A 174211-nucleotide genomic window follows, 5' to 3' on the forward strand; every position below is an offset into this window, starting at 1 on the left:
TCGCTAGGAGTGTAGCTCAATTGGTAGAGCACCGGTCTCCAAAACCGGGGGTTGGGAGTTCGAGCCTCTCCACTCCTGCCAGCGAGATCAAGCACTTAAGCCAAAAATCGACGAGACAGGTTAGGCCGGGGCCCGCAACGCGCGAGCCCCGAATGCATTTCAGCAACCCCTTATTGCTTCACATAAGGACAGTTGCCGTCCTTCATCGGCCGGAACACCTGGTCGCCGGGCACCTCGGCCAGCACCTTGTAATAGTCCCACGGGCCCTTCGACTCCTCGGGCTTCTTCACCTCGAACAGGAACATCGAGTGCACCATGCGGCCGTCCGCGCGGACGACGCCGTTGTCGGTGAAGGCGTCGCGCACCGGGGTCTCGCGCATCTTGGCGAGCACCGGCTTGGTGTCGCGACTGCCTGCTGCCTTGACCGCGTTGAGATAGTGCAGGGTCGCGCTGTAGGTCGCCGCCTGGTTCATGGTCGGCATCCGCTTCATGCGCTCGAAGAACTTCTTGCCGAAGGCGCGGGTGCGGTCGTTGAGATCCCAGTAATAGGCCTCGGTGATGATCAGCCCCTGCGCCAGTTTCAAGCCGAGGCTGTGGATGTCGGAGATGAACATCACGATGCCGGCGAGGTTCTGGCCGCCGGCGACGATGCCGAACTCGGCGGCCTGCTTGATGGTGTTGATGGTGTCGCCACCGCCATTGGCCATGCCGATGATCTTGGCCTTGGAGGCCTGCGCCTGAAGCAGGAAGGACGAGAAATCCTGGTTGTTGAGGGGATGGCGGGCGCTGCCGACCACCGTGCCGCCGGCCGCGCGCACGACGTCGCCGGTGTCGCGCTCGATCGAATGGCCGAACAGATAGTCGGCGGTGATGAAGAACCAGGTGTTGCCGCCGTTCTTGACGATGGCGCTGCCGACCGTGTGCGCGTTGCCGTAGGTGTCGTAGGTCCAGTGCACGGTGTAGGGCGAGCAGGACTTGCCGGTGATGTCGGAGCTCGCGGCATCCGTCACGATCATCAGCTTCTCGAACTGCTTCGACATCTCCATGCCGGCGAGCGCGGTCGCCGAGGTCGGCATGTCGATGACCATGTCGACGGCCTCGTTCTCGTACCATTTGCGCACGATCGCGGCGGCGATGTCGGCCTTGTTCTGCGGATCGGCGCTGATCACCTCGATCGGCTTGCCGAACATGCTGCCGCCGAACTCCTCGACCGCGAGCTTGGTGGCCTCGAGATTGCCCTGGCCGCCGATGTCCGAATAGACCGACGAGAAGTCGCTGAGCACGCCGATCTTGAGCGGGGCTTGGGCCTGGGCACAGGCAGGGACGGCGGTGAGGGCGAGAGCGGCAAGACCGAGAGCAGCAAGGCTGACGGCGGCAAGGCGCGTCCGTCCCTTGCGCGGGGCAAAGGTCATGGGTTTCCTCCGGATTGTTCTTGTGCGGACGAGAATGAGCGGGTGGCGCAGGCCCGGCAAGAGCAGGAGCTGCTCCACCACGGGCATTTCGTCGCGGCAACTGCTCAACCTGCCGTGGTGCGGAAATGGCCTGCCGTTGCACGAAAAACCGCGTTGTGGCGGACCAGGCGGGGGCCTGACGCGGGAATGGCCGCCGACGCCCGGCATGCCCATATCTTGACCTTTGGCCGGCCCGACAGTAGATATCTCGACAACCTGCAGCCGGCCCGCGATAAAAGCGGATATCCGGCGCGGCTTTTCACTCCCCGAACAAGCGAGCCCGTGGATTCGGCTCATCTCTCCGACAAGAGGGTGGGCCAAGGACGGCTGTTCGGTTTTCCCAGTCAACTCTTCAATCGTCCGATGACGGACGCGGACCCCTGACGATGGCTACCAGCCCGTTCAAATTCCTGCAGGAAGTGCGCTCGGAGACCGCCAAGGTCTCGTGGCCGAGCCGTCGCGAGGTCACCATCACCACGATCATGGTGTTCGTGATGGTGGCGCTGGCCTCGGTGTTCTTCTTCGCCGCCGATCAGATCATCCGTTATCTCATCACCCTCGTGCTGGGCATTCACTGATGGCAACCGCAACGCAAAGCTCCGACAAGCGCTGGTACATCGTCCACGCCTATTCGAACTTCGAGAAGAAGGTCGCGGAGTCGATCCGCGAGCAGGCCAAGCAGCGCAATCTCGAGGACCTGTTCGAGCAGGTGCTGGTGCCGATCGAGAAGGTCACCGAGGTGCGCCGCGGCCGCAAGATCGACGCCGAGCGCAAGTTCTTCCCCGGCTACGTGCTGGTGAAGATGAAGCTGACCGACGAGGCGTTCCACCTGATCAAGAATACGCCCAAGGTGACCGGCTTCCTCGGCGCCGAGAACAAGCCGATGCCGATCTCCGAAGGCGAGGCGATGCGCATCCTGAACCAGATGCAGGAAGGCGTGGAGCGGCCGAAATCCTCGGTGTCGTTCGAGATCGGCGAGAACGTCCGCGTCGCCGACGGCCCGTTCGCCTCGTTCTCTGGCGTGGTCGAGGAAATCGACGAGGCGCGCTCGCGGGTCAAGGTCGCGGTGTCGATCTTCGGCCGCGCCACCCCGGTCGAACTGGAATTCAACCAGGTCGAGAAGATCGTCGGTTAAGGGCCGGGCTGCCGGGTCTCTAGGCGTCCCGGGCTTTCCTTTTCGTCCGATCTCGTGTATCGGGCGCCCTTCGCTCCCCAACCGGGGGGCGATTTCGTTCGTGGGAGGCGTGACCGGCTTTGCCAGCCGGATGAAGCGCGCCGGACCACGGTCCCAAACCTCGCCTGAGGGTTTTGTCGCCCGAAGGCGTTGCGTTCGCATCAGGCAGAATCGCGAACGCATTGGAGAGTCATAATGGCAAAGAAAGTAACCGGTTACCTGAAGCTTCAGGTCCCGGCCGGTGCGGCCAACCCGTCGCCGCCGATCGGCCCCGCGCTGGGTCAGCGCGGTCTCAACATCATGGAGTTCTGCAAGGCGTTCAACGCGCAGACCCAGAAGGAAGAGAAGAACACCCCGATCCCGGTGGTCATCACCATTTATGCGGACCGGTCCTTCACCTTCGAGATGAAGACCCCGCCGATGTCCTACTTCCTCAAGCAGGCTGCCAAGATCCAGTCCGGCTCGAAGGCGCCGGGCCGCGACAAGGCCGGCAAGGTGACCAAGGCGCAGGTGCGCGAGATCGCCGAGAAGAAGATGAAGGACCTGAATTGCGACTCGATCGAGTCGGCCATGAAGATGGTCGAGGGCTCTGCCCGCTCGATGGGTCTGGAAGTTGCGGGGTAAGGCGCCATGGCACTCGGAAAGCGTTTGAAGAAGGCCCGCGAGGGCATCGATCGCACCAAGCTCTACCCGCTTGCTGACGCGATCAAGATGATCAAGGAGCGGGCCGTCTCGAAGTTCGACGAGACCATCGAGGTCTCGATCAACCTCGGCGTCGATCCGCGCCATGCCGACCAGATGGTCCGCGGCGTCGTCATGCTGCCGAACGGCACCGGCCGTACGCTCCGCGTCGGCGTGTTCGCCCGCGGCGCCAAGGCCGACGAAGCCAAGGCCGCCGGTGCCGACGTCGTCGGCGCGGAGGACCTGGTCGAGAAGGTGCAGAACGGCAACATCGACTTCGACCGCTGTATCGCCACCCCCGACATGATGCCGCTGGTCGGCCGTCTCGGTAAGGTGCTCGGTCCGCGCGGCATGATGCCGAACCCGAAGATCGGCACCGTGACCATGGACGTCGCCGGTGCCGTCAAGGGCGCCAAGGGCGGTTCGGTCGAGTTCCGCGTCGAGAAGGCCGGCATCATCCAGGCCGGCGTCGGCAAGGCCTCGTTCGCCGAGGACAAGCTGGTCGAGAACATCAAGGCGCTGGCGGATGCGGTCGTGAAGGCCAAGCCGGCGGGCGCCAAGGGCACCTACGTCCAGCGCGTCGCCGTCTCCTCGACGATGGGCCCGGGCGTCAAGGTCGAGCCGGGCACCGTGCTCGCCTGAGCGGCCAAGCATAGGTTAGATTGGGGAGGGCGGGATCGTTCATCGATCCCGCCCTTCGCATTTTGGAGTACCGGCCGACATGCCCGACAAGGTCCTGATCTATTCCCGCCTGCCGAAATCCTTGACCCAGCGCTTTGCCGGTCGGTTCGATCTGCTCGACAGCGGCGGCAAGCCGGCGCACGAGGTGTTTCCGGCGGACGAGGTCGCGCAGATCCGGGCGCTGATCACGGCCGGCGGCACGCCGCTGGGGGCTGCCGACATGGACAGGCTCCCGGCGCTCGGGGCCATCGTCTGCTATGGCACCGGTTACGACGGCGTCGACCTGAAGGCGGCCGCGGCCCGTAACATCGCCGTCGGCCACAGCCCGGGCGCCAATGCCGCGGCGGTCGCAGACGTCGCTGTGATGTTGATGCTGGCGACCACGCGGCGGCTGACGGTGGCAGACGCCTATGTCCGCGACGGGGGCTGGGCGTCCGCAAAACCATCGCCGCTGATGAAGCCGCCGCCCAGTCTCGCCGGCTGCAAGGTCGGCGTCTACGGCATGGGCGAGATCGGCCGCAAGATCGCGAGCCGCGTAGCCGCCTTCGAGACTGAGGTCGGCTATTTCAACCGCACCCGCTATGACGATCTGCCGTATCAATATTTCCCGAGCCTCGATGCGCTCGCCGAATGGTGCACCGTGCTGATGATCGCCGTCCGCGCCAGCGCCGAGACCACCCACGTCGTCAACGCCGACCTCCTCAAGAAGCTCGGCACCGACGGCCACATCGTCAACATCTCGCGCGGCTCGGTCATCGACGAGCGGGCGCTGGTGGCGGCGCTCAAGGAGGGTACCGTTGCCGGTGCCGGCCTCGACGTGTTCGAGACGGAGCCGCATGCGCCGGATGAGCTGACCTCCCTGCCCAACGTGGTGTTGACGCCGCATATCGGCGGCAACACCAGGGAGTCGCACGTCGCGATGCAGGCCTGCGTGGTGGCGAATCTCACAGCGTTCTTCGGCGGCGAGATGATGCCTTATCAAGTCAAGTAGCTCGTAGCCCGGGCGAGCGGAACGACCCGGGACGGACCATCCCCCATGTCGCTTTCGCCTTTGCGGGCTGTGGCTGACGCTGATGCGGGCTACGTCCAAAACGTTCCGCCCCGCGCAGAAATATTTTGACGCACTGCACATCTCTGTGAATTGCGAACCATTCTCGAATGCTTCTAACTCTTGCTGTTAGGACGACAGATAGTGCGAGGGGCCATGGCGGCGTTCACTTTGAAGATCAATGGGCGGGAGCATCAGGTTGATGTCGACCCCGGCACTCCCTTGCTCTGGGCCATTCGTGACAATGTTGGGCTGACCGGCACCAAATATGGCTGCGGCGTTGCGCAATGCGGGGCCTGCACAGTCTATATCGACGGCCAGACCGTGCGCTCGTGCTCGTTGCCGGTGTCGGCAGTCGGGAAGAGCGAGGTGACGACGATCGAGGGACTCTCCAGCAAAGAGGCGGTTGCCGTCCAGAAGGCATGGGCCGCGCATGATGTGCCACAATGTGGCTACTGCCAGTCAGGCCAGGTGATGAGCGCCGCCGCGCTGCTCAGCCTGACCCCGAAGCCCAGCGACCAGGACATCGATCTCGCAATGAACGGCAACATCTGCCGCTGCGCCAGCTATGTCCGCATCCGCGCCGCAATTCATTCGGCCGCCAAGACTCTGGAGGGCTGATCATGAACCTTCATGTGAAATCTGGAGCCGCTGCGACCTTGTCGCGCCGCTCGCTGTTGAAAGCCGGCGCTGGGTTCGTGCTCGCCACCTATGTCGCGCGCAACGGCGTCGCCTACGCGCAGGACGCTGCTGCGGCAAAATCCGTCAACATCGCGCCGAACACGTTTCTGGTGATCGGCCAGGACGACACCGTCACCGTTCTCTGCAAGCACATCGAGTTCGGACAGGGCCCGTTCACCGGCATGGCCACCCTGGTGGCCGAGGAGCTCGATGCCGATTGGTCGCAGATGCGCGCCGATCATGCGCCCTCGAATCCGGTGCTCTACAAGAATCTCTTGTTCGGGGTGCAGGGCACTGGCGGCTCGAGCGCGATCGCCAATTCCTACGAGCAGATGCGCAAGGTCGGCGCCGCCGCGCGCGCGATGCTGGTGGCTGCGGCTGCCGACGAATGGAAGGTGCCGGCCGAGGAGATCACGGTCGATAAAGGCATCGTTAGACATCCCTCCGGCAAGCAGAGCGGTTTCGGCGCGCTGGCCGCGAAGGCGATGCAACAGCCGGTGCCGGCGAACCCGCAGCTCAAGGATCCCTCCGCCTTCAAGCTGATCGGCAAGGAAGGCGCCGTGACCCGGCTCGACAGCGTGGCGAAGTCGAACGGCTCGGCCGAGTACACGCTCGACATCAAGGATCCGGGGACCTTGACCGTGCTGGTGGCGCGCTCGCCGCGGTTCGGCGGCAAGGTGGCCTCCTTCGACGCATCAGCAGCGAAGGCCGTGCCTGGCGTCGTCGACGTCAAGGAGGTGCCGAATGGCGTCGCCGTCTATGCCGAGGGCTTTTGGCCGGCCAAGATGGCACGTGACCTGCTCAAGATCACCTGGGACGACAGCAAGGCGGAGACGCGCGGCACGGCGCAGCTGCTGGAGGAGTTTCGCGCGCGTGCGAAGAAGCAGGGCGCGCTGGTCAAGCAGGAGGGCGACGTCGACGCCGAGATCGCCAAGGGCGGCAAGCTGATCGAGACCGAGTTCGTCTTCCCCTATCTGGCGCATGCGCCGATGGAGCCGATCAACGCATTCCTGCACTGGAAGGGCGACACGGCGTCGGCGCGCTACGGCAGCCAGTTTCCGACGCCTGATCACGCCGTGATCGCGCAGGTGCTGGGGCTCGACATCGCCAAGGTCGATCTCAAGACGATTCTCGCCGGCGGCAGCTTCGGCCGGCGCGCGCAGCAGTCGACCCATGTCGCCATGGAGCTGGCGCAGGTCGCCAAGGCGATCGGGCCGGGACGTCCGGTCAAGCTGGTGTGGACCCGCGAGGACGACATGCGCGGCGGCTACTACCGGCCGTTCAGCCTGCATCGCATGCGCGGCGTCGTTCGCGACGGCAAGATCGTGGCGTGGTCGGATACGATCGTCGGCCAGTCGATCATGAAGGGCTCGCCGTTCGAGGCGATGACCATGAAGAACGGTCTCGATGCGACGGCCTATGAGGGCTCGAACGAGATCCCGTACCAGGTGCCGAACTTCCGCTGCGACCTGCACCAGGTCGATGTCGGGGTGCCCGTGCTGTGGTGGCGCTCCGTCGGCCACACCCATACCGGCTACGCTGTCGAGGCGTTCGTCGATCAGCTGCTCGAAGCCGCCGGCCAGGATCCGGTGGAGGGGCGACTGGCGATGATGGCCGACAAGCCGCGTCACGCCGGTGTGCTCAAGGCGGTCGCCGAGCTCGCGGACTGGAAGGGCGCCAAGCTCGAGGCGGGCCGCGCCCGCGGCGTTGCCGTGGTCGAGAGCTTCAACACCTACGTCGCCCAGGTCGTCGAGCTGTCGATGGGCGCCGACGGACCGGTCGTGCACAAGGTCTGGTGCGCTGTCGACTGCGGCGTCGCGGTCAATCCCGACATCATCCGCGCCCAGATGGAGGGCGGCATCGGCTTTGCGCTGGGCCACATCCTCTATGCGCAGCAGCCGCTCGACGAGGGACGTCCGGTGTCGGGCAATTTCGATACCTACCGCTCGCTGCGCATCCACGAGATGCCCGAGATCGAGGTCGCGATCGTGCCGTCGACAGAGAAGCCATCGGGGGTAGGCGAGCCCGGCGTCCCGCCGCTCGGACCGGCCGTCGCCAACGCCATGGCGAAGCTCGGCCTGCCGCGCCCCACGCAATTGCCGATCCGGCCGGGAGACACTGCATGAGACTGGTTAGAACGGGGGCGATGGCGTTGCTCGCCGGCTGCCTGGCTGCGGTTGCCGTCGCGGCCTATCCGGGGCTTCAGCGCGCCTATGCCGCGCCCGAGGCGACCCGCGTGGCCAATGGCCTGAAGCCGGCAGCGGACTTCGCGAAGATCAAGAACAGGGAGGAGCGCGCGGTGGCGCTGTTCGAGGAGGCCGGCAAGGTGCTGCAGTCGCCGCGCTGCATGAACTGCCATCCGGCCGGCGATCGTCCGACCCAGACCGACAAGATGATTCCGCACCAGCCGCTGGTGGTCCGCGGCGAGGCCGGCATGGGCGCGCCCGGCGGGCTCGCCTGCACGACCTGTCACCACGAAGCCAATTTCGACCCGGCGCGCGTGCCCGGCAATCCGAAGTGGCAGCTGGCGCCGATCGAGATGGCCTGGCAGGGCCGATCGCTCGGCCAGATCTGCACCCAGATCAAGGACCCGAAGCTCAACGGCGGCAAGACCATGGCCCAGCTGATTCATCATATGGCTGAGGACGAACTGGTCGGCTGGGGCTGGAATCCGGGAGCAGGGCGGACGCCGGCGCCGGGCAGCCAGAAGCAGTTCGGCGAGCTGATCAAGGCCTGGGCCGATGCCGGTGGGGCCTGCCCGAAGGGGTAGGCGGCACGGCCCCGTCGGGTGCCACGGCACCCGACAGATCGCGCGAACGTTGCCATGCTCGTGACGTGACGAACTCCCTCCTCGTCATTGCGAGCGTGAGTGATGTTCGATGGCACGCCTTACGCCTATCTGCAGATCTGCGGCACACTGTGGATCGGAAATGAGTATGGGCCCGGTCAAGTGCCGATCTGGACGATGCGATATGGTGGGCCATCAGAGCCTTGATGCTTGACGGTGGACGCGAGTCATCAGGCATGGACGCGACGATCTGACCTCTACGCCTGCCGAACCACAAGCTCGCTGGTCATGGGAATTCCCCTCAGTGCGCCGAGCACCATGTTGTGGGAAATGGCGCGCTCATGGATCTTCTCGAGTTCGGCACGCGGCGCGGAGGAACTCAAGGTGGCGCGGAGGTGGAGGGATAGGTAGCAATGCCGGGCCTCGACGGGCGCCTCGAGCCCTTCGAGGCCATCGAATTCACCACGCGGGTCGAACACGCCTTCCGCGACGAACTCGGCCGAACGGAGATCGATGCCGGCATGCGCCGCCAGCATCGGATAGCCCGAGCCGGCACAGACGGCTGCAGCGGCGAAGATCTGTTCCCAGGGATAGACGACAGACGGGGCATTGTCCTTCAGGCACGCCGGCCGCTCCAGAAGCGGTGTTGTGTAGGGATCGCTTGACTGCGGATCGAAGCGGTAGCGGGCACGGTAGGTCCCGCGCACCGCATCGCCATGCTTCTTCATCACGGACACGATATCCTTCACCGTGCTGACAGCTTCTCCGAAAACTATGGGCATCCTTGCCTCCTTCCAATCCTGGGTTTCTAAGTCGCGCCATGGGATGCCGACGGCAGCGTTTTCCGTCCGGCATCCCGATTTTGGTACATTGCCGATAGTGTTCGCCTTATTTGGCAGGCGGAGTCGCTTGCGCGTCGCCGCCAAGCTCCTTCTTGAAGGTCTCAAAATCGACCTGCATGCCGTTGAAGATCGTGCTCCAGTGCCGGGCCACCGCGGCGATCGCGACGGCTTCCTCGATTTCGTCCTTCGTCGCACCTGCCCGCTTGGCGTTCTCGGTGTCTTCCCAGATGCAGTACCGACAGGGGATTTGAGCGGAGACGGCGAGTGAGATCAGAGCCTTCACCTTCGGCGGCAGGGCGGTTTCGTTCGAAAACTGCAGCGCCTTCACCTCGGCCCAGGCGCCCGGCAGCGCGGCTTTCGAAACCTGGTGGAGAAAGCCTGGCACCGTGCCGAGCGTCTGCTTGATGTCCTTGTAGGTGGCATCGACCTCTGCCTGGCCGGCCAGGCAGAGGCTGGATGCGAACACGGCCGCGCAGATGACGGCCGAAGCCAAAGCGCCCGTGAAGACCCGGTGTGACCGCCGCAACGGCCTACACTTATCCGGTGTGAGACGTCGGCCGTCATGAGCGCCGTCATTGCGACGAAGCAATCCAGACTTCCTTCTCGACCCTGGATTGCTTCGCTCGCAATGACGGGGGGAGAGACCGAGCGTGGGAACCCGCATGCTGCTCTCGCCTTCGCCTGTCAGGCGCTGGCGGATGCTCGTGGGGGCCTCGCGAACTGTCCAACTGGTGCGATTTTTGCTCTTGGGGGTCTTGGCAAGTCGCCGTGGACCCGTTAAAGAACCGGCTTCCGGGCGGGCTGGCATTTGCTGGCGCGCTCGTGCGCGCATTCCGAAAGCCTAGAGGATCAGTATTCCTTTTGAGGATATCCGTTTGGATGACCCGGAAGGAAGAAGGATCTTTCTGCTCTCGAATGCCGCAGGGGAGGTCGGTCCGCCGATCACCCCGATCCTGTCCGAGACTGCAGGCGCCGGCGCGGAATTCAATTTCCTCAATGGCTTAATCGTCCAGCCTGCATAGACGGGTGAAGACCGGATTTCGGCATGTCCACTGCCTCTGTCGTGGTGGCATGCAGGTTTGGTTCGAACCTCGACACTCCGTGGGCCGATAAAGCCTTGCGGAAGGGCAGGCTATTCATCGCCGTTTTGCCTTGCGTGTCCTCGGGTTCTTCCGTCCGGAGGTCAGGTTTGGTGGGGCGGCGGGTGCAACCCGGCGGTCCCGCTTTCGGGCGAAGGCCGCCAACCGGAGAGAGCTTGCTGTGGAACGAGCGGCAAAGAAAGAGGCGGTCGAGGAACTGCACGAGGTCTTCAAGACCACGGGCGTCGCGGTCGTCGCTCACTATTCCGGCCTCACCGTAGCCCAGATGCAGAAGCTGCGCATGCAGATGAAGCAGGCGGGCGCGTCGGTGAAGGTCTCGAAGAACCGTCTCGCCAAAATTGCTCTTGAAGGCACGGACGTCGTCGGCATCGGTCCCCTGTTGAAGGGGCCGACCGTGATCGCAACTTCGAACGATCCTGTCGCGGCGCCCAAGGTTGCCATGGAATTCGCCAAGGCGAACGAAAAGTTCGTCATCCTCGGCGGCTCCATGGGTAAAACCGTCCTGAATGTCGACAGCGTCAAGGCTCTCGCCTCGCTGCCGTCGCTGGACGAACTGCGCGGCAAGCTCGTCGGCCTGATCCAGGCTCCGGCGACCAAGCTCGCCCAGCTCGCCAACGCACCCGCGGCCAAGGTCGCGCGCGTCATTCAGGCTCATGCCTCAAAGGGCGAAGCGGCCTGACGCCCTTCGCAAACACTCAAAACCTGGTTTCGAACCGAACCATCTTAAGGAAGTAGATCAATGGCTGACTTGCAGAAAATCGTCGACGACCTGTCCTCGCTCACCGTTCTCGAGGCCGCCGAGCTCGCCAAGCTCCTGGAAGAGAAGTGGGGCGTGTCCGCCGCTGCCGCCGTCGCGGTTGCTGGCCCGGCCGCTGCCGCTGCCGCTCCGGCGGAAGAGAAGACCGAGTTCACGGTTGTCCTGGCCTCGGCCGGCGACAAGAAGATCGAGGTCATCAAGGAAGTCCGCGCCATCACCGGCCTGGGCCTGAAGGAAGCCAAGGACCTGGTCGAGGGTGCCCCGAAGCCGGTCAAGGAAGGCGTCAACAAGGAAGAGGCCGAGAAGATCAAGGCTCAGCTCGAGAAGGCTGGCGCCAAGATCGACCTCAAGTAATCGCAAGATTGCAGGCGGAGCCTTCCGGCGGCCTAAGGCAGGTCCGAAGGTTTCGAGAGATTATGGTGACCGGGCGGTAACATCGCCCGGTCATCATCGGAACAAAAGAGTTTTGCAGAGGTGTCGGGTCGGGCCGGGATACTGCAAAAGGCGTGCAACAGGATCGCCCGTTGCGGGCCGAACACGGAAAAGTGTGGAGATTTAGGGGCTTCCCCCTCGAATCTCGGCTATCGTCGGCCCATATTGGGTCGGCAGCACGAAAAGCCGGTTATCGGTGGAGTGGCGTCTCCGCCTTTAGACCGTTGGGAGATAGGCAATTTCGGGCTTTTGCAGTCCGTGACGAGATGGTTGTGACGAGCGGGTGCGCCCTCGCGCCTCGCGCGTCGTTTTGCGTTTTGCTGGTCTGAAGAACAGAGCTGGGACGTTTCCGTTCCGGCTTTGGGCCTCAGATCCTCGAAATGGATCGAAATTCAACCCGAAGGGGCGGTGGCAGCCGCTGTTTCGGAAGGTTCGCCCCTCCGGGCGACGAAATGAGAGGCCACGATGGCGCAGCAGACATTCACCGGTCGCAAACGCGTTCGCAAGTTCTTTGGACACATCAAGGAAGTCGCGGAGATGCCGAACCTCATCGAGGTTCAGAAGGCGTCCTACGACCAGTTCCTGATGGTGGACGAGCCCACGGGTGGGCGAGCGGATGAGGGCCTGCAGGCGGTGTTCCGCTCGGTGTTCCCGATCTCCGACTTTTCGGGCACCTCGATGCTGGAATTCGTCCGCTACGAGTTCGAGCCGCCGAAATACGACGTCGACGAGTGCCGCCAGCGCGGCATGACCTTCGCTGCGCCGCTCAAGGTGACCTTGCGCCTCATCGTGTTCGATATCGACGAGGAAACCGGCGCGAAGTCGGTGAAGGACATCAAGGAGCAGGACGTGTACATGGGCGACATTCCGCTCATGACCATGAACGGTACCTTCATCGTGAACGGCACCGAGCGCGTCATCGTCTCGCAGATGCACCGTTCGCCGGGCGTGTTCTTCGACCACGACAAGGGCAAGACCCATTCGTCGGGCAAGCTGCTGTTCGCTGCCCGCGTCATTCCGTATCGCGGCTCCTGGCTCGACATCGAGTTCGACGCCAAGGACATCGTGTTCGCGCGCATCGACCGTCGCCGCAAGCTGCCGGTGACGTCGCTGATGTTCGCGCTCGGCCTCGACGGCGAGCAGATCCTGTCGACCTTCTACAAGAAGCTGATCTACAAGCGCATCAAGGAAGGCTGGCGCGTTCCGTTCGACGCCAACCGGTTCCGCGGCTATTCGACCGTGAACGACCTGATCGACGCCGACACCGGCAAGGTCGTGCTCGAGGCCGGCAAGAAGCTCACCGTGCGCGCCGCCCGCCAGCTCCAGGAGAAGGGGCTGAAGGCGCTGCGCATGTCGGACGAGGAGCTGCTCGGCAACTACATCGCCGAGGATCTCGTCAATCCGAAGACGGGTGAGATCTACGCCGAGGCCGGCGAGGAGATCACCGACAAGCTGTTCAAGGTGCTGAACGAGCAGGGCTACAAGGACCTGCCGCTGCTCGACATCGACCACGTCAATGTCGGCCCCTACATCCGCAACACGCTGTCGGCCGACAAGAACATGACGCGTGAGGATGCGCTGTTCGACATCTACCGCGTGATGCGTCCGGGCGAGCCGCCGACGCTCGATTCGGCGCAGGCGATGTTCCAGTCGCTGTTCTTCGATGCCGAGCGCTACGACCTCTCCGCGGTCGGTCGCGTCAAGATGAACATGCGCCTCGAGCTCGATGCGCCCGACACCCAGCGCACGCTGCGTAAGGAAGACATCCTGTCGGTCATCAAGACCCTGGTAGACCTGCGTGACGGCAAGGGCGAGATCGACGACATCGACCATCTCGGCAACCGCCGCGTCCGCTCGGTCGGCGAGCTGATGGAGAATCAGTACCGCATCGGCCTGTTGCGCATGGAGCGCGCCATCAAGGAGCGTATGTCGAGCGTCGACATCGACACCGTGATGCCGCAGGACCTGATCAACGCCAAGCCTGCCGCCGCTGCCGTGCGCGAGTTCTTCGGCTCGTCGCAGCTGTCGCAGTTCATGGACCAGACCAACCCGCTGTCGGAGATCACCCACAAGCGCCGCCTGTCGGCGCTTGGACCGGGCGGTCTGACCCGCGAGCGCGCCGGCTTCGAGGTGCGCGACGTGCATCCGACGCATTACGGCCGCATCTGCCCGATCGAGACACCTGAAGGTCCGAACATCGGCCTGATCAACTCGCTGGCGACCTTCGCCCGTGTCAACAAGTATGGCTTCGTCGAGACGCCGTACCGCAAGGTCAAGGACGGCCGGGTCACCGACGAGGTGGTGTATCTGTCGGCCATGGAGGAGGGGCGCTACCGCGTCGCGCAGGCCAACGTGCCGCTCGATGCCAAGGGCCGCTTCACCGAGGACCTCGTGGTCTGCCGTCACGCCGGCGAAGTCGTGCCGATGACGCCCGACAAGGTCGACTACATGGACGTGTCGCCGAAGCAGCTGGTTTCGGTGGCCGCGGCGCTGATCCCGTTCCTCGAGAACGACGACGCCAACCGCGCGCTGATGGGCTCGAACATGCAGCGCCAGGCGGTGCCGCTGGTTCGCGCCGAGGCGCCGTTCGTCGGTACCGGAATGGAAGGCGTCGTGGCCCGTGACTCGGGCGCCGCGATCGCGGCGCGCCGCTCCGGCGTGATCGACCAGATCGACGCCACCCGCGTCGTCATCCGCGCCACGGAGGATCTCGATCCGACCAAGTCGGGCGTCGATATCTACCGGCTGATGAAGTATCAGCGCTCGAACCAGTCGACCTGCATCAACCAGCGTCCGCTGGTGAAGGTCGGCGACATCGTCAAGAAGGGCGACATCATCGCTGACGGTCCGTCGACCGATCTCGGTGAGCTCGCGCTCGGCCGCAACGTGCTGGTCGCGTTCATGCCGTGGAACGGCTACAACTTCGAGGACTCCATCCTGCTCTCCGAGCGGATCGTGAAGGAGGACGTCTTCACCTCGATCCACATCGAGGAATTCGAGGTGATGGCCCGCGACACCAAGCTGGGTCCGGAGGAAATCACGCGCGACATTCCGAACGTGTCGGAAGAGGCGCTGAAGAACCTCGACGAAGCCGGCATCGTCTATATCGGCGCGGAAGTGCGCGCCGGCGACATCCTGGTCGGCAAGATCACGCCGAAGGGCGAGAGCCCGATGACGCCGGAAGAGAAGCTGCTGCGTGCCATCTTCGGCGAGAAGGCCTCTGACGTGCGCGACACCTCGCTGCGGGTGCCGCCGGGCGTGCAGGGCACGATCGTCGAAGTGCGCGTGTTCAACCGGCACGGCGTCGACAAGGACGAGCGTGCGCTGGCGATCGAGCGGGAAGAGATCGAGCGTCTGGCCAAGGACCGCGACGACGAGCAGGCGATCCTGGACCGCAACGTCTACAGCCGTCTCGCCGACATGCTGGATGGCCGTCAGGGCATCTCCGGTCCGAAGGGCTTCAAGAAGGACACCAAGATCACGCGCGCGGTGCTCGACGAGTATCCGAAGTCGCAGTGGTGGCTGTTCGCCTCGCCGAACGACAAGCTGATGGCCGAGATCGAGGCCATGCGGAAGCAGTACGACGAGTCGAAGAAGGGGCTGGAACAGCGCTTCCTCGACAAGGTCGAGAAGCTGCAGCGTGGCGACGAGCTGCCGCCAGGCGTGATGAAGATGGTCAAGGTCTTCGTTGCGGTGAAGCGCAAGATCCAGCCGGGCGACAAGATGGCCGGCCGTCACGGCAACAAGGGCGTCGTCTCCAAGATCGTGCCGATCGAGGACATGCCGTTCCTCGAGGACGGCACGCATGCGGACATCGTGCTGAACCCGCTGGGCGTGCCCTCGCGCATGAACGTCGGACAGATCCTCGAGACGCATCTCGGCTGGGCCTGCGCCGGCCTCGGCAAGCGCATCGCCCAGACGGTCGATGCCTACCTGTCGAAGCAGGACGTGAAGCCGCTGAAGGAGACCTTGAAGCGGATCTACGGCGATGACGAGACCATCAAGTCGCTCAACGACAACGAGTTGATCGAGCTTGGTCACAATCTGAGCCGTGGCGTGCCGATCGCCACACCGGTGTTCGACGGCGCCAAGGAGGCCGACATCGAGGAGATGTTGAAGCTCGCCGGCCTCGACGCATCCGGTCAGTCGACGGTCTATGATGGCCGCACCGGCGATGCGTTCGATCGCAAGGTGACGGTCGGCTACATCTATATGCTGAAGCTGCACCATCTGGTCGACGACAAGATCCATGCGCGTTCGATCGGCCCGTACTCGCTGGTCACCCAGCAGCCGCTGGGCGGCAAGGCCCAGTTCGGCGGCCAGCGTTTCGGCGAAATGGAGGTGTGGGCGCTCGAAGCCTACGGCGCGGCCTACACGCTGCAGGAGATGCTGACGGTGAAGTCGGACGACGTCGCCGGCCGCACCAAGGTCTACGAGGCGATCGTGCGCGGCGACGACACGTTCGAGGCCGGTATTCCGGAATCGTTCAACGTGTTGGTCAAGGAAATGCGCTCGCTCGGCCTCAACGTCGACCTGCACAACTCCAAGCTCGGACCGGCGCCGACGTCGGAAGCCGCCGAGTAGTTCAAGAGGTCAGGCCCGGCCGTCTCGGACGGCCGGGTGCCGGCGCCTTCCCCCGCGGGTCAGGACAAGGCGCCCGTTGAGAGATTTTCGAATTTGCGGCCGACCCCCGATCGGCCCGCGAGGAGAATACGATGAACCAAGAAATTATGAATCTCTTCAATCCGACGACGCCGGCTCAGGTCTTCGACCAGATCCGGATCTCGATTGCGTCTCCGGAGAAGATTCTGTCCTGGTCCTACGGCGAGATCAAGAAGCCGGAAACGATCAACTACCGCACCTTCAAGCCCGAGCGCGACGGCCTGTTCTGCGCCCGCATCTTCGGGCCGATCAAGGACTACGAGTGCCTGTGCGGCAAGTACAAGCGGATGAAGTACAAGGGCATCATCTGCGAGAAGTGCTCGGTCGAGGTGACCCTGTCGCGCGTCCGGCGCGAGCGCATGGGCCATATCGAGCTCGCCGCTCCCGTCGCGCACATCTGGTTCCTGAAGTCGCTGCCCTCGCGCATCGGCCTCCTGCTCGACATGACGCTGAAGGATCTCGAGCGGATCCTGTACTTCGAATACTACGTCGTTCTCGAGCCGGGTCTGACCGCGCTCAAGGACCGTCAGCTCTTGTCCGAGGACGAGTATCTCAAGGCGCAGGACGAATACGGCCAGGACAGCTTCACCGCCATGATCGGCGCGGAGGCCATCCGTGAGCTGCTGCGCGGCCTCGAGCTGGAGAAGCTCGAGCAGACGCTGCGTGCGGAGATGCAGGAGACCGACTCCGACATCAAGCACAAGAAGCTCGCGAAGCGTCTGAAGATCGTCGAGGCCTTCCGCCACTCCGGCAACAAGCCGGAATGGATGATCATGACCGTGGTGCCGGTGATCCCGCCGGACCTGCGGCCGCTGGTCCCGCTCGACGGTGGCCGCTTCGCGACCTCCGACCTCAACGACCTCTACCGCCGCGTCATCAATCGCAACAACCGTTTGAAGCGGCTGATGGAGCTGCGCGCGCCGGACATCATCATCCGCAACGAGAAGCGCATGCTTCAGGAAGCGGTGGATGCGCTGTTCGACAACGGCCGCCGTGGCCGCGTCATCACCGGCGCCAACAAGCGTCCGTTGAAGTCGCTCGCCGACATGCTCAAAGGCAAGCAGGGCCGCTTCCGTCAGAACCTGCTCGGCAAGCGCGTCGACTATTCCGGTCGCTCGGTCATCGTGGTCGGTCCGGAGCTGCGCCTGCACCAGTGCGGCCTGCCGAAGAAGATGGCGCTCGAGCTGTTCAAGCCGTTCATCTATTCGCGGCTCGATGCCAAGGGCCTGTCGACGACGGTCAAGCAGGCCAAGAAGCTGGTCGAGAAGGAGCGCCCCGAGGTCTGGGACATCCTGGACGAGGTCATCCGCGAGCATCCGGTGCTGTTGAACCGCGCGCCGACGCTGCATCGCCTCGGCATCCAGGCGTTCGAGCCGGTGCTGATCGAAGGCAAGGCGATCCAGCTGCATCCGCTGGTGTGCTCCGCGTTCAACGCCGACTTCGACGGCGACCAGATGGCCGTCCACGTTCCGCTGTCGCTCGAAGCGCAGCTGGAAGCGCGCGTCCTGATGATGTCGACCAACAACATCCTGCATCCGGCCAACGGTCAGCCGATCATCGTGCCGTCGCAGGACATCGTGCTCGGTCTCTACTACGTCTCGATCATGCGCGAAGGCATGCCCGGCCAGGGCATGGCGTTCGGCAACATGGCCGAGCTCGAGCATGCGCTGCACGCCAAGGCCATCCATCTCCACAGCAAGATCAAGTATCGCTGGGAGGGCATGGACGAGACCGGCAAGGTCGCCAAGCGCTGGATCGAAACCACCGCGGGCCGCGTCATGCTCGGCAATCTCTTGCCGAAGCATCCGCGCGTCACGTTCGAGGTCATCAACAAGCTGATGACCAAGCGCGAAATCTCGGGCGTGATCGATCAGGTCTATCGTCACTGCGGCCAGAAGGAGACGGTGATCTTCTGCGACCGCATCATGGCGCTCGGCTTCTACAACGCCTTCAAGGCGGGCATCTCGTTCGGCAAGGACGACATGGTCGTGCCGGCGGGCAAGTGGAAGATCGTCGACACCACCCGTACGCTGGCGAAGGATTTCGAGCAGCAGTACAATGACGGTCTGATCACCCATGGCGAGAAGTACAACAAGGTCGTCGACGCCTGGTCGAAGGCCAGCGAAGAGATCGCCAAGGAGATGATGAAGGAAATCTCCGTCACCAAGAAGACGGCGACGGGGGCGGATGCCGACATCAACTCGATCTACATGATGTCGCATTCCGGTGCCCGCGGTTCGCCGGCCCAGATGCGTCAGCTCGCCGGCATGCGCGGCCTCATGGCCAAGCCGTCGGGTGAGATCATCGAGACGCCGATCATCTCGAACTTCAAGGAAGGTCTGTCGGTTCTCGAGTACTTCAACTCGACCCACGGCGCCCGCAAGGGCCTCGCGGACACCGCGTTGAAGACCGCGAACTCGGGCTACCTGACCCGTCGTCTGGTCGACGTCGCGCAGGATTGTATCATCACGCAGGACGATTGCGGCACCCATCTCGGCATCAAGATGCGCGCCATCGTCGATGCCGGCACGGTCGTGGCTTCGCTCGGCTCGCGCATCCTGGGCCGCGTGCCCTGCGATGACGTGCGTGATCCCGCGACCAACGCCGTGCTGGTCAAGGCCGGCACGCTGATGGAGGAGAGCCACATCGACGCCATCCAGCAGGCTGGCGTGCAGGAGGTGAAGATCCGCTCTGCGCTGACGTGCGAGCTCGTCAACGGCATCTGCAAGATGTGCTACGGCCGCGATCTGGCGCGCGGCACGCCGGTCAACCATGGCGAGGCTGTCGGCGTCATCGCCGCGCAGTCGATCGGTGAGCCCGGCACCCAGCTGACGATGCGCACCTTCCACATCGGCGGCGCAGCGCAGCTGAACGAGCAGTCCTTCGTGGAATCGAACTTCGAAGGCAAGGTGGTCATCAGGAACAAGTCGATCGCTCGCAACAGCGAGGGTCACCTGATCGCGATGGTCCGCAACATGGTCGTGACGATCGTCGACCCCGACGGCACCGAGCGTGCGACGCACCGTATCCAGTACGGCTCGCGCATGCACGTCGACGACGGCGACATGATCAAGCGCGGCCAGCGCATCGCCGAGTGGGATCCCTATACCCGCCCGATCCTCACGGAAGCGGAGGGCACGATCGGGTTCGAGGATCTGACCGAAGGTCTGTCGATCTCGGAAACGCTCGACGAATCCACCGGTATTGCCAAGCGCGTGGTCATCGACTGGCGTGGAACGCGCGGTGGCGCGGATCTGCGTCCGGCGATCGTGATCAAGGGCAAGGACGGCAAGGTGCTCAAGCTCGCCCGCGGCGGCGATGCCCGCTACATGCTGTCGGTCGACGCGATTCTTTCTGTCGACGTCGGTGCGACGGTGAAGCCAGGCGACATCCTGGCGCGTATCTCGACCGAAAGCGCCAAGACGCGCGACATCACCGGCGGTCTGCCGCGGGTGGCGGAGCTGTTCGAAGCGCGCAAGCCGAAGGATGCCGCGATCATCGCTGAGATCGCCGGCACCATCCGGTTCGGTCGCGACTACAAGAACAAGCGTCGCATCTCGATCGAGCCGGTCGACAAGACCGAGGAGCCGCGCGAGTACCTGATCCCGAAGGGCAAGCACATCCATCTGCAGGATGGCGACATCGTCGAGAAGGGCGACTTCATCGTCGAAGGCAACCCCGCGCCGCACGACATCCTGGCGATCAAGGGCATCGAGGAGCTCGCGGCCTATCTGGTCAACGAGATCCAGGAGGTCTACCGGCTGCAGGGCGTGCTCATCAACGACAAGCACATCGAGGTGATTGTCCGTCAGATGCTGCAGAAGGTGGAGATCGCCGACCAGGGCGACACCGACATGATCTCGGGCGAACAGGTCGACAAGATCGAGTTCGACCTGCTCAACGCGAAAGCCGTGGAGGAGGCGAAGAAGCCGGCCACAGGCACTCCGGTTCTGCTCGGCATCACCAAGGCGAGCCTGCAGACCCGGTCGTTCTTCTCGGCGGCCTCGTTCCAGGAGACCACCCGCGTCCTCACCGAGGCGGCGGTCAACGGCAAGATCGATCCGCTCGAGGGTCTCAAGGAGAACGTCATCGTCGGCCGTCTGATCCCGGCTGGCACCGGCGCCTCGATGGCCCGCATCCGCGAAGTCGCCTTGAAGCGCGACAAGCTGATTCTCGACGAGCGCGAGAAGCAGGCGGCGATCGTGCCGGCGCAGCCCGAGCCTCAGCCGCTCGCTCTGCCGCCGGCAGAGTAAACGGACGATTGCGGCAGACCCTGACGGTGTTGGGGTCTGCCGTGCGTTCATCACGCGTAGAAAAGGCCGGCGGTTGCCGGCCTTTTTTTGACATTTTCTTCTCCTGTTGCCGCGCTGCTGCCCCGTTGTTCATCTTCCCTTCAGGGACAGAGGTGCTCTTGGAAGCATCAGATCCGCTGAGCTGATTTCCGTCGACTCCCGTGGCGATGCGCCGATTTGCTCCGGCGCAAATCTTTTGCGGGCCGGGTACGCTATGGCCGATCGAGCCCCGAGGGTGGCAGGACCCCTGATATGGACGACCGGCAACGTCGCTGACAGCCGGAGATGGCGGAACTTAGATGCTTGACCTTGCGATTGTTGGTGGCGGTCCGGGTGGACTGATGAGCGCCTGGTACCTGAGGCGCAAACTCGGCGATCTCTGCAAGGTGACGATCTTCGAGGCATCCGACCGGCTCGGCGGCAAGATCGTGACGCGCAAGTTCGATACCGCACCGGCGATGTATGAGGCTGGTGTCGCAGAAATCTACGACTACTCGATGACCGGCCCTGATCCGCTGCGCGAGCTGATCCAGCATTTCGGTCTGCAGACGATTCCGATGGATGCGCTGCAGGTCCAGCTCGACGGCGAGCTGCTCGACGACGTGCCCGGGCTGCGCCGCAAGTACGGCCCGAAGACGGCCGCTGCCGTCGAGGCGTTCCGCAAGCGTTGTACGGAGGTAATGTCGCCGGTCGAATATTACGAAGGCGTCGGCGCCCACGATAACGAGCACCCCTGGGCCTACAAGACCTGCGAAGAGCTGCTCGACGAGGAGGTCGAGGATCCCACGGCCAAGCGCTTCTTCAAGGTGATGTCGCGCTCCGACCTCGCGACCGAGGCCCACAACACCAACGGCCTCAATGCGCTCAAGAACTTCGTGATGGATATCGACGACTATATCGGCCTGTACTCGATCCAGAACGGCAATGAGCAGCTGATCGAGTGCCTTCGCTCGGAGGTTGATGCTGACATCAAACTCAATCATCGCGTGCTCCGCATCGGCAAGACCGAGCAGGGCCGCTACCGGCTCAACATGATGAACGGCAAGGGGCCGGAGACGCGCGAGTTCGATCTCGTGTTGGTGTGTCTGCCGCATTCCTGGCTGTCGACGGTCGGCTGGGACGGCGAGAAGCTGCGCCAGTCCATGGTCAAGCACATCGCCTATTTCGATCGTCCCGCGCATTATCTGCGCGTCTCGATCCTGTTCGACGAGCCGTTCTGGGGCGAGAAGATTCCGGGCTCCTGGTTTATGTCGGAGGCGTTCGGCGGCTGCTGCATCTACAACGAGGGCTCGCGCCACGACGTCGGCAAGCACGGCGTGCTGAACTGGCTGATCGCGGGCTCGGATGCGCTCGCCTTCGCCAATCTGTCGGACCAGGAGCTGATCGATGCCGCGCTGAAGTCGCTCCCAGCGGCGCTCGGCGACGCGCGCGCGCACTTCATGGAAGGCAAGATCCATCGCTGGCTGTCGTCGGTCAACGCGCTGCCCGGCGGTCTGCCGGTGCGCGACGTCATGACCAATCACCGGCCTGAGCCGAAGGAGCACCCCGGTATCGTCGTGGTCGGAGACTACCTGTTCGACTCGACCTTGAACGGGCTGCTCGATTCCTCGGATGCGGCCACCGACATCATCCTGACCGAGATGATGCGGCTGCGCCGCGCCCGCTCGCAGGCCGAGATGCCGCTGTCGGACAAGATCGACCGCGACTATTTCGACAATTATCGCGGGCAGGGGCCGTACAGCGAAGCGTGGTCGCAGTTCACCGATCCGGACTATCTGACCAGCCTGATCAAGATCGTCTGGAACCGGGCCGGCAAGGGCAAGGGCTACAAGCTCCTGGTCGCCGGCTCCGCGAGCGGCGAGCTGGTGGGAGCGCTCCGCGAGCGCGGCATCGATGCCTGGGGCATCGAGAACAACCGCTACATCCATGGCAAGACGCCGAAGGCGCTGAAGAAGTACAACAAGCTCGGCTCGATCACCGACATGCCGTTCAAGACCGGTGAGTTCGATTTCGTGTTCGAGACCAGCCTCTGCCACCTCGGTGACAAGCAGGTTGCGCGCGCGGTCCGCGAGCTCAACCGCGTCGTCAAGACCGGCCTCGTGTTCGGCTCGATCACCTCGGACATGGCCCCGGCGCTGGTCGACCGCTACGACCTGCTGCGTGGGGTCAAGAAGCTCGGCACCTGGTGGGAGTGGTCGGAGCTGTTCTTCGGCAACGGGTTTGATCTGGCCATGCACCGCCGCGATTGCACCGACGAGGTGTGGGCTGCGACGCTCGCGGCCAACAAGGGGCCCGGTCAGTGGTACGCCGACGCCGACAGCCTGCGCTATTCGTTCTTCGACAAGGTCGAGGACGAAGATTGAGGACGCTGGCCGCGGCGCTGTGCAGATGTTAAAGGCCTGACGCGCAAGGCTGGCGCTCTCGTCGGCCGCGCTGCTTCGGTTGGTTGCATGGCGCCCAAGAAACCAGAGTCAGAGTCGAGACCGGCTTCCAAATCAGGCTCGAAACGAGGTTCGAAATCCAATTCGACCTCGGCGCCGCCCGGTCAGGCCGCGGACGATCGGATTGCCGGCGAGCGAATTGCGGCTGCCGCGGGCGCCGCAGCCGAGATCGCGAAGCGGCTTTCTGGAACCGCCGCGCCCCAAGCGCCGCAGGCACCCCAAGCGCCGGAAACACCGCTCGCCGCCAACGCGCCGCTGGCAGCCGAAGCGCAGCACACATCTGAAGCGCCGCAGCTCTCCGAGCCGTCGCAGGCCGCCAAAGTGCCGGAGGCGGCCAAACCGCCGCAGGCATCCAAGCCGCCGCAGGCCACCAAGCCACCACAGGCAAGCAAGCCTGCGCCGCCGCCCTCCGACGATGAGGACGGCGAGGACGAGGGCGACGATCTCGACGACGATGACGACGACGAGGATCTCGTCGTCTATACGGCCCGCGAGGCCGCCGGCGCGCTTGCGACGATCTACGGCTTCGTCAGGCCGCTGCTGGCCAAATACAAGAAGATGCTGGCCTTCGTGGCGATCGGCGTGCTGATCGAGACGCTGTTCAACGTCATCATGCCGCTCAGCCTCAAGTTCCTGATCGACGATGCGCTCGGCGAGGAGGATTTCGAGGCGCTCTATCGCATCCTCGGCGTGCTGGCCGTTGCGGGCATCTTCACCTCGATCGTTGCCGTGCTCTACGAGCGCTGGGATGCGCGTCTGGCGGCCTGCGTCATCTCGGATGTCCGCACCCGTCTGTTCGACCACGTGCAGAACCTGCCGGCCGCCTATTTCCAGCGCACCAAGCGCGGCGAGATCTTGTCGCGCTTCTCGGTCGACATGTCGGCGTTCGAGAACGTCGTGAAGAGTTTCGCCAACAGCGCTGTGCTGCCGTTCCTCGAGCTGATTGCGGGCATCATTCTGATGCTGTTCCTCAACTGGCAGCTCGCTGCGATCGCGCTGCTGGTGTTTCCGATCACCCTGATCGGCCCGCGCATCCTGACGCCGAAGGCGGTTCAGGCCAATTACGAGCAGAAGCTGAACGAGGCGTCGCTGCTCGGCGTGATCCAGGAGAACATCGCGGCGCAAGCCGTCATCAAGGCCTTCAGCCTGCACCGCAAGGTATTCGGCTGGTTCAGCTTCCGCAACGACGCGGCGCGGCGCAAGATGGCCGATGCGATGTTCCTGTCGACCATGGTCGAGCGCACCGTCACGATCTCCGTGCTGCTGCTGCATCTCGTCGTGCTCGCCCTCGGCGCCTATCTCGCCACCAAGGGCCAGATCACGATCGGCACCTTCGTCACCTTCGAGAGCGCGTTCTGGGAGGTGTCCTACAACATCGCCCATGTCATGCACTTCGTGCCGGTGTCGATTTCCTCGGCGGCCGCAATCCGGCACATGCAGGAGCTGCTGGACGAGCCGACCCGCGGCGCCGACCGGCCGGGCGCGCCGGATCTGCCCCGCATCAGCCACGACATCACCTTCGAGCGCGTGACCTTCCAGTACGAGGGCAGCCAGACGCCGGTGCTCGACAATCTCAGCCTCAAGCTCGACGTCGGCAAGCGGATCGCGATCGTCGGTCCGTCGGGCTCGGGCAAGAGCACGCTGCTCAACCTGATCCTGCGACTCTACGTGCCCAACGAAGGCCGCGTCACCATCGACGGCGTCGACATCCGCAGGGTCACGCGCGATTCGCTGCGCGGCAGCATGGCCGTGGTGTTCCAGGAGAACATGCTGTTCAACATGTCGCTGCGGGAGAACATCCGGCTCGGCAAGGAGGGCGCCACCGACGCCGAGGTGGAGGAGGCGGCCAAGAAGGCCGAGATCCACCGCTACATCATGAGCCTGCCGCAGAAATACGACACGCTCGTCGGCGAGCGCGGCGACACGCTGTCCGGCGGCCAGCGCCAGCGCATCGCAATCGCCCGCGCCATCATCCGCAATCCCTCCGTGCTGCTGCTCGACGAGGCGACCTCGGCGCTCGACCAGACCACGGAAGCCGCAATCAACCGCACCCTGCTCAAGGTCGCCAAGGGCCGCACCATGATCTGGTCGACCCACCGCCTGACCTCGGTGGTCGAGATGGACGAGATCATCGTCATCTCTAGCGGCCGGGCGATCGAGCGCGGCAGCCACGCCGAGCTCTTGGCCAAGAACGGTGTCTATCGCAAGCTGTGGGACGACCAGGGCCACCAGCCGAGTCGGGCCGATCAGGCCGACGACGACAGCGATGAAGACGACGATGAGGATGATGACGACGACGACGAGGAATAAGCGTTGAGCGGCGCAATGGTCTTCGTCAGCCGCTGCCGCGTGCCGCGGCCGAGCGAGACTGCAAAGCGTGCCCAGCGCTGCGCCTGCCAATAGGGTCTGGTCCCGATCGAGACGGATCTGAAATTCCAGGCCTTCTCGAGCGACCACGCATCGCAGGCCATCTTGACCGGGTCCGCATAGAAGGCCGCGATCTTGGCCTCGCCCATGCCGTCAGTCGCCAGCCAGCGCGGAATGTGGACGTTGCAGAGGCGCTCGACATCGGTGAACACCTTGTCGGAGCCGGTGCCGGTGACGGGGCAGGTGGTGCAGAAGGCGTCGCCGACGAGCACCACGCCGGGCATGCGATATCCGCTGTTGGTGATCAGATCGGCCGGCCGGACCTTCACCTCGCCGCTCACGGCGTACTCGCCAGTGATCCGCCGCAGGCCGGGCAGGGCGGTCGTCAGCGTTTCGACCGGGGCGCGCCGGATCGCCCGCAGCCAGGGATCATCCACCTCGCGATAGGCGAACAGGTTCGCCCGCATGCGCTCGCCGATCGGGAACAGGGTGATGTAGGGCACCCGCGCACTGGCCCGCTCCTGGAAGTAGGTCATGGCCGGGAACGGGAAGGCGGCGCGGCCGACCGGCGTCAGGTCGAAGCCGATCGAGACGGAATGGGCGGGGCTGGCGATCTTGCGGGTGATTCCCAGCATGTGCCGCAGCCCAACGTTCAGCCCGTTGGCGAGCACGACGAGGCGGGCCGAGATCGTCTGCCCGTTGGACAGCACGACCGACTGGCGATCCTCGCCTAGTGTGATCGCCACGGCCTTGGCGACGATTCGCGTCACAGGGCCACGGATCTCGTCACGCACGGCCGTCACCAGCGTATCGTACGGGATGCCATATTGCTGGACTGGCGCCCGTTCGAGCATGTAGCCGAATCGGGCGATCCAGTTCTCCGGGGCCAGGGTGGCTTGGGTTAACACCTTGTCGGCGATTCCGGTGCGACGGAACCGGTCGATCTGCCCGGCACCGGAGATCTTCTCGATTCGAAAGTCGGCCGGGTAGATCGCATGGGGATCGACCAGAATCGCCGGGATGCCCGCACGCCCGAGCATGGCGGCCGTGATCGCGCCGGCCAAGCCGCCGCCAATGATCGCAATATCGGTATATTCTGTCACCGGGCGCCTCGTCTTGGCGCCATCCTTGTCGGCCAAAGCCGAAAAAAGCCTTATCTTCAATGTCTCTGGATATGTCCGGGGTTGGAGAGGTGACTGCGCAGGCGCGGGCAGGGCTCTGCGGTCTACAGATACCTTAGACGCGGGGGCACCGTCGGAGCGGAAACTGCAGCGGCCAGAAGCGCTTCTTTGAGCGTCTTGCGGCGTCGTTTTGCTTGACTTGGATATTTACCGCTTATAAAAGGCCGGCACTCAACGACAGGCGGTGAGCTTCGCCAGCGTCGGTACGGATCACCCAGACCACCCAGAACAGGGTGGGACGGGCACCACCCTCGACGAATGCCGCTCAAACGCTGTCGATCATAGCTAGGCAATGCCAAAACGATATTAGATCTCTCGAGCTCGTTCTCCTGAGACCAATTTCGGATGCATGACCTCGGTAGGCCGCCCGCCAGCGCAAGCTGACTGGTGGTGATCGCGGTCCTCTGTGGCGTCAAGCGCTTTCCGTTCAGCGATGAACGGTTGGCGCGATTTCGTTTTGCGTGGGTTTTGATCGCGCGAACGGCCCGGTGAGGCGGGGAACCTCGAACAGAATTTGCGGAAGCCGGTCGCGGTCTCCGTGCGAACGTTGAGAAGGGTGAAGGCCAAGATGCCGACGATCAACCAGCTGATCGCAAATCCGCGCGAAGTGCAGAAGTCGCGCAAGAAGGTGCCGGCGCTGCAGCAGTCGCCGCAGAAGCGTGGCGTTTGCACGCGCGTCTACACCACGACCCCGAAGAAGCCGAACTCGGCGCTTCGTAAGGTCGCCAAGGTGCGCCTGACCAACGGCTTCGAGGTGATCGGCTACATCCCGGGTGAAGGCCATAACCTGCAGGAGCACTCGGTGGTCATGATCCGCGGCGGCCGCGTCAAGGACTTGCCGGGCGTGCGCTACCACATCCTCCGCGGCGTGCTGGATACCCAGGGCGTCAAGAACCGTAAGCAGCGCCGTTCGAAGTATGGCGCGAAGCGTCCGAAGTAAGACGTTCGAGAGAAGCGGGAACAAGATCACATGTCGCGTCGCCATTCAGCCGAAAAGCGTGAAGTGCTTCCGGATCCGAAGTTCGGGAACATCATTGTCACCAAGTTCATGAACTCGGTGATGTACGCCGGCAAGAAGTCGGTCGCCGAAGGTATCGTCTACGGCGCGTTCGGCATCATCGAGGCCAAGACCAAGCAGAGCCCGCTGACGGTGTTCGAGCAGGCCCTCGAAAACGTCATGCCGACCATCGAGGTCCGCTCCCGCCGCGTCGGCGGCGCGACCTACCAGGTGCCGGTCGAAGTTCGTTCGACCCGCCGGCAGGCGCTGGGCATCCGCTGGCTGATCTCGGCCGCGCGCGACCGCAACGAGAAGACGATGACCGAGCGGCTTTCGGCGGAGCTGCTCGATGCCTCCAATAACCGGGGCAACGCCGTGAAGAAGCGTGAAGACGTGCACCGGATGGCTGAAGCCAACCGCGCCTTCTCGCACTATCGCTGGTAACGGCGAAACCGACGGAAATCAGGGAACACACCCATGCCCCGCCAACACGCCATCGAAGACTATCGCAACTTCGGCATCATGGCGCATATCGACGCCGGTAAGACGACCACGACCGAGCGCATCCTCTATTACACCGGCAAGAGCCACAAGATCGGCGAAGTGCACGAAGGTGCCGCGACGATGGACTGGATGGAGCAGGAGCAGGAGCGTGGCATCACGATCACCTCCGCTGCGACCACCGCGTTCTGGAACGGCAAGCGCCTGAACATCATCGACACCCCCGGTCACGTCGACTTCACCATCGAGGTCGAGCGCAGCTTGCGCGTGCTCGACGGCGCCGTCTGCGTGCTCGACTCCAACCAGGGCGTCGAGCCGCAGACCGAGACCGTCTGGCGTCAGGGCGACAAGTACAAGGTGCCGCGCATCGTCTTCGCGAACAAGATGGACAAGACCGGCGCCGACTTCTTCAAGTGCCTGTCCGACATCGTCGATCGCCTGGGTGCGAAGCCGGTGGCTATTCAGCTGCCGATCGGCGCGGAGAACAACTTCAAGGGCTGCATCGATCTCGTGACGATGAAGGCGATCGTCTGGAACGACGAGGCGCTCGGCGCGAAGTTCGACTACGCCGAGATTCCGGCTGATCTCGCCGATCAGGCCAAGGAATATCGCGAGAAGCTGGTGGAAGCCGCCGTCGAGCTCGACGACGACGCCCTGGCTGCGTTCCTGGACGGCAACGAGCCGGACGAGGCGACCCTGAAGCGCCTGATCCGCAAGGCGGTGCTGACCGGCGCCTTCTATCCGGTGCTGTGCGGCTCGGCCTTCAAGAACAAGGGCGTGCAGCCCTTGCTCGACGCCGTCGTCGACTATCTGCCGTCGCCGCTCGACGTGCCCGCGATCAAGGGCACCGACGACAAGGGCAACGAGGTCGTGCGCAAGGCGGACGACAAGGAGCCGCTGGCGCTGCTGGCGTTCAAGATCATGGACGACCCGTTCGTCGGCACCATCACTTTCTGCCGCATCTATTCGGGCGTCCTGACCTCGGGCACCGGCGTCGTGAACTCGACCCGCGAGAAGAAGGAACGCATCGGCCGCATGCTGCTGATGCATGCGAACAACCGCGAGGACATCAAGGAAGCCTATGCCGGCGACATCGTCGCTCTTGCAGGCCTCAAGGAAGCCCGCACCGGTGACACGCTGTGCGATCCGTCCAACCAGGTGATCCTGGAAAAGATGGAGTTCCCGGAGCCGGTCATCGAGATCGCGATCGAGCCGAAGTCGAAGGCCGACCAGGAGAAGCTGGGCGTCGCGCTGGCGAAGCTGGCAGCGGAGGATCCGTCCTTCCGCGTGTCGACCGATCACGAGTCGGGCCAGACCATTCTGAAGGGGATGGGCGAGCTCCATCTCGACATCAAGGTCGACATCCTCAAGCGCACCTACAAGGTCGATGCGAACATCGGCGCGCCGCAGGTGGCGTTCCGTGAGCGTATCACCAAGCCGGCCAACGTGGACTACACCCACAAGAAGCAGACCGGCGGTACCGGTCAGTTCGCGGCCGTGAGCCTCGTGGTCGAGCCGAACGAGCCGGGCGGCGGCTATGTGTTCGAGTCCAAGATCGTCGGCGGTGCGGTTCCGAAGGAATACATCCCGGGCGTCGAGAAGGGCATCGAGAGCGTGCTCGGCGCGGGCGTCGTCGCCGGCTTCCCGGTGGTCGACGTCAAGGTGGCACTGGTCGACGGCAAGTATCACGATGTCGACTCGTCGGCGCTGGCCTTCGAAATCGCCTCTCGTGCGGCTTTCCGCGAGGCGCTGCAGAAGGGCAAGTCGGTTCTGCTCGAGCCGATCATGAAGGTCGAGGTGGTGACCCCGGAAGACTACACCGGCTCGGTCATCGGCGACCTGAACTCGCGTCGTGGCCAGATTCAGGGCCAGGACATGCGCGGCAACGCCAACGTCATCAACGCGATGGTGCCGCTCATGAACATGTTCGGTTACGTGAACAACCTGCGCTCCATGAGCCAGGGCCGCGCGACCTTCACGATGCAGTTCTCGCACTACGCTGAAGCGCCGGCCAACGTGTCGGCCGAAGTCCAGAAGAAGTTTGCCTGATTGTCGCGAGCTCAAGTGAGCGACTGAACGGAGAGTCAAATGGCCAAAGCTAAGTTTGAACGTAACAAGCCCCACTGCAACATCGGCACCATCGGTCACGTCGACCACGGCAAGACCTCGCTGACGGCTGCAATCACCAAGATCCTGGCCGAGACGGGCGGTGCGACGTTCACTGCCTACGACCAGATCGACAAGGCCCCGGAAGAGAAGGCGCGCGGCATCACCATCTCGACCGCGCACGTCGAGTACGAGACCAAGAACCGTCACTACGCGCACGTCGATTGCCCCGGCCACGCCGACTACGTGAAGAACATGATCACCGGCGCCGCGCAGATGGACGGCGCGATCCTGGTCGTGTCGGCCGCTGACGGCCCGATGCCGCAGACCCGTGAGCACATCCTGCTCGCTCGCCAGGTGGGCGTGCCGGCGCTGGTCGTGTTCCTCAACAAGTGCGACATGGTCGACGATCCGGAGCTGCTGGAGCTCGTCGAGCTCGAGGTCCGCGAGCTGCTGTCGAAGTACGAATTCCCGGGCGACAAGATCCCGATCATCAAGGGCTCGGCGCTCGCCGCTCTCGAAGATTCGGACAAGAAGCTCGGCCACGACGCCATCCTCGAGCTGATGCGCAATGTCGACGAATACATTCCGCAGCCGGAGCGTCCGATCGACCAGCCCTTCCTGATGCCGGTCGAAGACGTGTTCTCGATCTCGGGCCGCGGCACCGTGGTGACCGGCCGTGTCGAGCGCGGCATCATCAAGGTCGGTGAGGAAATCGAGATCGTCGGCATCCGACCGACCCAGAAGACCACCGTCACCGGCGTCGAAATGTTCCGCAAGCTGCTCGATCAGGGCCAGGCCGGCGACAACATCGGCGCGCTGCTCCGCGGCACCAAGCGCGAGGACGTCGAGCGCGGCCAGGTGCTGTGCAAGCCGGGCTCGGTCAAGCCGCACACCAAGTTCAAGGCTGAGGCCTACATCCTCACCAAGGAAGAGGGCGGCCGTCACACGCCGTTCTTCACCAACTATCGTCCGCAGTTCTACTTCCGCACGACCGACGTGACCGGCGTCGTTCATCTGCCGGAAGGCACCGAGATGGTGATGCCGGGCGACAACATCGCGATGGAAGTGCACCTGATCGTGCCGATCGCGATGGAGGAGAAGCTGCGCTTCGCCATCCGCGAGGGCGGCCGCACCGTCGGCGCCGGCGTCGTCGCCTCGATCATCGAGTAACAACAGCGAATAGGGAATGGCGGGTGGCGAATGGAGAAATCCATTCGCTGTTCGCTACTCGCCACTCACTACTCACAGAAAGATACGGCAATGAACGGCCAAAATATCCGCATCCGTCTCAAGGCGTTTGACCATCGTATCCTCGATACGTCGACGCGCGAGATCGTCAACACGGCGAAACGGACCGGCGCGCAGGTTCGCGGACCCATTCCGCTGCCGACCCGCATCGAGAAGTTCACCGTGAACCGTTCGCCGCACGTCGACAAGAAGAGCCGCGAGCAGTTCGAGATGCGCACCCACAAGCGCCTGCTCGACATCGTCGATCCGACCCCGCAGACCGTCGATGCTTTGATGAAGCTCGATCTGGCCGCCGGTGTCGACGTCGAGATCAAGCTCTAAGTTTTTGGATTCACGTTCGCACCTCACGCGGACATAGAGAAGAACAGGAAGCACGCCGATGCGCTCCGGAGTGATCGCACAAAAGGTCGGGATGACGCGGGTCTTCACGGAGACCGGCGAACATATCCCCGTGACCGTGCTGAAGCTCGGCAATTGCCAGGTGGTCGGTCACCGCACCACCGAGAAGAACGGCTACGTCGCTCTGCAGCTCGGCAGCGGCAGCCGCAAGACGGTCTACATGCCGAAGGCCGAGCGCGGTCAGTTCGCGGTCGCCAAGGTCGAGCCGAAGCGCAAGCTCGCCGAATTCCGTGTCAGCGAGGACTCGCTGATTCCGGTCGGCGCCGAGATCCAGGCCGATCACTTCGTCGTCGGCCAGTTCGTCGACGTCACCGGCACCTCGGTCGGTAAGGGCTTCGCCGGCGGTATGAAGCGCTGGAACTTCGGCGGTCTGCGCGCCACGCACGGTGTGTCGATCTCGCACCGTTCGATCGGTTCGACCGGTGGCCGTCAGGACCCCGGCAAGACCTGGAAGAACAAGAAGATGCCCGGTCACATGGGTGTCGATCGCATCACCACGCTGAACCTGCGTGTGGTGCAGACGGATGTCGAGCGTGGCCTGATCCTGGTGGAAGGCGCGGTGCCCGGCTCCAAGGGTGGCTGGATCTCGGTGCGCGACGCCGTGAAGAAGCCGCTGCCGAAGGAAGCGCCGAAGCCCGGCAAGTTCAAGGTCGCGGGTGAGCAGGCTGCCGAAGCGCCGGCCGTGCAGGAGGGCGCATAAATGGAACTGAAAGTCACCACCCTCGAGGGCAAGGAAGCCGGCTCCGTCCAGCTCTCCGACGCCATCTTCGGTCTGGAGCCGCGCGTCGACATCATTCAGCGCTGCGTTCAGTGGCAGCTGAACAAGCGCCAGGCCGGCACCCACAAGGCCAAGGGCCGCGCCGAGATCTGGCGCACCGGCAAGAAGATGTACAAGCAGAAGGGCACCGGCGGTGCTCGTCACGGATCGGCCCGCGTGCCGCAGTTCCGTGGCGGCGGCCGCGCCTTCGGTCCGGTCGTGCGCTCGCATGCGACCGACCTGCCGAAGAAGGTCCGTGCGCTGGCGCTGAAGCATGCGCTGTCGGCCAAGGCCAAGGACGGTGATCTTGTCGTGCTGGAGAACGCCACCCTCGAGGCGGCGAAGACCAAGGCGCTGATCGGTCACTTCTCCGGTCTCGGCCTGACCAACGCGCTGATCATCGACGGTGCTGAGCTGCACAACGGCTTTGCCGCTGCAGCCCGTAACATCCCGAACCTGGACGTGCTGCCGATCCAGGGCATCAACGTCTACGACATCCTGCGCCGTCAGAAGCTCGTGCTGACCAAGGCGGCGATCGATGCGCTGGAGGCGCGCTTCAAATGAAGACCATTGATCCGCGCCACTACGACATCATCATCGCGCCGGTCGTGACCGAGAAGGCGACGTTCGCCTCCGAGCACAACAAGGTTCTGTTCAAGGTGGCCGCCAAGGCGACCAAGCCTCAGATCAAAGAGGCGATCGAGAAGCTGTTCGACGTCAAGGTCAGGAGCGTCAACACGCTCGTCCGCAAGGGCAAGACCAAGGTGTTCCGCGGCAATTTCGGTTCGCAATCGGACAGCAAGCGCGCGATCGTGACCCTCGAAGAGGGCCACCGTATCGACGTGACCACCGGACTGTAAGGCTGAGCTGCCATGGCACTGAAGACATTCAATCCCACGACGCCGGGCCAGCGCCAGCTGGTGATGGTCGATCGTTCGGCCCTGTACAAGGGCAAGCCGGTCAAGGCGCTGACCGAAGGCAAGCAGTCGAGCGGCGGTCGCAACAACACCGGCCGCATCACGGTTCGCTTCCTCGGTGGCGGCCACAAGCAGTCGTATCGTACGGTCGACTTCAAGCGCGACAAGGTCGACGTTCCGGCCACCGTCGAGCGGCTGGAGTATGATCCGAACCGCACCGCCTTCATCGCCCTGGTCAAGTATCAGGACGGCGAGCTCGCCTACATCCTGGCGCCGCAGCGCCTGGCGGTCGGCGACACCATCGTCGCCGGCAACTATGTCGACGTGAAGCCGGGCAACGTCATGCCGCTCGGCAACATGCCGGTCGGCACGATCGTGCACAACATCGAGGTCAAGATCGGGAAGGGCGGCCAGCTCGCGCGTTCGGCCGGCACGTATGCTCAGATCGTCGGCCGCGACCAGGACTACGTGATCGTCCGCCTGAACTCGGGCGAGCAGCGCCTGGTGCACGGCCGTTGCCGCGGCACCATCGGTGCGGTGTCGAACCCGGACCACATGAACACCTCGATCGGCAAGGCCGGCCGCAAGCGTTGGATGGGTCGTCGCCCGCACAACCGCGGTGTCGCGATGAACCCGATCGACCATCCGCACGGCGGCGGCGAAGGCCGTACCTCGGGCGGTCGTCACCCGGTCACTCCGTGGGGCAAGCCTACCAAGGGCAAGAAGACCCGCACCAACAAGTCGACCGACAAATTCATTCTCTTGAGCCGCCACAAGCGGAAGAAGTAAGGAACGACGGACATGGTTCGTTCAGTCTGGAAAGGCCCGTTCGTCGAGGCGTCGCTGCTCAAGAAGGCAGATGCGGCGCGCGCGTCCGGCCGTCACGACGTCATCAAGATCTGGAGCCGCCGCTCGACCATCCTGCCGCAGTTTGTCGGCCTGACGTTCGGCGTCTACAACGGCCAGAAGCACGTGCCGGTGGCGATCAACGAAGAGATGGTCGGCCACAAGTTCGGCGAGTTCTCGCCGACCCGCACCTTCCACGGCCATTCGGGCGATAAGAAAGCCAAGAAGGCTTGAGGATTAAGCGATGAGCAAACCAAAGCGCGAACGGAGCCTCCCCGAAAACGAGGCCAAGGCTGTGGCCCGGATGCTTCGGGTGAGCCCGCAGAAGCTGAACCTGGTGGCGCAGATGATCCGCGGCCGCAAGGCGTCGGCAGCCCTCGCCGACCTGCAGTTCTCGCGCAAGCGGATTGCGGTCGACGTCAAGAAGTGCCTGGAATCGGCGATCGCCAATGCCGAGAACAATCACGAGCTCGAGGTCGACGATCTCGTCGTTTCGCAGGCTTTCGTCGGCAAGGGAATCGTGATGAAGCGTTTCTCGCCGCGCGGCCGTGGCCGTTCGGGCCGAGTTTTCAAACCGTTTTCGCAGCTGACGATCATTGTCCGTCAGGTCGAGGCGAGCGCTTAAAGCAGGCGCTGGGAGAATACGATGGGTCAAAAGATCAATCCGATCGGTCTGCGTCTCGGCATCAACCGGACCTGGGATTCGCGCTGGTTCGCTGGCAAGGCCGAGTACGGCAAGCTGCTGCATGAAGACGTCAAGATCCGCGAGATCCTGCACAAGGAGCTCAAGCAGGCGGCCGTCGCCCGCATCGTGATCGAGCGTCCGCACAAGAAGTGCCGCGTCACGATCCACTCGGCACGTCCGGGCGTCGTGATCGGCAAGAAGGGCGCCGACATCGACAAGCTGCGCAAGCGTGTCGCCGACATCACCTCGTCGGACGTCGTCATCAACATCGTCGAGATCCGCAAGCCCGAGCTCGATGCGACCCTGGTCGCCGAGTCGATCGCGCAGCAGCTCGAGCGCCGCGTGGCGTTCCGCCGCGCCATGAAGCGCGCCGTGCAGTCGGCGATGCGTCTCGGCGCCGAGGGCATCCGCATCAACTGCTCGGGTCGTCTGGGCGGTGCGGAAATCGCCCGCATGGAATGGTACCGCGAGGGCCGGGTGCCGCTGCACACGCTGCGCGCCGACATCGACTACGGTGTGGCCACCGCGTTCACCACTTTCGGCACCTGCGGCGTGAAGGTCTGGATCTTCAAGGGCGAGATCCTCGAGCACGATCCGATGGCACAGGACAAGCGGATGAACGAAGGCGGCGGCGAGAGCTCGCAGCCGCGGTCGCGCCGCGACGCGGCCTGATCGATCAGCCGCGACAAGACAGGTTTGAGGGCTCAAAGCCATGATGCAACCAAAGAAGACCAAGTTCCGAAAGGCGCATAAGGGCCGTATCCACGGCGTTGCGTCCTCGGGCGCGACGCTGGCCTTCGGCCAGTTCGGGCTGAAGGCGATGGAGCCGGACCGCGTCACCGCGCGCCAGATCGAGGCCGCCCGTCGTGCCTTGACCCGTCACATGAAGCGCGCCGGCCGCGTCTGGATCCGGGTGTTCCCGGATCTTCCGGTGTCGAAGAAGCCGGCCGAGGTCCGCATGGGCTCCGGCAAGGGCTCGCCGGAATTGTGGGTGGCCCGCGTCAAGCCGGGCCGGGTGATGTTCGAGATCGACGGCGTGAGCACCCAGATCGCGCGCGAGGCGCTGCTGCTGGCGGCCGCCAAGCTGCCGATCAAGACGCGCTTCGTCGAACGCATTGCGGAGTAATGGTCATGGCCGAGATGAAGATTGCCGACATTCGCGCGATGAGCCCCGATCAGATGGACGATGCGATCGTCAACCTGAAGAAGGAGCGTTTCAACCTGCGCTTCCAGCGTGCCACCGGCCAGCTCGAGAACACCGCTCGGCTGCGCGAGGCGCGTCGCGACATCGCCCGTATCAAGACCATCGCCGCGCAGCAGCGCGCCAAGACGAAGTAAGAGGCTCGACATGCCGAAACGGACCCTCCAGGGCGTTGTCGTCAGCGACAAGCAGGCCAAGACGGTGGTCGTGCGCGTCGACCGGCGCTTCACCCACCCGATCTACAAGAAGACCATCCGCCGCTCGAAGAACTACCACGCCCACGACGAGAACAACGAGTTCAAGCCGGGCGACATGGTGTGGATCGAGGAGAGCAAGCCGATCTCGAAGCTGAAGCGCTGGACCGTGGTCCGGGGCGAGCACAAGAAAACCGCCTGAGGCGCGAAGCGGCCCTCGTCGAAGAGGGCCCATTTCGCTTTCGGGATCAAACAAGGCGCAGCTTTCCTGCGCAGCAGATGAAGAGGACGAGGTGCATCAATGATTCAGATGCAGACCAACCTCGACGTGGCCGATAATTCCGGCGCACGCCGTGTCATGTGTATCAAGGTGCTGGGCGGCTCGAAGCGCCGCTATGCCACCGTCGGCGACATCATCGTGGTGTCGATCAAGGAAGCCATTCCGCGTGGCAAGGTGAAGAAGGGCGACGTCATGAAGGCCGTCGTGGTGCGCGTCCGCAAGGACATCCGCCGCGCCGACGGCTCGGTGATCCGCTTCGACCGCAACGCGGCCGTTCTGATCAACAACCAGTCGGAGCCGGTCGGCACCCGCATCTTCGGGCCGGTGCCGCGCGAGCTGCGCGCCAAGAACCACATGAAGATCATTTCGCTCGCGCCGGAGGTGCTGTGATGGCTGCCAAGATCCGCAAGGGCGACAAGGTGATCGTCCTGACCGGCCGCGACAAGGGTCGCACCGGCGAGGTGTTCGAGGTGCGTCCCGACGAGGGCACCGCGCTGGTGCGCGGTATCAACCTGGTGAAGCGTCACCAGAAGCAGACCCAGAACCAGGAAGGCGGCATCATCTCCAAGGAGGCGCCGATCAACCTGTCGAACGTCGCGTATGTCGGTAAGGACGGCAAGCCGACGCGCGTTGGATTCAAGATTCAGGCGGACGGCAAGAAGGTCCGCGTTGCCAAGAGCTCGGGAGTTGAGATCGATGGCTGAGACTGCTTACACCCCGCGCCTCCGCACGGAATATGATCGCCAGATCAAGAGCCAGCTGACCGAGAAGTTCGGCTACGCCAACGTCATGCAGGTGCCGCGGCTCGACAAGGTCGTGCTCAACATGGGCATCGGCGAGGCGGTCAACGACCGCAAGAAGGCGGAGACGGCGGCGGCCGACCTGTCGCTGATCGCCGGCCAGAAGGCGGTCGTGACCTATTCGCGCGTCGCCATTGCGACCTTCAAGCTGCGTGAGAACCAGCCGATCGGCTGCAAGGTCACGCTGCGCAAGACCAAGATGTACGAGTTCATCGACCGCCTGATCAACGTCGCGCTGCCGCGCGTCCGCGACTTCCGCGGCCTGAACCCGAAGAGCTTCGACGGCCGCGGCAACTACTCGCTCGGCATCAAGGAGCACATCATTTTCCCCGAGATCGACTTCGACAAGGCCGGGGAGAGCTGGGGCATGGACATCACGGTGTGCACCACCGCGACGACCGATGATGAGGCCCGTGCCCTTCTGACCGCATTCAATTTCCCGTTCCGGCAGTGAGACGCTGAACAGCTTCTCAAACGCGGATACCCAGGAGCCAAGCATGGCAAAGAAGAGTTCAATCGAGAAGAACAACCGGCGCAAGCGGATGACGAAGAACGCCGCCCCGAAGCGCGCCCGGTTGAAGGCGATCATCGCCGACAAGTCCAAGCCGATGGAGGAGCGCTTTGCCGCGACCCTGAAGCTGGCCGAGATGCCGCGCAATTCGTCGGCGACCCGCATCCGCAACCGGTGCGAGCTGACCGGCCGTCCGCGGTCGAACTATCGCAAGAACAAGCTGAGCCGCATCGCGCTGCGCGAGCTCGGGTCCAAGGGCCTGGTCCCGGGCCTCGTGAAGTCGAGCTGGTAAGGAGGGTCGCACCATGTCAACGCACGATCCCATCAGCGATCTGATCACCCGCATCCGCAACGCGCAGATGCGCTCGAAGTCGAAGGTCTCGACTCCCGGCTCCAAGATGCGCGCCAGCGTGCTCGAGGTGCTGAAGTCCGAAGGCTACATCCGTGGCTATGCCACGCTGGAGCATCCGTCGGGCCGCAGCGAGATCGAGATCGAGCTGAAATATTTCGACGGCGAGCCCGTGATCCGCGAGATCGAGCGCGTCTCCAAGCCCGGCCGCCGCGTCTACACCTCGGTGAAGAACCTGCCGCGCGTGAACAACGGGCTCGGAATTTCTGTTTTGTCGACACCGAAGGGAATCATGGCCGACCATAGCGCGCGTGACGCGAATGTCGGCGGTGAAGTTCTCTTCACGGTGTTCTAAGAAGGATTGAGCCATGTCACGTATTGGCAAGAAGCCTGTGGCGGTGCCGTCCGGTGTGACGGCCTCCGTCGATGGACAGACCGTCAAGATGAAGGGGCCGAAGGGCCAGCTTCAGTTCATCGTCCATGACGACGTGGACGTGAAGTTCGAGAACGGCCAGGTCAAGGTTGCCCCGCGCGCCGAGACCAAGCGCGCCCGTTCGCTGTACGGCACCGCTCGCGCCCAGATCGCGAATCTGGTCGAAGGCGTCACCAAGGGCTTCGAGAAGAAGCTCGAGATCACCGGCGTCGGCTACCGCGCCGCGATGCAGGGCAAGAACCTGCAGCTCGCGCTCGGCTACAGCCACGACGTCGTCTACCAGATCCCGGAAGGCATCACGATCGCGGTGCCGAAGCCCACCGAGATCACGGTCACGGGCATCGACCCGCAGCGCGTCGGCCAGGTGGCCGCCGAAATCCGCGCCTACCGGCCGCCGGAGCCCTACAAGGGCAAGGGCGTGAAGTACGCGGGTGAATTCATCTTCCGCAAGGAAGGCAAGAAGAAGTAACGGAGCCGGACATGTCGAGAGCCAAGGTTACGAATGCCCGGCGCAAGCAGCGTGTGAGGCTGTCGCTGCGCCGCTCCGCCGGCGGCCGTCCGCGTCTGTCGGTGTTCCGCTCGTCGAAGCACATCTACGCTCAGGTCATCGACGACCTGAAGGGCGAGACGCTCGCCTCTGCGTCGTCGATGGAGAAGGAGATGCGCTCGGCCGGCAACACCGGTGCCGACATCGACGCGGCGAAGGCGGTAGGCAAGCTGCTCGCCGAGCGCGCGGTGAAGGCGGGGATCAAGGAAGTCGTGTTCGATCGCGGCGGCTATCTCTATCACGGGCGCGTCAAGGCGCTGGCCGACGCGGCGCGCGAGAGCGGGCTGAGCTTCTAACATCAATGGATATGGGCGTCAGAGCCCCTCAGAAGATTGGATAGCACCATGGCAGGTGAACGGGAACGAGGCGGTCGCGATCGCAAGGAGCGCGAGGAGCGCGACAGCGAGTTCGTCGACAAGCTCGTCCACATCAACCGAGTCGCGAAGGTCGTGAAGGGCGGTAAGCGCTTCGGCTTTGCGGCGCTCGTCGTGATCGGCGATCAGAAGGGCCGGGTCGGGTTCGGCCACGGCAAGGCACGTGAGGTTCCGGAGGCGATCCGCAAGGCGACCGACTCCGCCAAGCGCAACCTGACCCGCGTCGCGCTGCGCGAGGGCCGCACCCTGCACCACGACATCTTCGGTCGTCACGGTGCGGGCCGCGTCTATCTGCGTGCGGCTCCGGCCGGTACCGGCATCATCGCCGGCGGCCCGATGCGCGCCGTGTTCGAGACGCTGGGCATCCAGGACGTGGTGGCGAAGTCGATCGGCTCGTCCAACCCGTACAACATGGTGCGCGCGACCTTCAACGCGCTGAAGCACCAGGATAGCCCGCGCTCGGTTGCCGCGCGCCGCAACATCAAGGTGTCGACTCTGCAGGCCCGCCGCGTCGGTGGCGATGCCGAGGCAGCAGCCGACTAACGAACGCGCGTCGTCCTGCGGATGGCGCAACTCGGAGTGAAGACCATGGCTAGCGCCAAGACGATCAAGATCGAGCAGATCGGCAGCCCGATCCGCCGGCATCACTCGCAGCGCGAGACGCTGATCGGGTTGAAGCTCAACAAGATCGGCCGCGTGACCGAGCTGCCGGATACTCCGGCGGTCCGCGGCATGATCACCAAGGTTCATCATCTCGTCCGCATCGTCGACGAGAAGTAAGGAGAAGGGCGATGAAGCTCAGCGATATCGCCGACAACGCCGGCGCGCGCAAGAAGCGCATGCGCGTCGGCCGCGGCATCGGCTCCGGCAAGGGCAAGACCTCGGGCCGTGGCGGCAAGGGCCAGACCGCGCGCTCCGGCGTGCGCATCAAGGGCTTCGAAGGCGGTCAGATGCCGATGCATCGCCGTCTGCCGAAGCGCGGCTTCAACAACATCTTCGCGCTCGATTTCGTCGAGATCAATCTCGACCGGATCCAGCAGGCGATCGACGCCAAGAAGCTCGACGCCGGCAGCGTGATCAACGCCGAGGCGCTGGTGAAGTCGGGCGCGCTGCGGCGGCCGAAGGACGGCGTGCGTCTGCTCGGCCGTGGCGAGCTCACTGCGAAGATCAACATCGAGGTGCATGGCGCCTCGAAGTCGGCGATCGCGGCGGTCGAGAAGGCCGGCGGCACCGTCAAGCTCCTGGCGCCAGCCAAGGACGAAGGCGAGGCTGCGTAACATCTGCGTCATTGCCCTGCCTCCGGCGCATGCCGGATAGGGCAGGGCAATGGACAGAACGCGCCCGCGCACCAGATAATATCCGGCGTCTGCCCGGCCCTGCGAGCCCTCGCGGGGCCCAATGCGGTGAAGAAGGGCGGCGGGAGAAAGCTAGACATGGCCTCAGCAGCGGAACAACTGGCGGCAAACCTCAATTTCGGCGCGCTCGCGAAGGCCGATGAGCTGAAGAAGCGCATCTGGTTCACCCTCGGTGCGCTGCTGGTCTACCGCCTCGGCACCTACATTCCGCTGCCAGGCATCGATCCGAACATCTGGGACTCGGTGTTCCGGACCCAGGCCGGCGGCATTCTCGGCATGTTCAACATGTTCGCCGGCGGCGGCATTCACCGCATGGCGATCTTTGCGCTGAACATCATGCCGTACATCTCGGCATCGATCATCATTCAGTTGCTCACCACCGTCTCGCCCCAGCTCGAAGCCCTCAAGAAAGAGGGTGAGGCTGGCCGCAAGATGCTGAATCAGTACACCCGCTATCTGACGGTGATTCTCGCCGCGGTGCAGTCCTACGGCATCGCCGTCGGCCTCGAAGGCGCGGGCAACGTCGTCGCCGATCCCGGCCTGTTCTTCCGCCTCTCCACCGCGATCACGCTGACCGGCGGCACCATGTTCCTGATGTGGCTGGGCGAGCAGATCACCTCGCGCGGCATCGGCAACGGCATCTCGCTGATCATCCTGTCCGGCATCGTGGCCGAGCTGCCCTCGGCGCTCGCCAACATGCTCGAGCTCGGACGTCAGGGCGCGCTGTCGACCGGCCTGATCCTGATCGTCATCGTGATGGCGGTCGCCGTGATCGCCTTCATCGTGTTCGTGGAGCGCGCCCAGCGCCGTCTCCTGATCCAGTATCCGAAGCGCCAGGTCGGCAACAAGATGTTCGAGGGCCAGTCCTCGCATCTGCCGCTCAAGCTGAACACCTCGGGCGTGATCCCGCCGATCTTCGCCTCGTCGCTGTTGCTGCTGCCGACCACGGTCGCCAATTTCAACGCCGGCAAGGGACCCGAGTGGTTCCAGTGGATCACGACGCAGCTCGGTCATGGCCGGCCGCTGTTCCTGGTGCTGTATCTGGCGCTGATCCTGTTCTTTGCCTTCTTCTACACCGCGATCGTGTTCAATCCGACCGAGACCGCGGACAACCTCAAGAAGCATGGCGGCTTCATCCCCGGCATCAGGCCGGGCGAGCGCACCGCGGAATATATCGATTACGTGCTGTCGCGGATCACCGTGCTCGGCGCCATCTATCTGGCGATCGTGTGTCTGATCCCGGAAATTCTGATTTCCTACGCTTCCGTCCCGTTCTACTTTGGTGGCACTTCGCTTCTGATCGTGGTCAGCGTTACGATGGATACCGTGGCGCAGGTTCAGGGGTATCTGCTCGCCCATCAATATGAGGGGCTGATCAGGAAGTCGAAGTTGCGGGGGCGCCGCCGCGGATAGCGGCGGATCGCGGCCCGGGAACCACAAAGCCAAGAACAAGGTGTGCGGGAGGGTCGCTCACCGTGTGCCGGGGGGCGAAATTCGATGAGACTTATTCTTCTGGGACCGCCCGGCTCGGGCAAGGGAACGCAGGCGCAGCGCCTCGTGCAGCAGTATGGCATCGTCCAGCTGTCGACCGGTGACATGCTGCGCGCCGCGGTGGCGGCGCAGACGCCGATCGGGCTGAAGGCCAAGGACATCATGGCGGCGGGCGGTCTGGTCCCGGACGAGGTCGTGGTCGGCATCATCGCGGACCGGATCGAGCAGCCCGACGCGGCCAATGGTTTCATCCTCGATGGCTTCCCGCGCACGGTGCCGCAGGCCGAGGCGCTGGATGCGCTGTTGAAGCAGAAGCAGATGAAGCTCGACGCTGTGATCGAACTCCGTGTCAATGAAGGTGTGCTGCTTGAGCGCGTCGAGCGCCGGGCCGCCGAGACCCGCGCGCGCGGCGAAGCTGTTCGGGCCGATGACACGCCGGAGGTCCTCACCAAGCGCCTGGCCAGCTACCGCGACCAGACCGCACCCCTGATCCACTATTATTCCGACCATCGGATGCTGGCGACCGTCGACGGCATGATGCCGATCGAGCAGGTGACCGAGGAGATCGGTCGGATCCTGGCCGCCGTTGGCAAGACCGGCGGTAACCGGGCGGCCAAGAAGGCGAGCCCGGCCAAGCGCAGCGCCAAGGCACCGGGCAAGACGGGGCCGGCAAAATCGGCCAAGAAGGCTGCCAAAAAGGCTCCTAAGGCAGCCGCACCGGCGAAAAAGGCAGTCAAGAAGTCCGCCAGGACCGCAAGAAAGGCAGTCAAGACGACGCCGAAGAAGGCCTCCAAGGCTTCGAAGAAGGCTGCCAGGCCCGCCGCCAAGGCCACCAGGGGAACCCGCAAAACCTCTGCAAAGGCTGCAAAAAAGCGTGCGGCGAGGTGATCGAATCTTGTAGGGGCGGTTGACGACCGCCGTGTGAATCCATTAATAAGCCCGCATCAAAGTCGGATGGTTTTCCCAGAGATGCCGGGCCCCACGAATCGAGGGGTGGGCGTCTTGTTCGCGTTTGCGGACACCTGCCCGAGATAGCGAGAATGAAGGCCGGTCCGTCCTGGGATCGGTGACAGGAGAGAAGTCCGTGGCCCGTATTGCCGGTGTCAACATCCCGACCAACAAGCGCGTCCTGATCGCGCTCCAGTACATCCATGGCATCGGCCCGAAGATCGCGGGTGAGATCGTGGAGAAGGTGAAGATCGCGGAAGATCGCCGCGTCAACCAGCTGAGCGACCAGGAAGTCCTGCAGATCCGCGAGATCATCGACCGTGACTACGTCGTCGAGGGTGACCTCCGTCGCGAGACCGGCATCAACATCAAGCGGCTGATGGACCTTGGCTGCTATCGCGGTCTGCGTCATCGCCGCGGCCTGCCGGTGCGTGGTCAGCGCACCCACACCAATGCGCGCACGCGCAAGGGGCCGGCCAAGGCGATCGCCGGCAAGAAGAAGTAATTTCGCGAGTTGCGAATAGCGGGTGGCGAGTAGGGGAAATCCCTATTCGCTACTCGCTATTCACCATTCGCGTTTCTGGTGTAGCCGCTGGCATTACGGCGGCGTTGAGATCTCAAGAAAGGTACTTATATGGCCAAGGAAGCCACACGTGTCCGCCGTCGCGAGCGCAAGAACATCGCCTCCGGCGTCGCTCATGTGAATTCGTCGTTCAACAACACCACCATCACCATCACCGACGCGCAGGGCAACACCATTGCCTGGTCGTCCGCCGGTACGATGGGTTTCAAGGGATCGCGCAAGTCGACCCCGTATGCCGCGCAGGTCGCGGCGGAGGACGTGTCCAAGAAGGCCCAGGAACATGGCATGCGCACCCTCGAGGTCGAGGTTGCCGGCCCTGGCTCTGGCCGCGAATCGGCGCTGCGCGCGCTGCAGGCTGCGGGCTTCACCGTCACCTCGATCCGCGACGTGACGACGATCCCGCACAATGGTTGCCGTCCGCGCAAGCGTCGGCGCGTCTAATCTGAAAGAGGCGGACAGCATGTCCGCCTCGTCGTGCTTTTGAGACATTTCGACTGCCGCGATCTGAAGCGCGGTTCTCCAACGCCAGTCAGTCAGATCCCATGACTGGCCCATGGGTGAAACAGTGACGATCCAGAAGAATTGGCAAGAATTGATTCGGCCGAACAAGCTCCAGGTCACGCCGGGCTCCGACGCGACCCGTTTCGCCACCGTGGTTGCCGAGCCGCTGGAGCGCGGTTTCGGCCAGACGCTCGGCAATGCGCTCCGTCGCATCCTGCTGTCGTCGCTGCAGGGCGCCGCTGTGCAGTCGGTGCACATCGACGGCGTGCTGCACGAGTTCTCCTCGATCGCCGGTGTCCGCGAGGACGTGACCGACATCGTGCTGAACATCAAGGACATCTCGATCAAGATGCAGGGCGAAGGCCCGAAGCGGATGGTCGTGAAGAAGCAGGGCCCGGGCGCGGTCACCGCCGGTGACATCCAGACCGTCGGCGACATCGTCGTTCTGAACCCCGACCTGCAGCTCTGCACCCTGGACGAGGGTGCCGAGATCCGCATGGAGTTCACGGTCGCGACCGGCAAGGGCTATGTCGCCGCCGATCGCAACCGCCCCGAGGACGCGCCGATCGGCCTGATCCCGGTCGACAGCCTGTTCTCTCCGGTCCGCAAAGTCTCCTACAAGGTCGAGAACACCCGCGAGGGCCAGATCCTCGACTACGACAAGCTGACCATGACGATCGAGACCAACGGCGCGATCACGCCGGAGGACGCGGTGGCCTATGCCGCCCGCATCCTGCAGGACCAGCTCAACGTCTTCGTCAACTTCGAAGAGCCGCGCAAGGAAGTCGCCCAGGAGATCATCCCGGACCTCGCCTTCAACCCGGCCTTCCTCAAGAAGGTGGACGAGCTCGAGCTGTCGGTGCGTTCGGCGAACTGCCTGAAGAACGACAACATCGTCTACATCGGCGACCTCGTGCAGAAGTCGGAAGCAGAGATGCTGCGCACCCCGAACTTCGGCCGCAAGTCGCTGAACGAGATCAAGGAAGTGCTGGCCCAGATGGGTCTGCATCTCGGCATGGAAGTGCCGGGCTGGCCGCCGGAGAACATCGACGAGCTGGCCAAGCGCTTCGAAGATCATTACTGAGCGAATAGGGAGTGGCGAATAGCGAGTAGGAAGTGGCGAATAGGAAGAACTATTCGCTACTCGCCATTCGCTACTCGCACTTCTGGGCGAACGCAGGCAGCCCACCTGAGCAACATGTCCGACGAACCGTCGCGGCAGATTGAAATGAAGGACTAAGACAATGCGTCACGGCAAGGTTCATCGGAAGCTCAACCGCACCGCCGAGCATCGCAAGGCGATGTTCGCCAACATGTGCGCCGCGCTGATCAAGCACGAGCAGATCGTCACCACGCTGCCGAAGGCCAAGGAGCTCAGGCCGATCGTCGAGAAGCTCGTCACGCTCGGCAAGAAGGGCGGCTTGGCGTTGCGCCGCCAGGCGATCGCGGAGATGCGCGATGTCGACCAGGTCAAGAAGCTGTTCGACGTCCTGGCGCCGCGCTACAAGGACCGCAACGGCGGCTACACCCGCATCATCAAGGCCGGCTTCCGCTACGGCGACAATGCCGCGATGGCCGTGATCGAGTTCGTCGACCGCGACGTCGATGCCAAGGGTCAGGATTCCGGCCCGGTGCAGGAGACCTCGGAAGCCGCGTAAGCGTCGTTCCGATCCGAGTTTCAAAACGGCGCCTTCGGGCGCCGTTTTTATTTTGAGGATCCGTAGCCCGGCTGAGCAAAGCGACATCCGGGGTTCGTCTGCACAGCTCGTGTGGCCCCGGATATCGCTGCGCTCATCCGGGCTACGATCGATCAGAAGGAATCAGCGCTGCATGTAGCGCATTGCGTTGGCGCGACGACGCCCCACATCCTTTCCTCCAGCACAACGGAGAGCTGCTCATGCACATCGACCTCTCGGGAAAGACCGCCCTCGTCACCGGTTCGACCGCCGGCATCGGCTTTGCCATCGCCAAGGGGCTTGCCGCGTCCGGCGCGGAGGTCGTCATCAATGGTCGCAGCCGAGCCCGTGTCGATGAGGCGGTCGCCAAGCTCAAGCAGCTGGTCCCAGCAGCCAAGCTGCGCGGCGTCGCCGGCGATGTCGCTCAGATCCAAGGCTGCAACGCCATCGTCACGGCGCTTCCCGAGGTCGACATCCTCGTCAACAATGCCGGCATCTTCGAGCCCAAGGACTTCTTCGACATTCCCGACGAGGACTGGAGCCGCTTCTTCGAGATCAACGTGATGTCCGGCGTGCGCTTGGCGCGCGCCTACATGCAGGGCATGCTGAAGCGCAACTGGGGGCGCATCATCTTCATCTCCTCGGAGTCGGCGGTGAACATCCCGACCGAGATGATCCATTACGGCATGACCAAAACCGCGCAGCTCGCGGTCTCCCGCGGCCTCGCCAAACTGACCCGCGGCACCGGCGTGACCGTCAATGCGGTGCTGCCGGGACCGACGATGTCGGAAGGCGTCGAGACCTTCGTCAAGGATCTCGCCCGCCAGAACGGGCAGTCGGAGGAGGAGGCGGCCTCGTCTTTCGTCAAGCAGCACCGGCCGGCCTCGCTGCTGCAGCGCTTCGCCGGCGTCGATGAGATCGCCAACATGGTCGTCTACGCCGCCTCGCCGCAGGCCTCCGCCACCAACGGCGCCGCGCTGCGCGCCGAAGGCGGTATCCTCGACACCATCGCCTGAGGCCGCCATGGCGGCTTACGTCATCTCCGAGGTCGAGGTGCGCGGCGATGGAGCGCTATCGCACCCGCGCGGCGGGCTCGATCGCGCAATACGGCGGGCGCTATCTGGTCCGGGGCGGGGCCGCCGAGACGGTCGAAGGCGGCCCGCCCGCCAAGACCCTCATCATCGTGGAGTTTCCGTCGATGGCGCGGCTGCGCGAATGGTATGCGTCGGCCGAATACGCCAAAGCCCTGGGCGAGCGCTGGAAGGCGCTGGACCGCCGGTTGATTTTCGTCGCGGGTGCTGCACCTGCGTAAAAACTGACTTGGTTGCGCCCATGCTGACCATCACCCCCCCCCCGCCGCAAGCGTTGGCTCAAGCTGACCTCGGCGCGGTGGCAGCGGCGGGTGCTGTTCGTGGCCGGCGGCCTGGTGGTGGGCGCCGCGGCGGTGGCGCTGGCGGAGCTCGCCGACCTGGCCCAGCTCGCCTTCAATTGGCTGCTGTCGAAATCGCGCTACGCGTCCCTGGTGGTGACGCCCGCCGGCTTCGCGCTGTCGGTCTATCTGACCCAGAGCTACTTCCCCAATGCGCAAGGCAGAGGCATTCCGCAGGCGATCGCCGCACGGCACCTGACGGATACAAGCGCGCAGCCCGCTGGTGTCGATCCGCATCGCCATCGGCAAGGTGCTTTTGACCTTGCTCGGACTGCTCTGTGGCGGCTCGGTCGGCCGCGAGGGTCCGACGGTGCAGGTCGGCGCCTCCATCATGTTCGCGCTGGGCCGGCTGTCGCCGCGCCGCCAGCCCGGCCTGATCCTGGCTGGCGCGCCGCCGCTGGGGTCGCGGCCGCCTTCAACATGCCGCTCGCCGGCATCGTGTTCGGCATCGAGGAGATGAGCCGCGCCTTCGAGACGCGGACCTCGAGTCTCGTCATCGCCACCGTGATCGCCGCGGGCCTGACCTCGCTGGCCTTGATGGGCAACTACGCCTATTTCGGCACGACGCCGCTCGCGCTCGGCAAGGGTATCGACCTCGCGTCTGATCTGCGAGGAGGGGCTCTACCACGCCCTCGCCAAGGGCTTCGTCGCCAGAGCTGAGACAAAGGCTGAGGCAGCGCAAGGACCGAAGCGGTTTGCCGCGCCGTCCTGACCTCGCGCTCATCCACAGTGTTCGGCGCGCGCCGATAACCGGCGTCGGTTCAATCGCTTGATGGCAGATCCTGGGATCTGCCATCAGTTCGAAATGACCGTCGGCGGCCCCGTTGCCGGCGCCGCCGCGCAAGGTTCGTCGCTCTACTTCCTGAACGGATCTGGCCGCATCAGGAGCCGGCCGGAGATCGAGTTCGGCACCTCGTAGGGTGAGCCGATCGACAGCACGTGGCTCAGCGCGATCAGCCGGTTCGGCAGCTTGGCCGGCGGCGGCGTCTGGAACGAATAGGACGTCGGGTTGTGGCACAGGAAGCAGTTCAGCACGTTCTTGATCGGCGTGTTGTCGGCGTTCTGCACGAAGGTCTCGGCGGTGGCGTTGGCGAGATTGACCGAGCCGACCGCGCTGGTCTGGTTGCTGTTCAGATTATACGAGTTGGGGAGCATCCAGACCGTGCCGTCGAGGGCGTAGTTCGCGAACGTCGATTGCGGGCTTTTCAGGCCGGAGAGAAAGCCCTGGGCTTGCGCCGTGATCGCGAAGATGTTGCCGACGCCATTGGGCTGGTTCTCGCCGCCGGTCTGGTTCTCGAGCACGACGTTGCTCACCGGTGTGAGCTTCTGGGTCGCCGGATCGAGCCGCAGTTGCGGCCGGTTGGCGCCGGGCAGAGCCGGGATGTTGACCTGTGAGAACGGCGTGCGGCCCTTGTAGAGCGTGTAGCTCTTCGGATCCGAGCGGCTCGCCGATGGCGCAAAGGTGTTGTCCGGCGTCTGCGGCGAGTTGTTCTTCAGCTCGAACGTGCCCCACAGGAATTCGGGGTGGTTCTCGGTGTAGCCGACCACGTGCAGGCCGATCAGCGCCACGGTCACGGTGACGAATTTGCCGGGCACCGGGCGGATCGTGATCAGGCCGGGGGTGATGTTGTTCTCCAGCACCGGCACCTGCGCCTGGGTCGTATAGGCGCCCGCAGGCGGTGCCTGCCCGGGGTCGAGCCGCAGCCACGTCGCCTTGAACACCGCATCGCCAACGGCGAAGGAGGAATCCGCCGGCTGGCTCTGGTAGCCGCCGGTCGCGATCAGGTTCTTGCGCGCCGTGCTGAAATAGCTCTGGTTCATGTGAACCGAGGCGTAGACGGGATAGCCGTTCTGCGCGACCAACATGTTGCCGTCGGCTTCGACGATAGCGCCGGCGCCTTCGGTGAAGCCGGCCGTGCCGTGGAAGACCTGGGCACGGGCCGCCAGCGTCAGCGGGCGCGGCCGTGGTGCGCCGGCATTCTCGGCGTTGCCGAGCAACTCGTCGGGCGTCGCCAAGGTCATGAACCGCGGGACGGCGGCGCCGGAGCCCGAATCCTTCACCAGCGCCGTCGCCCAGACGAACGCCTCCCACGACCATTGATGGAAATTGCAGTCCGGCGTCGGGATGGTCTTGGTGTCGGAGGTGGGGAAGGCGGCGTCCGGCTTGAGATAATTGCCCAGTCCCTCCGACCAGCCGAAGGCCGGGCAGTTCTTCGCCGGCGGTGGAGGGGCGGCGCTGGCCGGGCTGAAGGCGCCGGCAAGGCCGCTTGCGGTGATGGTCGTCGCGAAAGTGAGCATGAGCCACTGAATCGTCTTCATGGCCGGTCTCCATTGATGTGCGCGCTGGGATGGGCCGATGGTCTCGCCGCCATGCGTCGCAAATGATTGCTGAAAATGATTCATTCAAAAGTAGTGCGCGGCGAACATGCACCCAAAGGTGAGATTTGCAAGACCGGTAGCTCACGCAACCCGCGTTTTTTTTCGGAGGCGCCTCGCGACGTGAAATGCGGTTCTGCCGGACCGTCGATGCGACGGCGTTCGCCTTCATCGGCCGAACGGGCTGCAGTGTGAGCGCGGGCACGGTCGACACCGCTGATCGTGCGCATCCTTGCGGCCGTTCGCTGGAGAAGTGCGGACAATGAGGTCTTCACGCCAGTGGACGACAACCACAGGAGAGTGAAATGAAGTCCATCATGGTTGCTGCGTTGCTGCTCGTGCTGACATCGGGCGCAAGCCTTGCGGGCACGCCGCTGATTGATGCGCGTCAGCACAACCAGTCACATCGCATCTACAACGGCATCGCGGGCGGACGGCTCACCTATCCGGAGGCGCAGCAGCTCGTCCGCGGTCAGATCCACGTCCAGAAGCTGGAAAACAAGGCCAAAGTGGACGGCGTGGTGACGCCGTTCGAGCGTGCCCGCATCAACGTCGCGCAATCCGTGCAGGGCGCGCGCATATTCTGGAAGAAGCACAATTAGCCGCGCACGGCGGTTCGCTGGTGGCAAGGCGCCGCCGTGGCGGCGCTTTGCCACCATGCGATGCGACGGCGGCGCCGCTCACACCAGCGCGACCGTGACGCCGGCAGCGACGCTGAACGCGACCACGACGAGCGGCGGCGCGCGCCATGCGACCAGCAGGACGAAGCCGATCAGGGCGATGCCAAAATCCGCGGCGTTGTGGATGGTGGTTGTCCAGACCGGGTCGTACAGGGCCGCTCCCAGCACACCGACGACCGCGGCGTTGACACCCCGCATCATCGCCTGGGCGCCGGCGCGTTTGCGGAACGAGTCCCAGAATGGCAGCGCGGCGAGCAGGACAAGCATGCCCGGCAGGAAGATGCCCAGGAGACCGAGCGCGGCTCCGACGATCCCATGCGGCTCCGGAGCGACGACGGTGCCGAGATAGGCGGCGAAGGTGAAGAGCGGGCCCGGTACGGCCTGCGCGGCGCCATAGCCAGCGAGAAAGGCGTCGTCGCTCAGCCAGCCAGGTCCGACGAAGGCCTCGCGCAGCAGCGGCAGCACGACGTGCCCACCGCCGAACACGAGTGCGCCCGAGCGATAGAAGGCATCGAACAAGGCGACGCCGGTCGATCCCGTCACGCCGCGCAGCAGCGGAAGTCCCGCCAACAGGATGGCAAACATGGCGAGCGCAACCAGCCCCACGGTCCGCGACACCGGGATCGCGACGTGTCCGGACGGCGCCGCCTCGCCGCGGCAGAGCCACAGACCGGCGAGTCCGCCGAGAACGATCGCTCCGATCTGGGCGAGCGAGGCGGTGCTGAATAGGATGACGAGGGTTGCGGCGACCGCGATCGAGGCGCGCGTCCGGTCGGGGCAGAGCGTGCGCGCCATGCCCCAGACCGCCTGCGCGACGATGGCGACCGCGGTCAGCTTCAGTCCATGCAGCAGGCCGTCGCCGACCGGACCGCTCAATTGGCCGGCACCATAGGCGAACAGCACGAGAATCGCGGCCGATGGCAGGGTGAAGCCGGTCCAGGCGGCGAGCGCGCCGAGATAGCCGGCCCGCATCAGCCCGATGGAGAATCCGACCTGGCTGCTGGCGGGGCCGGGTAGGAACTGGCAGAGGCCCACCAGATCGGCATAGGCATGCTCGTCGATCCACTTCCGCCTGACGACGAAGTCGTCGCGGAAGTAGCCGATGTGGGCGATCGGACCGCCGAAGCAGGTCAGGCCGAGCGTGAGGAAGATCCGCAGAACCTCGAGCGCAGATCCGGAGCGCCCGCCGTGATCGGCGGGCGGGTTGGTCGCGGACTTCAGGCTGCTCACGGACGTTCGTTCCAGTCGCGAGGAGGTTCCTATCGGCTTTCGTTAAGGGGAAACGGGACCGTCGGCCAGTCTCAATCGCTCATGGCCGCTGATCGGACCGCGCGTCGGCTGCTGGCCATCTCATGCTTTCGATCGGTGGAATGGTGGGCACGGCGCCCCCGCGATCTCGCGCGAGGAGACCGCCTGTGCGCCTTTGCCCATTGTTGCCTGCTAGTTAGCTCCATCCCTCCAGCACGATCTTGCCGCGGGAGGTGTTGCTCTCGATCAACGCGTGCGCGCGCTTGAGGTTGGCCGCGTTGATGGTGCCGTAATTGTCGCCAAGGGTGGTGCGGATCACGCCCTTGTCGATCAGGTCGGACACGTCGTTGAGCAGATGGTGCTGCGCGATCATGTCGGGTGTCGTGAAAGATGAGCGCGTGAACATCGACTCCCAGTGGATCGAGATCGCCTTGCCCTTGAAGGCGGCGAGCGAGAACTCGGCGGGATCGTCGATCAGGCCGAACTTGCCCTGCGGCGTCATGAAGTCGGCGATTGCCTTGTAGTGCTGGTCGCTGTGGGTGAGGCTCGCGATGAGCGCGACCGGCGGCAGCTTCAGCGCGTCGATCTGCTCTTTCATCGGCTTGCCATGATCGATCACGGCATGGGCGCCGAGCTTCAGGCACCAGTCGCGCGACTCCGGTCGCGTCGCCGTGGCGAGCACGGTCAGCCCGGTGAGCCGGCGCGCGAGCTGGATCAGGATCGAGCCGACGCCGCCGGCGGCGCCCGTGATCAGCAAAGTGCGGTCGTCGAGGCTCTTGCCGGGGATTGCGCCGAGCCGGTCGAACAAGAGCTCCCAGGCCGTGATCGAGGTCAGGGGCAGGGCGGCGGCTTCGGCGAACGACAGGCTCTTCGGCTTGCGGCCGACGATGCGCTCGTCGACCAGATGGAATTCGGCATTGGTGCCCTGGCGCAGGATCGAGCCGGCGTAGAACACCTCGTCACCGGGCTTGAACAGGCTCACGTCCGGGCCGATAGCCTCGACCACGCCAGCGGCGTCATAGCCCAGGATCTTGGTTTCGCCGGCGGGCGGTGCGGCGCGCTTGCGCACCTTGGTGTCGACCGGATTGACCGAGACCGCTTTCACGGCGACGCGGATGTCGCGTCCCTTCGGCTCGGGTTTGGCGGTCTCGAAATCGAACAGCGCGCGGTCCTCGGTGATGGGCAGCGACTGCTGGTATCCGACGGCCTTCATGAACAGCCTCCTGGTTGGCTTGACAATAGGATCTGTTTGTCCTGCTGGCATCACTTCAGCAAGTACTGTAAAAATGGGGAACTAGTCCCCATTTGGATACTATTGGGCCAAAACGCGATGAAACGGAAGAATTTCACCCGCCGTCCCGGCTGCGCGGTCGAAGCCACGCTCGACCTGATCGACGGCAAGTGGAAGGGCGTGATCCTCTACCACCTGCAGGGTGGCAGCCAGCGCTTCGGCGAGCTGCGCCGGCTGATGCCCGGCATCACTCAGCGCATGTTGACCAAGCAGCTGCGGGCGCTCGAGGACGACGGGCTGGTCGTCCGCAAGGTCTATGCCGAGGTGCCGCCGCGCGTCGAATACAGCCTGTCCGAGGTCGGCGAGAGCCTGCGGCCGGTGATCGAGGTCCTCAGAAGCTGGGGCGAGCGGCACCAGGAACGGCTGTCCTGCGCGCCCGTTGCGGAGACCATCAAAGCGCCGCATCAGACCGCCTGAGCTTGGCCGCACCCGCCGTTCCGCCTATATCGAAGTCCTCATTGTCCGGGATTCTTTGCATGACGTTGATTCGCACTTCCGTGGTCCTGCTGCTGTCCCTGCTGGCCGCCTCTCCGCTCGCGGCCCAGGACCGGCGCGTGCCGCAGTCCCAGGCCGAGCTCCGGCTGTCCTATGCGCCGATCGTGCAGCGGGTGCAGCCGGCAGTCGTCAACGTTTACGCCGCCAAGGTGGTGCAGAACCGCAATCCCTTCCTCGACGATCCCATCTTCCGCCGCTTCTTCGGCCTGCAGGGCGGACCGCAGGAGCAGATGCAGCGCTCGCTCGGCTCGGGCGTGATGATCGATCAGTCGGGTCTCGTCGTCACCAACGTGCACGTGATCGAGGGCGCCGATGAGGTGAAGGTGTCGCTGTCCGACAAGCGCGAGTTCGAGGCCGAGATCGTGCTGAAGGACAGCCGCACCGACCTTGCTGTGCTCAAGCTGAAGGGAACGCGCGAGTCGTTCGTCACGCTCGACCTCGCCAATTCCGACGATCTGCTGGTCGGCGATATCGTGCTGGCGATCGGCAATCCCTTCGGCGTCGGCCAGACCGTCACCCACGGCATCGTCTCGGCGCTCGCGCGCACGCAGGTCGGCATCACCGACTACCAGTTCTTCATCCAGACCGACGCGGCCATCAACCCCGGCAATTCTGGCGGTGCGCTGGTCGATATCAACGGCCGCCTGGTCGGCATCAACACCGCGATCTATTCCAAGTCCGGCGGCTCGCAGGGCATCGGCTTCGCGATTCCCGCCAACATGGTGCGTGTCGTCGTGGCGTCCGCCAAGAGCGGCGGTAAGGCGGTCAAGCGTCCGTGGCTCGGCGCGCGGCTGCAGGCGGTGACGCCTGAGATCGCCGAGAGCCTGGGCTTGCGCTCGCCGACCGGCGCGCTGGTCGCCTCCGTGGTCGCGAACAGCCCGGCGGCGAAGGCGGGCATCAAGTCGTCCGACCTGATCGTGTCGATCGACGGCCAGACCGTCGACGATCCCAACGCCTTCGACTACCGCTTCGCCACACGGCCGCTCGGCGGCTCCGCGCAGATCGAGGTGCAGCGCGGCGGCAAGCCGATGAAGGTCGCGGTCGCGCTGGAGACGGCGCCGGACACGGGGCGCAACGAGATGGTCATCAACGGCCGCTCGCCGTTCCAGGGTGCCAAGGTCGCCAACATCTCGCCCGCGGTGGCCGACGAGCTGCATCTCGATGCCGACACCGAGGGCGTCGTCATTCTCGAGCCGGGCGACGGCACCACGGCGGCCAATGTCGGCTTCCAGAAGGGCGACGTGATTATGGCGGTCAACAACCAGAAGATCGCCAAGACCGCTGATCTCGACAAGGCCGCGCGCGAGACCGCCCGCGTCTGGCGCATCACCGTGCTGCGCGGCGGCCAGCAGATCAACGTCACGCTCGGCGGATGAGTCCGAAGCGCCCCCAGCAGGGAGGCCCGAGCCTCTTCGCCGCGGCGGGGATGGAGCACGATGCGCCGCGGCCGCTGCCGGAGCGGCTGCGCCCCCACAAGCTCTCCGACGTCGTCGGACAGGATCACATCCTCGGCCCCGACGGCGCGCTGACGCGCATGCTGGAGACGCGGACGCTGGGCTCGCTGATCTTCTGGGGCCCGCCCGGCACCGGCAAGACCACGGTGGCGCGGCTGTTGGCCGATGCCACCGAGCTGCATTTCGAGCAGATCTCCGCGGTGTTCTCCGGCGTCGCCGACCTGAAGAAGGTGTTCGACGCCGCGCGCGCCCGCCGCGAGACCGGGCAGGGCACGCTTCTCTTCGTCGACGAGGTGCACAGGTTCAATCGCGCCCAGCAGGATTCCTTCCTGCCGGTGATGGAGGACGGCACCGTCGTGCTGGTCGGCGCCACCACCGAGAACCCGTCCTTCGAGCTCAACGCCGCTCTGTTGTCGCGTTCGCGCGTACTGGTGTTCCACTCGCTCGACGCCGCTGCGATCGAGCAGCTCTACAGCAACGCCGAAGCGGTCGAGGGCCGCAAGCTGCCGCTCGACGACGAGGCGCGCGCTGTGCTGATCCGCATGGCCGACGGCGACGGCCGCGCCGCGCTGACGCTCGCCGAGGAAGTCTGGCGCTCGGCGCGCAAGGACGAGGTCTTCAACGCGGTGCAACTGCAGGAGATCCTGCAGCGCCGCGCGCCGATCTACGACAAGTCGGCCGACGGCCACTACAACCTGATCTCGGCGCTGCATAAGGCGGTGCGCGGCTCCGATCCCGACGCGGCGCTGTACTATTTCGCACGCATGCTCGACGCCGGCGAGGACCCGCTGTTCCTGGCGCGCCGCATCGTGCGCATGGCGGTGGAGGACATCGGTCTGGCCGATCCGCAGGCGCTGGTCATCGCCAACGCCGCCAAGGACGCCTATGATTTCCTGGGCTCGCCGGAAGGCGAGCTCGCGATCGCGCAGGCCGTGATCTATGTCGCGACCGCGCCGAAATCCAACGCCGCCTACAAGGCCTTCGGCGCCGCCAAGCGGGTGGCGAAGGAGGGCGGCTCGCTGCTGCCGCCGAAGCACATCCTCAACGCGCCGACCAAGCTGATGCAGGGCGAAGGCTACGGCGCCGGCTACCAGTACGACCACGACGCCCCCGATGCGTTCTCCGGGCAGGACTACTTCCCCGAAGCCCTCGGCCGCCAGCAGTTCTACGACCCGCCCGAGCGCGGCTTCGAGCGCGAGATCAGGAAACGGCTGGATTATTGGGCGAAGCTGAGGAAGGAGCGGGGCGGTTGAATAGCGCCTCGTTCCAGAGGCGTTGATCGTTGCTCCGCCGGACTACGTTGATTTTACCGTCCAGCAAGAAAATCAGACTGGTACCGCGGCCCTTCTTCTAGCTTCCGCCATCTTGCGCAGTGCAGCAAGCCTGCCGTTGGGTGCAGCGGTCGCGATGCGGCCTTGTTAAGCAGGCGGGATCGATCTTGGACTTCGCTTGACACCTTCATCGACTCTGGCGACTACTTTTGAAATCCCGAGACCGATTTTTGCGTCGCGCGTCCAGCTCATCTTTCTCGTTGGCCCAACAAGTGCGTTGTCGGTAAGTGTTGTGAAGGCGGGGCTGCAGTTCGACAGCAGCCCTAGTTGTTGTGAGACCCTGTCCGGTCGCAACTCATTTTGGGAGCTGGACAAAGCGATTCTTTAAGGGCAGCTTCCTCTCATTAGGAAAGCTTTTTTTACAATTCATACCCGCAGGAGCGAGCCATGATATTCAAGCTGGGAGCGGTCGCATCCACTGTAAGCCTTGTGATTTTCGGCGCTGGAAGTGCAGCGGCTGCGTCCTTGTCGGAGTGCAACGCAGCACTGATCGTCTCTACCTACAACAAAATAGATGCTTCCAAGTCCGATTGGCGAATGGCGACGTTCGTAGACAAGGAGGCTTATAACAAGATCAAGGAATCGGCCGGTGCATCTGCTGTCATATACGGAGTGCCGGTGGGCGCAAATTACGACCAGTTCCGCGAGAGTATCGACCGCTACAAGACAAGCACGACGGAGAGTTTTTCGCAGGAGCAATTCCACAACATCTCTTGGACAGGCCTCGGGGCCGAGGCGGCGGATGCTTACAAGGAATGTATCAGGCAGAAGAGTCGAGGCTTGTACATTGTTCCCGATAAGGCAACCGATTCCGACCTGTCGTTCCGTGTAGTTTACGGCGTGGTTGGCGGCAGTCCCAATCCGCTTCCTGTGAAATGGATGGGTGCCGCGGCGAAGGACGCCTCCCTGCCGGGAACGGTGAGTGCCGGTGAAAAAATTATCGTCATCGACAGACCGGCCAAGTCCTCCATGCTGGCGCTCAACGACGATGCAAACGCCGGTTTTTCCGATTCGCTGATTCTGACGCCTTTGCCGCCTCCGATTCCTCCGGAGCAAAAATTCGCCAACCGGTGTGTTATTGCGCAGACCGATGACCCCGGACCCGTGACTAGAGGCAATTCGTTCTCATGGACTTGCGACAGGTTGAGGGCTGGCACCTACGCAGTTTCGTTGAGCGTTGTGCCCAGTGCGGCACGACCGGTCCGCTTAAACTGGCATTCGCAGATCAAATTCATTGGAGACAAGGAGACCGAGGTCTTCGATCTTGCCAAGTCTTCTGGCGGCACCATCGATACTGTGAATGCCGGCATCGGAACAAGCTTCCAGAGCAACGGTAACAACATCACCGTTAAACAGTCGGGGGCGCTTCCTGTAATCAGCGTCTTCATAGATAATACCTGGTGGCACATGGACTTTGCCAACCAGTCCAACGACCCAATCAACATTCCAAAGAATGTCAGCATATCGGTGATCGGAAAATAGACGCAAGCGCTGCAGCGGAAATGCAGTCTCTCCAATTGCACGCGCAGCGCTAGGGCCGGAGGACGCGCCCGACGACCCGGCGCGTCCTAGGTTGAGAGAGCTGCCGTCGTTGCGGTGACAGCAGAACGTTAGTTTACTTCCCGCTCTGCACGAACTCCACGATCTCCCGCGTCAGCCGGTCGTCCTCGGTGTTGATGGAGTAGACCTCCGACATGTGACTATGCTGCGGCAGCATCACCGCGTGCGCACAGCCCGCAGGCCGTTTGCAGGCGGCCTGCTTCAAGAGGTCGAACTGCTCGACGAAGCGCGGCGGGTCGAGCTCGGCGGAGGCGATCATCAGCGGCAGGCTCGAGGCCTGCAGGCCTGATAGTGACGAGCGCTCCTTGAAGCGCGAGGGATCGGTGCCGAAATAGGCCATCTCCTGGTCGCCGAGCGGCGTCGCGGTGAGGTCGTAGACGCCCGAGGCCATGATCGCGCCCGCAAGGCCGCCACCGGCGACCTTGTGGAATTCGGGATGCGCCACATAGGTCGCGACGTGCACCGCGCCGGCCGAATGGCCCATCAGATAGATGCGCGCGGGATCGCCGCCGTTCTCGGCGGCGTGGGCGGCCACCCATTGCACCGCGCTGGCGACGTCCTCGACTCCGGCGGGCCAGGGGAATTTCGGCGCCAGGCGGTAGGTGATGTTGATGCCGACGAAGCCGTGCTTGGTGGCCCATAGCATGATGTTGTCGTAGAATGGGCCGTCCGGCGTGGTGCGCTTGTTGCCGCCGATGAAGGCGCCGCCATGCACGAAGATCAGGATCGGGCGGGGCGCGGCGGCGCTCTCCGGCGTGAAGACATCGAGCAGATTGCGCTCGGCCGTGCCGTATCTCACATCGCGCTGAACCTTGACGCCGATGTAGGGTTCCCTGGCCTGCAGCGGCGCGTAGATCGCGGCGGTCTTCGGCGGGTCGATGGCCCGGCCGATCTCGATCAGCTTCCAGGCAATGTCGTCGGGCATCGGGCTTTGTTGAGCTTGCGCGGCACCCAGCGTCAGCGCGGTCGCTACGATGGTCAGGGCCACTCTCGTCAGCGTCATTCAATTCGCTCCGATCACGTCCGATTTCGCGGGGCAAGGCCTCGCCGGGCCGATTTATCCCGATTTCGCCGTGACTGGCAGTGGCTTTTGAGATACGCAACCTGCCATGAGCCGCCGCATCAAGCGAACCCAGAGCAAATCCGACCGTCCCGCCGACCGCCGCAAGGGCGAGCGGCCGAAGGCCGAGGCTGCGCGCAGCGCAGGCGCGCCAGCCAAGCGCGAGCCATCCAAGCGTCCGGATGGCGAGCGGCCGCGGCGCGACCGTTTTGCCGGCGAGCGCGAGGCAGCACCGCGTAGCGAGTTTGGTCGGGGCAAGGGCGATCGCGTCCGCGCCCCGCGCGCCGAGCGCGAGGATCGTCGCGACGCGTTCGAGTCGCGCGAGCGGCCGCCGGCCAAGCGCGCCAGTGCCGGCAAGCCCGTGCGCTTTGGCGCCGAGCGGGCCGAGCGCAAGCCGGTCGCCGCACCGCCGCCGAAGAAGCCCGAGCCCGAGACGCCGGTGCTGCCGACCAAGGTGCAGACCGTCGTCGTCACCGCCGACGAGAACGGCATGCGCGTCGACCGCTTCCTCGAAGCGCGCTTCCCCGGCCTGTCGTTCTCCCACATCCAGCGCATCGTCCGCAAAGGCGAGCTGCGGGTGAACGGCAAGCGCGCTGATAGCAAGGATCGTCTGGAGGAAGGCCAGAGCGTGCGCATCCCTCCGCTCAAGCTCGATGCGCCGAAGGAGCGCGCTGGCCTCACCGAGGGCGAGCGCAAGACGCTCGAAAGCCTGAAGGCGATGACCTTGTACGAGGACGACGACGTGCTCGTCCTCAACAAGCCCGCGGGGCTTGCGGTGCAGGGCGGCTCCGGCATGACCCGCCACATCGACCAGATGCTGGAGGTGATGCGCGACGCCAAGGGCCAGAAGCCGCGGCTCGTGCACCGCATCGACCGCGAGACCTCGGGCTGTCTGCTGGTCGCCAAGACCCGCTTTGCGGCGACCCATCTGACCGGCGCGTTCCGCCATCGCTCGGCCCGCAAGGTCTATTGGGCGCTGGTGGCCGGCGTGCCCAAGCCGAAGCAGGGCCGCATCTCCACGTATCTTGCCAAGGAGGAGAGCGAGGAGGACACCATCATGCGCGTCGCCGCGCATGGCGACGAGGGCGCCAGCCACGCGGTGACCTACTACGCCGTGGTCGAGGCCTCGGCCAACAAGCTCGCCTGGGTGTCCTTGAAGCCGGTCACGGGGCGCACCCATCAGTTGCGCGCGCACATGGCCCATATCGGCCACCCCATCGTCGGCGATCCCAAATATTTCAACATCGAGAACTGGGCGCTGCCCGGCGGCCTGCAGAACCGGCTGCATCTGCTGGCGCGCCGCATCGTCATCCCGCATCCGCGCGGCGGCGTGATCGACGCCACCGCGCCGCTGCCGCCGCACATGCTGCAGTCGTGGAATCTGCTCGGGCTTGAGCACGACCGCTTCGACCCGATCGAGAACGCGCCGGAGGAGTGAGCGGCATCTCGTAGCGGGCTTCGTAGCCCGCATGAGCGAAGCGACATGCGGGTTCACCCGTACAGCTCGTGAGACCCCGGATATCGCTGCGCTCATCCGGGCTACGCAAACGTCAGTTCCGGAATTGCTCCAGGAATAGCCGCAGCGAATCGTGCGGCGTCTCGACGTCCAGAATAACCCAGCCGTCCGGTCCCTTGACGACAATGAAGTTGAGGGTGATGCGGCGACCCTGGTTGTCGAAGGCGGCTGTGACATAGGTCTTGTCGAACTGCCGGCGCAGGATCGAGATCGCGACCGGGCCGAGCTTCCAGCGCGGGCTCTGCACCAGGAAGTCGTAGGGCTCGCGCCGCGGCGTCGTCCAGGCCCTGGCAAGGCTCGGATCGAAGAACTGCCGTGCGACCTCGGCCGTCCGCGGCAGCCCGGCGGAGAGTTCCGGCACGCCTTGGCCGTAATGGGCGTAGACGTTGCGGACCAGCGATTCCGGGGTGCGGAAGCCGGCCGCGGCCGGGGCGGCGCTGCCGATCAGGACGAGGGCGGACAGCAGGGCGCGCATCGGCAGCTCGCATTTCGGACGGACAGGGCTTATCTAGCGCGAAAACGACGGATCCCGTGTGATCATCCCGTGAGAGGGCTGGAATTCTGATGCGTGAACTGTTTGACGACGTCGTCGGCCGGTCGCCGCTCGATCCGCAGGAATCGGCGCGCCAGGCGATGCGGACGCCGCTGCGCAAGCGCTTCTACAAGGAGGCCGGGACCGCCGCCGCCGAGGGCGGCTTCAACGTGACCCTCGACGGTCGGCCGATCCGCACGCCGTCGGGGCGCGTCGTCATCGTTCCCGCCGGGGAGCTGGCGGAGGCAGTGGCCGCCGAGTGGCAGGCCCAGGGCGACAGCATCGATCCCGCCACGATGCCGCTGACGCGGTTCGCCAACAGCGTCGTGCAGTCAGTGGTCGATCGCACCGATGACGTGCGCGAGGACATCGCCAAATATCTCCAGTCCGACCTGTTGTTCTACCGCGCCGGACATCCCGAGGGGCTGGTCGCGCGCGAGGCCGAGCATTGGGACCCGGTGCTGGACTGGGCCCGCGACAGCCTAGGCGCGCATTTCATCCTGTCCGAGGGCATCGTGCACGTGACCCAGCCGGAGGCCGCGGTGCAGGCGGCGCGGGGCGCGCTGCCGACCGGCCCGTGGACGGTCGCGGCGACGCATGTCGTCACCACGCTGACCGGCTCGGCGCTGCTGGCGTTGGCGCTGGTGCATGGGGTGCGCGACCCCGGCCAGGTCTGGGCGGCGGCCCATGTCGACGAGGACTGGAACGTCGCGCAATGGGGGGCCGACGAGGAGGCGATGAGCCGCCGGGCCGCCAAGCAGATCGACTACGAGGCCGCCGTCCGCATCCTCCGGGCGGTCGACGCCGCGCTCTGAGGCCGGTTAACGCCGGGTTTAGGGGCACCCGCTAGGCTCTGCGCGTAACCCGAGTACGCGCATGGTCCAGAGTGTCACCCCGTCGCCTTCCGTGAGCGCCGTCCGCGGCGTCGGCAGCTCGCCGGCCGGAACCGCGCCGCAGGCCGCGACCACGCTACAGGCCGGTGCGCTGCTCAGCGCCAGGGTGCAGCAGGTGCTCGCCGAGAACCTGGTCCAGGTCGCGATCGGAAACCTGTCGATGGAGCTCGCGAGCGAGCTGCCGCTGCAGGCCGGCCAGACGGTGCAGGTCGCCGTGTCGCAGACCGCGCAAGGGCTGCAGCTCGCCATCGTCGGGCAGGGCGGCAGCGCTGCCACTGGAACCAGTGGCACCCCGACGCCGGCGGCCACCGTCGTCGACGTCACCGGCCGGCTGGCGCCAACCTTGCCCCCGACGCCGGATCCGCTGACCGGGCTGGAGCGGCTCGCATTGTCGATCGCCAGCGAGGAGGCGGCGACCCGCCAGGGCAGCCAGGGCCAATTGTTCGCCGATCTCCAGGCCGTCGCCGACGCGCCCAATCTTCCGCCGGCGTTGCGCGCGGCCGTGGCCCAGGTGCTGGCGCAGCAGACCCAGCTATCGCCGGCGCTGACCGCGGAGGATGTGCAGAGCGCAGTGCGGCGTTCCGGCCTGTTTCTGGAATCCTCGCTTGCCAATGGCACCGCCGGCGCCGGCACGCCCGACCTGAAGGCGGCGCTGATCGTGCTGCGCCAGACGCTGGCGACGGTGCTGCAGACTGTCGATCCCAGCATGGCGGCCTCGACGTCGGCGTCGCCGGGAGGCTCCTATGCCTCGGTGCTGTCCGAGGCCGGCCGCGCCGCCGCCGCGCAACAACAGAGCGCTGCACCCTCGCTGGTGCCCGACGTCGAGATCGAGCTGCCGCCCCAGCCCTGGGCAACGGCAATGGGGCGGCCCGACACCGTGTCTGCCGGCTTCACCGGCTCGGCGCTGATCGAGACCCTGACGGGCGCCAAGGCGCAGTCGCTCGCGCCCGGCACGGTGCTGGCCGTGCTGCAGGAAGCGCAGCAGCAGATTCCGCGCGCCGCCGGCCTCGTTCCCGGACGCAACGCCAATGGCCGCGCCGAAATGGTCGTGCGCACCAACACGCCGCCGCCGCCGTTCCGCGGGGCTGCGCCGATGCCGCAGGCCGTGGCAACGGCGGCGCTCGGCCCGGATACGCCGCTGCCGGCGATCGCGCATCGCCTGCTCGACGAGACCGATCAGGCGCTGTCGCGCCAGACCCTGCTGCAGGTCGCCTCGCTGCCGGATCGCCCGGACGCCTCGACCGCGCGCACCGATCCGGCGCTGCCGCGGTGGAATTTCGAGATTCCCTTCGCCACCCCGCAAGGGACCGCGATGGCACAGTTCGAGATCTCGCGTGACGGCGGCACGCAGTCGCCGGACGCAGCCAAGCGCATCTGGCGGGCGCGCTTCTCGCTCGACGTCGAGCCGGCCGGCCCGGTGCACGCCATGATCAGCTTCAGCGCCGAGCGCACCTCCGTGCGGATGTGGGCCGAGCGTCCGGTCACCGCCGCGCGGTTGCGCGCCGGTCTCTCCGAACTCAGCCAGGCCCTCAGCCGCGCGGAGCTGTCGCCGGGCGATCTCGTGGTGCAGGACGGCGCGCCGCCGGCCGTGATGCCGCCCAAGGCCGGCCATTTCCTGGATCGCGCGCTATGAGCATCGAGGTGAAGGCCGCCAACAAGACCCAGCTCGCCGTCGCCTTGCACTATGACAAGGGCCAGGGCGCGCCGCGCGTCGTCGCCAAGGGCAAGGGCACGATAGGCGCCAAGATCATCGAGGTCGCCAAGGCGCACGACATCCCGATCGAGGAGAACGAGGTGCTCGCCGGCGCGCTCTCCAATGTCGAGCTCGGCGACGAGATCCCGGAGGAGCTCTACAAGGCCGTCGCCGAGGTGCTGGTGTTCGTGCTCAATCTGTCGCGTCCGATGCGCTAGCGCCGCATTTGTGATCTCCGTCATGCGTCGGTCGTCACCGCCGTGTGGTAGGGAGGGCGAACGACGACGGAGACTTGCGATGTCCATGATGAGCCGCCGCCATGCGCTTGCCCTGATGGCCGGCGCCAGCCTGTTGCCCGCGCGCTCGCTCGCGCATGTCGCCCCGCCGCGCAACGAGGTCCGTGGCGATCTCGTCAAGCGCTTCACCGACGAGGGCACCAAGGGCACGTTCCTGGCCTACAAGGTCGAGGACTATCTCATCATCGCCAGCGACACCGATCGCTCCGGCGAGGCGAAGCTGCCGGCCTCGACCTTCAAGATCGCCAATTCGCTGATCGCGCTGGAAACCGGCGTCGTCGAGGATCCCGACAAGGACGTGTTCAAATGGGATGGCGTGACGAGATCGATCGAGGCCTGGAATAAGGATCACACCTTGCGCAGCGCGATCGCGGTCTCCGCCGTCCCGGTCTATCAGGAGATCGCGCGCCGGATCGGTCCTGAGCGCATGCAGAAATATCTCGAGGAGCTCGACTACGGCAATCACGACATCGGCGGCGGCATCGACCAGTTCTGGCTGACAGGCGCGCTTCGCATCGATCCCGTCGAGCAGGTCGATTTCATCGATCGCCTCAGGCGCGGCGCGCTGCCGGTGTCGAAGCGCAGCCAGGATCTGACCCGCGACATCATCCCGACCACCAAGGTCGGCGAGGCCGTGATCCATTTCAAGTCGGGGCTGCTGGGGAAGGAGCAGGGCGCGCTCGGCTGGATGGTTGGCTGGGTCGACAAGGGTGACCAGCCCACCGTGTTCGCGCTCAACATGGATTGCCCCGAGGAGCGCCATGTTGCGGACCGCATGACGCTGGCGCAAGCCTGCCTGAAGGACATCGGCGCGCTGTAGGTGATTGACAGTAGGGTGGGCAAAGGCGCGAGGCACATTCTTAGTCGTAGATGACGCCGTCGCGCGCCGTGCCCACCGTCTTGCTCGGCGCGGTGGGCACGGTGCTCGGAGCGACGCAAGCGTCGCTCCTGCGCGCCTTTGCCCACCCTACATTCTCGTCACCGCCGCGACAGCTCCAAATTGACGCCGGTGATCTCCGTGCCCGCCGGCCGGATCGACACCGTCTGCCGGCGTCCCTGCGTCGTCAGCGACAGCCCGGCCGAAAACGTCTGCCCGCGCGCCTGGGCCTCGATGCGGTTGCCGACCGCGCGGCCCTCGATCGTGCCGGACGCATTGTGGCTCGCCTCGCTCCATTGCCCCGAGATCTCGCCGCCGCGATAGGCGACGTCGCTGGAGAGATCGATGTTGTAGCTGTCGCTGGCGCAACGGATATTGAGACGGAGCTGCTCGCCGGCGCCGCCGACGTCGTAGGCCGCGCGGCAGCGCAGCCGCTCCTGGTTGCCGTCGGACATGCTGAGTACGCCGCCGCCGCTCCAGGAGCCTTCCAGCCCCCGGAACGGAGAGGCCGGCGCGGCATGGGCAACGCCGGCCAGAGCAAGGGCAGTCAGCAACGTAGGGATCGCAAGGCGAGAGGCGCGCATCATCGGGCTCCGTTTCATCGTCGAAAAGTGAGCGACAACGCAGGAACACCCGATGCGTTCGATCTGTCACCTCAAGAATTGATCCAAATCGTTCTATTTTTGCTCACGACAGTTTGAACAGCGTCCGCAGGAAGTCCGTTACCGCCTGGCGCGCGGCCTCCGCGGTGGCGGGATTGCCGCCGACATGCGGATCGAGCTCGACGCAGGCGTCCTGATAGGTGAAGGGTTGCTGCGTCTCGGCATTGATCAGCATCCCGCCGTCGCTCTCCTTGATGCGGCAGTTGCGCACGGTCTGCGCCTTCGGCGCGACGGCGAGCATGTTGGCGCCGAGCAGGCCGAGGTCGAAGCCGTGTGGCGAGTCCGGATATTCGGTCAGCGCAACGTCGCGGCCCGCTGCCTTCAGCCGCTCGACATAGGCCTTGCAGGTCCGCACCGGATTGTAGTCGTCCGGTCCGCCGTGAAAGATCCGGATCGGCCGCGCCACCACATCGGTCTCACCGACATAGGTCGTCGAGCAGTCCGGATAGAACGGGATGTAGGCGGCAAATTGCAGCCCGGAATTGTTCCAGCGCTTGTGGAAACGCTCCAGGCTCGCATACAGCGCCGCCTGACCGCCGCGCGAAAATCCCATCAGCACGATGCGCTCGGGATCGACGCGCGGATGCTTCGCCAGCACGTCGAGCGAGCGATAGATGTCCATGATCAAATTGAGCCGGCCGAGCTGCGCCTGGTTGGTGCTGGTGGCGGTGATGCCGCGTCCGGTGAAGCCGTCGATCGCGAAGGTCGAGATCCCCATCGCATTGAAGGTGCGGCTCCACGCCGCGATGTTGCCGCCGACGCCGCCCGATCCATGCATCAGCACCACGACCGGCAGCCGGCCGCTGCCTTGCGCGACGCGCAGCTCGCCCACGACCGTGACCGGCTTGCCATTGTCGTCGCCGGACAGGAACTGCCGGTCGGACAGCGTGAGCGAGGGGATCGGATACATCTCGATCCGGGCAGGCGTGTCCTTGGAGATGCCTTGGGCATGGGCGCGGCTGCAGAGGCTGAGACCGGCCGCGGTCAGCAGGATCGTGACGACGGTCGCTGCCGTCAGCCGCAGCGATCGTCGAGCGGCTCGAGGCAATGCGTCGGTAAGTCTGAAACGAGCGGGCGCATCAAGCGCCGACGGCGCGGCACTATTATGTCGCTCCATGACCGTCCTCCTGGCTCGCCGCTTGTTGCGGCTTGGCAACCAAGTAGAACGAGGGATCACGGAGCTGTCAAACGGCGTCACGACCTGCGAAGAGCGAGACTGGTGGACAACGCAGCGTGTGGTGCGCTGCGGGATTTGATCGCTACAGAAAGCTAGCCTGTCGTCGTCTTAACCTCGATGAGCCGTTCTCGACCGTCGGGTTCGAAGCTCCTGATGTCATAGCCCGCGCCGTCGCCATCGACGTCGGAAACCCATCGAATTTGGCGCGCGAGATCGGTCCGGCCTGCGGCCAGCAGAGTTGAGCGCTCATGGGCCAGAACGCGTTCTTCACCGGCGCGGCCGAGCGCGCGATTGCGCGCGTCCCGTGCCCCCACATCATATTTTCTGGCAATCACCACCATCTGTTCGAGCTCTTCAGGGGGAGGCGCGTTGCTGTGTGTTGGAGGCGGTCCGATCCACAGTGGCGGAGGCTCCCCATAGCCTGATCCTAATGAGATCGCTGCTGCCCGCGTCGTTCGTGCGAGCCATTCCGGGTTGCGGTCCAGCCAGCGAGCTACGGCAACTTCGAGTGAGGACTGAAAATTGAAGGCGGGCCTGTAGCCAGCGATCCATTCTTCGCCGAGCCCCTTGAGTACGGCACTGATATTTCGATTCTTGTACTCGATCGAACCGTGTGTTCGGCCGGTCGATGCCTGCACGGCACGGTTACGTTCGGCTTTGTTGTACGGTCTCCCCGCGACATCATCCGCGAGCATCGCGAAATAATCGGCGACAATGGCGTCGTTCTGCTCATCGGTCCAGGCGCCAGCCATAGATGCCCTTCGGCAGGATGTGAGGAGCCGCCTGCCTCACACGCAACCATAGCTTAAGGTGCCCGAGCTGGCCAGCAGGCTCAGCTTTGCTGGCGAATTCGATTATGGCGTGAGAGGCCGTCGTCATAGTTGTCCAGAAAGCGATGGACAGAGAGGGGGCCTCTGCCCGACGGGCAATCCTCGCATATCATCCATGCCCGAACTGCCCGTCGTGCCAGTTTGTCGCGGACTGATCACTTGCACCGTCGGGCAAATCAGCTCCACATTTCCGCGCATCCCGGCCCGCCAAGAGGGACGTTTCGCGATCGTCACGAACGTCGGGCTGGGGATGCGGTGGGCGTGTCGGTCTGCAGCCTGGTCTCACGATCGGGCCGACGAACGGAGCGATGCGACGGCGAAATCGTGTGGTCCTGGCCTCCCGGTGCTGAGGCCAAGTCGGTGGGGATGATCCGCTGGCGACGGGGGCAATCAAGCCGGTCCCCGGGGAGATCACGTATAAGGTGCGCCGTGGAAAGGCGCGGTTCTTGAGAGGGTGAAAGTCCCTTCCGGCAAACGTCGTTCCAGCCGGTAGCAATCGGAGCAGTCGGCGAGGTAACGACCCGGCTGAAGCCTCCGGTGGAGAGGGTCACGAGGTGACTTGGCGAGTGGGCGGGCTGTAACACGAGTGAACGTTGAGCAGGCCTCGAAAAGCTCGATGTGGAGGCTGACCTGGCCTTATTACAGGGAAAGCTGACATCGCTGGGGAAGAGAGCGACACGCGCACCCAGCGGCTCCACCGGGGTAGTGACGACGGCACGTCCACAGCGAGAACCGAAGCAACACGGGAGACCCCATTGCGCGGTCGAGCGAGAGACCAACCGGAGACCTGTGAAGGTCGGACCGGGCGCGGCGGGGAGTCGGATGGGCTCGTAGTACCGGGGAAGCCGGGTAATGCCGGTGGAGGAAAGGAGCCCTCGTTCAAGCCGATGTAGGAAGTGGCGCGGGAGGGGAGATTGGGTCACCTCGAAACTCCACCAAGTGTCCGGAAGCTGCAGACTGCGTTACATGCGAAAGCGAAGGCAGAACCCGGGTTCAGGTTCTATCTTCTGTACGACAAGGTGTCTCGGGCGGATGTTCTGAGCTTCGCCTATGCCAGATGCAAAGCCAATGGCGGCGCGGCTGGTGTGGACGGTCAGACGTTCGAGGCCATCGAGGCGTATGGAGGCCAAGGTGCGTCGTCCGCGGATCACAAGAACCCGGATGTCGACAATGGCTGGAATCCGTGGCTCGGAGAACTGGCGGAAGAGCTCAGGAACAAGACGTATCGGCCGCAAGCGGTCAGACGGGTCTACATTCCGAAGCCGAACAGCAAGAAAATGCGACCTCTGGGGATCGCGACGATACGCGACCGGGTGGTTCAGACGGCGGCGATGCTGGTGCTCGAGCCCATCTTCGAAGCCGATCTGGAGCCCGAGCAATATGCGTACCGCGCCGGCAAGACTGCGCTGGACGCGGTGGAGACCGTGAACCGCCTGCTCAATCTGGGGTACACGGCCGTCGTCGACGCGGACCTGCGTGGCTACTTCGACGAGATACCGCACGGACCGCTGATGAAATCAGTGGCGCGCCGGATCTCCGACCGGCACATGCTGCATCTGATCAAGATGTGGATCGAGGCGCCGGTCGAGGAGACGGACGATCGCGGGCGCAAGCGTCGGACCACGTGGAATCGGGACGAGCACCGCGGCATCCCGCAGGGCTCTCCGATCTCCCCGCTGCTGGCGAACCTGTACATGCGACGGCTGGTGTTGTGGTGGAGACAATCGGGCGCGCGGCGGCGGCTGAAGGCCGTCATGGTCAACTATGCCGACGACTTGGTGATCTGCTGCAAGGGTACGGCCGACATCGCCATGCAGACGATGCGAGAGGTCATCAAGAAACTGCAACTGGCGGTCAACGAGGACAAGACACGAATCTGCCACCTGCCGGAAGAGCGGTTCGACTTCCTGGGCTACACGTTCGGACGGTGCTACTCCCACAAGACCGGGAAGGCCCACCTCAACTCGAAGCCATCGAAGAAGAGCATCAAGCGAATCTGCGATGCGATCAGGAACGAGACGGGCCGGCACAGGACGTTGTTATCAACCGAGAAGGTGGTGAAGCGGCTCAATGCCAAGCTCACCGGATGGGCGAACTACTTCCGTCTCGGGCCGGTCTCACCGGCCTACAGGGCGGTCGATGCCCATGCCATCCATCGGCTGCGCCAGTGGTTATGCGAAAAGCATCGGGTTCAAGGCCAGGGGTACAATCGCTTCCCCGACCGGTACCTCTACGAGACGTTGGGGCTGGTACGGCTGCCGAAGTCGACGCGTAACCTGCCGTGGGCGAAGGCATGAGAGCTTGCCCGGGAGCCGGATGCGCGAAACGCGCACGTCCGGTTCGATGAGCGGGGAAGGGAAACGGGGCGTTGCCGAATGGCCCAAGCCACCGCGCCCTTCCTCGACTCTACCCGTTCAAACCATCGCGCAGGGAGGGCCGGGAAGTCCCAGCCGAACCTGTGGTTCCTGCCCCGTGCATTTTCTCTGCACGGGGGCCATGGGGGCGGCAGGCTCCCGGCCTTCCTTGCGCCTCTTCTTCCACGGAAGGGGACGAACTCAAGCAAAGCCCGGGCGCACTCCGCCGCGGGGATCGCGACGTCATGCCTCGAAGCGGCGACTTCAAGCGAAATCTCTCCGGGTGCGATCACGCCAAGCACGGTGCGCCCCAGTCATGACCTCGACCCTACGCGGCAGGACGACCGGCTGCTGTCAGCGAGCAGATCGCCACACGACGCGGCGGCGGCCTTGCCGCGCGCGCGTCGCCTCAGGCGTCGGCCAGCCCCGGCTTGCCGGCCAGGGTGACGAAGGATTTCGCGGTCGACACGGTGCCGTCAGCGACGCTGATGCGGTCGACGACGCGGTAGTCGGCCTGCCAGCGGGCCGGCGTCACGACATGCCTGATATAGCCGCGCTGGTTGCTGAAGAACTTCAGATGCGGATTGTTGGCGAACAATGTCGGCTCGTTGTCGTAGCGCGCAAAGCCGTCGCCGTCCGACGAGATCGAGGTCGCCAGGAATTCGACGCCGACGCAGGGCGAGGCCGGATCGCGCCAATCCTGCTTCAGCTCGAGCGCGACGCCCTTGTGCAGGTCGCCGGTCAGCACGACGGTGTTGGTGATGCCGGCCTCGCGCAGCATCTGCATGACGCGGTCGCGCGCGGCGCTGGCGCCGTCCCATTTGTCGAGGCTGCGCAGCGGCACGTCCGACGACGGCAGCCACGGAAACGAGCGCCAGTCGAGCGGGGCGAACATCACCTGCTGTGCCAGCACCTGCCAGGTTGCGCGGCTGCCGCGCAGACCCTCGGCGAACCACCGCTCCTGCTGCGCGCCCATCATGGTGCGGCTCGGCTCGTCGGCCTCGGGGCAGGCCTTGATGCCGTCGCCGCAGGGCTGCTTCGAGCGGTATTGCCTGGTGTCGAGCACGGCGATGTCGGCGAGCCTGCCAAAGGCGAGGCGGCGAAAAGCGAGGATGTCGGGTCCGCGCGGCAACTGCGCGCGGCGCACCGGCATGTGCTCGTACCAGGCCTGGAAGGCGGCGGCACGCCGGAACAGGAACGCCTCCGGCGGCGTGTCGCGCTTGTCGCGATCGCCGGCCCAATTGTCCATCACCTCGTGATCGTCGAAGCTCGGCAGGAACGGGCAGGCGGCGTGCGCGGCCTGCAGGTCGGGATCGGTCTTGTAGAGCGCATAGCGCTGCCGGTACTCCGGCAGCGTGTAGCAGGTGGCGAATTGCTTCGGCATGGTGCGCGGCAGCGCCACGCCCTTGGACTCGGCGGCGTACGCATTCTCGTAGATGTAGTCGCCATAGTGGAAGACGAAGTCGAGATGGTCCTGCGCGATCGCACGCCACGCCGTGTAGAAGCCGCGGTCCCATTCCTGGCAGCCGGCGGAAGCGAACCGCATCTGCGCGACGTCGGCGCCGGCGGCGGGAAAGGTCCTCGCACGCCCGATCGGGCTCTCCGCCTCCGGCAGGCGGAAGCGATAGAAATAGTCGCGGGCCGGAGCGAGGCCCTCGATCTCGACATGGACGGAGTGCGCCAGCTCGATGCGGGCGATCGCAATGCCGGATTGCACGATGGTCGTCATCGCCGGATCGGTCGCGACCTCCCAGCTCACCTCGCGCGGAAGCGCGATCATGCCGCCACGCGGCTGCAGCGGCTCGGGCGCGAGCCGGGTCCAGATCACGAAGCCGTCGGGGCTGGGATCGCCGGAGGCGACGCCGAGCGTGAACGGGTTGGATTTCAGCGGCGGAGCCTGGGCGAGCGCCGTGCGCGCCAGCGGCGTGCCGAGCGTCACCAGCCCGGTCTGCAGTGCGCCGCGCAGCAGGCTGCGCCGGTCCAGGCCGGCCATGTGTCGGAATCGGATCATGCCGGCATCCTACCCGTTGCGGCAGGTCCCTGCATCCGGCGTTCAGCCTCGCGGCGCGGCAGGCCCGATCCGGCCAAGATGGGTGAAGCCGAAGCCGTCGGTGTATTTCAGGCCGTAGCCGACCAGCCGGTCGACGCCGATATGGGCGAGCCAGATGGTGGCGAGCTGGGTCGCCAGCGGCACGCCGAGCGCCAGTCCGACCGCGAGCAGGGCGGCCGGCAGCAGCGTGGCATGCGCGGCGTTGTACACGGCCGCTCCGATCCGGGGGCCGCCGAGATAGCCGGCAAAGCTGAGGTCGGGCCCCAGGAAGAGGGCCGCAAACAGCCACCACGAGTCCCCTCGATGGGCGTAGAAGGCGATTGCCGCGGCCGCCAGCACCAGCCCTTCGAGCCGCAACAGCAGGCGGACGCCGCCCCGCACGGCGCCCCGGGCTGCGTCATCGGCCGGATCGGCAAGGCTTGGTCGAGCGGCCATATCCATGATTCTGCTTCCAATTCCGAACTGTGGGAGGAGGGGCGACCCGTCCGAAAGCCGCTTTTCGCCTCCGAAATAGCCGTGTTAGAAGGCCGCCAACACTCACGAGATCGGGAACGGGCGGGACGCGCATGAAGGACATCCTGGACACCTTGGAGACGCGGCGCGCCGGCGCGCGGCTCGGCGGCGGCGAGAAACGCATCGAGGCGCAGCATGCCCGCGGCAAGCTGACGGCCCGCGAGCGGATCGAGCTGCTGCTCGACAAGGGCAGCTTCGAGGAGTTCGACATGTTCGTCGAGCACCGCTCGACCGAGTTCGGGATGGAGAAGACCAAGGTCCCGGGCGACGGCGTCGTCACCGGCTGGGGCACTGTCAACGGCCGCAAGACCTTCGTGTTCGCCAAGGACTTCACCGTGTTCGGCGGCTCGCTGTCCGAGACCCACGCGCTGAAGATCACCAAGCTGCAGGACATGGCGATGAAGGCGCGTGCGCCCATCATCGGCCTCTATGACGCCGGCGGCGCCCGCATCCAGGAGGGCGTCGCGGCGCTCGCGGGCTATTCCTATGTGTTCCGCCGCAACGTGCTGGCCTCCGGCGTGATCCCGCAGATCTCCGTCATCATGGGCCCGTGCGCCGGCGGCGACGTCTATTCGCCGGCCATGACCGACTTCATCTTCATGGTGAAGAACACGAGCTACATGTTCGTGACCGGCCCCGATGTCGTGAAGACCGTCACCAACGAGGTCGTGACCGCGGAAGAGCTCGGCGGCGCCTCGGTGCACGCGACGCGCTCCTCGATCGCCGACGGCGCGTTCGATAACGACGTCGAGACCCTGTTGCAGATGCGCCGGCTGATCGACTTCCTGCCGTCGAACAACACCGACGGCGTGCCGGAATGGCCGAGCTTCGACGACATCGAGCGCGTCGACATGTCGCTCGACACGCTGATCCCCGACAATCCGAACAAGCCCTACGACATGAAGGAGCTGATCCTGAAGGTCGTCGACGAGGGCGACTTCTTCGAGATCGCGGAAGGCTTCGCCAAGAACATCGTCACCGGTTTCGGCCGCATCGCCGGCCGCACCGTCGGCTTCGTCGCCAACCAGCCGATGGTGCTGGCGGGCGTGCTCGACAGCGATGCCTCGCGCAAGGCGGCGCGCTTCGTCCGCTTCTGCGACGCCTTCAACATCCCGATCGTCACCTTCGTCGACGTGCCGGGCTTCCTGCCGGGCACCGCGCAGGAATATGGCGGCCTGATCAAGCACGGCGCCAAGCTGTTGTTCGCGTATTCGCAGTGCACGGTGCCGCTGGTCACGATCATCACCCGCAAGGCCTATGGCGGCGCCTTCGACGTCATGGCCTCCAAGGAGATCGGCGCCGACATGAACTACGCCTGGCCGACGGCGCAGATCGCGGTCATGGGCGCCAAGGGCGCGGTCGAGATCATCTTCCGCGCCGACATGGCGGATCCGGAGAAGATCGCCGCGCGCACCAAGGAATACGAGGACCGCTTCCTGTCGCCGTTCATCGCCGCCGAGCGCGGCTACATCGACGACGTCATCATGCCGCACTCCACCCGCCGCCGCATCGCGCGTGCACTCGCCATGCTCCGCGACAAGAAGATGGAAATGCCGGCGAAGAAGCACGACAATCTGCCGCTCTGAGGGGGAGTGAAGAAGTGGGAGGGCGGCGCCCCGGCGCGTCGCCTTCGTATTTGACGAAGTCCGGCGACCGCAGCGCGCTGCCGCCGGAGCGGCGCGGCAATCTGCGCCGTTTCCGCCCACTGGCGTTAAGCTTACGGCTTAACTAACCTTTAACGATGGGTTTGCGGGAACTGGGCCGCTGGCCTAGCATTTATCGATCGCTGGTGGGTCAGAAGAGTAGGGTCGCGTATCATGGCTGTCGGAACATCGGCATATCGGAATTCCAGAGTTCTGGTCGTCTGCGCGGCAGCCGCCGCGCTGATGTTCTCCTCCGAGGCCGCGTCGGCCCAGTCCGGCGCCGCGGTGGCTGCGCCCGTCGCCGCCGGTCAGGCGGGGCCGAGCCAGGTCGTCCCGCCGGCGCTTGGCGCGCGGCCCTTCGTCCGTCACCACCGCGGCTATCGTTCCTATCTGCCGGCCGCCGGCGCTTTCGCCTATGGCGGCCCTGGCGAGCCCGTGCCGCAGCAGATCCCCGAGCACACATCGGCCGACGTGCGCTACACTTATACGTATGACGTCCCGTGGGACTGGGTTCACCGCTATCCGCCGAATGTCGTGCCGTCCGATCGCCCCTATGTGTCGAGCTGTCCGATGCAGACCGTGACGGTACCGGGCCGCCGCGGCGGCGATCACTCCGTCACGATCACGCGCTGCTACTGACGTTTTGAGCCAGCTCAATGCGATCCGTGTGAACAGGCGCTAGTTTCATCAAATACCGACCGGCTTCGCTCGCGCGAGGTCGCGAGGTGACGAGGCCCGGACTCCTAGGCACTCCGGGCCTCGTTGATTTTGATAGTCTCCCGTCATCGCGCGGCGATGATCGAGACGACGGCAAGGTCGCGTTTTTGATCGTGCTCCGTGACGACACCAACACGGACCGGAGGAAACTCGATGCCGTCAGCCATCTTCGTCGTATGTGACGCGGACGCGTGAGAGCTTCGTGCTGGCGCAGGCGGTCGAGGAGTGATCGGCCGGCGGCGCGTACCAAGATCGGCGAAGGTGGCAGAGCCATGGTGGTGCCGCGGGCATGCGCCAGTTCAGCTCACGTTCAGGTGATCGGCCGAATACTCACTTCATGCTCTGGCTCGTGGATCATGGAGGCGTGCGATGGAACGACGGAATTTCCTCAAGCTGGCATTCGGGCTCGGCTGCGCGGCGGCGGCCGGCGCCGTGCTCCGCACCACCGATGCGGTCGCTGCGCCGCTCTCGCCGTTGCCGCTGAACGAAGCGGCGCCTTCAGCAAGGGATCAGCACGTCGAGCGCGCGGTCGGTTCGCAGGATGAGGCCGATCGGCTCGCGCCGGAGCAGGTTCGCTGGGGGCATCACGGTCATCATCACGGACACCATGGTCACGGCCATCATTGGGGCTGGCGCCGGCGGCATTGGGGTTGGCGGCGCCGTCATTGGGGCTGGCATCACCATCATCGGCACTGGCGCCGCCGTTGGCACCGTCGTCACCACTGGTGATGTCGGCACAGCTGCCTCATGACAAGCGCTGCTTCCGTCGCGAGTGGGGCCTCCGGCGCATTCTGCTCGCCGTCATTGAACAGAGGCAGCAGGCTGACCGGGTACGGGGTAGGGGAAGCCTTCGAGATTGATGCCGTAGGGCTCGCGCGGCGTCGTCCTCTGCGATGCGGTGCTCGCTTTCGCGGCGATTGTCGCGCCCGGCGAAACGGGACATGGAGATTCCAGGAAAGACGGGGATGAGATGGTCGTTCCGTGCCCCGCGTTGGTTTGGGCCGCAAGGCAGGAAGGCGCTGCGATAAAGAGCGCGTGATCGTCAGTCTTCGGCCGGACCGAACAGCGCCGCGAAATGCTTTTCGCCGGCGCGGCTGAAATTCACCACGCGGCTGCCTGGGGTGGCATCGCGCGCCGCCCATTTCAGCTCGGTGAAGCGCTTCATCAACGCTGCGCCAAGCGTGCCCGCGAGATGATGCCGCCGCGCGCTCCAATCGAGACAGGCCTTGCAGACGGGCCGGCGGGGATGCGCCAGCATTTCCGGCGAGATCCGCAGATGCTGCGCCAGGAAATGTTCGCCGTCCTCGGTCAGGACGATCTCCTGCTTGCGCCGGCGCACCAGCTTCTGCCGCGTCATGCTGTCGAGCATCTGCACGCCGAGATCGCCGGCGAGGTGGTCATAGCAGATGCGCGCGCGCCGCAGCTCCGGCTCCTTTGGTCCAGTGCGCACCCGCATGTGGCCGGCGCGCGCGGCGAGGCCGGCGAGCTTCTCCAGCACGTCGGCGACGTCGGGATCGGCGAGCCGGTAGTAGCGGTGACGGCCCTGCTTCTCCGGCTCGATCAGGCCGCCGCCTTCGAGCTTGGCAAGATGCGAGCTCGCCGTCTGCGGCGTCACGCCGGCCTCCTGGGCGAGCTCGGTCGCGGTCAGCGCGCGGCCCGACAGCAGCGCAGTCAGCATGTTGGCGCGGGCGGGATCGCCGACCAGCGCCGCCACCATCGCAATGTCCGGACCTGATTTCATACTTCGATGCTAGCCGAAGCATTCTCGTCGGGCAAGCGGATAGTGTCGATGATACAGAACTCACCGGAGGTTGTCATGACCATCACCGTCTTCATCCGCTATCGCATCGATCCGTTCAAGCGCGACGTGTTCGAAGCCTACGCCAAGCGCTGGCTGTCGATCATTCCTCGCTGTGGCGGCGACCTGATCGGCTATTTCATGCCTCACGAAGGCACCAACGACATCGCCTACGGCCTGATTTCATTCGACAGTCTCGCGGCTTACGAGCGCTATCGCGCGACCTTGCGCGGCGATGCCGAGGGCCGGGCGAACTTCGCGCTGGCCGAGGAGCACAAGCTCATTCTGGGCGAAGAGCGAACATTCTTGCGCAATGTCGTGGCGGCGCAATGATCGCGGCTCTATGCTGCCACACAACGCGACGATGCATGGGAGGATGACATGACGGTGACCAACACGGCGGACAAGCGCGCAGCCTTTCGCAAGTTGCACGAGGCCGGCTGCTTCGTGCTGCCGAACCCGTTCGACGTCGGCACGGCGAAGATGCTGCAGCATCTCGGCTTCAACGCGATCGCCTCCACCAGCGCCGGCTTCGCGTGGTCGATTGGCAAGGCGGACACCAAGGTCGAACTGGATGAGGTGCTCGCCCATTTGAAATCGCTCAGCGCCGCCATCGACATTCCCGTGAATGCCGATTTCGAGGGCGGCTTCGCCGATGCGCCGGAGGGTGTGGCGGCCAACGTCACGCGCGCGGTCGCGACCGGCGTCGCCGGTCTGTCGATCGAGGATTCCACGGGCGACAAGGATGATCCGCTCTATGAGCGCGCGCTCGCCATAGCGCGTATCCGCGCGGCCCGGCAGGCCATCGATGCGACTGGCGCCGACGTGCTGTTGACCGGCCGCTGCGAGGCGTTTCTCTGGGGCAAGCCCGACCTCAAGCTCGTGACCGACCGCCTCACAGCCTATGCCGAAGCGGGCGCGGATTGTCTCTACGCGCCCGGGATCAAGACGATCGAGGAGATCACTGCGGTCGTGAAAGCCGTGGCGCCCAAGCCGGTCAACCTTCTGATCGGCGCTTCCGGCCTGTCGTTGGGGCAAGCCACCGAGCTCGGCGTGCGCCGCATCAGCGTCGGCGGTTCGCTGGCCCGGATGGCCTGGGCCGGCTTCATCCGGGCGGCCAAGGAGATGGCTGAGCAGGGCACCTTCACCGAACTGGCCAACGGCTATCCCGGCGGCGAGCTGAACAGGATCTTCGGTTGAGATCAGGCTGCGCGCCCGGCCTCCCGCAGATCCCGATCTCATCCGCCTGTAGAAAAGCCGCGGACTCTGCCGCGGCTTTTCAGTCTGAGTTCGCGGAAATCGCTTAGTAGCGATCCGTCCCGATGCCGACGCTCACGCCCGGAGCGCGGAAGCCGATGCCGCCGCGGTCTTCATAGCCGCGCCGCTCGATGTAGCGCTCGCGCGGAGCGTACGCGTAGGAATCGCGATCTTCGCCTTGAATGATGACGCGGCGCTCACTGCGCTCGCGCCAACAGCGGCCGTCCTCGTTACAGACCATCCGGATGTTCTGGATGTCGCGTTGCGGGACCGCCGAGGCTGCGGGAGAGATCGGTGCCGCCGAAGCGGCGGTCACGGCCAGCGTGCTTGCCGCGGCTGCGATAGCTATGGAGAGAGCTTTCATTACGTATCTCCTGGGTGAGAGTGTCAATGAGCCAATCGGTTCGCGCTGCTATGGTTCCACGGCGGCCCTCGCACATTTCGCGTAATTTGTTGGAGGACTCGCCAAAAAAGCGGCGGCGGATGATTGCTCACCCGCCGCCCAGGAGTGAGACCGCTAATTGCCGTCCGCGAGACTACTTGACGGCGTTGGGCTTGTCGCTCGGGGCCGCCGGCGGCGGTGTGGTGCGATCTCCCGCGGCGCCGGTCGTCACGCCGGTCGAGGTGTTATCTTTGGTGGTCGATGCCGATTGCGAAGCCGGTGTGGTGCTCGCCTGGTCGTTGCGCATCGACATGTTGTTCAGGCCGTAGAACACCGCGCCGAGCAGGATCGCGATGCCCAGGGCATAGGCCGCGATGCGGCCCGTCGAGCTGGGGGCGTTCGTCGGCTCGAGATCGGGCTGCAGCCGGTTGTCCACTGGCGGCGTGCGCTCATAATCTGTTCCCGTCATTCCAGCCCCAGTGATGTCGGGACGTGTGGACATGTCGGGACGGTTCATGCCGTCGGGATAACGTTCGTTGGGAAGCCGTTCGTTGGCCATCTCATCCTCCTGGTGATTGTCACCTGACAACCAGGGCGGCTCCGGGCCGTTCCGCGAAACCTGCGCGAATCCCAATTTGTATCGTTGCACGGCGCGCTAAGGTTCCTCGCGAGCATTGCGATTCTCGTTCTATTGGAACTTCTGGAGCTCACCTCATGTGGAACCTGCCGCCCGGTGACAGCGTGTTGCATCTGTTGACCTGGGTGGCGCTGGCGGCGCAGGCGATGACGGCCGCGCTGGCGGCGGGACGCCGCAGCATGGACTGGATGGGCGTCTGCTTGTTGGGGGCGATCACCGCGCTCGGCGGCGGCACCTTGCGCGACGTGCTGCTCGGCCACTATCCGCTTGCCTGGGTCGAGCGGCCGTCCTTGCTGCTGCTGACCGTGCTGGCGCCGTTCGTGACGATCGCGATGGCGCGCCTGGTTCACAGGCTGACCATGGCCTTCCTCGTTCTCGATGCGGTCGGCCTCGTCGTGTTCACGATGACGGGCTGCGACATCGCCTGGCAGATGAACGTGCCGATCGGCATCGTCATCGTCGCTGGGATGATCACGGGCTGCGCCGGCGGCGTGCTGCGCGACATCCTGTGCAATGACGTGCCATTGCTGTTTCGCGCCGAACTCTACGCCAGCGTGTCCCTCGTCACGGGCCTGGTCTATGCGACCGGCTTGTCGCTCGGCATCGCCAGCGGATGGTGGACGGCGCTGACCTTCGCGCTCGGACTGTCGTTCCGGCTGCTCGCGATCCGCTACAAATGGAACATGCCGCGCTTCGTATTTGCGGGCGACGATCGGGGATGAACGGCGGCGGTCTTGTCGCATCGCACAATTCGTTTGGTGCCGGAATCGCGCCGGCCACAACGCTTCAGTAACGGTCCGCCGAGCCGCCAAAGCCATGGCACGCATCATCCCATTTCGCGGAGGCGGGGGTTTTCGACACAAACCGCAAAAGCCGCGACCGGCTCCCGCCACGAAATTGCGATTTCGGTTGGCTGCCCTGCGCAAACGAGATTTGTGATGCGCATTCTTCAAAAGCAGACATAAATGATTGGCAGAACGCGCGCTTCCGCCGGCCGGCGGCAGCCGCGCACCCCGGTAAAGCACGGCAAGAGGGCGGAATGGGACTCAACGAGAGCGAGATCAATCTCGACCAGAAATACACCGCAAGCTCCGGCCACATCTTCCTGACCGGCATCCAGGCGCTGGTGCGGCTGCCGATGGCCCAGATCCGGCGCGACCGCGCCGCCGGCCTCAATACCGCCGGCTTCATCTCCGGCTATCGCGGCTCGCCGCTCGGCGGCTACGACCAGCAGCTGTTCTCCGCCCGCAAGCATCTCGAGCAGTACAACATCAAGTTCCAGCCCGGCGTGAACGAGGACCTCGCGGCGACCGCGATCTGGGGTTCGCAGCAGCTCGCACTGTCGCCCGGCGGCAGGTATGACGGCGTCGTCGGCATCTGGTACGGCAAGGGCCCCGGCGTCGACCGCTGCGGCGACGTGTTTCGCCACGGCAATGCGGCCGGCTCCGCCAAGAACGGCGGCGTGCTCTGTCTCGCCGGCGACGACCACGGCGCCAAATCCTCGACCGTGCCGCATCAGTCCGACCATGCCTTCATCTCGGCGCTGATGCCCTATCTCTACCCGTCCTCGATCCACGAGATGATCGAGATGGGCCTGCTCGGCATTGCGATGTCGCGCTATTCCGGCTGCTGGGTCGGCATGAAGGTGATCACCGAGACGGTGGAGACCACCGCCGAGATCAACCTCAACGACGAGATGACGCCGTTCGTCATTCCCCCCGATTTCGAGATGCCGCCGGGTGGTCTCAATCTGCGCTGGCCCGACGACCGCTTCGACCAGGACCGTCGGCTGCAGGACTACAAGGGCTTTGCCGCGATCGCCTTTGCCCGCGCCAACAAGGTCAACCGCATCACGATGGACTCACCGAATGCCCGCTACGGCATCATGGCGTCCGGCAAGAGCTATGAGGACATCCGTCAGGCGCTGCGCGAGCTCGGCATCACCGAGGAGGTCGCGGCCAAGATCGGCTTGCGGCTCTACAAGATCGGCATGCCCTGGCCGCTGGAGCCGGAAGGCGTGCGGCAGTTCGCGGTCGGCCTCGAGGAGATCTTCATCATCGAGGAGCGCCGCGAGATCGTCGAGAACCAGGTCAAGCAGGAGCTGTTCAACTGGCGCGACGACGTCCGCCCGCGCATCGTCGGCAAGATGGACGAGCACGACAAGCGCTTCCTGCCGTTCGCCACCGAGCTTTCCGTCGCCTCGCTCGCGAGCTCATTGACGGAGCGTCTTCTCCGCCTCGACCTCAATCCCGAGATCAAGGCGATGCTGCGCGCCAAGGCCGACTGGTTCAACGGCCGCGACGCCTCGCAGATGCAGCTGATCTCGCCGGTGGCGCGCACGCCGTATTTCTGCTCGGGCTGCCCGCACAACACCTCGACCAAGGTGCCCGAGGGCAGCCGCGCGCTCGCCGGCATTGGCTGCCACTTCATGTCGCTGTGGATGAACCGCAACACCGAGACCTTCACCCATATGGGCGGCGAGGGCGTGCCTTGGGTCGGCATCGCACCGTTCACCGACGAGAAGCACATCTTCGCCAATCTCGGCGACGGCACCTATTTCCACTCTGGCAGCCTCGCGATCCGCCAGTCGATCGCCTCCAAGGCCAACATTACCTACAAGATCCTCTACAACGACGCGGTTGCGATGACCGGCGGCCAGCGCCATGACGGCGATTTGTCGCCGCAGCAGATCACCTTCCAGCTCCATGCCGAGGGCATCCGCGAGATCTATCTGGTCTCGGAAAATCCCGACGCCTATCCGGCCGACAGCATCGCGCCCGGCGTCAAGCTGGCGCATCGCGACGAGCTCGAGAACGTCATGAAGACGCTCCGCGAGACCAAGGGCGCCTCGGCGATCGTGTTCGTGCAGACCTGCGCCGCCGAGAAGCGCCGCCGCCGCAAGCGCGGCACGATGGAGGATCCGCAGCGCCGCGTCTTCATCAATCCGGCCGTCTGCGAGGGCTGCGGCGACTGCTCGGTGCAGTCGAACTGCATCTCGGTCGAGCCGCTGGAGACTGAGCTCGGGCGCAAGCGCGTCATCAACCAGTCCTCCTGCAACAAGGACTATTCCTGCGTGAAGGGCTTCTGCCCGTCCTTCGTCACGATCGACGGCGGCAAGCCGCGCAGCCGCGCCCCAGCCGAACTCGGCGACATCGGCGTGATGCCGGAGCCCCTGACCAAGCCGTCGCTGGAGCGGCCCTACAACGTCGCGGTCGGCGGCGTCGGCGGCACCGGCGTGCTGACGATCGGCGCGCTGCTCGGCATGGCCGCCCATATCGAGGGCAAGGCCTCGATGATCCTCGACATGTCCGGCCTCGCGCAGAAGGGCGGCGCGGTGCTCAGCCATGTGCGCCTGTCGGAGAACACCGCCGATGTGACCTGCTCGCGTATCGTCACCGGCACCGCCGATCTCGTCATCGCCGCCGACGAGGTGGTGGCGGGCGCCAAGGAGACGATCACGCTGTGCGACAGCGCGCGCACCCATGGCGTCATCAACAGCCATCTGATTCCGACCGCCGATTTCGTGCTCAACCGCGACTTCAACTTCCAGAACCGCAAGGTGACGGGCCTGCTGGAAACGGCGCTGCACAAGGACTCGAGCTTCCTCGATTTCACCAAGCCGGCCGAGGCGCTGCTTGGCGACAGCATCGCCACCAACATGATGATGATGGGGTATGCCTATCAGAAGGGCCTGCTGCCGCTGTCGGCGGAGGCGATCGAGAAGGCGATCGCGATCAACGGCGTCGCGGTCAAGATGAACACCGAGGCGTTCCGGCTCGGCCGCCTCGCGGTGGTCAATCCCGAGCGGCTCGCCGACATGATGACCGGCAAGGACGAGGCGGTGCCGCCGAAGTCGCTGGAGGCGATGACGCTCGACGAGATCATCGCCCATCGCATGGCCTTGCTCACCGGCTATCAGAATGCGCGGCTCGCCAAGCGCTACCGCAAGCTGGTCGATCAGGTGCGCGAGGCCGCCGACAAGGGCGGCTACGGCGAGGCGCTGCCGCGCGCGGTCGCGATCAACTACGCCAAGCTGCTGGCCTACAAGGACGAGTACGAGGTGGCGCGGCTGTTCTCGGACGGCACCTTCCAGAGGCAGCTCCACGACGCCTTCGAGGGCGACTACAAGATCTCCTTCAACCTCGCGCCGCCGATCCTCAATTCCGGCCTCGATCCCCAGGGGCGGCCGAAGAAGCGCAGCTTCGGCCCGGGCATGATGAAGCTGTTCCGGCTGCTGGCGAAGCTCAAGGGCCTGCGCGGCACGCCGCTCGACATCTTCGGCTATGCGGCCGAGCGCCGGATGGAGCGCGACCTGATCGCGGGCTATGAGAAGGACGTCGCGACGGTGCTGAACTTGTTGTCGCCGGCCAATGCCGAGATCGCCGTCGAGCTGCTGTCGCTGCCCGACAAGATCCGCGGCTACGGCCCCGTCAAGGAGAAGGCGGTGAATGACGCGAAAGTGCGTTATGCGCAACTCGCCGCCGACCTCGCCAGCCCGCCGCCGGCGCCACGGCAGATGGCGGCGGAGTAGGCACTCCAGGCGACGTGCCGTAGGGTGGGCAAAGGCGCGCGAGCGCCGTGCCCACCATCATGCGATCTGTATACCTCTCGTCATTCCGGGGCGCTCGTGCGCGCCTGCGCGAGCCGGGAATCCATAACCACAGACGGGATCATTGCGCGAGATTTTCGCTTTCGTCGTCGCAGCGGCCCGTCGTGGCTCTGGAACCCGCGCTCAGCTCTCACGTCAAATGGCTCCGCTATTTTGTCGAGCGGTCTGCCCCGGAATGACGCCTGGGAGTGTGTCGTGCGCTCACACCACCGTCATTGCGAGCGTAGCGAAGCAATCTAGCGTCCTTGCCCAACTCTGGATGACTCCCGTTCACCCACTCGTGCGGATGTCGCATAAATCTGCCGTATTCACTACATGTTGCTATATGCATGGAGGCGTCGATAGGGGTGATCCATGCGAGTTCTGGTTTTCTTGTTCGCGGCTATCGCGGCGATATCGACCTCGAGCCACGCCGAGGTCATGTCCTGGCGTGGCGTGGGGCCGGTCGACCTGGGCATGACCGTTGCCGAGGCCGAGCGTGCGTTGAACGCAAAGCTTGGTCCGATGGAGCCGCCGTACACGAAGGAGTGCTATGTCGCCAGTCGCGCCGACGGCAAGGACGAAGCGCTGTCCTACGTGATCGTCGATGGCAGGATTGCCGTGATCTACCTCTTTCTCGACGATGGGCGTCGACCAGATCCGAAGATCGTCGACGCGAACGGAGTTGGAGTGGGGTCGACGGAGGCCGACATCGCGGGTGCCTATGGAGCGACGGAGCGGACATTCGCGCCATACGAGAGCGAGGAGACCGAGGAAGACAAGGCCGAGCGGCTGAAGCAGGGTGTCACGGAGCCGCCACCCGCACCCAATCATTGGGTGATCGCCAAGAGCCCGGATGCCAAGAGAGCGATCATTTTCGAGACCCGGGATGATAAGGTGATCTACTGGAGGACGGGAATCTTGCCGGCGGTCATGTCCTGGGAGGATTGCATATAGTGCCCACGTGAACGAAGCGACACGGGCGGCCAGGGGCGTCAGTTCGCCATCCGCTCGCGGCTCATGCGCAGCGTCACGACCAGGCCTTCGTCGGACCAGTCGAAGGCGATGGTGCCGCCGAGCTGGGCGTTCACGCTGCGATGGATCAGCTTGCTGCCGAAGCCTTCGCTGGTGTCGGCCGACTTCGGCGGCCCGCCGCGCTCGGTCCACGTGATCGCGACCTCGTCGTCATGCGCGCTGCATGACACGTCCAGCGTGCCGCTCGAAACCGACAGCGAGCCGTATTTCGCCGAGTTGGTCGCGAGCTCGTGGATCACCAGCGCCAATGTCGTGCTCGAGCGTTCTCCGACATTCATCTTGGGCACCGACACACGGATGCGGACGCTGGCGCCTTTCTCGTCATAGGGGGCAAGCAGCACCGAGACGAGATCGCCGAGCAGGGCTGCTTGGTTCGTCCCGCCCGGCCGCGGACGTATCAGATCCTGGGCACGGCCCAGCGCGATCAACCGGCTGGCGAGCTCGTGGGCCATGTCCTCCTTCGTCGCCGCCGTCCGTGACGTCATCTGCGTCAGCGCGGTCGCGATCGTCAGCAGGTTCTTGACCCGGTGGCCCATCTCGCCCGCCAGCAGCTCGTTGGCTTCCTCGGCCTGCTTGCGCTGGGTCACGTCGAGGAAGATGCCGAACATCAGCCGCTCGGCGATGTCGGCATCGTCGCCTTGGCCGCGGGCGGAAATCCAGCGGATCTCGCCATCCGCGAGAATGCGAAAATCGATCTCATACGCGCCGACGATCGCCCGCGTCGCCGAAAACGCCGACCTCACCCGCTCGAGGTCGGCCGGGTGAATGTTCCGGGACAGCACCTCGAACGTGATCCTGCTCTTGCTCTTGGGCACCTCCCACAGCTCATAGGCGCGCTCGTCCATCGTGATCGCATCGGTGTCGACGTTCCACGACCACAAGGCCACGCCGGCAGCTTTGGTAGCGGCCCGCAGATGCTTTTCGTGCCAGATCGGCATGCACGCGTCCTCGGCCGGCATGAGTTCGCTTCCCCCTTTCGTCGCTGCTCCGCAAGCTACGGATCCCGCAATCCGGCAGCCGCAGCCATATTCGCCCTCCGACTACGCCGCCGCTGCGACTTCGTCGATCGAGGACATGACGGCCTCGGTCGCCGTCTGATGCACCATGTGGCCGGCACCGCGCACGCGGTGAAAGGTGCTCTGGCTGACGTCGTGATGAAGCCGTCTGGACTGCGCGTCGACGTCGATCAGGCGATCCTGATCGCCGGCAACGATCACGACCGGCATCTTCAGCTCACCGTACGCTCTCCTGAAGCGGAAAGCATCGGGAATCATCAGCGCGGCTTCCGCAGCGGAGGCGCGAATCTGCGACGGGCGAACCGCCATTTCCTTCGGGAAGCCGGCAAACTTCGCCGGAACCGACCGCGGGCCGAACAGCTTGGCCATCAGCAGCGGCCACATCATCCGGCTGATCAAAGGCGAGATCGTGTAGCGCAGAATATCGCCCACCAACGGAATGGCCGGAGCCGATCCGGCCACCACGTCGGACCGGAAGGTCGGATAGTAATAGCCGGAGGCGAGCACCATGCCCTTGACCATGGCCGGATGTTCGAGGGCGAGCGCCACCGCCACGGATGCGCCCCAGGAGTGACCCAGCACGAAGGCCTCCGATACGCCCAGGCGGTCGAGTGCGCTCTTGATTAGCCGGGCCTGCGCCGTCGGCGTCCAGACGACGTTGCGCGGCCGGTCGCTATGGCCGAAGCCAGGCCGGTCGAATGCAATGACACGGTAGTTCTGCGCCGCCAGATCGATCAGGCCGCTGGAGGCGAAGTCCTGGATCATGCTGCCGTTGCCGTGCAGCAGCACCAGCGGCACGCCGGTGCCGCGCTCGACATAGTGCAGCCGGACGCCGTCGACGTCCATGAACTGGCCGGCGGGGGGATTGGCCCGTTCGGCCGACTTGGCGAGGCGGCGATTGATCAGTGCTGTGACGGCCAGGACGGCCGTGGCCGCCGCTGCCGCCAGAAGAAATGGATGAGTCTTCGCCAGCGACCGGCCGCGACGCGTCAGGGGCTCGAGGGACGGTGTCGGGTTGGTCAGGAGGCTGGGCGTTGGGGCTGCGAGCTTGCGCGCTGTGGTCCGGGCTGCGGTCATCATCTGCCCTCATGGAAAGGCGTGCACGACAACCGGAGGATCCGAGAAATGATGCAGCGGAGGGGCAACGGCCGGTCACGCGGTTCGTTCCGTTACACGGTCCTGGCAGCCATGATCGGGTGTAGGTCGACCTCCGAGCGGTCCGGCCCGATCTCGAACGGAGCAATCGGTCCTGCTGGCTCGAGGCAGGAGTCGCCACAGATGTGCCTTGCGCAAACTGCCCGTCGGGCAGAATCTTCTTTACGAAATTCAGAAATTGTGCTTTGATGAGCGCATCCCGCCTCACTTCGGAGGGGCGTTGCGCGCGATCGTCACGACACGCGAGGCGGGGAGCGGTGGCCGCGACGTGCCGCAGCGTGTCCTCACGGATGCGCGGACGAACGGCATGGCGCGGACGTGAAGTCGCAGCGTGCTGACACCCCGATGCTGGTGTCCCGCGCAATGCGCAAGCATTGTGCGCATGGTGGCCAACAAGCCCGGTGCACCAAGCAGACTGCGTATAAGCGTGAAGACCATCGCGCAGGGAAGGCCGGGCGTTTTCCGGCTGCACCTGTGGTACCTGCCGCCTGCATTTTTTTCGCAGGCGGGCCGCAGGCGTCAGCCGACGCCTGGCCTTCCCTGCGCCCTCCGACTTGATGAGGGTGAGCGAGACCAGCATCACCCGGGCAGTGTCTGCCGCGGGAATGCGATGTCGTGCGTAGTTCGATATGGGCACGATCGCGCGTCATCACCGGTGTCGTCCCGGGCTTGACCCGGGACCCATATCCACAGGGAGAAGTTGTCGCGCACGCTGGTCGACCATCGCGCTTAACAACATTGGCCGGTGGGTATGGGTCCCGGGTCAAGCCCGGGACGACAGCGGAGTGAAGGGCAAGACCACGGCTCATCTCCACCTCGCGGAATATTTTCCACGCTTGCCAACCCTCATGCAACGGTCCAGAAAATCTCCAACCATTCGGGACGAAACGACGAGCAGCGGAGACGGAATTGACCATCAAGGGCAAGGCCTACATTGCCGGGATCTATGAGCATCCCACCCGGCATGCACCGGACAAATCCACGGCGCAGCTGCATGCCGAGGTCGCCAAGGGCGCGCTCGAGGATGCCGGGCTCAGCGCGCGGGATGTCGACGGCTATTTCTGCGGCGGCGATGCGCCGGGCGGTGCCTGGCCGATGATCGACTATCTCGGGCTGAAGGTGCGCCACATCGATTCCACCGAGACCGGCGGCTGTTCCTATCTGATCCACGTCGGCCACGCTGCGGAAGCGATCGCGGCCGGCAAATGCTCGATCGCGCTGATCACCTTGGCCGGCAAGCCGCGCACCGGCCCGATGCCGCCGCGTGCCGCCGGCGCCGAGGCCGATTTCGAGATGGCCTATGGCGCCACCACGCACAACGCCTATGGCATGTGCGCCATGCGCCACATGCACGACTACGGCACCACGAGTGAGCAGCTCGCCTGGATCAAGGTCGCGGCCTCGCATCACGCGCAGTACAATCCGCACGCGATGCTGAAGGAGGTCGTCACCGTCGAGGACGTCATCAACTCGCCGATGATCTCCGATCCCTTGCATCGCATGGATTGCTGCGTGGTCACCGACGGGGGCGGCGCGCTGATCGTGACCACGCCGGAGATTGCCAGGAGCCTGAAGAAGCCGCTGGTGCGCCTGATCGGCCATGGCGAGGCGATGAAGGGGCCGCGTGGCGGCAAGGACCTCGATCTCACTTATTCCGCCGGCGTGTGGTCCGGCCCGCGCGCCTTCGAGGAAGCGGGCGTAACGCCAAAGGACATCAAGTACGCCTCGATCTATGACAGCTTCACCATCACCGTGCTGATGCAGCTCGAGGATCTCGGCTTCTGCAAGAAGGGCGAGGGCGGCAAGTTCGTCGCCGACGGCAATCTCATCTCCGGCGTCGGCAAGCTGCCGTTCAACACCGATGGCGGCGGCCTCTGCAGCAACCATCCCGTCAACCGCGGCGGCATGACCAAGGTGATCGAGGCCGTGCGCCAGCTGCGCGGCGAAGCCCATCCCAAGGTGCAGGTGCCAAACTGCGATCTCGCCATCGCCCATGGCACCGGCGGCCTGCTCGGCGTGCGCCACGCCGCCTCGACCTGCATTCTGGAGCGCGTGTGATGTCTGAAGCGAAAAAGCTGCCGGCCCCCGTCACCAATCCCGAGACCAAGGCGTTCTGGGATGCCGCCGCCGAGGGCAGGTTCATGATCAAGCGCTGCACCGCCTGCGGCGAGGCGCATTACTTCCCGCGCTCGATCTGCCCGTTCTGCTTCTCGGACCAGACGGTGTGGGAGCAAAGCGCAGGCGAGGGCGAGATCTACACATTCTCGATCATGCGAAAGTCGCCGACCGGCCCTTACGCGATCGGCTACGTCACGTTGAAGGAAGGCCCATCGCTGCAGACCAATTTCGTCGACTGCGATTTCGACAGCCTGAAGATCGGCCAGAAGGTGAGGGTGGTGTTCAAGCCGACCGACGGCGCCCCGCTGCCGTTCTTCACGCCGGTTTAGGAGAGGGAGCACAGATGCATCCACGCGTCATTGCGAGGAGCGAAGCGACGAAGCAATCCAGAGTCCTTGCGCAGCCCTGGATTGCTTCGCTCCGCTCGCAATGACGGATGCGGAACAAGCGGTGTGCTCCACGACGAGTGCGTAGGGTGGGCAAAGGCGCGGAGAGCCGTGCCCACCGTGGGAGCTGCGGGAATGGCGGTGGGCACGCTTCGCTTTGCCCACCCTACAAGGAACGCGTTTCGGGGAGGACACCAACAACATGCCGATCAACTACGATGAGCTGATGGCGATGAAGGCGATCGGGCAGCCATATGCCTACGGCGATCGCGAGGTGATGCTGTACGCCTATGGCATCGGCATGGGCGCCGATCCGATGGACGAGAGGGAGCTCGCCTTCGTCAACGAGGCCACCGCCGAGCCGCGGCCGCTGAAGGTGGTGCCGACCTTTGCCTCCGTCGCCGCCTGGGGTTCGGGCCCCGGCGACATGAAGCTCAACCGGGTGCTGGTGGTCGATGGGGAGCGCGACATCACCTTTCACCAGCCGCTGGCGACGGCCGCGAAGATCACGGCGGACTCCTCCGTGCTCGCGGTGTCGGACAAGGGTAAGGACAAGGGCGCCGTCATTCGCCATCAGACGATCCTGCGCGACGAGAGCGGCGCGCCGTTGGCGACCCTGGTGGCCTCGCGCTTCGCCCGCGGCGATGGCGGCTTCGGCGGTCCCTCGGGTGGCATCCCCGAGCCGCATCCGGTGCCGTCGCGCGCGCCCGATCGCAGCGTCGACATTTCCACGCGGCCGGACCAGGCGCTGATCTACCGCCTGTGCGGCGACCGCAATCCGCTGCATTCGGACCCCGAATTCGCGCGCCGCGCCGGCTTCCCGCGGCCGATCCTGCACGGCATGTGCACCTACGGTCTCACCTGCCGCGCGGTGCTGCAGACCTATGCTGACTACGATGCCTCGGCGTTCCGGCAGCACGCCGCCCGGTTCTCCTCGCCGGTGTTTCCCGGCGAGACCGTCACGGTCGATCTGTGGAAGGACGGCGACGTCGTGTCGTTCGAGGCGCGGGTCAAGGCACGCAACGTCACCGTGATCAAGAACGGCAAGACGGTGCTGGGTTGATACTTGCCATGTGAGACACGTCTGTTCGTTGTCGTCATGCCCGGGCTTGACCCGGGCATCCATCCGCTTCCGAAGATGGATGGCCGGGTCAAGCCCGGTCATGACGAACGAAAGCAAAGAAGACAGCGGAGGAGGCACATATGGGACTGCTCGACGGCAAGGTGGCGCTGATCACCGGCGCAGGTGGCGGTCTCGGCGAGGCCTACGCAAGACTGTTCGCGCGCGAGGGCGCGGCGGTCGTCGTCAACGATCGCGGCGGCCCGCGTGACGGCTCCGGCTCCGACCTGTCGATGGCCGAGCAGGTGGTCGCGGCGATCGAGGCCGAGGGCGGGCGCGCGGTCGCCAACGGCGCCGACATCTCGACCATGGCCGGTGGGCAATCGGTGTTCGACGACGCCATCCGCCATTTCGGCCGCGCCGACATCCTCGTCAACAATGCCGGCATCCTGCGCGACCAGACCTTCGCCAAGTCGAGCGAGGCCGACTGGGACAAGGTGATCCAGGTGCACCTCAAGGGCACGTTCTGCTGCACCTTGCCGGTGTTCCGCTGGATGCGCGACAACGGCGGCGGCGTCATCGTCAACACCTCCTCGACCTCGGGCCTGATCGGCAATTTCGGCCAGTCCAACTACGGCGCCGCCAAGGGCGGTATCTGGGGCCTGTCCAACGTGCTGGCGATCGAGGGCCGCAAGTACAACATCCGGGTGTGGACGCTCGCGCCGGGCGCGCTGACACGCATGACCGCGGACCTGCCGCGCTACAAGGAGAACCCGGACGCGGCGTTGACACCCGAGGGCATTGCGCCGGCCGTGCTCTACATGGTCAGCAGTCTGTCCGGCGACCAGACCGGCAAGGTGCTCGGCGTGTCCGCCGCACGCGGCGTCCGTGAGATGCTGATGATGGAGATGGAGGGCTGGAGGCCACCGTCCTCGGCTTGGAACGCCCAGGACATCGCCGCGCACGCACAGGAGATATTCTTTTCGGAGGCCGATATAGCCAAGTCCGCACGGCGGTTTTGATGTATTCAGGTCGTCATTTCGGACATGCCGCCTCGGCGCATCCCGAAATGACGCCAGAGAGATTGGAGACCAGACGATGAAGCTCACCGCTGCCGCCAAAGGCACCTTCGCGATTGCGCCGACGCCGTTCCATGATAACGGCCGCATCGACGAGGCCTCGATCGACCGGCTGGTCGATTTCTATGCCGAGGCCGGCTGCGACGGCATCACCGTGCTGGGCATCATGGGCGAGGCGCCGAAACTGGACGCCGCTGAATCCGCCGAGGTCGCGATCCGCTTCGTCAAGCGCGCGAAAAACATGCAGATCATCGTCGGCGTCTCGTCGCCGGGCTTTGCCACCATGCGCGCGCTGGCCCGCGCCACCATGGATGCTGGCGCCGCTGGCGTGATGATCGCGCCGCCGCCGTCGCTCCGCACCGACGATCAGATCACGGGCTATTTCAAGCAGGCCCAGGAGGCGATCGGCGAGGACATTCCGTGGGTGCTGCAGGACTACCCGCTGACGCTGAGCGTCCAGTTCACGCCGGCCGTCATCCGCAAGATCGTCATGGACAGCGCGTCCTGCGTGATGCTCAAGCACGAGGACTGGCCGGGCCTGGAGAAGATCTCCGCGCTGCGTGGCTTCCAGAAGGACGGCTCGCTCAAGCCGCTGTCGATCCTGTGCGGCAATGGCGGCCTGTTCCTGGACTTCGAGATGGAGCGCGGCGCCGACGGCGCCATGACCGGCTACGCCTTCCCGGAGATGCTGGTCGATGTCGTCAAGCTGTCGCAGGCCGGAAAACGCGACGCCGCGCACGACCTGTTCGACGCGCATCTGCCGCTGGTGCGCTACGAGCAGCAGCCGGGGGCGGGGCTTGCCGTGCGCAAATACGTGCTGCAGAAGCGCGGCGCCATTGCCTCCAGCGCCCAGCGCAAGCCGGCGTCCGGCATCAGCGCCGCGGCCAAGGCCGAGGTCGACTATCTCTTGTCGCGCGTGGCGCGCTATGATGCCCGCGCCAACCTGCAACCTCGTGCCACCGCCGCGGAGTGACTATGGCTGACGCCGCCGCCGTCCGTCCCGCCTCGACCGTGCTGCTGCTGCGCGACAGCGCGGCCGCACGCGAGATCGAGGTGTTCATGATGGTGCGTCACCATCAGATCGAGTTCAACTCGGGCGCCCTGGTGTTTCCTGGCGGCAGCGTCGACAGAGGCGATCAGGAGATCGCCGGCAGGCCGGAGCTCTATGCCGGCGATGAGGGCCTGGAGGCCGAGGCGCTCGGCTTCCGCATCGCCGGGGTGCGCGAGACTTTCGAGGAGAGCGGCATCCTGCTGGCGCGGCCGGGCCGATCGGACGCGCTGATCGATGCCGCTGCCGCCCGCGAGATCGAGGCTGCGCATCGTCTGGCGCTGTGCGAGGGCAAGATCAGCTTTCTCGAGGTCCTCGAAGCTCACGGCCTCGTGCTGGCGCTCGATGCGCTCGTTCCCTACGCGCATTGGATCACGCCCGAGGGCTTGCCGAAGCGCTTCGACACCTGGTTCTTTCTGGCGGCCGCACCGCCGGACCAGCTCGGCGCCCATGATGGCCGGGAATCCACCGACTCGATCTGGGTCTCGCCGCGCGAGGCGCTGGCGGGCGGCGAGGATGGCCGCTTCAAGCTGCCGTTCCCGACCACGCGCAACCTGATCCGGCTCGGCAAGCAGCCGGCGGTGACCGAAGCCCTGGCGGCGGCGCGGGGCATGGACATCGTCACCGTGATGCCGGTGATGACCAGGACCGCCGAGGGCGGTCGCCAGCTGCGCATTCCGCACGAGGCGGGCTATGACGGGGAGGTGTTCGAGTTAGGTGCGGCCGGTTAACCGCAGAGGCTATTTTTCGTCCGGCGGATGATGCGCGGACGAGAATTGTTCTCTATATGTTCATTTGGCCGCCCGGCGGCTCGTATATAGTGCGGTTCCGACCATCGGATCCCATGAGTAGATTACCGGACCTCGACACGGCCTGCAGCAGCCTCCGATCGATGACGATCGGGCGGATGATCTTTGGCAGCTTTTTGCTGCTGCTTGCCGTCATCACCGCGACCAGCATGGCGAGCGTGATCGCCATCCGCCACATCGATTCGACGTTTGCCGAGTTGCAGCGGCTGCAGGGCGTCGGCGATCTCGCCGAGGAGATCGACCAGCGCATGAACGAGCTGCGGCTCGCGGCGCGCGATTTCGTCACCGACCCCGGCTCGCGCTCCGACCGTGCCATGGAGGCGGCGACCGAGCTCAGCGCGCTCCTGAAGAAGACGCGCCTGCAACTCGCACCGGAGCAGCAGGCGACCATCGACGGCGTTGCCCAGCGGCTCGCCAATTACCGCGAGGGCATCGACCGGATCAGTGCGCTGATCGCGCGGCGTGCCGAGCTGCTGTCGGGTTTGCCGGCGGCGCGCGAGAGCTTCGAGGACGCCATCGCCGGCCTGACTGATCGCGCCACGGCGCGGGCCTTGTTCCAAGTGCAGAACCAGGTCGGCGCGGCGTTGCTGGCGCGCGACCCGGCTGGCGCCGAGCAGGCCGCCCGCAGCATGCGCGCAATGCCGATCGAGGACAGCGCCCTGCGCGCGGCAGCGGACCGCTACGCCGAGGCGATCATCGCCATTGCCGGCACCGAGGACGAGATCGCACGCCTCGACAAGGAGGTGCTGGGCATCGAGGGGCGGCTGATCGGCCGGGTCACGGAGCTGCTGCGCGCCTTGAGTGCCAGCCAGGGCAAGGTGCTGTCGCGCGACTTCGCCCGCACGCTGGCGGAGACGAAATGGCAGAGCATCATCTTCGGCACGGCGGGCGTTCTGATCGGCATCTTTGCTGCCTCGTTCGTGGTGCGCCGCACGGTGAAGCCGCTGGCCTCGATCGCACGCTCGATCCGGGCGCTGGCGGCGGGCGAAAAAGCGGCGTCGATCCCGCAGACCGACGTTCAGAACGAGATCGGCGATATCGCGCGGGCGGCAGAAGTCTTTCGGCAGACTTTGCAGGATGCCGACGCGGCGCGCGAGGCGGCCGTCCGCGCGCTGGCCGAGCAGCGGCTGGCCGAGGAGAGCTATCGCAAGCTGTTCGAAGCTTCGATCGACGGCATCTATGTCACCACACCGAGTGGTCTCGTGCTCAATGCCAATCCGGCGCTCGCGCGCATCATGGGCTACGAATCCGCGAGCGAGCTGATCCAGAGCGTCAACGACATCGCGGATACGATCTATGTCCATCCCCTGGCGCGCGAACGCTATCAGCGGCTGATGCGGCGCGACGGCATGGTGCGCGAGTTCGAATACCAGGTGCGCCGGCGCACCGGCGAGATCCGCTGGCTTTCGGACAGCGCCACGGTGGTGCGGGATGAGAACGGCGAGGTAATTCGCTACGAAGGCGTGGTCCGCGACATCACGGATCAGAAGCGCGCCGAGGACGCGATCGCGGAAGGCCGGCGATTGCTGCAGCAGGTCATCGACACCGTGCCGGCGGTGATCAACGTCAAGGATAGCGAGCTACGCTATGTCCTGATGAACCGCTACATGGCCGGCATCTTCAACGTCGAGCCCGAGGATGCGCTCGGCCGCACCACGGGCGAGCTGATGTCGCGCTACGGTGCGAACAAGACGGACTCGAACGACAAGCGCGTGCTGGCGACGAAGGCCGGCCTCGGGTTCTACGAGGAGGAATACCTCGATTCTTGCAACGTCATGCGGCAATGGCTGGTCAACAAGCTGCCGCTTCTCGACGCCGACGGCGAGGTCGACAAGATCGTCACCGTGGCGCTCGACATTGGAGAGCGCAAGAAGAGCGAATTGGAGATGCGCAAGGCCAAGGAGGCCGCCGAGACGGCGCTCCGGAACCTGCGCGAGACCCAGGCCTCGCTGATCGAAGCCGAGAAGCTCGCGGCGCTCGGGCGCATGGTCGCCGGCGTTGCCCATGAGGTCAACAACCCCGTCGGCATCAGCCTCACGGTCGCCTCCGCGCTCGAGCGCAAGACCGAGCGCTTCAGCGAGGCGGTCACGCGGGGCGAACTGCGGCGGTCGAGCCTCAACGAGTTCATCGAGATGAGCCGCAGTGCGGCTGGGCAGCTCGTCGCAAATCTCAATCGCGCGGCCGAGCTGATCCAGTCGTTCAAGCAGGTCGCAGCGGACCGCAACTACTCCGACAAGCGCACCTTCGATCTCGCCGATCTCACCGAGCAGGTGGTGATGAGTCTGCGCCCGGGCGTGCGCAGACAGAACCTGACGGTGAATGTGGATTGCCAGCCCGATCTGGTGATGAACAGCTACCCCGGGCCTTATGGGCAGGTTCTGACCAATCTCTTCCTCAATGCGGTCGCGCACGCGTTTCCGGACGGCAGGAGCGGTGTGATCGAAATCAGGGCGCGGGAATCCGGGCGCGACAATGTCGAGATCATCTTTTCCGACAATGGCTGCGGCATGTCGCTCGACGTTCGCCGCCGCGCCTTCGATCCTTTTTTCACGACGCGCCGCGACCAGGGCGGCACTGGCCTCGGCCTGCACATCGTCTACAGCATCGTGACCAACCGGCTCGGCGGCCGGCTTGATCTCGACTCCGAGCCGGGCGCCGGCACGCGCGTCCAGATCATTCTGCCGCGGGTCGCGCCTCTCGAGCAGGCGGCCGAGTAGGGAGATCCGCAATGCGCGGGGATGCCGCGCCGCTGCGTGAAACTCCGGATTGACTCTCACGAAGCCGAGATCGAATCGAAATCTGGCCCAGTTGATGCATCATTATCCGTGCACCCTGGGGTGGTGCAGGAGCCAGATGGACCAGATGGAAATGAGCAAATGGATCGTGTCCCGCGGCCATGAGCCGCATCGAGCTGATCGTGCCGACATCAGCAACACGGGTTCGAGGCGACCGGCGGTCGCTCCATGGAAGCCGCCCATCCAGGTCGGCGGTGCGGCGCTGCTGATCGCACTCTGCGCGCCACCGTCACTGGCGCGCGATCGCGGCCAGTATGCGAACTCGTCGCCGGAGATCAAGGCATGGTTCGACGGCCTGCGCAGCGGCAAGGGCCCGTGCTGCTCGGATGCCGACGGCAGCGCCGTCAGCGATGTCGACTGGGAGAGCAGGGGCGGTCACTACCGCGTCCGCATCGAGGGGGAATGGCTCGACGTTCCCGACGAGGCGGTCATCACCGAGCCCAACCGCGTCGGGCGCACCATGGTGTGGCCGATGCGCGGCTATCAGGGCCTCTCGATCCGCTGCTTCATGCCGGGCAGCATGACGTAGCCGAGCGGGGCGGCGCTCAGACGTATTTCTTGTCGCGCTCCAGGAGCTCGATGGAAATGCCCTGGGGCCCGCGGATGAAGCAGATGCGAACACCGGGGCGGACCGTGGTCGGCTCGGTCGTGAAGGTGACGCCCTTGGCCTTGAGCTCGGCGGCCGCGGCGTCAATGTCCTTCACGGTGAGGCCGAAATGATCGAGGCCCTGGTGCGGGGTCACCGGTGGCTCGTTCACTCCGTCGCCCGGCTCGACCTTGGCGATGAACACGCTGGCGCCGCCGAGCTTGACGTCGATGCGGCCGGGATTGCGGACGATCTCGCCGCCGAGAATGTCGTGAAGCCAGTTGGCGGTGGCTTCCGGGTCAGGGCTGCGCAGATGGATATGGTCCCACGTGACATTCAACATCGTCGAGATCTTTCGAAAGAGTGAACCGCTTGCGGCGCGGCGGCGTTCCTTGAGGCGTCGGCAGCGGAGCGGATGTTTACCGGCCCGTCGCCGGCCGCGCCAGCCGGCAAACCGACCGGTATCCGGGCCTGCCCTCCAATTGTCGGCTTTGCATGCAACCCTATCGATGTTTGCCGATTGAAGCTTCCAGATGCCCCCGCCGGGCAGCCGATGGTGCAGACATGAGCGCGGGTCTCTCTCGTTTGCTGGGTCGCAAGCCCGATGCCGCGGCGTCGCTGGCCGTGCGCCGAAGCGGCGGAGCGTCCATCCCTTTGGGAGCCGCCGTGTCGGGGTTGGCGATCCTCGCGCTGATCATGTTCGGCGCAGTCGGGTGGCTGATCATGTCGGTCGAAGAGGAGGAGATGGCCGACCTCCGCCTTGCGCAAGTCACATCGGCCTCCCCGAGCGGCCGGTATGAAGGAGATGAAGACGGGACGGAGCCATCGCATGGGCTCTCGTCCGTGGTGCCCAGTCTGGGGTCCAATGCGCACCCCGATCCGTCCCCGGTCGTCGGCTCCGGCCGGAACGTCATGGACGCGCATGCCAGTCTGTCGCCGACGATTCTACCTGTGTCATCCACTGCGCTCGACCCGGCCGCTCTGTCCGGCCTGCGGATCAGTTCCCAGTCCTGGCGGCGCGGCGGGCTTGGATCGAAGGCGCTGGTGACCTTCACGCTACGGAATGCCAACAGTTTCGCAGTCAAGGACGTCGAAATCAGCTGCGCCTTCAGCCGGCGCGACGGCAGTCACGTCACCGACCGCCGACGGATCGTGCCCGGCCAAGTCGGGTCGCGCAGCCGTAAGACCTTCGCGGCGGTCCACGTCGGATTCGTCAACGTTAACGTCAGCGCGGCCAAATGCGCGCTGGTTGCAGCGACCAAAATCTAATTATGTCGCGCTAGTCTCCCACGGTCTTTGAACCCGAGCGTTCGACGCGGGAACATACTGTCATGATCCTCCGTTAGGTGGATGTCGGCGCAGGTGCCGACGGAGCGGTAAATTATGCCCATTCTCCGTTACTTTCTTTTCGTCGGTGGAACTCTGCTGGCGCTGCTCGTCCTGGCGGATGCCGTGCTTCCCAGCGTGCCATTGCCTGCAAGCCTGTCGTCTGCGTCGGATCTTCCCCCGGTGCGCATTCAGTCGACGCGAAAGTGGCCGGAGCGGATCGTGATGGACACCTCGGTCGCCACGCCAGCTCCGGTGAAGCTCGCGAAGGCGGAGCAGCCTCCGGCAGAACCTGCGGGAGAAGTGGCCAAGAACGGTCTCCGCGACGCCTTCGCGCAGATGAGCGCCGTCGAAGCCAACCCGCAGGTTGCGGCCGTGAAGGCCGCCGAGAAGCCTCGCGCGACGCGGATTGCCGACACGAGCAAGGCGAAGAAGCGAAAGGTCGCAAGAGCTCATCTGGGCAGACCGATGATCCTGGTCGCGCAGCAGCCGCATGTCGGCCCTTTCGCTTGGACCTGGTAGTATCGATTGCCCGCAGTCCCTCTGGTCGATCCAAGCAGTCCCGGTGCAATCGCGCGCCGGGGGCGGTCGAACTGACGTGGGCTGCTGCGCCGCTTTTCACGCCGCCGCGCTGCCTTGATCTTGCGCAAAGTGCGCTCCTTCCGGAACGCCTAGCGTCCCTTGCATGGGACCTGGGAGCGTTTGCCCGGGGACCCAGGAGACGCTGAATGACGACTACCACGCCCACCCTCTCGATCTCGCCGGAGAAGGTCGCCTTCGTCGTGACCAAGATCCACAAGCATGAAATGGAAGCGGCCGAACCCGAATTGCTGGCAGATTTGGCGGATGACGACGCGGCGCCCGGTACCGGTGGGCGAGGTTTGAACACGGACAGGTCGGAGCTCGTCAGCTTCATCAGGGGCCTCAATGTCGACGAACAGATCGATCTGGTCACGCTGATGTGGCTGGGCCGGGGTGACGGCTCGCTGGACAATTGGGATGAGCTTCGTGCGCAGGCCGCTCAGGCGCACAACAATCGCACCGCGACGTACCTGATCGAAACTCCGATGCTTGGCGACTATCTGGAGGAGGCTCTCGCGGAGTTCGGCCTTTCCTTGGAAGACTTCGAAGAAGGCATATAGCTGGGCGGCGTCTCCCGATGGATTCCCAGCACGTTCTTCGTTGCAATTCGGATGATGGAGTAATCTCATGGACAAGCTGAAGGTCGGAACCGGTGATTGGATCGTCGTGTGCGACGGCCGCAAGGCACTGATCCTCGAGAACGTCGGTGACAGCATGTTTCCGAACCTGCACACCAAAGAGGTCCGTGAGCAGGAGAACGACCGCACGAGCGCTCAGGGCACTGATGCGCCCGGCTCGGTGCAGCAGTCATTTGGCAATGCTCGGAGTTCGGTGGATCAGACGGATTGGCATGATCAGGCTGAGCGCGCCTTTCTCAAGCAGCTTGCTGATCGCCTGCATCAGGCTGTCCTGTCGGGCGAAACCAAAGCCGTCACGATGGTGGCGTCGCCGCGCGCGCTCGGGATCATCCGCGCCGACTATTCCGACGCGGTACGAAAGGTGCTGCATGGCGAGGTCCACAAGGATCTGGTCAAGCTTCCGGTCTACGAAATCGAGAAGCAGCTGCTCGCCTGAGGCCGGCTTTCTCATACCAATGAGCGCCCAGAGGCCCCGTTCGCGGTTTCGACCGCGACGGGATCAATGTGTGCTTTCATGCGACGGTGTCGATTCCGGCGCAGCAGGCACCAGACTTGTGTCCAGGTGCGCGGCTCCTTTTTCGACGATCTCGTAGCCGCAATCATCCAGCCAGGCGATCAGGCGATCGGCCATGGCGTAATCCCAGGTCGGGTAGGAGCGTGCGATGACCTGGCGTGGCGTGAGCTTGCGAGACATTGGTGATCCTTCCCTGATCTCATGGTGCTCGATGAGACGTCGAGCGTCTGGTCTTGTCATCTTGAACCCCAGAACGCGATGCGCGGTTCCTGCGGCGCCCGAGCGCTGCCGCTTGAGGAGCGCTGATCATTCGCAGCGCCTCGGCGAAACGGGGCAGAATTCATCAAACGCTGATCACGTGTGGCTGCGCGTCGTCGGTCACGGGAGCCGCGGTGCGCTCCGGCTTCTTCTCCACGATCTCGTACCCACAATGATCGAGCCATGCGATCAACCGGTCGGCCATGGCATAGTCCCAGCTGGGATAGGATCTGGCAATGACTTCGCGGACTGAAAGCTTTCGTGCCATCATGTCGATCTATCGCTCCCTGCATTCGCCACGGGCTCGTCCGGCGCGCATCCGGACGATCCAAGGCTGACCGGCAGTTCGTGCCGCCGGCTCCTGATGTTGTTCGGCTCGTCACGTTTCTGAGCGCGCGCGCCCCAACGCCTTGCTGGCTCACCACGATCAAATTGGCGTGGAGAGGTGATTTTTCCGCTTATCGCTCGCCCAGGCTGCGCAATCATCGCCCAACATGGTGAAAACCTTCTCGCTACGATGGTTTCCCATTTCCGTGCACGGATATGGCGCAGTCGTGCGCGTAGTGGGGCTGGAGTGTGGTGGCGGCGCGGTGTTTCGTCACAGGCTGGCGGCGACCATCTCCGACGAGATCTCAGCGCGAGCAGGCTGCGATCAACGGGGGAACGGTTTGATACGTTCATGGTTTCCGCTGGGGCGCGGTCGCAGGGGGCTCGTCGCCTCGGAGTCAATGGAGCAACGCGATGAGGCTGATGTTTTGGGTTGTGCTGCTGACTGGCCTTGCGGCAGGAGGCGGCCGGTCGGTCGCCAATGAGTCCTGCGGCCCAGGGTGCCACGTCGCGCCCAATGGCGGCTGCGTCGTGAATGGCTGGGAGGTGGGAGCGCCGGTGTGGAACGAATGCCCTGCGGGCGCTCGGCCAAGGCCGCCATGCGGAACCGCGTTCAAATGGAGCAGACAGGCGAGGGCCTGTGTCAGCAGGTGAACATGCGATGGCTGATCATCGCCGCGGCAGCGTGTACCGGGCTGCCGGCTGCCGCGAGGGATCAGCGACTGTTCACCTTGGACGTCGCGCCCTGTCGTTAGCGGCGGCAGCTTCGTCTGGCTCCTGATTCAAGGCACGGCAAGGCTCCGGATAAGCCGCTGGTAGAGGCGCACCGCGAAGCACGGACGGGCCGGTGACACGGCGCTCAGACCGGCGTCGCATGGATCACGTCGCGCGGTGCGCTGGTGCGGAAGGCTCTCCGTAACCATGTTCGCGAGGGCGCCTCGATGAGCATGTAGGTGACCCAGGCCACCGCCGTCGCAATCGCAACGAACAGACCGAGCCGCAGTGCGAGCTCGAGAGCGCCGGGAGCATCTGACTTTCCGATCATCGCAAGCCGAATGAGAAAGGGATGCAGCAGATAGATCGAATAGCTGCATTCGCCACCAATGATCAGGGCTCTGGACGACAGCCAAGCGGCATGGCCGTACCGACTGGCTGCGACGAAGACGATCGAGAATCCCGAGATCTCGATGAGACGTACGGCAAGTTCGATCGCGAACGACCAGCCGGGCAGACGAGGCTGCAGAAACAGCAGGACAGGCGCACAGATGAGGCTCACCAGCGCAAGCCAGAACAGGAGCCTCACGCAGCGTCGCTCCCCGTCACCGATGCTGGCATCGGCGCGGTTCTTGTAGATCATGGCGGCAAGGCAGCCGGCCAGGAACTGAGCGATGTGAAGATAGGGAGAGTAGTAGGTGAGCCACTGCATCCCGTTTTGCGTGAGGCTCGGCGCGGCGGTCCGCAACAACGCATCGCCGAAGGTGAAGGCGGCGGCGATCGTCAGCGCGAACGTCACGATGTTCGCCAGCGCGATCCAGATGATCGTGGGCAGCCGGACGACGCCTGCAAACAGCAGGCAGACGAACGGAAACAGCAGGTAGAAGAACAGCTCGACGCTGATGGACCAGAGGTGCTGCAGCGACGGCACGACCGCGACCAGCATGGTGCCGTTCTGCACGGGAAACCAGGCTTGCGTCATCGTGAGGATGAAGCCGAGCGAGGGCGCGGAGAGGTCTCGCGCGATCACGACGTATGCGACGACCGCGAGCACAATCACGGCGTACATCGGGTAGAGCCGGGCGAATCGCGCGATGGCAAATTCGCGAAGAGCGTTTCCGAACGGTTGCGACTGGAAGCGCGCGGCATAGTTGAGCCACAGGACGAATCCGCTCAGCACGAAGAACATCGTCATTCCGATGCTGCTGACCTGAGCGATGAGCTCCGGCAGCAGGCCTTGCGCCAACGACGGGGCGCCGTGGCCGATGGCGACCGTTGCGGCCGCGACGAAGCGTAAGCCGGTCAGCGAGCCGATGAAGCGTTGCTCGTTCACTTTGAGGGATGGTCCTGATACTTGGGAGGCGCTCCGGCTGTTGTAGAAACAGCAGGGTCCGGAGGCAACCCGACGCACGCCGGCCGGAGACGGGATTGCCGCCCGCTCGAGCGACGATCTGGCGTTCAGGCCGGAGATGACTCTGCGCCCGATCGGTCCGGCGTCTGCCGTTTGCGGCGTCCGACGCGGCGGCGTCTCACATTGCCGTCGACAACAACGAGCTGAAAAATAAAGGGAAATCAGCCTTGGCATCGGCGGCGTCCCATCCAAGGGGCGAGGCGTTTCCCGGTGCGGCATGCGATCGGCGGGAGGGGCCAGCAACAGGCTGGTAGGTTTGAAGAAATCCGGGAAGAGCAGCTTTTGCAGCGGATCGTGCCTGTTGCGAAACCCCGCCGGGAATCTTGGCCAGCGGGAGGTTACGGCCAGGGCCTTGGTCGCACCTGCGTGGGATGCGGAGCCCCGGCCGGATTGCTGCAGGGGCCGGATTGCAAATGGACTCGCAAACCGACGGCGGCTAGTTATTTGTCACCTCCGGCTGGTCATCTTGCATGACGCTGAGCGTTTGAACGAGGACGGAAGCCGCCTTGCCCGCTGCGCCATCTCAGCTCACCGATCAAACCGTCGACACCCAGCTGACGACGAATTGCAATGCGCAGGTGGCCGCAACGTTCGACACCAACGACAGCACCTGGGTGACCTTTTTCGTCAACGGTACGATCCCGTGCTGGAGGACGCTCGTGTCGATTGGCGAGGTGAAGGTCACGCTGGCCGAGGATGTCGCTGTTGCCGGCATTGTCCTGTGCAAGGGGCTGACCGTGACCATGAACCCCATGGGTCCCTACTACACGGTCACGATGACAGGAGCGATCGTCGATTCCGGAAAGGAGAGCAGCTTTACCGGAATCGTGCTCGGCTCGTTCACCCGGTCCGCAGCGATGAAGCGTGCGATGCAAATGCTTCGGAGACAAGGCAGCCGCTGAGGGCCGGCCCGGCTTCGCGTGAAATGTAAACACCAGAATGTTATCGGGCGTGGGGGGCAGGACTGTGATCTGGCCCGATTGACCGCCCCTGCGAACTCTGTTACACGATGCAACCTCTGATAGATTTCGATCATTGGTAGTTTATTGATTTTCGACTCGCCTCAGCTGCGCTCAGCAGCTGCGCGCTGCAGGTTTCGACCTGTGTTTTACAAAAGGAGATAGTCATGTCTGATCGTGAAGGTATTCGTTTCACCGCTCCCGCCGTCGTCAAGACCCCCACGAGTCCCAACACCGATGTCGTCGCGACGCCGACGGGCGATCCCAACAACACGACGCAGCTCGTCTTCGAGTATCAGGGCCGCATTCCGGTCTGGACGCCGGTGGTTTCGCAGGCTCAACCTCAAGTCGTATTGGGGGCCGACATCACGATCGGCGCAACGACTTGGCGCAAGGGCATCACGGTCCAGTATGCGGCGCTGGGATCGACCCAGTACACCGTGACCATCATCTCGGGCGAGATCGTGGACGATCGTGGGCTCTACTCGCTCCAGGGCGTGACGCTCGGCATCTTCCCGATCAGTTCGTCCGTCAAGTCAGCGGCGCCCGCGGCGACGCGGACCGAAGAGTATCCGCGCGCGGCCTTCACGGCGCTGCCGACGGTGAACACCCCGACCAGTCCGAACAGCAACGTGGTGACGACGCCGAGCGGCGACACCAACAACACGACCTACGTCTCGTTCCAGTATCAGGGCCGAATCCCGGTCTGGACGCCGATCGTCTCGCAGTCGCAGATCACTGCGGTCCTCGGTGCTGATATCACGATCGGGGCGACGACGTGGAAGGCGGGCATCACGGTGCAATATGCGGCGCTGGGCTCGACGCAATATACGGTGACCATCATCAAGGGCGACATCATCGACGATCGCGCCCTCTATTCACTGGCGGGCACCTTGCTCGGCATCTTCCCGATCGGGTGATACGAGCATGGACGCGTCCGCGTCAGCGCAGTTCGAGCAGGTCGACTCCTCCGCGATCTACGAGACCAGGGTTGCCGGCTCGGTTGGCTGGGCCGGCTACCTTCTCGGCGCGGGCTCGTCGCTGCCACCGTTCATCAACTACGATGACTCGCTGAAGAAGTACGGTGGCAGCTATCTGTTCGCGACACAGCGGCCCGCCGATCTCGATCGGGATCCCGGCGGGTTCGCCGAGCGTGCACGGACCTATATCAGCAAGGCGACGCGCAATCGCGCCGTCGTCTGGCTTGCCTCGGCCAATCCGGTCGTGTTTGGCGACTTCGAGCGCTATGGCGTCTCCTTCATCAATCTGCCGCCGGTCTACCAGGTCTCGGGCAACATGAACCTCTGGTTCGCCAGCAACGCCAAATTCTACATCCTCGATCAGAGCCGGATCGATATTGACGGTGGGGCGCTGCGCCTGTCGGGCTCGGCGCTGAGCTCACCTCCGTTCATCGGCTTCGCGGGCAAGGGCGACAACCCGCTCGGCATTCGGCTTGCGCCGGCCTCCAATAATCGCATCTACGCCTACGTGCCCTTCGGCGGCGCCAACACCGGCTGCGTGACCTTTGATGGGCTGCTCGATTCGAAACAGGCGTTCGTCAGCCAGGGCTTGGGGCAGGGCGTCCGCTACGTCATCAACAACAATGCGACGGCGTCGCTGCAAGCTGCGCAGTATGCAGCCATGACGGTGGCGGCGTTGCCATCGCAGCTTTCGATCGCGGGCGCTTTCGACCTCGGCGATCCGGCCAACCGCGTGATCAGCCGAGAGCAGCTCGAACAGGGCTATCTGCGTTCCGGTTTTGCCATCAAGGGGGCGCCTGCGCTGACCAGCGAATTCCGCACGACCGGCGGGCGTGTCGTGCAACTGACACCGCTCGGGGCTGGCAGCGGAGATACGGCGCCGGCGCTCGGCGCCGGGGGCTTCGCCTTTGCCACCAGTGTCGCGAGATCGGCCAAGACCGACACCGGCACTGCCTATCTGAGCCTGGCCGGCCACTATGCGCTCAGTGCCGACGGCAGCGCCGCCGGCCAGGTCGCGAAGCTGATGGGCGGACTGTTCGGATCGGAAGCGCTCAGCTTCAAGGCGTACGACGTCAGCCTGCCTGCAACACAAAACGATCGCCTCAACGCGATCCCCTCGAAACCAGGCTACGCGCCGGTGTTCCCGTTCGAGACGGCGGATCTCAACCGTCCCGCGAGCGGCGCCGTTGCGCCGCGCCTGACCGACGACCACCAGACCTCCTGGGTGACCATCGTCGCCGGCAGCGGGACCGTCGACTATCTGGCCGAGCCCGAAGGCAGCGCGATCTACGGTGCGGCCGCGGCCGGCGCCGCGAATGCGGAGATACTCCAATCCGCGCCGCCGTTCATGCCGCTCGCCCAGGGCAGCGACAAGACGTTCCCGCTGGCGCCTTATGGTGCTGCTGCGAGCAGCGGCCTCGATGGCGCTACGCTCGTCCAGTTCGAGAGCCAGATCGTGGCCGCAACCCGCAAGTCGCTGATCTCGGGCTATGGCAGCAAGACGTGGTCGGCGCGGGTGCAGGCGGCGCGGGCTCACGCGTTGCACGGCACGCTGGCGGACGGCCCCAGCACCGATGGGACGACGCCTCAGGGCTTCATCATCGAGCGCGATCCGGCGACGGGGGCCTATCTGAAGGTCAGCATGGCGCAATCGCTCGACCGCGACGGCAATACCCTGCCATTCGCGCTATCTGCTCCAACCCAGGCGATGCAGGACGCCTTGCAGACCAACCAGCTCTTTCTGGTCGCCGTCAATCCGGAGCCGTTCGGCACCGGCGCCCAGTTCGCCAACACTGTCAACATTGCGGGCTGGACCATGACCGCGGCGGTCGGCGCCGGCGCGTCGGCGACCGCCTACCGCAACGTGATGATCATGAAGTTCTGCTCCGGCTCGTTGCTGGAGCGGGTCACGAATGCCAATCGTTGGACGTCCGCGGAGCAGTTCTCGCTGTTGCCCGGCACACCGCCGGTCACCGCCGCGCTGTCCTACACCGGCCTCTCGCAATGGCTGCAGGACTACATTGCGGACGCCATCGCACGGTCGAAGGGAGCGTCCGGCCCATTCTATGAGAATTTCGCGCGCATTGCCCAGGATCCGAACTGGACCGGCGTCATCGTGCTCGCCGCCGATCTCGGCCAGCGCGACATGCCGCCGGAGATTGCGGGTCTTGCCGCCGGCATCGACTTCACGCGCTTCAATGCCCATCATTTCGGCTTCACCGTCAGTCGCGTCACGGTCGACGGCCGGAGCGGCCGGATCACGATGCCCTCGGGCAGCTCGAGCCTGTTCGGCCTGATCGACTACGAAGATCCGCGCTATGCGGTGAACGTCTCGAGCGGCGTTGCGCCCGACGTGCCCGTGGCGGTGCAGATGAGCGGCGAGTTCGACTTCACCGTGCTGCAGCTGCAGTCGTTGTTCGAGAACGCCAGGCTGACGCGGTTCGACAGCCACGTCCAGCTCTCGGTCGCGGCGCTGTTCGGCGCGCCGGTGTCGCGGCTGTACTCACGCGGCAAGCCGCAGCCATTCACGGGAATCGTGCTGAAGGGCAGCTATGTCGATCAGGGCGGCCGCGGCGCCTATGTCTTCGAGCAGAACACGACCAACGTGCTGACCAGCCCATCGAACGTGCTACCGGCCGTCGCCTTCGACCGTGTGCAGTTCAACACGATCGGCACCCAGGACCAGGGCGCCACGGTGGCGAGCAACTTCCTCGTCTGGGGGCGGCTCGATTTCACGCCGCTTCAGAGCACCATCGGAGAGACGCTCGACCTGCTGTCGTTCGGCAGTCCGCCGGACACGCCAGAGGCGGCGCTCGGCGTCGGCCTCGCCTTCTCCGGTCTCGCCGTCGGAATGACCTATCCGCAGGCGACGCCTGGCGCCAAGCGGTTCGAGGTCGCGACCGGCAACCTGGCCTGGAATCTCAACGGCTCGACGATGCGCGACACCAGCCTGTTCCGCGGCTTCGCGCTGCAGCTGAAGAGCTTCGTCAACGCGACCGGCGATCAGAAGCCGTCCGATCTCGGCTTCCTGCCGGTGACGTCGCAGCTCAACCTGACCGAACTCGAGGGGCCCTGGTTCGGCGTCGTCTATGACATCACGCTGGGCGGTCCGGGGGCGCTCGCCTCGGGCGTCGGCTTCCAGTCGCAGCTGCTCGCGGCATGGTCACCGATCACCACCGGCTCGGATGCGCAGCATGCGATCTTCATCGGCATGAGCCTGCCGGGCGCGGCGCCCGGCGCCAGCCTGTTCAGCATCCAGGGCGTCATCAAGGTTGCGGTCGGTGCGATCTCGATCCTGCGCCAGCCGGTCCCGACCGCATCGGGACGCAAGCTGTCTGATGACGGTCCGAAGTGGTTCTACTGCCTGCGGATCGACGATATCGCCATCAAGATCTTCGGCATCGCCAAGCTGCCGCCGTCCGCCAACATCCAGTTCTTCCTGTTCGGCGATCCCGACAACACCGGCAGCCTCGGCTGGTACGCGGCCTATGTCGCCGACGACAATCCGGGCTGCGAGCAGTCGCTCGCATTCGCCTCACGCAAGCCCGAGCTGCAGGAGCCGTCATCATGACGCGGATCCTGTTCTGGAATATCGAGAGCTTCTCGGTCAACAAGATCTTTTCCGCGTCGATCAAGCGGCAGCGCGGCCATGGCGGCCTCAACGACATGCAGAGCGCGATCCAGCGCCGCGCGGTGATCAATGCCGTGCTGACGGCCACGCAGCCGGACATCATCGTCATCATCGAGGTGAGCTCCGGCGACAATGCGCCCAACGCGCTGGCGAGCCAGACCGGCGGCATCAATGCACTCGCCATGGTGCAGTTCGGGCTCAACAACCCCGCCACGATGGTGGCAGGCGGCTGGAACGCCGTGCCGCCGCTCTACACCGGGACCGGCGGGCGCGCCGAAACGGTTGGCATTCTCTATCGCCGCACCGACACTGCAGGCAACCTCCGTCGCTATTTCACCGGGCCCAACATCTGGACCGGCGGTCATGGCGGCCTGTCGGTGCCGCCGGGCGGCGGCGCCGCCGCGCCGTACAATGGCATGGTGGTGCCTATCGGTGCCGTGAACGTCAACGGAATGCTGGTGCCGCCGGGGCTTGGCGGCGTGCGCCAGATTCCTGTGGGCGCCCAGCACAATGGCGGCCTCAATGAGGACGTCGTCGCCGCGCGCATCGCCTTCACGACCACGCTCGGTGCGCCCGTTGCCTTTGGCGGATTGCGCGAGCCGTTCATGGCAACGTTCACCGAGACCGATAATCTCGGCGTCGTGCAGCGAGACCTCACCATCTTCGGCATCCATTCCCCGCCGAACAATCCCGCGGCGGCGAACTACATCACCACGCTGTCGACGATCAACGATATCGTCGGCGCCCTGGGAGTGAACGAGACGCGGGTGATCGGCGGCGATTTCAACGTCAATCTGTTCGCCGTCAACGGCACGGCCTCGGGCCTCTATAATCCGCTCACCGGGGGGCCCGGTGCCTACACGCTGCTCGTCAGTCCGACGGCGGTGGGAGTTCCTGTCAATCTCGACCAGTATAAGGGCTATTTCTCCAGCCATATCCGCGGCAAGGACAAGACGGCGGCCTCCAAATTCCTCTGGTCCAACGGCGGCGGCCCGGGGCAGAGCTTTTATCCCGGCTACGGCTATGTCGGCTCCAACTTCGTCGCTGCGCCGTTCTACTCGATCGACAACATCCTGGTCTGGCCGCACAACGGCATGCACAACTATCAGACCACGATCATGAACACGGTGACCGGCACGCCGATGAACGCGGTCATGGCGCCGCCGGACAATCCTCCCCCGGGCGCGGTTGCGCTGGCCCACCAGTTCACCGCGGCGCCGATGGGGTGGCCGGGCGCGCCGACGGCGGCGAACTATCCCGGGATCGGCGGCGCCGGAAATCTCACCGGCTGGAGCAATTACGGGCGCGTTCGCAACACCAGCGATCACTTCGGCATCTCTGCCGACATCTGAGGGAGCGCCGGCTCATGAGCGCTATCGACAATCTTCGCGCCGCTGTCGAGGCCGCCGCCGGCGACACCGCCTTCGCGCTCGATGCAGCGTTCCTGACGGCAGGCCTCGCCGATCCCGCCGTGAAGGTTCCCGCCGACTACGACACTTGGCTGAGCCAGGCCTTTTTCCTCAAGGCCGCGGCCGACTTCAAGGTGACGGTGGCAAAATCCGACGTCGGCCCGGTCGAGGGGACGGCGTTCACGGTGCAGTCGGCGACGATCCCCTTCATCGGCGCCGCGACCCCGCTGGCCGCGAAGGCCACGCTCGTGTTCACCGTGGACGGCGACCAACTGATCGTGCAGGCCGAGGCGACGCCGTCGAACTGGACCTGGACCAGCAGCTTCGCCTTCATGGGGGGCTTCCCGTTCAATCAATTCGGCACGCTGAAGAACGTCAGCTTCGTGTTCTCGACGGCGACCGGCACCTACCCGTATGGTGACTCCGCAGGGCGTGCCGTGAGCGGCGGCGCGGTGCAGAATTTCGTTGCCAAGGTCGCTCTGCCGGATGTCGCCAAGCCGTTCCTGCTGCTGTTTCCTGGCCTCACCGCGCCGGCCGGCGATCTGCTGCTGAGCGGCGCGCTCAACATGGGCATCTTCAACGGCGAGACCGTGCTGTTCCCGCCGGGGCAGTTGCGGGCCGCGATCCAGGACGGCACGTTCAAGCTCGCGTCGCAGTTCACGGTCAAGGATCCGAGCCTGGCTCTGACCATTCCCGCGCCCGATGGCGCGGACGAGGTCGATGGCGTGCTGGTGCTGGCCGATCCCGCCGATCCGGATGCCGGCGATCAGGCGCCGACGCTCGCGATCTCCTCGCAGTTCGACGTCGGCAGCACCGGCTCCTATCAGCTCGACGTCGAGATCACGCCCGGCGCGGACACCAGCTATTCGGTGGCGCTCGCGGTCGTCGAAGGCGGCGCGCCGCTGACGCCGGCCACGGTGATCGAGGTGATGGGCGGCAATGGCGGCTATCTCGCCGCGACCCCGGACGTGCTGCAGCAGTTCCTTGCCTTCGTCGGTCTCAACGGCTTCTCGATCGCCGGCACGCTCGGTCGCTCGCCGACGATCACGGCGGTCTCGATCGAGATCGGCAGCTCGAAGGATACGAGCTGGCAGGTCCTGCCGCCGACCGGCGTCCTCGACTTCAAGATCACGAGCTTCGCGCTGCAATGGTCGATGGCCTATCCGTTCGACGGCACGAAGCGGCAGCAGACCTACGACTTCACGACCGTGTTCGTACTGGCGCCCAGCGTCTTCAAGGGGCCGGACGGCGAGGGCGACGGCGTGTTCACCGTCCAGTTCACCTCCGCGAAGCAGTTCTTCGCGTCCTTCGCCGGGACCGCGAAGCTGAGCGACTTCCTGACGGCCCTGTCCGGCGGTGCCGTCGTGCTCGACGTCGAGAATGTCGGCGATTTCGAGCTTGGCGACATCGCGGTCGCGGTCGATTACAGCGCGCAGAGCTTTCAGTTCGATGCTGGCTTCAGCCTGACGCTCAATCTGCTCAAGATCAACAACCAGCCGATCCTTGCCGTGCGGGAGGGAACGGTCTCAATCGCGGCGCAGACTCCGACGCAGACGCCAGACGGGGGCAATGCGACGACGCTGTTGCGCGCGGCGCCGCTGCCGATGCTCCGGACCTCGCGAGTGGTCGCGCTGCAGACCGCCTCGCAGACGCAATGGAAGTCGAGCGTCGGAGGCTTCCTCGATGTCGGGCCGTTGCACACCAAGGTCAGCGTGACCTATGACGGGTTCGAAACGCCGAAGCGGTGGGACCTCGCCGCCTCGCTGGAGGAGCCGCTCGAGGTCTCGGAACTGATCAACCAGTTCTTTTCGCCCGGCAGCGCCTATGGATTCCCCAGCTTCCTGCCCGGAGATCTCATCATCTCCGAATTTGCGATCACCGCGACCATTCCGGCCGAGCAGGGCGAGCTGAAGACGAGCTACGACATCACCGTCGGTTTCAGCTGGACGTTCACCTTCGGCGATCAGACCGTCGGCATCGATCCGGCGCGGCTCGGCGTCAGCTATGACGGCCAGAAGCCGGCCCAGCAACAGTTCTCCGGCTTCGCGCAGGGAACCTGGGTCTATTCGGCGATCAACCTCAAGCTCACGATGGGCTATGAGTTCAAGACGACGGAGGCGGGCTCCAACAACATCCTGTTCGTCGAGTGGGAAGGATTCCGCGCGGATTGGGAGAGCGGCAAGGAGCTGGTCACCTTCAGCCTCAAGGGCTGGAGCATCGGGTCGCTGGTGCAGGCGCTGGTGCGTACGCTCGGCAATCCCTACTTCACGCTGGATTCGCCATGGGACCTGCTCAACCAGATTTCGCTCGATGCGCTCCGTGTCAACGTCTCGCTCAAGAGCGGCGAGAGCTTCTCGCAACGCCTTTCGGCCAGCTACGAGCTGTCGAGCCCGATCAATCTCGGCTTCATCAGCATCACGGCGCTGACCTTCCGCCGCGGCACCGACGGCAAGGTGACCCTCGCCATCGAGGGCTCGAGCCCGCTCGTCGCCGATGATCCGGCATTCAAGAATCTGCTCGATCCCGCCAAGGGGCAGGACGTGCAGAACCTGCCGTCGGTGCCCGGCCGGGGCGAGGAATGGTTCAAGCTGTTCCTGCTGGTGCTCGGACAGCGCATCGGCATCACCGGCCATTCCAGCTTCAACAGCACCAAGGAAGTGATCTGCGCGCTGCAGTCCGTCCCAAGCACGACGGGCAAGATGAATCCGGTGGATCCCAATGCGGACGAGGGCGGCGCGCCGGGGCTGCCCTATTATGACCAGTCGAACAACTGGCTCATTGCCGGGCATCTCGGCCTGATGAAAGTGGCTGGCGCCTGGTCGATCGATGCCATGCTGGTGTTCAACGACCCCAATCTCTACGGCCTGCGGCTGGCGCTTGCCGGCGAGAAGATGGGCGGGCTCGCCAATCTCGTCGTCGACATCCTCTACAAGAAGATCACCGACGACATCGGCGTCTACCAGATCGATTTCACCTTTCCGGACATCATTCGCAACCTCAATTTCGGCGCGGTGTCGATCACGCTGCCGCAGCTCGGGATCAAGGTCTACACCAACGGCGATTTCTTCATCGACATCGGCTTCCCGTACAATCTCGATTTCCGCCGCTCCTTCTCGATCTCGGTGATCGTGTACGGCGTGCCGGTGCTGGGCGCCGGTGGCTTCTACATCGGCAAGCTCTCCAATGCGACATCGACCAAGATCCCGAAGACCAACCTCGGCACTTTCGATCCCGTCATCGAGTTCGGCATCGGGCTGCAGCTCGGCCTGGGCTACAATTTCGAGAAGGGGCCTCTGAAGGCGGGCTTCGCGCTCACGGTGTTCGGCATCGTCGAAGGCGTCGTGGCGCCGTGGCATCCCTACAATCCCGCGCGCACGCTGGCATCGCGCGCCAGCAGCGGTGCGCTGCAGAGCGACTATTACTTCAAGCTGTCGGGAACGGTCGGCATCATCGGCCTGCTGTACGGCAGCGTCGATTTCGCGATCATTTCGGCCTCGGTCAACGTCAAGATTGTGCTGTCGATCCAGCTCACCTATGAGAGCTATCGCGAGATTCCAGTGATCGCCAGCGCGAGCGTGACGATCAGCCTCAAGGTCAAGATCAACCTCGGCCTGTTCTCGATTTCGATCAGCCTGTCGTTCTCGGCTCAAGTCTCCGCGACCTTTGTGATCGGACAGACCAGTACGGCGCCGTGGGAGGTCCAGGGGGCGCGCGCGGATGCCTTGCTGATGCAGCGGGCCCATGCACGCGGACCGGACGCGGCCATGCGGCTGGCGCGCAGCCTGAAGCCGCGGCCGAAGCGGCTGGCGCCGGCCGCCGCTCATCGCATGGGACTTGCCGCCACCGCCGGCGACAAGCCGAGACTGTCGCTGATGGCCGGCGCACAGTACACTGTGCTTGCTCCGGAGGGGGCCACGGACGCAGCCTCGAACCAGGGGGCATTCGTGCTCCTGCTCGCGATGGACGCGCCGGATGCCGCCGCGAGCGTGCCGTCCGCGACGAAGACGTCGTTCGATGTGCTGGCCGAGGTCTACTTCCCCTGGATCATCGATGCGCTGGGCAACGAGAGCGGCGATGCGGCCGAGCTCGCCGAGACGCTGGCCACGTCGGTGACGCTCACCCAGCTCGAGGCCTATGTCGCGCGTCTCGCCGACACGGCCGATCCGTTCCTGTCGATCAAGGGCCTGCTGCAGTTCCTGGCCGACGGATTCACGCTCGACATCTTCAATCCGGCGACGGCGCAATCGTCGGGGCTGAAGACCAAGCTCGATGCCGGTTCGGTGCTGTTTCCGGTGTTCGACGGATTGAAGCTGCAGGTCCCCGGCATGTCCGGTGGCCAGACCTCGCCGATCGCGTTCGAGACCTACACCACGGCCACGCCCGGCTACGCGACCGCGGTCAGCAAGATATTCGCGCAGGTCGCCGCGAACATCGAGGCCCAGAACAAGGAAACGCGCCGGCTTGCCGCGGAGGACGACAGCAGCTCGGCGGAGTCGATGGCGGCCCTGGTGTTCGTCGACACCTTCACCCTGATCGCACGCCAATTGCTCCAGGCCGCGGCCGACGCGCTGCAGAGCTATGCCTATCCGTTGACACCGACGAGCAACGTCGGTGGTATCCTGGATGAGCTGAACGGGATCGCTGGCAATTCCTTGACGATTGCCGATATCGTGCAGCCCAACGTCGATCATGCCTTGGGGGCCGGGCTGTCGCTGCATGTCGACGGCCTCGAATATGTGGTGCAAAGCGGGGACACGCTGCAAGGCATCGCTGGCCGCTATTCCGATGCGGCGTCGCCTCCGCGCTGGACCACGACGCCGGACCGCCTGATCGTGGCCAACCGGTCCCGCCACATGCTGCAGGGCGGCGTCGTCCTGCTGCTCACCAACAGCCAGGGTCAGGAGCAGATCTATGTGACGCGGCAGGGCGACAGTTTCGACGATGTCGCGCTGCAACTCGGCGCGATCTCGATCGACGCGCTCGCTGCACAGAGCGTGCTCTACGGCGTCGCCGGTCTGCTGCAGCCGACCTTGCCGCTCGCGATCTGGCCGATCGCCTACAAGACCGCAGGGACATCCGGCCCGTCATCCGATACGCTGGCGACGGTGGCGAGCCTCTTCCAGACCACCGCCGTTGCGGTTGCGGACGCCAATCGCGGCGTCGCCGGCCTGTTCTCCGTGCAGGCGGAGCGCGGCCTGCTCACGGTCGCCAATCTTCAGGCTCTGTCGGTTGGCGCGCTGTGGTCGGCCATCGCGGCCACGGGTCAGGTCGGGCAGACCGCCGGCATGGTCTCGCGCTTCCTGGTCTATGGGTTGCGGCTGCCGGTCCAGGACGGATTGACGCTGTCCAATGCGTTCCTCTATCCGAGGACGCAGTCGGCCTATGGAGTCTATCAGCTCACCGGCCAACAGTTTCCGACACCCAGTTCTGCCACGAGCTACAAGGTCGGCTTCGCACGCGAGACTCAGAGCCACGGCGTCCCGCTCGATTTCATCTTGCTGAACGACGGCACCGACCTCAGCATGGAGGTTGATCTGAGCCAGGCCTATGCGGCGCTCGATGTGGTCGTCAGCTGGGCCAGGGGGCCGGGCAATTTCGTCCCGAGCCCGACATTCGCGGCGCTGCCGCTCGCCGAGCGCCAGCCGCGGCCGTTTACCGCCAGCGGCTACGCGCGCTGGTCGAGCGGCTCCGTCGCGAGCCTGTTGGCCCTGACGAACCGCGGCGGCGTGGCCGCGGCGGCCGATGCCGGCGCGCAGGTGCAGCCGACGCTGTGGAGCCTGCCGCCGGCGCAGACCAATCTGGTCGCCACGCGGGAGCAGTCGATCCGCGCCGTCATGCCGGATCTTCGTTCGACCTTCGCGCTGCTGCCGAAATTCCAGCCGCAGACCGGCCGCAGCAATCCTGCAACGGGACGCACCGACTATGCCGACATCGCACGTTGGGCCTGGTGCACGCGGCTCGACGTTCAGATCAAGCGTCTGCCCGACGCGGCGGCGCTGGCCGCGCAGGGCGTGGGCGCAGGCGATCTGCCGAGCGGTCCGGCGTCCGCGCCGTCGCTGCCGTTCGTCTATGAGTTGGTTGGCCCCAGCTCGGAGGATGCGGTGCGACTGCAGCGCATCCTGACCGCCATGGACGCCCTGGGCGAAGGCCTCGCCTCCGCCGTCTTCCTGCTCTACAACCAGTCCGGACCCGGCGCGCCGATGCTGGTGACGCCTGCGGACGCCAACTTCCTCGCCTTCATCACCCAGACCAACCTCTCGACCGAGACCAATCCGGCGGCGGTGCTCCGGCTGACGCTGGCTACCGAGGACGCTCCGCCGCGCGGCATTGCCAACTCCCCGGCGCAGTTCATCCGCCTGATGTGGGAGCTCAGCACGGTCCGCAGCGGCGGCTACTATCTCTATTACGAGAACGTCGAAAGCGGCGAGGGCTTGCCGGCCGCCGTCTTCGATTCCTCCGGCTCGGGCATAGTGACGGTGGTCGTGACGTTCGCTACGCAGGGCAGCGAGTCGTTCGGCACCACGCTTCCCGATTTCGTCAACGCCTTCGTGACGACCGACGCCGTCGATCCGCAGAGCGATCTGGTACAGACGGTGTCGCTCGCCTCGACCGGCCAGACGGCGCCGGTTGCGGCGGGGGCATCGCTCGATGCGCTCGCGGCGATCTACGGCCCTGGGCCCGGGCGGATCGCCGAGGTCAACGCGACCAAGCCGCTCGCCGCGGGCGCGCTGGTGCCGATCGTGGGCGCGGTACGCCAACTGACCGACGCGGATCTGGTCCGCGGTGCCGGCGGGTCCATCGACGCGCAGGCCACCCTCGACAAGCTCGCCAGGCTGTTCTCTGCCGGCGCCATCCACTCCATCAGCGGCCAGGACATCGCCGCGTTCAATCCGCAAGTCGCTGTTGCGCTCGCGGCCGTCTTCTACATCCCGCCGCTGACCTATCAGGTCAGTTCCTCCGCCGCGCCCGGGATGAGCTTTGCCAGCATGGCCGCCTATTACGGGTTGGATGTCGACCTGATCGCCCGTGGCGCCAGCGCAGCGCCCGGACTGTTCCCGGTCAATGCCGTGCTCGATCTCGACCCGCAGCTGTTCTCGCTGCGCGACCAGCTGCCGCCGCAGAACATCGGGTTCTCGTTGACGCGCGACAATCTCGGCCTGCCGCCGGATGATCCAACGGCGCCGGACTTTGCCAAGAAGACAATGTATCAGCTCTACACCTCGCTGGCCGCGGGGCTCGCGGGCAACGTCTTCTACAAGGCTACTCCGCTGGGCATGCCGTTCGGTCCTCAGGACCATGACGACGATCAGTCCGGCGCGTTCGAGAGCCATGCGCGCTCGGCGCGGACGCGCGGCAACCGGTTGGCGCAGGTTGCCCTCGCCGATTTCGACTATCGCCAATCGATCGGCATCGGCGCGCAGTTCGCGCTGGTCAACGCCGCGCCGGACCCGTCTGATCCGGATCTGCCGCCGAAGGCAGCCAACCCCTATCTCGGCGTCGGCACCATGGCGCAGGTCGCGCTGCAGTGGCGCGACATCTTCGGCAACACCACGGTGACGCCGTTCGAGGCACCGCCGCAAGGGTACCGCGGCGCGCTCAACGGTGCGGCGGTGCCGATGCTGTATCGCGACGAGCTGATCGGGCTGGGGTCCTGGATCAATACCAACGCCAGCTACAGTTATGACGGCACGGCCGGTGCCGCGTTCAAGCTCGTTCTGTCCCTCAACGCCGCCGCCTATGCCGGGCCGGACGGCGCGGCGCGGGCCGCCGACGATCTCTCGCTCTACACCCGGATCTATTATCAGCTGCATCAGGATTATTCGGCCGATGTCGCCGTGCATGTGCCGGGCGTCTCCGGCAACGCGGTGGCGATGCGGCTATCGAATTCGCTGATGGCCAAGCCCGATGTGGACCTCAGCGACCCGCAGGCGGACATCATTCGCGGCTATGTGCGCGCCTGCGTGCTGTATCTGAAGCTCGTGACGCGCGGCCAGGTGCCCGCAGCCCCGGCTGTGACCCTGTCGCTTCCGGTCGACGTCAATGCGATCGCCGCCGGCAACATCCTCGAGCTGGATGTAACACTCGCGTTCAGCCGCAATCCGCTGCTGGTCGATCCGGCGGTGGCGGCGTTGCAGGGCGGCAGCGGCGTGGCCGCGGCGATTCTGCCGCGTGCCGATGGCGACGGCAATGTGTCCTATACGGTCTTCAGCAAAGCGGTCGAGGCCGTGTTCGCCACTGCCGACTGGTATCTCAAGGTCGGGCAGGGGCTGTCCCGCGACGGCGAGGATGCGGCCGACGGCGCTCAGCAGCTCTGGGCGGTGCGCTTCGGCAAGGCGGCAGGGCAGGGCATCCATTTCAAGCTCGGCACGTCACCGAGCTATTTCGCGCCGAAGCCGATCGCCAAGGCGCTGGCCAGCGGCGATGCGACGATCACGCGCTATGACAGCGGCGACACCGACACGCTGCATCTCGACGGCGTCGACCTGAACCAGTGGTTCCAGAGCGCGCTGGATGCAATCGATCAGTTCCTGTCGGCCGACTACGCGCCGCAGGCCTTCATCCTCGACCGGATTGACGGCGTGACCGATCCGCTCAAGGACGGTTCGCTGGGAAGCGTGCTGTCGGCCAAGGAATCCCTGGCCGATACGATCGGCCTGAAGACGCTGCCGGTGCTGTCGACCAGCGCGGGCGATCCTTCAACCGGATTCGCCGCCAGCGAGAAGCTGCGCCAGCAGCTGCTCAACCAGCTCGGCGCAGCCTATCGCGCCGGTGCGGCCGTCGTGTTCGGATTGACCGAGGTGACCGGCGGAGGCGACAGCAACCCGGCCGGTCCGCCGAACCTCTATGGTCAGCCGGGCGGCAGCATCAAGGGCGCCGCGGACAATCAGAATTTCACACTGACGCCGACGCGCATTCCGCTCGGCGAGGTCTACGATCCCGCCAGCAAGACCTGGTACGATCCGCGGCTGGCCTTCGTGTTCGCCACCAAGAACGTCGTCGACCAGGCCTATGTGCCGCTCGAGCTCACGCTCTCGCTCACTCATCTCGAATTCGAGCGGCGTACCGTCCCCGGAATCGACGGCTATGTCGATTCGCGATGGCTCGCCTTCGTCAACGGGCCGTTCAGCTATCCGCTGGGGACGCAGGTCACCAACATTCCCGTGGTCAACCGCGATCTGCCGACGCCGCCGACGGTCTCCGCGCAGCAGGCACGGCAGCTCACCGGCGAGGGCACGACCGATCCATCGAAGCTGAACGCCTGGGGTTATTCGTTCGACTATCTCTATCAGCAGGCGGCAGCCGACGCGGTGTCCTGCACGATGGAGTTCAACCGGCCGACCGAGCCGACGCTGCGCGGCTCGGCCAGGTTGAGCGGCGAGCCCGACCTGTTCACCGCGCTCGCGCAATTCGTCACCAACTATCCGGCGATCCTGCGCGACCTCAACCAGTATCTGGTCGGCATCGACGGCGCCGAACCCGATCCGGCGACGCTGGCCGCTGCGCGCAAGGCGACCGCTGCCTTTGCCCTTGAGACCAGGCAGATCGCGGATGCCTATGCGCGGGAGACGGTCGGGGCTGCAAGGCTGGCGGTCGCACCGGCGCATGTGATCGTGAAGTTTATGTCGACGCTCGACAGCACCAGCGACGGGCACGCGCGCACCAATCTCGTCAACATCACCATCGATGGCGTGGCGGCGAGCTGGAATGCGGCGGCCAATACGATCTCGAACGGCACCACCACGCTTCCGGCGCCCGTGATCGCAATCATCGCGCCCGAGCTCTATACGCCCCAAGCCGTGCCTCCGGCGGAACTCCCCCCGGGTGTAGAGATAGCCTACGTCTATACGCGTCAGGTCGACGGCAAGACGGTCTATCTCCGCGAAGCGGAGGCGCGCGGGCTGCCGGCGCGGACGGTGTCGATCGCTCCGCTCGATGTGCTGCTGTACCAGAGCGCCTGGGCGTCGGTGTTCGTGCAGCGCAATCTCGCGCTGTTCCCGCTGGCCGATCTCAAGACCACCAGCACCAATCCGGCATTCCTGTTCCAGACGCCCGAGGTGCGTTTCGCGTCCACGGTGGTCCCGCAGCTGAACTACACGGCGTTCTCGCTCGACGCGATGTCGGGCGCCTCCGGCGACCTCGACGCGCGCCTGACCAAGTTCTTCGCGGGACTCTATGCTGACGGCAATGGCAGCACCAGCGACGAGGTCGCGATGCAGGGCATGTACAGCTACGAGGTCGTAGCCGGCCAGCCGGCCATCCCGCGCGTACGGCTGCCGATCAACCTGCTGACGCCGACCCCGTCAGCGGTCGATCCGGGCGTGAAGCCGCCCTTCGTGGCCCCGTTCGCGCAGATGATCGATATGTGGCGGGCGACGACCAAGCCAACGACGTCGGGCCATGCCCGCGTCGAGATCGAGCTGAAGGTCTTCGGTGGCGTCGGCGATGCGACGCAGCCGTTAATCCAGGTCGGCCGGCTCACTCACGACATCGCGAGCGCCTGAAGGCGGTACCGGCATCGAAACTGCGGCCGTCGCCGGAGATCATCTGGACATGCCGCCCGCAGCGTCGGGTGGTACGGGCTCAAGGGTCGAGTGCTGGGTCGGGTAATGGCTGGCGCGCTCGGAGAGATTCGAACTCCCGACCCTCGGAATCGAAATCCGATGCTCTATCCAGCTGAGCTACGAGCGCGCGGTGCGGGCCAAATCTCCCGCGTCACCGGGATACCAGACTTGGATGGGCAAGGCCAGCCTCCGCCGCGCATGAATGGTCGTTCGCCGAACCTGGCTCGGCGTCCCCGGATGGCATCAGAAGCAGGGATGCCGGCGTCGGTCCTGGCCGATATAGGCGGCCGAGCTCTGGTAGCAGTGGTTGGTGGAAGGACCGTCATAGAACGCAAAGGTGCCGGGCAGCGGGCCGGGGCCATAATTGTGCAGGAAGCTGATGGCGTAGGGCAGCCCGTAGTGGTGGCGATGATGCCGATGATGGCTGCGTGCCTCGGACGTGGCGGGCACCAGGGCGGCAGTTGACACGATCAAGGCGGCGGCGAGGGATGCGAGCTTGCTCATGACTTTTCTCTTCTCCGGAAAACGACGTCAAGGCCGGCCGTCTGGCCGGTAGCCTAACGCGGAAGTGGCGGAAAGGGTGCGCAAAAGGCGATAGTTCGTCAAAATTTTGGCCTTTTCCGCATGCTTAAGGAGACCATGACAAGGTCCGGCAAGTGCCGTCGTGCATTTGGCTCGAGGCGTTGTCGCGACAGCGCCAGAAAAGACCGGGTTTGCCCGTCCGATCCATGAATCGCCTGATCCCAAGCGTCGTGCTCCTGCTGGTCGCCGCTAGCCCGGTGCGTGCGGATTTGCACATTACGCGCGATCATGGTGGCTACATCGAAGAGTACAAGGCCAAGTACAAGCACATCCGGGAAACGCATCAGCGCGTCATCATCGACGGCATCTGCAATTCGGCCTGTACGCTCGTCTTCGGCTTGGTGCCGCTCAACAGGATCTGCGTCACGCCCAGGGCCAGCCTCGGCTTCCACCAGGCCTATTACGACAAGGCGTTCACGTTCGGCATCAAGGTCACCAGCGTGGAGGGGACGTCCGAGCTGATGTCCTATTACCCCGATTCGGTGAAGGACTGGATCCGGCGCAACGGCGGGCTCACCACCGAGATGAAGCGGATCAAGAACGGCATCGAGCTCTGGAAGATCGTCGACCCCTGTCCTGACGTCTGGTGAGGACGACGTTCCTCCTCGAGACGCCGGCCTCTCCGACGGCTCCGATCGTCGCGCCGGGTGCCGCATGTTTGCTGCGTTATGCCCTGGACACCGGATCGTGGTTCCGGGCCGGCATCCGGACGACACCTCACGAAACAATCCAGCGCCAGATTGTCCCCCACGACCGGGCACTGGATTGTTTCGCCGAGTCGGCCGGGCAAGCCGATCGCCTGCCTTCAGGCCGGGCCGAGCAGAATCAGCGCTTGGCCTTCTTCGTCTTCTTGGCCGCTTTCTTGGTGGCCTTCTTGGCCGTCTTCTTCGCAGCTTTCTTGGCCGCCTTCTTCACGGTCTTCTTCACAGTCTTCTTGGCGGACTTCTTGGTCGCGACCTTCTTGGCCTTGGCGGCGGCCCGCTTGGGTGCAGCCTTCTTGGAGGTCTTCTTCGCGGTCTTCTTGGCCGCTCGCCGGGCCTTAGGTGCCGTCGTGATCACCGGATCCTTCGGCGCCTCGGCGGGCATGCTGGTCTCGGTCACGGTCGGATCAGAGAGTGGAGTGTCGTCCATATCGGGTCCCCCGATTTGTTGGAAACCCCGCGACGATAGCTGGATTCTCCGTGCTGTCAAAGCGCACCCCAACTAATCACTTGTGCGCAAGCTCGCGTAGGCTGCCAGCGCGCGCTCCCGCCCGGGCTTGTGATCCACGAACGGCGCCGGGTAGGTGCGGCCGAGTGCAACCCCGGCCTCCGCGAGCTCGAGCGGCTTTGCCGCCCAGGGCTGGTGGACCAGCGCGGCCGGCAGGCGCGCCAGCTCCGGCACCCAGCGGCGGACATAGGTCCCGTGAGAATCGAACTTCTCGCCCTGCAGCACGGGATTGAAGACGCGGAAGTACGGCGCGGCGTCGGCGCCCGATCCTGCAACCCATTGCCAACTTGCCGGATTGCTGCCCGGGTCGGCGTCGACCAGCGTGTCCCAGAACCACTGTTCGCCGAGCCGCCAGTCGATCAGAAGGTGCTTCACGAGCAGCGAGGCGACCACCATACGGACGCGGTTGTGCATGCTTCCGGTATGCCAGAGCTCGCGCATGCCGGCGTCGACGATCGGATATCCGGTTCGCCCGCGCTGCCAGGCCTGCAGCGCTGCATCATCCTGAGCCCAGGGAAAGGCGTCGAATGACGGCTGCAGGTTGCGGGTTGCGAGGTCGGGATTGTTGTAGAGCAGGTGGCGGCTGAACTCGCGCCAGCCGAGCTCGCTCAGGAACTTGTCGATGCCGGCGGCGGAAGCCGGACGCTCGGCGGCGGCAAATCGCGCCGCATGCCAGACCTGGCGCGGGCTGATCTCGCCGAAGCGCAGATGCGGCGACAGCCGGGAGGTCGCCTCGATGTCGGGCCGGTCGCGATCGGCGGCATAGGTCTGAACGGCCGTTTCGAGAAAGCTGGCGAGGCGCGCCTGTGCCGCGCGCTCGCCGGCTTGCCATGACGCGCGCAGGCCGCCCGCCCAGTCGGGCTTGAGCGGCTCGAGCGCGAGCTCGTCGATCGGCAAGCTCGCGCCGCCGGGGGCGTGCGACAGCCGGGCCGGCCGCGGCAGCGGCTTCGGCGGATCACCCAGAGCGAGCACGCGCTTCCAGAACGGCGTGAACACGCGCGGCCCGCGTCCATCCTTGCCGCGCAACTCGGCCGGATCGACCAGAAGGTCATCGGGAAACACGCGTGAAGAGACGCCGATCTCGGCGAGTGCTGCTTCGACATCGGCAGCCACGGCGCGGGGAGCGGCCTGCGCGACATCGTTCCAGTACACCGCGCCGGCCTTGGTCTCACGCGCCAGTTCGCAGAGCACCTCGGCCGCGGCTCCACGGCGGATCACGAGCCCGGCGCCGAGCGCATGTAGTTCGGCCTGGAGTGCACGCAACGATTGCGCGAGCCACCAGCGCGTCGCGCCGCCGAGCGGACGCAACCCAGGGCTTTCCTGATCGTGGACGTAACTACAAACGATCCGAGTGCCCGACCTTGCTGCTTCATACAACGCGGGGTGGTCAGAGAGCCGCAGGCTCTCGCGAAACCACACGATGATGGGGGAGGAGGACATGATCAGGGTATCTTACTGCCGTATTTATAGAGAGTTCCGGTATTCTACGCTCCGGAAAATAACTGCTTTGAAACGAACTACGGGCACTTTGAGATTCAGTTGCAGTTCCCCTGGAAGGTTTATGACGTGTCCGTCAAATTGAAGCTCGGCACCAAGGCGCTGATCGGCGCCGTTGTCGTGATCGCCCTGAATACCGCCCTGGTCGTCGGCGCAGCGTACTGGTCGCTGTCCTCTGACTTCGCCGACCGCGCCAAGCGCGACATCGAAGGCAATCTGCGCACCTTTGCGCTGACGTTCACTGAAACGTTCAAGGACGCGAAAGTCAGCGTGCAGAACGGCGTCGTTACGCGCATCGAGATTACGGCGATTCCCGAGATCAAGGATCACGCGATCGTCGATCGCGCGGTGTCCTATGTCGGCGGCAGCGCCACGCTGTTCGTGGTCGATGACAGCGGCCAGTTCGTCCGCCGCTCGACCAACGTGAAGAAGGAGAATGGCGACCGCGCCGTGGGCACCCAGCTTGCCGCGGATCATCCGGCGCAGGCGCTGCTGCGCCGCGGCGAGGCTTACAAGGGCCCCGCGACGCTGTTCGGCAAGTCGTTCATGACCGCTTATTTTCCCGTCACCAATCCGGCTGGAAAGGTGATCGGCATTCTGTATGTCGGCGTGCCCATGGCCGAGCTCGACGCCATGCTGTCGCAGGCGATGCGGACCATGGTCGTCGCCGCTGCGATCGCCGCGCTGCTGGTGCTCGGCCTGACCATGCTGGCGGTGCGCCGCGTCACCAAGCCTCTCGCCGCGGTGACCGACGCGCTCACCGCCATCGCCGAGGGCCGCGAGGACGTTGCGATCAAGTCCGATGACCGCAGCGACGAGATCGGTGAGATCGCCCGCAGCCTGGTCGTGTTCCGCAGTGCCGCGAGCGAGCGGCGCCGGATGCGCGAGGAGCAGACGGCTGCGGCCGCAGCGGCTGTCGAGCAGCGCAAGGCCGAGCTGCAGCGTTTCGTCGATTCGTTCCAGGCGAGCATCGGCGGCATCATCGAGAACGTCCTGACCTCGTCGGGCGAGTTCGAGCACGAGGCGCGCCAGCTCACCCAGACCGCGCGGACCACCGCCGACCTGTCCGGCCATTCGGCCGGCGCTTCGGAAACCGCCTCCGAGCACGTCCGCACCGCGGCTGCTGCCTCGGACGAGCTGTCCGGCTCGATCGCCGAGATCATCCGTCGCGTGCAGGAGTCCAACGCCATCGCCGCCGAGGCAGTCAACCAGGCCACCGCGACCGACCAGCGCATCAAGGAGCTGTCCGACGCCGGCAACCGCATCGGCGACGTCGTCAAGCTGATCACCTCGATCGCCGAGCAGACCAACCTGCTGGCGCTCAACGCCACCATCGAGGCGGCCCGAGCCGGCGATGCCGGCCGCGGCTTCGCGGTGGTCGCTCAGGAGGTCAAGACCCTGGCCGGGCAGACCGCCAAGGCGACGGAGGAGATCTCCAGCCAGATCGCCAACATGCAGACCGTGACCCAAGAATCGGTCGACGCCATCAAGGCGATCGGCTCGACCATCGAGCGCATCAACGGGATCGCCGCCTCGATCTCGGCCGCCGTCGAACAGCAGCGCGCCGCCACGCAGAACATCACCCAGAGCGTCCGCTCGGCCGCGACCGGCACCGCAGAGGTCGTCGAGAACATCCGCAGCGCGGCGCGTGGGGCAGGCGAGACCGGCGAAAGCTCCAACCGGATGTTCGCGTCCGCCCAGGCGCTGTCCAGCGAGAGCCTGCGGCTGAAGGCCGAGGTGCAGAAGTTCCTCGACGGGATGCGCGCGGCCTGACAAGCGCTACCCGTAGAGCAATCGTGGCAGGATGGTCACGATGCCCGGGAACAGCGTGAGCAGCAGCACGAAGGCGATCATGATGACGAGGTAGGGGGCGGTCACGCGGGCGATGTAGCCGAGACCGTCCTCCGTCAGTCCCTGAATCACGAACAGGTTGAAGCCGACCGGCGGCGTGATCTGGGCCATCTCGACGGCAAGCACCAGGAAGATCCCGAACCAGACCTCGTCGAAGCCGGCTCCCTTCACGATCGGCAGCACGATCGGGAGCGTCATCACGATCATCGAGAAGCCGTCGAGAAAGCAGCCGAGGATCAGGTAGAACACGATCAGCACGGCGATCAGCATGAACGGTGACAGGCCGAGCCCCTTCACGAAGGCGGCCACGGCTTGCGGGATGCCGAGGAAGGCCGCGGCATTGCCCAGGATCGACGCGCCGAGCACGATCAGCGCGATCATCGAGCAGGTGATGACCGAGCCGATCATCACGTCGCGCACCACCTGCTGCGACATCGACCCCTGAAAATAGGCGACCAGCGCCGCGCCGAGCACGCCGACGGCGGCGGCCTCCGACGGCGTGGCGAGGCCGCCATACATCGAGCCGAGCACGCAAGCGATCAGGAACAGGGCCGGCGCCAGGTCCTTCAGCGCCGCGAAGCGCTCGGCCCAGGGGACCTGCGACAGCAGCGCCTCCGCCTTCGGCACCATCGAAGGCTTCAGCGTGGTGTGCAGCATCACCCAGCCCATGAAGGTGCCGGCCAGCAGCAGCCCCGGCAGCACGCCGGCGGTGAACAGCTTGAGGATCGAGACGTCGCCGAGCACGCCATAGATGATCATGATGTTCGACGGCGGGATCAGGAAGCCGAGCGTGCCGGCGCCGGCCAGCGAGCCGATCGCGATGTCGCGCGAATAGCCGCGGCGCAGCAGCTCGTTGAGCGACATCCGGCCGATCACCTGCGTCGTCGCCGCCGACGAGCCGGAGATCGCGGCGAAGATGGTGCAGCCGATGACGTTGACGTGGAGCAGGCGGCCCGGCAGCAGGCCGGCCCACGGCGCCAGGCCCTGGAACAGCGAGCGCGACAGCCGAGTGCGGAACAGCAATTCGCCCATCAGGATGAACAGCGGCAGCGCCAGCAGCTCCTGGGTGGTCAGGATGTTCCAGGCATATTGCGGAAGCAGCTTGTCCAGCGGGATCGACCGGAACATCGCCAGCAGCAGGGTTGCGGTGAAGGCAAGCGTCAGCCCGATCCACAGGCCGCCGGCCAGCAGCGCGAACAGGATGGCGAACAGGGCGATGACTTCGATGGTCATGAGGCGACGGAGTCCGCGGTGAGTGGGGCGGGCGGGGAGGGACATGGATGCCCGGGACAAGCCCGGGCATGACGGAGGGAGGACGTTTTCATTCGACCGGCGAGGCCTTCATCCGGTGATCCTCCACGGGCAGCCCCAGCGCGGCCTGGATTGCACGCGCGAGGAATTGCAGGGTCAGCAGCAGCATGCCGAAGGTGACGACGGCCTGCGGAAACCACAGCGGCGTGTCGCTCGAGGTCGAGACCTGGCCGCGCATGAACGAGCCAAAGGCGAACTTCGTCATCGCCCAGGTCAGGAACGCCATGAAGGCGAAGCCGGCGGCTGCCGCCAGCACCTCCATCGCGCGCTGCAGCGGTGCCGGCACGTTCTTCAGGAGCAGCACGACGCGGATGTGGCCGCCGACGCGGAGCGTCATGGCGGCGCCGAAGGTGAACGAGGCCGCCATCAGGTAGGACGAGTATTCCCAGGCGATCGAGATCGTCGGCGGGAAGAACGGCAGCACGTTCGACAGTGCCCGCGTCGTGACCTCGGCAAGCATCAGCAACGTCAGCGTCAGCAGGCAACCGCCGCCGATCCAGCCATCGAGCCGGCCGAGCCGGTCGATGACGTCGAGCAGGATGCGCAGCGGCGCCGGCGCCGCTGCGTTGAGGCTCGCCGTCTGGCCCGGCGACGGCTCCACGAGGCCCTCAGCCACGCTTCATCTCGGCGAGATAGGCCTTCACCGGCGCTTCGGCGGCGGGCACGCGCTTGAGGAAGGCGTCCATCAGCGGCGCGGTCTTGGTCCGGATTTCCGTCATCATGGCGTCGGAGACCGCAACGACTTCCATGCCGCCTTCCTTGAGGCGGTTGAGGCTGTCGACGTCGGCCTTGACCGAGTTGGCCCAGAAGGTCGGCTCCATCTTCGCGGCGATGTCGGTGATGATTGTCTGCTGCTCGGGCGCCAGCGCCTTCCAGGAATCCAGGTTCACGTTGAGCATCTGCGACGACCACACATGGTTGGTCGGGTAGACGTATTTGAGGAACTCCCAGAACTTGCCGTCGACACCCGATACCGACGAGGTCGAGACGCCGGCGACGGCGCCCGAGGCCAGCGCCGGGATCGTCTCGCCCCAGGGGATCATGACAGCGGCCATGCCGATGGCGTTGAGCATGTCGACCGCGTTCTTGTCGGGCACGCGGATCTTGATGTTCTTCAGCCCGGCGACGTCGTTCGTCTTGACCTTGAGATGCAGATACTGCGTCGGCCACGGCACGATGTAGAGGATCTTCTGGTTGTTGCGCGCGGCGATCTTGTCGTACTCGGGCCGCACATATTTGTGCAGCGCCTTGAGCTCGTCCATCGAGCCGGCGAGGAACGGGATGCTCTCGACACCCATGAACGGCTCGTCGCCGACCTGCTGGATGTTGAGCACGTCCGCCAGCGGCACCAGGCCGTCGCGCACGGCGCGCAAATGCTCAGGCCCTTTGAAGCCAAGCTGACCGCCGGCCTTCACGGTGATGTTGACCGCACCGCCCGTCTGCTTCTTCACCTCCTCGGCAAAGGCCATCGCATTCTGGGTGTGGAAGTTGCCGTCGGGCCAGACCGTGGACATGTCCCAGGTCGTCGTTGCGGCGCGTGCCCTCGTTGAGACATGGCTGGCTGCGAGCAGGGTAGCTGCACCTGCCGTGAACGTCCGTCGCGTGATCATGAGTGTCTCCGGGTTCGTTGCTGAGCTATTTGCATGAGATCGAAAAAGGTTGGGCGAGCACTATGCTCGCGGCCATCCTTCGAGACGCCCGCCTGCGGCGGGCTCCTCAGGATGAGGGTACGTTGCGCGGCAAGATGCTGATCCTCTCCATGAGGACTTTTCTCATGGTCAATGTGCAGCATCGATCGCGGTACTAAACCCTCATGGTGAGGAGCGTCGCCCTTGCGACGCGTCTCGAACCATGAGGCCATAAATGTTCCGGCGGGCATGAGATCTCACCGCGCCTGTCCGTAGAGCTTTGCTGCATTGTCCGCCGACACCAGTCCGCTCTCGACATCGCTCCGCACCAGCTCTGCGGCCCGCTCCCTGGGATCGCCGATGCCGGCACCGCCGGGTGTCAGCACCACCAGCCGGTCGTCCGGCGGCACGGTCTGGAAACCCTTGCCGCGCAGCTTCTTTCCCGACTTGAGCCCGACATAGCCGGCCTGGCCGTTGTGGCCGCCGTCGCGGCCGCGCGGCGGGTGATCGATGCGGTCGAAGGCGGCGAGGATGTCAAACGGCGCATCGACGCCGCTGCCGACCTCGATGATCTGGCCGAGGCCGCCGCGGGTGCGGCCGGCGCCGCCGGAATCCGGCCGCAGCTCCTTGCGCCAGAAGATCAGCGGCGTCTGCGTCTCGGCAATTTCGACCGGCGTGCCGCGGACGCCCGAGGGATAGGCGGTCGCCGACAGCCCGTCCTTGTCGAAGCGGGCACCGGTGCCGCCGTTCGAGGTCACCGCCATCGAGAGTCCGTAATTGCCGCCGGCGCCGGAGCGGGTCTGGCCGCGCACATTGAGATTCCACAGGCAGGAGGTGCCTTCGGCAGGTACGCGCTCCGGGATGATCTGGCGCAGGCAGCCGAACACCACGTCGGGCAGCATCTGGCCGATGACATGGCGCGAGGCGACCGGCGCGGGCTTCGGCGCATTGAGGATCGCGCCCGATGGCGCCGACACTGTGAGCGGCGACAGCGAGCCGGCATTGTTGGGGATCGCGGAGGCCACGACGCAGCCGAGCCCGAACACGGTGTAGGCCGTGGTGTAGGACAGCGGCACGTTAATGCCGAACTTCGAGGCCTTCGACGTGCCGTCGAAATCGACGTGGATGCCGTCGTCCGAGATCGTCAGCGCTGCCTTCAAAGTCACCGGCGCGTCGTAGCCGTCGACGACCATCTCGTTGCGCCAGGTGCCCTTGGGCAGCTTGGCAATCTCGGCCAGGACGGCCTCGCGCGAGCGGTCGCAGATGTAGTCGCCGAGCTCATCGAGCGAGGCAATGCCGAACTCGGTCATCATCTCGACCAGGCGCTGGCAGCCGACATCGTTGCAGGCGGCGAGCGAGTAGGTGTCGCCCTCGGTGTCCACCGGCAGGCGTGTATTCGCTCTGATCATCGCCATCAGCGTCTCGTTGACGACGCCCTGGTCGATCAGCTTCAGCATCGGGATGTACAGTCCTTCCATGAATACGTCGGTGCCATCGGGGCCGAAGCCGATGCCGCCGATGTCCATCAGATGGCTGGTGCAGGAGAACAGCGCGACCGGCTCGCCGTCCTTGAAGCAGGGCGTGGTGACGACGAAGTCGTTGAGATGGCCGGTGCCCATCCAGGGATCGTTGGTGATGTAGGCATCGCCCGGCTTCATCGTCGCAATCGGGAAATGCGTGATGAAGTGCTTCACCGACTCGGCCATCGAGTTGACGTGGCCGGGCGTGCCGGTGACGGCCTGCGCCAGCATGCGGCCCTTCAGGTCGAACACGCCGGCGGAGAGGTCGCCGCATTCGCGCACGATCGGGCTGAAGGCGGTGCGCAGCAGCACCTGGGCCTGCTCCTCGACCACGGCGATCAGCCGGTGCCACATGATCTGCAGGTCGATCAGGCTCGTCGCTTGGAACTGGCTCATCTCAGGCCGCCTTCCGTTCCATGACGATGCTTCCGGCACCGTCGATATGTGCGTCAAAACTGTTGGAGATGAAGGTCGAGGTTTCGTCCTCGGCGATCACGGCCGGTCCCGCGATGACGGCGCCCGGCATCATCTGCTCGCGGCGATACAGCGGGATGTCGACGAAGCGGCCGGCGCGGCCGTCGAAGAATTTGCGATGGCCGGCGGCTTGCCCCGCGGGCTTGCGCTGCACCTCGGCGACAGCAGGCGGTTGGTGCGCGTCCGTCGTCGCGAGCACAGACCAGCTCAGCACCTCGATCGCTGCACCGGGGATCGGGCGCTCGAACAAAGCGGCATAGCCCGCCTCGAACGAGGCGCGCAGTGCTGGCAGGTCGTGCGCGGTGAGCGGGCGGTTCGGCAGCTCGACATTGATCTCGTGACCTTGGCCGACATAGCGCATGAAGGCGGCGCGGCGCTCGCGCACCGCAGCTCCAGCCGCACCCGGCTCGACCAGCGCACGCGCCTCGTCCGCCATCTCCTGCAGCAGGCTGGAGACGAGCGCCGTATCGAAATCATCGAGCCGGGCATGGCGGCTGCGCACCAGCTCGTAGGCGATGGGTGCCGCGAGGAAGCCGACCGCCGAGCCGACGCCGGCGTTGGACGGCACGATCACCCTGGCGACGCCGATCTTCTCGGCGACGCGGGCGGCATGCAGCGGCGCGGCGCCGCCGAACGCGATCAGCGTGTGCTGACCAATCACGGCGCCACGCTCGACGGCGTGGACGCGCGCCGCGCTCGCCATGTTCTCGCAAACGACTTCATGCACCGCATAAGCCGCGGTCTCGGCATCGAGGCCGAGCGGCGCGCCGACGTCGCGGAGCAGGGCCTGTCTCGACAGCTCGGGATCGAGCTTGATGGTGCCGCCGGCGAACGCATCGGGATCGATCATGCCGAGTGCGACGTCGGAATCGGTCACGGCAGAACGCTGGCCGCCGCGGCCGTAGCAAGCAGGACCGGGCTCGGAGGAGGCGCTCTCAGGGCCGACGGTGACGCGCTTCATTGCGTCGATCCGCGCAATCGAGCCGCCGCCGGCGCCGATCTCGACCATCTCGATGACGGGAATGCGCACCGGCAGGCCCGAACCTTTCAGGAAGCGCGCAGCACGGTCGACCTCGAACACGCGCGAGCTCTCCGGCTCGAAGTTCTCGATCAGACAGATCTTGGCGGTGGTGCCGCCCATGTCGAACGACAGCACCTTGCGCTCGCCGAGCCGCGCCGCAATCTGGCCGGCGAAGATGGCGCCGCCTGCGGGACCGGATTCGACGAGGCGCACCGGGAAGCGCCGCGCCGTCGCGATCGAGGTCACGCCGCCGCCCGACGTGACGAGATAGATCGCGCCGCGGAACTGCTCGATCCTTAGCGCCTGCTCCATGCGCGCGAGATAGCTGTCCATCAGCGGCTGCACATAGGCGTTGGCGACGGCGGTCGACGTGCGTTCGTATTCTCGGATTTCGGGACAGACCGCCGAGGACAAGGTGATCGACATGTCCGGCATTTCCTCGGCCAGGATCTCCGCGGCGCGGCGCTCATGCGCGGGATTGGCATAGGCGTGGAGGAAGGCGATCGCGATGCTGGCGACATCGAGCGTGCGCAGTTGCGGCACCAGCGCACGCACCGCCGCTTCGTCGAGCGGCAGCCTGACGTCTCCGTGGGCATCGACGCGCTCGGGCACGGTGAAGCGCAGGGAGCGCGGCACCAGCGGTTTCGGCTTGTCGATCGAGAGATCGTACTGGTCGTAGCGGCTCTCGGTTCCAATATCCAGAACATCGCGAAAGCCGGAAGTGGCGATCAGCGCGGTCTTGGCGCCGCGGCGCTCGATGATGGCGTTGGTCGCGAGCGTGGTGCCGTGAATGAAGACGTCGATGTCGCTGATGCGCGCCTTCGCGTCGGCGAGAATGAGGCTGACGCCGTCGAGCACGGCCTGCTCGGGCTGCGCCGGCGTGGTCAGCAGCTTGCGTGTCCGGCGCTGACAGCCGATGTCGAGAACGATATCGGTGAACGTGCCTCCGATATCGACGGCCAGCCGGACTTCGGCTCCTTCAAGCATTCGATGGTCTCCGCAAGCGACGAATTGATGTGCGAGTTCAGCAATTCCCATGCCATTGCGCCAGCGGAGATGCAGCTTGCTGCTCTGCGTTTGGTGCGGTGCGGATTTGAGGTCGCGGTGCGATGGGCGCGCAACCTTGCTGATCGTGGGGCGGTTGTTTGCTAGCAACATTGAATACGACGCCGCGTTCAGTGCTGCTCACATGCTCCGCTGTCGTCCCGGCGAAAGCCGGCACCCATAACCCCAGGGAGCGGTTTGGGGCAGGCCGATCGTTTGACACCCTCCACATCATATCCGCCGCGGAGTATGGGTCCCGGATCGGCGCCGCGTCGCGCTGACGCGCGCCGTGGCTTGTCGACGTGCGTTCGCATTCTCGCGGCATGAGCAGCCCGAGTTCTGCGGCCTGTTTACCCTCTGCAAAACGAGAGGGTGCAGGGAATGCCGGGTGAAGGCCTCACCCATGGCCCGCCTGCGAAAAAAATGCAGGCGGCAGGTACCACAGGCAAAGCCGATCAACCGGCATTCCCTGCGCGATGTCTTCACGCTTATACGCAGTCTCCCTGGTGCGCCGAGCGTGTTGGCCACCATGATCCGCGCGGCGCCTCGAGCGCCGTCGCGAACGTAACACCAGCATCGGGGTGTCAGGACGCTGCGACTTCGCGTCCGCAGTCATGCCGGTCGTCTGCGCCGAAGGCGCGTCCGGCATGACTGCGGCCACCGCATCCCGCACCCGACGTTCGTGACGACGCGTACGTCCCTCTGCATGGGGCAGGACGACGCGGATCATACGCGATTTACGAGAAAACGAAAGCGAAAAATTTCGGTCTTTTCGAAGTAGACGAGACGGCGGCGCTCAGACGTGATCGCTTTCTCCGACTCGGCGAAGCTCGGCCTTCGGATCCGGTCTCTGCAGGGCCGCATACACGGCGCCCAGCACGACGCTGTACGCCTCGACCATCGCCAGCGAAAACAGCGCCGGGCCGGCGCCCAGCCCGAGCGACGTTGCGAACGGTCCAAGGCCGATGGCGGGAAACAAACCGATTCCCAGCAACACCCAGCCGGCGAGCCCGAGCAGGAAGCCTTTGGCGACGCCGCTGCCGCCGGGCAGGCGGTGGAAGAAGCGGCCGAACAGCAGGCCGATCAGGAAGGCTCCGTTGAGCTGCGACAGCAACCATAGCGGCGCCCCATCGTGCATCGCTCGGGCGAACAGGGGCGAGAGCGTGTCGAGAAGCGCCGAGGCGGGATCGAACTGCGGCAATAGGTGAAGCCGGCTCTTGAGCTCCATCAGGCCGATATGCGCCAGCGTCCCGCAGCCCGATGCGACCGCCGACGTCCATATCCAGCGATAGCTGCGTATCGTCATCTCCTCTATTCGCCATGGCTCGTCCGTGGCTCGTTGATCTCGCTCAAGCACGCGATCTCGCCGCTCGCTTAGTTTGCGCAAACTCATTGGTGCCACGTCAAGGAGTTCTGCTATGCGATTAGATCCACGCGCGCTGGTCTTCGCGGCCGCAATCGTCACCGTCACCGCCGCACCGGGCTTTGCCCAGCCGGGCGCGGGCGGGCCAGGGTGGGGCCCGGGCATGATGATGGGGCCGGGGATGATGGGCGGCCGGGGCTTCGGCTTCCTTTGCAATCCCCGCATGGCCGGATTTGCCGAGTGGCGGATGTCGCAGATCGAGGCCGCCATCAAGCCGAACGACGCGCAGCGGGCGCGGCTCGATGATCTCAAAGCGGCATCGGCCAAGGCGGCGGAGCTGATCACGAAGGACTGCCCGGCGACGCCGCCGGTCAAGGCGACCGACCGCCTCGCATTGGCGGAGCAGCGCCTCGACACGATGCAGCAGGCGATCAAGATCGTCCGGCCGGCGTTTCAGGCGCTCTACGACTCGCTCGATGACAAGCAGAAGGCGGCCATGGACGCCAGCGGTCCGCGCAACTGGGGCTGGCGTCACTGGCATTGGCCGTGGAGCGACGAGTAGCCGAGATCTGGCGCAGCGGTGGCCATGCGTCTCGCATCTTCCGGGCCGCGCGGCCGTCGACCATCGGTATCGCCTGGCCAGGCTGGGCGCACTGAGCAGGACAGGATTTGACCGTTCACGGCCCTCGTGTTCCGGCGCGGCATGGCGTAAAGCAGCCGGATCGAAACGAGGTTTCCGGTCACTTGTCCTTTCCCACGACGAATCCGCCGCTCGCCCGCGCTCTGGCCGAGCGCAATTATGAAACTCCGACGCCCGTACAGCTCGCCGTGCTTGCGCATGACGCCGTCGACCGTGACCTCCTGGTTTCGGCGCAGACCGGCTCGGGCAAGACCGTGGCCTATGGGCTGGCGCTTGCGAACAACCTGCTGGGCGAGGCCGAGCGGTTCGAGCGGGCCACCGCGCCGCTGGCGCTGATCGTGGCGCCCACGCGCGAGCTTGCCTTGCAGGTCCAGCGCGAGCTCGCATGGCTTTATCAGCACGCGGGCGCGCGCGTCGTCTCCTGCGTCGGCGGCATGGATCCGCGCCGCGAGCAGCGCGAGCTGGAGGCAGGGGCCCACATCGTCGTCGGCACCCCCGGGCGGCTGTGCGATCATCTGCGGCGCGGGCGTCTCGATATCTCGGAACTGAAGGCCGTGGTGCTCGACGAGGCCGACGAGATGCTCAATCTCGGCTTTCGCGAGGACCTCGAGTTCATCCTCGAGACCACGCCGGAAACGCGCCGGACGCTGCTGTTCTCGGCGACTTTCCCGCGCGGCATCGTCGCGCTGGCCAAGCAGTATCAGGACGACGCCTTCCGGATCGAGGTCGAGGGCGACGAAGGCGGGCATGCCGACATCGAGTACCGCGCCATCCGCATCGCCGCCGACGATGTCGAGCATGCGGTCGTCAACGTGTTGCGCTTCTACGAGTCGCCGAGCGCGATCGTGTTCTGCAACACCCGCGAGAAGGTGCGCCATCTGCAGGCGGCGCTGCTGGAGCGCGGCTTTTCCGTCGTCGCGCTGTCGGGTGAGCTGACCCAGAACGAGCGGACCACGGCGCTGCAGTCGCTGCGCGACGGGCGCGCGCGGGTGTGCGTGGCAACCGACGTCGCAGCACGCGGCATCGATCTCGCGAAGCTCGACCTCGTCGTCCACGCCGAGCTGCCGAATGATCCCGAGGTGATGCAGCATCGCTCGGGGCGCACCGGCCGCGCCGGCCGCAAGGGCGTGAGCGTGCTGCTGGTGCCGCCGGCCCGCCGACGGCGCGCGGAAACGCTGCTGAACCTCGCCGGCATCGAGGCCGCGTGGGGCGCCGCGCCGCAGGCGGATGAGATCCGCAAGCTCGATCAGGAGCGCATGCTGCACGACCAGGTGTTCACCGAGGAGACGACGGCGGAGGATCTGGCGCTCGCGCAGGCGCTGCTGGCGGAGCGGTCGGCCGAGGACATCGCCGCCGCATTGGCGCGGCTCTATCGCGCGCGGCTGCCGTCGCCCGAGGACATTCTCGATCCAGGCCAGGATCGCGGCCGTGCGCGCGAGGATCGCGGTCGCGACACCGTCAGGCCGGCGCGCGGCGAGGAGCGGCCACCGTCGCCCCGAACGAAGACGGGGAAGCCGTCGGCGCGCCACGGCATGGGCGAGCCGAGCATCTGGTTCCGGGCGGCGATCGGGCGCAGGAAGAATGCGGAAGCGCGCTGGCTGCTGCCGATGATCTGCCGCCGCGGCGGCATCGACAAGCACGACATCGGCGCCATCAAGATCCAGGACACGACGACCGAGTTCGAGATCGCCGCGCGCGTCGCCGACGCTTTCACTGCGAACATTCGCCGTCCCGACAAGGAGGACAATATCCGGATCGAGCCGCTGGCGGGCGCGCCCTCGGGGCCGGCGTCGCCGGACAGGCCGCGCGCCGACAGGCGGCCGCCGCGGCGCGAGGCGGACGAGACGGCCTACCATCCGCTGCAGCGCGATGAGCCGCGCGGGGGCAGGGACGCCAAGCCGCGCGCCAAGCCGCATCGCGAGGGGCCGGCGAAACCCGGCCAACAGCCGGCGTTCGCGAACAAAAAGCAGCATCGCGACAAGTCCAGCCACGGCGGACAGACGTATTCAGACAGACCCTCGCGGTCGAAGGCGCCGGGTGGAAAGAAGGCCAAGGCCAAACGCCGCGGCTGATTGGCCCGGCCCGGGCGGGGGCTGCCGTCGCTCCGCGTTATCGGCAGCTGAGCCACCAGGGAGGAGCCGCGCATGAGCCGGTACGCCGTTCTGTATTTCGCGACGCTGGCCGTGCTGCTCGGCTTCGACATCCCGTTCCTGAGTGTCGTCGCCAGGGGCTTCTTCCAGTCGCAGGTCGGCGAGATGCTGGGCGAGATCCGCCCCGTGCCGGCGGTGCTGTTCTATCTGCTCTATGTCGTGGGCGTGCTGATCTTCGTCAGCGGGACGGCCGACGCGACATGGCGCTCGACCTTGCTCTACGGCGCGCTGTTCGGGCTGTTCTGCTACGCGACCTTCGAGCTGACGTCGCTGGCGATGCTCAAGCAGTGGACCTGGGCGGTGGTGGCGGTCGACATCAGCTGGGGCGTGTTCGTGACGGCGGTGTCGGCGACACTCGGGCTGCTGATCGCGGACTGGGCGACGCCACGGGGCTAGCACGTTCCTGGGCCTGGAAGCCTGGCGACAGGAGCCGTCGCCCGTGGCATAGTGAGCCTATAAGTCACGCAATGGGCTTTGCGATGCCGGTACGAAACGTCGTTCTGACGGACGATCAGGAAAAGATCGTCCAAGGTCTGGTGGAGTCCGGCCGGTACCAGAACGCGACTGAGGTGCTGCGCGATGGGCTGCGTTTGATCGAGCAGCGCGAGGCCGAAGATGCTGCACGGCTGAACGGCCTGCGCGAGGCCGCGCAGGCCGGTTTTTCTGCGCTCGATCGCGGCGAGTTCAAGGAGTTCACCAGCATGGACGAGCTTGAAGCCTATCTCAACGGCCTCTCGGACAGGCTTATCAGCCGCGCCGATTGATCGCCGCGCCCGCACGGGAGCATCTGACGATGGAGGAGACGTGGAGAGTTCGTCTCAGTGCTCTACCGCGTGGGTGGCCGTGGGATCATCGAGATCGGCCGCATCCTGCATGACCGTATGGACCTGCCGCGGCATTCGCCCTTCCCATCCGAGAAGGGCGAATGAACTTGGCCGCTCGAGCACTCACTTCGGCTGCGGCACCACGCGCAGATAGGGCTTGGGCGCCTTCCAGCCGTTCGGATAGATCGTCTTGGCCTCGTCGTCGGACACCGATCCGGCGATGATGACGTCCTCGCCCTGCTTCCAGTCGGCGGGGGTGGCGACGCGGTGCTTTGACGTGAGCTGCAGCGAGTCGATGACGCGAAGAATTTCCTGGAAGTTGCGCCCGGTGGTCATCGGGTAGACCAGGATCAGCTTGATCTTCTTGTCGGGCCCGATGATGAAGACGTTGCGGACGGTCTGATTGTCGGCCGCGGTGCGCTTGGACGGATCACCGGAGATCGCCGCCGGCAGCATGTCGTAGAGCTTGGAGACGTTGTAGTCGGTGTCGCCGATCATCGGATAGTTCGGCGCCGCGCCCTGCGTCTCGCGGATGTCCTCCGACCATTTGGCGTGGTTGTCCACCGGGTCGACCGACAGGCCCATCAGCTTGACACCGCGCTTGTCGAACTCCGGCTTCAGCCGTGCCAGCGCGCCGAGCTCGGTGGTGCACACCGGGGTGAAATCCTTCGGATGCGAGAACAAGAGGGCCCAGCTGTCGCCGATCCAGTCGTGGAATTTGATCTTGCCTTCGGTGGTGTCTGCCTCGAAGTCCGGGGCAGTGGAGCCGATCTGGAGAGCCATGGCAGTCCCTTTCAGTACAGGTGGCGGGAATAAATCTTCTAAACACTATAGGAAATGCCGCCGCGGAAGGGAACTGGCTGACGGAAAAGAGAAGATAATTGCCTCAAAGCTCACGCGGCCAACAACTTCTTTTGAGTTTCCGGGCTGCGGCGAAACATCCGTGAGACGACCGGTTGCCCAGATTTCGCCATCTGTTGGTCGCAACACGCCGCCCCCTGACGCCCCTTGGCTTTGAACCGTGATCGAGGTCACTGCGGCAAATCGGCAACCGATACAAAAACCCACGGCACCGTTTCGAACCGTTAACCACTCGTTCAGACGCGCGCCGACAAGGTGGGTCAACACAGCAACTGAGAAGAGAACATGGCTACCTCTGCACCAAAAACCATCGGCATCGATGGTCTCGAACCGTCCTCCTGTGAGACCGCTGCCTTCGCGCTCGGCATCGTGCGCGACGGCGTGATCACCGGCGAGGGTCCGACCACCGCGGGACGCGTGCATTTCTCCCGCGTGCTCGATGCCGATGACGCCGCCTGGTGCGCGCGTATTCTGAGCGCTGCCGCGATCAACGACGTGCCCGTCAGCCGCGCCGAGGCCGAAGCGCTGTTCGCGATCGATGCCGCCGCGACCGAGCGCAAGGACGACGGCCGGTTCGAGGATCTGCTCGCCAAGGCGGTGGCGCATCATGCCGCGGCCGCCTCCGGCCTGCCGGTGCCGCCGCGCAGCGTGGCGCTGTCGCCGGAGACGGCGATCGAGAGCTGGGCTCCAGTCAATGCGCGGGGCCTCCGCACCGATGCGCTGGAGTGGGTCGCCCAGCAGATGCGCGGCAAGCGCCAGGGCAACCGCGCGCTGATGGCGATGGTCGCGACGCTGGTCGGCGTCACCGTGCTGCCGCTGGCGCAACTGCCGTCGATGATCGACATCGGCATGTAAGCGCGTCGCGTTCATCCAAAGGCACGAGTTCGACGAGCGCGATGACCTCATCGCGCTCTTTTCTTTTTGACCGGCGGCGATCGCATGACGGCTCTTGATGGCGCCGCCCGGCCGGTGAATCAATCGGCGGTGCGACATGCGGGAACGGTCTCCCTGGGTATCGCTGCGCTCACCCGGGCTACGGCACCGCGTCTAGTCGAAACAGAAATGCCCCACTTTCGCGGGGCACTCTGCTGATCGCGTAGAGGTGGCGGACTGACTACTTCGCCGCCGCCGTTTTCTTCGGCGCCTCGTCGTCGAGTCCCACGGTGCGGCCGGGGAAGCCGGCGGCGTCGAAATAGCGCTGGGTGCCGACGCGCTGCAGCTTCAGCACGGTGCGCAGTCCGCCGGCGGCCGGATCCGACTTGATGACGTCCGACGTCGCCTTCGGCGTGGTGCCGTTCGGCATCGCCTCGGTCATGATGCGGCCGATCAGTCTGCCCTTCGGAGCGACCTTGAGGTCGAGCAGCTTCGCCGCGGTGATGCCGACATCGGCATTGCTGACGGGCAGGGGATCGACGAAGCCCGCCTTGAAGTCGGGTCCGGTGGCCGCCATGAAGCTGTAGGTGTCGCCGCGGCCGAACGAGCCGTGCATGCCCTGGCCCTGGCGCAGCACGGTGTCGGCAACCTCGACCTGGCAGTTGCTCGGCTGATCGCAGCCCGGTGCGACATAGGAGCGGAAGTTGACCACGATCGCCGGATGCGGCGTCACCGCCTTGCCCTGCAGGTTGATCCGCGACAGCGGCAGCGTGCCGGGAATCTCGCCGAGCTTGTCGTCGACGAAGATGCCGGAGACGTAGTCCTGCGCCAGCAGCGCCTTGACGGTGCGGCGGGCGAGCTTCCTGTCGTTGTTGGGCAGATAGATCAGGTCGGAGCCGCCATTGGTGGCGACGACGAGATCGGGCTTGGTTGGATCCTTGCCGAGCACGCCGTTGCCGGCCTTCGGGTGCTTGCCGTCGGGCACCGCTGCGTTCTTGTCGTTGGGATCGAACAGCGGCAGGCCGAGCGCCTTGGCTAGGTCGATCGCCAGGAAGCCCATCGGCAGGAAGTCCTTCGGCGTGTCGTCGTAGCTGACCTTGGCCGATGGGCTGGTCTTGCTCTCCTTGGAGATGGTCGAGAAGCCGTGGTCGGCCTGGACCATGATGTTGGTCGAGGCGGCCAGCCCGAGGTCGTCGAGCGCCTTGCGCAGCGCCGCCAGATTGTCGTCGGCATTCCTGATGCCGGCCATCGACGTCGGACCATTGATGCCCGGCGTGATGGTGTTGAGGCTGTCGCCGTGATTGTGCTGGCTGCCGTCCGGATCGCGCGACCAGAACACCAGAACGAACGGCTTGTTGCGGGCCTTGAACAAAGGCAGCACCGCCTTGGTGGCGACGTCGACCATGTAGGCCTGCTGCGCGACGTTGGCCGAGGTCGTGCCCGGCGTCTTGGCGTCGCCCGCCTTTCCGTTGTCGCCGCGCGACGGCGTCGCCAGCGGCAGGCCGGCCTTGGTCATGGCGTCCTTGACCTCGTCGGTGACAGGCACGCCGTTCTTATTGCCCGTGGAATCGTCGATCACGATCGAGGAGGTCGCGCCGGGCTTGCAAGGGCAGCCGGTGTGGTCGAACAGGTAGGTCGGGCCGACTTTGCCGATCGCGGCGGTCGAATAGCCGGCCTTGCGGGCGAGCTTCAGGATGGTGTCCTCGTTGAGGTAGTCGCCGTTGAAATGCTCGTCGATATCGCCGAGCACGGCGTCGTTCTCGATGAAGGGCACGACGGTGCCGCCGGCCGGCGCCGAGGTGTAGCCCGTGAAGATCGTGTTCGAGAACGTGCCGGTGTCGCCGAGATAGTGGCCGGTCGCCATGGCCGAGCCGTTGGCCATCGTGAAGGTCGGAAACAGCGAGTGCGAATTCTTGAAGTTGACGCCCTTGTCGCGGACGGCGGCCATGGCCGGGGCGGTCTCCGGCGTCACCTTGAGCGCACGCAGGCCGTCGGGAATGAACAGGATGAGGTTATGGGGGGGGGCGTTCTGCGCAAATGCGGCTCCGGACGACAGCAAGGTCAGTCCGGCGCACAGCAGCACGAGCGGGCGGCGCATTGAAAACTCCTGAAGGCAATCGGCGGAATCGCGGCGTCTCGCCGCAGGGAAGAGCTGTAGTTTTGCCGGGTGACAGTTTTGTTACAAGAGGCTCGGAGGCCGCCGACAGCGCTCCGGGCAGGATTTTCTTGCGGCGGGCTCGTCGGTGGCAGGAACTAGGGTATGGCTTTCTGGTTGTCGGCTCACAATCAACAGGAGCACACCATGCCTGCCGACAAAGACCTCAACGAGCTCTTCCTCGATACCCTCAAGGACATCTACTACGCCGAGAAGCAGATCCTGAAGACGCTGCCGAAAATGGCCAAGGCGGCGCAGTCGGAGAAGCTGGCGGCGGCGTTCGAGAAGCACCAGGAGGAGACCGAAGGCCAGATCGAGCGGCTCGAGCAGATCTTCGAGCTGATCGGCAAGCCCGCCCGCGGCAAGAAGTGCGATGCGATCGAGGGCATCATCGACGAGGGCAAGGAAATCATGGACGAGTACAAGGGGACGCAGGCGCTGGACGCCGGCCTTCTTGCGGCAGCGCAGGCGGTCGAGCACTATGAGATGTCGCGCTATGGCACCCTGAAGGCCTGGGCGCTCAAGCTCAACCTGCCGAAGGCCGCCAAGCTGCTCGACCAGACGCTGAATGAAGAGCGGAAGACCGACGAGACGCTGACCAAGATCGCTGAGACTGCGGTCAACTACGAAGCCGCGGCATGACCATCGGCCGATCGTGATCACAACGCCGCCAGCGTGCCACCAGCGCTGGCGGCGGCGTCACGAGTCGCACCTTCGGAGCCTGGTTGGAGCCTGCCAAGGCGCCGACCTCGATATTCTCCCGCCGGTTGCGCATCTCCTTGCGTTCGGAGGAGGCAGGTGGGCTGCAAGTCAGCCGCTGCCTATCGGATGGTCCCGATCCCGGCCAGGATGAGGTCGATGCCGGCAAGAAATTGCTCGCGGTCGTCGTGCTCGCGCAGCTCCGTCGCCACCCGATGCACGAACGGATACTCCGCGGGATCGAGCTGTGTCCACCGTGCGGCGACCGATCGGAGGAACGCCGCGCGGTCCGTCTCGCGCGGGAGGAGGCGGGCGTTCGCGGCATTCTGCCCGGCCACGCCAAGGATGTAGTTCAAGAGCGCGGACGCGGAATCGAACAGGGCGCTTTCGGGGACACCGAGCGTCTGGAGCCGTCCGCCGACGCTTTCGACGATCTGCAGCATCGCGGACCGCCACGGTTCACGGAAAAGCTGGGCACCCACCCAGGGGTGGGCGTCGATGGCGTCGAACACCCCGAGGGCAACGGCACGGATCGCCTGTCGCGGCTCTGCATCGCCCACGACGCCGGTCATGACACGGGCAATGACGTCATCGGTGGCCGCTGCGAGCAGATCGCTCTTGTTGGCGACGTGCCAGTAGATCGCCCCGCTGCCGGTCGCCAGGCGAGCTGCGAGCGCGCGGAAGGTCAGAGCGCTTTCGCCCTCGGTGTCGAGGATCTTGATCGCGGCCTCGACGATTCTCTCCTTCGAGAGCGCATCCGCGCGCCGTTCCGTCCGTTGTGTTCTGCTCGCCATGACCATCATCTTGACATGATTGGAACGTTGTTCCAATCAACTTTCATGGAACGACGTTCCAGTCAATTTGAAAGGCAGATGATGACGACACCCGTCACGATCGTCGGCGCGGGCCTCGGCGGCCTTACGCTCGCACGCGTCCTCCATGTCCACGGTATCCCGGCGACGATCTATGAGGCGGAGCCATCCGCCGAAACCCGGGCGCAAGGCGGCCAGCTCGATATTCACGAGCACGACGGGCAACGTGCCCTCGCAGACGCCGGCCTCATCGATGCGTTCCGTGCGATCATCCATGAGGGCGGCGCGGCGTCGCGCGTGCTTGACCGGCATGGCACGGTGCTGCTCGCGCAGCCCGATGACGGCCGACGCCCCGAGGTGCTGCGGGGTGATCTGCGGCGGATTCTTCTCGAGTCCCTGCCAGCTGAGACGATCCAGTGGGGCAAGAAGCTGACCGGCGTCGTGCGCCTCGGCGACCACAGGCACGAGCTGAGATTCGCGGACGGGGCGAGCGTGGTCACGAGCCTGCTGGTCGGCGCCGACGGCGCCTGGTCGAAGGTCCGGCCCCTGCTGTCGGCCGCCAAGCCGGAATATGTCGGCACGACGTTCGTTGAGACCTACCTGCATGACGCCGACGAGCGGCACACCGCGGCGGCCGAAGCAGTCGGCGGCGGCGCATTGTTCGCGCTCGCTCCGGGACAGGGGATCTGCGCGCACCGTGAGGCAGGACAGGTTCTTCACGCCTACGTCGCGCTGAACCGCTCCGCCGAGTGGATCGCCGGCATCGACTTCATGGACGCTGCCGCCGCGACGGCGCGAATTGCGGCCGAGTTCGACGGATGGGCGCCTGCGCTCACCGCGCTGATCACCGACGGCGAAACCCCGCCGGTCCCGCGCATGATCCACACGCTTCCGAACGACCATCGGTGGGACCGTGTGCCTGGGGTGACGCTTCTCGGTGATGCCGCGCACCTGGCGCCGCCGGCCGGCGAGGGCGCGAACCTGGCGATGTTCGACGGCGCCGAGCTCGGCAAGGCGATCGCTGCCCACCCCGGCGACATCGAAGCGGCACTCGCCATCTACGAAGCAGCGCTATTCCCGCGCAGCTCGTCGGCGGCCGCAGGCGCGCATCAAATCCTCAAGCTCTGCCTCGGCGACAGCGCACCATTCGGGCTCGTCGACTTCTTCAACGGTGCCCTGGAGAGGTAGGGCGGGCTCCCGCCTTCGTCACCGTGCCCACCGCCATCACATCGATGTCAGATCGCTGCGGCCAGCGCCGCGATCAGCGCTGGCGGCGTTGCTACGAGTCCGATCTTGAGAAACTGCCAGGCGGACACCTCGATTTTTTCGCGCCGCAGGGCGGTCAGCCACAGGATGGTGGCGAGCGAGCCGGTCACCGAGATGTTGGGGCCGAGATCGACGCCGATCAGAATTGCACGGATGACCTCATGCGGCAGGTGATCGCTGGCCGCCACCGAGCCGGCGACCAGTCCGACGGGAAGATTGTTGGCGATGTTGTCGGCGATCGCCGTGATCAGGCCCGCGGCCCAGGCGGCGCCAGCCGGTGAGCCGGTAACGCCCTGGTGCAGCCAGGCGCTGAGCTGGCCGATCGCGCCGGCCCGGTTCAGGCCTTCGACCATCACGAACAGGCCGCCGACCAGCGGCAGCACGCCCCAGGACACGCCTTTGATCGTGGGCCATGGCGACTGCCGGCTGATCAGCAGGATCGCGGCCGCCGTGACCACGCCACAGACGAAGGTCGGCAAGCCCAGTTGCACGTCGAGCGCCGAGGCGGTCAGCAGCACGGCGGCAATCGCCATGATTCCGACCGCGGCGAGCCGGCCCTCGCGGCTCAGATGCGGCTTGTCGACATCGGTCCGCAGCGTCTCCTCACGGAGCGCGCGGCGCTGGGTCAGCCACAGCGCGACATAGGTCAGGGCGATCGCGGCCATCGAGGGCAAAGTGAACTGGCGCAGCCATTCGCTGAGATGCGGCATGCGTTCGCCGAACACGACCAGATTGGCCGGATTGGAGATCGGCAGCACGAAGCTCGCGGCATTGGCGATGAAGGCGCAGACGTAGAGATAGGGCAGCGGCGAAGCGCCGGCGGCGCGCGTGGCGGCATAGACGGCCGGCGTCAGCACGATCGCGGTGGCATCGTTGGAGAGCACCACGGTGACCAGGGTACCGACCGCATAGACCAACAGGAACAGGAGTTGCGGCGAGCCGCGCGCATGCTCCACGGCATAGGCCGCGAGATAGTCGAACAAGCCCTCGCGGCGGGCCAGCTCGGCAATCAGCATCATGCCGATCAGGAACAGATAGACGTCGACGCCCTTGCGGATGCCGGTGAGCGCATCAGCGACAGGCAGCAGGCCGAGCGCGACCAACAGGATCGCGCCGGCGACGGCCCACACGGCCTCGGGCAGCCGAAACGGGCGGATGATGACGCCGGCGGTGGCGGGAATGATGATGGCGTAAGCGAGCCAGGTATCTTGCAGGGACATGATCAGGGATCGATAGAGCAAATCATTCGGCGGGGATAGCGGGCGAGGACGCCGCATCCGGATGCGCGGCCTCCGGTCCACCGGTCTCGGGAAGCAGCCGCCAGCATACGATCACGGCGGCCGCGCCGAAGGCCAGGAACGCGGCGCTGTAGCCGCCATGGACGACGACCGGGCCCGCCAGCGCGGTCGACAGCGCCGCGCCAATGCTCTGCGCTGTAATCACGGCGCCCTGAGCAATGTTGAAGCGGCCGGTGCCGCGCATCAGGTCCGCGACGATCACCGGCATGATCGCGCCGAAGATGCCGGCGCCGGGGCGCGCGAAGCGCGCACTACCTACTCAGCGCGGCAGCGGCGCCTTCTCGGCCATCGCCTTGCGCAGGATGCGCGACAGCGACTCCACCGAATAGGGCTTCTTGATCAGCTCGAAGCCGTGATGGGCGTTCTCCGCGAGCACGTGGCTGTAGCCGGATGTCAGCACCACCGGCAGGCCGGGATAGCGGTCGCGGATGATGCCGGCGAGCTCCAGGCCGTTGATGCCGGGCATGATGACGTCGGAGAACACGAGGTCGACCGCGAATTCGTCGTTCGCCAGGATTGCCAGTGCATCGGCGGCATTGGCGACGCGGCGCGTCACATAGCCGAGGTCCTCGAGCAGCTCGGTCGAGAACTGCCCCACCTCGTCATTGTCCTCGACCACGAGCACGCGGTAGCCGCGCCCGATGGTCGCCGGCTCGATGCGCGCGGAGCCGGCTTCCGTGCCGGATTGCGGTGCCGTGGCCTGCGGCAGGTAGATCGTGAAGGTCGCGCCGTGGCCGATGCGGCTGTCGACCGCGATGTCGCCTTCGGACTGCTTGGCGAAGCCGAATGCCTGGCTGAGGCCGAGACCCGTGCCCTTGCCGACCTCCTTGGTGGTGAAGAAGGGTTCGAAGATGGCGTTGAGGTGCTGAGGCGCGATGCCGCCCCCGGTGTCGGCGACCGAAATCGCGATGAAGGCACCGGGCCGGGGGCCCTGGCCACGCAAGGCCGGGATGCTCTCGGTCCGCTGCACGCCGATTTTCAGATGTCCTTCACCGTTCATGGCGTCGCGCGCATTGACGGCGAGGTTGATCAGCGCGGTCTGGAATTGCGCGACGTCGGCGAGGGTGAACAGTCCGCTGTTCGTGACCGCGAGCTCGATCTGGATGCGGCCGCCGACGAGAGGACGGATCAGCTGCACGACGTTTTCGACCTGCTCGCCAACGTTGAACACCTGCGGCGTCAAGGGTTGCCGCCGCGCGAAGGCCAGAAGTTGCGCGGTCAGCTTCGAGGCGCGCTCCACCGTCTCGGAGATCGCATCGACATAGCGCCGGCGCCGCTCCTCGGGGAGATCGCGGCGGCGCAGGAAGTCGGTGGCCGAGCGGATGATGGTGAGCAGGTTGTTGAAATCGTGCGCGACGCCGCCAGTGAGCTGGCCGATCGCCTCCATCTTCTGCGACTGCCGCAACAGCTCCTCGCCCTGGATGCGCTCAGTGACGTCGACCGCCTCGGCGACCGCGCCGGTGACCACATCATGCTGGTCGAACAGAGGCCGCATCGAAAGCTCGAAATGTCGCTGGCCGCTGGCGAAATCGAGCCGCATCTCGGTCCGAAAGCTCTCGCCGGCGAGAACGCGGGCGAACGCCTTGCGCAGCATCTCGGTCACGCCCGGCGTATGGGTGAACCAGGGCGCATCCCAGAGCGGCTGGCCGATGACGTTCACTTCACCGGCGCGCATGCCGGCGACCGCGATGCGGTTGGCATGCAGCACGCGGCCCTCGACGTCGAGGATGGCTTGATACTGATTGCTGGTGTCGAAGATCGCGCGCATGCGCGCTTCATTGGCCTCGAGTTGGGCGGTGCGCTCCTTGATCCGCTCTTCGAGGGTCTCGTTGATGCGGCGCAGCTCGATCTCGGCCTGCTTGGCGGCCGTGACGTCGTGAGCGACGCCGATGAATCCGACATGTTTGCCGTTCGCGTCCCAGCGCGGCTGCGATTCCGATCGCAGCCAGCGCCATTCGCCGTCGGCGCGGCGGTAGCGCGCCTCGAGGAAGAACGGCTTCAGCGAGCGCTCTCCCGATTGCTGCTGCTCCAGGATGCGCGGAAGGTCCTCGGGATGCAGCACCTTGCGCCAGTCGAAGGCCAGCGTCTCGTCATGGGGCAGGCCGAGGAAATCGACATAGGCGCGATTGACGAAGGAGCGGGTGCGGTCGAGCTTCGTCACCCAGATCGGCACCGGGGCGCTGTCGGCGATCAGCCGGAAGCGCTCCTCGCTCTCGCGCAGCTTGGCCTGAGCCAGCATCTGGTCGGTGACGTCGATATGCGCGCCGACCAGGCGGATGGCGCGGCCGTTCCAGTCGCGCTCGATGCGGGCGATGACGCGGACCCAGCGGATCTCGCCATCGCTGGGACGGATGATGCGGTATTCGGTGGTGTAGTCCTCCTGCTTGCTCTTGACCGCGGCGATGAACTCCTGCTCGGCCTTGACGCGGTCGTCGGGATGGACGCGCCTGACCCAGTCTTCGTGAGTCTCGTGAACGGCTTCCGGCGGCAGGCCGTGAATGATCAGGTATTCGGGGGAGCGGCGGTTGCGGTAGCCTTCGCGCAGGTCGACCTCGACGCCGCCGACCCGGGCGATCCGCTGGATGCGCGCGAGCTCCGCCTCGCGTTCCTGCAGCGCGCGATAGGCCTCATCGCGATCGCGCGCAATCTCCTCGATATGCTGGCGCAGCGCGTCGGCGGCAGCCTCCGGCCTCACGTCGTCTCTGGGCGCATCCGCGCTGTTCATGCTGACCTGCACTGATGTGGCGAGCAGTCGCCCGAGAATTCCATCGCGGGTGTTCGGAAGCTTGGCGACATTGGGACCAAGGAAAGCAAACTGACCAGAGATTAAGGCGGGCAAACGCCGGCATGACGAGAACGTCGGGGCAGACAAAAAGTTCCGCGCTCCCGGAACGGACTGTTACTGTCGTGCGTCGTCAGGCCCTGAACACCGCAACACGTAGGTCCACGCCGTGAAGCTCTTCGTCTGTCAGGTCTGCACGAACATCCTGTACTTCGAGAATCGGAGCTGCGGGCGCTGTGGCCATCAGCTCGCCTTCATGCCGGAGCGCCAGATCCTGTCGGCGATCGAGCCGGCGGAGGAGGGCTTTCGGACGCTCACCGACCACGGGACGGGGCGCTTCTTCTGCGCCAATGCCGAGCACGACGCCTGCAACTGGCTGCTCGAGACCGGCGAGACCGCAGGCTTCTGCCGAGCCTGCCGGCACAACGGCACCATTCCCAATCTGTCCGATCCCGCGCAGCTTGCGGGATGGCGCGAGCTGGAGGTGGCCAAGCACCGACTGTTCTACTCGCTGATCCGATGGAAACTCCCTGTGAAGACGCGGATCGAGGACCCCGAGCACGGGCTGATCTTCAACTTCCTCGCCGATGACCCCGTCGGCCAGCAGAAGGTCATGACGGGCCACGACAACGGCCTCGTCACCATCGCGCTGGCCGAGGCCGACGATTTCGAGCGCGAGCGACGGCGGCTCGAAATGGACGAGCCGTACCGGACCTTGCTCGGTCATTTCCGCCACGAGGTCGGGCACTATTTCTGGGACGTGCTGGTGCGCGATGCCGGCAGGCTCGAGGAATGCCGGGCCGTGTTCGGCGACGATACCCAGGACTACGGCGAGGCGCTGAGGCGGCATTACGATCAGGGGCCTCCGGTGGACTGGCAGGACAATTTCGTTTCGGCCTACGCCACCACGCATCCGTGGGAGGATTTTGCCGAGACCTGGGCGCACTACCTCCACATCGTCGATACGCTGGAGATGGCCTCCGAGTTCGGCATCGAGATCGATCCGCCCGCCGACCAGATCGGCGGGCTGACGGCGCGCGTCACCTTCGATCCGTATGTCGCGGAGGATTTCGACACCATCGTCAACGCCTGGCTGCCATTCACCTTCGCCATGAACAGCGTCGCCCGGGCGATGGGCGCGCGCGATCTCTATCCATTCATCCTGACGCCGCCGGTCATCGGCAAGCTCGGCTTCGTCCACCATCTGGTGCGGCAGGGCGCACAGCAAAAGTCTGTCGCTCTGGCTCCCGAAAAGCCACAGGCCGAGCCTCAGCAGGAAGAGATCGGGGCGGCGTGATCCGCCTTGACTCCTTCGAACATAAGGTGAACATGGCGGCGTGACCGGAGCGAGGACCGTCATCGCGCATGCCCAGATCGCAATCCAAGACCGATGCCGCGGACACCGAAGACCTCGCGCTGGACGCCGCCGTAGACCAGGCCATTGCTGCCTGCGGGGGCGATCCGCGGGCGGCCATTCGTGCCCTGATCGTTGCGAACGATTTTCTCGAGACCGAGGTCGGCGAACTGATGAAGGCGGTGTCGCACGCCTATGCCCGCGGACGTTTCCACAGCTATTCCGGCTGACGGCAAGGGACGCGGCTGGCATGCCTCGCCGGACGGCAGGGGCGGAACGAGAGGCGGGTTGCGCGCGGGCGATTTTGGTATAGACGAACCGGTCAAGCTCGCGGTGTTACGCCTGTGCCACGAGCGGGGAGCCCGCCCAAAGGTATCAAGCAAGAAATGTTCAAAACCATTCTGATCGCGAACCGCGGCGAGATCGCCTGCCGGGTCATCAAGACCGCCCGCCGCATGGGAATCCGGACCGTTGCGGTCTATTCGGAAGCCGACCGCGATGCGCTTCATGTCGAGATGGCCGATGATGCCGTGCTGATCGGCCCGCCCGCCGCCGCCGAGAGCTATCTCCTGATCGACCGCATCGTCGAGGCCTGCCGCAAGACCGGCGCCGAGGCGGTGCATCCGGGCTACGGCTTCCTGTCCGAGCGCGAGGCGTTTCCGCGGGCGCTGGCCGAGGCTGGCATCGTCTTCATCGGCCCCAACCCCGGCGCCATCGCCGCGATGGGCGACAAGATCGAATCGAAGAAGGCGGCCGCCAAGGCCAAGGTCTCGACCGTGCCAGGCTTCCTCGGCGTCATCGAGGACGACAAGCATGCCGTGCGCATCGCCGACGAGATCGGCTATCCCGTCATGATCAAGGCCTCCGCCGGCGGCGGCGGCAAGGGCATGCGCATCGCGCATTCGACCGCCGAGGTGGCCGAGGGCTTCAACCTCGCCAAGGCCGAGGCCAAGGCCTCGTTCGGCGACGACCGCGTCTTCATCGAGAAGTTCATCGTCGATCCCCGCCACATCGAGATCCAGGTGCTCGGTGACAAGCATGGCAACGTGATCTATCTCGGCGAGCGCGAGTGCTCGATCCAGCGCCGCAATCAGAAGGTCATCGAGGAGGCGCCGTCGCCGCTGCTCGACGAGGAGACGCGGCGCAAGATGGGCGAGCAGGCGGTCGCGCTCGCCAAGGCCGTGAACTACGACTCCGCCGGCACCGTGGAGTTCGTCGCCGGCCAGGACAAGAGCTTCTACTTCCTGGAGATGAACACCCGCCTGCAGGTCGAGCATCCCGTCACCGAGCTCGTCACCGGCATCGATCTCGTCGAGCAGATGATCCGCGTCGCCGCCGGCGAGAAGCTCGCGCTTGCGCAGAAGGACGTCGCGCTGACCGGCTGGGCGGTGGAGTCGCGCGTCTATGCGGAAGATCCGTTCCGCAGCTTCCTGCCCTCGATCGGGCGCCTCGTGAAGTATCGCCCGCCGGCCGAGAGCAAGGCGGACGGCATCACCGTGCGCAACGACACCGGCGTGCAGGAGGGCGGCGAGATCTCGATCTACTACGATCCGATGATCGCCAAGCTGGTCACCCATGCGCCGTCGCGGGCTGCCGCGATCGAGGCGCAGTCGACCGCGCTCGATGCGTTCTATGTCGATGGCATCCGCCACAACATCCCGTTCCTGTCGGCGCTGATGAACCATCCGCGCTGGCGCGAGGGAAGGCTGTCGACCGGTTTCATCGCCGAGGAGTTTCCCAAGGGCTTCGCCGCGCGTGCGCCGGAAGGCGAGATCGCGCGCCGGCTAGCGGCGGTGGGTGCTGCGATCGACCACGTGCTCGGCGAGCGCAAGCGGCAGATCTCGCAGCAGATGATCGGCCGGCCTGTGAGGCGGCAGGGCCGCCGCGCGGTGTGGCTCGGGCGTGACGAGATCCTGCTCGACATCACCAGGGAGAACGGCGCGATCACGGTCCGCTTCGTCGGGGCCGACGGCAAGGTCGGCGCGGCGCATCAGTTGGTGTCGGACTGGAAACCGGGCGACGCGGTCTGGCACGGCACCATCGATGGCGCTGCCATCGCGGTGCAGACGCGCCTCATTGCGAACGGCGTGCGGCTCGCGCATCAGGGCGTCGAGGCGCCGGTCTACGTCTACACGGAAGCCGAGGCGACCGCGGCGCGGCTGATGCCGGTCGTCGCCGCCGGCGACAGCGGCAAGAAGCTCTTGTGCCCGATGCCCGGCCTCGTGGTCTCGATCGCCGTGACCGAAGGGCAGGAGGTCAAGGCCGGCGAGACGCTCGCCGTGGTCGAAGCCATGAAGATGCAGAACGTGCTGCGCGCCGAGCAGGACGGTACGGTGAAGAAGATCCACGCGACAGCCGGCGCTACGCTTGCGGTGGACGCGCTGATCTTGGAGTTTGCGTAAGCAGCAGTCATCGTCATTGCGAGCGCAGCGACGCAATCCAGAGCTCGACAGATAGCTCTGGAATGCTTCGTCGCTTCGCTCCTCGCAATGACGGGAAAGAGGGGGCGAGGATGACCTTCCGTGCATGCAGAGAGGCGCTCCGTGCGATCCTCGCCGGCGATCGCTGCATCCATCCGGGCTCGGTGTACGACGCGATCTCGATCCGCATCGCCGAAGATCTCGGCTTTGAGCTCGGCATGTTCGGCGGTTCGGCTGCCTCGCTCGCCGTCCTCGGCGATCCCGACATCGCGCTGATCACATTGACCGAGTTGGCCGAGCAGATGCGGCGGATGTCGCGCGCCGCCGCGCTGCCGGTGCTGGTCGATGCCGATCACGGCTATGGCAATGCGATGAACGTGCGCCGCACGGTGCAGGAGCTGGAGGCGGCCGGTGCCGCGGGTCTCACCATCGAGGATACGCTGCTGCCGCAGGCTTTTGGCGAGGCGAAGCCGCAGTTGATCTCGCTCGCCGAAGGGGTCGGCAAGGTGAGGGCAGCGCTCGACGGCCGAGGCGATCCCGCGCTGGTCATTCTGGGGCGAACCGGGGCCGTCTCCATCGCCTCGCTCGACGACGCGATCATGCGCGCCAAAGCCTACGAGGCCTGCGGCGTCGACGGCCTGTTCTTCACCGGCATCACCTCGCGCGATCAGCTCGATGCAATTACGGCAGTCACCACATTGCCGATCGTGCTCGGTGGCGCGCCGGAGGAGATGTCCGATCTCGGCTATCTCGCCTCGCGCCGCGTCCGCGTCGCGCTGCAGGGCCATGCACCGATCGCGGCCGCGACGCAGGCGGTGCATGAGACGCTGAAGGCGCTGCGCAAGGGCGCCTCGCCGAAGCAGCTCAAGGGGCTGCCGTCGGCCGAACTGACCGCGCGCGTCATGCGCGATGGCGACGTGAAGAAGAGACTTCGCGAGTTCCTGGGGCTTGGTTCATGATCGGTCGCGCCATCGTCCACGTCACGGTCCGCGGCCGCGTCCAGGGCGTCGGCTACCGCGCCTGGGTCGAGGACCAGGCCATCCTCAACGGGCTCGAAGGCTGGGTCCGCAACCGCAGCGACCGCAGCGTCGAGGCGGTCTTCGCCGGTCCCGCCGATGACGTCGCGGCGATGGTCACGGCCTGCCGCAAAGGGCCGCCGGCTGCGCGTGTCGACGACGTGATCGACGTCGCCGGGACGGTCGATCAGCTCGCATTGCGTCGGCCCGGCGAATCGTTCTCGGTGCTGCAGACGGCGTAGTCGTCTTCCGTTGCCGACTACCGATCGTGCACATTTGTCGGCTTCCTGTTCTGGACGGCTTTGGTCCTGCTGCGGGTGCATTTCACCCGCGGTGCACCGTAGAGCGGCCGCTGTCGCTCACCCAGCCGAGATCACCAGCGCCTGTATGCGGCCCTCGATCGGTCCGTCGCCGAACCGGCGCGCCAGCGCGTTCGCGGCCGCCTGCGTGACGGCTGCGAGGCCGGGCGTGCCGCGCGCTTCGATCTCGCCGCGCATCGGCGTGCCCTGGCAGAACGCCATTGCCGACTGATGTGGCGAGGCGGCGCGGCTGCGATGTGCAACCGTCTCGATCACGATATCGGTGAAGCCTGCTGCTGTCAGATCGGCCTCGATCCGCCCGGTGTCGTAGTAGCCGTGCGGAGTCCGGGTGAAGAACTGCGGCGGGTTTTCGGGGAACACCTGCTGCAACGTCTCGTGAACGACGTGAGGGATTTCGTTCTCTTCGATCCGGTCCCAGACATTGAAGATGAAACGTCCTCCGGGCCTGAGCACGCGGCGGGCCTCAGCATAACCCTTGACGCGATCGGGGAAGAACATCGCGCCGAACTGACATGCGACGGCATCGAAGCTCGCGTCGGCAAACGGCAGGGCCAGCGCATCCGCTTGACGAAATGCGATACGGCTCTCGGTGGCGAGATGCGTCTTCGCCTGTGCGAGCATCGGCTCGTTGAGGTCGGTGGCGGTGATCCGGACCTCCGGCGGCAGTTGCGCGTGCAGCGCCCTCGTGACCACGCCGGTGCCCGCCGCCGTCTCCAGCACGTCGCGCGGCAGGCAGGCCGCGATGCGCCGCGCAAGATCCTGCGCGTAGGGCACGAAGATCAAGGGCACCAGCAGTTGATCGTAGATCTGCGGGATCGATCCGGTGAAGGCCTTGTCGGATGCCGTCATGGCTTGCTCCTGTTGCAGATGGGGCAGGCGGGGATCAGGCGGTTTCGGCGCGCGCAAAATGGGCGCTGTAACATCCGTCTCGCCGGCCACCCGCCCGGTTCAAATAAGACGCTCTTGACATTCACTCTCTACGATCAGATATTTCTGTCATGAAAGAAATAACAGGCAATCGGAAGCTTCCACCCGCCGTCGAGCGCTTCATCCTCAACTGGGGCGACATGGGCGACCAGTGGGGCGTGAACCGCTCGGTGAGCCAGATCCACGGGCTGCTGTATCTCGCCGAGAAGCCGGTGACGGCGGAGGACATCGCCGACACGCTCGGCATGGCCCGCTCCAATGTCTCGAACTCGCTGAAGGAGCTGCTCGCCTGGGGCTTGATCCGGCGCGTGCCGATCCTCGGCGACCGCCGCGATCATTTCGAGGCCGAGACCGACATCTGGGAGGTGGCGCAGCGGATCGCGGCCGGCCGCAAGGAACGCGAGATCGATCCGGCCATCGCGGCGCTGCGCGCCTGCGTCGCGGAAGCGACCGGCGATCCCACGATCAGCGCGGTCGCAGCCAAGCGTCTGAAAGACATGCTGGCGTTCACCGAGCTGATCGACCGCTGGTACGTGCAGATGCTGAAGGTGCCGCGGCCGCGTCTCGTCGCGCTGATCAAGCTCGGCGAGAAGATTGCAAATCTGTTGCCGTCGGGAAGGTCCAGGTCCGGCAGCGCTTGAGGAGAGTGGAGGGCGTCATGGTCACCATGCGACATCTCGGACTTTCAACGCCCTCCAGCGCCCGGCTCCATGATGATCACAGGTTCCGCGCGCTGCTGTCCGCCGAAGACTGGGGACGACTGCCGGTGTCGATCTGGCGCCGCTTCTCCAAGAAACTCGCCGACGGCGCCACCGTCGTCTATGTCGGCGAGGTCGATCAGGCCGAGATCAGCCGTGCCGGATTCTGGTTCGCGCATCTGGCACGGCTGATCGGCGGGCCGCTGCCGACGCGCGCGGACATCGGTGTGCCGATGATCGTCGCGGTGACGGAGGACGCGGCGAGAGGCGGTCAGATCTGGACACGCATTTGCGGGCGCCCGCATGGCTTCCCGCAGGTGATCCATTCCGCCAAGCGCTTCGCCGGTCCAACGGGGCTCGAGGAATATCTCGGCTGGGGCCTCAGCATGAGCCTGCGTGTCGGCGTCGCCGATGGGGCGCTTCATTTCCATAGCGCCGGCTACACGTTCGACTTCGCGGGCCGGCGCTGGGCGCTGCCGGCATGGCTCACGCTCGGCGACCTCACCGTCACCCATTCCGATCTCGGCAGCGGCGTCTTTCGCTTCTCGCTCGAGATCACCCACCCGCGCTTCGGGCGCATCATCCGCCAGAGCGCCGTGTTCCGGGAGTCCACACCATGACGCCGCTGCTCTGGTCCCTGATCGCGCTGCAGATCGTGATGGGCGTGTTCGACACCTTCTATCACCATGAGTTCACCGAGCGCCTGGCGTGGCGGCCGTCGCAGCAGGGCGAGCTCAAGCTGCACGGTATCCGCAACGTGCTCTATGCGCTGCTGTTCGCCGTCCTCGGCTGGTGCGAGGTGCATGGATTGTTCGCAATCCTCGTGCTCGCGGTGCTCGTGGCCGAGATCGCCATCACCTTGACCGATTTCGTCGAGGAGGATCTGACGCGCAGGCTCCCACCGAGCGAGCGTATCAATCACACTCTGCTCGCCATCAACTACGGCGCGATCCTGATGCTGCTGGTGCCGCTGCTGATCGGCTGGGCGATGTGGCCTTCGGCAATCGTGCCGGCCTATGCCGGCGTGCTGAGCTGGATTGCGGCTGCCGCCGCGGCTGGCGCTGGCCTATGCGGTCTGCGCGACTTCGCCGCGGCGCGACGCCTCGCGCGGATGTCACAGCCCGATGCCGCCGCGCTGGTCGCGGCGCTGCCGGCGGCGCAGACCATTCTCATCACCGGTGCGACCGGCTTCATCGGCACGCGGCTGGCGGCGAGTCTTACCGCGGCCGGCCATCACGTCGTCGCCCTGGTGCGCGACCCGGCCAAGGCCGCAATGTTGCCGGCGCCACTGACCTTGATCACCGGTCTCGATCAACTCGCCTCCGACACCCGCATCGACGCGATCGTCAATCTCGCCGGCGAGCCGATCGGCAACGCACCGTGGACGGCGGCCAAGCGCGCGACGATCCTGCAGTCGCGGCTGGCTACGACGGAAGCCGTCGTCTCTCTGATTGCTCGGCTCGACCGCAAGCCGAGTGTATTGGTCAACGGCTCGGCGATCGGCTGGTACGGCCTGTGGCAGGACCAGCCGCTGACCGAATCCGCCAAGTCGCATGCCTGCTTCAGTCATGACCTCTGCGACGCCTGGGAGCAGGCGGCTCGCGGTGCCGAAGCACATGGCGTCCGCGTCGCATTGCTGCGGATCGGTCTCGTCGTCGGCCGCGACGGCGGCTTCCTGGCGCGGATGCTGACGCCATTCGAATTCGGCCTGGGCGGGCCATTCGGCTCCGGCCTGCAATGGATGTCCTGGATCGAGCGCGACGATCTCGTCCGGCTGATCGCGCATGTGATTGCGACCGAGACCATCACCGGGCCGGTCAATGCGACAGCGCCGCTACCGGTGCGCAATCTCGCCTTCACCGCCGAGCTCGCGCGCTGCCTGCGGCGACCGGCGCTGCTGCGCGTTCCCGCCGGCCTGCTGCGCCGGATCGGCGGCGACCTCGCCGAGGAGCTTTTGCTCGGCGGCCAGCGCGTGGTGCCGAACAAGGCGTTGTCGAGCGGTTTCGTGTTCCGCCATCAGAGCCTGCGCAGCGCGCTCGAAGCCATCCTGTGAGCGGCCGAAAGCGTCACGATTGCTCGGCGCGCGTCATCGTCGCCGATGGCAACTCGCCGAACGTGGCGCGATAGTAGCGGGCGAAGTGTCCGGCATTGGCAAAGTTGCAGGCGGCGGCCGCCGCCGCAACCGTGACGGCCGGATCGCCGGACCGCAGCATCTCGTGGGCGCGCCGCAGGCGCACCGACTTGGCAAAGGCCATCGGCGAATAGCCGCGCACGCGCTCGAACAGACGGAAGATCGAGCGGGCGCTGACGCCGGCTTCGCGCGCAAGGCGCTCGATCGTGATCGGCTCGCGCCAGTTGGCCTCGATGTAATCTTCGAGCCGCTTGACCAGGCCGAAATCCGGCATCGGAGAGGGATCCAGGAGCGTGTCGCGGAAACGATGACGGCTCGCGCAGAGGAACGCGACATGCACCGCATCCTCCAGCTCGCGATAGACCGCAGCGGGGAACGCCGCATCCTGCTCGTTCAGCTGGGTCGTCAGGAAATCGAGCAGCCGCATCAGGCTGCGGGCCTGCGGATCGGCGGCCGGAATGGCGGGGGCGACCGCAAAGTCGGCGCGCGGCTGCACGCCGACCAGCGCCGTCAGGCGCCGCCGCAGCGCTTGCGGATCGAGCCGCAAAGTGAGGCGTCGATGGCCACCCTGGCACGCCATCTGCCATGGCACGCCGGCCGGCGCGACTGCGAACTGATGCTCGTTGACGTCGGTCGCCTCGCCGCGGGCGCAACTGACCGCGCGTCCCTTCAGGGCGATCTGCACCCTGATGAAGTCGGCCGCACGATGGTCACAGACCATGTCGCAGGTCGTGGTGCCAAAGGCGAGGCCGATGGTCTCGAGTTCGATCAGGTTGACGATCGCCTCGAAGCGCTCGGCGTTCCTGAAGTCGACGCGCTCGGCGCCGAGCCGGCGCCCCGCGAGGTCGCGCAGCACGTCGGCGTTGGAGGTTCGGATCAGCGCGTGGCGATGTAACGGTTCGAGGCCGGTCGCGCCGGTCGAGGCCGGGCTCGGCTTTGCTGGGGCGCTGACGAGGTCAGCTGCGGTCAAGAGACGGTTCAAGCCGCTGCTCCTGAGCTCCGATCATCAACCCATGCTACATCAGGCTCCGCGGGCGTCAATTACTTCGACATCGCGGCGCTTCGGAAGGCCGCGGCCAGCGTGCGCAAGGCCGCGCGCTTGGCCGCGTCTCCTGCCTTTGCATGCAGCATCACCTTGGAACGGCCGAGCTTGGGCAGGCCGAGATCCGGTCCGACATCGATCAGTCCGCTCGGCGCGATCCGGCGGGCCAGCGGCGCAACCGCAAGACCGGCGCGCGCGGCCGCCGCAACGGCCGTCACCCCGCCGCCGACGAACGTTTCGCTGAAGCTGATTCGGGCGCGCTCGAGAGCGCGGACCGCGATACTGCGCACGCCGCAGGGCGGCGCGAGCGTGGCGAGCGGCAGCGTGCCGCCCGCCGGCAGACGAAATCTGGGAGCTGCGAACCAGCCGAACTCGTCCGTGATCAACGCCTCGCCACCGCGGCGGCTCGCCTCCTGGCGGACGATCACGGCGTCGAGCTTGCCGGCATCGTAGCGGTCGAGCAGGTCGCGCGAGAAGCCGATGCTGACCGACAGGACGAGGTCCGCCGTGGCAGCATGGAGCTGCTCGAGCATCGGCACCAGCTCGGGGCCGGCGACGTGATCGCTGATCCCGAGCGACAGAAGCGGGCGGGTGCGGGGCGCTCCCGTGAGCGCGAGGTCATGCGCGGCAACCAGCGCGCGGGCGTTCTCGGCGAAAGCCGCGCCGTCGGCGGTGAGCCGGACCGCGCGCGGCGAACGCTCGACCAGCCGCTTTCCGAGCAGCGCTTCCAGTCGCTGCAGCTTCAGGCTGACCGCGGCCTGGGTGGTGCCGAGCGTCTCGGCCGCCCGCGTGAAGCTGTGCAGCTCGCTCACCAGCAGAAAGGCGCGGACGGTCGCGATGTCGAGCGTGGCGGTCATATGCGTCTGTTATCATTGATATCCATATCGATAACGTACCAAAATGGGCGGCGTGGGGCTAGCTTTGCTCTCGAAGCGCAGTCACGCGCTCGAGACCGGGAGCCAAAAATGCCATTGATCAACATCATCTATGCCAGCCAGCGTCGCTCGCCCGCGCTGAAGAAGGACATTGCGGACGCCGTCACCGAACTGACCGCACGCATCCTGCGCAAGGATCCCAAGGTCACCGCCGTCATCGTCTCGGAAGCGGATGCCGCGGACTGGTTCGCCGGCGGCGCCGCGCTGGCGGAGCAGGGGCTTTCAAGCTATTGGATCGACGTTCACGTCAGCGAGGGCACCAATACCAAGGACGAGAAGGCCGCCTATCTCGCCGCGGTGTTCGCGCGCATGGCCGAGCTGATCGGACCGCTGCATCACGAGACCTACCTTCATGTCGACGAGGTCAAGGCGGATGCCTACGGCTTCGGTGGCTTGAGCCAGGAGCGCCGCTATGTCGCGGCGAAGCTCGGGGTGCCGCCGCAGCAGGGCGCTGCGTGAGCTCATGCCGTCTCCGGCTGCGCGACGCTGACGGCGCCGAACACGCTCTCGAACGCCTGCCGGAACGCGATGTCGACATCGGCGAGCGTCACCGGCAGGCCGAGATCGACCAGGCTGGTGACGCCGTAGCGCGGATCGGTCACGCCGCAGGGCACGATGGCCTGAAAGTGCGACAGGTCCGGCTCGACATTGATGGCGATGCCGTGAAACGTGACCCAGCGCTTCAGCCGCACGCCGATCGCGGCGATCTTGTCCTCATGGCCCTCGCCCTTGTCGGGCCGTTTGACCCAGACACCGACGCGATCCTCGCGCCGCTCGCCGCGCACATTGAAGGCGTCGAGGGTGCGGATGATCGTCTCCTCGAGCGCGGCGACATAGGCGCGTACGTCGGGGCGCCGCCGCTTGAGGTCGAGCATGACATAGGCCACCCGCTGGCCGGGCCCATGATAGGTGACCTGGCCGCCACGGCCGGTCGGCACCAGCGGAAAGCGCGGATCGCGCAGGTCTTCCGCCTTGCCCGACGTACCGGAGGTGTAGACCGGCGGGTGTTCGAGCAGCCAGACCATCTCCGCGGCCTCGTTGGCGGCGATCGCCGCCGCCCGCGCCTCCATGAATTCGGTGGCCTGGGCGTAGTCGACCAGCGAATCGGAGATGCACCACGCCACGGCGTTGCCGGGGGGGCCCGCAAAGGTGGTCAGGTCGAGTGTTTGGCGGCTGTTAACCATTGGCTAACCACAACATGGTGATGTCTGGGCAACGAAAATCCAGTCGTGACTTCGGTGGTCCTGCAGTGTCAACCCTCGATAAAGTGACAGTCGACCTGATGGTCGTTCTCGGCACCTGCTCCATGCCCATCCACCAGGTTCTGCGCCTGTCCCGTGGCGCCATCATCGAGCTGGACGCCACCGAGGCTGATGACGTCAAGGTGCTCGCCAACAACCTGCCGATCGCCAACGGGGTCGTGCTGGTCGACCGCAACCGCATCGCGGTCGAGGTCAAGCAGATGCTGCCGCGCTCGCCGACGCCGACGTCGCGATAGCGGCCCCGGGCGGCGCGAAAACCATCCACAATCCGGTATTTTAGGGCAGGGCGGGCCTTGTCCCCCCGACATCGATTTGATACACGGGCGCCACTGATCCGGTGCCGCCCTTCCTCTGGCTCCGGCTTCTTCTTCGCGCTCGTGGCGGAATTGGTAGACGCGCTGCCTTGAGGTGGCAGTGGGTAACACCGTGGGGGTTCGAGTCCCTCCGAGCGCACCATAAATCCTCGTTTAATCCTTGAAATCCTTGAACTTTTCGGATGTTGCCTGGGAATGTTACCGCTCGTTCCCGCGGGTCGTTGCTGTCCTGTTTTCTGCGACGGGCTTGAGAAAATCCTCCGATGACAGGCTCTGGTCGAACGCGACCACCTCGTCCATTCCGCTGATGCCAGGCTTCTCACGGTTGGCTTGGGCGATGTCGTGAGCCGGCATTTCGGGGTCTCGATGCTGGTACACGACGCGCCGACGAAGGGCCGTTCTTCGGCTACCCGTTTGCTTTCCGCGGCAAGAAGGCGTTGGTGCTGAAGGTCCGGTTCTGTGACGGCAATGGGGGGCGTCTGTTCACCAAACGCATCGACCAGGCGGCTTCGTGTGGCGCTGCGGGCACCAGTCATGTCACGATGAGCTTGGATCACCCTTCTTTCGAAGTGCGAGCTTCAGGGCGACGCCCCCAATTCTCGAATCCTCGATCCATAGTCGGCCATCATAGAGACTGGTCAGGTCGCGGGCAATCGCCAGACCGAGCCCAGTGCCCGGCTTCGCGTCGTCAAGTCTCGTGCCCACGTCGAACACGCGCATTCGCTCTTCGACTGGAATGCCGGGCCCGTCGTCCTCCACCGTGATCAAGACGGTGCTGTCGAGATCCTCGATCGAAATCACGACGCGGTCATGTGCCCATTTTGCCGCATTGTCGAGCAGGTTGCCGATGAGTTCGGTCAGATCGTTCGTATCGCAGGCAACGACGACGTCGGCTGCTCCTTCGACTTCGAACCGCCGGTCGTGCCCCGGGCTGAATCGCGAGTAGGTATTGATGACGCTCCTCAAGACGTCTGCGACGACCGCAAACGCACCTGCATTCGCGATCGTGGAGGCCTTTGCGCGCGCCGTCTGGTAGTTGATGAGCAGCGCCATTCGCGAGCACTGCTCCGACAGAATCTGAGCGTGGCTCTCCTGACCGGATGCTTTGAGCCGTGCTGCCTCCTCGTCGAGAATTGCCAGAGGCGTCTTCAGCGCGTGTGCAAAACTTCCTGCGAGCACGCGAGCGCGATCGACCATGATGAGATTTGCCGCAATCATTCCGTTCAACTCGGTGACGAGCGGCATGATTTCCTCCGGCAGGTCCTCAGGCAGCCGCGTGGTCTTGCCGCTGCGCACGTCCACGATGGCGCGACTCATGCGCTGGAGCGGCCGCAGGCCGTAAACGACTTGAGCGTAGGCGGTGCCAACCATGGCGAGGGCCATGATACCCAGCGTCGCGATCAGCGTCAGATTGAGGTGCTGCATCTCGTCACTGATCAGTCGCTCGTCGGCACCGACACGGATTTCGACGGGTTGCCCGAGCCGAGACGGCTCGCTGATGTTTCGGACCATGCGCATCGGCCCAGTCGGTCCCTCCACATTCGTAAGCGCCGTGGAGGGAGGCAGGGAACCCTCGCGAGTCTGATCGGGCGTGAATGAAAGAGAAAGGTCATCCTGTAGCGACGGCGAACGCGCGGTTTCGCCGTTCTGCAGGATAACCTGCCAATACATTCCGGACCTGGCAGGGGAGAAACGCGGATCGCTCAGATTGCGGGCGATGAATAGCCGCTGCGTTGCGTCGATTTCCACGAGGTCGGCGAGCTCGCGGGCGTGATCCAGGAGGTCATGATCGAAGTGGGCCACGACGACACGGCGAATGACGATCGAGAGTCCGAGCCCGCTGGCGAACAAGACGATGGAAATCCAGATCGCGGCGACCACGATCATGCGGGCTCGGAAGTTGCGGCTGAACATTGCTCTATCCGAAGCGATATCCCATGCCTCTGACGGTGCGAATGCAATCACGCCCCAGCTTTCTCCTGAGCCGGGCAATGTAGACTTCGACCGTATTGGAGTCGCGATGGTCGCTGCTCGGATAGATGTGCTCCAGTAGCTCGGTCTGCGACACGATATGATCGGCGCGGCGCATGAGGAGCTCGAGGACGCGCAACTCGAGTGCAGTCAGGTCGACGATCTGCCCGTCCTTCTTGACCAGGCCAGCCGCCGCGTTGAATTCGATCTGCCGGAGGCGGAGTACGGCCTCCGGTCTGCTGGAGACCCGACGGAGCAGCGATTTGACCCGCGCGACCAGCTCCTGCGCCTTGAAGGGCTTTTCGAGATAGTCGTCCGCGCCAGCGTTCAGGCCGTTGACACGCTCGGCCCAGCCGCTGCGGGCCGACAGGATCAGCACCGGCAGCGTGTGCCCGGTATGACGCCAGCGTTGCAGCACGTCGAGGCCCGAAATGCACGGCAGGCCGAGGTCGAGGACCGCGGCATCATAGGGCTGGCTGTTGCCCAGCATCCAGCCCTGCTTGCCATCGGTGGCGAGATCCGCCTCGAAACCGGCATCGGCCAAGCTTTCCCTGATGCGCTCCGCGTAGACGGGCTCGTCCTCTATGAGCAGAATGCGCATTGCCATTCCTCCGGTTGCCGAACGGGTTCCGACGATGATGACACGCGGATCGGGCCCTCGAACGTTATGGATTGATTCCGAGCTCTCTGGCTGCGTCAGCTATGCGCGTGCGCTCCGGGACGTCCTCCGCGAAGACCGACAGTGCGCGTTGCAGCGACTGTTTCGCCGCCTCGACCTCGCCCAGCACGACCCGCGAGCGGATCAACTTGATCCAGCCTTCTACATCGCGCGGTGATTGTTCGAGGCGGCTCGCAAGGCCATCCACCATGCCGCGGATCATGAGGTTGCGGTCCTGTGTGGACATGCTTTCGGCCTTTCGGATGTCCTCGGCGCGGGGGCCGCGCGGCTCCGCCGGCTCGGTCGCCGCGGTCTTGCCGGAGCGCAGGAGCTCCTGCATGCGCTCGGCGGACAGGTTCGGCCGGGCAGGCGATGGCGAGCCGTCATCCTCCCCGAGCTCGCGACGAAGCGCGCCGAGCCGCTGCTTGAGATCGGGCAGCCACGGCTCGTTCGGATCGGCCTCGGATACGATCGCCGTCCAGTCGGCCATCGCACCCCGTTTGTCGCCCTCCTGCTCTTTCACGACGCCGATGAAGAAGCGGGCGCGCGCGTCCTTGGGATCCAGTTTGAGTGCTTCGTCGAAATCCGCGCGGGCTTCGGACGTGACGGTGCCGTCCGCGGCCCGCACCAGCGCTTCGCCGCGTGCGCTGCGGTATTCGGCCGAGCCTGGCCGCAGCTCCATTGCGCGCGCATAGGCCTGTGCCGCCTCGGCAAAGCGCTCGATGTTGAACAGCGACCAGCCCAGCAGCCGCCATCCGTCGGCGTCCTTGGGATTCCGCTCCAGTCTGGTCTGCACACGCTGGATCATCTCTTCGACCGGCGGCAGTCCGCTGCCCTGCTGCGGTCGGTCGCGACCGTCCTGGCTGGTCATCTGCTCCAGCGAGGCAATGGCCTGGGTGCCGGCGTCGGATCGCGCCTCGCCAACCGACCTCGCCGTCGTGCTGCTGGCGGTCTGGCCCGGCGCGGCTGCGGGGACATCCGGATTTCCGATGACCGCGTACAGGATGACGGAGCCGAACACCACCGTCATCGTGACGACGGCGAGCGCAAATTTTCGTTCGGAGCTGGTGAGGGAGGGCGCCGGCGGCTGTTCGGCGGCGGCTGCGGCGAGAATGCGCCGCTTGATCTCGCTGGCCGCGTTCTCGCCATCCGACTTGTCGATCAGGCCCCGTGCGGTTTCGTTCTCGATCTCGCGGAGCTGGTCGTGGTGGACGGCGAGTCCCTGAGCCGAAGCCAACCGTCTCCGCTCGTAGTTGCGGATGAAGGGCGTCGATATCAGCACGGCGGCCACGGAAATCATCGCCGTCAGGATCAGCCATAGCATCATGAAAGGCTCCGTCGATCGAGGATCGCCTCGATGGCTTTGAGTTCGTCGGCGCTGAGCGGAGCGACGTGCTCCGCTCCGAGCGCGGTCGCATTGGCTGCCGCGCGGCGCACGTAGCGGCCGAAGCCGACGATGGCCGCCAGCAGCGCCAGGAGCGGGCCGATCCACAGCGGGATCGTATTCCACTGCAAGGGAGGCTTGAGCAGGACGAAGTTGCCGTAGCGTGCGACCAGGAAGTCCACCGCCTGCCGGTCGCTGTCGCCGGCCTGCAGGCGGTCGCGCAACAGAACCCTCAGATCATGCGCCAATGGAGCGTTCGAATCGTCGATGCTTTGATTCTGACAAACGACGCAGCGCAACTCCTGGCCCAGCGCGCGCGCACGGGCCTCCAGCCCCTCATCCCGTAGCATTTCGTCCGGAAGCACCGCACGGGACGGCGACAAGGTCGCCGTCAGCACGAGCGAGCTGACGAGCAGCGCTCCGGTTAATCCCTTCATCCGCCGGCAGCTCATGACTCGCTCCTGAGTGCCTTCAGCAGAGGTTCGAAATCGTCACGCCATACATCTTCGGTCAGCGGGCCGGGATAGCGGTAGCGGATGCGGCCGGCCCGATCGATCACGAAGGTTTCGGGAACGCCGGTCACGCCGAGGTCGATGCCGGCCCGGCCGGACTCATCGGAGCCGACACGGGCATAGGGACTGCCATGCTTGGCAAGCCAGCGTTTGCCGTCGTTCCGATCGTCCTTCCAGTTCAGTCCGTAGATCGGGATGGCGGAGCTCTCCGCGAGCTTGAGCAGCATCGGGTGCTCGACGCGGCATCCGGGACACCAGGATGCGAACACGTTGAGCAGGACCACATCGCCCTGCAGATCGGTACTGGCAAGACCGCCGTCCTTGCCGTCGAGCGACGCGAGCTGGAAGCGCGGCGTCGGCTTGTCGATCAGGGTCGAGGGCATTCGCCGCGGATCGTTGGTCAGGCTGAAAGCCAATCCAGCGGCCAGTGCGGCGAAGGCCACGAGAGGTATGAGATAGGGTAGGCGCGGCATATCTCGTCCTATTCAGCAGGAACGGCAGTCGGTACGGCCAGCATCGCCCGTCGTGGAGCACCGACACGAAATCTCCGGTCCGCCAGCGAGATGAAGCCGCCGCAAGCCATCATCAGTGCGCCGATCCAGACCAGCGGCACCAGAGGGTGATAGTAGCAGCGCACCGCCCACGCGCCTTTGTCGTCGGGGTCGCCGAGCGTCACATAGACGTTCCAGATCAGGTTGGTTCGAATGCCGGCGGCGGTCGTCTGCTGCTGTCTGACGGGATAGAAGCGGCGCTCGCTGGAAAGCTGCGTGAACGGCTTTCCGTTCCGCGTGATGTCGAACGAGCCACGCTCGGCTTCGTAGTTGGGGCCCGGAAATTTTCCGATCGAGCGCAACTTGATGTCATAGCCCGCGAGCTGCAGGCTCTGGCCCGGCCGCAGCATCTGCACCTTCTCGGAGGCCCACGCGGTCATCCCGGTAATGCCTGCGACGGTGACGCCCATTCCCGCATGGGCCAGCACCAGGCCGTAGACCGCGAGCGGGGTGGTGCGCGCGAGGTTGAGCGAGGTCGCCAAGGGAGTCGTCGTGCCGAGGCGGACGCGATGAGCCAGCACCATCAACGAGCCGATCACGAGCCAGACGGAGATGCCGAAGAAGAATGCGACCAGGAAACGCTGTCCGAACGTCGCGACGAGGATTGCGACGGCGACGAATGCCGCAAGCACCCCGGCCAGGCGGAGCCGTTGCAGCGCCGCAACGAGGAGATCGCGCTTCCATTTCAGAACCGGGCCGATCACCATGGCAAGCAGCAGCGGAACCATGATCGGAACGAACGTCAAGTTGTAGTAGGGAGGGCCGACCGAGATCTTGTCGTTCCCGAGCATGTCGACGAGGAGCGGGTAGAACGTGCCGAGAAACACGGTGGCCACGGCTGCCGTGAGCAGCACATTGTTGAGGACGAGGCCGCTCTCGCGGCTGACCGCTGCAAACAGCGCGCCGTGCTTCAGGCTTGGCGCCCGGATCGCATACAGCGTCAATGCCCCGCCGGTCGCTACCAGGATCAGCGCCAGGATGAATGCGCCACGCGACGGGTCCTGTGCGAAGGCATGAACGCTGGTGAGCACGCCGGACCTCACCAGGAAAGTCCCGATCAGGCTCAATGAGAAGGTCACGATCCCCAGCAGGATCGTCCAGCTCTGGAGGGCGCTCCGACGCTCGACCACAAGGGCGGAATGCAGCAGCGCAGTCCCCGCAAGCCACGGCATGAAGGATGCGTTCTCGACGGGGTCCCAGAACCACCAGCCGCCCCAGCCGAGCGTGTAGTACGCCCATGCGCTGCCCAGCGTGATTCCAATCGTGAGAAAGCACCAGGCGGCGAGCACCCACGGTCGAACCCAGCGGGCCCAGCCGGCATCGACCTTTCCCTCGATCAGCGCGGCGACCGAGAACGAGAACGCCATCGAGAAGCCGACGTAACCCAGGTACAGAAATGGTGGATGAAAGGCGAGGCCGGGATCCTGCAGAATCGGATTCAGTCCGTTGCCTTCGAGGGGAGCATCGACCAGCCGCGCGAACGGATTCGAGGTCGAGACGATGAACGCTAGAAAGCCGAGGCCGATCATGCCGTGCACGCCGAGAACGTTGCTCTGCAGCCGCTCGGGAAGGTTCGTTCCGAACAATGCAACTGCCGCGCCGAACAAGGAGAGGATCAGGACCCACAGCAGCATGGATCCCTCATGGTTTCCCCAGACTCCGGAGACCTTGTAGAGCAGCGGCTTCAGCGTGTGCGAGTTCGCTGCGACGACCTGGACTGAAAAGTCGGAGTGGACGAACAGCGACGTCAGGCACGCGAATGCGATCGCGACGAAGAGAAACTGAGTCAGGGCAGCGTGACGAACGAAGCCGGCGATCATCGCGGATTGGCGACGCAGCGCTGCGAACGGAACGATCGACTGTACCAGCGACACGATGAGCGCGAGAATGAGCGCAAACGATCCGGCCTCCGCTGTCATGTAGTATCTCCGACTGCAGCGGATATTCCTGCAGCTAACTATCAAGTGTCTGTGATGCGTCGACAATCAATGCGCCGAATGAGGCATCATTCGTACGGAATGATGATGATCCATCGACGCGTATCGTCGTGAAATTGCAACTCATTCTCACTCACTGCCGGAGAACGGTATCATCGGTCGTCTCGGCACGGAGCGTTGTGTTCGTTGGTAAATAGCGGTCGAATCGTCTGCGGCGCCATGGAACAGCGAACGCTGCGTCGACCGCATGATGGGCAGGAAGGCGAAACGAGATCGACTGCTATTCCAGAAGCTTGGCAATATCGCTGTGACCGCTGGCGGCGGCGATATCCGTGGCACGTTCGCGCCGCTTGTTCCTCAATTGCTTTTCGGCGCCGGCGGCCAGAAGGCTTTGCGCAATGCCGATGTCTCCCTCATGGGCCGCCATCATCAACGCGCTCATGCCCTGGCCGTTGCGCGCGTTCGGATCGGCCTTGCGCCTGAGAAGTTCACCGACGACATCGGCAAGGCCGGCGCGCGCAGCGAGGATGAGAGCAGTATTTCCACCTCTTGTCGCGCGTTTCGGATCGGCGCCGTGGTCCAACAGAAGCAGCGAGGCCGCGGCGCTGCGGCCTTCGATTGCATTCAGCAACGGCGTCTTGTCGTCGGCGTCAGCGCGGTTGACGTCCGCACCTGCGCGGATCAGTTGCCCGATCGCTTGCGTATTGCCATTGCCGGCCGCGTGCCAAAGTGCGGTGCGGCCTTGGCCATCGGCGGCGTTGAGGTCGGATCTCTGGACGAGTTGCCGATCGAGCGGGCCATTGGTGCACGACGCGACCGCGATCATGAGTGGGGTCCGGCCGTCTGCCAACGGAGGCAGGCTGCCGGAAGCGCCGTCGAGGAGCGCGGCGATAGCGGCACCATTGCAGCGGCTGAGTGCCATCAGCAGTGCGGTCGCGCCATCCGCACGCGCTGCAGATGGGTCGGCCGCCTTTGTCAGCAGCAATTTGATGATGTCTCCATGATCCTTGTCCGCTGCCAGCATCAACGGCGTGTCGCCGCGCCGGTTGCCGGTGTTCGGGTTGGCTCCCGAGGCGAGCAGGAGCTCCACCAGCCGAAGATGCCCGGCGGCCGCGGCGATCGCCAGAGGCGTATCGCCGTCCTGGTTGACCGCGTTGACGTCAGCCTTCGCAGCGATGAGCTGGCGCATCGGATCGAGCTGGCCGCGCAGGGCGGCGTCGATGATGGCCGGATGGCCGTTTCGCATTGCAGCCTGCGCATCGAGCGTCGGCGCGGGCCTGCGCGCAGTTTCCCGCTCCGGCTCCCTGGCGCGCGGGCGCGCGTTTCGATTGGCCGCATCGGCCAGCAACTGCTCGGCGGGCTGATAACCGGCCGCAGCCGATTTACGCAGCCAATCCCGCGCCCGGTCGGGATCGGCGGGCGTTCCGCGTCCTGCGAGCCACATCGCTGCGACATTGTACTGTGCCTTGACGTGTCCTTTCCTTGCACTTGCCTCCATCCATTTGAACGCCAGCGCGTCGTCTGATTTGGTGCCGAGGCCGGCGCGGTAGAGTGATGCAAGGCGGTACTGCGCCTCTGGATCCCCGGCGATGGCCGCGCGCTCGAGCAGCTTCAGTGCTTCCTCGGGACGTCCGGCCCGGATTGCCGCGTCCGCAGCCTGGCTCGTGCCGGGGACTTCGGAGCTCGCGCCCGCTGGATTGCCGCCCAGCACCGCCGTGTCGCCGGCCAGGGCGACCGATGGTACGGTCAAGCTGACGAGACAGATCAGCGGGAGGATGACAGGAGAGGATTTATGCCGTGCCATACTTCGTCTCGACCTCGATACCCATGCTCTTCAGGAACGCCGTCGGCAGAATGCCGCCGACGCACACGATGACGGCATCGTTTCGGATCGTGCTCGTCCTACCATCGGCATCGATCTCGACGTCGTCACCGCCAACTCGTTTGACTGACGAATTGTACATGACGTGGAGCCGTCCCGATTGGGCGGCTGCTTCCGTCCGTTGACGGTTCTTCAGTTTGGCGCGACTGAACGAGTCGCTGCGATGGGAGAGAGTCACCGTCGTTCCGGGCTCGTCGGCGATGGAGCAGGCGGCTTCCAGCGCGGCGTCGCCGCCACCGACGACGAGCACGTGCTGGCCGCGATACTGTTCGGGGTCGATCAGTCGATAGACGACCTTGGTCTGCTCTTCGCCCGGGACGTCCAGCTTGCGCGGTGTTCCGCGTCGTCCGATTGCCAAGAGCACCGCATGCGTTCTGTAGCTGCTGCAGTTCGTCTTGACGTCGAAGCCATCGCCGACGCGGGCGACCGCTTCGACGCGCTCGCCGACGTTCACCTTGAGGCGGGACTTGTGCACGATGCTCATGAAGAACTCGATCAGCTGCTCCTTGCTGAGCTCTCTGAAGTTGAATTTACCCGCGAGCGGCAGCGTGAAGGGAGCGGTCATCACCAGCTTGCCGCGGGGGAAGTGCGCGACGGTGCCGCCGAGCGAGTCCTGTTCGAGGGTGACGAAGCGCAGCCGATGCTGCAGGCAGGCGAGACTGGCGGAGAGTCCGGCCGGACCGCAGCCGACGATCACGACGTCGAGCATGTCCGACTTGCCGATGTTCTTGATCTTGCGGACGGAGTCGATCGCCTGGCGTCCCTGCTCGATGGCGTTTCGGACCAGCCCCATCCCGCCGAGCTCTCCCGCGATGAAGATGCCGGGCACATTGGTCTGAAACGCCTCGTCCACGTTTGGAATGTCAATGCCGCGCGTTTCGGTGCCAAACACCAGCGTGATGGCATTCACGGGACACACCGCCTTGCAGGCGCCGTGTCCAATGCAATGCGAAGGCTCGACGAGCGCCGCCTTGCCGCCGATCAGGCCGAGAATGTCGCCCTCCGGACACGCCCTGACGCATGAGCCACAGCCGATGCACAAGGCAGGATCGATAATGGGGTGGAGCGATGCCGGTTCGAGAAGACCGGCGTCCTTGGCGGCCGAGAGCTTCGCGACGCTCTTTATTTCTTTACGCTTGCGCACGGCCATGTAGGTGGCCCAGACGCCGAGCATCGGCGCGGCGTAGACGATCAGGAGATCGAGCGCCATGTCCTCTCTTTCCCCTTCTTAAGTCCTGACAGTAGGCGGCAGCAGGTGCCGGCCGTGGTGGCCGCCCGGAAAGGTCGGCCGCATCGCTAGATGCAAATTCGTCTCAACAGATGCCGACATAGAAATTCCAGAATGATTTGTAGTTTTGCGGACAAGGAGTAGTTCATTCGTTGAACAGATGCCGTCGGCGGAAATATGGCTCGCACTGATCTCACACGAATGATGTCAGTGCCGGAGGACGCAACAGTTATTTGCAAGTGGTTATCAGGAAGGAATCTCTCGACTGAGATCCGGAGATCCGCAGGCAAGCCGGACATTCGCCCATCCGGCATTTGGGTTTCACAGGAAGCGTCGAGAACATGAGCAGAACAGCAGTCGTTCGCGCGAACGGCGATCCTCTTCGAGGAACCGTCCCGGTCATCGTCACACTTCTCGTTGTCGCAGCGATCGGCATCGGATGGCTGCAGAAGGAGGAGGAGTATATTACGCCGGGATCGGGGACCGGCTACTGGCTCGGAATATACGGCAGCGTCGCGATGCTATCGTTGCTGGCCTATTCGATGCGCAAGCGCTTCAAGTCGCTCCGCGGGATCGGCTCGGTGCCATTCTGGTTCAAAACGCACATGCTGCTGGGCGTCGTTGGCCCCGTGCTGATCCTGTTTCATGCCAACTTCAAGCTGGGAGCACTCAACAGCAACGTGGCATTCTTTGCCATGTTGATCGTTGCGATCAGCGGCGTGATCGGCCGGTATATCTACGGCAAGATCCACATGGGTCTTCATGGTGGAAGGGCGCGCATCAAGGAGCTGCTTGCGGAATCCGAGGCGATGAGGATGGAGCTCGGTCAGGAGATGCAGGCAGCGTCATTCGTGTCGCGGGAGTTGGCTGCCTTCAGCAAGGGGCTCGACAACAGGGTGCCGCGAACTGCGCTGGGGAGCCTGCGGACGGGGGCGATCATCGCGGCGCGGACGAGGCGGCTGCGTGCCAACGTGGTTGCGGAAGCGCGCCGGCTCATTCGCGCCGAAGCCAAGCGTGCGCGATGGTCGTGGTTCGAGCGGCGACGGCGCGAGAAGCGAATCGAAGAAGTCGTGCGGAGGTACACCGCTGCGGTGCGGAAGGCCGCAGAACTGACATTTTTCGAACGGCTATTTTCGCTGTGGCACGTTCTGCATCTGCCGCTGTTTTTTCTCATGCTGCTGGCGGGTTTCGTTCATGTCTGGGCCGTCCATCACTATTGACGGAGTTTCGTGATGAGGTGGCGCCTAGCGGCGGTTGTCGCTGTCATGGTCGGTGTTGCGCTGCTGTCGGCCGGGCTTCGAGCGCAGACGTTGCTTGAAAAACTGGTTATGCCGGGCCCGCTGGCCGAGAAGCATGCCAAGCTCGAAAGCGAATGCGGAAAGTGCCACGAAGCCTTCACGCGGAAGGCGCAGTCGGGCCTCTGCCTCGATTGCCACAAGGAGATTGCAGTCGATCGCAGGCAGCATGAGCGCCTGCATGGACGCGAGCAGGCGGCGCTGACCCAGGAGTGCAGGCAGTGTCACACCGACCACAAGGGGCGTGGAACCGACATCGTCCAGCTCGACAAGGAAACATTCAACCACGACATGACGAACTACAGGCTGGTCGATGCGCACAAGAACGTTCCTTGTGCTGGATGTCATGTCGCGAAGGTGAAGTTCCGCAACACACCCTCGACCTGCTTCGAGTGTCACAAGGCGCTCGATCCTCATCGCGGCCGGCTCGGTGAGCGCTGCGAGAACTGCCACACGGCGGTGAAATGGCGCGCGACCAAGGAATTCGATCACACGAAGACCAGGTTTCCCCTCGTGGGCGCCCACAAGTCGGTCGCTTGTGCAACGTGCCACTCCGGCCAGCAGTACAAGGATCTGCAGACGTCGTGCGGCTCATGCCACCGTCTTCAAGACGTCCATGCCGGCCGCTTCGGCGACAAGTGCGAGACGTGTCACGATCAGGAGAAGTGGAAGACGGTCCGCTTCAATCACGACAAGACCCGCTTCCCGTTGCGAAATGCGCATGCCAAGGTGAAGTGTGAGAGCTGCCATACGGGTGATCTCTATCGGGACAAGCTCGCGACGTCATGCGTGTCCTGTCACCGCAAGCAGGACCCGCATCAGGGTAAGCTCGGCGAACGTTGCGAGACCTGCCATAGCGATGCGGGCTGGCGGAAGAGGCTCTCCTTCGATCACGAGATTACGCGTTTTCCGTTGATAGGTCTGCACAAGTCGGTGCCTTGCGAGGAGTGCCACCGGACGCCGACCTACAAGAATACGCCGATGGCCTGTGAGAGCTGCCACAAGGATTTCCACCAGGGGAAGCTCGGAGGACGGTGCGCCAGTTGTCACAATCCGAATGGGTGGCGGCTGTGGCGCTTTGATCACGCGCGGCAGACACGATTCCCGCTGGTTGGTGTCCACCAGAAGATCACATGCGAGGCCTGCCACAAGGCCAAGTCGCCGCCGGATCTGAAGTTGCCGATGGATTGCTTCAGCTGTCATCGCAGCTCGGACGTGCACAATGGCACTTTCGGTCAGACGTGCGAGCGCTGCCATGTCGCAACGGGATGGCGCAACGTTCAGATCAGGAACTGATTCGGACGGCTGCGCTGGCGCATCGGTCGTCCGACATCGTGTCGAGCTGACATCAGCTCGCAGCAGCTATCAGTTCGCCTGCAGATCAACGGTTTGCGCGATGCGCTTGCGAGAACCTCGTGAGCGAAGGACGCCAGAAACATTACCACCCATTCAGCTTGAGTTCAGCTTGGCCCAGTTTTGGGCCAGCTTTGCCGGTCTATGAAGCCCTGTGTTGGGCGTGACGCTGCGTGATCTGGCTGATGACTTGGTCGCCGCCGATCAACGTAGCGCTCGATTGAAGGGGCCGGGGGCGTTCCGCGTGTTCGGTAGCAGGGAAGGCATGCTGCCGGGCCGTTTGGGGAGGAAATCCGCAGGAGTGTCTTGGGTTTGTTGGGGCGACCGGCGAGCAGCGGGCCGCTCAGGGGTTTCGGCTGGATTCGGGGTGACCGGTCTCCGTTGAATATTCGGATGGCGATCGAGTCGAGAGTGAAGATCGGGAGTTTGAGTTGAGCAGCTGCTACAGCAAGCGGGGGCTGTTGGCGCAAGCATCGCACTATGTGGCGCGGTGGTTGCTTGCCGGTATGCTGCTCGCTCTGGCGCTGGCAGGGCACGCTGCTGCGCAGAGTTCATTCGATCATGTCTCGACCGGGTTTCCGCTGACCGGAAGCCATGTTGGAGTGGAGTGCTCGTCCTGCCACGTCGGTGGGCGGTTCAAGGGCACGCAGACGCAGTGCGCCAGTTGCCACAACGGCGCTCAGACGGCCGGCATGTCGGTCAACCATCCGATGACCACGAGGCGCTGTGAGAGCTGCCATCAGACTTCGACATGGAAGGACGTTCGGGCGATCGATCATACCCAGGCGAAAGCGTCGTGTACGACCTGCCACAACGGCGTGATGGCACGGGGCAAGTCGAAGAACCACATCACGACGGCGGCGCCATGCGATGTGTGCCACAGGTCGACGGCGAGTTTCCGCATCAGAATGAAGATGGACCACGCCGGCATCGTCGCCGGTTGCGCCAACTGCCACAACGGGACGACGGCGCGCGGCAAGTCCAGCAATCATCTCCAGACCAATCTGCCGTGCGAGTCCTGTCACACCAGCACGGCCAGCTTCGGTGGCGCGGCGTTCAAGCATGCCGCCACCGACACCAACTGCGCGACCTGCCACAACGGCAAGACGGCGCAGGGCATGACGACGCCGCCGCACATCCCGAC

155 protein-coding genes, 3 tRNA genes and 5 pseudogenes are annotated in these 174211 nt (G+C 65.2%); 111 read left to right on the forward strand and 52 right to left on the reverse strand.

Features of this window, described 5'->3' with window-relative positions; all coding sequences use genetic code 11:
• Nucleotides 1-5: 5 nt before the first annotated feature.
• Nucleotides 6-81 (forward strand) — tRNA-Trp (locus QW868_RS24160).
• An 89-nt stretch (nt 82-170) separates the two neighbouring features.
• Here QW868_RS24160 and QW868_RS24165 read toward each other — a convergent pair.
• Nucleotides 171-1412 (reverse strand): ABC transporter substrate-binding protein, encoded by a 1242-nt coding sequence (locus QW868_RS24165; RefSeq protein WP_316231707.1) that lies wholly within the window; start codon nt 1410-1412, stop codon nt 171-173.
• Between the two features lie 186 nt (nt 1413-1598).
• Here QW868_RS24165 and QW868_RS24170 point away from each other — a divergent pair, with 186 nt between their 5' ends.
• The 9 genes from QW868_RS24170 to QW868_RS24210 all read left to right on the forward strand — a co-directional run bounded on the left by QW868_RS24170 (nt 1599) and on the right by QW868_RS24210 (nt 8486).
• The gene (locus QW868_RS24170) at nt 1599-1835 is read left to right on the forward strand and encodes a hypothetical protein (protein ID WP_315811490.1); all 237 of its coding nucleotides are present in this window, start codon (nt 1599-1601) and stop codon (nt 1833-1835) included.
• A gap of 2 nt (nt 1836-1837) precedes the next feature.
• A complete protein-coding gene (gene secE / locus QW868_RS24175; protein ID WP_006611822.1) occupies nt 1838-2029 on the forward strand; it encodes a preprotein translocase subunit SecE in 192 nt (63 codons plus the stop codon).
• A complete protein-coding gene (nusG, locus tag QW868_RS24180) occupies nt 2029-2586 on the forward strand; it encodes a transcription termination/antitermination protein NusG (protein WP_284423110.1) in 558 nt (185 codons plus the stop codon). Before secE ends, nusG begins: the two co-directional genes overlap by 1 nt.
• Before the next feature lie 234 nt (nt 2587-2820).
• Nucleotides 2821-3249: a 50S ribosomal protein L11 gene (gene rplK / locus QW868_RS24185; protein ID WP_012045056.1), complete on the forward strand. Its 429-nt coding sequence runs from the start codon at nt 2821-2823 to the stop codon at nt 3247-3249.
• Nucleotides 3250-3255: 6 nt separating this feature from the next.
• Nucleotides 3256-3948 (forward strand): 50S ribosomal protein L1, encoded by a 693-nt coding sequence (gene rplA / locus QW868_RS24190; RefSeq protein ID WP_315737585.1) that lies wholly within the window; start codon nt 3256-3258, stop codon nt 3946-3948.
• Between the two features lie 79 nt (nt 3949-4027).
• Nucleotides 4028-4978, forward strand: coding sequence for a 2-hydroxyacid dehydrogenase (locus QW868_RS24195; protein ID WP_316231708.1), 951 nt, complete (start codon nt 4028-4030; stop codon nt 4976-4978).
• Between the two features lie 213 nt (nt 4979-5191).
• Nucleotides 5192-5656 carry a (2Fe-2S)-binding protein gene (locus QW868_RS24200; RefSeq protein WP_315776633.1) on the forward strand — a complete coding sequence of 155 codons (465 nt, stop codon included), beginning with the start codon at nt 5192-5194 and terminating at the stop codon, nt 5654-5656.
• Nucleotides 5657-5658: 2 nt separating this feature from the next.
• Nucleotides 5659-7842, forward strand: a complete 2184-nt coding sequence (locus QW868_RS24205) for a xanthine dehydrogenase family protein molybdopterin-binding subunit (protein WP_316231709.1) — start codon at nt 5659-5661, stop codon at nt 7840-7842.
• Complete coding sequence (locus QW868_RS24210; protein WP_316231710.1) at nt 7839-8486, forward strand: Isoquinoline 1-oxidoreductase subunit; 648 nt, start codon at nt 7839-7841, stop codon at nt 8484-8486. The genes QW868_RS24205 and QW868_RS24210 overlap by 4 nt, the downstream gene beginning before the upstream one ends.
• 275 nt (nt 8487-8761) lie before the next feature.
• On the opposite strand, the gene QW868_RS24215 is transcribed toward QW868_RS24210, so the two are convergent.
• Both QW868_RS24215 and QW868_RS24220 read right to left on the reverse strand, forming a co-directional pair.
• A complete protein-coding gene (locus tag QW868_RS24215; protein WP_316231711.1) occupies nt 8762-9286 on the reverse strand; it encodes an OsmC family protein in 525 nt (174 codons plus the stop codon).
• A 106-nt stretch (nt 9287-9392) separates the two neighbouring features.
• Nucleotides 9393-10010 carry a carboxymuconolactone decarboxylase family protein gene (locus QW868_RS24220; protein ID WP_316231712.1) on the reverse strand — a complete coding sequence of 206 codons (618 nt, stop codon included), beginning with the start codon at nt 10008-10010 and terminating at the stop codon, nt 9393-9395.
• Nucleotides 10011-10606: 596 nt separating this feature from the next.
• Between QW868_RS24220 and rplJ the strand changes: the two genes are divergently transcribed.
• The 6 genes from rplJ (at nt 10607) to QW868_RS24250 (ending at nt 25340) form a co-directional block, all read left to right on the forward strand.
• Nucleotides 10607-11125 (forward strand): 50S ribosomal protein L10, encoded by a 519-nt coding sequence (gene rplJ / locus QW868_RS24225; protein WP_315737590.1) that lies wholly within the window; start codon nt 10607-10609, stop codon nt 11123-11125.
• A gap of 60 nt (nt 11126-11185) precedes the next feature.
• Nucleotides 11186-11557, forward strand: a complete 372-nt coding sequence (gene rplL / locus QW868_RS24230) for a 50S ribosomal protein L7/L12 (RefSeq protein WP_315737591.1) — start codon at nt 11186-11188, stop codon at nt 11555-11557.
• Nucleotides 11558-12100: 543 nt separating this feature from the next.
• The gene (gene rpoB, locus QW868_RS24235) at nt 12101-16219 is read left to right on the forward strand and encodes a DNA-directed RNA polymerase subunit beta (protein WP_315737592.1); all 4119 of its coding nucleotides are present in this window, start codon (nt 12101-12103) and stop codon (nt 16217-16219) included.
• Nucleotides 16220-16350: 131 nt separating this feature from the next.
• A complete protein-coding gene (gene rpoC, locus QW868_RS24240) occupies nt 16351-20550 on the forward strand; it encodes a DNA-directed RNA polymerase subunit beta' (protein ID WP_315737593.1) in 4200 nt (1399 codons plus the stop codon).
• Nucleotides 20551-20888: 338 nt separating this feature from the next.
• Entirely contained in the window at nt 20889-22952 is a 2064-nt protein-coding gene (locus QW868_RS24245) for an FAD-dependent oxidoreductase (protein WP_315811483.1), read from the forward strand.
• 87 nt (nt 22953-23039) lie between these two features.
• Nucleotides 23040-25340, forward strand: a complete 2301-nt coding sequence (locus tag QW868_RS24250; protein WP_316231713.1) for an ABC transporter ATP-binding protein — start codon at nt 23040-23042, stop codon at nt 25338-25340.
• On the opposite strand, the gene QW868_RS24255 is transcribed toward QW868_RS24250, so the two are convergent.
• Nucleotides 25277-26500: an NAD(P)/FAD-dependent oxidoreductase gene (locus tag QW868_RS24255; protein WP_316231714.1), complete on the reverse strand. Its 1224-nt coding sequence runs from the start codon at nt 26498-26500 to the stop codon at nt 25277-25279. The two genes, QW868_RS24250 and QW868_RS24255, sit on opposite strands and share 64 nt — an antisense overlap.
• A gap of 646 nt (nt 26501-27146) precedes the next feature.
• Between QW868_RS24255 and rpsL the strand changes: the two genes are divergently transcribed.
• From rpsL to QW868_RS24425, 34 genes and pseudogenes are all read left to right on the forward strand, one after another.
• A complete protein-coding gene (gene rpsL / locus QW868_RS24260) occupies nt 27147-27518 on the forward strand; it encodes a 30S ribosomal protein S12 (RefSeq protein ID WP_006611834.1) in 372 nt (123 codons plus the stop codon).
• A gap of 30 nt (nt 27519-27548) precedes the next feature.
• Entirely contained in the window at nt 27549-28019 is a 471-nt protein-coding gene (rpsG, locus tag QW868_RS24265) for a 30S ribosomal protein S7 (protein WP_006611835.1), read from the forward strand.
• 33 nt (nt 28020-28052) lie between these two features.
• The gene (fusA, locus tag QW868_RS24270) at nt 28053-30125 is read left to right on the forward strand and encodes an elongation factor G (protein ID WP_315737597.1); all 2073 of its coding nucleotides are present in this window, start codon (nt 28053-28055) and stop codon (nt 30123-30125) included.
• A 39-nt stretch (nt 30126-30164) separates the two neighbouring features.
• Complete coding sequence (gene tuf, locus QW868_RS24275; RefSeq protein ID WP_006611837.1) at nt 30165-31355, forward strand: elongation factor Tu; 1191 nt, start codon at nt 30165-30167, stop codon at nt 31353-31355.
• A gap of 90 nt (nt 31356-31445) precedes the next feature.
• Nucleotides 31446-31754: a 30S ribosomal protein S10 gene (gene rpsJ, locus QW868_RS24280; protein ID WP_002712302.1), complete on the forward strand. Its 309-nt coding sequence runs from the start codon at nt 31446-31448 to the stop codon at nt 31752-31754.
• A 58-nt stretch (nt 31755-31812) separates the two neighbouring features.
• The gene (gene rplC, locus QW868_RS24285) at nt 31813-32532 is read left to right on the forward strand and encodes a 50S ribosomal protein L3 (RefSeq protein ID WP_006611838.1); all 720 of its coding nucleotides are present in this window, start codon (nt 31813-31815) and stop codon (nt 32530-32532) included.
• Nucleotides 32533-33153: a 50S ribosomal protein L4 gene (gene rplD, locus QW868_RS24290; RefSeq protein ID WP_315737598.1), complete on the forward strand. Its 621-nt coding sequence runs from the start codon at nt 32533-32535 to the stop codon at nt 33151-33153. It abuts the gene before it with no gap.
• The gene (locus QW868_RS24295; RefSeq protein ID WP_315737599.1) at nt 33150-33449 is read left to right on the forward strand and encodes a 50S ribosomal protein L23; all 300 of its coding nucleotides are present in this window, start codon (nt 33150-33152) and stop codon (nt 33447-33449) included. The genes rplD and QW868_RS24295 overlap by 4 nt, the downstream gene beginning before the upstream one ends.
• A 12-nt stretch (nt 33450-33461) precedes the next feature.
• On the forward strand, nt 33462-34295 hold the full coding sequence (rplB, locus tag QW868_RS24300; RefSeq protein ID WP_006611841.1) for a 50S ribosomal protein L2: 834 nt from the start codon (nt 33462-33464) through the stop codon (nt 34293-34295).
• Between the two features lie 12 nt (nt 34296-34307).
• The gene (rpsS, locus tag QW868_RS24305; protein ID WP_006611842.1) at nt 34308-34586 is read left to right on the forward strand and encodes a 30S ribosomal protein S19; all 279 of its coding nucleotides are present in this window, start codon (nt 34308-34310) and stop codon (nt 34584-34586) included.
• 10 nt (nt 34587-34596) lie between these two features.
• Entirely contained in the window at nt 34597-34977 is a 381-nt protein-coding gene (rplV, locus tag QW868_RS24310) for a 50S ribosomal protein L22 (protein WP_315714562.1), read from the forward strand.
• Between the two features lie 21 nt (nt 34978-34998).
• Nucleotides 34999-35709, forward strand: coding sequence for a 30S ribosomal protein S3 (rpsC, locus tag QW868_RS24315; RefSeq protein WP_012045041.1), 711 nt, complete (start codon nt 34999-35001; stop codon nt 35707-35709).
• 40 nt (nt 35710-35749) lie between these two features.
• Complete coding sequence (rplP, locus tag QW868_RS24320) at nt 35750-36163, forward strand: 50S ribosomal protein L16 (protein ID WP_315737600.1); 414 nt, start codon at nt 35750-35752, stop codon at nt 36161-36163.
• Between the two features lie 5 nt (nt 36164-36168).
• Nucleotides 36169-36375, forward strand: a complete 207-nt coding sequence (gene rpmC / locus QW868_RS24325; protein WP_006611846.1) for a 50S ribosomal protein L29 — start codon at nt 36169-36171, stop codon at nt 36373-36375.
• A gap of 10 nt (nt 36376-36385) precedes the next feature.
• A complete protein-coding gene (rpsQ, locus tag QW868_RS24330; protein ID WP_008963469.1) occupies nt 36386-36634 on the forward strand; it encodes a 30S ribosomal protein S17 in 249 nt (82 codons plus the stop codon).
• Between the two features lie 99 nt (nt 36635-36733).
• Entirely contained in the window at nt 36734-37102 is a 369-nt protein-coding gene (gene rplN, locus QW868_RS24335) for a 50S ribosomal protein L14 (RefSeq protein ID WP_006611848.1), read from the forward strand.
• Nucleotides 37102-37416 (forward strand): 50S ribosomal protein L24, encoded by a 315-nt coding sequence (gene rplX / locus QW868_RS24340; protein ID WP_315737601.1) that lies wholly within the window; start codon nt 37102-37104, stop codon nt 37414-37416. Before rplN ends, rplX begins: the two co-directional genes overlap by 1 nt.
• Entirely contained in the window at nt 37409-37966 is a 558-nt protein-coding gene (rplE, locus tag QW868_RS24345; protein ID WP_315737602.1) for a 50S ribosomal protein L5, read from the forward strand. The genes rplX and rplE overlap by 8 nt, the downstream gene beginning before the upstream one ends.
• A 43-nt stretch (nt 37967-38009) precedes the next feature.
• Nucleotides 38010-38315, forward strand: coding sequence for a 30S ribosomal protein S14 (gene rpsN, locus QW868_RS24350; RefSeq protein ID WP_315737603.1), 306 nt, complete (start codon nt 38010-38012; stop codon nt 38313-38315).
• Between the two features lie 13 nt (nt 38316-38328).
• Nucleotides 38329-38727: a 30S ribosomal protein S8 gene (gene rpsH, locus QW868_RS24355; protein WP_315714559.1), complete on the forward strand. Its 399-nt coding sequence runs from the start codon at nt 38329-38331 to the stop codon at nt 38725-38727.
• 13 nt (nt 38728-38740) lie between these two features.
• On the forward strand, nt 38741-39274 hold the full coding sequence (gene rplF, locus QW868_RS24360) for a 50S ribosomal protein L6 (RefSeq protein ID WP_172108074.1): 534 nt from the start codon (nt 38741-38743) through the stop codon (nt 39272-39274).
• An 11-nt stretch (nt 39275-39285) separates the two neighbouring features.
• The gene (gene rplR / locus QW868_RS24365; protein WP_316231715.1) at nt 39286-39648 is read left to right on the forward strand and encodes a 50S ribosomal protein L18; all 363 of its coding nucleotides are present in this window, start codon (nt 39286-39288) and stop codon (nt 39646-39648) included.
• Nucleotides 39649-39696: 48 nt separating this feature from the next.
• Complete coding sequence (rpsE, locus tag QW868_RS24370; protein ID WP_006611855.1) at nt 39697-40269, forward strand: 30S ribosomal protein S5; 573 nt, start codon at nt 39697-39699, stop codon at nt 40267-40269.
• A 45-nt stretch (nt 40270-40314) separates the two neighbouring features.
• The gene (gene rpmD, locus QW868_RS24375; protein ID WP_006611856.1) at nt 40315-40506 is read left to right on the forward strand and encodes a 50S ribosomal protein L30; all 192 of its coding nucleotides are present in this window, start codon (nt 40315-40317) and stop codon (nt 40504-40506) included.
• Nucleotides 40507-40517: 11 nt separating this feature from the next.
• The gene (gene rplO, locus QW868_RS24380) at nt 40518-41003 is read left to right on the forward strand and encodes a 50S ribosomal protein L15 (RefSeq protein WP_315737604.1); all 486 of its coding nucleotides are present in this window, start codon (nt 40518-40520) and stop codon (nt 41001-41003) included.
• 156 nt (nt 41004-41159) lie between these two features.
• The gene (gene secY, locus QW868_RS24385; protein WP_315714557.1) at nt 41160-42494 is read left to right on the forward strand and encodes a preprotein translocase subunit SecY; all 1335 of its coding nucleotides are present in this window, start codon (nt 41160-41162) and stop codon (nt 42492-42494) included.
• A gap of 84 nt (nt 42495-42578) precedes the next feature.
• On the forward strand, nt 42579-43460 hold the full coding sequence (locus tag QW868_RS24390; protein WP_316231716.1) for an adenylate kinase: 882 nt from the start codon (nt 42579-42581) through the stop codon (nt 43458-43460).
• 196 nt (nt 43461-43656) lie between these two features.
• Nucleotides 43657-44025 carry a 30S ribosomal protein S13 gene (gene rpsM, locus QW868_RS24395; RefSeq protein WP_006611860.1) on the forward strand — a complete coding sequence of 123 codons (369 nt, stop codon included), beginning with the start codon at nt 43657-43659 and terminating at the stop codon, nt 44023-44025.
• A 129-nt stretch (nt 44026-44154) separates the two neighbouring features.
• A complete protein-coding gene (rpsK, locus tag QW868_RS24400; RefSeq protein WP_012045029.1) occupies nt 44155-44544 on the forward strand; it encodes a 30S ribosomal protein S11 in 390 nt (129 codons plus the stop codon).
• Nucleotides 44545-44656: 112 nt separating this feature from the next.
• Nucleotides 44657-45688 (forward strand): DNA-directed RNA polymerase subunit alpha, encoded by a 1032-nt coding sequence (locus QW868_RS24405; RefSeq protein ID WP_315737606.1) that lies wholly within the window; start codon nt 44657-44659, stop codon nt 45686-45688.
• A 160-nt stretch (nt 45689-45848) separates the two neighbouring features.
• A complete protein-coding gene (rplQ, locus tag QW868_RS24410) occupies nt 45849-46262 on the forward strand; it encodes a 50S ribosomal protein L17 (RefSeq protein WP_006611863.1) in 414 nt (137 codons plus the stop codon).
• A 239-nt stretch (nt 46263-46501) separates the two neighbouring features.
• Nucleotides 46502-47296, forward strand: coding sequence for an SDR family oxidoreductase (locus QW868_RS24415; protein WP_316231717.1), 795 nt, complete (start codon nt 46502-46504; stop codon nt 47294-47296).
• Nucleotides 47297-47303: 7 nt separating this feature from the next.
• Nucleotides 47304-47592: pseudogene (locus tag QW868_RS24420) on the forward strand (DUF1330 domain-containing protein).
• A gap of 63 nt (nt 47593-47655) precedes the next feature.
• Nucleotides 47656-48303, forward strand: a pseudogene (locus tag QW868_RS24425) (chloride channel protein); the annotation flags it as partial.
• Between the two features lie 261 nt (nt 48304-48564).
• Here QW868_RS24425 and QW868_RS24430 read toward each other — a convergent pair.
• Nucleotides 48565-50028 (reverse strand): hypothetical protein, encoded by a 1464-nt coding sequence (locus QW868_RS24430; RefSeq protein ID WP_316231718.1) that lies wholly within the window; start codon nt 50026-50028, stop codon nt 48565-48567.
• A gap of 362 nt (nt 50029-50390) precedes the next feature.
• Here QW868_RS24430 and QW868_RS24435 point away from each other — a divergent pair, with 362 nt between their 5' ends.
• Nucleotides 50391-50687 (forward strand): hypothetical protein, encoded by a 297-nt coding sequence (locus QW868_RS24435; protein ID WP_316231719.1) that lies wholly within the window; start codon nt 50391-50393, stop codon nt 50685-50687.
• A gap of 78 nt (nt 50688-50765) precedes the next feature.
• Here the strand turns inward: QW868_RS24435 and chrA are convergent, their stop codons facing one another.
• Nucleotides 50766-51986 (reverse strand): chromate efflux transporter, encoded by a 1221-nt coding sequence (chrA, locus tag QW868_RS24440; RefSeq protein ID WP_316231770.1) that lies wholly within the window; start codon nt 51984-51986, stop codon nt 50766-50768.
• 223 nt (nt 51987-52209) lie between these two features.
• Entirely contained in the window at nt 52210-53226 is a 1017-nt protein-coding gene (locus QW868_RS24445) for a zinc-binding alcohol dehydrogenase family protein (protein ID WP_315776619.1), read from the reverse strand.
• A 117-nt stretch (nt 53227-53343) separates the two neighbouring features.
• Here QW868_RS24445 and QW868_RS24450 point away from each other — a divergent pair, with 117 nt between their 5' ends.
• From QW868_RS24450 to QW868_RS24465, 4 genes are all read left to right on the forward strand, one after another.
• Nucleotides 53344-53721, forward strand: coding sequence for a helix-turn-helix domain-containing protein (locus tag QW868_RS24450; RefSeq protein ID WP_315737613.1), 378 nt, complete (start codon nt 53344-53346; stop codon nt 53719-53721).
• Between the two features lie 59 nt (nt 53722-53780).
• A complete protein-coding gene (locus tag QW868_RS24455) occupies nt 53781-55175 on the forward strand; it encodes a DegQ family serine endoprotease (RefSeq protein WP_316231720.1) in 1395 nt (464 codons plus the stop codon).
• A complete protein-coding gene (locus tag QW868_RS24460) occupies nt 55172-56506 on the forward strand; it encodes a replication-associated recombination protein A (protein WP_316231721.1) in 1335 nt (444 codons plus the stop codon). The genes QW868_RS24455 and QW868_RS24460 overlap by 4 nt, the downstream gene beginning before the upstream one ends.
• Nucleotides 56507-56971: 465 nt before the next feature.
• Nucleotides 56972-58066 (forward strand): hypothetical protein, encoded by a 1095-nt coding sequence (locus QW868_RS24465; RefSeq protein WP_316231722.1) that lies wholly within the window; start codon nt 56972-56974, stop codon nt 58064-58066.
• A gap of 133 nt (nt 58067-58199) precedes the next feature.
• Here the strand turns inward: QW868_RS24465 and QW868_RS24470 are convergent, their stop codons facing one another.
• Nucleotides 58200-59147, reverse strand: coding sequence for an alpha/beta hydrolase (locus tag QW868_RS24470; protein WP_316231723.1), 948 nt, complete (start codon nt 59145-59147; stop codon nt 58200-58202).
• A 106-nt stretch (nt 59148-59253) separates the two neighbouring features.
• Here QW868_RS24470 and QW868_RS24475 point away from each other — a divergent pair, with 106 nt between their 5' ends.
• Complete coding sequence (locus QW868_RS24475) at nt 59254-60642, forward strand: RluA family pseudouridine synthase (protein ID WP_316231724.1); 1389 nt, start codon at nt 59254-59256, stop codon at nt 60640-60642.
• 112 nt (nt 60643-60754) lie between these two features.
• Here QW868_RS24475 and QW868_RS24480 read toward each other — a convergent pair whose 3' ends face one another.
• Nucleotides 60755-61195, reverse strand: coding sequence for a hypothetical protein (locus QW868_RS24480; protein WP_316231725.1), 441 nt, complete (start codon nt 61193-61195; stop codon nt 60755-60757).
• Nucleotides 61196-61284: 89 nt separating this feature from the next.
• Here QW868_RS24480 and QW868_RS24485 point away from each other — a divergent pair, with 89 nt between their 5' ends.
• The 4 genes from QW868_RS24485 to blaOXA all read left to right on the forward strand — a co-directional run bounded on the left by QW868_RS24485 (nt 61285) and on the right by blaOXA (nt 64954).
• On the forward strand, nt 61285-62067 hold the full coding sequence (locus tag QW868_RS24485) for an ATP12 family chaperone protein (protein WP_316231726.1): 783 nt from the start codon (nt 61285-61287) through the stop codon (nt 62065-62067).
• A 61-nt stretch (nt 62068-62128) separates the two neighbouring features.
• On the forward strand, nt 62129-63778 hold the full coding sequence (locus QW868_RS24490; protein ID WP_316231727.1) for a flagellar hook-length control protein FliK: 1650 nt from the start codon (nt 62129-62131) through the stop codon (nt 63776-63778).
• Nucleotides 63775-64056: an EscU/YscU/HrcU family type III secretion system export apparatus switch protein gene (locus QW868_RS24495; RefSeq protein WP_315714536.1), complete on the forward strand. Its 282-nt coding sequence runs from the start codon at nt 63775-63777 to the stop codon at nt 64054-64056. The genes QW868_RS24490 and QW868_RS24495 overlap by 4 nt, the downstream gene beginning before the upstream one ends.
• Nucleotides 64057-64135: 79 nt before the next feature.
• Nucleotides 64136-64954 (forward strand): OXA-1091 family oxacillin-hydrolyzing class D beta-lactamase, encoded by an 819-nt coding sequence (gene blaOXA, locus QW868_RS24500; protein ID WP_316231728.1) that lies wholly within the window; start codon nt 64136-64138, stop codon nt 64952-64954.
• Nucleotides 64955-65112: 158 nt separating this feature from the next.
• On the opposite strand, the gene QW868_RS24505 is transcribed toward blaOXA, so the two are convergent.
• The 3 genes from QW868_RS24505 to QW868_RS24515 form a co-directional block, all read right to left on the reverse strand.
• Nucleotides 65113-65598 (reverse strand): hypothetical protein, encoded by a 486-nt coding sequence (locus QW868_RS24505; RefSeq protein ID WP_316231729.1) that lies wholly within the window; start codon nt 65596-65598, stop codon nt 65113-65115.
• 100 nt (nt 65599-65698) lie between these two features.
• Nucleotides 65699-66721 carry a dienelactone hydrolase family protein gene (locus tag QW868_RS24510; protein ID WP_409997752.1) on the reverse strand — a complete coding sequence of 341 codons (1023 nt, stop codon included), beginning with the start codon at nt 66719-66721 and terminating at the stop codon, nt 65699-65701.
• 221 nt (nt 66722-66942) lie between these two features.
• On the reverse strand, nt 66943-67602 hold the full coding sequence (locus QW868_RS24515; RefSeq protein ID WP_316231730.1) for a DUF3883 domain-containing protein: 660 nt from the start codon (nt 67600-67602) through the stop codon (nt 66943-66945).
• 1097 nt (nt 67603-68699) lie between these two features.
• On the opposite strand from QW868_RS24515, the gene ltrA reads away from it, so the two are divergent.
• Nucleotides 68700-69977, forward strand: coding sequence for a group II intron reverse transcriptase/maturase (gene ltrA / locus QW868_RS24520; RefSeq protein WP_316229723.1), 1278 nt, complete (start codon nt 68700-68702; stop codon nt 69975-69977).
• Between the two features lie 466 nt (nt 69978-70443).
• Here ltrA and QW868_RS24525 read toward each other — a convergent pair whose 3' ends face one another.
• Both QW868_RS24525 and QW868_RS24530 read right to left on the reverse strand, forming a co-directional pair.
• The gene (locus QW868_RS24525; protein ID WP_316231731.1) at nt 70444-72045 is read right to left on the reverse strand and encodes an alkaline phosphatase D family protein; all 1602 of its coding nucleotides are present in this window, start codon (nt 72043-72045) and stop codon (nt 70444-70446) included.
• Nucleotides 72046-72087: 42 nt separating this feature from the next.
• A complete protein-coding gene (locus tag QW868_RS24530) occupies nt 72088-72525 on the reverse strand; it encodes a DUF4260 domain-containing protein (RefSeq protein WP_409998844.1) in 438 nt (145 codons plus the stop codon).
• A gap of 125 nt (nt 72526-72650) precedes the next feature.
• Here QW868_RS24530 and QW868_RS24535 point away from each other — a divergent pair, with 125 nt between their 5' ends.
• The 3 genes from QW868_RS24535 (at nt 72651) to QW868_RS24545 (ending at nt 75686) form a co-directional block, all read left to right on the forward strand.
• Nucleotides 72651-74183: an acyl-CoA carboxylase subunit beta gene (locus QW868_RS24535; RefSeq protein ID WP_315776609.1), complete on the forward strand. Its 1533-nt coding sequence runs from the start codon at nt 72651-72653 to the stop codon at nt 74181-74183.
• A gap of 231 nt (nt 74184-74414) precedes the next feature.
• The gene (locus QW868_RS24540; protein WP_315780852.1) at nt 74415-74879 is read left to right on the forward strand and encodes a hypothetical protein; all 465 of its coding nucleotides are present in this window, start codon (nt 74415-74417) and stop codon (nt 74877-74879) included.
• 447 nt (nt 74880-75326) lie between these two features.
• Entirely contained in the window at nt 75327-75686 is a 360-nt protein-coding gene (locus tag QW868_RS24545; protein WP_315780855.1) for a twin-arginine translocation signal domain-containing protein, read from the forward strand.
• A gap of 62 nt (nt 75687-75748) precedes the next feature.
• On the opposite strand, the pseudogene QW868_RS24550 reads toward QW868_RS24545, so the two are convergent.
• Both QW868_RS24550 and QW868_RS24555 read right to left on the reverse strand, forming a co-directional pair.
• Nucleotides 75749-75875, reverse strand: a pseudogene (locus tag QW868_RS24550) (alpha/beta hydrolase); the annotation flags it as partial.
• Nucleotides 75876-75999: 124 nt separating this feature from the next.
• Nucleotides 76000-76698 (reverse strand): winged helix-turn-helix domain-containing protein, encoded by a 699-nt coding sequence (locus QW868_RS24555; protein WP_315737631.1) that lies wholly within the window; start codon nt 76696-76698, stop codon nt 76000-76002.
• 75 nt (nt 76699-76773) lie between these two features.
• On the opposite strand from QW868_RS24555, the gene QW868_RS24560 reads away from it, so the two are divergent.
• Nucleotides 76774-77088 (forward strand): NIPSNAP family protein, encoded by a 315-nt coding sequence (locus QW868_RS24560; protein WP_315798653.1) that lies wholly within the window; start codon nt 76774-76776, stop codon nt 77086-77088.
• Nucleotides 77089-77136: 48 nt separating this feature from the next.
• Nucleotides 77137-77955: an isocitrate lyase/phosphoenolpyruvate mutase family protein gene (locus QW868_RS24565; protein WP_316231732.1), complete on the forward strand. Its 819-nt coding sequence runs from the start codon at nt 77137-77139 to the stop codon at nt 77953-77955.
• A 103-nt stretch (nt 77956-78058) separates the two neighbouring features.
• Here QW868_RS24565 and QW868_RS24570 read toward each other — a convergent pair whose 3' ends face one another.
• Nucleotides 78059-78376, reverse strand: coding sequence for a hypothetical protein (locus tag QW868_RS24570; protein WP_316231733.1), 318 nt, complete (start codon nt 78374-78376; stop codon nt 78059-78061).
• Nucleotides 78377-78548: 172 nt separating this feature from the next.
• Nucleotides 78549-78953: a hypothetical protein gene (locus QW868_RS24575; protein WP_315798650.1), complete on the reverse strand. Its 405-nt coding sequence runs from the start codon at nt 78951-78953 to the stop codon at nt 78549-78551.
• A 155-nt stretch (nt 78954-79108) separates the two neighbouring features.
• On the opposite strand from QW868_RS24575, the gene QW868_RS24580 reads away from it, so the two are divergent.
• From QW868_RS24580 to QW868_RS24590, 3 genes are all read left to right on the forward strand, one after another.
• The gene (locus QW868_RS24580) at nt 79109-79753 is read left to right on the forward strand and encodes a trimeric intracellular cation channel family protein (protein WP_315737635.1); all 645 of its coding nucleotides are present in this window, start codon (nt 79109-79111) and stop codon (nt 79751-79753) included.
• 317 nt (nt 79754-80070) lie between these two features.
• Nucleotides 80071-83562 (forward strand): indolepyruvate ferredoxin oxidoreductase family protein, encoded by a 3492-nt coding sequence (locus QW868_RS24585; protein ID WP_316231734.1) that lies wholly within the window; start codon nt 80071-80073, stop codon nt 83560-83562.
• 534 nt (nt 83563-84096) lie between these two features.
• Nucleotides 84097-84576, forward strand: a complete 480-nt coding sequence (locus QW868_RS24590; RefSeq protein ID WP_315737637.1) for a hypothetical protein — start codon at nt 84097-84099, stop codon at nt 84574-84576.
• A gap of 38 nt (nt 84577-84614) precedes the next feature.
• Here QW868_RS24590 and QW868_RS24595 read toward each other — a convergent pair whose 3' ends face one another.
• Both QW868_RS24595 and QW868_RS24600 read right to left on the reverse strand, forming a co-directional pair.
• On the reverse strand, nt 84615-85592 hold the full coding sequence (locus QW868_RS24595; protein WP_316231735.1) for a sensor histidine kinase: 978 nt from the start codon (nt 85590-85592) through the stop codon (nt 84615-84617).
• A gap of 102 nt (nt 85593-85694) precedes the next feature.
• Nucleotides 85695-86747, reverse strand: coding sequence for an alpha/beta hydrolase (locus QW868_RS24600; protein ID WP_316231736.1), 1053 nt, complete (start codon nt 86745-86747; stop codon nt 85695-85697).
• Between the two features lie 208 nt (nt 86748-86955).
• Between QW868_RS24600 and QW868_RS24605 the strand changes: the two genes are divergently transcribed.
• The 9 genes from QW868_RS24605 to QW868_RS24645 all read left to right on the forward strand — a co-directional run bounded on the left by QW868_RS24605 (nt 86956) and on the right by QW868_RS24645 (nt 96649).
• Nucleotides 86956-87147 (forward strand): hypothetical protein, encoded by a 192-nt coding sequence (locus tag QW868_RS24605; RefSeq protein WP_315798645.1) that lies wholly within the window; start codon nt 86956-86958, stop codon nt 87145-87147.
• 587 nt (nt 87148-87734) lie between these two features.
• On the forward strand, nt 87735-88883 hold the full coding sequence (locus tag QW868_RS24610; RefSeq protein ID WP_316182080.1) for a thiolase domain-containing protein: 1149 nt from the start codon (nt 87735-87737) through the stop codon (nt 88881-88883).
• Nucleotides 88883-89272 (forward strand): Zn-ribbon domain-containing OB-fold protein, encoded by a 390-nt coding sequence (locus tag QW868_RS24615; RefSeq protein WP_316231737.1) that lies wholly within the window; start codon nt 88883-88885, stop codon nt 89270-89272. Before QW868_RS24610 ends, QW868_RS24615 begins: the two co-directional genes overlap by 1 nt.
• A 259-nt stretch (nt 89273-89531) precedes the next feature.
• A complete protein-coding gene (locus QW868_RS24620) occupies nt 89532-90392 on the forward strand; it encodes a MaoC family dehydratase (protein ID WP_316231738.1) in 861 nt (286 codons plus the stop codon).
• A gap of 140 nt (nt 90393-90532) precedes the next feature.
• A complete protein-coding gene (locus QW868_RS24625; protein WP_316231739.1) occupies nt 90533-91411 on the forward strand; it encodes an SDR family oxidoreductase in 879 nt (292 codons plus the stop codon).
• A gap of 76 nt (nt 91412-91487) precedes the next feature.
• Nucleotides 91488-92441 carry a dihydrodipicolinate synthase family protein gene (locus tag QW868_RS24630; RefSeq protein WP_316231740.1) on the forward strand — a complete coding sequence of 318 codons (954 nt, stop codon included), beginning with the start codon at nt 91488-91490 and terminating at the stop codon, nt 92439-92441.
• Between the two features lie 2 nt (nt 92442-92443).
• On the forward strand, nt 92444-93247 hold the full coding sequence (locus QW868_RS24635) for an NUDIX hydrolase (protein ID WP_316231741.1): 804 nt from the start codon (nt 92444-92446) through the stop codon (nt 93245-93247).
• Between the two features lie 113 nt (nt 93248-93360).
• Nucleotides 93361-96042, forward strand: a complete 2682-nt coding sequence (locus QW868_RS24640) for a PAS domain-containing protein (RefSeq protein ID WP_315737646.1) — start codon at nt 93361-93363, stop codon at nt 96040-96042.
• A gap of 145 nt (nt 96043-96187) precedes the next feature.
• Nucleotides 96188-96649: a hypothetical protein gene (locus QW868_RS24645; RefSeq protein ID WP_409997751.1), complete on the forward strand. Its 462-nt coding sequence runs from the start codon at nt 96188-96190 to the stop codon at nt 96647-96649.
• Nucleotides 96650-96665: 16 nt separating this feature from the next.
• Here QW868_RS24645 and QW868_RS24650 read toward each other — a convergent pair whose 3' ends face one another.
• Nucleotides 96666-97049 (reverse strand): VOC family protein, encoded by a 384-nt coding sequence (locus QW868_RS24650; RefSeq protein ID WP_316231742.1) that lies wholly within the window; start codon nt 97047-97049, stop codon nt 96666-96668.
• A gap of 221 nt (nt 97050-97270) precedes the next feature.
• Here QW868_RS24650 and QW868_RS24655 point away from each other — a divergent pair, with 221 nt between their 5' ends.
• From QW868_RS24655 to QW868_RS24670, 4 genes are all read left to right on the forward strand, one after another.
• On the forward strand, nt 97271-97975 hold the full coding sequence (locus tag QW868_RS24655; protein WP_316231743.1) for a hypothetical protein: 705 nt from the start codon (nt 97271-97273) through the stop codon (nt 97973-97975).
• Between the two features lie 114 nt (nt 97976-98089).
• On the forward strand, nt 98090-98554 hold the full coding sequence (locus QW868_RS24660) for a hypothetical protein (protein ID WP_316231744.1): 465 nt from the start codon (nt 98090-98092) through the stop codon (nt 98552-98554).
• A 206-nt stretch (nt 98555-98760) separates the two neighbouring features.
• Entirely contained in the window at nt 98761-99174 is a 414-nt protein-coding gene (locus QW868_RS24665; protein WP_316231745.1) for a DUF3775 domain-containing protein, read from the forward strand.
• A gap of 67 nt (nt 99175-99241) precedes the next feature.
• Entirely contained in the window at nt 99242-99688 is a 447-nt protein-coding gene (locus QW868_RS24670; RefSeq protein WP_315737651.1) for a host attachment protein, read from the forward strand.
• A gap of 63 nt (nt 99689-99751) precedes the next feature.
• On the opposite strand, the gene QW868_RS24675 is transcribed toward QW868_RS24670, so the two are convergent.
• Together QW868_RS24675 and QW868_RS24680 are read right to left on the reverse strand one after the other, a co-directional pair.
• On the reverse strand, nt 99752-99946 hold the full coding sequence (locus tag QW868_RS24675; RefSeq protein WP_315737652.1) for a hypothetical protein: 195 nt from the start codon (nt 99944-99946) through the stop codon (nt 99752-99754).
• A 163-nt stretch (nt 99947-100109) separates the two neighbouring features.
• Nucleotides 100110-100292 carry a hypothetical protein gene (locus QW868_RS24680; RefSeq protein WP_315771202.1) on the reverse strand — a complete coding sequence of 61 codons (183 nt, stop codon included), beginning with the start codon at nt 100290-100292 and terminating at the stop codon, nt 100110-100112.
• Between the two features lie 473 nt (nt 100293-100765).
• Between QW868_RS24680 and QW868_RS33600 the strand changes: the two genes are divergently transcribed.
• On the forward strand, nt 100766-101005 hold the full coding sequence (locus QW868_RS33600) for a hypothetical protein (RefSeq protein ID WP_409997750.1): 240 nt from the start codon (nt 100766-100768) through the stop codon (nt 101003-101005).
• A 205-nt stretch (nt 101006-101210) separates the two neighbouring features.
• On the opposite strand, the gene QW868_RS24685 is transcribed toward QW868_RS33600, so the two are convergent.
• Nucleotides 101211-102398, reverse strand: coding sequence for an acyltransferase (locus tag QW868_RS24685; protein ID WP_316231746.1), 1188 nt, complete (start codon nt 102396-102398; stop codon nt 101211-101213).
• A gap of 584 nt (nt 102399-102982) precedes the next feature.
• On the opposite strand from QW868_RS24685, the gene QW868_RS24690 reads away from it, so the two are divergent.
• The 5 genes from QW868_RS24690 (at nt 102983) to QW868_RS24710 (ending at nt 119957) form a co-directional block, all read left to right on the forward strand.
• The gene (locus tag QW868_RS24690; protein WP_315737654.1) at nt 102983-103378 is read left to right on the forward strand and encodes a hypothetical protein; all 396 of its coding nucleotides are present in this window, start codon (nt 102983-102985) and stop codon (nt 103376-103378) included.
• 224 nt (nt 103379-103602) lie between these two features.
• A complete protein-coding gene (locus tag QW868_RS24695; protein ID WP_315737655.1) occupies nt 103603-104355 on the forward strand; it encodes a hypothetical protein in 753 nt (250 codons plus the stop codon).
• 7 nt (nt 104356-104362) lie between these two features.
• Nucleotides 104363-107986, forward strand: coding sequence for a hypothetical protein (locus tag QW868_RS24700; protein ID WP_316231747.1), 3624 nt, complete (start codon nt 104363-104365; stop codon nt 107984-107986).
• Entirely contained in the window at nt 107983-109398 is a 1416-nt protein-coding gene (locus tag QW868_RS24705) for a hypothetical protein (protein ID WP_316231748.1), read from the forward strand. The genes QW868_RS24700 and QW868_RS24705 overlap by 4 nt, the downstream gene beginning before the upstream one ends.
• A gap of 14 nt (nt 109399-109412) precedes the next feature.
• The gene (locus QW868_RS24710; RefSeq protein ID WP_315798636.1) at nt 109413-119957 is read left to right on the forward strand and encodes a LysM domain-containing protein; all 10545 of its coding nucleotides are present in this window, start codon (nt 109413-109415) and stop codon (nt 119955-119957) included.
• 110 nt (nt 119958-120067) lie between these two features.
• Here the strand turns inward: QW868_RS24710 and QW868_RS24715 are convergent.
• Both QW868_RS24715 and QW868_RS24720 read right to left on the reverse strand, forming a co-directional pair.
• A tRNA-Arg gene (locus QW868_RS24715) sits at nt 120068-120144 on the reverse strand.
• A gap of 116 nt (nt 120145-120260) precedes the next feature.
• Entirely contained in the window at nt 120261-120521 is a 261-nt protein-coding gene (locus QW868_RS24720; protein ID WP_315737659.1) for a hypothetical protein, read from the reverse strand.
• Nucleotides 120522-120745: 224 nt separating this feature from the next.
• On the opposite strand from QW868_RS24720, the gene QW868_RS24725 reads away from it, so the two are divergent.
• Nucleotides 120746-121189 carry a hypothetical protein gene (locus QW868_RS24725; RefSeq protein WP_315737660.1) on the forward strand — a complete coding sequence of 148 codons (444 nt, stop codon included), beginning with the start codon at nt 120746-120748 and terminating at the stop codon, nt 121187-121189.
• Nucleotides 121190-121424: 235 nt separating this feature from the next.
• Here the strand turns inward: QW868_RS24725 and QW868_RS24730 are convergent, their stop codons facing one another.
• Together QW868_RS24730 and QW868_RS24735 are read right to left on the reverse strand one after the other, a co-directional pair.
• Nucleotides 121425-121730 (reverse strand): histone, encoded by a 306-nt coding sequence (locus QW868_RS24730; RefSeq protein ID WP_315776586.1) that lies wholly within the window; start codon nt 121728-121730, stop codon nt 121425-121427.
• Between the two features lie 72 nt (nt 121731-121802).
• On the reverse strand, nt 121803-123248 hold the full coding sequence (locus QW868_RS24735) for a deoxyribodipyrimidine photo-lyase (protein WP_315798635.1): 1446 nt from the start codon (nt 123246-123248) through the stop codon (nt 121803-121805).
• Nucleotides 123249-123374: 126 nt separating this feature from the next.
• Here QW868_RS24735 and QW868_RS24740 point away from each other — a divergent pair, with 126 nt between their 5' ends.
• Nucleotides 123375-125078, forward strand: coding sequence for a methyl-accepting chemotaxis protein (locus tag QW868_RS24740; RefSeq protein ID WP_316231749.1), 1704 nt, complete (start codon nt 123375-123377; stop codon nt 125076-125078).
• A gap of 6 nt (nt 125079-125084) precedes the next feature.
• Here QW868_RS24740 and QW868_RS24745 read toward each other — a convergent pair whose 3' ends face one another.
• The 6 genes from QW868_RS24745 to QW868_RS24770 form a co-directional block, all read right to left on the reverse strand.
• Complete coding sequence (locus QW868_RS24745; protein ID WP_315776583.1) at nt 125085-126389, reverse strand: TRAP transporter large permease subunit; 1305 nt, start codon at nt 126387-126389, stop codon at nt 125085-125087.
• Between the two features lie 88 nt (nt 126390-126477).
• A complete protein-coding gene (locus tag QW868_RS24750) occupies nt 126478-127083 on the reverse strand; it encodes a TRAP transporter small permease (RefSeq protein ID WP_315737665.1) in 606 nt (201 codons plus the stop codon).
• Nucleotides 127076-128077, reverse strand: coding sequence for a TRAP transporter substrate-binding protein (locus QW868_RS24755; RefSeq protein WP_315776581.1), 1002 nt, complete (start codon nt 128075-128077; stop codon nt 127076-127078). The genes QW868_RS24750 and QW868_RS24755 overlap by 8 nt, the downstream gene beginning before the upstream one ends.
• 275 nt (nt 128078-128352) lie before the next feature.
• On the reverse strand, nt 128353-130011 hold the full coding sequence (locus tag QW868_RS24760) for a hydantoinase B/oxoprolinase family protein (RefSeq protein ID WP_316231750.1): 1659 nt from the start codon (nt 130009-130011) through the stop codon (nt 128353-128355).
• Nucleotide 130012: 1 nt separating this feature from the next.
• Complete coding sequence (locus QW868_RS24765) at nt 130013-132097, reverse strand: hydantoinase/oxoprolinase family protein (RefSeq protein ID WP_315776579.1); 2085 nt, start codon at nt 132095-132097, stop codon at nt 130013-130015.
• 853 nt (nt 132098-132950) lie between these two features.
• Nucleotides 132951-133460, reverse strand: coding sequence for a DUF6789 family protein (locus QW868_RS24770; protein ID WP_316231751.1), 510 nt, complete (start codon nt 133458-133460; stop codon nt 132951-132953).
• A gap of 112 nt (nt 133461-133572) precedes the next feature.
• Here QW868_RS24770 and QW868_RS24775 point away from each other — a divergent pair, with 112 nt between their 5' ends.
• The 4 genes from QW868_RS24775 to QW868_RS24790 all read left to right on the forward strand — a co-directional run bounded on the left by QW868_RS24775 (nt 133573) and on the right by QW868_RS24790 (nt 137071).
• Nucleotides 133573-134079 (forward strand): Spy/CpxP family protein refolding chaperone, encoded by a 507-nt coding sequence (locus QW868_RS24775; protein ID WP_315737670.1) that lies wholly within the window; start codon nt 133573-133575, stop codon nt 134077-134079.
• Nucleotides 134080-134261: 182 nt separating this feature from the next.
• Nucleotides 134262-136229 (forward strand): DEAD/DEAH box helicase, encoded by a 1968-nt coding sequence (locus tag QW868_RS24780; RefSeq protein ID WP_316231752.1) that lies wholly within the window; start codon nt 134262-134264, stop codon nt 136227-136229.
• Nucleotides 136230-136301: 72 nt separating this feature from the next.
• Entirely contained in the window at nt 136302-136703 is a 402-nt protein-coding gene (locus QW868_RS24785; protein ID WP_315717693.1) for a DUF2177 family protein, read from the forward strand.
• A gap of 83 nt (nt 136704-136786) precedes the next feature.
• A complete protein-coding gene (locus tag QW868_RS24790; protein ID WP_316231771.1) occupies nt 136787-137071 on the forward strand; it encodes a type II toxin-antitoxin system ParD family antitoxin in 285 nt (94 codons plus the stop codon).
• A gap of 183 nt (nt 137072-137254) precedes the next feature.
• Here QW868_RS24790 and QW868_RS24795 read toward each other — a convergent pair whose 3' ends face one another.
• Nucleotides 137255-137914, reverse strand: coding sequence for a peroxiredoxin (locus QW868_RS24795; protein WP_315737673.1), 660 nt, complete (start codon nt 137912-137914; stop codon nt 137255-137257).
• Nucleotides 137915-138277: 363 nt separating this feature from the next.
• On the opposite strand from QW868_RS24795, the gene QW868_RS24800 reads away from it, so the two are divergent.
• A complete protein-coding gene (locus QW868_RS24800; RefSeq protein WP_316231753.1) occupies nt 138278-138847 on the forward strand; it encodes a hypothetical protein in 570 nt (189 codons plus the stop codon).
• A 259-nt stretch (nt 138848-139106) separates the two neighbouring features.
• Here QW868_RS24800 and QW868_RS24805 read toward each other — a convergent pair whose 3' ends face one another.
• A complete protein-coding gene (locus QW868_RS24805; RefSeq protein WP_316231754.1) occupies nt 139107-140963 on the reverse strand; it encodes an alkaline phosphatase family protein in 1857 nt (618 codons plus the stop codon).
• A 204-nt stretch (nt 140964-141167) separates the two neighbouring features.
• Here QW868_RS24805 and QW868_RS24810 point away from each other — a divergent pair, with 204 nt between their 5' ends.
• Nucleotides 141168-141662 (forward strand): ferritin-like domain-containing protein, encoded by a 495-nt coding sequence (locus QW868_RS24810; RefSeq protein WP_315776574.1) that lies wholly within the window; start codon nt 141168-141170, stop codon nt 141660-141662.
• 179 nt (nt 141663-141841) lie between these two features.
• Here QW868_RS24810 and QW868_RS24815 read toward each other — a convergent pair whose 3' ends face one another.
• Nucleotides 141842-142549, reverse strand: coding sequence for a TetR/AcrR family transcriptional regulator (locus tag QW868_RS24815; RefSeq protein ID WP_315780942.1), 708 nt, complete (start codon nt 142547-142549; stop codon nt 141842-141844).
• A gap of 45 nt (nt 142550-142594) precedes the next feature.
• On the opposite strand from QW868_RS24815, the gene QW868_RS24820 reads away from it, so the two are divergent.
• Nucleotides 142595-143719: an NAD(P)/FAD-dependent oxidoreductase gene (locus tag QW868_RS24820; protein WP_316182620.1), complete on the forward strand. Its 1125-nt coding sequence runs from the start codon at nt 142595-142597 to the stop codon at nt 143717-143719.
• A 47-nt stretch (nt 143720-143766) separates the two neighbouring features.
• On the opposite strand, the gene QW868_RS24825 is transcribed toward QW868_RS24820, so the two are convergent.
• The 3 genes and pseudogenes from QW868_RS24825 to QW868_RS24835 all read right to left on the reverse strand — a co-directional run bounded on the left by QW868_RS24825 (nt 143767) and on the right by QW868_RS24835 (nt 147820).
• Complete coding sequence (locus tag QW868_RS24825) at nt 143767-145017, reverse strand: arsenic transporter (RefSeq protein ID WP_316231755.1); 1251 nt, start codon at nt 145015-145017, stop codon at nt 143767-143769.
• A 22-nt stretch (nt 145018-145039) separates the two neighbouring features.
• Nucleotides 145040-145327, reverse strand: a pseudogene (locus QW868_RS24830) (MFS transporter); the annotation flags it as partial.
• Nucleotides 145328-145354: 27 nt separating this feature from the next.
• Nucleotides 145355-147820: a PAS domain-containing protein gene (locus tag QW868_RS24835; protein WP_316182600.1), complete on the reverse strand. Its 2466-nt coding sequence runs from the start codon at nt 147818-147820 to the stop codon at nt 145355-145357.
• Between the two features lie 226 nt (nt 147821-148046).
• Here QW868_RS24835 and QW868_RS24840 point away from each other — a divergent pair, with 226 nt between their 5' ends.
• From QW868_RS24840 to QW868_RS24860, 5 genes are all read left to right on the forward strand, one after another.
• On the forward strand, nt 148047-149174 hold the full coding sequence (locus QW868_RS24840; RefSeq protein WP_316231756.1) for a putative zinc-binding peptidase: 1128 nt from the start codon (nt 148047-148049) through the stop codon (nt 149172-149174).
• A gap of 68 nt (nt 149175-149242) precedes the next feature.
• A complete protein-coding gene (locus QW868_RS24845; protein ID WP_315737681.1) occupies nt 149243-149461 on the forward strand; it encodes a hypothetical protein in 219 nt (72 codons plus the stop codon).
• A 156-nt stretch (nt 149462-149617) separates the two neighbouring features.
• The gene (locus QW868_RS24850; RefSeq protein WP_316231757.1) at nt 149618-151633 is read left to right on the forward strand and encodes an acetyl/propionyl/methylcrotonyl-CoA carboxylase subunit alpha; all 2016 of its coding nucleotides are present in this window, start codon (nt 149618-149620) and stop codon (nt 151631-151633) included.
• A gap of 110 nt (nt 151634-151743) precedes the next feature.
• Nucleotides 151744-152610 (forward strand): isocitrate lyase/PEP mutase family protein, encoded by an 867-nt coding sequence (locus tag QW868_RS24855; protein WP_316231758.1) that lies wholly within the window; start codon nt 151744-151746, stop codon nt 152608-152610.
• The gene (locus tag QW868_RS24860) at nt 152607-152909 is read left to right on the forward strand and encodes an acylphosphatase (protein WP_315737684.1); all 303 of its coding nucleotides are present in this window, start codon (nt 152607-152609) and stop codon (nt 152907-152909) included. Before QW868_RS24855 ends, QW868_RS24860 begins: the two co-directional genes overlap by 4 nt.
• 117 nt (nt 152910-153026) lie before the next feature.
• On the opposite strand, the gene QW868_RS24865 is transcribed toward QW868_RS24860, so the two are convergent.
• Nucleotides 153027-153836: a class I SAM-dependent methyltransferase gene (locus QW868_RS24865; protein ID WP_316231759.1), complete on the reverse strand. Its 810-nt coding sequence runs from the start codon at nt 153834-153836 to the stop codon at nt 153027-153029.
• A 149-nt stretch (nt 153837-153985) separates the two neighbouring features.
• On the opposite strand from QW868_RS24865, the gene QW868_RS24870 reads away from it, so the two are divergent.
• The 3 genes from QW868_RS24870 to QW868_RS24880 are packed head-to-tail and all read left to right on the forward strand — an operon-like array spanning nt 153986 to nt 156665.
• Nucleotides 153986-154555 carry a GbsR/MarR family transcriptional regulator gene (locus tag QW868_RS24870; RefSeq protein WP_316231760.1) on the forward strand — a complete coding sequence of 190 codons (570 nt, stop codon included), beginning with the start codon at nt 153986-153988 and terminating at the stop codon, nt 154553-154555.
• 17 nt (nt 154556-154572) lie between these two features.
• Nucleotides 154573-155232 carry a DUF4166 domain-containing protein gene (locus QW868_RS24875; protein WP_316231761.1) on the forward strand — a complete coding sequence of 220 codons (660 nt, stop codon included), beginning with the start codon at nt 154573-154575 and terminating at the stop codon, nt 155230-155232.
• Nucleotides 155229-156665 (forward strand): TIGR01777 family oxidoreductase, encoded by a 1437-nt coding sequence (locus QW868_RS24880; RefSeq protein ID WP_316231762.1) that lies wholly within the window; start codon nt 155229-155231, stop codon nt 156663-156665. Before QW868_RS24875 ends, QW868_RS24880 begins: the two co-directional genes overlap by 4 nt.
• A gap of 13 nt (nt 156666-156678) precedes the next feature.
• On the opposite strand, the gene QW868_RS24885 is transcribed toward QW868_RS24880, so the two are convergent.
• Both QW868_RS24885 and QW868_RS24890 read right to left on the reverse strand, forming a co-directional pair.
• Entirely contained in the window at nt 156679-157725 is a 1047-nt protein-coding gene (locus QW868_RS24885) for an AraC family transcriptional regulator (RefSeq protein ID WP_315799218.1), read from the reverse strand.
• Nucleotides 157726-157784: 59 nt separating this feature from the next.
• Entirely contained in the window at nt 157785-158642 is an 858-nt protein-coding gene (locus QW868_RS24890; protein ID WP_316231763.1) for a LysR family transcriptional regulator, read from the reverse strand.
• A 108-nt stretch (nt 158643-158750) separates the two neighbouring features.
• On the opposite strand from QW868_RS24890, the gene QW868_RS24895 reads away from it, so the two are divergent.
• Nucleotides 158751-159179 (forward strand): 4-oxalocrotonate tautomerase family protein, encoded by a 429-nt coding sequence (locus QW868_RS24895; RefSeq protein WP_315776563.1) that lies wholly within the window; start codon nt 158751-158753, stop codon nt 159177-159179.
• 2 nt (nt 159180-159181) lie between these two features.
• Here QW868_RS24895 and lipB read toward each other — a convergent pair whose 3' ends face one another.
• A complete protein-coding gene (gene lipB, locus QW868_RS24900; protein WP_315737691.1) occupies nt 159182-159904 on the reverse strand; it encodes a lipoyl(octanoyl) transferase LipB in 723 nt (240 codons plus the stop codon).
• A gap of 20 nt (nt 159905-159924) precedes the next feature.
• On the opposite strand from lipB, the gene QW868_RS24905 reads away from it, so the two are divergent.
• Together QW868_RS24905 and QW868_RS24910 are read left to right on the forward strand one after the other, a co-directional pair.
• A complete protein-coding gene (locus QW868_RS24905; protein ID WP_409997775.1) occupies nt 159925-160218 on the forward strand; it encodes a FliM/FliN family flagellar motor switch protein in 294 nt (97 codons plus the stop codon).
• Between the two features lie 135 nt (nt 160219-160353).
• Nucleotides 160354-160438, forward strand: a tRNA-Leu gene (locus tag QW868_RS24910).
• A 395-nt stretch (nt 160439-160833) separates the two neighbouring features.
• Here the strand turns inward: QW868_RS24910 and QW868_RS24915 are convergent.
• The 8 genes from QW868_RS24915 to QW868_RS24950 form a co-directional block, all read right to left on the reverse strand.
• The gene (locus QW868_RS24915) at nt 160834-162210 is read right to left on the reverse strand and encodes a HAMP domain-containing sensor histidine kinase (protein WP_315737692.1); all 1377 of its coding nucleotides are present in this window, start codon (nt 162208-162210) and stop codon (nt 160834-160836) included.
• A gap of 4 nt (nt 162211-162214) precedes the next feature.
• Nucleotides 162215-162868 carry a response regulator transcription factor gene (locus QW868_RS24920; RefSeq protein ID WP_315737693.1) on the reverse strand — a complete coding sequence of 218 codons (654 nt, stop codon included), beginning with the start codon at nt 162866-162868 and terminating at the stop codon, nt 162215-162217.
• Nucleotides 162869-162932: 64 nt separating this feature from the next.
• A complete protein-coding gene (ccmI, locus tag QW868_RS24925; protein ID WP_316231764.1) occupies nt 162933-164252 on the reverse strand; it encodes a c-type cytochrome biogenesis protein CcmI in 1320 nt (439 codons plus the stop codon).
• A complete protein-coding gene (locus QW868_RS24930) occupies nt 164249-164761 on the reverse strand; it encodes a cytochrome c-type biogenesis protein (protein WP_315737695.1) in 513 nt (170 codons plus the stop codon). The genes ccmI and QW868_RS24930 overlap by 4 nt, the downstream gene beginning before the upstream one ends.
• Nucleotides 164758-165294 carry a DsbE family thiol:disulfide interchange protein gene (locus tag QW868_RS24935; RefSeq protein ID WP_316231765.1) on the reverse strand — a complete coding sequence of 179 codons (537 nt, stop codon included), beginning with the start codon at nt 165292-165294 and terminating at the stop codon, nt 164758-164760. The genes QW868_RS24930 and QW868_RS24935 overlap by 4 nt, the downstream gene beginning before the upstream one ends.
• 8 nt (nt 165295-165302) lie before the next feature.
• Complete coding sequence (locus QW868_RS24940; RefSeq protein WP_316231766.1) at nt 165303-167291, reverse strand: heme lyase CcmF/NrfE family subunit; 1989 nt, start codon at nt 167289-167291, stop codon at nt 165303-165305.
• A 298-nt stretch (nt 167292-167589) separates the two neighbouring features.
• Nucleotides 167590-169113, reverse strand: coding sequence for an ankyrin repeat domain-containing protein (locus QW868_RS24945; protein ID WP_316231767.1), 1524 nt, complete (start codon nt 169111-169113; stop codon nt 167590-167592).
• Nucleotides 169100-170365: an NAD(P)-binding domain-containing protein gene (locus tag QW868_RS24950; protein WP_316231768.1), complete on the reverse strand. Its 1266-nt coding sequence runs from the start codon at nt 170363-170365 to the stop codon at nt 169100-169102. Before QW868_RS24950 ends, QW868_RS24945 begins: the two co-directional genes overlap by 14 nt.
• A gap of 368 nt (nt 170366-170733) precedes the next feature.
• Between QW868_RS24950 and QW868_RS24955 the strand changes: the two genes are divergently transcribed.
• From QW868_RS24955 to QW868_RS24965, 3 genes and pseudogenes are all read left to right on the forward strand, one after another.
• Complete coding sequence (locus QW868_RS24955; RefSeq protein WP_316231769.1) at nt 170734-171639, forward strand: pyridine nucleotide-disulfide oxidoreductase; 906 nt, start codon at nt 170734-170736, stop codon at nt 171637-171639.
• Between the two features lie 12 nt (nt 171640-171651).
• Nucleotides 171652-173010, forward strand: a complete 1359-nt coding sequence (locus QW868_RS24960) for a cytochrome c3 family protein (protein ID WP_315799222.1) — start codon at nt 171652-171654, stop codon at nt 173008-173010.
• 488 nt (nt 173011-173498) lie between these two features.
• Nucleotides 173499-174211, forward strand: a pseudogene (locus QW868_RS24965) (hypothetical protein); the annotation flags it as partial.

Origin of the sequence: Bradyrhizobium sp. SZCCHNR1051 (assembly GCF_032489615.1) — a bacterium.
In the GTDB taxonomy this organism is placed as follows: domain Bacteria; phylum Pseudomonadota; class Alphaproteobacteria; order Rhizobiales; family Xanthobacteraceae; genus Bradyrhizobium.

Excerpts from the sequence above, each read along its gene's own strand:
- QW868_RS24165 (WP_316231707.1), bottom strand. The coding sequence starts at position 1,412 with ATGACCTTTGCCCCGCGCAAGGGACGGACGCGCCTTGCCGCCGTCAGC.
- QW868_RS24170 (WP_315811490.1), top strand. The coding sequence starts at position 1,599 with ATGGCCGCCGACGCCCGGCATGCCCATATCTTGACCTTTGGCCGGCCC.
- secE (WP_006611822.1), top strand. The coding sequence starts at position 1,838 with ATGGCTACCAGCCCGTTCAAATTCCTGCAGGAAGTGCGCTCGGAGACC.
- nusG (WP_284423110.1), top strand. The coding sequence starts at position 2,029 with ATGGCAACCGCAACGCAAAGCTCCGACAAGCGCTGGTACATCGTCCAC.
- rplK (WP_012045056.1), top strand. The coding sequence starts at position 2,821 with ATGGCAAAGAAAGTAACCGGTTACCTGAAGCTTCAGGTCCCGGCCGGT.
- rplA (WP_315737585.1), top strand. The coding sequence starts at position 3,256 with ATGGCACTCGGAAAGCGTTTGAAGAAGGCCCGCGAGGGCATCGATCGC.
- QW868_RS24195 (WP_316231708.1), top strand. The coding sequence starts at position 4,028 with ATGCCCGACAAGGTCCTGATCTATTCCCGCCTGCCGAAATCCTTGACC.
- QW868_RS24200 (WP_315776633.1), top strand. The coding sequence starts at position 5,192 with ATGGCGGCGTTCACTTTGAAGATCAATGGGCGGGAGCATCAGGTTGAT.
- QW868_RS24205 (WP_316231709.1), top strand. The coding sequence starts at position 5,659 with ATGAACCTTCATGTGAAATCTGGAGCCGCTGCGACCTTGTCGCGCCGC.
- QW868_RS24210 (WP_316231710.1), top strand. The coding sequence starts at position 7,839 with ATGAGACTGGTTAGAACGGGGGCGATGGCGTTGCTCGCCGGCTGCCTG.
- QW868_RS24215 (WP_316231711.1), bottom strand. The coding sequence starts at position 9,286 with ATGCCCATAGTTTTCGGAGAAGCTGTCAGCACGGTGAAGGATATCGTG.
- QW868_RS24220 (WP_316231712.1), bottom strand. The coding sequence starts at position 10,010 with ATGCGGGTTCCCACGCTCGGTCTCTCCCCCCGTCATTGCGAGCGAAGC.
- rplL (WP_315737591.1), top strand. The coding sequence starts at position 11,186 with ATGGCTGACTTGCAGAAAATCGTCGACGACCTGTCCTCGCTCACCGTT.
- rpoB (WP_315737592.1), top strand. The coding sequence starts at position 12,101 with ATGGCGCAGCAGACATTCACCGGTCGCAAACGCGTTCGCAAGTTCTTT.
- rpoC (WP_315737593.1), top strand. The coding sequence starts at position 16,351 with ATGAACCAAGAAATTATGAATCTCTTCAATCCGACGACGCCGGCTCAG.
- QW868_RS24245 (WP_315811483.1), top strand. The coding sequence starts at position 20,889 with ATGCTTGACCTTGCGATTGTTGGTGGCGGTCCGGGTGGACTGATGAGC.
- QW868_RS24250 (WP_316231713.1), top strand. The coding sequence starts at position 23,040 with ATGGCGCCCAAGAAACCAGAGTCAGAGTCGAGACCGGCTTCCAAATCA.
- rpsL (WP_006611834.1), top strand. The coding sequence starts at position 27,147 with ATGCCGACGATCAACCAGCTGATCGCAAATCCGCGCGAAGTGCAGAAG.
- rpsG (WP_006611835.1), top strand. The coding sequence starts at position 27,549 with ATGTCGCGTCGCCATTCAGCCGAAAAGCGTGAAGTGCTTCCGGATCCG.
- fusA (WP_315737597.1), top strand. The coding sequence starts at position 28,053 with ATGCCCCGCCAACACGCCATCGAAGACTATCGCAACTTCGGCATCATG.
- tuf (WP_006611837.1), top strand. The coding sequence starts at position 30,165 with ATGGCCAAAGCTAAGTTTGAACGTAACAAGCCCCACTGCAACATCGGC.
- rpsJ (WP_002712302.1), top strand. The coding sequence starts at position 31,446 with ATGAACGGCCAAAATATCCGCATCCGTCTCAAGGCGTTTGACCATCGT.
- rplC (WP_006611838.1), top strand. The coding sequence starts at position 31,813 with ATGCGCTCCGGAGTGATCGCACAAAAGGTCGGGATGACGCGGGTCTTC.
- rplD (WP_315737598.1), top strand. The coding sequence starts at position 32,533 with ATGGAACTGAAAGTCACCACCCTCGAGGGCAAGGAAGCCGGCTCCGTC.
- QW868_RS24295 (WP_315737599.1), top strand. The coding sequence starts at position 33,150 with ATGAAGACCATTGATCCGCGCCACTACGACATCATCATCGCGCCGGTC.
- rplB (WP_006611841.1), top strand. The coding sequence starts at position 33,462 with ATGGCACTGAAGACATTCAATCCCACGACGCCGGGCCAGCGCCAGCTG.
- rpsS (WP_006611842.1), top strand. The coding sequence starts at position 34,308 with ATGGTTCGTTCAGTCTGGAAAGGCCCGTTCGTCGAGGCGTCGCTGCTC.
- rplV (WP_315714562.1), top strand. The coding sequence starts at position 34,597 with ATGAGCAAACCAAAGCGCGAACGGAGCCTCCCCGAAAACGAGGCCAAG.
- rpsC (WP_012045041.1), top strand. The coding sequence starts at position 34,999 with ATGGGTCAAAAGATCAATCCGATCGGTCTGCGTCTCGGCATCAACCGG.
- rplP (WP_315737600.1), top strand. The coding sequence starts at position 35,750 with ATGATGCAACCAAAGAAGACCAAGTTCCGAAAGGCGCATAAGGGCCGT.
- rpmC (WP_006611846.1), top strand. The coding sequence starts at position 36,169 with ATGGCCGAGATGAAGATTGCCGACATTCGCGCGATGAGCCCCGATCAG.
- rpsQ (WP_008963469.1), top strand. The coding sequence starts at position 36,386 with ATGCCGAAACGGACCCTCCAGGGCGTTGTCGTCAGCGACAAGCAGGCC.
- rplN (WP_006611848.1), top strand. The coding sequence starts at position 36,734 with ATGATTCAGATGCAGACCAACCTCGACGTGGCCGATAATTCCGGCGCA.
- rplX (WP_315737601.1), top strand. The coding sequence starts at position 37,102 with ATGGCTGCCAAGATCCGCAAGGGCGACAAGGTGATCGTCCTGACCGGC.
- rplE (WP_315737602.1), top strand. The coding sequence starts at position 37,409 with ATGGCTGAGACTGCTTACACCCCGCGCCTCCGCACGGAATATGATCGC.
- rpsN (WP_315737603.1), top strand. The coding sequence starts at position 38,010 with ATGGCAAAGAAGAGTTCAATCGAGAAGAACAACCGGCGCAAGCGGATG.
- rpsH (WP_315714559.1), top strand. The coding sequence starts at position 38,329 with ATGTCAACGCACGATCCCATCAGCGATCTGATCACCCGCATCCGCAAC.
- rplF (WP_172108074.1), top strand. The coding sequence starts at position 38,741 with ATGTCACGTATTGGCAAGAAGCCTGTGGCGGTGCCGTCCGGTGTGACG.
- rplR (WP_316231715.1), top strand. The coding sequence starts at position 39,286 with ATGTCGAGAGCCAAGGTTACGAATGCCCGGCGCAAGCAGCGTGTGAGG.
- rpsE (WP_006611855.1), top strand. The coding sequence starts at position 39,697 with ATGGCAGGTGAACGGGAACGAGGCGGTCGCGATCGCAAGGAGCGCGAG.
- rpmD (WP_006611856.1), top strand. The coding sequence starts at position 40,315 with ATGGCTAGCGCCAAGACGATCAAGATCGAGCAGATCGGCAGCCCGATC.
- rplO (WP_315737604.1), top strand. The coding sequence starts at position 40,518 with ATGAAGCTCAGCGATATCGCCGACAACGCCGGCGCGCGCAAGAAGCGC.
- secY (WP_315714557.1), top strand. The coding sequence starts at position 41,160 with ATGGCCTCAGCAGCGGAACAACTGGCGGCAAACCTCAATTTCGGCGCG.
- QW868_RS24390 (WP_316231716.1), top strand. The coding sequence starts at position 42,579 with ATGAGACTTATTCTTCTGGGACCGCCCGGCTCGGGCAAGGGAACGCAG.
- rpsK (WP_012045029.1), top strand. The coding sequence starts at position 44,155 with ATGGCCAAGGAAGCCACACGTGTCCGCCGTCGCGAGCGCAAGAACATC.
- QW868_RS24405 (WP_315737606.1), top strand. The coding sequence starts at position 44,657 with ATGGGTGAAACAGTGACGATCCAGAAGAATTGGCAAGAATTGATTCGG.
- rplQ (WP_006611863.1), top strand. The coding sequence starts at position 45,849 with ATGCGTCACGGCAAGGTTCATCGGAAGCTCAACCGCACCGCCGAGCAT.
- QW868_RS24415 (WP_316231717.1), top strand. The coding sequence starts at position 46,502 with ATGCACATCGACCTCTCGGGAAAGACCGCCCTCGTCACCGGTTCGACC.
- QW868_RS24430 (WP_316231718.1), bottom strand. The coding sequence starts at position 50,028 with ATGAAGACGATTCAGTGGCTCATGCTCACTTTCGCGACGACCATCACC.
- QW868_RS24435 (WP_316231719.1), top strand. The coding sequence starts at position 50,391 with ATGAAGTCCATCATGGTTGCTGCGTTGCTGCTCGTGCTGACATCGGGC.
- QW868_RS24445 (WP_315776619.1), bottom strand. The coding sequence starts at position 53,226 with ATGAAGGCCGTCGGATACCAGCAGTCGCTGCCCATCACCGAGGACCGC.
- QW868_RS24450 (WP_315737613.1), top strand. The coding sequence starts at position 53,344 with ATGAAACGGAAGAATTTCACCCGCCGTCCCGGCTGCGCGGTCGAAGCC.
- QW868_RS24455 (WP_316231720.1), top strand. The coding sequence starts at position 53,781 with ATGACGTTGATTCGCACTTCCGTGGTCCTGCTGCTGTCCCTGCTGGCC.
- QW868_RS24460 (WP_316231721.1), top strand. The coding sequence starts at position 55,172 with ATGAGTCCGAAGCGCCCCCAGCAGGGAGGCCCGAGCCTCTTCGCCGCG.
- QW868_RS24465 (WP_316231722.1), top strand. The coding sequence starts at position 56,972 with ATGATATTCAAGCTGGGAGCGGTCGCATCCACTGTAAGCCTTGTGATT.
- QW868_RS24470 (WP_316231723.1), bottom strand. The coding sequence starts at position 59,147 with ATGACGCTGACGAGAGTGGCCCTGACCATCGTAGCGACCGCGCTGACG.
- QW868_RS24475 (WP_316231724.1), top strand. The coding sequence starts at position 59,254 with ATGAGCCGCCGCATCAAGCGAACCCAGAGCAAATCCGACCGTCCCGCC.
- QW868_RS24480 (WP_316231725.1), bottom strand. The coding sequence starts at position 61,195 with ATGCGCGCCCTGCTGTCCGCCCTCGTCCTGATCGGCAGCGCCGCCCCG.
- QW868_RS24485 (WP_316231726.1), top strand. The coding sequence starts at position 61,285 with ATGCGTGAACTGTTTGACGACGTCGTCGGCCGGTCGCCGCTCGATCCG.
- QW868_RS24490 (WP_316231727.1), top strand. The coding sequence starts at position 62,129 with ATGGTCCAGAGTGTCACCCCGTCGCCTTCCGTGAGCGCCGTCCGCGGC.
- QW868_RS24495 (WP_315714536.1), top strand. The coding sequence starts at position 63,775 with ATGAGCATCGAGGTGAAGGCCGCCAACAAGACCCAGCTCGCCGTCGCC.
- blaOXA (WP_316231728.1), top strand. The coding sequence starts at position 64,136 with ATGTCCATGATGAGCCGCCGCCATGCGCTTGCCCTGATGGCCGGCGCC.
- QW868_RS24505 (WP_316231729.1), bottom strand. The coding sequence starts at position 65,598 with ATGATGCGCGCCTCTCGCCTTGCGATCCCTACGTTGCTGACTGCCCTT.
- QW868_RS24515 (WP_316231730.1), bottom strand. The coding sequence starts at position 67,602 with ATGGCTGGCGCCTGGACCGATGAGCAGAACGACGCCATTGTCGCCGAT.
- QW868_RS24525 (WP_316231731.1), bottom strand. The coding sequence starts at position 72,045 with ATGATCCGATTCCGACACATGGCCGGCCTGGACCGGCGCAGCCTGCTG.
- QW868_RS24530 (WP_409998844.1), bottom strand. The coding sequence starts at position 72,525 with ATGGATATGGCCGCTCGACCAAGCCTTGCCGATCCGGCCGATGACGCA.
- QW868_RS24535 (WP_315776609.1), top strand. The coding sequence starts at position 72,651 with ATGAAGGACATCCTGGACACCTTGGAGACGCGGCGCGCCGGCGCGCGG.
- QW868_RS24540 (WP_315780852.1), top strand. The coding sequence starts at position 74,415 with ATGGCTGTCGGAACATCGGCATATCGGAATTCCAGAGTTCTGGTCGTC.
- QW868_RS24545 (WP_315780855.1), top strand. The coding sequence starts at position 75,327 with ATGGAACGACGGAATTTCCTCAAGCTGGCATTCGGGCTCGGCTGCGCG.
- QW868_RS24555 (WP_315737631.1), bottom strand. The coding sequence starts at position 76,698 with ATGAAATCAGGTCCGGACATTGCGATGGTGGCGGCGCTGGTCGGCGAT.
- QW868_RS24560 (WP_315798653.1), top strand. The coding sequence starts at position 76,774 with ATGACCATCACCGTCTTCATCCGCTATCGCATCGATCCGTTCAAGCGC.
- QW868_RS24565 (WP_316231732.1), top strand. The coding sequence starts at position 77,137 with ATGACGGTGACCAACACGGCGGACAAGCGCGCAGCCTTTCGCAAGTTG.
- QW868_RS24570 (WP_316231733.1), bottom strand. The coding sequence starts at position 78,376 with ATGAAAGCTCTCTCCATAGCTATCGCAGCCGCGGCAAGCACGCTGGCC.
- QW868_RS24575 (WP_315798650.1), bottom strand. The coding sequence starts at position 78,953 with ATGGCCAACGAACGGCTTCCCAACGAACGTTATCCCGACGGCATGAAC.
- QW868_RS24580 (WP_315737635.1), top strand. The coding sequence starts at position 79,109 with ATGTGGAACCTGCCGCCCGGTGACAGCGTGTTGCATCTGTTGACCTGG.
- QW868_RS24585 (WP_316231734.1), top strand. The coding sequence starts at position 80,071 with ATGGGACTCAACGAGAGCGAGATCAATCTCGACCAGAAATACACCGCA.
- QW868_RS24590 (WP_315737637.1), top strand. The coding sequence starts at position 84,097 with ATGACCGTTGCCGAGGCCGAGCGTGCGTTGAACGCAAAGCTTGGTCCG.
- QW868_RS24595 (WP_316231735.1), bottom strand. The coding sequence starts at position 85,592 with ATGCCGATCTGGCACGAAAAGCATCTGCGGGCCGCTACCAAAGCTGCC.
- QW868_RS24600 (WP_316231736.1), bottom strand. The coding sequence starts at position 86,747 with ATGACCGCAGCCCGGACCACAGCGCGCAAGCTCGCAGCCCCAACGCCC.
- QW868_RS24615 (WP_316231737.1), top strand. The coding sequence starts at position 88,883 with ATGTCTGAAGCGAAAAAGCTGCCGGCCCCCGTCACCAATCCCGAGACC.
- QW868_RS24620 (WP_316231738.1), top strand. The coding sequence starts at position 89,532 with ATGCCGATCAACTACGATGAGCTGATGGCGATGAAGGCGATCGGGCAG.
- QW868_RS24625 (WP_316231739.1), top strand. The coding sequence starts at position 90,533 with ATGGGACTGCTCGACGGCAAGGTGGCGCTGATCACCGGCGCAGGTGGC.
- QW868_RS24630 (WP_316231740.1), top strand. The coding sequence starts at position 91,488 with ATGAAGCTCACCGCTGCCGCCAAAGGCACCTTCGCGATTGCGCCGACG.
- QW868_RS24635 (WP_316231741.1), top strand. The coding sequence starts at position 92,444 with ATGGCTGACGCCGCCGCCGTCCGTCCCGCCTCGACCGTGCTGCTGCTG.
- QW868_RS24640 (WP_315737646.1), top strand. The coding sequence starts at position 93,361 with ATGAGTAGATTACCGGACCTCGACACGGCCTGCAGCAGCCTCCGATCG.
- QW868_RS24645 (WP_409997751.1), top strand. The coding sequence starts at position 96,188 with ATGGAAATGAGCAAATGGATCGTGTCCCGCGGCCATGAGCCGCATCGA.
- QW868_RS24650 (WP_316231742.1), bottom strand. The coding sequence starts at position 97,049 with ATGTTGAATGTCACGTGGGACCATATCCATCTGCGCAGCCCTGACCCG.
- QW868_RS24655 (WP_316231743.1), top strand. The coding sequence starts at position 97,271 with ATGAGCGCGGGTCTCTCTCGTTTGCTGGGTCGCAAGCCCGATGCCGCG.
- QW868_RS24660 (WP_316231744.1), top strand. The coding sequence starts at position 98,090 with ATGCCCATTCTCCGTTACTTTCTTTTCGTCGGTGGAACTCTGCTGGCG.
- QW868_RS24665 (WP_316231745.1), top strand. The coding sequence starts at position 98,761 with ATGACGACTACCACGCCCACCCTCTCGATCTCGCCGGAGAAGGTCGCC.
- QW868_RS24670 (WP_315737651.1), top strand. The coding sequence starts at position 99,242 with ATGGACAAGCTGAAGGTCGGAACCGGTGATTGGATCGTCGTGTGCGAC.
- QW868_RS24675 (WP_315737652.1), bottom strand. The coding sequence starts at position 99,946 with ATGTCTCGCAAGCTCACGCCACGCCAGGTCATCGCACGCTCCTACCCG.
- QW868_RS24680 (WP_315771202.1), bottom strand. The coding sequence starts at position 100,292 with ATGGCACGAAAGCTTTCAGTCCGCGAAGTCATTGCCAGATCCTATCCC.
- QW868_RS33600 (WP_409997750.1), top strand. The coding sequence starts at position 100,766 with ATGAGGCTGATGTTTTGGGTTGTGCTGCTGACTGGCCTTGCGGCAGGA.
- QW868_RS24695 (WP_315737655.1), top strand. The coding sequence starts at position 103,603 with ATGTCTGATCGTGAAGGTATTCGTTTCACCGCTCCCGCCGTCGTCAAG.
- QW868_RS24700 (WP_316231747.1), top strand. The coding sequence starts at position 104,363 with ATGGACGCGTCCGCGTCAGCGCAGTTCGAGCAGGTCGACTCCTCCGCG.
- QW868_RS24705 (WP_316231748.1), top strand. The coding sequence starts at position 107,983 with ATGACGCGGATCCTGTTCTGGAATATCGAGAGCTTCTCGGTCAACAAG.
- QW868_RS24710 (WP_315798636.1), top strand. The coding sequence starts at position 109,413 with ATGAGCGCTATCGACAATCTTCGCGCCGCTGTCGAGGCCGCCGCCGGC.
- QW868_RS24720 (WP_315737659.1), bottom strand. The coding sequence starts at position 120,521 with ATGAGCAAGCTCGCATCCCTCGCCGCCGCCTTGATCGTGTCAACTGCC.
- QW868_RS24725 (WP_315737660.1), top strand. The coding sequence starts at position 120,746 with ATGAATCGCCTGATCCCAAGCGTCGTGCTCCTGCTGGTCGCCGCTAGC.
- QW868_RS24730 (WP_315776586.1), bottom strand. The coding sequence starts at position 121,730 with ATGGACGACACTCCACTCTCTGATCCGACCGTGACCGAGACCAGCATG.
- QW868_RS24735 (WP_315798635.1), bottom strand. The coding sequence starts at position 123,248 with ATGTCCTCCTCCCCCATCATCGTGTGGTTTCGCGAGAGCCTGCGGCTC.
- QW868_RS24745 (WP_315776583.1), bottom strand. The coding sequence starts at position 126,389 with ATGACCATCGAAGTCATCGCCCTGTTCGCCATCCTGTTCGCGCTGCTG.
- QW868_RS24755 (WP_315776581.1), bottom strand. The coding sequence starts at position 128,077 with ATGATCACGCGACGGACGTTCACGGCAGGTGCAGCTACCCTGCTCGCA.
- QW868_RS24760 (WP_316231750.1), bottom strand. The coding sequence starts at position 130,011 with ATGAGCCAGTTCCAAGCGACGAGCCTGATCGACCTGCAGATCATGTGG.
- QW868_RS24765 (WP_315776579.1), bottom strand. The coding sequence starts at position 132,097 with ATGCTTGAAGGAGCCGAAGTCCGGCTGGCCGTCGATATCGGAGGCACG.
- QW868_RS24770 (WP_316231751.1), bottom strand. The coding sequence starts at position 133,460 with ATGACGATACGCAGCTATCGCTGGATATGGACGTCGGCGGTCGCATCG.
- QW868_RS24775 (WP_315737670.1), top strand. The coding sequence starts at position 133,573 with ATGCGATTAGATCCACGCGCGCTGGTCTTCGCGGCCGCAATCGTCACC.
- QW868_RS24785 (WP_315717693.1), top strand. The coding sequence starts at position 136,302 with ATGAGCCGGTACGCCGTTCTGTATTTCGCGACGCTGGCCGTGCTGCTC.
- QW868_RS24790 (WP_316231771.1), top strand. The coding sequence starts at position 136,787 with ATGCCGGTACGAAACGTCGTTCTGACGGACGATCAGGAAAAGATCGTC.
- QW868_RS24795 (WP_315737673.1), bottom strand. The coding sequence starts at position 137,914 with ATGGCTCTCCAGATCGGCTCCACTGCCCCGGACTTCGAGGCAGACACC.
- QW868_RS24800 (WP_316231753.1), top strand. The coding sequence starts at position 138,278 with ATGGCTACCTCTGCACCAAAAACCATCGGCATCGATGGTCTCGAACCG.
- QW868_RS24805 (WP_316231754.1), bottom strand. The coding sequence starts at position 140,963 with ATGCGCCGCCCGCTCGTGCTGCTGTGCGCCGGACTGACCTTGCTGTCG.
- QW868_RS24810 (WP_315776574.1), top strand. The coding sequence starts at position 141,168 with ATGCCTGCCGACAAAGACCTCAACGAGCTCTTCCTCGATACCCTCAAG.
- QW868_RS24820 (WP_316182620.1), top strand. The coding sequence starts at position 142,595 with ATGACGACACCCGTCACGATCGTCGGCGCGGGCCTCGGCGGCCTTACG.
- QW868_RS24825 (WP_316231755.1), bottom strand. The coding sequence starts at position 145,017 with ATGTCCCTGCAAGATACCTGGCTCGCTTACGCCATCATCATTCCCGCC.
- QW868_RS24835 (WP_316182600.1), bottom strand. The coding sequence starts at position 147,820 with ATGAACAGCGCGGATGCGCCCAGAGACGACGTGAGGCCGGAGGCTGCC.
- QW868_RS24845 (WP_315737681.1), top strand. The coding sequence starts at position 149,243 with ATGCCCAGATCGCAATCCAAGACCGATGCCGCGGACACCGAAGACCTC.
- QW868_RS24850 (WP_316231757.1), top strand. The coding sequence starts at position 149,618 with ATGTTCAAAACCATTCTGATCGCGAACCGCGGCGAGATCGCCTGCCGG.
- QW868_RS24855 (WP_316231758.1), top strand. The coding sequence starts at position 151,744 with ATGACCTTCCGTGCATGCAGAGAGGCGCTCCGTGCGATCCTCGCCGGC.
- QW868_RS24860 (WP_315737684.1), top strand. The coding sequence starts at position 152,607 with ATGATCGGTCGCGCCATCGTCCACGTCACGGTCCGCGGCCGCGTCCAG.
- QW868_RS24865 (WP_316231759.1), bottom strand. The coding sequence starts at position 153,836 with ATGACGGCATCCGACAAGGCCTTCACCGGATCGATCCCGCAGATCTAC.
- QW868_RS24870 (WP_316231760.1), top strand. The coding sequence starts at position 153,986 with ATGAAAGAAATAACAGGCAATCGGAAGCTTCCACCCGCCGTCGAGCGC.
- QW868_RS24875 (WP_316231761.1), top strand. The coding sequence starts at position 154,573 with ATGGTCACCATGCGACATCTCGGACTTTCAACGCCCTCCAGCGCCCGG.
- QW868_RS24880 (WP_316231762.1), top strand. The coding sequence starts at position 155,229 with ATGACGCCGCTGCTCTGGTCCCTGATCGCGCTGCAGATCGTGATGGGC.
- QW868_RS24890 (WP_316231763.1), bottom strand. The coding sequence starts at position 158,642 with ATGACCGCCACGCTCGACATCGCGACCGTCCGCGCCTTTCTGCTGGTG.
- QW868_RS24895 (WP_315776563.1), top strand. The coding sequence starts at position 158,751 with ATGCCATTGATCAACATCATCTATGCCAGCCAGCGTCGCTCGCCCGCG.
- lipB (WP_315737691.1), bottom strand. The coding sequence starts at position 159,904 with ATGGTTAACAGCCGCCAAACACTCGACCTGACCACCTTTGCGGGCCCC.
- QW868_RS24905 (WP_409997775.1), top strand. The coding sequence starts at position 159,925 with ATGTCTGGGCAACGAAAATCCAGTCGTGACTTCGGTGGTCCTGCAGTG.
- QW868_RS24915 (WP_315737692.1), bottom strand. The coding sequence starts at position 162,210 with ATGTTCAGCCGCAACTTCCGAGCCCGCATGATCGTGGTCGCCGCGATC.
- QW868_RS24920 (WP_315737693.1), bottom strand. The coding sequence starts at position 162,868 with ATGCGCATTCTGCTCATAGAGGACGAGCCCGTCTACGCGGAGCGCATC.
- ccmI (WP_316231764.1), bottom strand. The coding sequence starts at position 164,252 with ATGATGCTATGGCTGATCCTGACGGCGATGATTTCCGTGGCCGCCGTG.
- QW868_RS24930 (WP_315737695.1), bottom strand. The coding sequence starts at position 164,761 with ATGAGCTGCCGGCGGATGAAGGGATTAACCGGAGCGCTGCTCGTCAGC.
- QW868_RS24935 (WP_316231765.1), bottom strand. The coding sequence starts at position 165,294 with ATGCCGCGCCTACCCTATCTCATACCTCTCGTGGCCTTCGCCGCACTG.
- QW868_RS24940 (WP_316231766.1), bottom strand. The coding sequence starts at position 167,291 with ATGACAGCGGAGGCCGGATCGTTTGCGCTCATTCTCGCGCTCATCGTG.
- QW868_RS24945 (WP_316231767.1), bottom strand. The coding sequence starts at position 169,113 with ATGGCACGGCATAAATCCTCTCCTGTCATCCTCCCGCTGATCTGTCTC.
- QW868_RS24950 (WP_316231768.1), bottom strand. The coding sequence starts at position 170,365 with ATGCTCGGCGTCTGGGCCACCTACATGGCCGTGCGCAAGCGTAAAGAA.
- QW868_RS24960 (WP_315799222.1), top strand. The coding sequence starts at position 171,652 with ATGAGGTGGCGCCTAGCGGCGGTTGTCGCTGTCATGGTCGGTGTTGCG.